154 protein-coding genes (1 of these 154 running past the window's edge) are annotated in these 174,539 nt (G+C 55.0%); 69 read left to right on the top strand and 85 right to left on the bottom strand.

Going from position 1 to position 174,539, the window contains the following annotated elements; genetic code table 11:
- The 4 genes in view from dnaA to gyrB are tightly spaced (at most 31 nt apart) and all read left to right on the top strand, a layout consistent with a single transcriptional unit that may run on beyond the window.
- Positions 1-728: the 3' end of a chromosomal replication initiator protein DnaA gene (dnaA, locus tag AACY09_RS15050; protein WP_339489141.1), read on the top strand. It extends 745 nt beyond the left edge of the window; the window shows 728 of its 1,473 coding nt (coding positions 746-1,473); its start codon lies off the left edge, out of view; its stop codon occupies positions 726-728.
- 31 nt (positions 729-759) lie between these two features.
- Positions 760-1,863, top strand: coding sequence for a DNA polymerase III subunit beta (gene dnaN, locus AACY09_RS15055; protein ID WP_339489143.1), 1,104 nt, complete (start codon positions 760-762; stop codon positions 1,861-1,863).
- A 7-nt stretch (positions 1,864-1,870) separates the two neighbouring features.
- Positions 1,871-2,974, top strand: coding sequence for a DNA replication/repair protein RecF (recF, locus tag AACY09_RS15060; protein WP_339489144.1), 1,104 nt, complete (start codon positions 1,871-1,873; stop codon positions 2,972-2,974).
- Between the two features lie 4 nt (positions 2,975-2,978).
- Positions 2,979-5,396: a DNA topoisomerase (ATP-hydrolyzing) subunit B gene (gene gyrB, locus AACY09_RS15065; RefSeq protein ID WP_339489145.1), complete on the top strand. Its 2,418-nt coding sequence runs from the start codon at positions 2,979-2,981 to the stop codon at positions 5,394-5,396.
- A 288-nt stretch (positions 5,397-5,684) separates the two neighbouring features.
- On the opposite strand, the gene AACY09_RS15070 is transcribed toward gyrB, so the two are convergent.
- The 7 genes from AACY09_RS15070 to glyQ all read right to left on the bottom strand — a co-directional run bounded on the left by AACY09_RS15070 (position 5,685) and on the right by glyQ (position 19,201).
- A complete protein-coding gene (locus AACY09_RS15070) occupies positions 5,685-6,992 on the bottom strand; it encodes an aminotransferase class I/II-fold pyridoxal phosphate-dependent enzyme (protein WP_339489146.1) in 1,308 nt (435 codons plus the stop codon).
- 35 nt (positions 6,993-7,027) lie between these two features.
- Positions 7,028-13,105: a type I polyketide synthase gene (locus AACY09_RS15075; protein ID WP_339489147.1), complete on the bottom strand. Its 6,078-nt coding sequence runs from the start codon at positions 13,103-13,105 to the stop codon at positions 7,028-7,030.
- Between the two features lie 855 nt (positions 13,106-13,960).
- Positions 13,961-14,341: a hypothetical protein gene (locus AACY09_RS15080; RefSeq protein WP_339489148.1), complete on the bottom strand. Its 381-nt coding sequence runs from the start codon at positions 14,339-14,341 to the stop codon at positions 13,961-13,963.
- 443 nt (positions 14,342-14,784) lie between these two features.
- On the bottom strand, positions 14,785-15,558 hold the full coding sequence (locus tag AACY09_RS15085) for a lysophospholipid acyltransferase family protein (protein ID WP_339489150.1): 774 nt from the start codon (positions 15,556-15,558) through the stop codon (positions 14,785-14,787).
- Between the two features lie 32 nt (positions 15,559-15,590).
- Positions 15,591-16,124, bottom strand: a complete 534-nt coding sequence (gmhB, locus tag AACY09_RS15090) for a D-glycero-beta-D-manno-heptose 1,7-bisphosphate 7-phosphatase (protein WP_339489152.1) — start codon at positions 16,122-16,124, stop codon at positions 15,591-15,593.
- Positions 16,125-16,202: 78 nt separating this feature from the next.
- On the bottom strand, positions 16,203-18,257 hold the full coding sequence (gene glyS, locus AACY09_RS15095; protein WP_339489154.1) for a glycine--tRNA ligase subunit beta: 2,055 nt from the start codon (positions 18,255-18,257) through the stop codon (positions 16,203-16,205).
- Positions 18,254-19,201 (bottom strand): glycine--tRNA ligase subunit alpha, encoded by a 948-nt coding sequence (gene glyQ, locus AACY09_RS15100; RefSeq protein WP_339489155.1) that lies wholly within the window; start codon positions 19,199-19,201, stop codon positions 18,254-18,256. The genes glyS and glyQ overlap by 4 nt, the downstream gene beginning before the upstream one ends.
- An 84-nt stretch (positions 19,202-19,285) precedes the next feature.
- Between glyQ and AACY09_RS15105 the strand changes: the two genes are divergently transcribed.
- The 4 genes from AACY09_RS15105 to AACY09_RS15120 all read left to right on the top strand — a co-directional run bounded on the left by AACY09_RS15105 (position 19,286) and on the right by AACY09_RS15120 (position 21,951).
- A complete protein-coding gene (locus tag AACY09_RS15105; protein WP_339489156.1) occupies positions 19,286-19,840 on the top strand; it encodes a DNA-3-methyladenine glycosylase I in 555 nt (184 codons plus the stop codon).
- A gap of 56 nt (positions 19,841-19,896) precedes the next feature.
- A complete protein-coding gene (locus tag AACY09_RS15110) occupies positions 19,897-20,784 on the top strand; it encodes a lysophospholipid acyltransferase (protein ID WP_339489157.1) in 888 nt (295 codons plus the stop codon).
- Positions 20,785-20,907: 123 nt separating this feature from the next.
- Positions 20,908-21,171 carry a PilZ domain-containing protein gene (locus AACY09_RS15115; RefSeq protein WP_339489158.1) on the top strand — a complete coding sequence of 88 codons (264 nt, stop codon included), beginning with the start codon at positions 20,908-20,910 and terminating at the stop codon, positions 21,169-21,171.
- 126 nt (positions 21,172-21,297) lie between these two features.
- Positions 21,298-21,951: a 7-cyano-7-deazaguanine/7-aminomethyl-7-deazaguanine transporter gene (locus tag AACY09_RS15120; RefSeq protein ID WP_339489159.1), complete on the top strand. Its 654-nt coding sequence runs from the start codon at positions 21,298-21,300 to the stop codon at positions 21,949-21,951.
- A gap of 95 nt (positions 21,952-22,046) precedes the next feature.
- On the opposite strand, the gene AACY09_RS15125 is transcribed toward AACY09_RS15120, so the two are convergent.
- The 5 genes from AACY09_RS15125 to def form a co-directional block, all read right to left on the bottom strand.
- Positions 22,047-22,367 (bottom strand): tetratricopeptide repeat protein, encoded by a 321-nt coding sequence (locus AACY09_RS15125; protein ID WP_339489160.1) that lies wholly within the window; start codon positions 22,365-22,367, stop codon positions 22,047-22,049.
- Positions 22,368-22,411: 44 nt separating this feature from the next.
- Positions 22,412-23,785 (bottom strand): Trk system potassium transporter TrkA, encoded by a 1,374-nt coding sequence (trkA, locus tag AACY09_RS15130; protein ID WP_339489162.1) that lies wholly within the window; start codon positions 23,783-23,785, stop codon positions 22,412-22,414.
- Positions 23,786-23,797: 12 nt separating this feature from the next.
- Positions 23,798-25,111 (bottom strand): 16S rRNA (cytosine(967)-C(5))-methyltransferase RsmB, encoded by a 1,314-nt coding sequence (gene rsmB / locus AACY09_RS15135; protein WP_339489163.1) that lies wholly within the window; start codon positions 25,109-25,111, stop codon positions 23,798-23,800.
- A 13-nt stretch (positions 25,112-25,124) separates the two neighbouring features.
- Positions 25,125-26,066 (bottom strand): methionyl-tRNA formyltransferase, encoded by a 942-nt coding sequence (gene fmt, locus AACY09_RS15140; RefSeq protein ID WP_339489166.1) that lies wholly within the window; start codon positions 26,064-26,066, stop codon positions 25,125-25,127.
- Positions 26,067-26,157: 91 nt separating this feature from the next.
- Positions 26,158-26,664: a peptide deformylase gene (gene def, locus AACY09_RS15145; protein WP_339489381.1), complete on the bottom strand. Its 507-nt coding sequence runs from the start codon at positions 26,662-26,664 to the stop codon at positions 26,158-26,160.
- A gap of 295 nt (positions 26,665-26,959) precedes the next feature.
- Between def and AACY09_RS15150 the strand changes: the two genes are divergently transcribed.
- The 3 genes from AACY09_RS15150 (at position 26,960) to AACY09_RS15160 (ending at position 29,780) form a co-directional block, all read left to right on the top strand.
- On the top strand, positions 26,960-27,985 hold the full coding sequence (locus AACY09_RS15150) for a LysM peptidoglycan-binding domain-containing protein (protein WP_339489168.1): 1,026 nt from the start codon (positions 26,960-26,962) through the stop codon (positions 27,983-27,985).
- Positions 27,986-28,061: 76 nt separating this feature from the next.
- Positions 28,062-29,174, top strand: coding sequence for a DNA-processing protein DprA (gene dprA / locus AACY09_RS15155; RefSeq protein WP_445323854.1), 1,113 nt, complete (start codon positions 28,062-28,064; stop codon positions 29,172-29,174).
- 57 nt (positions 29,175-29,231) lie between these two features.
- Complete coding sequence (locus AACY09_RS15160; protein WP_339489171.1) at positions 29,232-29,780, top strand: L-threonylcarbamoyladenylate synthase; 549 nt, start codon at positions 29,232-29,234, stop codon at positions 29,778-29,780.
- A gap of 51 nt (positions 29,781-29,831) precedes the next feature.
- Here the strand turns inward: AACY09_RS15160 and AACY09_RS15165 are convergent, their stop codons facing one another.
- Positions 29,832-30,809, bottom strand: coding sequence for an NADPH:quinone reductase (locus tag AACY09_RS15165; protein WP_339489174.1), 978 nt, complete (start codon positions 30,807-30,809; stop codon positions 29,832-29,834).
- Positions 30,810-31,006: 197 nt separating this feature from the next.
- On the opposite strand from AACY09_RS15165, the gene hemF reads away from it, so the two are divergent.
- From hemF to aroE, 3 genes are read left to right on the top strand one after another with little or no spacing between them, the layout of a single operon-like run.
- Complete coding sequence (hemF, locus tag AACY09_RS15170) at positions 31,007-31,921, top strand: oxygen-dependent coproporphyrinogen oxidase (protein WP_339489176.1); 915 nt, start codon at positions 31,007-31,009, stop codon at positions 31,919-31,921.
- Positions 31,922-31,926: 5 nt separating this feature from the next.
- Entirely contained in the window at positions 31,927-32,529 is a 603-nt protein-coding gene (locus AACY09_RS15175) for a transglycosylase SLT domain-containing protein (protein WP_445323858.1), read from the top strand.
- Between the two features lie 53 nt (positions 32,530-32,582).
- A complete protein-coding gene (gene aroE / locus AACY09_RS15180) occupies positions 32,583-33,404 on the top strand; it encodes a shikimate dehydrogenase (RefSeq protein WP_339489178.1) in 822 nt (273 codons plus the stop codon).
- Positions 33,405-33,412: 8 nt separating this feature from the next.
- Here the strand turns inward: aroE and AACY09_RS15185 are convergent, their stop codons facing one another.
- From AACY09_RS15185 to betC, 3 genes are all read right to left on the bottom strand, one after another.
- The gene (locus AACY09_RS15185; RefSeq protein WP_339489179.1) at positions 33,413-34,981 is read right to left on the bottom strand and encodes a SulP family inorganic anion transporter; all 1,569 of its coding nucleotides are present in this window, start codon (positions 34,979-34,981) and stop codon (positions 33,413-33,415) included.
- Positions 34,982-35,188: 207 nt separating this feature from the next.
- Positions 35,189-36,112 carry a choline ABC transporter substrate-binding protein gene (gene choX, locus AACY09_RS15190; protein WP_339489181.1) on the bottom strand — a complete coding sequence of 308 codons (924 nt, stop codon included), beginning with the start codon at positions 36,110-36,112 and terminating at the stop codon, positions 35,189-35,191.
- Between the two features lie 82 nt (positions 36,113-36,194).
- Entirely contained in the window at positions 36,195-37,709 is a 1,515-nt protein-coding gene (betC, locus tag AACY09_RS15195) for a choline-sulfatase (protein ID WP_339489183.1), read from the bottom strand.
- A 113-nt stretch (positions 37,710-37,822) separates the two neighbouring features.
- On the opposite strand from betC, the gene AACY09_RS15200 reads away from it, so the two are divergent.
- Together AACY09_RS15200 and pbpG are read left to right on the top strand one after the other, a co-directional pair.
- Positions 37,823-38,731 (top strand): choline sulfate utilization transcriptional regulator, encoded by a 909-nt coding sequence (locus tag AACY09_RS15200; protein ID WP_339489186.1) that lies wholly within the window; start codon positions 37,823-37,825, stop codon positions 38,729-38,731.
- Between the two features lie 144 nt (positions 38,732-38,875).
- Positions 38,876-39,793 (top strand): D-alanyl-D-alanine endopeptidase, encoded by a 918-nt coding sequence (gene pbpG / locus AACY09_RS15205; protein ID WP_339489188.1) that lies wholly within the window; start codon positions 38,876-38,878, stop codon positions 39,791-39,793.
- A gap of 77 nt (positions 39,794-39,870) precedes the next feature.
- Here pbpG and AACY09_RS15210 read toward each other — a convergent pair whose 3' ends face one another.
- Positions 39,871-42,441 (bottom strand): TRAP transporter permease, encoded by a 2,571-nt coding sequence (locus AACY09_RS15210; protein WP_339489190.1) that lies wholly within the window; start codon positions 42,439-42,441, stop codon positions 39,871-39,873.
- A gap of 165 nt (positions 42,442-42,606) precedes the next feature.
- On the bottom strand, positions 42,607-43,578 hold the full coding sequence (locus AACY09_RS15215) for a TAXI family TRAP transporter solute-binding subunit (protein ID WP_339489191.1): 972 nt from the start codon (positions 43,576-43,578) through the stop codon (positions 42,607-42,609).
- A gap of 218 nt (positions 43,579-43,796) precedes the next feature.
- On the opposite strand from AACY09_RS15215, the gene AACY09_RS15220 reads away from it, so the two are divergent.
- Positions 43,797-44,828 (top strand): AraC family transcriptional regulator, encoded by a 1,032-nt coding sequence (locus tag AACY09_RS15220; protein ID WP_339489384.1) that lies wholly within the window; start codon positions 43,797-43,799, stop codon positions 44,826-44,828.
- A gap of 8 nt (positions 44,829-44,836) precedes the next feature.
- Here the strand turns inward: AACY09_RS15220 and AACY09_RS15225 are convergent, their stop codons facing one another.
- Positions 44,837-45,799 carry an NAD-dependent epimerase/dehydratase family protein gene (locus AACY09_RS15225; RefSeq protein ID WP_339489192.1) on the bottom strand — a complete coding sequence of 321 codons (963 nt, stop codon included), beginning with the start codon at positions 45,797-45,799 and terminating at the stop codon, positions 44,837-44,839.
- Between the two features lie 189 nt (positions 45,800-45,988).
- On the opposite strand from AACY09_RS15225, the gene AACY09_RS15230 reads away from it, so the two are divergent.
- Together AACY09_RS15230 and AACY09_RS15235 are read left to right on the top strand one after the other, a co-directional pair.
- The gene (locus AACY09_RS15230) at positions 45,989-47,383 is read left to right on the top strand and encodes a M16 family metallopeptidase (protein ID WP_339489194.1); all 1,395 of its coding nucleotides are present in this window, start codon (positions 45,989-45,991) and stop codon (positions 47,381-47,383) included.
- A gap of 160 nt (positions 47,384-47,543) precedes the next feature.
- Entirely contained in the window at positions 47,544-48,584 is a 1,041-nt protein-coding gene (locus AACY09_RS15235; RefSeq protein WP_339489195.1) for a DUF5924 family protein, read from the top strand.
- A gap of 118 nt (positions 48,585-48,702) precedes the next feature.
- Here the strand turns inward: AACY09_RS15235 and AACY09_RS15240 are convergent, their stop codons facing one another.
- The 6 genes from AACY09_RS15240 to AACY09_RS15265 form a co-directional block, all read right to left on the bottom strand.
- Positions 48,703-49,071 carry a glyoxalase superfamily protein gene (locus tag AACY09_RS15240; protein ID WP_339489197.1) on the bottom strand — a complete coding sequence of 123 codons (369 nt, stop codon included), beginning with the start codon at positions 49,069-49,071 and terminating at the stop codon, positions 48,703-48,705.
- 19 nt (positions 49,072-49,090) lie between these two features.
- On the bottom strand, positions 49,091-50,320 hold the full coding sequence (locus AACY09_RS15245; RefSeq protein ID WP_339489198.1) for a nucleoside recognition domain-containing protein: 1,230 nt from the start codon (positions 50,318-50,320) through the stop codon (positions 49,091-49,093).
- Positions 50,321-50,470: 150 nt separating this feature from the next.
- Positions 50,471-50,932: an inhibitor of vertebrate lysozyme family protein gene (locus AACY09_RS15250; protein ID WP_339489199.1), complete on the bottom strand. Its 462-nt coding sequence runs from the start codon at positions 50,930-50,932 to the stop codon at positions 50,471-50,473.
- Between the two features lie 49 nt (positions 50,933-50,981).
- Positions 50,982-51,146, bottom strand: coding sequence for a DUF1328 domain-containing protein (locus AACY09_RS15255; RefSeq protein ID WP_087514897.1), 165 nt, complete (start codon positions 51,144-51,146; stop codon positions 50,982-50,984).
- Positions 51,147-51,384: 238 nt separating this feature from the next.
- Entirely contained in the window at positions 51,385-51,819 is a 435-nt protein-coding gene (locus AACY09_RS15260) for a PA2169 family four-helix-bundle protein (protein ID WP_339489200.1), read from the bottom strand.
- A 69-nt stretch (positions 51,820-51,888) separates the two neighbouring features.
- Positions 51,889-52,725: a BON domain-containing protein gene (locus tag AACY09_RS15265; RefSeq protein ID WP_339489201.1), complete on the bottom strand. Its 837-nt coding sequence runs from the start codon at positions 52,723-52,725 to the stop codon at positions 51,889-51,891.
- Between the two features lie 230 nt (positions 52,726-52,955).
- Here AACY09_RS15265 and algB point away from each other — a divergent pair, with 230 nt between their 5' ends.
- On the top strand, positions 52,956-54,302 hold the full coding sequence (gene algB, locus AACY09_RS15270) for a sigma-54-dependent response regulator transcription factor AlgB (protein WP_339489202.1): 1,347 nt from the start codon (positions 52,956-52,958) through the stop codon (positions 54,300-54,302).
- On the top strand, positions 54,299-56,089 hold the full coding sequence (locus AACY09_RS15275) for a KinB sensor domain-containing domain (RefSeq protein ID WP_339489204.1): 1,791 nt from the start codon (positions 54,299-54,301) through the stop codon (positions 56,087-56,089). Before algB ends, AACY09_RS15275 begins: the two co-directional genes overlap by 4 nt.
- A 228-nt stretch (positions 56,090-56,317) precedes the next feature.
- Here the strand turns inward: AACY09_RS15275 and AACY09_RS15280 are convergent, their stop codons facing one another.
- The 6 genes from AACY09_RS15280 to AACY09_RS15305 form a co-directional block, all read right to left on the bottom strand.
- On the bottom strand, positions 56,318-56,503 hold the full coding sequence (locus AACY09_RS15280) for a PA3371 family protein (protein ID WP_339489206.1): 186 nt from the start codon (positions 56,501-56,503) through the stop codon (positions 56,318-56,320).
- A 99-nt stretch (positions 56,504-56,602) separates the two neighbouring features.
- Positions 56,603-56,863, bottom strand: a complete 261-nt coding sequence (locus AACY09_RS15285) for a hypothetical protein (RefSeq protein WP_339489208.1) — start codon at positions 56,861-56,863, stop codon at positions 56,603-56,605.
- 194 nt (positions 56,864-57,057) lie between these two features.
- Positions 57,058-58,266 carry a hybrid sensor histidine kinase/response regulator gene (locus tag AACY09_RS15290; RefSeq protein WP_339489210.1) on the bottom strand — a complete coding sequence of 403 codons (1,209 nt, stop codon included), beginning with the start codon at positions 58,264-58,266 and terminating at the stop codon, positions 57,058-57,060.
- A complete protein-coding gene (locus AACY09_RS15295; RefSeq protein WP_339489213.1) occupies positions 58,260-58,877 on the bottom strand; it encodes a chemotaxis protein CheB in 618 nt (205 codons plus the stop codon). The genes AACY09_RS15290 and AACY09_RS15295 overlap by 7 nt, the downstream gene beginning before the upstream one ends.
- A complete protein-coding gene (locus AACY09_RS15300) occupies positions 58,874-59,695 on the bottom strand; it encodes a CheR family methyltransferase (RefSeq protein ID WP_339489215.1) in 822 nt (273 codons plus the stop codon). The genes AACY09_RS15295 and AACY09_RS15300 overlap by 4 nt, the downstream gene beginning before the upstream one ends.
- Positions 59,695-63,195 carry a response regulator gene (locus AACY09_RS15305; protein ID WP_339489217.1) on the bottom strand — a complete coding sequence of 1,167 codons (3,501 nt, stop codon included), beginning with the start codon at positions 63,193-63,195 and terminating at the stop codon, positions 59,695-59,697. Before AACY09_RS15305 ends, AACY09_RS15300 begins: the two co-directional genes overlap by 1 nt.
- A gap of 233 nt (positions 63,196-63,428) precedes the next feature.
- Between AACY09_RS15305 and AACY09_RS15310 the strand changes: the two genes are divergently transcribed.
- Together AACY09_RS15310 and AACY09_RS15315 are read left to right on the top strand one after the other, a co-directional pair.
- Positions 63,429-63,818: a response regulator gene (locus AACY09_RS15310; RefSeq protein WP_339489219.1), complete on the top strand. Its 390-nt coding sequence runs from the start codon at positions 63,429-63,431 to the stop codon at positions 63,816-63,818.
- Positions 63,819-63,929: 111 nt separating this feature from the next.
- On the top strand, positions 63,930-64,340 hold the full coding sequence (locus tag AACY09_RS15315) for a DUF1330 domain-containing protein (RefSeq protein ID WP_339489221.1): 411 nt from the start codon (positions 63,930-63,932) through the stop codon (positions 64,338-64,340).
- Positions 64,341-64,446: 106 nt separating this feature from the next.
- Here the strand turns inward: AACY09_RS15315 and AACY09_RS15320 are convergent, their stop codons facing one another.
- The 6 genes from AACY09_RS15320 to AACY09_RS15345 all read right to left on the bottom strand — a co-directional run bounded on the left by AACY09_RS15320 (position 64,447) and on the right by AACY09_RS15345 (position 70,098).
- Positions 64,447-65,223 (bottom strand): N-acetylmuramoyl-L-alanine amidase, encoded by a 777-nt coding sequence (locus AACY09_RS15320; RefSeq protein WP_339489223.1) that lies wholly within the window; start codon positions 65,221-65,223, stop codon positions 64,447-64,449.
- 196 nt (positions 65,224-65,419) lie between these two features.
- Positions 65,420-67,456 carry a sensor domain-containing diguanylate cyclase gene (locus AACY09_RS15325; protein WP_339489225.1) on the bottom strand — a complete coding sequence of 679 codons (2,037 nt, stop codon included), beginning with the start codon at positions 67,454-67,456 and terminating at the stop codon, positions 65,420-65,422.
- The gene (locus tag AACY09_RS15330) at positions 67,457-68,335 is read right to left on the bottom strand and encodes an endonuclease/exonuclease/phosphatase family protein (RefSeq protein ID WP_339489227.1); all 879 of its coding nucleotides are present in this window, start codon (positions 68,333-68,335) and stop codon (positions 67,457-67,459) included. It abuts the gene before it with no gap.
- A 24-nt stretch (positions 68,336-68,359) separates the two neighbouring features.
- A complete protein-coding gene (locus AACY09_RS15335; protein ID WP_339489229.1) occupies positions 68,360-68,989 on the bottom strand; it encodes a thiol:disulfide interchange protein DsbA/DsbL in 630 nt (209 codons plus the stop codon).
- Positions 68,990-69,155: 166 nt separating this feature from the next.
- A complete protein-coding gene (locus AACY09_RS15340; RefSeq protein WP_339489230.1) occupies positions 69,156-69,761 on the bottom strand; it encodes a c-type cytochrome in 606 nt (201 codons plus the stop codon).
- A 46-nt stretch (positions 69,762-69,807) separates the two neighbouring features.
- Positions 69,808-70,098, bottom strand: coding sequence for a c-type cytochrome (locus AACY09_RS15345; protein WP_339489231.1), 291 nt, complete (start codon positions 70,096-70,098; stop codon positions 69,808-69,810).
- A gap of 260 nt (positions 70,099-70,358) precedes the next feature.
- On the opposite strand from AACY09_RS15345, the gene yihA reads away from it, so the two are divergent.
- Positions 70,359-71,021 (top strand): ribosome biogenesis GTP-binding protein YihA/YsxC, encoded by a 663-nt coding sequence (yihA, locus tag AACY09_RS15350; RefSeq protein WP_339489233.1) that lies wholly within the window; start codon positions 70,359-70,361, stop codon positions 71,019-71,021.
- Between the two features lie 365 nt (positions 71,022-71,386).
- Here the strand turns inward: yihA and polA are convergent, their stop codons facing one another.
- Positions 71,387-74,188, bottom strand: a complete 2,802-nt coding sequence (gene polA, locus AACY09_RS15355) for a DNA polymerase I (protein ID WP_339489235.1) — start codon at positions 74,186-74,188, stop codon at positions 71,387-71,389.
- Between the two features lie 217 nt (positions 74,189-74,405).
- On the opposite strand from polA, the gene AACY09_RS15360 reads away from it, so the two are divergent.
- On the top strand, positions 74,406-74,690 hold the full coding sequence (locus AACY09_RS15360; protein ID WP_339489237.1) for a DUF2782 domain-containing protein: 285 nt from the start codon (positions 74,406-74,408) through the stop codon (positions 74,688-74,690).
- A gap of 44 nt (positions 74,691-74,734) precedes the next feature.
- Entirely contained in the window at positions 74,735-75,685 is a 951-nt protein-coding gene (locus tag AACY09_RS15365; protein WP_339489238.1) for a homoserine kinase, read from the top strand.
- Positions 75,686-75,752: 67 nt separating this feature from the next.
- Here the strand turns inward: AACY09_RS15365 and znuA are convergent, their stop codons facing one another.
- Complete coding sequence (gene znuA, locus AACY09_RS15370; protein WP_339489239.1) at positions 75,753-76,691, bottom strand: zinc ABC transporter substrate-binding protein ZnuA; 939 nt, start codon at positions 76,689-76,691, stop codon at positions 75,753-75,755.
- Positions 76,692-76,757: 66 nt separating this feature from the next.
- Here znuA and AACY09_RS15375 point away from each other — a divergent pair, with 66 nt between their 5' ends.
- From AACY09_RS15375 to AACY09_RS15405, 7 genes are all read left to right on the top strand, one after another.
- A complete protein-coding gene (locus AACY09_RS15375; RefSeq protein ID WP_339489240.1) occupies positions 76,758-77,243 on the top strand; it encodes a Fur family transcriptional regulator in 486 nt (161 codons plus the stop codon).
- Positions 77,240-78,025 (top strand): zinc ABC transporter ATP-binding protein ZnuC, encoded by a 786-nt coding sequence (znuC, locus tag AACY09_RS15380; RefSeq protein WP_339489241.1) that lies wholly within the window; start codon positions 77,240-77,242, stop codon positions 78,023-78,025. Before AACY09_RS15375 ends, znuC begins: the two co-directional genes overlap by 4 nt.
- Entirely contained in the window at positions 78,025-78,813 is a 789-nt protein-coding gene (gene znuB, locus AACY09_RS15385; RefSeq protein WP_339489243.1) for a zinc ABC transporter permease subunit ZnuB, read from the top strand. Before znuC ends, znuB begins: the two co-directional genes overlap by 1 nt.
- A 50-nt stretch (positions 78,814-78,863) precedes the next feature.
- Entirely contained in the window at positions 78,864-79,739 is an 876-nt protein-coding gene (locus AACY09_RS15390) for a PA5502 family lipoprotein (RefSeq protein ID WP_339489244.1), read from the top strand.
- A 263-nt stretch (positions 79,740-80,002) separates the two neighbouring features.
- Positions 80,003-81,010 carry a methionine ABC transporter ATP-binding protein gene (locus tag AACY09_RS15395; RefSeq protein WP_339489246.1) on the top strand — a complete coding sequence of 336 codons (1,008 nt, stop codon included), beginning with the start codon at positions 80,003-80,005 and terminating at the stop codon, positions 81,008-81,010.
- Complete coding sequence (locus AACY09_RS15400; RefSeq protein ID WP_339489247.1) at positions 81,010-81,675, top strand: methionine ABC transporter permease; 666 nt, start codon at positions 81,010-81,012, stop codon at positions 81,673-81,675. The genes AACY09_RS15395 and AACY09_RS15400 overlap by 1 nt, the downstream gene beginning before the upstream one ends.
- 86 nt (positions 81,676-81,761) lie before the next feature.
- Positions 81,762-82,535, top strand: coding sequence for a MetQ/NlpA family ABC transporter substrate-binding protein (locus AACY09_RS15405; protein ID WP_339489248.1), 774 nt, complete (start codon positions 81,762-81,764; stop codon positions 82,533-82,535).
- A 131-nt stretch (positions 82,536-82,666) separates the two neighbouring features.
- On the opposite strand, the gene AACY09_RS15410 is transcribed toward AACY09_RS15405, so the two are convergent.
- Genes AACY09_RS15410 through AACY09_RS15420 form a run of 3 tightly spaced genes read right to left on the bottom strand, consistent with a single transcriptional unit; the run spans position 82,667 to position 84,196 of the window.
- On the bottom strand, positions 82,667-82,945 hold the full coding sequence (locus AACY09_RS15410; RefSeq protein WP_339489250.1) for a helix-turn-helix domain-containing protein: 279 nt from the start codon (positions 82,943-82,945) through the stop codon (positions 82,667-82,669).
- Complete coding sequence (locus AACY09_RS15415; protein ID WP_339489251.1) at positions 82,942-83,283, bottom strand: type II toxin-antitoxin system RelE/ParE family toxin; 342 nt, start codon at positions 83,281-83,283, stop codon at positions 82,942-82,944. The genes AACY09_RS15410 and AACY09_RS15415 overlap by 4 nt, the downstream gene beginning before the upstream one ends.
- A gap of 49 nt (positions 83,284-83,332) precedes the next feature.
- On the bottom strand, positions 83,333-84,196 hold the full coding sequence (locus tag AACY09_RS15420; RefSeq protein WP_339489252.1) for a LysR family transcriptional regulator: 864 nt from the start codon (positions 84,194-84,196) through the stop codon (positions 83,333-83,335).
- 112 nt (positions 84,197-84,308) lie between these two features.
- On the opposite strand from AACY09_RS15420, the gene AACY09_RS15425 reads away from it, so the two are divergent.
- On the top strand, positions 84,309-84,734 hold the full coding sequence (locus AACY09_RS15425) for a VOC family protein (protein ID WP_339489255.1): 426 nt from the start codon (positions 84,309-84,311) through the stop codon (positions 84,732-84,734).
- A gap of 51 nt (positions 84,735-84,785) precedes the next feature.
- Here AACY09_RS15425 and AACY09_RS15430 read toward each other — a convergent pair whose 3' ends face one another.
- Genes AACY09_RS15430 through AACY09_RS15450 form a run of 5 tightly spaced genes read right to left on the bottom strand, consistent with a single transcriptional unit; the run spans position 84,786 to position 88,743 of the window.
- A complete protein-coding gene (locus tag AACY09_RS15430; RefSeq protein WP_339489256.1) occupies positions 84,786-85,421 on the bottom strand; it encodes an SCO family protein in 636 nt (211 codons plus the stop codon).
- 11 nt (positions 85,422-85,432) lie between these two features.
- Positions 85,433-86,332 carry a heme o synthase gene (gene cyoE / locus AACY09_RS15435; protein ID WP_339489258.1) on the bottom strand — a complete coding sequence of 300 codons (900 nt, stop codon included), beginning with the start codon at positions 86,330-86,332 and terminating at the stop codon, positions 85,433-85,435.
- 19 nt (positions 86,333-86,351) lie between these two features.
- Positions 86,352-87,410, bottom strand: a complete 1,059-nt coding sequence (locus AACY09_RS15440; RefSeq protein WP_339489385.1) for a COX15/CtaA family protein — start codon at positions 87,408-87,410, stop codon at positions 86,352-86,354.
- 30 nt (positions 87,411-87,440) lie between these two features.
- On the bottom strand, positions 87,441-88,037 hold the full coding sequence (locus tag AACY09_RS15445; RefSeq protein ID WP_339489259.1) for a hypothetical protein: 597 nt from the start codon (positions 88,035-88,037) through the stop codon (positions 87,441-87,443).
- Positions 88,012-88,743, bottom strand: coding sequence for an SURF1 family protein (locus tag AACY09_RS15450; protein ID WP_339489261.1), 732 nt, complete (start codon positions 88,741-88,743; stop codon positions 88,012-88,014). Before AACY09_RS15450 ends, AACY09_RS15445 begins: the two co-directional genes overlap by 26 nt.
- A gap of 85 nt (positions 88,744-88,828) precedes the next feature.
- On the opposite strand from AACY09_RS15450, the gene AACY09_RS15455 reads away from it, so the two are divergent.
- Positions 88,829-89,032, top strand: coding sequence for a twin transmembrane helix small protein (locus tag AACY09_RS15455; RefSeq protein WP_339489262.1), 204 nt, complete (start codon positions 88,829-88,831; stop codon positions 89,030-89,032).
- 25 nt (positions 89,033-89,057) lie between these two features.
- Here AACY09_RS15455 and AACY09_RS15460 read toward each other — a convergent pair whose 3' ends face one another.
- The 4 genes from AACY09_RS15460 to coxB are packed head-to-tail and all read right to left on the bottom strand — an operon-like array spanning position 89,058 to position 93,262.
- A complete protein-coding gene (locus AACY09_RS15460) occupies positions 89,058-89,945 on the bottom strand; it encodes a cytochrome c oxidase subunit 3 (protein WP_339489263.1) in 888 nt (295 codons plus the stop codon).
- A gap of 34 nt (positions 89,946-89,979) precedes the next feature.
- Complete coding sequence (locus AACY09_RS15465; protein ID WP_339489265.1) at positions 89,980-90,534, bottom strand: cytochrome c oxidase assembly protein; 555 nt, start codon at positions 90,532-90,534, stop codon at positions 89,980-89,982.
- Positions 90,535-90,543: 9 nt separating this feature from the next.
- On the bottom strand, positions 90,544-92,133 hold the full coding sequence (ctaD, locus tag AACY09_RS15470) for a cytochrome c oxidase subunit I (RefSeq protein WP_339489267.1): 1,590 nt from the start codon (positions 92,131-92,133) through the stop codon (positions 90,544-90,546).
- Position 92,134: 1 nt separating this feature from the next.
- A complete protein-coding gene (gene coxB / locus AACY09_RS15475; RefSeq protein ID WP_339489268.1) occupies positions 92,135-93,262 on the bottom strand; it encodes a cytochrome c oxidase subunit II in 1,128 nt (375 codons plus the stop codon).
- Between the two features lie 527 nt (positions 93,263-93,789).
- Here coxB and AACY09_RS15480 point away from each other — a divergent pair.
- Positions 93,790-94,446, top strand: a complete 657-nt coding sequence (locus AACY09_RS15480; protein WP_339489271.1) for a hypothetical protein — start codon at positions 93,790-93,792, stop codon at positions 94,444-94,446.
- A gap of 60 nt (positions 94,447-94,506) precedes the next feature.
- Here AACY09_RS15480 and AACY09_RS15485 read toward each other — a convergent pair whose 3' ends face one another.
- The 12 genes from AACY09_RS15485 to AACY09_RS15540 all read right to left on the bottom strand — a co-directional run bounded on the left by AACY09_RS15485 (position 94,507) and on the right by AACY09_RS15540 (position 109,192).
- A complete protein-coding gene (locus AACY09_RS15485; protein ID WP_339489272.1) occupies positions 94,507-95,217 on the bottom strand; it encodes a carbonic anhydrase in 711 nt (236 codons plus the stop codon).
- Positions 95,218-95,533: 316 nt separating this feature from the next.
- Complete coding sequence (locus AACY09_RS15490) at positions 95,534-96,475, bottom strand: carbohydrate kinase family protein (protein WP_339489273.1); 942 nt, start codon at positions 96,473-96,475, stop codon at positions 95,534-95,536.
- Between the two features lie 88 nt (positions 96,476-96,563).
- Complete coding sequence (xylB, locus tag AACY09_RS15495; RefSeq protein WP_339489274.1) at positions 96,564-98,051, bottom strand: xylulokinase; 1,488 nt, start codon at positions 98,049-98,051, stop codon at positions 96,564-96,566.
- A 107-nt stretch (positions 98,052-98,158) separates the two neighbouring features.
- A complete protein-coding gene (locus AACY09_RS15500) occupies positions 98,159-99,640 on the bottom strand; it encodes a mannitol dehydrogenase family protein (RefSeq protein ID WP_339489275.1) in 1,482 nt (493 codons plus the stop codon).
- A 21-nt stretch (positions 99,641-99,661) separates the two neighbouring features.
- Positions 99,662-100,762 carry an ABC transporter ATP-binding protein gene (locus AACY09_RS15505; RefSeq protein WP_339489277.1) on the bottom strand — a complete coding sequence of 367 codons (1,101 nt, stop codon included), beginning with the start codon at positions 100,760-100,762 and terminating at the stop codon, positions 99,662-99,664.
- Between the two features lie 15 nt (positions 100,763-100,777).
- A complete protein-coding gene (locus AACY09_RS15510; RefSeq protein WP_339489278.1) occupies positions 100,778-101,611 on the bottom strand; it encodes a carbohydrate ABC transporter permease in 834 nt (277 codons plus the stop codon).
- A gap of 10 nt (positions 101,612-101,621) precedes the next feature.
- A complete protein-coding gene (locus tag AACY09_RS15515; protein ID WP_339489279.1) occupies positions 101,622-102,548 on the bottom strand; it encodes a carbohydrate ABC transporter permease in 927 nt (308 codons plus the stop codon).
- Between the two features lie 82 nt (positions 102,549-102,630).
- Positions 102,631-103,941 (bottom strand): ABC transporter substrate-binding protein, encoded by a 1,311-nt coding sequence (locus AACY09_RS15520; protein WP_339489280.1) that lies wholly within the window; start codon positions 103,939-103,941, stop codon positions 102,631-102,633.
- Between the two features lie 224 nt (positions 103,942-104,165).
- Positions 104,166-105,074 (bottom strand): AraC family transcriptional regulator, encoded by a 909-nt coding sequence (locus AACY09_RS15525; RefSeq protein ID WP_339489281.1) that lies wholly within the window; start codon positions 105,072-105,074, stop codon positions 104,166-104,168.
- Positions 105,075-105,202: 128 nt separating this feature from the next.
- Positions 105,203-106,261 carry a PA0069 family radical SAM protein gene (locus AACY09_RS15530; protein ID WP_339489282.1) on the bottom strand — a complete coding sequence of 353 codons (1,059 nt, stop codon included), beginning with the start codon at positions 106,259-106,261 and terminating at the stop codon, positions 105,203-105,205.
- A 501-nt stretch (positions 106,262-106,762) separates the two neighbouring features.
- Positions 106,763-107,950 carry an acyltransferase family protein gene (locus tag AACY09_RS15535; RefSeq protein WP_339489283.1) on the bottom strand — a complete coding sequence of 396 codons (1,188 nt, stop codon included), beginning with the start codon at positions 107,948-107,950 and terminating at the stop codon, positions 106,763-106,765.
- A gap of 237 nt (positions 107,951-108,187) precedes the next feature.
- Positions 108,188-109,192, bottom strand: a complete 1,005-nt coding sequence (locus AACY09_RS15540) for a bile acid:sodium symporter family protein (RefSeq protein WP_339489285.1) — start codon at positions 109,190-109,192, stop codon at positions 108,188-108,190.
- An 82-nt stretch (positions 109,193-109,274) separates the two neighbouring features.
- On the opposite strand from AACY09_RS15540, the gene AACY09_RS15545 reads away from it, so the two are divergent.
- On the top strand, positions 109,275-110,063 hold the full coding sequence (locus AACY09_RS15545) for an AraC family transcriptional regulator (protein WP_339489287.1): 789 nt from the start codon (positions 109,275-109,277) through the stop codon (positions 110,061-110,063).
- Positions 110,064-110,097: 34 nt separating this feature from the next.
- Here AACY09_RS15545 and mazF read toward each other — a convergent pair whose 3' ends face one another.
- From mazF to prlC, 4 genes are all read right to left on the bottom strand, one after another.
- Positions 110,098-110,436, bottom strand: coding sequence for an endoribonuclease MazF (mazF, locus tag AACY09_RS15550; protein ID WP_339489288.1), 339 nt, complete (start codon positions 110,434-110,436; stop codon positions 110,098-110,100).
- Positions 110,436-110,678 (bottom strand): AbrB/MazE/SpoVT family DNA-binding domain-containing protein, encoded by a 243-nt coding sequence (locus AACY09_RS15555; protein WP_339489289.1) that lies wholly within the window; start codon positions 110,676-110,678, stop codon positions 110,436-110,438. Before AACY09_RS15555 ends, mazF begins: the two co-directional genes overlap by 1 nt.
- Positions 110,679-110,909: 231 nt before the next feature.
- Entirely contained in the window at positions 110,910-111,185 is a 276-nt protein-coding gene (locus AACY09_RS15560; protein WP_339489290.1) for a YheV family putative zinc ribbon protein, read from the bottom strand.
- Positions 111,182-113,230, bottom strand: a complete 2,049-nt coding sequence (gene prlC / locus AACY09_RS15565) for an oligopeptidase A (protein WP_339489291.1) — start codon at positions 113,228-113,230, stop codon at positions 111,182-111,184. The genes AACY09_RS15560 and prlC overlap by 4 nt, the downstream gene beginning before the upstream one ends.
- Before the next feature lie 136 nt (positions 113,231-113,366).
- Between prlC and AACY09_RS15570 the strand changes: the two genes are divergently transcribed.
- Complete coding sequence (locus AACY09_RS15570; RefSeq protein WP_339489292.1) at positions 113,367-113,909, top strand: gamma carbonic anhydrase family protein; 543 nt, start codon at positions 113,367-113,369, stop codon at positions 113,907-113,909.
- A 41-nt stretch (positions 113,910-113,950) separates the two neighbouring features.
- Here the strand turns inward: AACY09_RS15570 and AACY09_RS15575 are convergent, their stop codons facing one another.
- Together AACY09_RS15575 and AACY09_RS15580 are read right to left on the bottom strand one after the other, a co-directional pair.
- Positions 113,951-114,343 carry a hypothetical protein gene (locus AACY09_RS15575; protein WP_339489294.1) on the bottom strand — a complete coding sequence of 131 codons (393 nt, stop codon included), beginning with the start codon at positions 114,341-114,343 and terminating at the stop codon, positions 113,951-113,953.
- 8 nt (positions 114,344-114,351) lie between these two features.
- Positions 114,352-115,665 (bottom strand): sulfite oxidase, encoded by a 1,314-nt coding sequence (locus AACY09_RS15580; RefSeq protein WP_339489295.1) that lies wholly within the window; start codon positions 115,663-115,665, stop codon positions 114,352-114,354.
- A 234-nt stretch (positions 115,666-115,899) separates the two neighbouring features.
- On the opposite strand from AACY09_RS15580, the gene AACY09_RS15585 reads away from it, so the two are divergent.
- Positions 115,900-116,547, top strand: coding sequence for an HAD family hydrolase (locus tag AACY09_RS15585; protein WP_339489296.1), 648 nt, complete (start codon positions 115,900-115,902; stop codon positions 116,545-116,547).
- Between the two features lie 35 nt (positions 116,548-116,582).
- Here the strand turns inward: AACY09_RS15585 and AACY09_RS15590 are convergent, their stop codons facing one another.
- A complete protein-coding gene (locus tag AACY09_RS15590; RefSeq protein ID WP_339489297.1) occupies positions 116,583-116,843 on the bottom strand; it encodes a DUF1161 domain-containing protein in 261 nt (86 codons plus the stop codon).
- Between the two features lie 81 nt (positions 116,844-116,924).
- Positions 116,925-117,998 carry an aminopeptidase gene (locus AACY09_RS15595; RefSeq protein WP_339489298.1) on the bottom strand — a complete coding sequence of 358 codons (1,074 nt, stop codon included), beginning with the start codon at positions 117,996-117,998 and terminating at the stop codon, positions 116,925-116,927.
- Between the two features lie 91 nt (positions 117,999-118,089).
- On the opposite strand from AACY09_RS15595, the gene AACY09_RS15600 reads away from it, so the two are divergent.
- Positions 118,090-118,506 carry a PA0061/PA0062 family lipoprotein gene (locus AACY09_RS15600; RefSeq protein WP_339489299.1) on the top strand — a complete coding sequence of 139 codons (417 nt, stop codon included), beginning with the start codon at positions 118,090-118,092 and terminating at the stop codon, positions 118,504-118,506.
- Between the two features lie 53 nt (positions 118,507-118,559).
- On the top strand, positions 118,560-118,976 hold the full coding sequence (locus AACY09_RS15605) for a PA0061/PA0062 family lipoprotein (RefSeq protein WP_339489300.1): 417 nt from the start codon (positions 118,560-118,562) through the stop codon (positions 118,974-118,976).
- Positions 118,977-119,049: 73 nt separating this feature from the next.
- Here the strand turns inward: AACY09_RS15605 and AACY09_RS15610 are convergent, their stop codons facing one another.
- The 5 genes from AACY09_RS15610 to AACY09_RS15630 form a co-directional block, all read right to left on the bottom strand.
- Positions 119,050-119,475 (bottom strand): OsmC family protein, encoded by a 426-nt coding sequence (locus AACY09_RS15610; protein ID WP_339489301.1) that lies wholly within the window; start codon positions 119,473-119,475, stop codon positions 119,050-119,052.
- 98 nt (positions 119,476-119,573) lie between these two features.
- A complete protein-coding gene (locus AACY09_RS15615; RefSeq protein WP_339489302.1) occupies positions 119,574-120,569 on the bottom strand; it encodes an LLM class flavin-dependent oxidoreductase in 996 nt (331 codons plus the stop codon).
- A gap of 133 nt (positions 120,570-120,702) precedes the next feature.
- The gene (locus tag AACY09_RS15620) at positions 120,703-121,635 is read right to left on the bottom strand and encodes an autotransporter domain-containing protein (RefSeq protein ID WP_339489303.1); all 933 of its coding nucleotides are present in this window, start codon (positions 121,633-121,635) and stop codon (positions 120,703-120,705) included.
- Between the two features lie 165 nt (positions 121,636-121,800).
- Positions 121,801-122,013 (bottom strand): dodecin, encoded by a 213-nt coding sequence (locus AACY09_RS15625; RefSeq protein ID WP_339489304.1) that lies wholly within the window; start codon positions 122,011-122,013, stop codon positions 121,801-121,803.
- 142 nt (positions 122,014-122,155) lie between these two features.
- The gene (locus tag AACY09_RS15630; protein WP_339489306.1) at positions 122,156-123,043 is read right to left on the bottom strand and encodes a LysR family transcriptional regulator; all 888 of its coding nucleotides are present in this window, start codon (positions 123,041-123,043) and stop codon (positions 122,156-122,158) included.
- Between the two features lie 139 nt (positions 123,044-123,182).
- Between AACY09_RS15630 and trpB the strand changes: the two genes are divergently transcribed.
- From trpB to recD, 5 genes are all read left to right on the top strand, one after another.
- On the top strand, positions 123,183-124,403 hold the full coding sequence (gene trpB / locus AACY09_RS15635) for a tryptophan synthase subunit beta (protein WP_339489309.1): 1,221 nt from the start codon (positions 123,183-123,185) through the stop codon (positions 124,401-124,403).
- A complete protein-coding gene (trpA, locus tag AACY09_RS15640; protein ID WP_339489311.1) occupies positions 124,403-125,212 on the top strand; it encodes a tryptophan synthase subunit alpha in 810 nt (269 codons plus the stop codon). Before trpB ends, trpA begins: the two co-directional genes overlap by 1 nt.
- 257 nt (positions 125,213-125,469) lie before the next feature.
- A complete protein-coding gene (gene recC, locus AACY09_RS15645; protein WP_339489313.1) occupies positions 125,470-128,742 on the top strand; it encodes an exodeoxyribonuclease V subunit gamma in 3,273 nt (1,090 codons plus the stop codon).
- A complete protein-coding gene (recB, locus tag AACY09_RS15650; protein WP_339489315.1) occupies positions 128,739-132,332 on the top strand; it encodes an exodeoxyribonuclease V subunit beta in 3,594 nt (1,197 codons plus the stop codon). Before recC ends, recB begins: the two co-directional genes overlap by 4 nt.
- The gene (recD, locus tag AACY09_RS15655) at positions 132,332-134,176 is read left to right on the top strand and encodes an exodeoxyribonuclease V subunit alpha (RefSeq protein ID WP_339489386.1); all 1,845 of its coding nucleotides are present in this window, start codon (positions 132,332-132,334) and stop codon (positions 134,174-134,176) included. The genes recB and recD overlap by 1 nt, the downstream gene beginning before the upstream one ends.
- 3 nt (positions 134,177-134,179) lie before the next feature.
- Here recD and AACY09_RS15660 read toward each other — a convergent pair whose 3' ends face one another.
- The gene (locus AACY09_RS15660) at positions 134,180-135,085 is read right to left on the bottom strand and encodes an AEC family transporter (protein ID WP_339489317.1); all 906 of its coding nucleotides are present in this window, start codon (positions 135,083-135,085) and stop codon (positions 134,180-134,182) included.
- A gap of 106 nt (positions 135,086-135,191) precedes the next feature.
- Between AACY09_RS15660 and AACY09_RS15665 the strand changes: the two genes are divergently transcribed.
- A complete protein-coding gene (locus AACY09_RS15665; RefSeq protein WP_339489320.1) occupies positions 135,192-135,596 on the top strand; it encodes a GFA family protein in 405 nt (134 codons plus the stop codon).
- On the opposite strand, the gene AACY09_RS15670 is transcribed toward AACY09_RS15665, so the two are convergent.
- The 3 genes from AACY09_RS15670 to AACY09_RS15680 all read right to left on the bottom strand — a co-directional run bounded on the left by AACY09_RS15670 (position 135,593) and on the right by AACY09_RS15680 (position 138,363).
- Entirely contained in the window at positions 135,593-137,545 is a 1,953-nt protein-coding gene (locus AACY09_RS15670; protein ID WP_339489322.1) for a DUF7844 domain-containing protein, read from the bottom strand. The two genes, AACY09_RS15665 and AACY09_RS15670, sit on opposite strands and share 4 nt — an antisense overlap.
- Complete coding sequence (locus tag AACY09_RS15675; protein ID WP_339489324.1) at positions 137,542-137,862, bottom strand: DUF2388 domain-containing protein; 321 nt, start codon at positions 137,860-137,862, stop codon at positions 137,542-137,544. The genes AACY09_RS15670 and AACY09_RS15675 overlap by 4 nt, the downstream gene beginning before the upstream one ends.
- A 183-nt stretch (positions 137,863-138,045) precedes the next feature.
- Positions 138,046-138,363: a DUF2388 domain-containing protein gene (locus AACY09_RS15680; RefSeq protein WP_339489327.1), complete on the bottom strand. Its 318-nt coding sequence runs from the start codon at positions 138,361-138,363 to the stop codon at positions 138,046-138,048.
- A gap of 552 nt (positions 138,364-138,915) precedes the next feature.
- On the opposite strand from AACY09_RS15680, the gene AACY09_RS15685 reads away from it, so the two are divergent.
- The 12 genes from AACY09_RS15685 to AACY09_RS15740 all read left to right on the top strand — a co-directional run bounded on the left by AACY09_RS15685 (position 138,916) and on the right by AACY09_RS15740 (position 152,923).
- Positions 138,916-140,424: a glycosyltransferase gene (locus AACY09_RS15685; RefSeq protein WP_339489329.1), complete on the top strand. Its 1,509-nt coding sequence runs from the start codon at positions 138,916-138,918 to the stop codon at positions 140,422-140,424.
- Entirely contained in the window at positions 140,421-141,995 is a 1,575-nt protein-coding gene (locus tag AACY09_RS15690) for a glycosyltransferase (RefSeq protein WP_339489331.1), read from the top strand. Before AACY09_RS15685 ends, AACY09_RS15690 begins: the two co-directional genes overlap by 4 nt.
- Positions 141,992-142,861 (top strand): class I SAM-dependent methyltransferase, encoded by an 870-nt coding sequence (locus AACY09_RS15695; RefSeq protein WP_339489333.1) that lies wholly within the window; start codon positions 141,992-141,994, stop codon positions 142,859-142,861. The genes AACY09_RS15690 and AACY09_RS15695 overlap by 4 nt, the downstream gene beginning before the upstream one ends.
- Before the next feature lie 33 nt (positions 142,862-142,894).
- Positions 142,895-143,752: a class I SAM-dependent methyltransferase gene (locus AACY09_RS15700; RefSeq protein ID WP_339489334.1), complete on the top strand. Its 858-nt coding sequence runs from the start codon at positions 142,895-142,897 to the stop codon at positions 143,750-143,752.
- Positions 143,749-144,651, top strand: a complete 903-nt coding sequence (locus AACY09_RS15705; protein ID WP_339489335.1) for a GDP-mannose 4,6-dehydratase — start codon at positions 143,749-143,751, stop codon at positions 144,649-144,651. The genes AACY09_RS15700 and AACY09_RS15705 overlap by 4 nt, the downstream gene beginning before the upstream one ends.
- A gap of 150 nt (positions 144,652-144,801) precedes the next feature.
- Positions 144,802-145,773, top strand: a complete 972-nt coding sequence (gene gmd / locus AACY09_RS15710) for a GDP-mannose 4,6-dehydratase (protein ID WP_339489336.1) — start codon at positions 144,802-144,804, stop codon at positions 145,771-145,773.
- Positions 145,774-145,777: 4 nt separating this feature from the next.
- A complete protein-coding gene (locus AACY09_RS15715) occupies positions 145,778-147,217 on the top strand; it encodes a mannose-1-phosphate guanylyltransferase/mannose-6-phosphate isomerase (RefSeq protein WP_339489337.1) in 1,440 nt (479 codons plus the stop codon).
- Positions 147,217-148,014 carry an ABC transporter permease gene (locus AACY09_RS15720; RefSeq protein ID WP_339489339.1) on the top strand — a complete coding sequence of 266 codons (798 nt, stop codon included), beginning with the start codon at positions 147,217-147,219 and terminating at the stop codon, positions 148,012-148,014. The genes AACY09_RS15715 and AACY09_RS15720 overlap by 1 nt, the downstream gene beginning before the upstream one ends.
- Entirely contained in the window at positions 148,014-149,267 is a 1,254-nt protein-coding gene (locus AACY09_RS15725; protein ID WP_339489341.1) for an ABC transporter ATP-binding protein, read from the top strand. The genes AACY09_RS15720 and AACY09_RS15725 overlap by 1 nt, the downstream gene beginning before the upstream one ends.
- Before the next feature lie 8 nt (positions 149,268-149,275).
- Complete coding sequence (locus AACY09_RS15730; protein ID WP_445323856.1) at positions 149,276-150,664, top strand: glycosyltransferase family 4 protein; 1,389 nt, start codon at positions 149,276-149,278, stop codon at positions 150,662-150,664.
- Entirely contained in the window at positions 150,642-151,784 is a 1,143-nt protein-coding gene (locus tag AACY09_RS15735; protein ID WP_339489343.1) for a glycosyltransferase family 4 protein, read from the top strand. The genes AACY09_RS15730 and AACY09_RS15735 overlap by 23 nt, the downstream gene beginning before the upstream one ends.
- Complete coding sequence (locus AACY09_RS15740; protein WP_339489344.1) at positions 151,784-152,923, top strand: glycosyltransferase family 4 protein; 1,140 nt, start codon at positions 151,784-151,786, stop codon at positions 152,921-152,923. Before AACY09_RS15735 ends, AACY09_RS15740 begins: the two co-directional genes overlap by 1 nt.
- Before the next feature lie 90 nt (positions 152,924-153,013).
- On the opposite strand, the gene AACY09_RS15745 is transcribed toward AACY09_RS15740, so the two are convergent.
- Complete coding sequence (locus tag AACY09_RS15745; RefSeq protein ID WP_339489346.1) at positions 153,014-153,229, bottom strand: DUF1127 domain-containing protein; 216 nt, start codon at positions 153,227-153,229, stop codon at positions 153,014-153,016.
- A gap of 586 nt (positions 153,230-153,815) precedes the next feature.
- Between AACY09_RS15745 and AACY09_RS15750 the strand changes: the two genes are divergently transcribed.
- Positions 153,816-154,367, top strand: a complete 552-nt coding sequence (locus AACY09_RS15750) for a cytochrome P460 family protein (RefSeq protein ID WP_339489347.1) — start codon at positions 153,816-153,818, stop codon at positions 154,365-154,367.
- Between the two features lie 162 nt (positions 154,368-154,529).
- Here AACY09_RS15750 and AACY09_RS15755 read toward each other — a convergent pair whose 3' ends face one another.
- From AACY09_RS15755 to AACY09_RS15770, 4 genes are all read right to left on the bottom strand, one after another.
- Positions 154,530-155,966, bottom strand: coding sequence for an NAD(P)(+) transhydrogenase (Re/Si-specific) subunit beta (locus AACY09_RS15755; RefSeq protein WP_339489348.1), 1,437 nt, complete (start codon positions 155,964-155,966; stop codon positions 154,530-154,532).
- A gap of 2 nt (positions 155,967-155,968) precedes the next feature.
- Entirely contained in the window at positions 155,969-156,286 is a 318-nt protein-coding gene (locus AACY09_RS15760) for an NAD(P) transhydrogenase subunit alpha (protein ID WP_339489349.1), read from the bottom strand.
- Between the two features lie 12 nt (positions 156,287-156,298).
- Complete coding sequence (locus AACY09_RS15765; RefSeq protein ID WP_339489350.1) at positions 156,299-157,420, bottom strand: Re/Si-specific NAD(P)(+) transhydrogenase subunit alpha; 1,122 nt, start codon at positions 157,418-157,420, stop codon at positions 156,299-156,301.
- A 535-nt stretch (positions 157,421-157,955) separates the two neighbouring features.
- Positions 157,956-158,864: a LysR family transcriptional regulator gene (locus tag AACY09_RS15770; RefSeq protein ID WP_339489351.1), complete on the bottom strand. Its 909-nt coding sequence runs from the start codon at positions 158,862-158,864 to the stop codon at positions 157,956-157,958.
- Between the two features lie 401 nt (positions 158,865-159,265).
- On the opposite strand from AACY09_RS15770, the gene AACY09_RS15775 reads away from it, so the two are divergent.
- The 9 genes from AACY09_RS15775 (at position 159,266) to pelG (ending at position 174,187) form a co-directional block, all read left to right on the top strand.
- Positions 159,266-160,444, top strand: coding sequence for an acyl-CoA dehydrogenase (locus AACY09_RS15775; protein ID WP_339489352.1), 1,179 nt, complete (start codon positions 159,266-159,268; stop codon positions 160,442-160,444).
- 115 nt (positions 160,445-160,559) lie between these two features.
- Positions 160,560-161,783, top strand: coding sequence for a CaiB/BaiF CoA transferase family protein (locus AACY09_RS15780; protein WP_339489353.1), 1,224 nt, complete (start codon positions 160,560-160,562; stop codon positions 161,781-161,783).
- Positions 161,784-161,973: 190 nt separating this feature from the next.
- Positions 161,974-164,826 (top strand): endo alpha-1,4 polygalactosaminidase, encoded by a 2,853-nt coding sequence (locus AACY09_RS15785; protein ID WP_445323859.1) that lies wholly within the window; start codon positions 161,974-161,976, stop codon positions 164,824-164,826.
- Entirely contained in the window at positions 164,804-168,400 is a 3,597-nt protein-coding gene (locus tag AACY09_RS15790) for a tetratricopeptide repeat protein (RefSeq protein WP_339489355.1), read from the top strand. Before AACY09_RS15785 ends, AACY09_RS15790 begins: the two co-directional genes overlap by 23 nt.
- Positions 168,401-168,427: 27 nt before the next feature.
- Positions 168,428-168,946 carry a penicillin-binding protein activator LpoB gene (locus AACY09_RS15795; RefSeq protein WP_339489357.1) on the top strand — a complete coding sequence of 173 codons (519 nt, stop codon included), beginning with the start codon at positions 168,428-168,430 and terminating at the stop codon, positions 168,944-168,946.
- Entirely contained in the window at positions 168,946-170,322 is a 1,377-nt protein-coding gene (locus tag AACY09_RS15800; RefSeq protein ID WP_339489358.1) for a PelD GGDEF domain-containing protein, read from the top strand. Before AACY09_RS15795 ends, AACY09_RS15800 begins: the two co-directional genes overlap by 1 nt.
- Positions 170,300-171,289, top strand: coding sequence for a HEAT repeat domain-containing protein (locus AACY09_RS15805; RefSeq protein WP_339489359.1), 990 nt, complete (start codon positions 170,300-170,302; stop codon positions 171,287-171,289). The genes AACY09_RS15800 and AACY09_RS15805 overlap by 23 nt, the downstream gene beginning before the upstream one ends.
- Positions 171,286-172,815, top strand: coding sequence for a GT4 family glycosyltransferase PelF (pelF, locus tag AACY09_RS15810; RefSeq protein WP_339489360.1), 1,530 nt, complete (start codon positions 171,286-171,288; stop codon positions 172,813-172,815). Before AACY09_RS15805 ends, pelF begins: the two co-directional genes overlap by 4 nt.
- Before the next feature lies 1 nt (position 172,816).
- Positions 172,817-174,187 (top strand): exopolysaccharide Pel transporter PelG, encoded by a 1,371-nt coding sequence (pelG, locus tag AACY09_RS15815; RefSeq protein WP_339489361.1) that lies wholly within the window; start codon positions 172,817-172,819, stop codon positions 174,185-174,187.
- The last annotated feature ends 352 nt before the right edge of the window (positions 174,188-174,539 follow it).

A 174,539-nucleotide genomic window follows, 5' to 3' on the forward strand; every position in this document is an offset into this window, starting at 1 on the left:
ATCGTTCTGTTGATGCGTTGCTTATCGATGACATTCAGTTTTTCGCCAAGAAAGAGCGTTCTCAAGAAGAATTCTTCCATACTTTCAACGCCTTACTTGAAGGTGGCCAACAGGTCATTCTCACCAGTGACCGTTACCCGAAAGAAATCGAAGGCCTTGAAGAGCGTTTGAAATCACGTTTTGGTTGGGGTCTGACGGTGGCCGTTGAGCCGCCGGAGCTGGAAACCCGCGTTGCGATCTTGATGAAAAAGGCTGATCAAGCCAAAGTAGATTTGCCCCACGATGCTGCTTTCTTTATCGCCCAGCGAATTCGTTCCAATGTGCGAGAGTTGGAAGGTGCGCTGAAGCGGGTTATTGCGCACTCGCACTTTATGGGGCGTGACATTACGATTGAGCTTATTCGTGAATCGCTAAAAGATTTGCTGGCGCTACAAGACAAGCTGGTAAGCATTGATAATATTCAGCGTACGGCAGCTGAGTACTACAAGATCAAAATTTCTGATCTGTTGTCAAAACGTCGTTCGCGTTCCATTGCGCGTCCACGTCAGGTGGCTATGGCTTTGTCCAAGGAATTGACCAACCACAGCCTGCCTGAAATTGGTGATGCCTTTGGCGGTCGCGATCACACCACAGTGTTGCACGCATGCCGTAAGATTGCTGAACTTAGGGAATCCGACGCGGATATCCGCGAGGACTACAAAAACCTGTTGCGCACACTGACAACTTAATACGCAACTTCACAAGGCAAGGGACTAGACCATGCATTTCACAATTCAACGCGAAGCCCTGTTGAAACCTCTGCAACTGGTCGCAGGCGTCGTGGAACGCCGCCAGACCTTGCCGGTTCTCTCGAATGTGCTGTTAGTAGTTGAAGGCCAGCAACTCTCGCTGACCGGTACAGATCTCGAGGTAGAACTGGTTGGCCGAGTAACATTGGAAGATGCTGCTGAGCCAGGTGAAATTACCGTGCCTGCGCGCAAGCTGATGGATATTTGCAAAAGCTTACCCAGCGACACCATGATCGATATTCGTGTCGACGAACAAAAGCTGCTGGTTAAAGCTGGGCGTAGCCGCTTCAGTTTATCTACGTTGCCTGCCAATGATTTCCCGACCGTTGAAGAAGGCCCAGGCTCACTTACGTTTGATCTGGTTCAAAGCAAATTGCGCCGTTTGATCGAGCGCACCAGTTTTGCCATGGCCCAGCAAGACGTTCGTTATTACCTCAACGGCATGTTGCTTGAAGTACAAACAGGCATCCTGCGCGCCGTAGCCACTGACGGTCACCGCTTGGCAATGTGCTCGATGCAGGCTGAAATCGAGAATGTTGAACGCCACCAAGTGATCGTTCCACGTAAAGGTATTCTTGAATTGGCGCGTCTGCTGACCGAACAAGACGGCATCGTCAGCATTGTGCTCGGTCAACACCATATTCGTGCAACTACGGGTGAATTCACCTTCACCTCTAAGCTGGTAGATGGCAAGTTCCCAGATTACGAGCGCGTATTGCCCCGTGGAGGTGACAAGATTGTGGTCGCCGATCGTCAGGGGCTGCGTGAAGCGTTCAGCCGTACGGCGATCTTGTCCAACGAGAAGTACCGCGGGATCCGTCTGCAATTGGCCGCTGGATTGTTGAAAATTCAAGCGAATAACCCAGAGCAAGAAGAAGCGGAAGAAGAAACTGCAGTTGAGTACGAAGGCAGCGCTCTGGAAATCGGCTTCAACGTGAGTTACCTGCTGGATGTATTGGGCGTAATGACCACTGATCAAGTGCGTTTGATTCTCTCTGATTCCAACAGCAGTGCTTTGGTCCAAGAAGCTGACAACGATGACTCTGCGTACGTCGTTATGCCGATGCGTTTGTAATTCGTTAATGTCCCTAAGCCGCGTCAATGTCACCGCGGTGCGCAACCTGCACCCGGTGACACTCTCTCCCTCCCCCCGCATCAATATTCTTCATGGCGCTAATGGCAGCGGTAAAACCAGCCTGCTGGAAGCCATCCACCTCCTAGGTCTTGCGCGCTCGTTTCGTAGCACCCGCTTGCTTCCTGTCATTCAATATGACCAGCCCGCCTGTACGGTCTTTGGGCAAGTACAGCTTGCGGATGGCCGCCAAACAAACTTGGGCGTTTCGCGTCAGCGCCAAGGCGATTTTAAAATTCGTATTGATGGCGAGAATGCGCGCAGTGCTGCCCAACTGGCAGAAGCCTTGCCCATGCAACTTATTAATCCGGATAGCTTTCGCCTGCTTGAAGGTGCACCGAAAATTCGGCGGCAGTTTCTTGATTGGGGAGTGTTCCACGTGGAACCTCGTTTTCTCCCTGCCTGGCAGCGCCTACAGAAGGCGTTAAGGCAGCGGAACTCATGGCTGCGACATGGTACACTTGATGCCGCGTCACAGGCGGCCTGGGACCGTGAACTGTGCTTGGCGAGTGATGAGATTGATGGCTACAGACGGGCCTATATAAAGGCACTCAAGCCGGTATTCGAGAGAACGCTTAGTGAGTTGGTTGAGCTTGAGGGGTTGAGCCTCAGTTATTACCGAGGTTGGGATAAAGATCGTCAGCTTTTAGATGTACTGACCTCTACCCTGCCCCGCGATCAACAAATAGGTCATACCCAGGCAGGTCCACAGCGAGCGGATTTGCGCTTGCGATTAAGTGGGCATAATGCGGCTGACATTCTGTCACGGGGTCAGCAGAAATTAGTTGTATGCGCCTTGCGTATTGCGCAGGGCCATTTGGTTGATCAAGCCAAGCGTGGTCAGTGTATTTATCTGGTGGATGACTTGCCGTCAGAACTGGATGAGCACCACCGACGTGCGCTTTGCAAGTTATTAGATGATTTGAACTGCCAGGTGTTTATCACCTGTGTAGACCATGAATTGTTGCGGGAAGGCTGGCGCTCGGATACGCCAGTTGCCATGTTCCACGTGGAACATGGCAGTATCACCCAGACCCACGACCACCAGGAGTGAAGGCATGAGCGAAAACCAAACGTACGACTCCAATAACATCAAGGTCTTGAAGGGCCTCGATGCCGTACGCAAAAGACCTGGTATGTACATCGGTGATACCGACGATGGCAGCGGTCTGCACCACATGGTGTTTGAGGTGGTCGACAACTCGATCGACGAAGCACTGGCGGGCCATTGCAGCGAAATTACCATCATTATTCACCCTGATGAATCCATCACCGTGCGTGATAACGGCCGTGGTATTCCGGTCGACGTTCATAAGGAAGAAGGTGTTTCAGCTGCAGAAGTCATCATGACTGTGTTGCACGCCGGCGGTAAATTCGATGACAACAGCTACAAGGTTTCCGGTGGTTTGCACGGTGTAGGTGTTTCGGTTGTAAACGCGCTGTCTAAAGAATTGGTCATGACCATTCGCCGTGCGGGTAAAGTCTGGGAACAAACCTACATTCATGGCGTGCCGCAGGCGCCCATCGCACCTGTAGGTGATACCGACACCAGCGGCACTCAGATCCACTTTAAGCCGTCTGAAGCGACCTTCGCCAATATCCATTTCAGCTGGGATATCTTGGCCAAACGTCTGCGTGAACTGTCCTTCCTCAACTCGGGCGTGGGCATTGTGCTCAAAGACGAGCGTACCGCGAAGGAAGAGTTGTTCAAGTATGAAGGTGGTTTGCGCGCTTTCGTCGAATACCTGAACCACAACAAAACAGCCGTGAACCAGGTGTTCCACTTCACCGTGCAACGTGATGACGGTGTTGGTGTGGAAGTCGCCTTGCAGTGGAACGACAGCTTCAACGAAAACCTGTTGTGCTTCACCAATAACATTCCACAGCGCGATGGTGGTACTCACCTAGCGGGCTTCCGCTCTGCCCTGACCCGCAATCTCAATGCCTACATTGAGCAGGAAGGCCTGGCTAAGAAGCACAAAATTTCAACCACGGGTGATGATGCCCGTGAAGGACTGACCGCCATTATTTCGGTGAAAGTGCCGGATCCTAAGTTCAGTTCACAGACCAAGGACAAGCTGGTTTCTTCTGAGGTTAAAACTGCGGTTGAACAAGAGATGGGTAAGTACTTCTCGGACTTCCTGCTGGAAAACCCCAATGAAGCCAAAGCCGTTGTAGGGAAAATGATCGACGCTGCGCGTGCCCGTGAAGCCGCGCGTAAAGCCCGTGAAATGACCCGCCGCAAAGGGGCTTTGGACATCGCAGGCTTGCCGGGAAAACTGGCTGACTGCCAAGAGAAAGACCCAGCGCTGTCTGAACTCTACATTGTGGAAGGGGACTCCGCGGGCGGTTCTGCTAAGCAGGGCCGTAACCGCAAGACCCAAGCGATCCTGCCGCTTAAAGGTAAGATCCTCAACGTCGAAAAAGCACGTTTCGACAAGATGATTTCTTCTCAGGAAGTGGGTACGCTGATTACTGCGCTCGGCTGTGGTATCGGCCGTGATGAATACAATATCGACAAGCTGCGCTATCACAACATCATCATCATGACCGATGCTGACGTCGACGGTTCGCACATTCGTACCCTACTCCTGACTTTCTTCTTCCGTCAGTTGCCGGAGCTGGTAGAGCGCGGCTACATCTACATCGCTCAGCCGCCGCTGTACAAGGTCAAGAAAGGCAAGCAAGAGCAGTACATCAAAGACGACGAGGCCATGGAAGAATACATGACCCAATCGGCGCTTGAAGATGCCAGCCTGCACGTCAATGAGAATGCTCCAGGCCTTTCAGGAGAGTCGCTGGAACGCTTGGTAAACGATTACCGTCTGGTAATGAAGACCCTGAAGCGTTTGTCACGCCTGTACCCTCAGGAGCTGACCGAGCACTTTGTTTACCTACCAGGCGTTAGCCTTGAGCAACTGGCCAACAAGGCCATGATGGAAAGCTGGTTGGCGCAGTTTGAAACCCGTTTGAAGACCACCGAAAAATCCGGCCTGGTTTACAAAACCCGTTTACACGAAGACACCGAACGTCACCTGTGGGTGCCTGAAGTCGAATTGATCTCTCACGGTAATTCGAGCTACATCATCTTCAATCGCGACTTCTTCGGCAGTAACGATTACAAGACCGTTACCAGCTTGGGCGATCAGCTCAACAGCTTGTTGGAAGAAGGTGCGTACGTACAACGTGGTGAGCGTAAGAAGCCGGTATCAACCTTCAAAGAAGGCCTGAACTGGTTGATGACAGAAAGCACCAAGCGTCACAGCATCCAGCGCTATAAAGGTCTCGGCGAGATGAACCCGGACCAACTGTGGGAAACCACAATGGACCCAGACGTGCGCCGCATGCTCAAAGTGCGTATCGAAGACGCCATCGCTGCGGATCAGATCTTTAACACCCTTATGGGCGACGAAGTAGAACCGCGCCGCGACTTTATCGAAACCAACGCCTTGGCGGTGTCTAACCTCGACGTCTAATGATGTGTCATTTGAAGTATCAAACCCCGGCCTAGTGCCGGGGTTTTTTTGTTTTAGGCTCCAGCCGTCCTCGATCCGATGCTGCCGGAAAACCCCAATGCTCAGCTCATAATAACTGCGCCATTCCCGGTGCATGTGCTGGCGTCTGTTCGTCATCGTATCGACTAAATATTTAAAGTCCGGATTACCGAGCGCTGGAGACTTGCTGTCACTGCGTCTAGGTTAAAGCGTCAAGCGTTCGTTTGATGCTCATTAATGGCCCCCTATCGGTGGATAAGTGAGCGATAACTAGAAGGGTTTAGCGGCATGTTCGGCAAGCAGGTCAAGGGTACGGGCGAACATGAGTTCATCGTGGTCGTGGCTGATAAAACAGCGCAGCCGTGCCGCTTCACGCGGTACGACCGGGTGCATCACGGCATGGGCGATGATTGAGTTATCGAGCAACTTTGACATGAGCTGCAAGGCACGCTCGTCTTTGATCATCAGTGGCACAATAGGCACCCCAGCCAGCGAAGATCGGCAGTCTAGCCCCCGCTCCTCGGCCATTTGTTTAAAGCGCAGAGCATTATGCTGAAGGCGCTGTACGCGCTCAGGCTCGGACCTGGTCAGGCGCACAGCGGCCAAAGCCGCAGCCGTATTTGCTGGGCTGATGCCGGTGCTGTAGAGCAATAGTCCGGGACAGAAGTGCTGTAGCAGTTCAATCAGTTGCTTTTTACCCGCAACAAATCCACCGCAACTGGCGAAGCTTTTGGACAGTGTGCCGATGATCAGATCGACCTCGGCGGGCTGGATCCCAAAATGCTCGCAAACACCGCGACCCGTCTTACCGACAGTGCCAACGGAATGTGCTTCATCAATCATTAGCCAAGCGCCATGCTTTTTCTTCAGTGTTACAAGAGCTGGTAGATCGAGAAGATCGCCGTCCATGCTGTATGCACCTTCTACAAGAATCAGGGCACGGCGATAATGTGGGCGGTTTTCAGTCAGCAAACAGTCGAGTGCTCCCATGTCGTTATGAGCAAATGCGATGCGTCGCGCCCCCGACATCACTGATCCCATAATCGCACTGTTGTGCATGTATTCGTCATGGATGATCAGGTCCGGCTTATCAAGCAAATACCCAATCACTGAAACATTGGTACTGTAGCCACCCACCCCAACGCACACCGCTTCAAATCCGGTGAACTGAGCAAGCTCTTGTTCGAGCTGCGCATGCAATTCGATTTCACCGCCGACCATACGCGCTGCTCCGGCATGGCAGCCATATTGCTCAATGGCTGCCTGTGCGGCCGCCTTTACCCGCGGATCATGGGCGAGGCCCAGGTAGTTGTAGTTGGAGTACGTAAGGTAATCATGGACGCCAATCTGCACACGGCCTGCCACTTCCCCACTGCGCGGCAGAAAGTACGGATTGCGCATGGCGCTGCTATCGCTGTAGAGCGACTTGATACCTCGTACCAGGGCATATTCTGGGTACATCGTGGCATCCGGTGCACGCCATTCTTGGTCGATGTGAGGTGCAGGGGTGTTACCCGTGATCCCTGACCGAACTTTCGCGAGCAAGGAGTCGATGCTCGGCTTTGCAGGCTTGTTCATAATCTAATCCCTTAAATATCAGCTTGTTATGCACCTTAATGGTTGGCGGTGATTTGCATCAATGCACGCTCGGCAAGGTTGGCGATAGTCGCAGCACCCAGCAGTTCGATCACTGAATAACTGACGCCGAGTTGTTGTTCGAGCCGCAGTTTGATGTCGCTTGAGCTCAATGAATCAACGCCGAAGAAATCGAAGGTCAGGTCGGGCTTGAGGCGCGCAGCATCAGTTTTGAGTGTCGATGCCACAACTTCGGCAATCAGCGTTTTCAGGATTTCTCTAGCCTGCGCGGCCTCCATCTCAGCTAATGCCCTGTGCAGTTGCTCAACCAGAGAGCTATTACCGGCATTCTCCGCGCCGCTGGCCTTGATCAAGTCGAGGTAGGCTGGTGAGTTGTTCGCCATGGCTTCATAAGCTGCCCACTTGTCGAAGTGCAGCAGTTGGCTGATTGCAATCTGCGTCAGCCCTTTCGCCAGTGCCCGAGCAATCCCTTGTAAGGCTAACGCTGGGTTGATCAGGGTGATTCCGATGCGTATCAGGTGTTGGCTGATGCGCTCGTCAAGCTTGAGCATGCCAGTATCAGCAACGCCACCAAGATGAATGCTCAAGGCTGCCTGACCCTGTGATTGGCGCAGATTGGCCAGCCCATCGAGAAAACCATTGGCCGCGCAATAGTTGGCTTGACGACTATTGCCTATGAGATTGGCGATGGATGAAAACAAGACGAACTGCTCAAGCTCAATGCCGGCCTCCTGTGTTGCACAATGTAACGCCCATGCACCGCCAGCCTTGGGTTGCATCACGTTGTGGATAAGTTGCGGGTGCATGTGCTCCAGCGCTTCATCAGCCAATACACCTGCGGCGTGGTAGATGCCACAGAGTGGCTGCTGTTGACGATTGATTGTACCGATCAACGCCTTAACCTTCGCTTCATCGGCGACATCAAGGGCGTGGGCGCTGACCTGTGCCCCGAAGTCCTGCAAAGTCTGCAACAACTGTTTTGCGCCTGGAGAGTCGCCACCGTTGCGACCCACCAATGCAATATGCCCTGCTCCATTGCGTGCCAGCCATTGCGCGACCTGGCTGCCAAAGCCGCCAAATCCACCGGTCACCAAGTAAGTACCGTTACGCCGCAATACGGGCTGATCAGAAACAGCTGCTTCAAACGCTCGCGTGTCAGTGGCAACAGTCAGAATTGACCAATCAACGGGCAGACGTTGCTCATCGGTTGCCTGCAATAGCTCGCTAAAACCTAAGTCAGCTGTACGGCCTGTGTTGGGCTGCTCTGCAATGGCTGCGCACAGTGCGGCGCGATAACCGGTATTGGCATGCAGCGTCCCCAGATCATTGGGCATGCGCCGTACATGGTTGCAATGCGCCGGTACGGCAAAGGGTGACTCGTCATGACCTAGATCGATTAATTGCCCACCGCTGGCCAGGCAATAAAAACCAACCTGATGACTCCAGCTGACTAACGGAACGGCAATCAGGTCATAACCGCCGCCCTCCTCTTGGCGCGGCCAGTTGGCGAAATCCTTTGCCACCCGTGACACCAGAACCCCCGCGCTGATTAAGTGCTGACTGAGTGCATCACCCAATTCGCCTTCAATAACCAGTGCTGATTGGCCCGGTTTCAACGCCGCGGATTTAAGCAACGCGATTGCCCTTGCCGTAACAGGCGCAACCAGAGGGCTTATGGGTGTATCTGGCGCAACGGCCTCAAGGACATCCTGCAGATCATTCACACGCATGCGGTTCGCGGGCTGACTGGCCACCAAACCAACGACTCGATCGCCAGGCTTGAAACGCTTGGTGTTAGAGCCCGCGCGTGTGATGCTGCCGACTACCCCGACATGCCCGGTTGTGCCCGGTATCAGACCAAGGCTTTCGACACACAGCTCATACTCATGATCTTCCAGCTGCATGGAGGACTGTACCGTTGCGTGATAACGGCTTTGTTTGAGTGACAGTTCGATAACTTGTAGGTCACTGGCGCACGTGCTGACAACCTGCGCCGAACGTAATTGACCGCTGATTATCAGCGACGCGGCGAAACGTCTATCGCCGCGTAATGCAATCTCGTCGATCTGTTGTAGCGCTAGCGCTTCAGCCACGACTCGCTCCGCCATGCCTGTGTCCGGTTCGTTGTTGATATCAATTGCGGCAACATCGAGATTGCTTAGCTCATTACGTGCGACGCGCAGAAATCCAGCCACAGAAGTCTGATCCGGTTGCACGCTGTCATCTGGCAGCACGCGATGTGCGTTACGCGTAATGACCCGTACCGGCAGCGGACGGCGTTGGTGTGCCAGGGTTTGCAGCGTGGCCAGTAGTTGGCAGATATTTCCGGCACTTACCCTTACATCAGTCGTCGGGTTGTATTCGGCTACCACTATTGCCCGGGTGACATCGCCTAAATGGGCAAACTCAGGCACCTGTTGCCACGTGCATTGATACAGGTGGCTGGCGCTTTGTTTGGCAAAAGTTGCCAATGTTCCGGGCAGGGAATCCTCTGCGCCACCGATGATCAAAAGCGTGCTATTTGTGTCGGATTTGGCGGCCAATTCGGGCTGTTCGATCCAGCTGCGCTGATAGTCACCTTGGGGGTAACCGTCACCACTTTCGCCGCCGCTGAGTGCGCGGCAGTGCAGGCCTTCGATTCGTGCCAATAACGCGCCTTCTGTATCGCATAACTCGAAGTCACAGACCACTTGGGTGACATCTTTTTCAACTAATTGAGCCTGACAAATAATGCGTTCAGGTAAAGGGCTAAATACCTCAAGGGCCTGTACCGCCACCGGTAAATAAGCGCCATCATCAGGGTTCATCAGGGTCAGTGCGATTTGAAAGCAGCCGTCAAGAAGTGCGGGATGGAGCACATAGGCACTGGCTTTTTCACCGGCTGACTGCGGGCGTTTTAGTTTGCCGACGGCGATGCCTGCATCAAGGTTGAGCTGCACGCTTTGGATGGATTGAAAGGCGTGACCGTACTGCAGCTTCATGAGGGCTAGTTGTGTATATAGCTGTTGAGCATCGAGTTGCTTCATCTGCAACCCTTGCGGCACTTTTGTTGCCGTCGCCGGTGCGCCGGTGTAGGGGTGCAGGCTCGCTTCTGCATGGAGCAGTTGTCCCTCCGGGTTGCCTGTTTCTTTTGAGTGCAGTTGTGCGCGGTGGCTTGTGGCGTCGACTGTTACCTCGAGTTGCACCGCGCGGTTTCGGTCGATCAGCAACGCCTGATGAATATGCACGTCGCGGATACTCAGCCCCGGGCTCTGTGGCCAAAGCTGGCGTGCCTTTTCACACAAGGCTTCAAGAAATCCTGCGGCGGGCATAATCACGGAGCCGTCAATCACGTGATCGAGCAGATAGTTGAGTCGGCGCAGGTTCAGGTCGGCTCCACCTTCCAGCGCAGTCAGTGGCGCTTGCTGTTGCTCAAGGCGATCGTTAAGTTGGTACTTGGACTCGTTCCAAAGAACTTGCCGCTGCCAAGGATAGGCAGGCAAGCCCACCAAAGAACCATGGGCAATACGCGCAGGCCAGTTGATGTCTGCGCCATGAGCAAAGACCTCACCGACCGCGCGGCGAATAGCTATCTGTTCAGGTTTATTTATCCACAAGGTGGACACAATGCGCGGCGCGACATTGCGCGCACTGCATATTTCTTCAAGGGAACGGCGCAGAACCGGATGGGGCCCAACTTCGATAAACAGGGTATAACCGTCATCGATCATTGTGTTTATTGCATCGGCAAAATACACCGGATTACGCACGTTATCGCACCAATATTCGGCGTCAAATCCCAAGTGGCGACTCGGCTTTTGATTGATCAAATTCGCGGTAACGGTTGAATACAGCGGCATTGTCGTAGGTTGTGGAGTGAGACAGGTTAAAGCGCTGCGCAATTCAGGCTTGAGGGGCTCCATCATAGGGCTGTGGTAGGGAACTTCGACCTCCAGCATGCGTGCAAATATGCTGTTGCTTTCACAGTGACGGCAGATCATTTCGAGCGTCGCCCGGTCACCGGCAATGGTCAGGCTTTGCGGCGAGTTTATGGCCGCAAAGGAAACCAAGTCGGCATAGGGTTCCAGTAGTTCGCTGGCATCGGTTTCCGACATCCCCAGGGCGAGCATGCCGCCGCAGTTGGCTGTCTTGGCTTGAATCCGGCTGCGCTGGTAGCTAACGGTCAGTGCCTGCTCCAGACTCAAGGCGCCAGATGCCCAACCTGAGGCGACCTCGCCAACTGAATGACCCACCACTGCATCGGCATTGATGCCTTCCGCGTTAAGCAATGCGGTCAGGCCGATTTGAATCATCAAGTTGGCAGGTTGGGCAAACTCGGTCCGCTTGATGTTTGAGTCGGCTTCATCACGGCGCATTTCCTGCAAAATCGAAAATCCGGAGATTTGCGTGAACAGCTTGTCGGCAGCTTCAAGTGTCCCCCTGAACAGCGCACTGCTGAGCAGGAGTTCTCTGCCCATGCCCCACCATTGCGGTCCCATACCTGTGTAGACAAAGGCGATGCGTGGACTGGCATTGAAAGGACGGACACCTTCGGCAGCTTGGCATTCTTTGTTGGCCGCAAAGTCATGCAGTGCTGCTGTTATCTGCGCCTGAGTCTCGCCCCAAACCGCAACGCGGTGGCTCAGATGTGAGCGGCGTAAGCAGGTGGTGTAAAGCACGTCATCGAGCGCAGGGGCGTCGGGTTGATCCAACCGCTCGGCCAGTTGCTTGGCGCGCATTCGCAATGCGTCGGGATCACGTGCAGAGAGCGGCAGCAGCTTGAACGATGCGCTGGTCGGTGCGGCATCTATTTTGGGTGCGGGTGCCGGGTGGGCACTGACAATGACGTGAGCATTGGTACCGCCATAGCCAAACGAATTAATAGCGATACGCTGTGGCTTGCTGCGTAGACTCAGTGGCGCAGGTTTGCGAGGTAGCAGCACTTCTTTGGGGATCTGCGGATTTATGCGTTGCAGATCGGCGACCGGAGGCACGATATTATTGCGCAGCATTTCGACCGATTTGATCAGACTTGCGATACCCGCCGCAGCCTCAAGGTGGCCGATGTTGGCTTTGACCGAGCCCACGACGCAACCGCCGTCACGTCCGTAAATCTGAGCAATTGCCCGTGTTTCCAGCGGGTCTCCGATGGGTGTTCCAGTGCCATGAGCTTCAATGTAATCGATATCGCTGGCTTCTAGGCCGCTGGCATTAAGTACGCGTTGCATCAGCGCCTGTTGGGCTGCTGGGTTCGGCACCGTAATACCGCTGGTGCGCCCATCCTGATTAACCCCAGAACCTTCGATTATGGCCAGAATGTTGTCGCCGTCGCGAAGTGCATCAGCATAATTTTTAAGCACGACAACACCACCGCCCTCGCCTCGCCCATAACCATCGGCGCGGGAGTCGAAGCTTTTAGAGCGCCCATCTTTTGCCAGAAAGCGGCCCTTGGACATTGCTATTGAATATTCAGGACGCAGGATAAAGTTCACGCCGCCAACCAGCGCGACATCGCACTGCTGGCTTTGAATCGAGCTCACCGCCTGAGCCAATGCAACCATGGAAGATGAGCAGGCGGTATCAATGGACAGGCTTGGACCGCGCAAATCAAAAGCGTAAGAGATACGGTTTGAGAGCATGGTAAGCGTTGCGCCGGCCGCGCTATTGGGGCCGATAGTTTGTCGTGCACTTGGGCTGAACTGATTAAGCAGGTGGTCAACGGTAAAGCCGCCAACAAATACGCCGGTCTGCGAGCCTGCCAGGTTTTCAATAGCCAGGCCGGCGTTCTCCATTGCTTCCCAACTCAGCTCCAGCAACAGGCGCTGCTGTGGGTCGAGGGATTCAGCTTCACGGGGGGAGAAATTGAAAAAATCAGCATCGAAGGCACGAAAATCATAGTCCCGTAAAAAGTGCCCTGAACAAACGTAGGCTTTGCCGGCGGCATCATTTTCATTGAGGAATTTATTAACTGACCAGCGATCTTCAGGCACTAGGCTGACGTAGTTTTGACCGGCTAATAGGTTGTTAAAAAACAACTCAGGGGTATTCGAGCCGCCTGGGAAGCGGCAGGCAGATCCAATCAAGGCAACCGCAGTTGAGCCCGTGGAAGTTGACATGGAAGGTGATTTCAAATCCATTTAAATTAAAACTCCGATAATTAAATACTAGCAATGTGCTGTTTTGCGGCACACTGATTGGATAGTCTCAGAGAGGCGTTTGTATAAATGCCGATTTATAAATGTGTGCCAAGACCTGCTGCACATCAGTATCAAGTTAAGATTGGCAAGTTAGTTTAGTGGTGATCAAGTGGTGTTTAATAAGGACTTTATGATCTGTTGGTTGGCCTGCATATCCTGTAACCCAGCTGGAGCTCCGGTTGACAGGCTTGTGCGCAGCTCTCATAGGCAGGCTGTGTATAAGGACACCGAATTATTGTATTTAATCAGGTTGCATGAGGTTGGGGTAAGGTTAGTGTGTGATAGCCGTAATAATGATATGCAGGCAACATCATTATAAAGTCATGTAGATATATGTGCGTATGGCCACTAGTTAAGCAATAATTTATTGCTATCTAATATTAACTAGATGGCTATCTGAAATTATTGCTACTGTTTAGCCGCCATCCAAACTAATGGTTTTATCTTTGGTTTACGGTAACTATTGAGTTGAATCTACACTGCAAACTTAAGTTGAGTCATGGCGGTTAAACGGTGTGTTTTTTCGCCAGTGGCTGCTTAAACAACGATACGAAAATTGATGGAAAACAGCCGTTTAAACCAGTCGGCTTGATAAGCAGCGTCAGATTGCTGGGGATGGCAACTACCCTTTTAAAGCAGTTATCCCATACGTGGTTTGCCCATCTGCGTTTTCGTTGAAAGGGTGATGATTACCCTCAGCTGTCTGGTGAGCAGATACAGGTTGGCCCTGCGGCGGTGTCCAGACCTAGGGCCAAGTGCAGCGCTGATCGTGGTTCAGGGATAGTTGATTGTTACCATGTAAGAACCGCTTCGGATCGTCTGGCCGGATGCGTTTACCAGTAGGTACTCTTGATTATCCGCAGCGGCACTGGGTTGCCGGTTTGTGATTAATCTGGCTTTGACGCTGTTGTGATTTACCGCTACCACGTGACTGATTGGCTCAACGGGGCTGACATTGAGAACGCCTTCTCCGATCACCGTGGGACAGCCTTGCAGCTTTAGGGTGAGGTTTGCAGAAACGACAGCGCTGCAGGGTGGTTCTAGAATCGCGCCACGAATTTGAATGACCCCCGCCATGGGCGACTCGCTCACCGAGCACAGGCCAACGAGAACAACGAACAGAGACAGACCCATTACTGCTTGGCTACCGTTCATCTCAGCTACTCCTTATAGATATAAGAAGTCCTTCGTCAGCTAAAACAAAATCTTTAGATAAATTTAAAATCCAATTACTGACCCTGCCCAGCGCCTCGTTGAAGTTGATGCCCGGCGTTACGCCGAGCCTAGGGTTCTTCGGCTACTGAATCAGCTACCCTTTGTTTGGCACCAAGGCCTCTGAAACGGGGCACTTCGCCATCAGACCCTGTATCTTTAGCGCACCGTTACGGCGAGGCGAGACACCAATAATTGGACGGTTTGAACGAGTTTTTCGCGATTATCGGTGCTAACCGCACCTGTAAAAACTAGTCTAAAGATAGGGCTTTGTTGCCCCTGGCATAACGAGGCGTTACGGCCATCTGGAGCGACCGCTCAAACTTGCAAGAGCGGTGCTAACTCCACCGTCAGCCTGTACTGGCGACAGTAGGCTGAATGTGGGTTCAAGCCTGCTCTACAGGGTTTGCAACAGGTTGGTCATCTTTCAAACAGCCGATATCACGCTGCGCCTGACTAACCCAGGCGAAAGCCCGGTCGTTGAGCTCGGCTATGGCGCGGGGGCCCGTGCCTTCGGCGTACATGGGGGCGCCAATGACCACCTGAATGGTGCCTGGTTTTTTGCCCCAGCCTTCTTTTGGCCAGTATTTACCGGCGTCATGGGCAATAGGTAGCACCGGCAAGTTGGCGTTAACGGCAAGGGAGGTGCCGCCGCGTGAGAACTTGCCAATTTGCCCAGTTGGAATGCGCGTGCCTTCAGGGAACACCAGCACCCAGCAGCCGAGCTTCAGGCGCTCATGACCCTGTTTTGCAAGCTGCTTGAGGGCCGCTTTAGGGTTGCTGCGGTCGATGGCGATAGGCTTGAGCATGGCCATTGCCCAACCAAAGAACGGCACATACAGCAGCTCACGTTTTAGCACTTGGCTGAGCGGCTCGAACAAGGCTGAAAGGAAGAAGGTTTCCCAAGTGCTTTGGTGCTTGGACAGAATTACACACGGCGTATCCGGGATATTCTCGAGACCTTTAACCTGGTATTTAATGCCGACCATTGCACCCGTTAGCCAAACCGCGAAACGGCACCAGTTCTGGTTAACGAAACGATAGCGGGCGCGAAACGGCAGGAAAGGCACGATGAAAAAACTCAGGGTGCACCAGAGCAACGAACTGGTCGCCAGCAAGATGTAGAAGAAGAAAATGTTGATGGCCCGCAGTGTCGACATAAGTGCATTTACCGTCGCGGGCAAGCCGCGCTTTATTGATTAAGTAGTTGTTCAGCAACTGCTGCCAGATCTTCGAATATCAAGGTATTGGCTGGCAATCCTTTGGCCAGTGTGCGCTCGCCTTTGCCGGTTTTTACTAACACTGGCTGACAATCGACGGTTGTGGCCGCTTGCAGGTCACCACTGCTGTCCCCTACAAACCATACGCCCTTTAGTTCTACCGCATAATGCGCGGCAATGCTGTGGAGCATTCCGGGTTTTGGCTTGCGGCAGGCGCAGCCTTCATCGGGGCCGTGGGGACAATACAGGATCAGGCCGATTTCGCCGCCCTCCCCGGCAACTAGTTGGCGCATGCGCTGGTGCATGGCTTCAAGTTCAGCCACACCGTAGTAACCGCGACCAATGCCAGATTGGTTGGTGGCCACCGCGATGGTCCAGCCCGCTTTGGAGAGGTCGGCAATCGCGGTGATTGAGCTGGGGATGGGAATCCACTCATCAACGGATTTGATGTAGGCGTCGGAGTCATGATTGATCACCCCGTCGCGGTCTAGAATCAGTAGCTTCATGGCGCGTCTCTCAGGTGTTTACAGCGTCACCACGCGGCATGGCTGCCAAGGCAACCGCTACCGCGTGGTTAACATGCGTCAGCTCAGGGCCGAGATGTCCGCAACACCGAGGAACAAACCACGCAGCTTAGCCAGCAAGGCATAGCGGTTGGCCCGTACATTGGCGTCTTCAGCGTTGACCAATACGGTCTCGAAGAAGCTGTCTACCGGGGTGCGCAGCGTCGCCAGTTTGGCTAGGGCTTCGTTGTACATGCGCGCTTCGGCCAAGGGCTGCACGGCCTGCTCCGCCTGCTGAATCGCCGCGTTAAGGGCGAACTCGCTGGGGGTGTCGAAGTAATGTGCAGCAATGCTTTTGGCAATGTTGCCATCGGCTTTGCTGAGCAAGTTCGATACCCGCTTGTTGGCTGCAGCCAGTGCTTCAGCCTCAGGCAACTTACGGAACGCTTGTACCGCTTGTACACGTTGATCGAAGTCGAGTGGCGAGACCGGGTTTACCGCGCGAACGGCTTGGTAAACCGCGACATCAACTCCTTGATCTTCATAGCGTGCACGCAGGCGGTCGAAGATGAATTCCTGCACCTGGGTCGTGAGACCGGCCGGTTTGATTTTGCCGCCGAACTGCTTGATCGCAAACTCGACAGCTTCGGTCACATCCAGCTCAAGCTGCTTCTCGATCAGGATACGCAGCACACCCAATGCGGCTCGACGCAAGGCGTAAGGGTCTTTGCTCCCGGTTGGCAGCATGCCGATGCCGAAGATGCCGACCAAGGTGTCGAGCTTGTCAGCCAGCGCAACCGCAGCGCCCGTCAGCGTGCTTGGCAGTTCAGCGCCAGCGCCGCGCGGCATATATTGCTCGTTCAGGGCCAGGGCTACGTCTTGCTCTTCGCCATCATGCTGGGCGTAGTAGTAGCCGGCGATACCCTGCATTTCCGGGAACTCGCCGACCATTTCACTGGCCAGATCGCACTTCGATAACAAGCCCGCACGGCCCGCGCGCTTGGCGTCGCCACCGATTTTTTCCGCAATGAATGCCGCCAGCGCCGATACCCGTTGGGCTTTGTCGTAGACCGAACCCAGCTGGGCCTGGAATACCACGTTAGCCAGACGCTGGTTAAAGGTTTCGAGCTTTTGCTTTTTGTCTTGCTTGAAGAAGAATTCAGCATCGGTCAGACGTGGACGCACCACCTTCTCGTTACCCGAAATGATTTGCGCCGGGTCTTTGCTTTCAACGTTGGCCACGGTGATAAAGCGCGGCAGCAACTTGCCTTCCGCATTCAGCAGGCAGAAGTATTTCTGGTTGTCCTGCATGGTGGTGATCAGTGCTTCTTGCGGCACTTCGAGGAAACGTTCTTCAAAGGAGCACACCAGCGGTACCGGCCACTCAACCAAGCCACTGACCTCGTCAAGCAGCGCCGGCGGTACGATCGCTGTGCCGTTTTGCTCTGCAGCGAGTTGTTCAACCCGCTTGCTGATCTGCTCGCGACGCTCTGCAAAGTCAGCGATTACATAGGCTTTGCGCAGGTCTTCGGCATAGTTTGCCGGTGCACTGATGGTAACTTCGCTGTTGTGATGGAAGCGGTGACCACGGGAAGTGCGCCCGGCGGTTTGTGCCAGGATCTCGCAATCGAGCACGCTGTCGCCGAACAGCATTACCAGCCATTGGCTAGGACGTACAAACTCGGTACGCCGTGCGCCCCAGCGCATGCGCTTAGGCACCGGCAATTCGTTGAGCGAGGTTTCGACAATCTCAGGCAGCAGGTGCGCGGCTTGTTTGCCGGCAATGGTCTGACTGAAACGCAGCTTTGGACCGCTGGCGTCGATCTCGGACAGGTCAACGCAGCACTTGTTAGCGAAGCCCAGCGCAGCCTGGGTTGGATTACCTTCGGCGTCGAACGCTGCTTTAACCGGCGGGCCGTCGAGGTTCATAACGCGATCAGGTTGCTCGGTGTCGAGCTGCTCAACCAGTACCGCCAAACGGCGCGGGGCGGCGTAGTAACGGGCTTTGGCGTAGTTCAGGCCAGCTGCCTTGAGGCCCTTTTCAACCCCGGCGAGAAACGACTCGCCCAAGGTTTTCAGTGCTTTTGGCGGCAGCTCTTCGGTGCCCAGTTCTACCAGAAAGTCTTGTGCACTCATTCTGCAGCCTCCAGCTTAGCCAGTACTTCATCACGCAATTCAGGGGTGGCGAGCGGGAAACCGAGTTTGGCCCGAGCTTGCAGGTAGCTTTGGGCAACGGCGCGAGCCAGTGCGCGTACCCGCAAAATGTACTGCTGACGCGCAGTCACCGAGATTGCCCGGCGCGCATCAAGCAAGTTGAAGGTGTGCGAAGCCTTGAGCACCATTTCGTAGGTCGGCAGCGGCAACTCAAGTTCGATCAGACGGTTGGCTTCCGATTCATAGAAGTCGAACAGCTCAAACAGCTTCTCAACGTTGGCGTGCTCGAAGTTATAGGTCGATTGTTCAACTTCGTTCTGATGGAACACATCGCCATAGGTAACCTTGCCGAACGGGCCATCGGCCCAGACCAGGTCATACACAGAATCAACGCCCTGAATGTACATCGCCAGACGCTCAAGACCGTAAGTGATCTCGCCCGTCACCGGATAACTTTCAAGGCCGCCGACTTGCTGGAAGTATGTGAACTGGGTGACTTCCATACCGTTCAGCCAGATTTCCCAGCCCAGACCCCAGGCGCCCAGTGTAGGCGATTCCCAGTTGTCTTCAACGAAGCGAATATCGTGCACCAGCGGGTCAATACCAATGGCTTGCAGCGAACCCAGGTACAGCTCCTGGAAGTTTTCCGGGTTGGGCTTCAATACCACCTGAAACTGGTAATAATGCTGCAAGCGGTTCGGGTTTTCCCCGTAACGGCCATCTGCCGGACGGCGGCTGGGCTGTACGTAGGCGGCGTTCCAGGTCTCGGGACCGATGGCGCGCAAGAATGTAGCGGTGTGGAAAGTGCCAGCACCGACTTCCATATCGTATGGCTGCAACACAACGCAGCCCTGCTCAGCCCAGTATTTCTGCAGGGCGAGAATCAAATCTTGGAAGGTGCGCACGGCAGGCGTAGTCTGGCTCACGAAAAATTCACCTGTTTTGGCTGCGACAGAAAGGGCGGGAGTATACCGCAAACCGCGTAGCCTAGACCTGCTAGGGATTGCCTTATGACTCGTTGTTTCTGGTGTTCTGAAGATCCGTTGTACATGGCTTACCACGATGAAGAATGGGGTGTGCCCCTAACAGACCCCGATAAACTCTTCGAGTTGCTGATGCTTGAGGGTTTTCAGGCCGGTTTATCGTGGATTACCGTGCTGAAAAAACGCGAGCGTTACCGCCAGGTGCTGCATGGCTTTGACGTGAAGCGTTTGGCCGAGCTGAGCGACGACGAGATCGAAGCGTTGATGCAAGACCCCGGTATTGTGCGCAACCGACTTAAGCTCAAGGCCGTACGTCAGAATGCTTTGGCATGGCTGAAGCTCGATGACCCGGTTAAGTACCTGTGGTCTTTCGTTGACGGCGAGCCACTGATCAATCATTTCAGCGAACGTGGTCAGGTTCCGGCCATCACGCCGCAGGCCGAAGCCATGAGCAAAGCGCTGAAAAAAGCCGGGTTCAATTTTGTCGGGCCAACCATTTGCTACGCCTTTATGCAGGCCAGCGGCATGGTGATGGACCACACGACAAACTGCTTCCGTTACCGCGAGTTGGTTAAAGGCTGAACCGCGGATAAGCCTAGGCAGGTACAATAGCTGTTTTGACCTCTGGGGACTGGCCTGTGGAGAAGTTCAAAGGTGCACTGGTAGTGGGCTTTCTACGCCTGTTTGCATTGCTGCCATGGCGTGCTGTGCAAGCGACGGGTGCGGCAATCGGCTGGCTGATGTACAAGCTGCCCAATGGTTCGCGTGAGGTCGCCAGCACTAATTTGAAAAAGTGCTTCCCGGAACTGGATGACTCTGCCCACCAGAAATTACTGGCTGACGCGCTGAAGGGCATCAGCCAAACCCTGACAGAAAGCGCCTGTGCCTGGATCTGGCCGGCACAGAAATCCCTCGGTTTGATCCGTGAGGTCGAAGGCCTTGAGGTGCTTGAACAGGCTCTGGCCTCGGGCAAGGGCGTGGTCGGAATCACTAGCCACCTGGGCAACTGGGAAGTGCTCAATCACTTCTACTGCTCACAGTGCAAACCGATCATCTTCTACCGCCCGCCCAAGCTCAAGGCGGTGGATGACCTGCTGCAAAAGCAACGGGTGCAGATGGGCAATCGGGTCGCCGCGTCGACCAAAGAAGGCATTCTCAGCGTGATCAAAGAAGTGCGTAAAGGCGGATCAGTCGGCATTCCAGCCGATCCTGAGCCAAGCCTTTCCAGCGGTGTCTTTGTTCCGTTTTTAGGCACTGTGGCCCTGACCAGCAAATTTGTACCGAGCATGCTGACCGGCGGCAAAGCGGTGGGTGTGTTTTTGCACGCTTTACGTCTTGAGGACGGCAGCGGCTACAAGGTGATTCTCGAAGCAGCGCCAGAAGCCATGTACAGCGCCGATATTGCGGTCGGTGTGGCAGCGATGAGCGACGTAATTGGCCGTTATGTGCGGGCTTATCCAAGCCAATATATGTGGACCATGAAGCGCTTTAAGAAACGCCCTGAGGGCGAGGCCAAGTGGTACTAGTTAACCTTCAATGATGGTGACAAGGCGCGGTGTTGAGCGCCTTTTAACTTTGGGGCTGGGCCTTAGCGCGCTTTTAGTCTATTAAGAAGGGCGAACATATTTAATCAGAGGGTCGCCAGAGTCATGTCAAACAACCGTCAGCATCCGCGTACCACGATGAAGTGCATGATCAAAATCAGTCGTCCAGGTTTTGCAGATGTCGTCGCGCAGACTCGAGACCTCTCTGATGGCGGTGTCTATGTGAAGCATGAAGATTTAAGCTGTTTAAAGCTCGGCGACCAGGTAACCGGTCAGGTGCAAGGCATGCCCATTGAAGCCCCCATTTTGCAGATGATCGTCACCCGGGTAGACGCCGAAGGCGTGGGCCTGCGCTTCGTCACTGAGTGACCAACTGTCAGTTAGTCGTTTAAAACCTATCTTGTGAGTCAAGTATTGGCTAAAATGCGGCGCGCTGCTTAGCTGCAGCTTTACCGAAATGGGTTCCCTCACCCCATAAAACTTAAAAAGGCTCACATGCGCACGACTCTGACTTCGATCCGCCGACCGGCTTTGGTTACGCTGATCGCGTTTCATATCCTGATTATCATCGCCAGTAACTACTTGGTGCAGTTGCCGATTACCCTGTTCGGTTGGCACACCACGTGGGGCGCATTCAGCTTCCCGTTTATCTTTCTCGCCACCGATCTGACGGTGCGTCTTTTGGGTAAAGCCCCGGCGCGCAAGGTTATTGCCCGAGTGATGTTGCCGGCGCTGGTGGCTTCATACGGGGTGTCTGTGCTGTTTAAAGATGGCACTTTTTCAGGTTTTGCCGCATTGCAGGAGTTCAACGTCTTCGTCGGCCGCATTGCCTTGGCCAGCTTCTGCGCCTATGTACTGGGGCAACTGCTGGATATCCAGGTGTTTGACCGCATGCGCCGCTTACGTCAGTGGTGGGTCGCGCCCACGGCCTCGACGATTCTGGGTAACCTGCTCGACACCTTTGTGTTTTTCTCAATCGCCTTTTGGCAAAGCAGCGACCCCTTTATGGCTGAGCACTGGGTTGAGATCGCCAGCGTCGACTACGCCATCAAGCTGACCGTAAGCCTGGTGCTGTTTGTGCCGCTCTACGGTGTATTGCTTGGTGCAATTGCCCGCTTGCTCGAAGGGCGCGCAGCGCCAGCGCATTAAGTCAGTGGGTCAGTAAAAAGCCCGGCTTGAGTGAAATCTCGCCGGGATTTTTGTTAGCTGCGTCTTACTGTTGAGACGGGCTGTTTGGCATGAGCTTACGGCTGGTTGTTGAGCTTATCCAGCTTGCGCAGGAACACGTTCATTTCCTTCTCGGCCTGCTTGTCGCCATGGGCCTGTGCAGCGGCCACACCCTGTTCCCAAGCGTTGCGCGCTGCATCAGGTTGTCCAGTGTCGAGCAGTGCCTTGCCCAGTAGTTTCCATGCGGCGGAATACTTGGGATCAAGCTCGACACAGCGCTGGAAATGCTCCGCGGCGATGGTTGAGTCACCAGCATCCAGATAACCCTTGCCCAGGCCGAAGCGCAGCAAGGCGTTATCCACACCCTTGGCCAGCATTTTTTCCAATGACTCAAGCATACGACCTCCAGCCGTCAGAATGGGTTATCCACAGGTCCGGACGGTTAGAAAAAGGTCAGTCCGACTTGGAACAGGCTTTCGGCATCGCGGATGTACTTTTTGTCGACCAGGAACAGAATCACATGGTCGCCGCTCTGGATTATGGTGTTGTCGTGGGCGATCAGCACTTCTTCGTCGCGAATCACGGCACCAATAGTGGTGCCGGGTGGCAGGTTGATCTTGCCGATCTCGCGGCCCACCACTTTGCTCGATTTGGCATCACCGTGGGCAATCATTTCAATCGCTTCAGCCGCACCACGGCGCAGTGAATGCACGCTTTCGATGTCACCACGGCGTACGTGGGTGAGCAAGGTGCCGATGGTTGCCAACTGCGGGCTGATGGCGATATCGATGTCACCGCCCTGCACCAAATCCACATAAGCCGGGTTGTTGATGATGGTCATCACCTTGCGCGCGCCCATGCGCTTGGCCAGCAATGACGACATGATGTTGGCTTCGTCATCGTTGGTCAGGGCGAGGAAGATATCGGCATCATTGATATTTTCTTCGACCAGCAAATCACGGTCCGAGGCGCTGCCCTGCAGGACGATGGTGCTGTCCAGGGTTTCCGAGAGGTAGCGGCAACGCGCCGGGTTCATCTCGATGATCTTGACCTGATAGCGGCTTTCGATGGCTTCGGCCAGGCGCTCGCCAATATGACCACCGCCGGCAATGACGATCTTCTTGTAGCTGTCTTCAAGGCGGCGCATTTCGCTCATGACCGCGCGGATGTGCGCTTTGGCAGCGATGAAAAACACCTCATCGTCGGCTTCGATCACCGTATCGCCTTTGGGCATGATCGGCCGATTACGGCGGAAAATTGCAGCAACTCGGGTGTCGACGTTGGGCATATGCTCGCGCAACTGGCGCAGTTGCTGGCCCACCAGCGGGCCGCCGTAATAGGCTTTAACCGCCACCAACTGAGCTTTGCCCTCGGCGAAGTCAATAACCTGCAGCGCGCCCGGATACTCGATCAGGCGTTTGATGTAGTTGGTCACCACCTGCTCAGGGCTGATGAGCACATCAACCGGAATCGCTTCGTTGTCGAACAGGCCGCTGCGGGTCAGGTACGCCGCTTCGCGCACCCGGGCGATTTTGGTCGGGGTGTGGAACAGGGTGTAGGCGACCTGACAGGCGATCATGTTGATCTCGTCGCTGTTGGTTACGGCCACGAGCATGTCGGCGTCCTCGGCGCCGGCTTGGCGCAGGACGGTCGGGAATGAGCCACGGCCTTGTACGGTGCGGATATCCAAGCGATCACCGAGATCGCGCAAGCGATCGCCATCGGTGTCGACCACTGTGATGTCGTTAGCTTCGCTGGCCAAGTGTTCTGCCAGCGTGCCGCCAACTTGCCCGGCACCAAGAATGATGATTTTCATCCGATTCCTTCCTCAGCCGCGGGGTGTCGCGGCGATCTTGATCAGCTTGGCATAGTAAAAACCGTCATGACCATCTTCTTCTGCAAGCAATTGACGGCCATGGGGTTGTGGCAGGCCAAACGGCCCGGCAATGTCGAGTTCGCGTGCGCCCGGGGTGCGCGCCAAAAAGGCGTCTATCACTTCGGTGTTTTCAGTCGGTAAGGTCGAGCACGTCGCGTATAGCATGATGCCGCCAACTGCGAGGGTTGGCCACAGTGCATCCAATAGTTCGCCCTGCAGCTCGGCCAGCGCTGGAATATCTTCAGGCTGGCGGGCAATTTTAATGTCAGGGTGACGGCGGATAACGCCGGTCGCTGAACAGGGAGCGTCGAGCAGAATGCGCTGGAATGGCTGGCCATCCCACCACTTATCCACAGCCCTGCCATCGGCGGCGATCAATTCGGCCTCCAGCTTTAACCGCGCCAGATTTTCGCGTACCCGTACCAGTCGTTTAGGCTCCAGATCAATTGCCACTACGCCGGCCAGTTCTGGCTCTGCTTCGAGAATGTGGCAAGTTTTGCCACCCGGCGCACAGCAGGCATCAAGCACCCGTTGGCCCGGGGCAAGTTCGAGCAAATCGGCGGCTAATTGGGCGGCTTCGTCTTGCACGCTCAGCCGGCCTTCAGCGAAACCGGGCAGCGTGGTGACGTCGCGAGCTTGAATCAGGCGGATGCCATAACGGCTGAAGCGACAAGCAGCGGCTTCAATACCGGCGGCTGTCAGTTCTTGCAGGTAAGCATCACGGCTGCCGTGGCGACGATTGACCCGCAGGATCAACGGCGGATGGGCGTTATTGGCGGCGCAGATGGCTTCCCAATGTTCGGGCCAGAAGGCTTTCAATGATTTTTGCAGCCAGCGCGGATGGGCGGTGCGCACCATGGGGTCGTTTTGCATCTCGGCCAGCAGCGGTTCGGCCTCGCGCTGGGCGCGGCGCATCACGGCGTTGAGCAGGCCTTTGGCCCAAGGCTTTTTCAGCTTGTCGGCGCAGCCTACGGTTTCACCCAGCGCAGCATGTGCCGGAATCCGCGTGTAGAGCAGCTGATAAAGCCCTACCAGCAGCAGGGCTTCGACGTCTTTATCCGCCGCCTTGAAGGGCTTTTGCAGGAGTTTTTCGGCCAGTGCCGACAAGCGCGGCTGCCAACGGGCTGCGCCGAATGCCAGCTCTTGCGTAAGACCGCGATCGCGGGGCTCAACCTTATCCAGTTGCGGTGGCAGGCTGCTGCCTAATGAGGCTTTACCTGAGAGCACCGCACTTAAAGCTTTGGCGGCGGCAAGACGCGGATTCATCGGCTGATCCTCATCAAACCAGCACCACGCCGAGGCCAAACTGTTCGCGTCGGCTGTTATACAGGTCGGCGAAGTTGAGTGCCTTGCCGCCTGGCAATTGCACGCGAGTGAGCAGTAACGCGCCTGTTCCACAGGCGACTGTCAGGCCCTGTTTAGTCGCGTCGAGAATCGTCCCCGGCGCACCCTTGCCCTCGCAGCACTCGGCACCGAGGATCTTGATGGGCGCCTCATTGAGCGTGCTGTGGCAGATTGGGGTCGGATTAAACGCGCGGATCAAGCGCTGCAACTCATCAGCCGGGCGGGTCCAGTCGATACGCGCCTGCTCTTTGTTGAGCTTGTGTGCGTACGTGGCCAGGCTGTCATCTTGCACTTCGCCGATCAGGGTGCCTGCAGCCAAGCCGTTAACGGCTTCAATCACGGCATTGGGGCCAAGGCTGGCCAAGCGATCATGCAAACTGCCGCCGGTATCATCGGGATTAATCGCGGTGTGCACCTTAAGCAGCATTGGGCCGGTATCAAGCCCAGCCTCCATTTGCATCACGGTCACCCCGGATTCGGCATCGCCGGCTTCGATGGCCCGCTGGATCGGTGCGGCGCCCCGCCAGCGTGGTAATAAGGAGGCGTGGCTGTTGATACAGCCCAGGCGCGGGGTATCGAGCACCACTTGCGGCAAGATCAAGCCGTAAGCCACCACCACCATCAAGTCGGCATCAAGCGTTGCCAATTCGGCTTGAGCATCGCTGTCACGCAGAGTTTGTGGCTGATAGACCGGTATCTCATGTTGTAAAGCGACTTGCTTGGCTGCACTCGGCATCAGCTTTTGCCCACGGCCGGAAGGGCGATCAGGCTGGGTATACACAGCGATCACCTGATGTTGAGTGCCCAGCAGGGCTTTGAGGTGCTCAGCGGCAAATTCCGGGGTGCCAGCAAAAATAATGCGTAAAGAGTCAGTCATGGGTTCTCGCTAAACTCAGGCGTGGGGATAATCGCCCTCGCCTGCTGCAAATAAAAAAGGCTTGCCGCGGCAAGCCTTTGAAAGTCATCGATCAAGCCTGCTGGCGGTGCTGCTTTTCCAGCTTCTTTTTAATCCGGTCACGCTTAAGCGTAGACAGGTAATCGACAAACAGCTTGCCATTAAGGTGGTCGCACTCGTGCTGAATGCACACCGCGAGCAAGCCTTCGGCAATCAGCTCATAAGGTTTGCCGTCGCGATCAAGCGCTTTGACCTTAACTTTTTGCGGGCGGTCGACATTTTCGTAAAAACCGGGGACCGAGAGGCAGCCTTCTTGATATTGGTCCATTTCTTCGGTCAGCGACTCGAACTCAGGGTTAATGAAAACCCGTGGTTCAGAGCGATCTTCAGACAGGTCCATAACCACCAAACGCTTATGAACATTGACTTGCGTGGCAGCAAGACCGATGCCCGGCGCTTCGTACATGGTTTCAAACATGTCGTCGATTAGCTGGCGCAAATCGTCATCGACTACGTCCACTGGCTTAGCAATGGTGCGTAAACGTGGATCAGGAAATTCGAGGATGTTTAATATCGCCATATGCGTTGTGTGATGCACTTGTGGAATAAAGTCAAAATCCGCTGCTAAGATGATGAGCAGCATGGGAAAGCGGTCTTACCAGGCTGTGTGAAAACTACTGCGCTCGACAATACAGCGTTATAAACAGACGAAAATTGCTCATTTAGAACACCTAAACTGCGCCTTTTCGCCTGTCAAAGCCTTGTCTTGACTTCGCTCGTGACGTTTTCACACACCCTGTTGTCGCATTTCTATTGGGGCTAGGTTGCAGCGCTAGGGCGCTTCACAGAAGACACATAATAAAGGGATTCACCGCATGAGGAAATCACTACTCGCTATGCTGCTACTTGCAGTTAGCGGTTTGGCCCAGGCAGATGTGCAACTAAAGGATGGTCATCCGGACCGTTACACAGTAGTCAAGGGCGATACCTTATGGGATATCTCCGGACGATTCCTGCGTGAACCCTGGAAGTGGCCAGAGATTTGGCACGCCAACCCACAGGTTGAAAATCCGCACCTGATCTACCCTGGCGACACGCTGAGCCTGGTTTATGTCGATGGTCAGCCACGCCTGGTGCTCAATCGTGGCGCTTCACGCGGTACCATCAAGCTGTCGCCAAAAGTGCGCAGCACGCCGATGGCTGAAGCTATTCCAGCCATTCCGTTGGAAGCCATCAACAGTTTCTTGCTGTACAACCGCATTATTGATGATCCCAAGGACTTTGAACGTGCCCCTTATATCGTTGCCGGCGATGCCGAGCGCGTAGTCAGTGGCGCGGGCGACCGTATCTACGCACGGGGAAAGTTCAGCACCACGACGCCTAATTACGGGATTTTCCGTCAGGGCAAGAGCTACTTCGATCCAGAAACCAAAGAGTTTCTCGGGATCAATGCCGATGACATCGGTGGTGGCGAGATTGTTGCCGAAGAAGGCGACATCGGCACCATGGAGCTGCGTCGCAGCACTCAGGAAGTGCGTAATGGCGACCGCCTGTTTGTTAACGAAGAGCGGGCGATCAACTCGACATTTATGCCGAGCGAGCCGGCTGGCGACGTTAAAGGCTTGATCATCGACGTACCCCGTGGGGTCAATCAAATTGGCCAGTTTGACGTGGTCACCATCAACAAAGGCTCGCGTGACGGCCTGGTGGTTGGCAACGTGCTGGCCGTATACAAGACGGGCGAGACGGTTCGCGACCGCGTTACTGGCGATTCGGTGAAGATCCCAGACGAACGTGCAGGTTTGATGATGGTGTTCCGCACCTACAACAAGCTCAGCTACGGTTTGGTCCTGCATGCCAGCCGCAACCTGGCGGTGCTCGACAAAGTACGTAACCCGTAACCCGTAACGCCTGAAAGCCCAGCGCTTGCTGGGCTTTTTAGCCATACGCATCAGTGTATGGCGCGACCGATCAAGGATGATCAGCATGTCGCCACTCTTCAGCTCCAGCGCTCCACCCTCTCCTGCTGAACTCGAAGCACGCATCCGTTTGCATTGCTTACCTGAGCTCGGCCCCAAACGATTGCAAAAACTGCTCAGCGCCTTTGGCACGGCCTCCTCTGCGCTCAGCGCTCCCGCGTCGTCTTGGCGCGCGCTCGGCTTGCCAGCGGCGTGTAGCGATGCACGGCGCAGCAGCACAGTGCGCGAGCAGGCCAGCAGTACCTTGCGTTGGTTGGAGCAGTCCGATAACCACCTGCTGATGTGGGACTCGGACCAGTATCCGGCATTGTTGGCTGAGCTTAGCGATGCGCCGCCGCTGCTGTTTGTCCGCGGTAATCCGGGTTTGCTTGAGCTACCGCAACTGGCCATGGTTGGCAGCCGACGCGCCTCAACGCCCGGTCTGGATACTGCCCTACGCTTTGCCAAGAGCCTTGCCGCGGGCGGCTTTGTGATTACCAGCGGTTTGGCGTTAGGTATTGATGGCGCTGCGCATCAAGGCGCGCTGGATGCACAGGGCAAGACCATTGCGGTAATGGGGACGGGATTGGAACGCATGTACCCTGCCCGGCACCGCACCCTGGCGGCAGATATCGTTGCCAGTGGTGGCGCGCTGGTATCCGAGTTACCCCTGACAAGCCCGGCCCATGCAAGTCACTTCCCGAGGCGCAATCGCATTATCAGCGGCTTATCTCTTGGGGTGTTGGTGGTTGAGGCCAGCCCATCGAGTGGTTCGTTGATCACGGCGCGGCTGGCTGCCGAGCAAGGCCGTGAGGTGTATGCGATTCCCGGTTCAATTCATCATCCCGGTGCACGGGGTTGTCATCAGTTGATTCGTGATGGCGCGACGTTGGTTGAAAGCATTGAGCATATTCTTGAGGCGTTACGCGGTTGGCAGGGTGTGTCGCCAGTAGTGGATGTCCCTGCTCCAGTCAGCCACCCATTGCTTGAATTGTTATTTGCCGCGCCGCAAAGCAGCGAAGCCTTGGTGCTGGCCAGCGGTTGGTCATTGGTTGAGGTGCTGGCGGCCCTGACTGAGCTTGAACTGGAAGGCCGGGTCAGCTGCGAGGCCGGTCGCTGGTATGCGCGCTAGTCAATTGATCCAGGGCTTCGCTACACTGCGCAGCATGGGTCCAATGGAGCACAATTGATGTGGCAATTACAGCAGGCCGCGCGGGTGGTGATGCAAGGGGGCGTGATTGCCTATCCAACAGAGGCGGTCTGGGGACTGGGCTGTGACCCCTGGGATGAGCTGGCGGTCATGCGCCTGCTGGCGCTGAAAAATCGGCCAATGAACAAAGGCCTGATATTGGTTGCTGACAATATCCGCCAGTTTGATTTTCTGATCGAAGACTTGCCGGACATCTGGCAAGACCGTTTGGCCAGTATGTGGCCGGGGCCAACCACTTGGCTGGTGCCGCATCAGGATCGTCTGCCTGAGTGGATCACCGGCCAGCACAACAGCGTGGCGCTGCGCGTCAGCGATCACCCGTTGGTGCGCGAGTTATGCGCCCTCACCGGCCCGTTGGTTTCCACCTCGGCCAACCCTGCTGGCCGCCCTGCCGCACGGAGTCGATTGCGGATTGAACAGTATTTTCCGGGTCAACTCGATCAGGTCTTGAATGGGGCCTTGGGCGGGCGCAAGAATCCGAGTTTGATTCGCGATCTTATCAGCGGCGACGTAGTGCGCCCTTCTTAGGGCGCAGGCAGACCCACTCGCTTAGCAGCCTGAGCCAGTGGGTCATCAGCTTTACGGCAGAAGGATTGTCGAGCCAGTGGTTTGACGAGCGCTCAAGGCAATTTGTGCTTGGGCCGCTTCAGCCAGTGGATAACGCTGACTGATCTCGACCTCAAGCTTGCCACGGGTGATCATGCCGAACAGATCATCTGCCATGTTTTGCAGACGCTCAGGGGTGTCGGCGTAGCTAGCCAGAGTCGGCCGAGTCACGAACAACGCGCCCTTCTGCGCAAGAATCCCCAGATTGACCCCACTCACAGCACCAGAGGCATTGCCAAAGCTGACCAGCAGGCCACGCGGCGCTACGCAATCGAGTGAGGTTTCCCAGGTGTCTTTGCCAACACCGTCATACACCACTGGGCATTTCTTGCCATTAGTTAGCTCAAGCACCCGCTCAGCGACATTTTCATGACTGTAGTTAATGGTCGCCCAAGCGCCCTGTTGCATCGCACGCTCGGCTTTTTCAGCAGTGCTGACCGTACCAATGAGTTTCACGTCGAGGGCTTTTGCCCACTGGCAGGCGAATGAGCCCACTCCGCCGGCAGCGGCATGAAAGAGAACCGTTTCACCGCCTTGCAATTCAAAGGTCTGGCGCAGCAGGTATTGCACGGTCAGGCCTTTAAGCATGACGGCCGAAGCCTGTTCAAAGCTGATAGCGTCAGGCAATTTCACCAGTTTGCTTGCAGGCAGCACATGTAACTGGCTGTATGCGCCCAATGGGCCGGTGGCGTATGCCACGCGGTCGCCGACTTGAAATTGAGTGACGCCTGCGCCGACTGCTTCAACAATGCCCGCACCTTCGGTACCCAAGCCAGATGGCAGTGCCGGCGGTTGATACAGGCCACTGCGAAAATAGGTGTCGATAAAGTTGAGTCCGATAGCCTGGTTCTGCACCCGCACTTCACCGGCGCCAGGGGCTGCCGGTTGATGCTCAACAAACTCGAGTACTTCAGGGCCGCCGTGGCTGCTAAATTGGATGCGCTTGGTCATTGCTGGCTCCGTATCAAGGTTATTGGTTAGTTGCCTAATGATGCACCTGACAGAGGGTTTTGGCACCCGTTACTGGGCATCTATCGTCGGATTGACACGTGTCAACTGCGCTCACCGAGGTGCAAATGGTATGCTGGCCGCCGATTTCGTCGCACATCTTAAGTCGTGCGGCTTAACCCGCTTTTCAAGGTGGCGCCGTGAGTGACCGTACTGAGGCTGTAAAGGCCTATTTGCTGGATCTGCAAGACCGAATTTGTTCTGCCCTGCAGGCTGAAGATGGCAGCAACCACTTCATCGAAGATGCGTGGCAGCGTCCGGCCGGTGGCGGTGGCCGTACTCGGGTGATTGAAAATGGCGGCCTGATCGAGAAAGGTGGGGTCAACTTTTCTCATGTCTTTGGCACCGGCTTGCCACCCTCTGCCAGTGCGCATCGTCCCGAGCTTGCCGGCCGTGGATTCGAGGCCATGGGCGTGTCGCTGGTGATTCACCCAAACAACCCTTATGTGCCGACGTCACACGCCAATGTACGGTTTTTCATCGCCGAGAAAGAAGGCGAAGAAGCCGTCTGGTGGTTTGGCGGTGGTTTCGACCTGACCCCCTATTATGCTAACGAAGAAGACTGTGTGCATTGGCACCAGGTCGCGCAAAAGGCCTGCGAACCCTTCGGCGCAGACGTTTACCCGCGTTATAAGGAATGGTGTGACCGCTACTTTCATATCAAGCACCGCAATGAGCCACGGGGTATCGGCGGCCTGTTTTTTGATGACCTGAATGAGTGGGATTTCGACACCAGCTTTGCCTTCTTGCGCGCCATTGGCGATGCCTACCTTGAGGCTTACATGCCCATAGTGCAGCGCCGCAAAGCCATGGCATATACCGAGCAGCAGCGCGAGTTCCAGGCATTTCGCCGTGGCCGCTATGTTGAGTTCAATCTGGTGTATGACCGCGGCACCTTGTTCGGCCTGCAGTCGGGTGGGCGCACCGAGTCGATCCTGATGTCGCTGCCGCCGCATGTGCGTTGGGGTTATGACTGGAAAGCCGAGCCGGGCACTGAGGAAGCCCGTTTGACCGAGTATTACCTGACAGACCGAGACTGGTTGGCCAAGGTTTGAATATCATCGGGCAAGGACGCATCGCTGCTCTACTGGCCGCATTAGCGCTGCTGGTGGGGTGTTCGACGGCTCCGCCTAAGGACCAGAACAACCTGTGCAATATCTACCGTGAGTACCCGGACTGGTACGAAGACTCACTGGATATGCAAGACGCCTACGGCACACCGATAAATGTGGCGATGGCGATCATCAAGCAGGAAAGTAGCTACGTGGAAGACGCCCTGCCGCCAAGGGCTTATTTGTTGTGGGTGATTCCGTGGGGGCGGGTCAGCTCGGCATACGGTTATGCACAGGCCCAGGACCCGGTGTGGGGCGAATACAAGGACCAGACTGGCAACGGTGGCTCGCGTGATGATTTTGAAGATGCGATCATGTTTGTCGGCTGGTACACCAACGGCACGCAGCGCACCTTGGGCGTGTCCAAGTGGGACGCTTACAATCAGTATCTGGCCTATCACGAAGGCCGGGGTGGCTACAGTCGCGGCACTTATCGCAGTAAAGCCTGGCTGATGCAGGTGGCGCGTAAGGTCGAGCAGCAAGCAAAGAACTATGGCTGGCAACTGAAAGGGTGCCGGGCCGAATTGGAGAGCAACCGCAGTTGGTGGTAACCCCATCTGCGTGATTGATAGACGTTAACAGCGGTACGAGCAAGGATTTGAACATGGACCGTTACGGCGTATTCGGTAACCCAATTGGCCACAGTAAGTCGCCGTTGATCCACCGCTTGTTTGCTGAGCAAACCAATCAACAACTCAGCTATGAGCCTCTACTGGCACCGCTGGAAGGCTTTAGTGAGTTTGCCCTGGCGTTCTTTGGCGAGGGCAAGGGCGCCAATGTTACCGTGCCATTTAAGCAGCAGGCATTTGCGTTAGCAGACAGCCTATCAGCGCGTGCGCAGCGGGCTGGTGCGGTTAACACCCTGAAGAAACTGTTGGACGGCACGCTGGTGGGTGATAACACCGACGGCGCCGGGCTGGTGCGTGATCTACAGATCAATGCCGGGTTCTTTTTACGTGGCAAGCGCATCTTGTTGCTAGGCGCTGGCGGCGCTGTAAGAGGGATTATCGAGCCCTTTATGGCCGAACAGCCAAGCTGTTTGGTGATCGCCAATCGGACCGTTGAAAAGGCCGAACAACTGGCTCAGCAGTTCGCTGACCTGGGTCCCATTGTAGCCAGTGGTTTTGACTGGATTGACGCGCCGGTGGACCTGATCGTCAACGGCACCTCCGCCAGCCTGGCCGGCGATGTACCGCCGATTGCGAGCAGCCTGATCAAGCCCGGTCACACGGTGTGCTATGACATGATGTATGGCAACCAAGCCACTGCATTCAATCGTTGGGCCGCCGAACAAGGCGCCGCCCGCACCATCGATGGCTTGGGAATGTTGGTCGAGCAGGCCGCTGAAGCGTTCTTTGTGTGGCGTGGCGTGCGTCCGGCAACCGGGCCGGTGCTGGCTGAACTGCGGCGTCTGCTGGCCGAGTAAGGTCAGAATCAGTCCTCGAACATCACCGGGCACTGCTCAGCCCCCTCAAGCTTTTGAATTTCTTCGAGTACCTGAGGGCGTGCGCGGCGAATGATCAGGTTGCGCTTTAGCCCGCGCAGGCGCCGCGCTTCTTGATGAAGCATTTCAACCCCGGCGTAATCAATGAAATTGACGTGGTGGGCATCAATAATCACCCGCTCACCCCGGCTGCGCTGAATGATCTGTTGCAGGTAATGGCAGGCGCCAAAGAAGATCGAGCCTTCAACGCGCAAGAGTTCTTCGTCACCGTCTTGCCAAAACTTCACGCGCGGCTGTGAAGTGCGTTTCAGGTAGAAAAATAGCGAAGCCAGCACTCCGGCATAGATCGCTGTTTGCAACTCCAGGACCAAGGTTGCAGCCAGGGTCAACAGCATCACCAAAAATTCGGAACGGCTGACCCGGTACAGGGCTTTAACCCCGGCAATATCGACTAAGCCCCAGCAGATCAGCAAAATCCCTGCAGCCATGCACGGCAGCGGAATGTGCTCAATCAGCTGCGCGCCAAACAAGGCAAACAGCGCCACAAGTATCGCCGAGAACACCCCAGCCAGCGGCGAACGCGCGCCGGCCTGGAGGTTGAGTGCTGAGCGGGTAAATGAGCCTGCCGACAGCGAGCCGGAGAACCATGGGCCGATAATGTTAGACAAACCTTGTGCCCGCACCTCTTGGTTGGCATCCAGAAACTGTTGCGATTTGCTCGCCAGCGAGCGGGCAATGGACAAGCTGGTGACGAGCCCAAGCATGCCGCAAGCGATGGCCGCCGGTAGTAATTGCAGCACGCTCTCGAGATCAAAATCGAGCCACACCAGAGGCGGCAGTTTGCCCTCGAATGCGCTGACCAATGTGACATGCCCGAGTTGTTGCGGCAGCACCACTACCGCGAGGCTGCCCGCTATCAGGCTGACCAGCAGCGCCGGGCCGCGGGGCCAGAACTGTTTGCACAGCACACTTAGAATCAGGGTGAATGCAGCCAGCGCCACCGAGCGCCAGTCACTCTCGCCGAGGTGTTGGCCAATGTTGACCAGTGAACTGAGGGCGGTTTTCTGACTGGGTATGTCAATGCCGAGCAAGTTGGGCAATTGTCCCAAGGCAATCACCACGGCCGCGCCTAGGGTGAAGCCGAGCACCACCGAGTGTGAAACGAAGTTGACCAAGGCGCCAAAGCGCATCAGCCCGAGCACCCACTGGAATAATCCGGCGATAAAGCTGAGGAGCAGGATCAGCGCGACAAAGTCGTCACTGCCGGGCGTGGCCAATGGGCTGACGCTGGTGAACAGGACAATTGAAATAGCCGCCGTTGGTCCGCAGATCAAGTGCCATGAAGAGCCCCAGAGCGAGGCAATAATAACCGGCACAATCGCCGCGTAGAGCCCATATTCAGGTGGCAGCCCGGCAATCAGCGCGTAGGCGATCGACTGCGGCAACGCCAGAATTGCTCCGGTCAAGCCGACCAAGGCGTCGTTGCCTAAGGTTTCCCGGCTGGTGCGCGGCAGCCAGCGCAAAAACGGCAGCAGGCTTTGCAGGCTAGGACGACGCATTAGCGAGTTGTCACGACTGAGTTGCAGTGCATGGCATGCAGGACCTTAAACAACTTAATAATACGCATCAGTATGGCGTATTTCACTCCGGCTATTGCGAGGAATGCCGCGTTGTGTGAGTGCTTTCCAGGCTTGCGCTCAGGTGTATCCGCGAGATATGGCGGGGTTAGGTCTAAATGGCCTTAACCCCGCCCGCTGCATAAAGGCTTATAACTTGGCCTGTACCGCTTTAAGACCATCGCCACCATCAAGGGTTTTAACCCCGTCGAGCCAGCCTTCAACCACGTCTGGGTTAGCGCTCATCCAGGCTTTGACGGCGTCAGAGTTACTGGCTTTTTTGCTCAGAACTTTATCCATCACCGAGTTTTCCATCTCTTGGGTAAAACTGAGGTTGCTCAGCAGCTTGCCAACATTCGGGCACTGCTGTGCATAGCCTTTGCGTGCGAGGGTGTTCACGCTGCCGGTTTCACCGAAGTAGGCTTCGCCACCTTTAAGGTATTTCATGTCGTACTGGACATTCATCGGGTGCGGTGTCCAGCCGAGGAAGACCACGAATTGCTCGCGTTTTACGGCGCGACCGACCTGAACCAGCATGGCTTGCTCGCTGGACTCAACCAGCTTCCAGTCCTTGAGGTTGAAGTCGTTGGTATCAATCATCTTGCGGATCGACTCATTACCGGGTGAGCCAGACGCAATGCCGTAAAGTTTGTGGTCGAACTTGTCGGCGAATTTGTTCAGGTCGGCAAAGGTTTTTACCCCTGCGTCATACGCGTAGGCCGGTACGGCGAGTGTGTATTCGGTGCCGCTGAGGTTTTGCTTGATATTGTCGACTTTGCCGTTGGCGACAAACTTGTCGTAGTTGCTTTGCTGGGCAGGCATCCAGTTGCCCATGAATACATCGACCTGACCTTTTTGCAGGCCGGCGAAGATGATTGGCACCGCCAATGTCTGGGTTTGGCTTTTATAGCCAAGGCTGTCGAGAATGAAACCGGTGACACCATTGGTCACGGCAATATCGCTCCAGCCCGGATCGCCCAACTTCACCGTACTGCAGCTAGCGTCCTCCGCTTGGGCACCAATGCTGGCGGCCAATAACAGGCTACCTGCGAAAATAGGTGTGAATGTTTTCATGCCTTCTCCTTTGTTATGTTTTTTCCTGCCTCAGCTTTTAGCTGACGACAGTCAGTGATGGCAGTTCAATTAAATTAGGTTATCACGCGTCTACATGAGGATAGCGGGCGCGCCGCTCAAGGTCGTCAAGGTCGATATGGTTGCGCATGTATTGCTGGCTGGCATCGACCATTGGCTGGTGGTCCCAGCTCTTCAGCGTACCTTGACGCAGGGCGTCTGCAACGAGCCGTCTACGGCGTTGGCTGGCCAGGGTTGCGTTGTGGATGGCTGGAATATCCCACTGGTCCCAAGCTTCTTGAAGTAAGTCTGCAAGCACCTTCTGATAATCATTGGCGTTGGCCAGATTTTCCCGCTCTTGCGGGTCGTTGCGCACATCGAACAGCATCAGCGGATCGACTTCCGAGAAGATCAGCTTGTAGTCCCCCCGGCGAATCATCATCAGTGGGCTGTTGCTGCCCTCGGCCATGTATTCGCCGAGTACATGATCGTGGCCTTCGCCGGTTTTCAGGTGCGAGAGCAGTGAGTGGCCATCGAGGGCTAAGTCGGGATCGACCTTGCCCCCAGCTAACTCAACGAAGGTGGGCAGCAAGTCCATGGTCGATACAGATTGGCTGACCCGCCGCGCCGCGAAGCGCTTGGGTGCATGGACCAGCATTGGCACCCGGGCCGACATCTCATACCATTGCATTTTGTACCAAAGGCCGCGCTCACCGAGCATGTCGCCGTGATCGCCCGAGAAAACGATGATGGTGTCATCATCCAGGCCACAGGCTTTGAGGGTTTTCAGCAGCTTGCCGATATTGCTGTCGATATAGCTGCAGGCGCCGTAGTAGGCGCGGCGTGCGTCCTTGATTTTGTCATCAGGCAGCGGCTTGTCCCACAGGTCGATGACCTTCATTACGCGTTTGGCGTGCGCGTCTTGTTGGTCTTGTTCGAGGGTGTGTTTGGGCAGGTTGATATCAACGCCTTCATACATATCCCAAAATTCGCGGGTAATGGTGTAGGGGTCGTGCGGATGAGTCATCGATACCGTCAGGCAGAAGGGCTGATCGGTGCCGGCGCGCACATGGTCGTATATATACTGCTGCGCCTTGAACACCACCTCTTCGTCAAAATCCAGCTGGTTGCTGCGTACGCACGGCCCAGCCTGCAGCACGGATGACATGTTGTGGTACCAGCTCAGGCGTTCATCGGGGGCATCCCAGTTGACCGACCAGCCGTAATCCGCTGGATAAATGTCGCTGGTCAGGCGCTCTTCAAAGCCATGCAGTTGGTCAGGGCCACAGAAGTGCATCTTGCCGGACAACGCGGTGCGATAACCCAGTTGGCGCAAATAGTGCGCATACGTGGGCACGTCACCGGGCAAATCCGCCGCATTATCGTAGGCGCCGATTTTGCTCGGCAATTGGCCACTCACCAAGGTGAAGCGCGATGGTGCGCACAGCGGGCTGTTGCAATAGGCCGAGTCGAACACCACCGCTGACTCAGCCAGTTGCATCAGGTTGGGCATTTTGATCTGCGAGTCAGCGTCGTGCAGAGGCAGGATCGGCGCGGCCATCTGGTCGGCCATGATGAAGAGAATATTTGGGCGAGTCATGGCAGGCCTGTTTTCCATATAAATAATTTATGCGACATTGCTGGATCTATAATCAAGCCAACTAAAACTGGGGTAAACCCACATCAAACACATAGCTTGGATAACTTCAGCTTATGCATGACGTCTTCAGCGACTTGTCCCTTGATGTGTTGCGCGTGTTTGAATCTGCCGCTCGCCAGTTGAGTTTTACCGCTGCAGCCTCCGAGCTAGGAACCAGCCAGCCCGCTATAAGCCAGCAGATAAAACGCCTTGAGCACCGCTTGCAGACCCGGTTATTTGACCGGGTTTACCGCGGCATTGTCCTCACAGAGGCCGGCGAGCTTTTACTGCAGTACGTTCAGGATGGTCTGGCGACGCTTGATGCAGGGTTGCAAGCGGTGTCCGCACAGCAACAACACGAAGTCCTCCAGGTTGCGACAGATTTTGCTTTTGCCGCGTATTGGCTGATGCCGCGGCTGAAACGCTTCAACCAGCTTTATCCAGAGGTGGATGTCAGTCTGCTGACCGGGGAGCGGGATCTTGGCGCGTTGTCGACGCAAATCGATGTGGCAATTGCCTTTGGTGATGGTCGGGTGAAGAACGGCCAGTCGCAACTGCTATTTGCCGAAGAGGTGTACCCGGTGTGTAGCGCACAACTGCTCAAAGGCTTGGCTCAACCTCTATCTCCAGCGGTGTTGGCGCAGTTGCCACTGCTGCATTTGCGCCCTGAAAGCCGCGCGAGCTGGCTGGACTGGCAGGGCTTGTTTACCGCGCTCGGCATTGCTGAAGCGCCGAGCCCCGGCAGCCTGCGATTCGACAACTACACCTTGTTGATTCAAGCGGCTATCGCCGGGCAGGGCGTGGCTATTGGCTGGCGCCACTTGGTCGATGAACTGCTGGAGCAGGGCTTGCTCTGTCGAGCCTGTGAAGGTGGCGCTCGTTCCGAGCTGGGTTATTACCTGGTGCTGCCTGAGCGCAAACGCCGTCAGCGGATCACCCAACAGTTTGTGGAATGGTTGCAAGGTGAGCTGACAGGCGCATAAGTCAGCATGGTCTAAGCTGTTTGCAGACGAAAGGTCGGAACGTCATTGGCTCAGGGGGCTCCAAGAACCCTGGGTGAATTCCGTATACTTAGGGCGCTTGAATATACTGTTCAGGTTCTCTCCACTTTGCTCAGTGAGCCTCTCTTGAAAATTCGTCGTTCGATAGTCAGTTTGTTGCTGGTTTGCAGCAGCGTCGTAGCTACATCAAATGTGCAGGCTGCGAGCAAAACGCCCGCTCGCCAGGAGCTTGCTGCGGGCAGTGCGTTATTGGTCGATTTGAACACCAACAAGGTGCTCTATTCGAGCAATCCCAATATGGTTCTGCCGATCGCTTCAGTGACCAAGCTGATGACGGCTGTGGTCACCTTGGATGCCAAGTTGCCGATGGACCAGATGCTCGACATTAATATTGCCGACACTCAAGAAATGCGGGGAGTCTTTTCTCGAGTGCGAGTCGGCAGTGAGGTTAGCCGAAGGACCATGCTGCTGCTGGCGCTAATGTCATCCGAAAACCGTGCTGCGGCGAGCCTTGCTCATCACTACCCTGGTGGCCAGACGGCTTTTATTGCCGCCATGAACGCCAAGGCACGGGCGCTGGGTATGAAAAACACCCATTACGTTGAGCCGACTGGCCTGTCGCCGCATAACGTTTCAACCGCAACTGATCTGGTATTGCTGCTCAAGGCCACACGTAACTATCCGCTGCTTAGTGAGCTCAGCACTTCTGACGATAAGACCGTAGCCTTCCATAAGCCTAATTACAGCCTGGGCTTTCGCAATACCAATGGCTTGGTGCGCAAGGCCAACTGGAATGTGCAGCTGACTAAAACTGGTTACACCGATGAAGCCGGCCATTGCCTAGTGATGCGCACGGTGATGAACAAGCAGCAGGTGGCTTTTGTTGTGCTTGATGCATTTGGTAAATACACCCACATGGCCGACGCCAACCGCTTGAAGAAGTGGATGGAAACCGGCGTTATCACCCCGGTCCCAGCAGCCGCTATTGCTTACCGCCAACAAAAGCAGACCCAGCGTCTGATGCAGGCACAAGCGCAGCGCTAAACCTCGACAGAGCGGCTAAATAAAAAGGCCAGCCCGGATAACCGGGCTGGCCTTTTTCGTTTAGCTTGCTAGGCGCTTTAAGCCAGAGCGGTTTGCGGCTCCGGTTCGCGTCGACGACGCTGCAGCCAGATCACCAAGGCGAACAGCAATAGCCCGGGAATCCACATCAGCTCTTTCTGCCAGTTCTCGGTCGGCGCCCGCACCAGCATGATCTGCTGGTCGAACTCGAGGCCGGCCTCAGCAGCGGGGCTGCCAAAAGTGACGTTGTCGATAAGCACCTTGTCGCCATCCATATAGGTTTGCAGGCCCAAGGTCGCCAAGCGCTCTTCACCGGTGGCGCCTTCCGGCACCGGCAGCAAGATCGAGAACTCACGGGCATCGCCCACAGCGTCTTCACCACGAATACGCATACGCAATTTGCTACCGGCTTCGACTTTGCCCAATGCCTGAGCAAACTCGGTTGGCGCGATGGTGCGATAAGGATCATGCACGATGTCCATCCAGAAACCCGGACGGAACAAGGTGAATGCCACGAGCAGCAGCAGAATGCTTTCGTACCAGCGACTTTTCACCAAGAAGTAACCTTGGGTGCCAGCCGCAAATATCAACATGGCTCCGGTTGCGACAATAAAGATCAGCACGCCGTGCCAGAAGTCGACATTGATCAACAACAGGTCCGTGTTGAAGATAAACAGGAAGGGCAACGCCGCCGTCCTGAGGCTGTAGTAGAACGCGGTGATACCGGTCTTGATCGGATCGCCTTTGGACACCGCCGCCGCCGCGAACGAGGCTAAGCCAACGGGTGGCGTCACGTCCGCCATAATGCCGAAGTAGAAGACAAACAAGTGCACCGCCACCAAGGGCACGATCAGACCGTTCTGTTGGCCGAGGGTGACAACCACAGGAGCAAGCAAGCTTGAAACCACAATGTAGTTGGCGGTGGTCGGCAAGCCCATGCCGAGGATCAAACTGAAGACGGCGGTCAGCACCAGCATCAGCAGCAAGTTGCCCATCGACAGCAGCTCAACCAGATCGGCCAGCACCAGCCCGACGCCGGTTTGCGAAACCGCGCCGACGATGATGCCCGCAGCGGCCGTGGCAATACCAATGCCGATCATATTGCGCGCGCCAGCAATCAGGCCTTCGCGAAGGTCGATAAAGCCATCTTTGAAGGTGCCATGATCATGGCTGCCATCGGTACGCAACCAGCTCAGCAGCGGGCGTTGAGTCAGCAGGATGATGGTCAGCATGACACTGCCCCAGAATGCCGACAAACCGGGGGAAAGGCGCTCGATCATCAAGCACCACACCAGCACCACTACCGGCAGCAGGAAATGCAGCCCACTGAGCAGCACTGCCCGGGTTTTTGGCAGGGTTTCCAGCGGTGCATCCGGATCTTCCGGTGGCAGCGGCGCAACGCTCGCGGCGATCTTCAGCAGGCCCAGATAGACCACGGCCAACAGCACGCCAATGCCCGGCAGAGCAAACTCGCCCAATGCCGGCTTGAGCCAGCCCAGACCGTAATAGACCACCAGAGAGATCCCGGAAATCAGGGCAACGCCGAAAGCAAAACCGGTGATACGGCGCAGCCAAGGCTTAGGCACGTGGCCGCCGATCGGCTGCAGACCAAGTTTCAGGGACTCAAGGTGGACGATGTAGAGCAGGGCAATGTAGGAAATTGCAGCCGGAAGAAATGCGTGCTTGATGATCTCGACATAGGACATGCCAATGTATTCAACCATCAGGAAGGCGGCAGCGCCCATTACGGGCGGCATGATCTGGCCGTTGACCGAGGAGGCGACTTCCACCGCGCCGGCTTTCTCCGCGGAAAACCCGGTGCGCTTCATCATCGGAATGGTGAAGGTACCAGTGGTCACCACGTTGGCGATCGAGGAGCCGGAAATCATCCCGGTCAAGCCTGATGCCACCACCGCTGCTTTCGCCGGGCCGCCACGCAGGTGACCAAGCATGCTGAACGCCAACTGGATAAAGTAATGGCCAGCGCCAGCCCGCTCGAGTAATGCCCCGAATAGCACAAACAGGAATACGAAGCTGGTGGAAACCCCCAAGGCGATACCGAACACGCCTTCTGTGGTGATCCACTGGTGGTTGGCCATGGCGCTGAAGCTGACGCCGCGATGCGCCAGCAGGCCCGGCATATAAGGTCCGGCCAGGCTGTAGATAAGAAACAGCAGGGCGATAATCGCCAACGGCGGGCCCAAGGCACGACGGGTGGCTTCAAGCAGCAACGGAATACCAATGCACGCCGTGACCAAGTCGGCGGTGGTCAAACTGCCGGGGCGTTGTGCCAGTTGCTGATAGAAAATAAACAGGTAGGCCGCACTGGCCGCTGCAAGTAGCCCCAGAGCAATATCAATTGCCGGGACATGATCGCGGGGTGATTTCTTAAACGCCGGATAAGCCAGAAACGCCAAGAGCAGGGCAAACGCCAGGTGAATCGCTCGGGTTTCAGTATCGTTGAGCACCCCAAAACCAAAAATGAACGGCAGCGGCGAAGCAATCCAGAGTTGGAACAGTGACCACAACAGGGCTAAACCGGTGATTACTGTCGCCATCGCTCCGATGGGCAAACGCGCGCCAACATCCTGGGCAATCAGTTCTTCAGTGGATAGTTGTTTTTCATCCATGGAGGGGAACCTGCATTGGAGAGTTCATTAAACAGCAAAGCCCGCAGCCATTAGCTAGCGGGCTTGCTTCACGTAAGGCTAGTTCAGTTGAGCGCTCTTCACTACCGACGAGAGCCAACTAAAGTCTGTCTGCGCACCTTTGCGGGTGCGCAGACGACGGGCTGATTACATCCAGCCGCGTTCTTTGTAGTAACGGATAGCGCCTTCGTGCAGAGGAGCGGTCAGGCCGACTTTGATCATGTCTTCTTCTTTCAGGTCCGCAAATGCAGGGTGCAGACGCTTGAAGCGATCAATGTTGTCGAACACGGCTTTAACCAGCTGGTAAACCACTTCGGGGTCAGCTTTGGCGGTGGTCGAAAGTACCGCTTTACCACCAATCGACTGAGTTGGGGCATCGTTGCCTTTGTACATCCCGCCTGGGATTTCAGCTTTGGTGTAGTAGCTTTTTTCAGTCAGCAGCTTATCGATGTCCGGGCCTGAAACAGGTACCAGTACCGCGTCAGTGGTGGTGGTTGCTTCTTGAATCGCACCGTTTGGATGACCAACAAAGTAGGTCATGGCATCGATGTTATTGTCACCCAAAGCCGAAGCTTGCTCAGCAGGTTTCAGCTCAGCAGCCAGCGAGAACGCTGACTTGTCCCAGCCTTTGACACGCATGATTTCTTCAAGGGTGTCACGCTGACCGGAACCTGGGTTACCGATATTGACGCGCTTACCTTTGAGGTCATCGACGGTTTTGATGTTGGCGTCGCGACGCGCCAGGATGGTGAACACTTCGCTTTGCAGGGAGAACACTGCACGCAGATCATCCATCGCGCCTTCAGCTTCAAATGGCGGTAAGCCCTTGAGTGCTTTGAATTGGTGGTCAGACTGCATGATACCGAAGCTGAACTCGCCACTGCGCAAACCATTGACGTTAGCCACGCCGCCGCCACTGGCAGGTGCGTTGCACTTGATGCCGTGATCGGCATTGCCACGGTTTACAAAACGACAAATGGACTGACCTGCGACGTAATAGACGCCGGTCTGGCCACCAGTGCCAATGGTGATAAATTTATCTTCGGCCTGTGCCGCGCCACTCAGAGTTATGCCTGCGAGTGCTGCTGACAGAACCCATGCTAAGGATTTGCCTTTCATGGGGAGTTCTCCTTTCTTGGTTATTGTGATCCCTCTAATGCCTTTTGAGCATAGTGGAAGGATGGAAGTTTAACCGTTCTAGAGCACCTTGCACGGAGCAATTCGTTTCTGGGCTTTTTTGGAGCGAACGTCCAACAAAACAGCAGGGTTGCCCTGGTTGATGAGGTCGTTGTGATTTGGGCTATCGTAAAGCAGCAGCATTGGGCAAAATCCCCGGCATGCACAATTCCTCCGTTAGCCATCCACATGCTTCCGTCAGCGCGAGTATCACCTTAGCGGTGCTGCATGCAGCCGTGCGGCTCGGTCTTGAGCGTGAGGCATTGCTGGTGAGCTGTGGCTTGACCGAAGCGCAGCTGGCTGATCCAGATGCACGCGTGCCGTTCACTGTTCAGGAGCACCTCTGGCAGTTACTTAGCAGCCGTTTGCCATTGGCTGAACCGGGTTTGGATGTCGGGGTAAATCTGGCGCCGGGACCGTTCAGCGTTCTTGGTTACCTGCTGCAAAGCAGTCAAACCCTGGATGACGCGCTGAAAGCGGGCATGCGTTACCAACGCCTGGTGGGCGAGGGTGGTGAGATGCACCTGCAGGAACTGGCCGAAGGCCTGCAGATACAATATCGCCCCTTGCATCCGCATCTGCCAGCCACCCGAACGCGAGTCATGGCGTTGATGGCCTGTTGGGTGCAGATGTTTAATCCGCTGCTTGAAGATTTTCATTTGCTCAGTGCGCAGTTCGCCCATGCGCAGCCTGAAGACCTGCGCTCCTATCAGCAGGTATTTGCCTGTGAGTTGCAGTTTGATTGTGCCGAGTACGCGGTGGTCTTGCCCCATGCGCTGCGCACCGCCAACCTGATTCAAGCCAACCAGCCGTTGCAGGACTTGCTTCGTCAACACGCCGAAGCGCTGTTGGCGCGCTTGCCCAGCCAAGGCATAAGTACGCGGGTGGTGGCGTTATTGGGTGAGCAATTGGCCCACGGCGAGCCGCATCGTGGCGAGTTGGCGCGTGCCCTGAACCTCAGTGAGCGCACCTTGCAACGGCGTTTAGCAGACGAGGGTTGCAGCTATCAGCAGTTGCTCAACGATACGCGCAGGCAACTGGCTGAGCGGCATTTGAGCAGCGGTAAATTACCGGCTGCCGAGATTGCGTTACTGCTGGGTTACTCGGAGCCTAGCGTGTTTTTTCGGGCCTTCCGCCAATGGACCGGTTTAACGCCCGGCGAATACCGGTCCCAGCACAACAGGCGGGGCTGAGCAGAGGCTTACTTGGCCAAGCCGATGCCTTGGGCTTTGATAAAGGCTAGAAATGCCTCGCGACTCGTGTAGCGGGGGGTGTAGCCGAACATTTGTTTCAGGCGGGTGTTGGCAAGAACCGGACGGTAACGCAAAAAATCTAGTTGCTCGGGTCCATACTGGCTGAGCCCCAGAGGTTGAAGAATGCGCAGCGCGCTTTTAATCAGCAGTGCGGGCAGGGGGCGATAGGGTTTGCCTAATAAATCGGCGATGTCGCGCAAGGTTAAAGCCCCGTCACCGGCGACATTGAAAATACCTTCGGCTTGTTTCTCCAAGCCCTGGCAAATGATATTGATCACATCCTGATCCCAGATAAATACGAAGCGGCTGTCGCTACCGCGTACGCCAAGCACCGTGCGTTTATTGAACAGGTCGGTGATCTGATTGTTCATCTGTTTGCCGAGTATGGTTCCGGCTCTGAGAATAAGCTGCTTGAGTTGAGGGCTTTTCTTACGTGCCTGCGCCAGCATCACTTCGACTTCACGTTTATGTTTGGCGTAGGCAAAACGCTCATGGCCACGCAGAGGTTGGTCTTCGTCGATCCATTCGGCGTTTTCATGGGAATAGCCGTAGGCTGCGCCCGAGCTGGTGACAATAAGTTGCTCAACCGCCTGGCTGACAGCGGCGTCAATTATGGTACGAGTGCCGCCGACATCAATGGCTTTTAGCTGATCATCGGTCATGCCTCGTGGGGGTGTTACCACCGATGCAAGGTGGACGATTGCTTGGGGTTTCCAGGCCGAAATACAAACTTTGACTTCTCGCGATTTACTGATGTCCAACTGTACAAGTTCGACATTCATGCCCACGCCTTTGCGGTTTTGTGGACGAATATCTGCCGCAATGAGTGTCCAGTCCGGGTGTTGAACGGAGAGTTGGTGCAACAACTGCTGACCAATGAATCCAGCAGAACCGGTAATTAAAACGCGCATAACACTCTCCAGGGAACCACAATTATGATGCACCGCGACAGCCACTCATTGCTGAAGAAAGTGTTGCTCATCGATACAGACTAGCCATAGCTAGCAGGAGTAACAGTGACAATTTAAGCCAGCAGACGTGGCGAATCGCGACGTGAGCGTTATGCAGGTATGCTGATGGAGAGTCAGTTAGGGGGCTTCATGGCAAAAAGGTTTTTATTCAGTCTGATTGCTGGTTTGTGGTTGTGCACAAGCAATACCGTCAGCGCCGAGGACTATCTTCAGGCGGAGGGTTATACCCTCGAGAATGGCTTGCAACTGCTGCTTAAGCCAACTGCCGAGCGTCAGCATGTGTCGATTCGGCTGATTGTCGGGGTTGGCTTTGACAATTTCTCCTGTGTCGACAAGGAGCTGCCGCACCTGCTCGAGCATATGCTATTCAGTGGCATCAATAAGCACGACGAACTTGATCTGGAAGCGCGAATGCAAGCGTTGGGTGGCGAGTGGAATGCTTACACACGCGATACCGACACTACGTTTGTGATCGAGGCACCGGCAAAAAACCAGCGGGCGGTGCTTGATCTGCTAGTCGCAGCGTTGACCCAAAGCCATTTCACCGACAAAAAGCTTGAGGCAGCAAAAAAGGTTATCGAGCACGAGAACGGTGGCCATTATTCTAATTTGCAGCGCCTTATCGACCAGCAAAACCTCAGTCGCGAAGCCAATCAGCAATTAGCTGTTGAGCTGGGGTTGGCCTGTGTTGAGAAAAACAACGTTAGCCAGCTTTCTTTGCAACAGGTCAAGCAGCTCCAAAGCGATTGGTATGCACCTAACAACATGACCCTGATTGTCGTCGGTGGCCTTGATCCCCGCTTGCCGGCCTATCTCGACCGGCAGTACGGCGCAATTGCTGCGCACGATTTGCCGCAAGCCATCGAGCTGCCGCAAGTGAGTCGTAAAGCCGCGCCGCGCCGTGAATTGATCACCCGAATAGTCGGTGAAAACGCCAGCTTGCATTGGATTTTTCCCGAGCCTTGGGTAGGGGCCAATGACTATGAGGTCTGGGAGCTGCTCAGCGACTACATCGACTGGAAACTCTATGAAAAACTGCGTATTGAACGCAACCTCAGTTATGGCCCGAGCTCTGAGCGCAATGTGTTTGGCAGCACCAGTTTTTTCAGCCTCAATGGCACCTTGGAGCGCGGTGATCTTGATGCTGCTGAACAGGCCCTCAGGGAGCTTGTTGATCAGCTAAAGAAACAAGGGCTCGATGAAAAAACCTTCTTGCGCCTGCAAGCGGCGGCTGTCGCTAAACAAGACTGGGGCGTGCAAGGCAACAGTGCCATTGCGGATTATTATTGGGGGTCTCTTGCTGACTACGAGAACGGCCGTTTCTCAGATCCTGGCAAGCGCCTGAAAAAGGTTACATTCGAGCAAGCCAATAAAGCCCTGAAACAGTTGCTGGAACCGCAAGGCTATATTCGAATTGAGAAACCTTTGCTTACCGCTAATGGTCTGTATTTTAGCCTGGCTGTAATTGCTGGGTTGCTGTTGCTCGCGTTCTTCGTCGGGCGTTTGAGCAAGCGCTCAAGATAAGCTGGCGTATCGGATTTGATCAGCCAAACTCAATAGCGTAACCCGTGCTGTGCAACTGGCGTGTAGCTGAGTATTCTGCGCGCCAACTCATTGTCTGAAGGGACCCAGGCATCTTAGAGGCGGCCAATTGCCTCATGATTTTCTGCCGATGTGACCCCTAATGCTCGCCTTTATGAACCGCCTCAATCCGCTTATTGCCTTGGCCCAACGCCATCCTGGCGTCATCGCAATCTTTGGTTTTTGCTCCGGGGTCGCCAGCTTTTTTTTGGTAAAACGCCAGGCTGAGTTAGCTCAGGTACTGGCACTGGTGATGCTGATTAGCTGGGTCTGGCTGGCGCTGGAAAACCTGTTGCGTCAGCAGGTCGCCAAATGGTTTGGCATTGAGATTCCACCCGCATTGCTGCGCTACGCCACGCAGATGATCCATCAGGAAAGCCTATTTTTTGTCCTGCCGTTTTTCTGGATTACCACTACATGGAATAGCGGTCAGATGCTGTTCAGTGGTGCGTTAACCTTGGCGGCGTTGGTCTCGATCATCGACCCCTTGTATTACAAATGGTTGGCGGGGCGGCGCTGGCTATACATGATTTACCACACCATGACCTTGTTCGCCCTGCTGCTGACGGCGCTGCCGATTATATTCAAGTTAACCACTGAGGAAAGCTATGAGCTGTCCTTGGCGATTGCCGCGGTGCTGTCATTCCCGAGCATGATGGGGATTATTACCTATCCGCGCTGGTGGCGCGGCTTGCTGTTGGTCGCGGCGACCCTGGTACTGGCGGGTGCGGGTTGGTTAGCGCGGGTCTGGGTGCCACCGGCCACCTTGTGGCTCAATGAAGTGGCGGTCACTACCCAGTTTGACAACCAGGAGCGTGCGCCGGGTAAGAAGCTCTATAACCTTAAAGTCAGTGTGCTCAATCAACAGGGTTTATATGCTTACACCGCAATCAACGCGCCCCGTGGTCTGAATGAGCGGATTTACCATGTGTGGCGGCACAACGGCCATGAAGTTGACCGCATTGCGCTGGACATCCATGGCGGCCGGGAGAAAGGTTACCGAGCGTGGACGCACAAACAGAACTTTCCAAAAGACGCCGTGGGCAAGTGGCAGATTCAGGTTCTGACCGAGGTCGGTCAGATGATTGGTGTGCTGCGCTTTGAGGTCATGCCTAACGCGCAGGCGAAAAGCGCCGAGCAGTAAGGTGGATAGCGCGTCTTTCATCCACCATTTTTGCTCGCAAGCGCTGTACGCTTTGTTAAATCGTTAGGGCGTGTTGTCGCCTCATGCGGGGAACACGCTGGTTTGTCTTGTGGCCCCTTTAAGACGCCTCAGACTCGGTAAATACCAGTCGATTACCAAATGGATCATGTACTGTCATGTCTCGCGACCCCCAGGGCGTGGTCTCAATCCCCGGACGGGCGTTGCCGTACTGCTTAGCCAGCAGCAGTTGCTGATAAGCATCCAGTCCCGAGGTTTCGATACGCAGCGCTGCGCCCGGGCAACAGTCGCCATGGTGCTCTGATAGGTGCACTATGCAGCCGTCTTTCGACACCTGCATATACAGCGGCAAATCCTTGCTGAAGCGATGCTCGAAATCCAGATTGAAACCGAGAAAGTCGAGGTAGAACGCCTTGGCTTTGGCTTCATCAAAACTGCGTAAAATCGGTATCGCTTGCTGCAACGCCATGTTCGTCATCCCTGTGGGGTTATCCAAAGAACCAATAACATACGCTGATGGCGGCCACCACGCCGGCAAACTCAGCTAGCAAGGCGCAGCCAACTGCGTGTCGCACTCGCTGAATACCCACTGCGCCAAAGTACACGGCCACTACGTAGAAGGTGGTTTCTGTGCTGCCTTGAATGGTTGCCGCTACCAATGCGGGAAAACTGTCTACGCCCTGGCTTTGCATGGTTTCAATCAGCATGGCCCGCGCCGCACTGCCAGAGAAAGGTTTGACCATAGCCGTGGGCAGTGCTTCAACGAAGCGAGTGTCCCAGCCGGCATAGGTGAGTAGCCAGCGGATGCCGTCAAGGCCCATATCCAGCGCTCCCGATGCGCGCAGTACACCCACGGCGCAGAGCATTGCGACCAGATACGGCAGCAGGCTTTTGGCTACGTCGAAGCCCTCTTTGGCGCCTTCAACAAACTCTTCGTACACCGCCACTTTTTTGTAGGCGCCCAGCACTAAAAACAGCAGCACCACACCGAACAAGGTGAGGTTGCCGACCAGCGATGACAATGCCGCAAGCGCAGTTGCTGTCATACCGCCAAGCACCGCCATAAAGGCACCGAGCATCAGCGCCGCAGGCACCAGGTACGCCAACACCACCGGGTCCCACACGCGCAGGCGCTGCATGACGGCCACCGAGAGCAGCCCGACCAGGCTTGAGGCGCTGGTGGCCAGCAAAATTGGCAGAAATACCAAGGTAGGGTCGGGCGCGCCTTGTTGGGCGCGATAGACAAAGATGGTCACGGGCAGCAAGGTCAATGATGAGGCATTGAGCACCAAGAACAGAATCTGCGCGTTGCTGGCGACGGTCTTGCTTGGGTTGAGCTCTTGCAATGCGCGCATGGCTTTGAGGCCGATGGGCGTGGCCGCGTTATCCAGACCTAGGCCGTTGGCGGCAAAGTTCATGGTAATCAAACCGAGAGCAGGGTGACCACGGGGCACTTCGGGCATCAGTCGCGCAAACAATGGGCCGAGCATCCGGGCCAAGGCATCAACCAGCCCGGCTTTTTCAGCTATTCGGAGCATGCCCAGCCACAAGGTCAGGGTGCCGAACAGCACGATCATGACTTCAACAGACAGCTTGGCCATGGCAAACAGACTTTCGACCATCGCTGCGAATACCGCAGGATCATCACCAATCAGCCAGCGCGACAAGCCAGCGACTGCAGCCACGATAAAAAAACTCAGCCACAGGCCATTAAGCATGCTCGGTCTCCCTTGTTAAGTGCGCGAATAATAGCGCGCCTTGAGGGCGACAGGGTCGTTGTGGGCAAGTTAATGGGTTGCTTATTGGCCGACGGGCGCTGAAGTCAGCGCCTTGGCCTGCAGTGCCGCAGGGTGCGGCATGCGTGAGGGTTAGTACCAGTTTGGGTCTTTCTTCAGCTGCTCATGGAGCATCTCTTTAATACCGTCATCTGGCTCGCCCAACCACTCTTCAGTGGCGTACTTGCTAGGTGCTTTATCTTTCGGTAAAGCCTCAGGCAACTGTACGTAAAGTGCGTATGCGCTGTCCTTGTCCCAACTAAAAGCGACGTACAAACGCTGGTTGAAGCAGTTTTGTTCTTCACAAATCTGACCCACCAGGAATTTGTCGCCATCTTCTTCAAGGGCTTTCATCGGCGGTGCAACACCGTCGAGGTTCATGATCCACTCTGGTAAACGCTCCTGATCTTCAACCAGATCCTGCCAAGTTTCTTGGTATTGCGGATCGGTCTTGAGCAACTCGTTCAGATGAAATTCCGTATCAGTGTCAGCGGCCAAGGCCGCTGCACTGCCGCCAAACATCAAGGCGGCAGTGAGCGTCTTGAGAACGTTCATAGTGGCTCCTTTATGCATGTGCTTAATCCTCAGTGCTTGACCTTAAAGGTCAGCCCCGGGGACGACGGCCCATGATGAACGAAACAACAAACAGCACCAGGAACACGATAAACAGGATCTTGGCGATACCTGTTGCGGTGCCAGCGATACCACCGAAGCCTAGAACTGCAGCGACAATGGCGATGATCAGAAAAGTAATTGCCCAGCTTAACATGGCGTATCTCCTTGGTTTTCAATGGGTGTTGCGGTACATCATTTGTAACCTGTAACCAAGACATTGCAGGGGTTGTGCCAGCCTTGGTAAAAAATAAAATCTAGCAAAATCAGTAATTTAGAAACAAAAAGGTCAATCGTTTAACGTGCATCCTGCATGGTCGGGCTTTTCACTCAGGCTTTTTGCACGATCACCTGGTTAAAAGCGGAGCGTCCTTGCTCCCCCATCACACACTTACTTACTTCATCGATTGCTTCAGGTTGCGCATGCGGTCATGGCATGCACGCACTTTCGGCATCTCTACCGCGAGTAAAGCTTTTACATCGGGTTCTGCGTCTTCCAGTGCATCCTCGAAAGCATGCAGGATTCGGTCTTCGGCTTCTTCGAGCTGGGAGACGTAAGTCGCCTCTTCATCACTCGACAAGGTGGCGCGCGCATCAGCGTAAACCTCACGCATCTTGCCCATCATGGTGCCGCCGGTGGCCGGAGTTTTATCGTTAGCGGCTACCTTGACTGCGAGCGCTTCGATGATTTGGGTTTTGACGGTTGAAAGATCACGAAACATGGTCTGCAAACGGACATCTTTAACTTCAGTGATCGCATGCTCGTAAAAGTTCTTACCGTCACGGGTAATTTCGATCAGTTCGTTCAGTTGCGCGGTTTTAGTGCTCATGGTGTATCTCCTTACCATTTGGCGGTTGGCCGGATGGCCAGCGCCTAAAACTTGCATCCATCTCTTGAGTTAGCTTTCGATGCGCAACGCATCGCCATCAACGCCACGCACGCCGCGGATGTCACGTGCGGTTTCAACTGCAAGACTCTTGGCTGCGCTACTCAATACAGTGCCGCTTAACTTGACCACGCCATCGGTGGTCTCAACCTTGATGGCAAATGCATCCAGGTTGCGGGTGTAGACGAAACTCGACTTAACTTTGCTGGTGATCCAGGCATCGCTAATCGCGGCGCTGGCATCGTTAGCGGCGTTCTGCGCTTCAGTTGCAGTGCTGTCGGCGGTGTTAATGCTCAGGTGGTTGAATACCTCACGTACACCTTCAGTGTTTGCCGCTAGACGGCCGGCCAATTCCTTGGCGGCTGGCGTCTGGGCGTTACCACTGAGCGTGACCGAACCTTCTTCGGTTTTAACGCTGATATCCAAGCCTTCGGTGTTGGTGTTCCACAACAGCTTGGACTTCACGGTCGCGGTGATACCGGCGTCGTCCAGACGGCTGGCCAAGGCTTGTGAGTCTTTGCCTGCGGGTTTGACTTTGTCGTCGATCTTCAGTTGGTTATCGACCTTGCTGATGCCTTTGATACTCAGTGCAACTTGTTCTGCGAGATCGCGCTCGACACTGCTTTCAACCGTTCCGGTAAGTGTCGCAGTGCCGTTTTCCACGTCGTTATCGATGCTGAAAGGATTGAGGTGGCGGTTGAGTGCCATGGCGGTCCAGATCGAGCCTTCTTGACGAGCTTCGCTCAGCTGTTGGCTCACGTCGTTTTCTGCCGCACTGGCGATCAGCGGGGTCAGGGCAAAGATGCCAACTGAAGCCGTTGCCAATACCAGGGTTTTTAACTTGTGCATCCTGTTCCTCCACATGCTGTATTCAAGCACCGCGGGTTAAGCGGTTGATGGAGGGAATATCGCAAGCCTTGTGCCAGTTATTTGAAAATATTTAATCGCTTAAAAAACAATGACTTACTAGATAAGTAGCCAGGATGCCAGCATGCAGGGTGCAAGAAACAGTCATACTCGCCGTGCAACTTGCACGATTTCCCATTGACTAACCTATACACATTGGATCGGAGCCTTTAATGGACGCAGTAGAAGCTAAAAGCGGTCGTATATTGTTAGTGGATGATGAGTCAGCCATTTTGCGCACCTTCCGTTATTGCCTTGAGGATGAGGGCTACAACGTCGCGACCGCCAACAGCGCTGCGCAAGCTGAATCGTTGTTGCAGCGGCAAGTATTTGATGTGTGTTTTCTCGACCTGCGCCTGGGTGACGATAACGGCCTGGATGTATTGGCCGAAATGCGAGTACAGGCGCCGTGGATGCGCGTCGTGATTGTCACTGCGCACTCGGCAATTGATACAGCCGTGGATGCGATGCAGGCAGGCGCTGCGGATTATCTGGTCAAGCCGTGCAGCCCTGAGCAACTGCGTTTGGCCGCGGCCAAACAGCTGGAAGCTCGGCAGTTAGCGGCACGTCTTGAAACCCTTGAAGGCCAAGTACGCCAGCGTAAAACCGAAATTGATTCCAGCAGCCCCTCGATGATGGCTGTGTTGGAAACCGCGCGGCAGGTGGCTGTTACTGACGCAAATATTCTGATTCTTGGTGAGTCAGGTACAGGTAAAGGAGAGTTGGCGCGGGCTATTCATGGCTGGAGCCGCCGTGTGAAGAAGAACTCGGTAACCATTAACTGTCCATCGCTGACCGCTGAATTAATGGAAAGCGAATTGTTTGGCCACACCAAAGGCGCATTTACTGGAGCCAGTGAAAGCACCTTGGGGCGGGTCAATCAGGCCGACGGTGGCACCTTGTTTCTCGACGAAATTGGCGACTTCCCATTAAGCCTGCAACCCAAACTTCTGCGTTTTATTCAAGACAAGGAATATGAGCGTGTGGGTGACCCGGTAACCCGGCAGGCCGATGTGCGGATCGTCGCGGCGACCAACCTTAATCTCGACGAAATGGTCCGTGAAGGGCGTTTTCGGGAAGACTTGCTGTACCGACTTAACGTCATCACCTTGAAGTTGCCCGCATTGCGGGAGCGCACCGAAGATGTATTGACCTTGGCTGAACGTTTTCTCGCCCGTTTTGTGAGTGACTACGCTCGCCCGGCACGCGGCTTCAGTGACGAAGCCTTGTCTGTGCTGGCCAACTATCCCTGGCCGGGCAATATCCGTGAGTTACGCAATGTGATTGAACGCGCCAGCATTATTTGCCAGGAAGAATGGGTGCAGGTTATTCACCTTGGACTTACTGAAAGCAGTAACAACCAAGCGCCTCGTGTTGGCGGTGCGATGAGTCTTGAGCAATTGGAGAAGAGCCATATTGCAGCGGTCATGGCCAGCAGCGAGACCCTTGACCAAGCTGCGAAATCTCTGGGCATTGATGCGTCAACCTTGTACCGCAAACGCAAACAGTACGACCTATGAAACTGCGTACCCGGCTATTTATCAGCGGCAGTGCCCTGCTGACGGTGGCGCTGATTGGTTTGATTCTGGGGATGGTCAGTGTCTGGCAGATCACCCGTGTGCAAAACCAAGCAATGAGTCGCAACCTCGACATCATTGACGCCACCATTGGTTTTCGTCAGGAAATGGGCACACAGGTGATCTTGCTGCTTGAAGATGAATTGGACCCGCTGGCGATTAAAAACTCGGATATCCGCTTTCGCAGTTGGCTGAACAAGGCTATGCATAACAGCATGACCGAGGAAGATCGTCAGGCAATTGCAGAAATTTCTCGCGCCTATGGGCTGTTCGGCAAACTGCTCGACTCACCGGCCAGCGTGCGTCGCAACCTGATGCATGACGATAAGTTTACCCGTGCATTGCAAAACTTGCGTGACCATATCAATGCGGTGCAACTGCGCTATGTCAAGGCGGTGCAGAGCGCCCAGGAGGCATCACGTGAGCGGGCCACTGTGGTCACCGCGCTGCTGGGCCTGATTGGCCTGGCGTTGCTGATCATCGGCTTTATAACCGCACATAGCATCGCCAAGCGAGTGGCTCAGCCAATTGAGGCACTGGCCAGCGCAGCCGATCAGATTGGCCAAGGTGATTTGCATATTTCCCTGCCACTGTCACCGGTGGCAGAGCTTGCCGCGTTGAGCCGCCGCTTCGGTCTGATGGCCGATTCCCTGCGCCAGTTCAAGAACAGTAATGTTGCCGCCTTAATGGCTGAACAGCAGCGCCTGCAGGCGGTGCTGGACAGTATTGATGACGGTTTATTGATGTTTGATCGCAACGGTTTACTTGAGCACTTCAATCCGGTTGCCGGGCGTCAGCTTGACTGGAGTAACGAGCACATCGGTGAACGCCTTGATCAGGCCCTGCAAAAGCAGGGTTTGGATGAGCAGGTCCAGCGTGTTTTACAAGGTAAAGCCCTAAATTCTGCGATCGAAGACCTGCAAATCACTGCTCATGGCGAAGACCGCCTCCTGAGCTATAGCCTGACGCCGGTGACCCAGGAGGAAGGCGGCATTCTCGGTGCCGTAATGGTCATGCGGGATGTGACTAAGCAGCGTGCATTTGAGCGGGTGCGCAGTGAGTTTGTGCTGCGCGCTTCCCATGAACTGCGCACGCCGGTAACGGGTATGCACATGGCCTTCGCGCTGCTTCAGGAACGGCTCAAGTTCGACCCCGAGTCCCGTGAGGCAGACCTTACCCAAACGGTGGACGAGCAGATGCGTCGGCTGGTCGACTTGATCACCGACTTGCTGAATTTCTCGCGTTATCAAAGTGGGGTGCAGAAGCTTGAGCTGGCACCGTGCAACCTGGTTGATCTGATCGGTCAAACCGAGCAGCGTTTTGCCAGTGAAGCCGCTGAAAAAGGCATTACGCTGCTCTGTGAAGCTGAAGGTGATTTGCCACAAGTGCCCCTGGACCGCAGCCAGATTGACCGCGTGTTAGATAACCTGATGGTTAACGCCTTGCGCCACACGGCCTCTGGCGGCGAAATCTTGCTCAATGTGCAGGTTGAAGATCAAACCGTGATTATTTGCGTTAAAGACGACGGCGACGGCGTGTTGTTTAGCCAGCAGTCACGGATATTTGAGCCCTTTGTTCAAGTTGGCAAGCGCAAAGGTGGCGTGGGATTGGGCTTGGCGTTGTGCAAGGAAATCGTGCAGCTACACGGTGGCCATATCAGTCTCGAGTCCAAACCGGGCGAGGGTGCGCTGTTCTGCATCAATCTGCCAATCATCTTGCTGGATGAGTGAGTGGTCGTTTAGACAGTTGTTTGAACAGTGGCATATTGGTCAGCGGCGAGGATGTTCGCCGCTACTCTTGGCGGGCGTGAGCCGCTGGCCTGTGTCGGATGTGACAACGCAAAGCGTGAACCCCAAACTGCAGCGGCAGTAACAGGCAAAAAAAGCCGGATACCCATCGAGGGTATCCGGCATCTAGGAAAAACAGCGGCTTATCTCAAGCCGCAAAGGCGTCTGGGTTTAGCGCAACACAGGGTCGAATTTAATCCGGCGACCTAAGGCCAAGGCCACGGTAGAAGCACAAAGCGAGAGGGCAAATACACACTTGAGCACTGCACTGCCCGGCGCACCGGCAAAAACATCGAGCAGCAATACTGTGCCGCTCAACACGGTCAGCAGCAGTAATCCCAATGCAGTCTTTGACATAATTCCTCCGGTTGATACGTGCTTAAGCAATCTGGCGGTGGTGCGCCTTGCTTATCCGAACTTGGCAGCGCGGATGCTTACTTAGTGAGTTAAATGGTTTTAGAACACCCAGCGCTGATTGGCGTTGGGCATCAGATCGACTTGCGACGTGGATGGTTGCCCATCTGACTCTGCTGCAGGGATGTACGCAGCGGTGCGGGTGGCAGAGTTGGCAAATGTTTGATGCTCAAAAACCGGAACTGGACGGGTTTTGATTTGGGCTGTCTGGTTTATGCCGCCATCAATGGCTGGAGCGGTGGAGGCAACCGCGCCGCTGATCACAACTGCTGCAGCACTTAGCAGGTTCAGTACAGTATTCATGGCGGTTGCACCCTTTTTTGATATTTCCAAAGTTACAGGGTGTATTGCAGGCAGCGTGCCAAATTTCTTCTATCAATAAATCTATATAAATCAATAGCTTGCATCATGTCTTGCAAAGGTCCTGGTTGCAGCCTGCACGATTGCCCATTGCGGGCATTGCAAATTGCACGACAGGCCAGGCATTCGCCTTATCCTCAGCTATTACTGGGCGAAGTGGCGGTGTCGAGCGGTAACGCCACGACAAAAGTGGCACCTTGCCCCTGAATGCTCTCAACACTGATCTGACCCTGGTGGGCGCTTACGATTTGTTCAGTGATAAACAGGCCAAGCCCCAAGCCTTGCGCAGATTGGTTAGCGTTGACACGCTCAAATTGCTCAAAGATTCGCTGCTGGTCTTGCTCGGAAATGCCCACGCCATGATCTTGCACCTGCAAGTAGGCGACCTGGTTGTCGGCGAATACCCGCACCTCTATCGGCTTTTTGGAGCCGTAGCGCATGGCGTTGGTCAGGAGGTTTGTCATCACCTGCTCAATTCGGAATGCATCCCAATGGCCAATAACGCCAGTTGCAATATTGCTGCTTAACTCGCAACCGGACTCAATGATCTGGGTGCTGTAGCGCTCCAACACTTGTTCCACCAAAACCCCAAGATCAACTTCAGCAGGGCGAATTGATAGTTTGCCGGTGCGAATGCGTGAAACGTCGAGAATGTCTTCGATCAGGCGGATCAGACTGGTGATCTGGCGCTCATCGCGTATATTCATCGCCCGCAAGCGGTCTGGGGTGAATGCCGCCAAATTGCCGCTTTCAAGGTGCATTTTGCGCAACTGAGTGTCGAGAATCAGGCCGTTAAGCGGGGTGCGTAACTCGTGAGAGACAATTGACATAAAGTCATCGCGCATGCGCACCGCAAGCTTCAACTCTTCCTGCGCGCAACGTAATTCGCTGAGCAGGGCCTCTTGCTCCCGACGGCTCTGCTCGAGGGCCTTGACCTGAATATTGATGGCTTGGCGTTGACGGGACAGGTCGACGAATACGGCCACCTTGCTGGTGACCGCTTGCACATCCAATGGCTTCTGCAGGAAGTCCACCGCGCCGGTCTCATAGCCCTTGAAGGCATAGTTGAGCTCACGGCCAGCAGCGCTAACAAACACAATGGGGATGTTCTTGGTTTTTTCGGTGCCGCGCATCAGCTCGGCCAGTTCAAAGCCATTCATGCCGGGCATCTGTACATCAATAATGGCCAGCGCAAATTCGTGCTGCAGTAACAGGCCAAGCGCTTGCTCACCGCAGTTGGCATGAAAGATCTGTCGCCCTTCGCCGCGAAGCAACGCATCAAGCGCCAGCAGGTTCTCCGGGATGTCATCGACGATTAGCAGTTTAGTTATGATCTTGCTCAGCATGCGTGAGTCGCTTCCAGTTCAACGAGCAATGCTCGAATGTCAGCCAGCCCGGCAACGACGTCTGGCTGATGCAAAGCCAGCGCCGCCAAAGGCATGGTGGGTACGTGTGCATCTTTGGGGTCTTGAACAACAGTGAAGCCGCCCTGCTGCTTGATTGCCAACAAACCTGAAGCACCGTCTTCGTTGGCTCCGGTCAGTAAAACGCCTGCCAGATTGGCGCCATAAGCATCGGCTGCAGATTCAAAAAGGTAGTCAATCGAGGGGCGTGAAAAATACACCGGCTCTTCGCGGCTAAAGGAAAAGCTGTGGTCAGCCTCAACTGACAAGTGATAACCGGGAGCAGCGAAATACAGGATGCCCGCTTGCAGGTGCTCGTGGTTATCCGCTTCTTTTGCGGTTAAACCGAGGCGGCGGCCCATAACTTCCGCCAAGGCACTCTGGCGATTGTCTGGTAAGTGTAAAACCACGGCAATGGGGAGTCTGAAGTGTGCTGGCAATGCCGCAAAAATTGTCAGCAAGGCGCTTACTCCGCCCGCGGACGCCCCAACCACCAACGCCTCAATGGGCCTTGGGTGGGCAGCCAGCGCTGCTTGCCAATTCGTCTGTCTCATAGCTTGCGGAAAACCCGCTCGGCTTTGCTCAGCGCTTCAAAGCTGCGCGCATAGGCTGAGAAGTCGATGCTTTCTTTGCTGCCCAGGCCGAGAAATCCCCTGTGGCACAGCGACTCATGGAACAAACCGAAGGCTCGGTCTTGCAGTGGTTTATTGAAGTAGATCAGCACATTACGGCATGACACCAAGTGGGTTTCGGCAAACACGGTGTCGGTGGCGAGGCTGTGGTCGGCAAAGGTGACATTGGCGCGTAGGGATTTGTCGAAAATAACCCCGTCATAAGCGGCGGTGTAATAGTCGGAAAATGCCTTCAGCCCACCGGAGTTTTGATAGTTCTCGGTGTAGCTGCGCATGTTGTCCAAACTGAAAATACCGCGCTCGGCCCGCTCCAGTGAAACGGGATTGATGTCAGTTGCGTAGATGATCGAGCGCTCAAGCAGACCTTCTTCTTTGAGCAGAATTGCCATCGAATAGACTTCTTCACCGGTACTGCACCCGGCTATCCAGATTTTCAATGATGGGTAGGTGCGCAGGATAGGAATGACATTTTCACGCAGCGCCAGAAAGTAACTGGGGTCGCGGAACATCTCGCTCACCGGAATCGTCAGGTACTGCAGCAACTGCATAAACGCCCCCGGTTCGTGCAGTACTTTCTCTTGCAGGGCCGAAATACTCTGGCAGTCGAACTGAGTCAGTGCATGGCGCACGCGGCGTTTTAGCGAGGCTCCCGAGTAGTCGCGAAAGTCATAATTGTATTTGAGGTAGATCGCCTCAATCAGCAGGCGCAACTCAATATCGCGGGTACGCTCAGGTGCCATCAAATGCGTTCCAGTTTGGGCATCCATACCCGGATCAAGGAGAACAACCGGTCAAGATCGATCGGCTTGGCCAGATAGTCATTGGCCCCGGCTCGCAAACAGCGGTCCTGGTCATCCTTCATGGCTTTGGCGGTCACCGCGATAATCGGCAATTTGCGCCAGCGTGGATCTTTGCGGATGATTTCGGTGGCTTCATAGCCGTCCATCTCCGGCATCATGATATCCATCAACACCAGATCAATGTCATCGAACTGGTTGAGCCGTTCAATAGCCTCAAGCCCGTTGCAGCCGACTTCAACCACTGCACCTTTTTGTTCAAGGGCGCTGGTCAGGGCGAAGATATTGCGCACGTCATCATCGACCAGCAGGATGCGCCGGCCTTCAAACACTTTGTCGCGGTTGCGTGCCGTTTTGAGCATGGTCTGACGCTCTGTGGATAACTGCGACTCGACCTTGTGCAGAAACAGGGTCACTTCATCGAGCAGGCGTTCAGGTGAGCGGGCCCCTTTGATGATGATCGACTTGGAGTACTTCATCAGGTCCGCTTCTTCATCACGGGTCAGGTTGCGTCCGGTGTAGACGATGACCGGTGGGAACGAACAGATTTCCTCAGACGACATACGTTTGAGCAGTTGATTGCCCTGCATATCAGGCAGCTTGAGGTCGATGATCATGCAGTCGAAAATCGTCGTGCGCAGCAGATCAAGGGCTTGCTGACCAAACTCGACAGCGGTGATTTCAATGTCTTCATCGCCAATCAAATGGGCAATGCTCTCGCGTTGCAGGGCATCGTCCTCAACCAGCAACACACGCTTAACCTGTTGCGACAGCTTGGCTTCGAGCTTGGCAAAGACCGCCTTCAGGTGCTCGCGGGTGGTTGGTTTCACCGCATAACCAATGGCGCCAAGCTGCAGCGCCGCTTCCATGCGGTCTTCGACAGAGATCACATGGACCGGGATGTGCCGGGTCACCGGGTTGTTTTTCAGGCGTTGCAACACAGTAAGACCTGACGCGTCCGGGAGGCGCATGTCTAGCAAGATGCCTTGGGGCAGCAGTTTGGAGGCCAACTCCACGCCTTCGTCAGCGCCATGGGCGACCAGGCAGCTGTATTCAAGTTCGTGGGCAAGGTCATAGAGAATCTGTGCGAACTTGGGCTCATCTTCGATCACCAGTACAGAGCGTCCAGCGTCCGGCAGCAGCTCACGGTCATCGGCAAAGCGTGGCAGCATAAGCGGTGCATTTACAGCTGGCACGGGGACTGATGCCTGGGCAATCTTGATTGGCTGTTGGATGGCCGGCTCCGCACTTGCTTCTGTTACCACCTGTGCGGTGGTCTCGTCATAGGTTTCGGGCAGCAGCAGGGTAAAGGTGCTTCCAGTCCCGGGGGTGCTAGTTATGCTGATCGAGCCACCCAGTAGCGTTGCGAGGTCGCGTGAGATTGACAGGCCCAAACCGGTGCCGCCGTAACGCCGGTTGATTGCACCATCGGCCTGACGGAAAGCCTCAAAAATACTTTCTTGCTGGTCTTGGCGAATACCAATGCCTGAGTCCTGTACAGCAAAGGCTATGCCTGCACCCGGCTGACGACTGACGGTCAGGGTTACACGGCCTTGTTCGGTGAACTTGATCGCATTTGACAGCAGGTTTTTAAGGATCTGTTCGATGCGTTGCTGGTCACTGAACATTTCAGCCGGCACGCCGGCCAGTAACTCGATCTCGAATTCAAGATTTTTATCATTGGCCAAGGGCTCAAAGACGTTGCGCATGCCTTCAATCACCCGCTCGACTTTCACATCGTGCAGGCGAACTTCAAGCTTGCCCGCTTCAACCTTGGAGATGTCGAGGATGTCGTTGATCAGGTTAAGCAGGTCATTGCCGGCGGAGTAAATCGACTCGGCAAATTTGATCTGCTCAGCACTGAGGTTGCCATGGGGGTTGTCGGCCAGCAACTTGGCCAGAATCAATGAGCTGTTCAGCGGAGTGCGCAGTTCGTGTGACATGTTGGCCAGGAATTCAGACTTGTACAGACTGGCGCGTTGCAGTTCTTGGGCGCGCTCTTCCAGTAGCACTTGTACCCGGCCGAGCGCGGTGTTGCGTTCATCGAGGGTATCGCGTTGATCCGCAAGAATTTGCGCCTGATCCGCCAACTGTTCGTTAGTTTGCTCAAGCTCCGCTTGCTGGGTTTCCAGATGAGCCTGCGACTCTTTGAGGATCCGCGACTGTTCTTCCAGTTCCTCGTTGGCCGTGCGCAACTCCTCCTGCTGAACTTGAAGCTCCTCATTCAGCTGCTGGGTTTCGGCGAGCATTTCTTGCAGGCGCTGGCGATTGCGCACGGAGTCGATCGAGGTGCCAATCGGCTCGGCGATCAACTCAAGAAACTCGCTGACCTGGGGGGGGATTGGCTGTAAAAAGCCCAACTCAAGCACGCCATTAACCGAGTAACCGTTGCTGATTGGCAGCAATACAATACTCACTGGCGCAGTACTGCCCAGCCCGGAGCTGACTTTCAGGTAGGCGTTGGGCAGGTTATCCAATTGCAGCAGTTTGTTCGCGCTGGCCGTCTGGCCAACCAAAGACTCGTCACTGTTGAAATTCTGAGTCGCATTCTCAAGCTCTCGGCTGAAGCCGTAACTGGCGGCTCGGCTTATGTCGCCCTGTTCTGAACGCACATAGAAGGCGCCAACCGAGGCGTTCAGGTACGAGGCCAGGGTGTTGAGGACATTGCGCCCCAATGCATGCATATTCGCCTGCCCGAGAATTTGCTCTGCAAGAAGGCTTTGTCCACTGCGCAGCCAGGCCTTTTGTTCAATGACCTCGGTGCTCTGGCGTTGTTGGTCGATGATTTGCGAATGCTCTGCCGCGAGCCCCAGCAGGTCCCGGCGGCCGAAATAGGCAAGCAAGCAACTGAGTGTAAGGCTGCCCAATATGTAGAGAAATACATACAAGGTGACCGAGTCATTGATCTTCTGGTTGCGCGCCTGACGGCGTTGTTGCTCGATTTGAATAAAGGTATCGTACTCGTCGCGGGTATTGTCGGTAATCCGTTTGCCCCGCCCGGAGCGTACAGCGCTGCTGATGTCGGCGCTTTCCTTGCGCAGTTTGATCATCTCTGTGGCGTAGTTATCCCACTCACCATGCAGCGCTTCGATGCGCCTTAAGCGTGCCGTCTGGTTGGAGTTATCCTTGACCATGTCCTTGAGGTTTTCCAGCTCCACCTTGATCAAGGGCCGGGCTTCTTCATAAGGCTGCAAGAAGCTGTCTTCTCCGGTAATCAGATAACCGCGCAGGGATGTTTCGAGGTCGATGGTCAATTTGATCGACTGGCTGGCGCTACTGATCACCTGATCGGTGTGGTCAACGCCTTTCTGCGCACTGATCAGGTACGCGATCAAACCGATAAAAAATATCGCAGTGACCAAACCTATACATAACGGCAGCGCAATATTGCGGCGAACGAGCTGGCGAAAACTCTGTTCACTATTTGGTGCTGGGTTAGTCATGGTTTGCCCTAGGTTAAAAGATCAGATTTTGCAGAAATATGCGTAGATAATCATACTTAAGCACAGTGACTAATGAGAAAATACGAAAATTGCTGGGCTGCATTATAAAGTGATTAGCGATCAAAGCTTAAGTCTCGAGCAGGCTTTGCGGGCAGCCCGCCAGCAGACCGGCTTCGCTGAAGCTCCTAACGTACATAACTACTTAGCCAATTGGCAAAAATGAAGGTCTGCACATGCAAAACGGGACTGACGGCTATAGTGCAAATCCACATACCATTTTGGTTGTTGAAGACGATGCTGTGGTTCGTACCCTGACCCTTGAAGTATTGGAAGCCTTCGGCTATCAAGCGTTCGGCGCGGAAGATGGCGATACGGCCCTGAGCATCTTGCGCAGCGAGCAGGCCCTGAGTTTGCTGATGACCGACATTGGCTTGCCCGATATCAGCGGCCTTGATCTGGCCCAGCAGGCGCAAGTTTTACGACCTGAAATCGCGGTATTGCTTGCGAGTGGTTACGAGGTTCAGCAGCAAACTTCTACGGGCAATGGCGCGGTCGCGACCATCACCAAACCCTTCCAGCTCGATCTGTTGCGCAGCACCTTGCAGGCCATGCTTGGGCAATAGCCTGCATATCAATTCAATTTGCTGATAGTTGTTCCATAAGCCAGATCAATTAGCCTTGACCCCAGCCTGGGGTCTGGCACTGTCGACTCAGGTTCATTATGGAAAACGACGATGCCCAGCCTCAATCCAAGCCGTGAACAACTGGCTGAATTTGCCGAGCGCATGCCCGACAACATGCCAATTTTGATGCTTAATCTGCTGCGCTTTAACCCTCAGGCAGACTACCCGAAGGGCAGTGAGCACGCGCCCTGTACTGGTCAACAAGCCTATAAGATCTACAGCAAGACCGCTTTGCAAAAAGTGCAGGGTGTGGGCGGAAGTGTCGAGTTGCTGGCCAACGCCCATGTCGCGCTTATTGCGCCAAGCGACGAACACTGGGATCAGCTGCTGCTGGTGCGCTACCCGTCAAAGCAAGCGTTTCTGAGTATGATCAGCGATCCGCAGTACCAGGCTGCAACCCAGCACCGTACTGCGGCGCTGGCCGACTCGCGCCTTATCGGCACGACCGCCGTTACGCCCTAGCGTTGGCAGTTCGGCGGCAGGTTTAACCCAGCATTGCGCTCTCGACTTTTCGAGTCAGGGGGCACTGCGGGCCAACGTCCCATTGACGCATGCTGCCTGGCGCCATTTAAAGCTGGCTATTGAGTACCAGCAGCAGGGCCGCAGTTTCAGCATCCGCTTGGCCGGCGTAGTTGCTGGGTCGGTACTTCATCTGAAATGCAGCAAGTACATTGCGCGTTTGTTCATCGAATTGGCCGTTCTCGATGATCTCGTAGCCCTGACGCGCCAGTTGATGCTGGAACCAGGTGGTGTTTGGCATGTTAGCCGCGAGCTGCACCTGCTGTCGGGCGACTGCATTGGCATTCGGCCAAGGCACCAGGCCTTCATCGGCAAGGCGCTTCCATGGAAAGTAGGGTCCCGGATCAACCTTGCGCTGCGGGGCCACGTCGCTGTGCCCGATAATGCTGCCAAGCGGGAGGTCATGGCGCTTGACAATGTCTTTGAGCAAGACGATCAACGCCTGAATCTGGTCCTCGGTATACGGCTGCCACACCCGGCCAGCAGGCGTATCCGTGTAGCCTTTGTTGACCATTTCAATGCCAATCGTGGTGCTGTTGAGCCAGGTGCGACCTTTCCAGGAACTGACCCCGGCATGCCAGGCACGGCGGTTTTCATCAACCAGTTGGTAGATGGTCGCAGGGTTCGAATTAATCAGGTAATGGCTGCTGACTTCTTTGGTGGTCAGCAGCGCCAGGGAACGCGCGAAGTCGGTTGAGGTGTAATGCAGCACCACATACTGCACGCGGCTGTTTTGCCCGGTTGCGGTATAGCTTTTGTCGATGCTTGGGCCGCTGGAGCAACCCGCCAGTAACGCCAGGATCAAGGTGACACAGAATAATTTCATGGTTTGATTGGTAACACGCTTTGCAGGTTGTTCAGCAGAAAGGCCAATGCCGTGATGCTCTGAAACGCCATCGTTCAAGGGCTAGTTTAGTCATCTTTGTTTGTCGGCCGCGAATTAATTCACCTTACGCAGTGCAGAGGCTATGGCGGGCGAAATATGACCGCCCGCACTTTTCTCTGGCTGTAACGGGGTGCTGCTAGCCTTGTTCGATACGGTTACGGCCCAGGTTTTTGGCGCGGTAGAGGGCTTGGTCGGCGCGCTCAAAGACTTCATCGCTGCGCTCGCCTTCTGCAAACGCAGTGACACCTGCCGATAGGGTGATGGTTACGGGCTCGCCCTTGAAATGGAAGGGGCACTGCTCGATGGCGCTGCGCAGGGTGTCGAGGAGTTTAAGCCCGCCATCAAGCGGAGTCGAAGGCAGCAAGACGACAAATTCTTCACCGCCGAAACGGGCGATAAAATCAGTCGCACGCATGCGTTTGTGCAGTTCGCTGGCGATGATTTTAAGAACTTTGTCACCCGCTAAGTGCCCGTAAGCGTCGTTGATCCTTTTGAAGTGATCAATGTCGATAATCGCCAGCAGCAGGTGCCCGTTGTAGCGTTGCCAGCGGGCCAGCTCAATTTCCAAGCGCTCGCTCCACGCGGCGCGATTAGGTAAGCCGGTGAGCGAGTCAATCAGTGCTTTTTGTCGCTGTTCTTCAATATGCTGGCGGAATCCAGTTGCCTCTTGCTCCATGTTCGCAACGCGCTCGACCAGCATCTGCAAGCGCTCGGTGACTTGGCGCTCTCGCTCATCACGCTGGGATTGATATTGCTCCATGGTGCCAAGCAAACCACTGAGACGGTTATCAACCAAGCCTTTGAGGTTGTTGAGGTCGGTGGCTTGTTGCACGCTGACATTCAGGCCATCAACCTGTTCACGCAGCTCGGTATCCAACGCGCGCTCAGAGTTAACCGCGTCTATGTAGCCTTCATGGGTGTCTTTAAGCGAGCCTTGAAAGTGAGCAAGACGCTCATTGAGCTGTTTTAAATAACCCTCGAACTCACGCTGACCGACGTCGGCGATAACCCGCATGAGTACAGCGAGGTCATCAAGCACAGGGACCAGCTCATACATATTCAAGCCGGCGCGAATCCGTTTGCTGAGCGTTTCAGCTTGCAACTGGTGATGCTCTGGCAAAGGCAGTTCGGCAAGCAGGTCGAGTAAGGTGGCCTCGACGTGATCAGCAATTGCACTGTACACCGGCTCAGCTTCTTGTTGCGGAGCATCGGGGTCGAGAGCCGGTTCGGCAGTCTCTTGTGGGGTTAATTCGTTTGCTGCCTGAGGGTGTGCATCAACATCGGCCAAGCTCGGATCTTGCGCTTCATCATGAGCGACCACGGCATCGGCCTGGCCGTCGACAGCCAGCGGCACTGCACTTATGGCTGGCACCGGCTCAGGTGATGACGCGTCGGCGTCAAGGTCGCTTTCGCTAGTAGTGGCGTCCAGTGAGTAGGGGTCTTGGCTGAGCGCTTCAAGCGCAGGGGATTGCGCGGGCTCGTATTCTGGCTCAGGCTTTTGTTCTGGTTCTGGTTCTGGTTCTGGAGCAAGGCCAAGGTCGGCCTCAGCACCGACTGCACTCATGTTCGCCTGAACTGGAACGGGTTCAGCTGCCGAAGCGTAGCTCACTGCAGCATCGTTCGTTGCTGGCGCGTTGTCTGTAGTTGCCGGCTGCTGATTGCCAAATAAACGCTGCAGAAAGCCAGGGCGGTGACCTTCACTTTTCTCCAGTGCCGCCAAGGTCTGTTGTTGCAGGGTGCTGAGTTCTGTGAGGAGTGCGGGCAGCTCACTGGCGTGTTCGTATGAGCGTTCGAGCTTCTTGGCAAAGGCTTTTAGCGGCTTGACCACTTCACGGGGCGGATCAAGGCGAAACAGTTGGTCGACCAGTGCGGTGAGTGCCGTGGTTATTTTCTCGGCGCGCTTTTTGCGCTGCTTTTCCGAGTCGAGAACAGTGCGTTCGAGGTGCGGGATAAGGTTCGACAACCCGGCGTCGATATCATTTTTGCGCAGCACAGCACGCAAATCTTGCATGCATTGGTCGACTGCCTTATCTGCGCCTTCAGCCGCGAGGCTGCTGCGTACTAATCCACGGCGCAGGAGGTCGAGGCGCATGTCCCAGCGCCGCTCCAGCTTTTCTTGTTGCTCTAGGCCGGTAAGATACTTGTCCTTCCAATGCTCAGCATCAGTGCTCATTCAGGGTTTCCGCGCAGACGATGTAGATACCATAGGTGGCTTTGCGGTATTTGGCATGTTCGGCAAGCCAATCTCAACTGCAACCGGTAGGTGGTCGGAGATAGGTTGAGCCAGCACTTCGACGCGTCTGAGCTCAAGGGTCGGGCTGAGCAAAATATGATCAAGACAGCGTTGCGGACGCCAGCTCGGAAAGGTTGCTTCAACCTGCGGCGCTAATAAGCCTAAGTCGCGTAATGGCGAATTGAGCAGCAAGTCGCTGGCATGGGTGTTCATGTCACCCATTAAAATATGGTGGCGATAGCCGCTGAGTAATTCGCGGATGTAGGCCAGTTGGCGTGTCCGGGTACGAGCGCCCAATGACAGGTGCATCATTACCACTGCAATGGCGTCTTCACCCTCACCGATGCGCAGCAATATCGCACCGCGTCCGGGTGGACCAGGCAGTGGGTGGTCTTCGATTGCAGTTGGGCGAATACGGCTCAGCAAGCCATTGCTGTGCTGGGCAAAGCGCCCAAGATTGCGGTTTAGCTGTTGATACCAGAAAGGAAATGCGCCTAGATTTGCAAGGTGCTCAACCTGATTGATATTGCCTGAGCGCAAGCTGCCGCCATCGGCTTCTTGCAAGGCCACCACATCGTAATCAGCCAGAAGCGCGCCGATACGTTGCAGGTTCAGTGAGCGACCGGCATGGGGCAGCAGGTGTTGCCAGCCACGGGTCAGATAGTGGTGATAGCGCTCGGTACTGATCCCCACCTGGATATTAAAGCTGAGCAGACGCAGGCAGCCATTTTCAGGCCATTCGGCGATCGGCTCGCACGCCGAGTTAACGCGTGGGTCACACAGGTTAACTTGGCGTGTTTTCTGCCAACGGCGCAGCATGGCTAACGCCTCAGGGCGGGCGCGCTACTGCGCGGCCCGCTCCTTGGCAATCAGTTGGTCGGCAACGTCGAGCGCTTGCTGTGGGCCACCGGAGCTGCTGATGTCAAAACGGTATTTGCCGTTAACGATCAGAGTGGGTACGCCACTGATCTGGTAGGCCATGGCCAGTTTCTTGTCTTTCTCCATCTGGCTTTTCACGCCAAAGGAGTTGTAGGTCTTCAGGAACTCTTCACGGTCAACACCCTGGCCGGCCAGGAAGTCAGCCATTTCTTCTGGCGAGGAAAGCTTCTTGCCTTGATTGTGGATGGCATCGAACACGGCCGAGTGAACTTGATGCTCTACACCCATGCTTTCAAGGGTGATAAACAATTGGCCGTGAACATTCCAAACGCCGCCGAACATCGCAGGAACGCGGACGAAGTTGACGTCATCCGGAAGTTGCTTGATCCACGGGTTGATGGTCGACTCAAACTGGTAGCAATGTGGGCAGCCGTACCAAAACAGCTCGACCACTTCGATTTTACCTGGTTTGGACACAGGTACCGGTGTCGATAACTCAACATACTGCTTGCCGGCTTCGATCGGCTCGGCGTGAGCCGAAAGGCCAAACAAGCTGGCAGTGACCAGGGCGGCGCTAAGAATCAGGTTACGCATGCAGAACTCCTTGAACAGATAAGCGATGTCTGGCGGTAGATCACAGGGACGACGATTCGACCGGTAGTCTTTTGCGAGGTTCCAGCCATTGTAGCGGCGTAATAAATAGAAAAGGGTGGCTATTGCCACCCTTTTCTTATCACTTCATGTCATCGGCATACACAACTCAGTGCAGGCCTTGCACGTAGCTTGAAATGGCAGCGATATCTTTGTTGCTCAGCTTGCCAGCAATAGAGCGCATGATCATTGCGTCGCCATCGTTGGTGCGATTGCCTTCACGGAAGTCAGTCAGCTGTTTGGCAACGTAGGTTGCGTGCTGGCCGCTCAGATGCGGGAAGCCTGCAGCAGCAATGCCCGCGCCATTTGGCGAGTGGCAACCGGTGCATGCTGGCATGCCTTCTTCCAGTTTACCGCCGCGGAACAGAGCCTCGCCACGCTTGACCAACTCAGGGTCAGCAGCACCAATGCTCATCTTCTGGCTGGAGAAGTAAGCCGCGATGTCAGCAATATCTTGCTCAGAGAGGTTATCCAGGATACCGGTCATTTCAACAACGGTACGGTCACCGTTCTTGATGTCGTGGATCTGCTTGAGCAAGTAGCGCTCGCCTTGACCTGCCAGTTTCGGAAAGTTTGGGGCCGGGCTATTGCCGTCAGGACCATGACAGGCGCCACATACAGCGGCTTTGCTCTGACCTGCAGTAGCGTCGCCGGCGGCATGTGCCAATCCAGTGATACCAAGGGTCAACAGCAGACTCACGAGTACTTTGTTCATCAGCTAATCCAATAACGGCTAAGAGAGAAAGAGTAGTAGACCGGGTTTATTCAGTCATCAATTTGATGACCGCTTTATAATCCTCGGCCGTGCAATCCATGCACAAACCGCGTGGCGGCATGGCATTCAGACCATTGGTGACGCTCGCAACCAGAGCATCAGTACCTTTGGCCAAACGCGGCTCCCACGCAACCTTGTCGCCTTTTTTAGGCGCCATAGGCAGTTGACCGTTATGACAAGCAGAGCACGCTTTCGCGTAAACAGCTTCAGGGTCTTGGGCAGCCTGGGTGTTCAATGACAGTGTCAATACACCTGCAGCTAGCAACATTTTTTTCACGAGATCAACCTCATCAGCGAGGGGACGCCCTGCATTCTATGCGCAGATAATCTTATTGTTCCCCGTGAACACTCAGTCTAGTTAAGGACAAAGCGCACACAAAATCTGCGGCATTATATACTGGCAGGACTGAAACGGAAACGACGCGACTTGCCCGATGTGGTTATCACAGGCAGGATGCGCGCAAATGTCGCAAGGGCCACACCCATTCGTGGCGCAAAATATGCGCTGCAATCGCCCAAGCTCTTACCGGATATCCCATGCAACCAAAGAACCCAATCATCGGCCTGTGTCAAAAAGCTACTTTTCAGATCAGCGCCGCAAAAGTTGATCAATGTCCGTCTGATCACGGCCATGAAGTGGCCTTTGCTGGGCGTTCAAACGCGGGAAAATCCAGCGCTCTGAACACCATTACCCATGCGAGCCTGGCACGTACCTCGAAAACGCCGGGGCGCACGCAGTTGCTGAACTTCTTCCGTCTGGACGACGAACGACGCCTTGTTGACCTGCCGGGCTATGGTTATGCCAAGGTGCCTATTCCGCTAAAGCTGCACTGGCAAAAGCACTTGGAAGCCTATTTGGGCAGCCGTGAAAGTCTGCGCGGGCTGATGTTGATGATGGATATTCGTCATCCGCTCACCGAATTCGATCAGTTATTGCTCGACTGGTCCAAGGCCAGCGGCATGCCGCTGCACATTCTGCTGACCAAAGCTGACAAGTTGACCTTTGGGGCAGCCAAGAACGTGCTGCTTAAAGTTCAGCAAGAGATTCACAAGCGCTGGGGACAACAGATCAGCATTCAGCTGTTTTCCGCGCCCAAGCGTTTAGGCGTCGAAGATGCGCAAGCTGTGCTGGCCGAGTGGTTAATGCTTAATGAGCCGGAGTCTGAGGTTGAAGAGCCGGAAGACGAGAGCGAAGATTAAGCCAGGTAAATAGGGGCTCGTTATTGACGAGCCCTAGTTTTTTCGCGGGTTACAGGGTTGTTGTGCAGCGCTTTGAACTTTTCTTCAGGCAAAAAAAACTCCGAGCTTCATATGGGGAGGGAGAAGTTCGGAGTTTAAGGGTCTGAACCGCTAGGGCGGGGTTCAGATGTCTGCCAACACTTAACACAACAAAGGAGCATGAATGGCTTTGCGGGCCATTCATAAACTCTGACTGGTTGCTGGAAAAGAAAGTTCAGCGGTTTGTGAAAATCTTTTAGTCATAAGCCTGAATTTTTAATAACTTTGAGCTCTGTGACACGGACGCCCCGCAACGCCCGTGCTTCAGCCCGGCCTTCGCCGGTGAGTTAATGCGCTTCGTCCCAGTTATTGCCAACTCCGACCTCGACCAATAACGGTACATCGAGCTTGGCAGCGCTGCTCATCTGCAGTTTTATTTGCTCACGAACTTGATCGACCTGATCTTCACGAACCTCCAGGACCAATTCATCGTGCACTTGCAAGATAACCTTGGCATCGAGTTCTGATTCAGCCAGCCAATTATCCACCGCAATCATGGCGCGCTTGATGATATCGGCGGCGGTGCCCTGCATTGGCGCATTGATAGCGGTGCGTTCGGCGCCTTTGCGCAGTGCCGGGTTTTTCGCGTTGATCTCCGGTAAATACAGGCGTCGCCCGAAGATGGTTTCAACAAAGCCCTGTTCCGCGGCTTTTTCGCGGGTGCTCTCCATATAGGCCAGCACCCCCGGATAACGAGCAAAATAACGATCGATATAGGCTTGCGATTGTTTGCGGTCGACGCCGATCTGCTTGGCCAGACCGAACGCGCTCATGCCGTAGATCAGGCCGAAGTTGATCGCTTTGGCGCTGCGCCGCTGGTCGCTGTTGACCTCATCAAGCTCAACCCCGAAGACCTCGGCAGCGGTGGCCTTGTGTACGTCCAGATCATTGCGAAATGCGTCCAGCAGGCCCGCGTCTTGCGCCAGATGGGCCATTATCCGCAGTTCAATTTGTGAATAATCCGCCGCCAGCAATTTGTAGCCTTTAGGGGCAATAAAGGCTTGGCGAATGCGTCGACCTTCTGCGGTGCGAATCGGAATGTTCTGCAAGTTCGGGTCGCTGGACGACAAGCGTCCAGTGGCGGCCACCGCTTGGTGGTAACTGGTGTGAATGCGGCCCGTACGCGGGTTGATCTGCTCAGGTAAGCGGTCGGTATAGGTGCTTTTGAGCTTGCTCAGGCTGCGATATTGCATCAGCACTTTGGGCAACTCGAAATCTTGCTCGGCCAGTTCGGCGAGCACCGCTTCAGCGGTGGATGGCTGGCCTTTGGCGGTCTTGCTGATGATTGGCAGGCCGAGTTTTTCGTAAAGAATCACCCCAAGCTGCTTGGGCGAGGCGAGGTTGAACTCCTCGCCAGCGATTTCAAAGGCCGTGCGCTCAAGCTGTACCAACTTCTCTCCCAGCTCACGACTGTGTTCACCCAAGAGCTTGGCATCGACTAGTGCGCCTTGGCGCTCAATGCGTGCCAGCACTGGCACCAGTGGAATCTCGATATCACTGAGCACGCTGAGCAGGCTCGGCGTGGCTGAAAGCTTCTCCCACAGGGTTTGGTGCAGGCGCAGGGTGACATCTGCATCCTCGGCGGCGTAAGGGCCGGCTTGTTCCAGAGAAATCTGGTCGAACGTCAGCTGTTTGGCACCTTTGCCGGCAATATCTTCAAAACGGATAGTGCTGTGGCCGAGGTACTTCAGCGCGAGGCTGTCCATATCATGGCGTGTAGCTGTCGAGTCATAAATGTAAGACTCGAGCATGGTGTCGAACTTTACGCCCTGAACATGGATAGGCGTCGATGCATTGGCCAGCACATTAATGTCGTACTTGGCGTTCTGCCCAACCTTGGCTTTGTTGGGGTCTTCGAGGATGGGCTTCAATGCCGTGAGCACTGCATCGCGATCCAATTGGGTAGGCACGCCCATGTAGGAGTGGGCGAGCGGTACATAGGCCGCTTCACCTGCGCTGACGGCAAATGAAATGCCGACCAGTTGCGCCAATTGGGCATTAACGCTGGTGGTCTCGGTATCAAAGGCAATCAAGTCGGCGTCATTCAGCTTTTTTAGCCAAGCGTCAAAGTCAGCCTGCTCAAGAACTGTCTGGTAGGCGCCTTCAGTCGAGGCTTTATCTGCGTCTTCGGCGACTGGTTCAGGAAGGTCTTCGGGCAAGGCAAAGAGGTCGCCTGCTGGCGCTGCCGCGACTTTGGCGGCAAGGGTTTTGTGCGTGCGCTCAAGCTCGGTCTTCCAGGTTTTAAACTCCAGCTCATCATAAAGCTCGAGTAGTTGCTCCACATCGGCGGCGCCAGGGTGAAGTGCCTCAATCTCAACATTCAATTCAACGTCGAGTTTGATGGTAGCCAGTTGATAAGACAGGTAGGCCATATCGCGATGTTCTTCGAGCTTGGCCGGTAAGCCTTTGGCTCCGCGAATGGGCAGATCAGGCACTTTGTCGAGGTTGGCGTAAATCACATCGAGTCCGCCGCCAACGCCTACCAATAAGCCCAGCGCGGTTTTTTCACCAACGCCGGGCACGCCTGGAATATTGTCGACTTTGTCACCCATCAGCGCGAGATAGTCGATGATCAGCTCAGGCCCGACACCAAATTTCTCTTTTACGCCGTCGATGTCGTAGACGCTTCCGGTCATGGTGTTGACCAAGGTAACGTGCTTGCAAACCAGCTGGGCCATGTCTTTGTCGCCGGTGGATATCACCACGTCGCGACCTTCGGCGGCTGCTTTGCGGGCCAAGGTGCCGATTACGTCGTCGGCTTCAACGCCTTCAACGCAAAGCAGTGGCAAGCCCTGTGCCCGCACGCTCGCATGCAGCGGTTCAATCTGCACGCGCAGTTCATCCGGCATGGAGGGGCGATTAGCTTTGTACTCGGCATACATGTCATCGCGGAATGTGCCACCTTTTGCATCGAAAACTACGGCAAAAGGGCTGTCTGGATATTGCTTGCGCAAGCTCTTGAGCATGTTCAACACGCCTTTGACCGCTCCGGTAGGCAGACCTTTTGAGGTGGTCAGTGGCGGCAAAGCATGAAAAGCGCGGTACAGGTACGAAGAACCGTCGACCAGAACCAGAGGGGTTTGACTCATGTGCGGGTTTAACCTTTTGACGGGGGCAGTCTAAATGAGCTCAGCGCGTAAACAGGTTAGTCGAAATGCTGGTAATTTTTCTAAGGAACCGCTGAAAAACTACTGCGCTAGCGACCTTTTTCAAAAACGCTTTAAAACAAGCGAAGTTCAATTAACCCTATAGACCGACTAACCACTAGAATGACTGCATCGTTGACAACAAAGGGACAAGGTTACCATGCGCACACTCAACTGCCTGTTATTGGCTGGTTTGCTTGGCTTTAGCGCCACAGCGGCGCGTGCCGAAGATCCGGTGAGTGCCGACCCTGATGTCACCATTCGCCAAGAAGGTGACCGCACAGTGCAGGAGTACCGGGTTAACGGCTTTCTTTACGCGATCAAAGTCATTCCAAAGAACGGTAAACCCTACTTTTTGGTGCGTTCCGACGGCAGCGATGGCAACTTCATCCGGTCCGACGATCCCGATATGCTGATTCCTGCGTGGGAAATTTTCAGCTGGTAATTGAGCTCTACAGATAACGTTTTAGGCGCAAAGGCAGTTTTGACATGTCCGTGTTTACCCCTCTGGAACGTCCAGAGTTAGAAGACTTTCTCGCTCCCTATGGCTTAGGTCGCCTGCGCGACTTCCAAGGCATTGCTGCGGGCAGTGAAAACACCAATTTTTTTATCAGTCTCGAGCAGGGCGAGTACGTACTGACTCTGATTGAACGCGGACCCAGTGCGGACCTGCCGTTTTTTATCGAATTGCTTGATGTGCTCCATGAAGCGGGCCTGCCTGTACCCTATGCGCTGCGCACAACGGATGATCAGGCGCTGCGTAGCTTGGCCGATAAGCCGGCGCTATTGCAGCCACGCTTGAGTGGCAAGCATGTCAGTGAGGCCAATGCTCATCACTGCCAGGAAGTCGGCGAGTTGCTGGCGCGTATCCACGTCGCCACGCGCGAGCAGCCGATCACACGTAAAAGTGACCGTGGCCTCGACTGGATGCTGCAACAAGGGCCACATTTTGCTGAGTTGTTGCCGCGTGAGTCCGCGGCGTTGCTTGACCCGGTGCTGGCTGAAATCGCCCAGTACAAGACGCAGATTCAAGCGCTGCCGCTGGCCAATCTGCATGCCGACCTGTTCCGTGACAATGTGTTGTTTGATGGCCCGCATTTGGCTGGGGTGATTGACTTTTACAATGCCTGCTCGGGGCCGATGCTCTATGACTTGGCGATCACCCTGAATGATTGGTGCTCGGAACCGGACGGTCAGCTTGATTCGCACCGCGCCCGTGCCTTGCTCGGTGCCTACGCCGCACTGCGCCCGTTCACTGCCCGCGAGGCTGAGCTTTGGCCAGTCCTGTTGCGAGTGGCCTGTGTGCGGTTCTGGCTGTCACGGTTAATCGCTGCTGAATCCTTCGCCGGTCAGGAAGTGCTGATTCATGACCCGGATGAGTTTCGCCAGCGCTTGAGCTATCGTCAGCACGTCGATTTGCACCTGCCGTTTGCCCTTTGACCCATCACATGCTGTGCTTGCCTGCAGCTAGACGCAGGCAAGTGACTGGCGCGGAATCGGCGGCCAACTAGTTAGTCGCCGGTAAATCGCCCAGGCATTGAGTCAGCTCGCTGGCCAGGTTATCCATCAAGGTTTCGTAACCGGAGGCGTCTGCGGTCAACTCTGCGCCCATGGGGTCGAGTACTGCCAGATTAACCGGCAAGCCTGCGGTCAGAGTTTTGGCCAGGCGTGGCACAAACGGCGGCTCGCTAAACACACACGCGGGCCCTGCTTCCTGTAAGCGCTCACGCATTGCATCGACATGCTTGGCTCCCGGTTGCACTTCCCCTAAAACGCTGAATACCCCGGCGTGTTCGAGGCCATAGGCGTGCTCGAAGTAGTTATAGGCCTCATGGAAGACGAAATAGGGTTTGCCTTTGACTGTGGCCACGCGGGCTTTGAGTCTCGCGTTCAGTGCTTTCAGGCGTTCGTCGAATGCTGCCAGATTGGCTTGATAGCGTGCGGCGTTGTCGGGGTCGGCGGCGCTAAAGTCAGCTGCCATACGCGCTGCAATGACCTGAGCATTGACCGGGTTGAGCCACAGGTGCACATCAAGACTGCCTGGCTGATGGTCATGATCGTGCTCATCCGCGTGCGCTCCATGAGCATCATCGGCATGCTCTTCGTCAAAATGCTGGAGTTGCAAACCCGTCAGGCTTTGAATGGCAACACTGGGTTGCTCGCGCTGGGCCATTACCCGCGGCAGAAAGTTTTCCAGCTCAGGGCCCACCCAATACATCAGCTGGGCATCACGTACCCGGCGAATATCCGATGGCCGCAGTGCGTAATGGTGTGGTGAGGCCCCCGGCGGTAGCAGTACGTCCGGTTTGCCAACGCCATCTTGCACGGCTGCTGCAATCAGTTGCAGGGGTTTGATGCTGGTCAGCACCTGCACGTCAGCCCGGGCAGCGGCGCTGCACAGCAAGCTGGTCAGCAGTAAACAGGCGATGGAATAGACACGTGACACGATAAATACTCGATAAGCACAAAAGAGGTTATATAATAACGTCTCTTAATCAAAACGTCGCTGCCCATGACTCAGACACCGCTTGCCTCTCGCCCCCACGACCATTCGCACTGCGTCAGCCATGCTTTGGCTGAAGCCGAACATATCTGTTTGCGCCAAGGCACGCGCCTGACTGCATTGCGCAAGCGTGTGCTTGAGTTGGTCTGGCAGAGCCACAAGCCGCTGGGTGCTTACGACATCCTTGGCGTGCTCAGTGAAGAAGACGGTCGCCGGGCTGCACCGCCAACGGTCTACCGTGCGCTGGATTTTCTGTTGGAAAACGGTTTGGTGCATCGCATCGCCTCGCTCAATGCTTTTGTTGGCTGTAATCAGCCTGAGCATGCGCATCAAGGTCAGTTTCTAATCTGCCGCGATTGCCATGTGGCGGTCGAAGTTGAGCATGAAAAAATCAGCCAGGCCATTGTGCAGAGCGCAAAAAGCCTCGGTTTTACGGTTGAAAGCGAAACCGTCGAAGTGGTGGGTTTGTGCGCTGCCTGCCGGGAGCCAAAATGAGTGACACGCTGATACGGCTTGAAGATGTCGGCGTTCATTTTTCTGGCCAGGCCGTGCTTGAGAACGTCCAGCTGAGCGTCAATCCAGGCGAAATAGTCACCTTGATTGGGCCCAATGGCGCCGGTAAAACCACGCTGGTGCGGGCCGTGCTCGGGTTGTTGAAAATCGATACCGGCAATGTCTGGCGCAAGTCCAAGTTGCGCGTCGGCTATATGCCGCAAAAGCTGCATGTTGACGCCACGTTACCGCTGACGGTGCTGCGCTTTCTGCGCTTGGTGCCGGGCGTTGATCGCAGCAAAGCACTGTCGGCCTTGGCAGAAGTCGGCGCTGAGCAGGTTATCGACAGCCCTTTGCAAACCGTTTCCGGCGGGGAGTTACAGCGGGTCTTGTTGGCCCGGGCATTGCTGCGTGAGCCCGAGTTACTGGTGCTCGATGAGCCGGTGCAGGGCGTTGATGTGGCAGGGCAAGCCGAGTTGTACCGGTTGATTACTCGCCTGCGTGACCGCCACCATTGCGGCGTTTTGATGGTGTCGCATGACCTGCATTTGGTGATGAGCACCACCGACAAGGTGGTTTGCCTGAATCGTCATGTGTGTTGTTCGGGTCATCCTGAACAAGTCAGCGGCGACCCGGCGTTTGTCGAACTGTTTGGCCAGGATGCCAAAAGCCTGGCGGTCTATCACCACCATCACGACCACGCTCACGATCTGCACGGCGGCGTTGTGACCCCTCATGTACATGGCCCCGATTGCGGGCACGCGCCGGGGAGCGCGGATCAATAATGGCTGACTTTTTAATTAACGCGCTGGTTGCCGGTTTGGCATTGGCGCTGGTGGCTGGCCCGCTCGGCTCGTTCGTGGTGTGGCGGCGTATGGCTTATTTCGGCGATACGCTGTCGCATGCGGCCTTGCTCGGTGTGGCACTGGGCTTGATGCTGGATGTCAGTCCAATGCTCGCTGTGACTGTCGGCTGCGTATTGATTGCGGCGCTGCTGGTAACACTGCAAACCCGCCAGCCGCTGGCCTCCGATACCTTGCTCGGGATTCTCGCCCACAGCACTTTGTCCCTTGGCTTGGTGGTCTTGAGCTTTATGCATGATGTGCGCATCGATTTGATGGGCTATCTGTTTGGCGACTTGCTGGCAGTCAGCCCGACCGATCTGGCTTGGATTCTCGGCGGCAGCGCGCTGGTGCTGGTACTGCTGGCTATTCTCTGGCGGCCATTGCTGGCGATTACCGTGCATGAAGAGTTGGCCAAGGTTGAAGGCCTGCCGGTGGCGGCGATTCGGCTGAGCTTGATGCTGTTGATTGCCGTGGTGATTGCGGTGGCGATGAAAATAGTCGGCGTATTATTGATTACCTCGTTACTGATCATTCCGGCTGCTGCGGCTCAGCGTCACGCTCGAACACCTGAACAAATGGCATTCGGTGCGAGCCTGTTGGGCATCGTTGCCGTGTGCTGTGGCCTGAGCCTTTCATGGTTTGAGGACACGCCGGCGGGGCCTTCGATTGTGGTGTCTGCCGCCAGTCTGTTCTTGCTTAGCTTTGCGCTGCCCAAGCGTCACGCTTGAGGCCTCGGGTGGCAGATTCGTGGTCTGCCGCCTTGCTGGTGTAAACTTGCGTGTTTTTCGTTCAATTCGAGACCAACAGCATGATGTCCTTAGCCTTACGTCGCCTGTTTATCGTCGCGACTTTGCTGGTGTTGGCGGCTTGCCAACACGCGCCTCAAGAGGCCAATCTGCCGACTGATCCATTGGTTAGCGGTTTCAATCAGCTCGATCAAACACTGCGCAGCGGTGATCTGGCAGCTGCCGAGCAGCAACTCGATGCCTTGAAACTGAGTGCAGCGGGCGACACGCGTCTTGAGTCCTACCAGCGGCAACTGGCCGAGGCCTATCTGCATCAGGGTCAACAGGCCTTGCAGACCGGTGATCTCAATACTGCGACCACCGCCTTGGGTCGCGCGCGGAGCATGATGCCGCAAGCCCCCGCGCTGACCACAGGTCTTGATGGGGCTATTGCCAAAGCCCGTGAAACCGAGCTTAGCGCCGCCCAAGAACAGCGTGCTGCAGGTGCCAAAGCTGACGCCGCCCGCCTTGAGCAAGCCCAACTATTGCGCCAAGCCGCCGAAACGCAAGCGGCGGTGCTGGGTGTTGCCCGGTTAGCCGAACCTCCTGTGGGCAGCAGAACGCCGGGTAAGCCCAAGGCGCAGGTAATCAATCCATCGCAAGCGCACAGCCTGGTATCGATGCCGATGCTGGATAATCAGGACAACGACAGCTTGCGCCAATTGCTCGACAAGGCGGCGTCTGATGTCGTGCACTTCAATTGCGCTGTGCATATTCAAGTCCGCGAAAGTAAAGACTATCCCTGGGTTGCCGCGTTACTCAATGCGCGCATCAAGCGGATTGACCCCCATTACAAAGCGAGCCTGAGTTACACCATCAAGGCTGATTCCGTGCCGCGTTTGTTGCTCAGCCCACAGCCGAATCTGTAGTTAGCCAATCGGCTAACCATGGCCGGTAATATAATTGCCGGTCATGCGCATGTATGCAGCAGGGCACTAGCGGCTGGTGTGTGTATTAGCCTGTACGGCGTTAATTGAGCCGCCAGCTAACCTACGCTGAGAACCATGATCGTTAGTTCGATTTCGTTATAACCATAGGTCTACAAAGATTTTTGAGACCTATAGAGCTGCGGGTAAACTACGCAACCTTTTTGCGCTTACCCCGCATTTTGAAAACCCAAAAGGTTTACCGCGTGATCAATTTTCAACAGGTCCATAAGGCGTACCACGTCAATGGCCAAGCGATAGCGGCGCTACAGCCGACCGACTTGAACATCACCCGTGGCGAAGTGTTCGGCATTATCGGCCATTCCGGTGCCGGTAAAAGTACCCTGCTGCGCCTGATCAACCGCCTTGAACAACCGTCAGGCGGACGCATCGATATTGATGGCGAAGAAGTCACGGCCCTTGATGCCAACGGCCTGCGAGGCTTTCGCCAGCAAGTCGGAATGATCTTTCAGCATTTCAACTTGCTATCGTCGAAAACCGTAGCGGACAACGTTGCCCTGCCACTGAAACTGGCCGGCAAGTTGTCACGGGCTGATCTCGACAAGCGTGTCGCGCAATTGCTCGCCCGCGTAGGCTTGAGCGATCATGCACAAAAGTATCCTGCGCAGTTATCCGGCGGCCAGAAACAGCGCGTCGGCATTGCCCGGGCGCTGGCCACTGAGCCGAAGATTCTGCTTTGTGACGAAGCCACGAGCGCGCTCGACCCGCAAACCACTGCATCGGTCCTGCAGTTGCTGGCTGAAATCAACCGCGAACTGAACCTGACCATCGTCCTGATTACCCATGAAATGGATGTTATCCGACGGGTGTGCGATCGCGTTGCGGTGATGGACGCTGGGGTTATTGTTGAGCAGGGCCCGGTGGCTGATGTGTTTCTGCATCCACAGCACAGCACCACCAAGCGCTTTGTGCAGGAATCCGAGCACGTCGATGAGCAAGAGCAGCACGACGACTTTGCCCATGTTGAAGGCCGCATCATGCGCCTGACCTTCCAGGGCGATGCAACCTACGCACCGCTGCTGGGCACTGTCGCTCGCCAGACGGGGGTCGATTACAGCATTCTCGCCGGTCGTATCGACCGCATTAAAGACACGCCTTACGGCCAACTGACGCTGGCCCTGACCGGCGGTGACGTGGAGGCGGCCATCGCCTGCTTCGCGGCGGCAGATGTTCACTTGGAGGTGCTGCGCTAATGGAAAGCCTATTTCCCAATGTCGATTGGGTCGAAATCTGGCAGGCCAGCCTCGACACCTTGAGCATGCTCGGCGGCTCGCTGCTGTTTACCGTATTGCTCGGCCTGCCCCTTGGCGTGCTGTTGTTTTTGACCAGCCCACGGCAGATGTTCGAGCAAAAAGCCTTCTACGGCCTGCTATCGCTGCTGGTTAATATCCTGCGTTCTGTGCCCTTTGTGATCCTGTTGATTGTGATGATCCCAGTGACAGTGGTTGTTACCGGTACTTCATTGGGCGTCGCCGGGGCCATTCCACCGTTGGTGGTTGGCGCTACGCCATTCTTCGCTCGATTGGTCGAGACCGCGCTGCGTGAGGTCGATAAAGGCATTATCGAAGCGACGCAGGCAATGGGTGCGACCACCAAACAGATCGTTATCAACGCGCTGCTCCCAGAGGCCTTGCCCGGCATCTTCGCGGCGATCACGGTGACGGCAATTACCTTGGTTTCCTACACTGCGATGTCCGGCCTGATTGGCGGCGGTGGTCTGGGTGATCTCGCTGTGCGCTACGGTTATCAGCGCTACCAGCCAGACGTAATGCTGGTCACCGTGGTGCTCTTGCTGGTGCTTGTGCAGATTCTGCAAAGCGTTGGCGACAAGCTGGTGGTGCACTTTTCACGCAAATGATTGCAGCCAGCGCATCTGGCTTGCGACGGAACTCAATTAATAGAACAGTGCGGCCCGCCGCGTAACATCCCACAAGGAGATACATGATGAAAAAGTTGCTCGTTGCTGCCTTCGCAACTGTTGCGGCCTTTGCTGCACAGGCTGAACCCCTGAGCGTTGCGGCCACCGCTGTACCCCATGCCGAGATCCTCGAGTTCGTTAAGCCAATGCTGGCCAAAGAAGGCGTTGAACTGGACGTCAAAGTGTTCACTGACTACGTACAGCCAAACGTACAGGTGGCTGAAAAGCGTCTGGACGCCAACTTCTTTCAGCACCAGCCGTACTTGGATGAGTTCAACAAGAGCCGTGGCACCAAGCTGGTCAGCGTTACCGGTGTCCACGTTGAACCCTTTGGTGCTTATTCGACCAAGCACAAGAGCCTCGACGAGTTGCCACAAGGCGCGACTGTCGTGATTCCGAACGATGCCACTAACGGCGGCCGCGCGCTGCTGCTGTTGGAGAAAGCCGGTCTGATTAAACTGAAGGACTCGAACAACATCTCGGCGACGCCGAAAGATGTGGTTGAGAACCCGAAGAACCTCAAGTTCCGTGCGCTTGAAGCGGCAACATTGGCCCGTGTGCTGACCCAAGTTGACCTCGCGTTGATCAACACCAACTATGCATTGGAAGCCAAGCTCAACCCAACCAAAGACGCGCTGGTGATCGAAGACAGCAAATCACCCTATGTGAACATCCTGGTTGCCCGGGAAGACAACAAAGACAGCCCTGCCATGCAGAAACTGGCCAAGGCGCTGAATAGCCCTGAAGTCAAAGCCTTTATCGTTGATAAGTACAAAGGTGCGATCGTTCCAGCGTTCTAATTGAATGCTGAAGCTTACCGCTACGAAAGCCGCTCTTGGAGCGGCTTTTTTACGGGTGAAAGCCATCGCTGTGCTGATCTGTATTGCCAAAGGCAAGGTGCCTTTTTGCATATCCCACGGCTTGCTGGTGCTTAGGCCACTTGTGCGATTTGCAGTTCTACATGCAATCCAGCCGTCGTTAGCATATTGATCAGCGTATCGATGCTGAACAGCGTGATCTTGCCGCGAAGCAGGTCAGAGATGCGCGGTTGAGTTACGCCTAGCAGCTTGGCAGCCTGAGCCTGCGATAAGCCTTTAGCTGCGATGCAATCTTTCAGCGCGATCATCAAGGCGGAACGCAGTTTCATGTTTGCAGCTTGGACCGGGTTGTCTTCAATGGCATCCCAGACGCTTTCAAAACTCTGGCTCACGGGCCTAACTCCTTCATCAAGTCCTTTAGTCGTTGGCTGGCCAGCACTAGGTCTGAGCGGCTGGTCTTCTGGGATTTTTTCTCAAAGCAATGCAGCACGTAAACGGCGTCTTCGACCTTCGTTACATAGATTACGCGGTATGCTGAAGATGTTTCATGAATACGTATTTCACGAACACCAGCACCGATACTTGCCATTGATCGCCAATCTGCTGGGTCACGACCTAGCTGAATATGATCCAGTTGGTGACCAGCTTCTCTGCGGGCCTTTTCGGGAAAACTGCACAAATCCTTGAGTGCATTTCCACAAAAACGCAGGGGCCTATGAGTTCCATTCATCAACCAACCATACAAAAATTTGTATTAAATAAACACGCCCTTTTGTCGGCTAAGTGTTCACCGCGCTTAAACATTCAAGCAAACAATCCAACGCTGGCTGGCGCTGGGCGCGGCGGAGCAGGGCGACCAGTTCACGGTGGAAGGTCAGCGGGCCCAGTTCAATGATCCGCAACTGAGTTGGCCGTTGCAGCCAGAGACCTGCGCGTGGAATCAGCGATACGCCCATGCCGTTTTCAACCATGCGGACGATGGCCTCAAGCTCATCGAGCTCTAAGGTGTCGCGCACATCAATCTGCTGTTCGCGCAAGAACTTACTCACCAACTTGCCACCGAACGAGCGTCGATCGTAGCGTACGAAGGGTTGCTCGGCGAGAATTCGCAGCGGCTCATCAAGGGTGACAGACAGCGGGGTGATCAGCACAAAAGGCTCACGCGCCAGGCTGACTTCAAGCAGCTCTTTGGGCAATTCAAAGGGTGGCTTGATCAGCAGCGCGAGGTCAATTTCACCGGCATCGACCTGGCCTAACAGGTTTAAGGAAACCCCCGGAATTATCTTCACCTCGACCTGCGCCGCCAGCGTGCGAAAGCGCGGCAGTGCGTCCGGCAACAAGCCAGTTTGAACACTGGCGATTGCCCCGACTTTCAACTCGCCGCGCCATTCTGCCAATGCTGTGGGCACGGCCATTTGCGCGTAGAGCCCGAGCATTTGTTCGGCCAATGGCAGGGCGTGACGGCCCGCTGCGTTGAGTACCGCAGCGCGGCCACTACGGTCAAACAAGCGCAACCCCAAACCCTGTTCCAGCACGCGCATTTGTGCGCTGACCGCTGACTGGGTGAGGCCGGCGTGCTGGCCCGCCGCGGCAAAGGTGCCGTGCTTGGCGACCAGTAAAAAGGTTTTGAGCTCGCGGAGCATTGACGCCTCGATTGATCAGTTTTATTTGAGCTTAGGCGCAATAATATTCGCTTTTAATCATTTTTACTGTAGCTAGACTGAAGCCATCAGTTAATCTCAACAGGACATCAGCATGGCACTCGCTCCATTCCACCTAGCTATACCGGTTTATGACTTGAAGGCTGCTCGGCACTTTTATGGTGAGGTATTCGGTTGCCCTGAAGGTCGTAGCAGCGATCACTGGGTCGACTTTGATTTCTTTGGCCACCAGTTGGTCATCCATGAGAGCCCAAAGACCGATTCGCAATCTCAGGCGCAGAGCAACCCGGTCGACGGTCATGACGTGCCGGTGCCGCATTTTGGTGTGGTATTAGGTTGGCAGGATTGGGAACAGCTGGCGCAGCGGCTGCGCGATCGACAGACAGAGTTTGTGATCGAGCCCTATGTGCGTTTCAAAGGGCAGGTCGGTGAGCAAGCGACCATGTTCCTGTTTGATCCCTGCGGTAACGCGCTTGAGTTCAAAGCCTTTAAAGACTTGTCGCAGATGTTTGCGAAGTAAGCATTTGGTGGCCAGCGAAAATTCCAGACGGAGTTTGCGCTGGCCTAGCTGTTAGTCTTTCTGAGTTAACAGCGCTGGCAATTCAGCCGCGAGCTTTTGGTTATTTAGCGGCGAGCGGATAAAGCCGCGTTGTCTGCCGTCCGGGCCAATAATCACCAGGTTGCCGCTGTGATCGACGGTGTAGTTTGGCTTGCTGGTGTCGGCCGGAATAAACGGAATGCTGACGCCATTGGCGAGTTTTTCGATGACCTTTTCATCACCGGTCAAACCCATAAAGCTTGGATCGAAGTAACCGAGGTATTTTTTCAGTTGCGCGGGTGTATCGCGATTTGGGTCAACGCTGACCAGCACCACCCGTAAGTTATCCACAGCCTCTTTGGGCATCATTTTTTGCAGTTCACGCAGCTCCGCCAAGGTGGCTGGGCAAATGTCCGGGCAAAAGGTGTAGCCGAAAAACAGCAGGCTCCACTTGTCTTTCAGCTGCTCGGTTTTGAACGGCTTGCCGTCTTGGTCAAGCAAATCCACTTGGGGCACGTCCCGGCCTTGTGGCAACAACACAATCCCGGCATCGAGAAGCTTGGTTGGATCAGCCTGAGCCTTGCTGTTGAGCACCTTGTTGACCGTGAGCCCCAATACCAGAGCAACGACTGCGACAAGAACAAAAACGGTAGTCTGAGTACGGGTCATAGCACCAAAATCTATAAGTTGAAGAAGAAGTAGTGATCCACCAGCAAGGCGATGAACAACAGAAACAGGTACCAGATACTGTACTTGAAGGTGTTGATCGCTGCGTGCGGTTTGCTGTCACGGTACAGCACCAGCGACCACTGCAGAAAGCGTGCGCCCAGAATAACCGCGCAAGCCAGGTACAGCATGCCGCTCATGTGAATCGCGTAAGGCAGCAGGGTAACGGCGAACATCATGCAGGTGTAAAGAATGATGTGAACCTTTGTGTAATGCTCGCCATGGGTGACCGGCAGCATAGGGATATCGGCCTTGGCGTATTCCTCTTTACGGTGAATGGCCAGCGCCCAGAAGTGCGGGGGTGTCCAGGCGAAGATAATCAACACCAGCAGCAGCGGTTCGGCGCTGATATGCCCCGTGACCGCCACCCAGCCAAGCAGCGGAGGGGCTGCGCCAGCCAAACCGCCGATAACGATATTCTGCGGCGTCGCACGCTTCAAAAAGCCGGTGTAGAGCACCGCATATCCGAGCAGCGACGCCAGTGTCAGCCAGGCTGCCAGCTCGTTGGTAAATGCCAATAACAGCACCATCCCGCTAACGGCCAGGAGCAATGCAAAGCTCAGCGCTATCGCGGGAGACATCCGCCCTGAAGTGACCGGGCGTTTATGGGTTCGCGCCATGATCGAGTCGATACGGCGGTCAACCACATGGTTCACCGCAGCGGCGGCGCCTGCGCATAAGCCAATGCCGAGATTGCCGAAGATCAATACCTGCCACGTCACGCCGGCGCGCGTTGCGAGAAACATACCCACCAGTGAAGTGATTAGCATCAGCACCACGACCCGGGGTTTGGTCAGCTCGAGAAAGTCTCTCCAGCTCAGGTGTGTCGCCTGTTCGCGTAATAGAGTTGCCATAGGGTGACTCCTTGTTGTTCTAGGCGTTCGACGCTTGCAGGGCGCCTGACTTGTGCCGCAAAGTGGGTTTGGATTTTTTCGCTGGGGCACGGGCGGGTGCCGGTGCTCGTACGCAGTAATTAACCAAAATAGTGCACATCAGTAATCCAGCACCGCCGGCGTTGTGGGCCACGGCAACCACCAGCGGCAGATGAAAAATCACATTGCTGATGCCCAGGCAAACCTGCACGGCCAGCGCCAGCACTACTGCCCCAGCCAGACGACGCAGACCTGCTGCGCGCAACTGCCAAGCCAATAGCAGCAGGATGCAGGTGACGAGCATCGCGCCGATCCGATGCGTCATGTGAATGGCGGTGCGGGCGTCACTGTCGAGTTGGCCGCCCAGATAATTCGGGCCGATATGCTGGCTGAGGTGGAAGCCGTTGGCGAAGTCCATTGCTGGCCACCATTCGCCATGGCATCTGGGGAGGTCGACGCAGGCGACCGCCGCATAGTTACTGCTGACCCATCCGCCCAAGGCAATCTGACCGATAACCAAGGCCAGTGCGGCGCCGGCGAGTAGTCTCAGTCGTGCAGGTATATTCGGTATGACAGGCGCCCGACCTGACAAGCGCAAGGTCAACAAAAACAGCAGGCTCAAGGTGGCAAAGCCGCCAAGCAAATGCAGGGTCACCACTTGCGGCCAGAGCTTGAGGGTGACGGTCCACATGCCGAAAGCGCCTTGTAAGATCACCAAGCCAAGCAGCAGCAGGGGCAGCTTCATCGGTTGTGCAGCGCGGCCGTGTTGCTTCAGCGCATGAACAGCTAAGCCCAGGATGACCAAGCCAAGGGTACCGGCAAAGTAGCGATGGATCATCTCCGCCCAACCCTTTGCGACCTCGACGGGCGCTTCCGGGAATCGCGCTGCCGCCAAGCCTTGAGTGTGGTCACTCATGGGCACCCCGATAAATCCGTAACAACCTGGCCAGTCCGGACAACCGAGCCCGGAGTGGCTGAGGCGCGTATAAGCGCCAAGCACCACCACAACGGCCGTAAGCAATGTGGCAAACAATGCAAAGCGATAGCCCGGTTTAGTCATCACGCACACTCCTTAAGTGCACATCCGCTTTTAGCCAATGCGCGACAGTTTGAGCATATACAGCAGATCTTTCAGCGCTTCCTTGCCCGTGTTGCTGCTGTCATAACGCAGCACCAGATTGCCGTGTGGGTCGACAATCCACAGTTGTGCCTCACCCGCTTTGGCGTCCGTTTGTTCCAGGGTTTTCTGGTAGTGGGTCAATTCCAAAGCGTGCTGCGTCAGCTGGGGATATTCGCGTTTCAGCTGGCTGTCATAATCGCGGCTAACGACTAGACTGGTGGCGAGCGTATGGGTCGCTCGGGTGGCTTCGCGGTTAAGGCCGATATTGATTTGGCGGGCCAGGAACACTAGTTTTCTGCAGTCGTTCGCGCAATCATTTGGCGCGGTGACCAATAACTGCCAGCGTTTATCCGCTGCGTCGCTGACGCCCAAGCTCTCAAGCGTTGGGCCGTTGGCGAGGAGTTCACCGTGATAACTGCGACTCTGCGGCACCCAAAAATTGCCGTAATACATCGCCGTTGCCAGTACCATCGGACCAACCACGATGGCCAGTATCAGCAGCAGTTGCAGGCGTCCGCTAAGTCGGCTTCTAGCCGGGGTATCAGGCATGGTGATGCTTGGGTTCATTGCGCGGCTCCCGTGCGTTATGCACGCCTAAGTAAATAAATAACCCGACCAGAGTCAGCGCCATTGCGAACCACTGCACGGCGTAGCCAAGGTGTTTGTCAGGACTCATTGAGACCACCGGCCACTGGGTTTCAAATGCAGCAGGGCCCGGTTCGATTCGCAGCTCCTCGGCCAAGCCGGCGCGGCCGAGTTGCTGCCACAGGGTTTTGGCGTCGACTTTGGTGATCAATTTGGGCCAGACGTTAGCGGTGGCCACGTCCTGCAATTGCAAAGCATCACCCAGTGATACATAGACTGTGGCATTGAGTTGCAGTGATGAGTCCGGGGTACTGAATGTCGGGGTTACGCGTCGGTCGGCCCAGGGCAGCCAGCCGCGATTAAGCAGCACCCACAAGCCGCTGATTTGATCGTAGAAAGGCTGAAGAACTTCAACGCCGGCATGACCGTCGCGAATACGGTTATCCAGCAACAGGCTGTGCTGGGTGTCAAAAGAACCCTGCAACTTGACCCGCACGTAGGCGCGGTCAGTTTGCCCCTCGAGCTGATTGAGACTGATCGGTGCGGCGATCTCTTGCAGTTGGTGGGCAGCGAGCATTTGCCGTTTTTGTTCGGCACGGTCGAGTTGCCAAAAGCCCAGGCCAACCAGCACAGGCAGCAAGACCAGCACTGCTATGCTTGGAATCACGCCCGGACGAAAGCCGCTCATGACATCTGCCTAAGTGACCTGGCGGAGCTGGCTATACTGCTGGTTAAGCGCATTTATCTCCCCCGGAGTTTTAAAGGAGCCACGCATGTTAAAAGCCGCGATCATCCTTCTCCTGCTTGCGACCCTGGTCAGCTTGTTCAGCGGCCTGTTCTTTTTGGTTAAAGACGAAGGCCATGGTTCGCGAGTGGTCAACTCGCTGACCGTCCGAGTCAGTTTGGCCGCTGCAACCCTGGCGCTTATCGCTTGGGGGTTTTACAGCGGTCAGTTGGTTAGCCATGTTTCTTGGTAACTCGTTATAGGTGCGTTGGCACCGGTCAGAGCACGTAGACGAAGATAAACAGGCCAAGCCAGACCACATCGACGAAGTGCCAATACCAACTGGCGGCTTCAAAACCGAAGTGTTTATCCGGGTTGAAGTGGCCCTTCATGACACGCATCAGCATCACGAACAGAATCAGCGCGCCCATGGTTACGTGCGCGCCGTGGAAACCGGTGAGCATGAAAAAGGTTGCGCCATAAATCCCTGAACCCAGCGTCAACCCCAAATGGTTGTAGGCTTCGTAGTATTCGTAGGCCTGTAGAAACAAAAACGCCACCCCGAGCAGAACAGTCAATGCCAGCCAGGCTTTGAGTGCGCCGCGGTGGTTCTTTTTTAGGGCGTGGTGGGCGAATGTCACGGTGAAGCTGGAACTGACCAGCAAGATGGTATTGATCAGTGGCAGGTGCCAAGGGTCGATCACTCCGCTGGGTGGCGGAAACAGTTTTGGGTCTGGGGTATGCAGCAGCGGCCAACTGAACTCAAAGCTCGGCCACAGCATATTGGCAACGCCTTTAGCGCCTTCACCGCCAAGCCATGGCCCGGCAAGATGGCGAACGTAGAAGAGTGCGCCGAAGAACGCAGCAAAGAACATCACCTCAGAAAAGATGAACCAGCTCATGCCCCAACGGAACGAGCGATCCATTTGCGGGCTATAGAGGCCTGCGTCGCTTTCTTTGATCACGTTGCTGAACCAGCCAAACAGCATATAGGCCATGAACAACCCGCCAATAAAGAAGATTAGTGGCCCATGGGAGTCCGGGCGGTTGGCCGACATATCATTGAACCAGGTGCCGACCCCGAAGACACTAATCAGCATGCCTAGCGTGGCAATGATTGGCCACTTGCTTTGTGGTGGTACGTAATACGTTTCGTGAGACGCCATCTTTGTTCTCCTTATTAAGGCGAAACTACGCTCATTACTTATGATTAACCTGCGCTACCGGCGGTATGCGGGCAGTGACATCAAACAAGGTGTACGCCAGCGTCAGGTGGTGCACGTCGGCGGGTAAGTCTTTATCAACGATAAATCGCACCGGCATTTCAATACGCTCGCCGGGTTGGAGTATTTGCTGGCTGAAGCAGAAGCATTCGGTCTTGTGAAAATAGGCAGCGGCTTCGGACGGCGCGATACTGGGGATAGCTTGAGCTGTCATCGGCTTGTCCGTCGGGTTACTGGCTACAAACAGCATCTGGTTGGTGCCGCCTGGGTGTACAACGATGTCATCGGCCATGGGCTTGAACACCCATGGCATGTCGATGTTGTTGGTGGCCAGAAACTGTACCCGCACTTCTCGCTGGGTATTCTCAACTTGAACGCCTTCATAGGCAGCGCCGCTGGTCTTGCCATTGATGCCGAACGCCTGGCACATCACGTCATAAAGCGGCACCAAGGCAAAGCCGAAGGCAAACATCCCCACCACCACACCTAACAGGCGGAGTACAAGACGGCGGTTAGGTGTTTGACTGCTCATAAAGGCTCCTTATTTAACTTCAGGTGGCGTGCTGAAGGTGTGGTAAGGCGCAGGCGACGGAATCGTCCACTCCAAACCATCGGCACCGTCCCAAGGCTTGGCTGGCGCAGGTTTGCCGCCACGAATGCACTTGATGACAATGAACAGGAACAGCAACTGCGTGGCCCCGAACATAAACGCGCCAATGGAGGAGACCATGTTGAAGTTGGCAAACATCAGGTTGTAGTCCGGAATCCGCCGCGGCATGCCTGCCAGCCCCACGAAGTGCATGGGGAAGAAGGTCATGTTCATGCCGACAAAGCTCATCCAGAAATGCAGCTTGCCAAGGGTCTCGTCATACATATGGCCGGTCCACTTTGGCAGCCAGTAGTAAGCCGAGGCAAAGATGCCGAAGATCGCACCGGGCACCAGTACATAGTGGAAGTGGGCCACCACAAAGTAGGTGTCGTGATACTGGAAGTCAGCCGGTGCAATCGCCAGCATCAGTCCGGAGAAACCACCGATGGTGAACAGGATGACGAAGGCCACGGCGAACAGCATCGGTGTCTCAAAGGTCATTGAGCCTTGCCACATGGTGCTGGCCCAGTTGAACACCTTCACCCCGGTCGGTACCGCAATCAACATCGTTGCGTACATGAAGAACAGCTCACCGGTCAGGGGAATACCGACGGTGAACATGTGGTGGGCCCAGACGATAAACGACAGAAAGGCAATCGAGGCCGTCGCATAAACCATCGAGGTATAGCCAAACAATGGCTTGCGTGCGAAGGCCGGGATTATCGCGCTGACGGCACCAAATGCCGGCAGGATCATGATGTACACCTCGGGGTGCCCGAAGAACCAGAACACATGCTGGAACAACACCGGGTCACCCCCGCCAGCCGCGCTGAAGAAGCTGGTGCCGAAGTGAATATCCATCAGCATCATGGTCACCACCCCCGCCAGCACTGGCATTACTGCAATGAGCAGAAAGGCGGTGATAAGCCAGGTCCAGACGAACAGCGGCATTTTCATAAGGGTCATGCCAGGCGCACGCAGATTGAGGATGGTCGCAATGATGTTGATCCCACCCATGATCGAACTGACCCCCATCAAGTGGATGGCGAAGATGAAAAAGGTCACGCTTTCAGGTGCGTATGTCGTCGACAGTGGCGCGTAGAAGGTCCAGCCAAAGTTCGGCCCGCCACCCGGCATAAACAAGGTGCTGACCAGCAAGCTGAAGGCTGCCGGCAGCAACCAGAAGCTAAAGTTGTTCATCCGCGGCAGGGCCATGTCTGGCGCGCCAATCATCAGCGGCACCATCCAGTTGGCCAGCCCGACAAACGCAGGCATGACCGCGCCGAAGACCATGATCAGGCCGTGCATGGTGGTCATCTGGTTGAAGAATTCCGGCTGTACGATCTGCAGGCCGGGCTGGAATAACTCAGCACGAATGACCATGGCAAAGCTGCCGCCGAGCAGGAACATGGCGAAGCTGAACCAGAGGTACATGGTGCCAATATCTTTGTGGTTGGTAGTCAGCACCCAACGCATTAGGCCTTTAGCTGGGCCGTGGTGATGGTCATGCCCTGCATGACCGTGGTCGATCACTGCACTCATGTCATTGCTCCTCGGCTTGCTTGAGCTCTAGCACTTCTTTTGGGGTGACCATATCGCCAACCTTGTTGCCCCAGGCATTACGCTCGTAGGTCACCACCGCGGCGATATCCACTTCAGAGAGTTGTTTGCCGAAGGCGGCCATCGCCGTGCCCGGCACACCATGGAACACCTTACTGAGGTGATCCTCTTTCGGCCCTGTGGCGACTTTTGAACCATCCAGTGCCGGGAACATAGGCGGCAAGCCTTGGCCTTCAGGTTGGTGACATGAGGCGCATGTGGTGTGGTAAATCTTATCGCCGCGTGCAACCAACTCCTCAAGCGTCCAGTCTTTCTCGGTCAGCTCTTTAAGCTTCGCCGTTTCGGCTTTTTGTTCGGCTAGCCACTTCTCGTAATCAGGCTTGGACTTGGCCTCAACCACAATGGGCATAAAGCCGTGGTCTTTACCGCACAGCTCAGCGCACTGGCCGCGATAAATGCCTGGCTTGTCAATGCGGGTCCATGACTCGTTGATAAAGCCTGGAATCGCATCTTTCTTCACTGCCAGTGCAGGCACCCACCACGCATGAATCACGTCGGCGGAGGTAATCAGAAAGCGGATTTTTTCACCCACCGGAACGACCAACGGCTGGTCCACCTCAAGCAGGTAGTGCTCACCTTTTTCGGCCTGATTGTGGATTTGCGTGGAGGGCGTCGCCAGGTTGCTGAAGAACTCAACATCCTGGCCCAGATACTTGTAATGCCACTTCCATTGATACCCCGTGATCTGAATATCAACGTCTGACTCTGAGGTGTCGTAGATATCAATCAGGGTTTTGGTCGCGGGGATGGCCATTAACACCAGAATCGCCAAGGGCACGATGGTCCAGAGAATCTCGACCGTGGTGCTTTCATGGAAGTTGGCGGGTACCTGGCCAGTTGAGCGACGGTGAATAAACATCGACCAGAACATGGCGCCAAACACGATTACACCAATGACCACACAGATCCAGAAGATGGTCATGTGCAGATCGAAAACGGTGCGGCTTACCTCGGTAGCTCCTGGTGTCATGTTGACAGTCCAGGCCGCCTCAGCGGTACTGAACGCCAACCACAGCAGCAGGCCCATCCAAACACGTGGATGTCGCGACATTGCGGGTTCCCCTTATCATTCTTGTTATCCCGCCGGCGTAGCCTGCGGCAAAGGGATCGACTGCCAAGCCCTGGCGCGTGTTAACGGCCAGAATCTGTAGCAACAACTGTCAAGCCCTCTCCGTGCCGAAGCCCGTCCGGTTCCATCAAGCAGTGCCTATCGCTCTGGAGTATAGTCGGCGCCCAGCAGCCCGCAATGTGAAAGCCTAAATGGCTAATACATAGTTGGGCGAGTGGGTAACTCCACGGCTGACGGGGCTTGGCATTGGTTGGCAAGTCACGCATATAGCTGGCTGATATAGAAAAATATTGAGTTATGACAATCTCGTCTTAAACTCAAACGCACAGCAACTAGGGTTGCACGGGTCTGTTCAGTCAGGAGTCGACCACGGCCCGGGTGCCCGTAATCTTTAGATTCAACCTTTGTCTATGGAGTGACTACCCACCAGCAGTTCGTCGTGGTGCCATAAAATTATTGGCCTGCCCGCTGCCACTTAAGCACCTAAGCCCTCGTTTGAAGGAGCTGCCATGAATACCCCTGCTTTACGTGAAATGATCGAAAAAGCGCTGCATCATGAGGCGAAAAGTGGCCAATTGGCCGCGCAGCTGCAGGCGCAAATTAATCACATTCATCCCTCCATTCGCCTGCCGTCGGCCAACCCGTTAGCCGCGCTGATTGGCTTCGTGACCGCTTATATTGAAGAGGTACCGCAAGTCATCGACGCCGCCGCCCAGGTGGCAGTCGAGGCGGGCATAGAAGACCAGATAAAACCCGTGCTCAAGGTCGCCGAGCAGTTTTTCCTGCAGCCACCGGCACTAATGTCCGGTCACGAAGGCCTCGATGGCCTGCTGGATGAAGCCTATCTGGCGCATCGGCTGGTAGAGGAGGTCAACGACCTGTACATCGGTCATTTCGGCCAGCCATTAATTCCCTTGGATACAACGGTTGCCAATCTGGTCGCGCACCAGTTGATCGGCGAGCCATTCGCTAACCAACTGGACGAAGCGGTGCATCGTACGGTGCTGGGTATGCTCAATGAAGACAGCTTCAAGCAAGATTCGGTACAGGCGTATCGCGAGCGCTTGAACGCGCCGAAAACTGCAGCCGCCTGGCAGCGCTGGCCGTGCTTCTCGGCTCAGCTTGGGGTTGAGCTGGTGCTGGATACGCAGCGCGTTACTCCGTAAAATCTCGGCGATAACCGTGATCAGTGCGGTTATCGCCGTCAATCAGCCGCCGCTGGCTGATTAGTCGTGCCGGTAGCGAGCCCGTGGCGTGGCCAGGGGCATCGGCCCCTCGTCAATCGAGCGAAACTCACCGAGTTCGGCATCATAAGCGACGATCTCACTGGTCTCGATGTCGTAAACCCAGCCATGGACAAACAGCTGGCCACTGGCAATTTTCGCCGCCACAGAAGGGTGGGTACGCAAGTGATCGAGTTGCGCCAGCACGTTTTCTTTGGTCAGCACGCCAAGGGTGGTGTGATCGACGCAGCCGCAATTTTCGGCGACGACGGTTTTTGCCACTTCGGCATGGCGCAGCCAGGCTTTCACCGTTGGCATGCGCTCCAGGGACTCTGGGTTGAGCACCGCCTTCATTGCACCGCAGTCCGAGTGACCGCAAATAATGATGTGGTGAACATTAAGCGCCATGACCGCAAATTCGATTGCGGTTGATACCCCACCCATCATCTGCCCGTAAGGTGGGACCACGTTGCCAACGTTGCGCGTGACGAACAAGTCACCCGGGCTGGTTTGAGTGATCAGTTCCGGAACGATGCGCGAGTCGGCGCAGGTGATAAACATGGCGCGCGGGGTTTGCTCATGTGCGAGCTTCTTGAACAATTCCTCTTGCTGAGGAAAGACTTCCTTACGAAAGCGCCTGAAGCCATCAACAATATGCTGCAACGCCTCATCTGCACTTTCTGCTACGGGGGCGTCTACTTGTTTTTTATCCATGCTGCCAACCTCGAAAACCACGGAAATATCGAAGCCCGCCGGCTGAGGTTAATCCTCTGCCGGTTTCATCAGGCCACTACTGGACAGTCAAAAAAGTCTGCGGGTCACAACTTTCAATTCAAGATAGCAGCGTAGCATTGCTCGCTTGCAAACTCGCATTGGGTAGCCAGATCTATGTTCTGACCGCCGAATTTACAAGGCGACTGCACTCAAAAAAAGCTTTTTGTAACTGCATTTAGCCAAATGACTGGCGCAGTCGCCTGTGTATTGAAGGCAGGATCCTTGAGTCGCTCACGGGCAGCTATCAGTTCAAGCGCTAAAGGTCTTTGACTTCGGACCAGAAGGGCAAGTCCGGGCCGGTACGTGAGCAGGTAATTGCCGCCGCTTGTACGGCCAGCTTAAGCATGGCGTCAACGTGCCAGCGACTGATGCTGGCCAGTCCAGCAGGGGAATCCAAATCGTTGCGCTGCAGATACGCGAGCAGGGCTGCTTGAAAGGTATCACCTGCGCCTACCGTGTCACGAGTGATTACAGGCACCGAAGGAATATCCCAATGGCCGTGTTGATAACTGAATACGCTTGCACCTTGTTGGCCGCGGGTCAAAAAGATCAGCTGGCAACGCTCACTTAGCCAGCTGTGGACCAGCACTTGCGGGTCTTGGCCTGGGTAAAGCAGTTCAAGGTCTTCATCACTGACCTTGATCATGTGCGCGTAGTTGACCAAGGTTTCAACGCTAATCCGCCACAGCGCAATATCTGGTTGCGGATTAAGCCGCACATTGGGGTCGTAACTGATCAATCGTTGCGGGTACTGCGCTGTAATCAACTCAAGCAGCGTATCCGCCACCGGCTTGACCACTAAAGAGTATGAGCCGACATGGATGCCGCGCACGCGAGCGTCGAGTTGCGGTATATCTGCGCTGTGCAGCTGGCGATCGGCACAGCCTTCGCCGCGAAACGAGTACTGTGGCGAACCCTGCTGATCTAGCCCAACCATGGCCAGTGTTGTGGGCGCATCGGAGCCGACAAGGTAGTCATCGGCCACACCTTCTTCAGCGAGAACGCGGCGCAAGCGCAGGCCAAAGTAGTCAGTCGAGATACCGGTAAACAGCGCTGACTCAACCCCCAGGCGGCGCAAGCCGATTGCTACATTGAATGGCGAACCACCGGCCACTGCTTTGAACTCAACCTCGCTATTGCGTGGGCTGGGCTCCAGGCTGAAAAAATCGAATAACGCTTCGCCACACACCAGATACATGAAGCACTCCTAGGCAGCCGTAGCTCAGTGCTACGGCGGTATCGAACTCAGTCAAGCAAGTGTTGCAACCGAGTCGCCACGTTAAAGCTTAATTACTCAAGCTGGTTAGCTGCTGAAGATAGCGTTGGTAAGCCACCTCGTATTGCGCACTGCGTCGTGGGTCTGGGTCCGTTTGGGTGCTCTGATCGAGACGTACACAGGCATTGCATAATAGGTCCAGAGAAACCGATTTGCCGCTTAATTTGGCCGCGCACCAAGCCGCTTGAATAGCCGCACCCAAGGCCGCTGCTTCAGTGTGTTCAGGGCAAACCAGGGGTGTTGCCATAATGTCGGCAACGGCTTGACGCCACATTGGGCTTTTCGCAGCGCCGCCAATCAAACGGATCTCTCGGCTCTTAATTCCGCTGTCACGTAACAGATCAAGGCCATAGCGCAGACTGAATAATGTGCCTTCAACCACGGCCCGGCACAGGTTCGCGCGGTTGAGGTTTTCGCTGGTAATACCGCTGAGGCTCGCTGTTGCATGGGGCAATGCAGGCACGCGTTCACCGTTGAAGAACGGCATCAGCAGCAGGCCATCAGCGCCGATTGGCGCCGAGTCTACCAAGGTGGCAAAGTCATCCAGATTGAGTTCTAGCAGGTGTTGTATCAGTCCGCTGGCGCTGGTCAGGTTCATGGTGCAAATCAGCGGTAACCAACCTCCCGACGATGAACAAAACGCCGCGACCTGCGGATGGCTGCTGATCACGGGTTGGTCGCCATAGGCATATAAAGTGCCGGAAGTGCCAAGGCTCATGGTGATCGCCCCGGGGCGAATATTGCCGGTGCCGATTGCCCCCATCATATTGTCACCGCCACCGCTGGCCACGATGACATCGGGGTTTAAATGCAGCCGTTGGGCAGCCTCTGCCCGCAAAGTGCCGACGGGTTGGTCGGGTTCGATCAGCTCTGGCAATGCCTTGATCAAGCGGCCAGTTGGATCTAAGTGATCCAGTAGCTCGGTGTCCCACGTGCGGGTGCGAATGTTGAAATAGCCGGTGCCTGAGGCATCACCATATTCACTGCAGCATCGTCCAGTCAGCCAGTAGTTGATGTAGTCGTGGGGCAACAGGATGTGCGCGATTTGCGCATAGATTTTGGGGTGATGGCGTTGAGTCCAAAGCAACTTGGACAGTGTGTAACCGGGGGCTATAGCCACGCCAAGACGCTCGATAGATCCGGCTTCACCGCCCAAATCGTCAAGCAACTTCTGGTTTTCAGCTGTTGATTCGGTGTCGCACCAGAGCTTGGCCGGGCGCAGCACTGTTCCCTGCTGGTCAAGCAAAACCAAACCATGTTGCTGGCCCGAAACGGCCATGCCCTTAATCGCCTGGCCTGAGAGGCCAGCCTGCTGCAGCGCCGCATGGGTTGCTTGCTCAAGCGCTGTTAGCCACTGATCAACATGCTGCTCGCGGCGTCCGTTTGGGCCGCTGATCAATTGATGCGAGGCGCTGCCTTGTCCCAAGACCTCGCCTGTTTCAGGGTTAAGGATCAGTGCTTTGGTGCCTTGGGTGCCGCAATCGATACCTAAATACATGGTTGCTTTACCGCGTGTACCGCCGAGGTGTCAGTGCTCGGCGCAATCCTGATTTGAGCCTTGCGTCACGCTTTATCGCTGCAAGGTTATGGTGCTTGTAAGAAACGCTATGTTTCGTCCGCTAGCAGCGCTTGCAAGGTGCCGCTGACACCAAGGGTGCGCAGGCGCTGCAGGTTGCGCTCGAAGGCCTGAACAAACGCAGGCGATGCAGCCAGCGCTGGGCCAAAGATGCTTTCAGCGCCCAAGACCCGCTCAGTTAGCCGCGCATCGTCGCTGACCAGCGTGCGGCAATAGTCTGCACGCGGATCAATCATGTTGTAGCGCTCGCCCTGTTCATCCACTTCCTTGAGATACAGCGCCCATGCCGCTACGACCAGCGCCGCTGAGTCCAGCGGCTTGCCTTCAACGATCAATTGATTAAGGGTTGGGACGATAAATTTCGCGAATTTCGATGAACCATCCGAGCACACGCGCTCCAGCTGGTCGGCAATTGCCTGATTGGAAAAGCGCTCAATCAGGGTGTCCTTGTAGTCACCCAAATCGATACCCGGCACCGAGGCCAACTGCGGGGTCACATCCACATCCATAAACCGGCGGATGTAATTGCGCATCAACTCGTCGTCCATGGTTTGATGGACGAAGCGGTAGCCCTTGAGGAAGCCCAGATATGTCAGTGCCAGATGGCTGCCGTTAAGCAACTTGATCTTCATCTCTTCATAGGGGCTGACGTCGTCGGTAAACTGCACGCCAACCTTTTCCCACGCGGGGCGGCCGTTGCAGAACTTGTCTTCCAGCACCCACTGCACAAAGGGTTCACAGACCACCGGCCAGGCATCTTCAATACCGTGCTGGGCGGCAAGCTGTTGACGGTGGTTGTCTTTGGTCATCGGCGTGATGCGGTCAACCATGGCATTGGGGAAACTGACGTGAGCGTCAATCCAGGTGGCCAGATCATGATTGAGCAAATGGGCAAAGCTGAGTAAGGCCTTGCGGGTCACTGCGCCGTTATGCGGCAGGTTATCGCAGGACATCAAGGTGAACGCTGGAATGTTCGCTGCACGGCGTTGGGCCAGCGCCGCACAGAGAAAACCGAAGACGCTGCGGGGCGCGTGCGGGTGCGCGAGGTCATGCTGGATTTGCGGCAGTGTGGCGATAAACTCGCCTGTGCTGTCGTCCATGCAATAGCCGCCTTCGGTAATGGTCAGTGAAACAATTTTCACCTGCGCATCACTGAGCTTGTCGATCAACGCCTGCGCCGAGTCTTCGGCCAAAAGCATATTGCGGATCGAGCCGATTACCCGGACTTCAGCGCCCGGCTCATCTGCCAGTTGAACCAGGGTATATAAATGGTCCTGTGCGGCCAATGCGTCGCGCATTGCCCGGTCTTCTGCGCGCAATCCGACACCGCAGATACCCCACTCGGCAGCTTCGCCTTGGTTGATCAAGGCGTCGGTATAGACCGCTTGATGCGCGCGATGAAAGCCGCCGACACCAATGTGGACCATACCTTCAGCGACAACTTGGGAGTGCTCACTGGGTTGACCAATATCAGCGGCAAGCTTGGATAAGTTCTGGCGATTGAGTTTCATCGGAGTTCCTTGGCAAGCCGCTTAAGCCGCTGATTGAATGCGTTTGTCGATGGCTTTGCCGCTGTCGTCAAACAGGTGGCAGTGCGCCGGATCGAAGCCTATGTCCAAGGCTTGGCCAAATGTCGGCGCGAAGTCGCCACGCACCCGCACCGTCAGCATTTCGCCTGATTGGCTGCGCACATGGCAGTAGGTGTCGCTGCCAAGGCGTTCACTGACATCGGCGGTCACGCTAAATACGCCTTCGCCTTGCGGCACGATATTCATGTGCTCGGGGCGAATGCCCAGCGTCACCTTGCTGCCCGCTGCAAGTGGCGTTGTCAGCGGGAGAGTGATGCTGGCGGCGGCATCGAGTTTGACTTCACAGGCGTTGGTGCTGGTCTGGCCCAATTGCCCGGCTAGAAAACCCATGGTCGGTGTACCGAGGAAACCCGCAACAAATAAATTGGCTGGATGGTGGTAGAGCTCAAGCGGTGAGCCAACTTGCTCAACCCGGCCGCTGTTGAGTACCACCACTTTGGTCGCGAGCGTCATCGCCTCGACTTGGTCATGGGTGACGTAAATCATCGTGGCTTGGAGGTCATGGTGCAGGCGCGTCAATTCCAAGCGCATTTGCACCCGCAGCGCCGCATCAAGGTTCGACAGTGGCTCGTCGAAGAGGAAGATTTTCGGGTTGCGCACAATCGCCCGGCCAATCGCCACGCGTTGACGCTGCCCGCCGGATAACTGCTTGGGTTTGCGCTCCAGCAAAGGGTCGAGTTCGAGGATGCGCGCGGCACTTTCAACCTTCTCTTTAATTTCGTGCTTGGGCGCACCGGACAGGTCGAGACCAAACGACAAGTTTTTGCGCACCGTCATGTGCGGATACAAGGCGTAGGTTTGAAACACCATGGCCAGATCACGCTTGGCCGGGGCGACTTCGGTAATGTCTGTGCCATCCAGTTCAAGGGTGCCGCTGCTGACATCTTCCAAACCGGCGATCAGGCGCAGCAGGGTCGATTTACCGCAGCCAGACGGCCCGACAAACACCACAAACTCGCGGTCATGAATATCCAGATCGATACCTTTGATGATCGAGAACCCTTCAAAGGCTTTTTTCAGGTTGCGTACTTTTAGATCAGCCATTACAGAATCCTATTGTTATTTGACGGCGCCGAAGGACAGGCCACGTACCAGTTGTTTCTGGCTGATCCAGCCAAGAATCAGAATAGGCGCACAGGCCAAGGTCGAAACCGCCGAAAGCTTGGCCCAGAACAGGCCCTCCGGGCTTGAGTAGGAAGCGACCAAAGCGGTTAGTGGCGCGGCGGCGGATGAGGTCAGGTTGAGTGACCAGAATGCCTCGTTCCAGCACAGAATCAGCGAAAGCAGCATGGTCGAAGCCAAGCCCCCACGGGCAATCGGCAGCAGCACGCGGCTGATTTCCTGCAGCGTGGTGGCGCCATCCAAGCGTGCCGCTTCGAGGATGTCGACCGGGATGTCCTTGAAGTAGGTGTACACCATCCAGATCACGATCGGCAGGTTGATCAGGGTGTAGATCACGATCAATGCCAGGCGCGAATCGAGCATGCCTAGGCTTTTGCAGATCAAGTAAATCGGCATCAAAACGCCCACCGGCGGCAGCATCTTGGTCGACAGCATCCAGAGCAAGGTACCTTTGGTGCGCTTGGTCTCGAAGAAGGCCATGGAATAGGCCGCTGGTACTGCAATCAGCATGCTCAGGGCGGTGGCAATGAACGAGATCAGCACCGAGTTCAAGGCGTAGCTGAAATAGTCGCTGCGCTCATTGATGTGTAGGTAGTTTTCCAGGGTCGGAGTGAAAAAAAGCTGCGGCGGTGTGGCAATTGCGACGAGCTCGGTTTTAAAGCTGGTCAGCACCATCCAGAAAATCGGAAAGAAGATCAGCGCGGCGATCAACCAAGCGGCGCAGCCAACCAGCAGGCTTTGCAGGCTACGTTTTTGTTTTAGAGTCAGCATGGTCGCGCCCTCACTGTTTGTCTGTGAGGCTTTTGCCGATCAATCTGATCAGCACGAGCGCCGCAATATTGGCAATCACAACCGCGATCAAGCCGCCTGCCGACGCCATGCCGACATCAAACTGCAGCAGCGCCTGGTTGTAGATCAGGTACGCCAGGTTGGTCGATTCAAAGCCCGGCCCCCCGCTGGTTGTGGTGAAGATTTCGGCAAAGATCGACAGCAGGAAAATGGTTTCGATCATCACCACCACCGCAATCGGCCGCGCCAAATGCGGCAGGGTCAGGTGCCAGAAGATCGCGATCGGGCCCGCACCCTCAAGACGCGCCGCTTCTTTTTGCTCTTGGTCCAATGACTGCATCGCGGTCATCAGCAGCAAGATGGCGAACGGCAGCCACTGCCACGAAACAATCATGATGATCGAGAACAGCGGGTGTTGCGCTAGCCAGTCCACGGGCTGCGCGCCGAAGAACTTCCATACCGCTGCCAGAATCCCCGAGACCGGATGAAAAATCAGGTTCTTCCACAGCAGCGCGCTAACTGTTGGCATGATAAAAAACGGCGAAATCAGCATCACCCGGACTATGCCGCGGCCCCAGAATTCGCACGCCTCAAGCAGCGCGGAAATCAGTACGCCGAACACCACGCTGATCAACAGAACACTGCCAACCAGGGTCAGGGTATTTATCGCCCCCGGCATAAAGCCCGGGTCGGTCAAAAAATATTCGAAGTTTTCCAGGCCAACAAAGCTTTCTTCGCCCGGATACAGCAAGTTGTAGCGGATCGTCGAAAAGTAAATAGTCATGCCCAGCGGCACGACCATCCAAAGCAGCAACAGCAGCACGGATGGGCTGACCAGAAACCAGCCAACTTTGAAGCCGCGTTTCCTGGCTTTGTTTTCTGTAGCTTGCGGGTGAGTGTCGAGAGCCGAAGTAGGCATGGCAACTCCAAAAGTGAGCAGGGTGAACAAAGCCCGCTCCGGCGCTACGCAAGCGCCGAAGTGGGAGACTGCCCAAAAGGGTTTACTTCAGATAGCCCGAACGCTTCATCTGCCGTTCAGTGGCGGTTTGCGCGCCTTGCAAGGCTTGATCGACGGTCATTCCGCCGGTCAGTGCAGCGGCAAACAGCTTGCCTACTTGAGTGCCAATGGCTTGGAATTCAGGAATGGTCACCAACTGCACACCGACATAGGGCACTGGCTTAAGCGTTGGCTTGCCAGGGTCGATCGATTTCAACGACTCAAGCGTGACCTTGGCAAATGGGGCGGCTGCCATGTAGGCATCTGAGTAGGTAGATGCGCGAGTGCCGGGTGGCACGGTGGCGATGCCGTCGGTTTTGGCCACCAGTTGGGAATAGGCCTTGGAGGTTGCCCACATGCTAAAGGTTTTAGCCGTGTCTTTCTCTTTCGAACTGGCTGGGATTGCCAGTGCCCAGGAGTACAACCAAGACGAGCCTTTGTCAGTGGTTTCAGTCGGGGCGAAGGTAAAGCCGACATCGTCGGCCACTTTGCTCTGGTTCTTGTCGGTGACAAAAGAGCCGGCGACGCTGGCGTCTACCCACATCGCGCACTTGCCGCTGTTGAACAGCGCCAGATTCTCATTGAAGCCATTGCTTGAGGCGCCCGGCGGGCCGTATTTCTGCATGGTATCGACGTAGAAACTCAGTGCATTCTTCCACTCGCTTCCGGTGAATTCGGGCTTCCAGTTTTCATCAAACCAGCGCCCGCCAAACGAGTTGGCAACGGTGCTGATGAGCGCCATGTTTTCGCCCCAACCGGCTTTACCGCGTAGGCAAATACCGTATTGATCTTTATCTGGGGCATGCAGTTTGCCGGCAAAACCGGCTATCTGGCTCCAAGTCGGGTGCTCGGGCATTTCCAGGCCTGCTTCTTTAAACAGGTCGGTGCGGTAATAGGTAATGGAGCTTTCAGCGTAGAAGGGCAAGGCGTAGAGCGTGCCTTTGACGGACAAGCCTTCACGGACCGAAGGGAATACGTCATCAAGGTCGTATTCGGCGTTGAGGTCGGTCATGGGTTCGAGCCAACCTTTGGCGCCCCACAATGAAGCCTCATACATGCCGATGGTCAACACATCAAACTGACCGCCTTGGGTAGCGATATCAGTAGTCAGGCGTTGGCGCAGAACGTTTTCTTCGAGCACCACCCACTTTAGCTTGATATCGGGATGTTCGCTCTCAAAGGTCTTTGACAGGCGCTGCATGCGGATCATGTCGCTGTTGTTGACCGTAGCAATCGTCAGGGTTTCAGCAGCCTGGCTTAAACCGGACAGCGAGAAACAGGCGGTGGCAGCAAATGCCAGAGATAACTTTTTCATTTATTGACTCCTCTTCTGCTCCCGTCTTGGCCGCAGAAGATCGCTATTATTTTTGTCGTGCTCGCCTCGATTACACAGCTGCAAGGGCGCTAGAACAAATCCTTGTCTGCACAGATACTGATACTTTTTTGCACTTAGTAAATAATCGGTCTCCGAGTAAAACCTTGGGAGGCTCAGCAAATTCAGGGGGTTACGCTTGAAGGGCTGTTTCTGTGGGGTATAAATCAGTACAGGTTTGCTTCAGAAAATCGATGAACAACCAACTTTCTGTAGCGCGAAGGCGTCATACCCTTGAGTTGCTGGAAGCGGCGGTTGAAGTTTGAGATGTTGTTAAAGCCTGACTCAAAACACACGTCAGTGATGGGTTTGTCACTGCGCGTAAGCAGCTCGCATGACTTACTCACCCGCAACCGATTAACGAACTCAACAAAGCCACGCCCGGTGGCCTGTTTGAAAAAGCGCGAAAAATAGGTTGGGGTCATGCCGAGCACCGCCGCGACGTCGTCTTGGCTCAGATCCTGCGCGTAATGGCTGAAGATGTAATCCACCGCCACGCTTATACGGTCAACATGGCTTTCATCAGCCAATTGCGAAGAAGTGACCCCAGATAACAATTGGTAATCTTCGGTTTCAGCCAGCAGTTCAAGCAAAATCAAGAAATGCCCGAGGCGCTTGATCCCTTGTGATTGTGCGATCGCGGTCATCAAATGCTTGGCTTGGTCAATCACTTGAGGGTGATGAAACTCGATACCAAATTGCGCTCTGGCCAATAACGGCGTCAGGGTTTCCAGTTCGGAAAAGACACTGGTGCCGCTGCCGAGGACTTCGTGGGTGAAGTTCACCAGCATGTCGCGGTCAGCCACGGCTTGCTCTGCATCGTCGAGCTGACTGATCCAGTTGTGCGGGAGATTGGGGCCGGTTAGAAATAAGCTATTGGGTGAAAAGTTACCGATGTAGTCACCGATAAACACTTTGCCCGAACTGGCGGTAATCAAATGCAGTTCGAACTCTTTATGAAAGTGCCAGCGCACCAACGGGCTCGGGAAGCCATGCTGACGATAAATCAGCGAATGGCCGCCATGGTCGTCCATCAATTCATATGAAGGGTCGGTTACACGGGCAATGCGAGTCATAGTGGCTTGGCGATTTGCGAATTATCCATAACGGCCTGAGTCATTCAGGGCGGGAGTATTTATGCTCAGCCTTTTTGTAGCACAGATACCGATCCAGAGCCTATTGCTGGCGGTAGCGGTTGCTATGGTTACAGCAGTGCCAATTGCCCGCCGGGCGGGCAGAATTGTGAGCAGTCCAGCTTGAAGTCTTCTCGCTGGTTTAACCCCAAGCGCCGTACGGCTAGGGCAAAGCGCTTGGCGATCAGCTCGGCAAAGGCACCTTCCCCACGGAAGCGGTGACCAAAGCGGCTGTCGTAGAGTTCGCCATCGCGGCTTTGCCGAATCAAACTCAATACATGCTCAGCGCGTTGCGGGTAGTGCGCGTGCAGCCACTCCTCAAACAGCGGCGCGACTTCGCGCGGTAAGCGCAAAAACATATAGGAAGCGCTTTGCGCGCCGGCCTGCTTGGCCTTATCCAGCAGGCTCTCCAATTCCATGTCATTAATCATCGGGATCATCGGTGAGCACAACACGCCGACCGGAATGCCTTGATCACGCATCACCCGTATGGCCCGCAAGCGCGCTGCGGGCGAGGCGGCGCGCGGTTCCATAATGCACTTCAACTGATTATCCAGCGTGGTCAGGCTGATCATCACTGCAACCAAGCGCTGCTTGGCCAGCTCGCTGAGGATGTCCAGGTCGCGCAGAATCATTGAGCCTTTGGTGATAATCGTCACCGGGTGGCGATAGCGCAGCAGGACTTCCAGGGTTTTGCGTGTAAGCAGGTGCTGGCGCTCAATTGGCTGATAAGGGTCGGTGTTGGAGCCCAGATTGATTGGCGCGCAGCGGTAACTTGGTTTGCTTAGCTGTTGTTCGAGCAAGGCCACAGCATTGGTCTTGGCGATGAGTTTGGTTTCAAAATCGATGCCGGGCGACATATCCCAATAGGCATGGCTGGGTCTGGCGTAGCAATAAATGCAGCCATGTTCACAACCGCGATAGGGATTGATTGAGCGGTCGAAGGGCAGGTCTGGCGACTGGTTGCGGGTGATGATGCTCTTCGCGGTTTCCAGGCGCACTTCGGTCGCAGCAGTTGGCGGCACTTCCTGAAACCAGCCGTCGTCAGTGGCGATTATCTGCGTCGGGGCAAAGCGGTTAAATGGGTTGCTGGCCGTACCGCGACCGCGCGGAGGTAATGGGGCTGACATCACGAAGGTCCAGGTAAAGAAAAGGAGTGACTGCAATGATAGCTGTATATTTATACAGTTAAATTGCAGTCAGTCCAACCCTCTGTGCGCTTCGCGGATAAGCGGTTTGGCACAGTTATGATTAGTACCTTTAGGATTTTTGCTGGCAAGTCAGCAAGCGTAGAGGCCTTATGCATCAGTTTTTACTTGGCTCTCGTCAGAAAATGCGCCTTTAACATTCGCATTCTTGATGTATGACAATGAACTTCCTTAGGTTTTTTAGATTTAAGTTTACGCATGAAACGGATAATAAACTCTGCCTGCCGGTCGTCGAGGGTCCGTTGATTCACTAATTATAATTTGTACACGGTCAAGGCGTAGAATGCAGATATTCTCTACATTAGAGCCAAAAGTTGCTAGTTGTATCTGGACTTTGTTATGTGTCTTATCCTTACGATGCAACATTCTTTGCGGTAATAGCGAATAAATTCGCGCCGAAATGTAACTCGAAAAAATAACGGGCTACTTTAGCTCCAAGTTTTCAGGGAGTGAATTTATTGGGGGGCTCAATGTTTCGCCTTTCAGTTTGCGACGAGCAATGTTGATGCCGCGCTGGCGTAATGGAGTCTCAATAAGACGGTAATTTAATTCACTCAGTACAATCAGCAGTAGTGCAGAAGTAAATAGTAACTCAATTGTAAAGCTTTCATTCAAAAGCACGCCTCGGTTAATGGCAACACGAGTCCATATTTCCGTACTCAAGTGGTTTGCAAAAACGTGTATCACATATAATGCATACGACCTGGATCCGAGCCATAACATAACTCCCTTAATAGATGACGGGCAATAGATATATTCCTTTTGATAGCTCGCGAGCCAAATAATTAACACAGAGATAATTGCAATTAGTCCTACGGCAATCGGGATGGCAATTAACTGAGACGCTATTGCGCCCAGCATATATAATAAAAACAGGGTGCATAATAGAGGTTTAAGTCTGCCTTGGCTCAACCCCTGTGGCTCCAACTGCTTGTAGAGCGAAGTTCGAGTGAACATGCACAGTAGAACACCCCACAACATCGCATCAATACGAAACGATGTAAGCATAGCGCTTGCTGATGTAGCAAAAGGATTACGATCTAGACCGAACTGGATTCCAATTAGTGCTATTAGTGCCACCACGCGCCAGCGGGAACTGGTAACTAACAGCAAGAAAAGTGGAAACACAAAATAGAACTGCTCCTCGAGCGCTAGGCTCCAGTACTGCGGGCTAGGGCCAAGGAGTAAGCCGTACTGATTCGCCAGATTACCGCTAAAAGTCGCGACAGCAGTGAAACTACGAATATTGTCAATCCACAAACCGAAAGCATTGGATTGGTTAAAGCCGATCGAGAATAAAAGCGGAATGAGTATCCAAAGCCAAGCGGTGGGCAATAAACGGTAGGCGCGACGTATCCAGAAACATGCTGCCGCTAAACCAAACTGGCCTTTTGTGCGGTGCTGGTCGAAGTAGTCTAAATAAGCTTTGCTCACAACGAACCCAGAAATACAGAAGAACAGATCAACTCCACTCCAGGGCATGAAAATTCTGTAAATTTTAAGTAGCACATCATCATGAAATGGTAGCAAAATATTGATATGGCTAAGGAGCGTCATGACAATAGCCGCCCCGCGCAGGTACTCAATTTCTAAATTTTTGCGACTGCTCATCAAGTTCTCATTGTTGTTTTGATTACATCGCGGCACGATGGCAGATGGCCTGTCGTTCGGTCAAGAAGGTGCTAGATTATCCTGGCCCCTAGGCAGCAAGATGACGATAGGGGTTTCACTCGCAACTGAGTATGGTGGCCTAATACCCAAGCTTCATTAATTTCATCATATGGTTAAAACTCTGGGCTTAAAATAGATATCTATGGGCGCATCTGGCTCTGCCAACAATCTGGAAGCTCAGCGTATGACTGGCTGCTCGCTCTCATGACCTTCGGTTGACTCAGGGCGCCGAGCATAACGCTGGGCGAGAACGGCACAAACCATGAGCTGGATCTGGTGAAAAATCATCAGTGGCAAGATCAACAAGCCAATGGTACTGCCGGCAAACAAGACCTGGGCCATTGGCACGCCTGTAGCCAGGCTCTTCTTCGAACCGCAGAACACAATGGTGATGCGGTCTTCCTGGTTGAAACCGAACCATTTGCCAAACAGATAGGTGCCGAGTAATGACAGCGCCAGCAATACGCAGCAGGCAAACACCAGACCGACAAGTTCTATGGGCGGCACCTGGTGCCACAAACCTTCAACGACCGCTTCGCTGAAGGCGGTGTACACCACCAGCAGGATCGAGCTTTGGTCGACAAACTTCAGCCAGTTCTTGTTGCGCGCTACCCAGTCACCAATCCAGCGTCTGGCAATTTGACCAGCAATAAACGGCACCAGGAGTTGCAGGGTGATTTTGCCGATTGCATCCACCGTTGAACCGCCGTCCCCTTGGACGTTCATCAGCAACGCGACCAGTAATGGCGTCAGGAAAATACCGAATAGGCTTGAGGCTGCGGCACTGCAAATCGCGGCTGGAATATTGCCCCGCGCTAGCGAAGTGAACGCAATTGCTGATTGTACGGTGGCCGGTAAAGCGCACAGATACAGCATGCCCAAATACAGTTCATTGCCAACCAAAGGTGATAGCACCGGCTTGAGGGCCAAGCCCAGCAGCGGAAACATAATGAAAGTGCAGGCGAAGACCAGAAGGTGCAATCGCCAATGACCGGCCCCGAGAATAATCGCCTGGCGTGACAACTTGGCGCCATGCAGGAAGAACAAAAGAGCGATGGCCAGGTTCGTGACCCAGCCGAAGGCAACGGCCGTTTGCCCGCTGGCGGGTAGCAGGCTGGCAATGGCGACCACTGCAATCAGGGCGCAGGTGAAGTTATCGGGCAAAAAGCGCTTGAGTGACATGTTCGAATCTCGTACTTGCAGTCAGGTTGTTGTAAACACTACTCTGTTGGCATATTTCCGGCTAACGCCAAAGAGCCAGCGAATGTCGCTAAACAGACAATCTGAGATTATTCACCGCTCGCTGCCCGAGCTGAAAAGCTTGCCACGGCCGCTGTATGGTCGGGTTGAATCACTGCCCAACAGAGCGCTGACTTTTCGCCATAGTCACCCATGGGTGCAGTTGTCTTATGCCATTGCTGGTGTGCTGGAAGTGCAGACCGATAACGCCCGGTATGTCGCGCCGCCGCAACGTGCGGTGTGGTTGCCGGCGGGTTTGGAACATCAGGTGTCCAGTTCATCGCGTACCGAAATGCGCAGCCTGTATATCGATTGCTCAGTGGTGGCTTGGGCGCCGGAAACATGTCGTGTGCTGTCGGTAAGCCCACTGCTGCGCGAGTTGATTAACCGCTTCAGCGATGTGCCGGTTGAATACGACGAAGCGGGAGCAGATGGACGCTTGGCCAATGTGCTGCTCGATCAGTTGCGGGTCGCCGCGGAAGTGGACCTGGTGCTGCCAATGCCCCACGACCTGCGCTTGCAGAAGTTGTGCTTGAGCCTGCAGGACAACCCTGAGCAGCATGCAACATTGGCCCAGTGGAGCGAGCATTTGCAGGTGTCAGAACGGACCTTGAGTCGTCTGTTTTTACAGGACACCGGGCTGACATTTCGCGCTTGGCGCCAACGCCTGCGTCTGCTGGGTGCATTGGCACCGCTGGAGCAAGGTGAGCGGGTCACCGATGTTGCCCTGGCCTGCGGTTATGATTCGATCTCAGCCTTTATCGCAGCCTTCAGACAGCACTTTGGCGCTACGCCGGGTGAGTTTTTCCGTTAGTTGACGCGGCGTTTAATCGCCAGCGCTCAAGCACTTATGGCTTGCCTATCAAGGCAATGGCGCGGATGCGTACAGCGCTCAGTTCAGCGGGCGAAACCTTGCCTTTGAACTCGACTCGGCGAGCGTTCCAGTCCAGGCTTTTGACTTGATCCGCCAAGACCGCAGTTGCACGTTCACCGTCAATCTCGACCTCAAAAGGATAACCTTTGAGCTGGGACGTCATGGGGCAGCACAACATTAAGCCCGTTTTGTGGTTGTACTTCGCAGGGCTGAGTACTAATGCGGGGCGGTGGCCTGCCTGCTCATGCCCTGCTTGTGGGTCGAAGTAGAGCCAAACAATATCACCTGAGTCAGGTATGTAGCGGCGTACCATCAGAAAGCTTCCTTGCCAACGGGGGCTTCAAAATCAGCCTCGGCGTGCAGGTTATCCGTGGTGATGCCTGCAACTAGCGAATCTAGATCGATCTCACGAGGATAGACAGGCTCAATGATAATGCGTCCATCTTCAACGCGAACGTCCACCAATGTGTCCAGCGACAACTTTGCCAGTTTCATCACAGCGGCAGGGATGCGAACCGAGGGGCTGTTGCCCCATTTTTTGATAATAACTTGCACGCTACGACCCTCAGTATCAACAATGAAGATACAGTAGCGAACTTCTGCAGGCGTATCAACAGTGTCGATACGAATAAGTGGTGACGTGTGCTGATGTCGTCTACCTGATCCTATCCCGCCGCGAAGACTGTAGGCGTGGACAGCGCAAATGCAGCTGCGCTTAAGTCTGGACCGTTATCAACAGGCCACACCTGCCACAGCATGATCGGCGCACACCAAGTGCCACATGGGCTATTTCTCGGTTTTTTTCAGCTTCGGATTAGGGAAGAACTGCACGGTCTGCACTTGTGCCTCCGCCGGTTTGGCCGCGGCTTTGTTAACGCGCGTGCCTAATTCGCGCGGCACCGATTGGCCTTGGGCGTTGAGCAAATCGGCAAAGCCGCAGGCCACACACTCGCGGTGTGGCACGCCGTCTTCATCCCACATTTTTACCGTATCCGTGGCGCTGCACGCCGGGCACACAGCACCGGCGATAAAGCGTTTTTTGCGGGCGTTGCTGTCAGTCATGCGGCCTCCTGACTCAAGCCCAAATGGCGCAGCAGCGCGTCGATGCTTGGCTCGCGGCCACGAAAATCGACAAACAGCACCATGGGCTCTTGCGAACCGCCGCGCGCCAGAATGGCGTCGCGAAATGCCCGGCCGGTTTCACTGTTGAATACGCCGTCTTCCTCGAACTTTGAGAACGCATCGGCGGACAGCACTTCAGCCCACTTATAACTGTAGTAACCCGCCGCATAGCCGCCGGCAAAGATATGCGCGAAGCCATTCGGGAAGCGGTTGTACTGCGGTGGACGCATCACCGAAACTTCAGCGCGGATGCCTTCAAGCACGTCCAGCACGCTACGTCCGTCACCATGGGTGGCGTGCAGTTCAAAGTCGAATAGCGAGAATTCGAGTTGGCGGACCATCATCAGCCCCGACTGGAAGTTCTTGGCTTCAAGCATTTTGTTCAGCAGTTCTTGCGGCAGTGCTTCGCCCGTCTGGTAGTGACCGGAAATCAAGGAAAGGCCTTCCGGCTCCCAGCACCAGTTTTCCATGAATTGACTCGGCAACTCGACCGCATCCCACGCCACACCATTGATGCCGGAGGCACCGGCGTGTTCGACGCGGGTCAGCAGGTGATGCAAGCCGTGGCCAAACTCGTGGAACAGGGTGGTGACTTCATCGTGGGTCAGCAGCGCGGGCTTGTCACCGACCGCTGGGGTGAAGTTACACACCAGATTGGCCACTGGGCTGATCAACTCGCCAGCGGCGCTGCGACGCTTGTCTCGGGCGCCATCCATCCAGGCACCACCCCGCTTGTTGGCGCGGGCATAGAGGTCAAAAAAGAAACGCCCAACATGCTGGCCGTTTTCGCTGATCTCAAACAGGCGCACATCCGGGTGCCAAGTGTCGAAGCCACTGAGTTCCTTGATCTGAATCCCGTAGAGCTTTTCGACGATGGCGAACAAGCCGGTCAGCACTTTATCCACAGGGAAATAAGGCCGCAGGATCTCTTGCGAGATGCTGTAGCGCTGCTCGCGAAGTTTCTCGCCGTAGTAACCCGCGTCCCAGCTTTGCAGGTCGGTGCAGCCTTGCTCGCTGGCAAAGGCCTGCAGTTCTTTAAGGTCTTGCGCTGCAAAAGGCTTGCTGCGTACTGCGAGGTCGCGCAGGAAACTCAGCACTTGCTCATTGTTGTCAGCCATCTTGCTCGACAGGCTTAGCTCAGAATAATTGGCGAAGCCGAGCAGTTTGGCCAGCTCTTGGCGCAGGTCGAGTATCTCCTGCATCACCGGCGTGTTGTCGTTTAGCCCCGCATTGGGCCCTTGGTCCGAGGCGCGGGTGCAGTAGGCAGCATAGACCTCTTCGCGCAGCGCACGATTATCGGCATAGGTCATCACCGCGTAGTAGCTTGGGAATTCCAGGGTAATCAGCCAGCCTTCAAGGTCCTTGGCTTTGGCTGCTTCAGCCATTTGTTGCTTGGCCGAGTCAGTGATGCCTTGCAGCTCGCTTTCATCCGTCACCAACTTGTTCCACGCTTGAGTCGCATCAAGCAGTTGGTTGGAGAAGTGGCTGGCCAGCTCGGAGAGCCGCATCTGGATAGCGCCGTAGCGCTGTTGCTCGGCTTCCGGCAGGTCGATACCCGACAACCGGAAGTCACGCAGGGCGTGCTGCAAAATAGTCTTTTGCGCGACATCATAACCCGCCGCCTCAGGGCTTTCGGACAGTGCCTTGTAGGCTTCGAACAGGGTGCGATTCTGGCCGATCTCGGTGGAATACTCGGAGAGCTTCGGCAAGCAGGCTTCATATACTTGGCGCAATTCAGGGTTATTGCGCACCGCATTGAGGTGGCTTACCGGACCCCAGGCCCGCTCAAGACGCGCATTCAGCTCATCAAACGGCAGCACCATTTCGCCCCAGCTCGGTGCGCCAGCCTGTTGCTTGAGCAACTCAGCGATAGCGGCACGGTTTTCAGCAAGGATGGTGTCGACCGCGGGCTCAACATGCTCGGGGCGAATGCTGGAATAAGGCGGCAAGTCGAAGTTCTGGAGCAGCGGATTGCTAGCGGTCACGGGCAGGCACCTGTCGTTTGAATTCAAAAATTAACAGCTAATGGCTCAGTTATTGGGTCACGCAGGCCAATTAACAACCCATAGGCTTGGTATCTTAATTAGAATTGTGCGTATTGGCAGCTAAGAGGAATCTATCGTGTCTATTCGAACTTTCCAGCAATTCACTCCGCAACTGGGCGAGCGCGTTTTTGTCGACAGCTCTGCGGTAGTGTTGGGCGACGTCGAAATTGGCGACGACAGCTCGGTCTGGCCCCTGACTGTGATTCGCGCAGACATGCACAGCATTCGTATTGGCCAGCGCAGCAGTATTCAAGATGGCTGCGTATTGCACATTACCCACGCCGGGCCATTTAACCCAGAAGGTTATCCGCTGAACATTGGCGACGATGTCACAGTGGGGCACAAGGTCACGCTGCACGGCTGCAGCATTGGCAACCGGATTCTGATCGGCATGGGCAGCATCGTCATGGATGGCGTGGTGATCGAAGATGAAGTGGTGCTCGGCGCCGGCAGTCTGGTCCCCCCGGGCAAGCGTCTTGAAAGTGGGTTCCTCTACGTTGGCAGCCCGGCTAAACAGGCGCGTGCGCTGACTGAGAAAGAACTCAGCTACTTCACCTATACCGCCGGTAATTATGTGCGCCTCAAGGACCAGCACCTAATGGAAGGCTACGGGCACTGAGTAACAGGCTCTCGGCTGCAGCAATAGTGCCTAACGCATCCTCAATCGGTTTTCTGTGGCGCAGGCTTTGGCTTGCGCAGCGGGTTGTCAGGTAATTGCTCGGCCAGCAGTGCCGGGCGTCGCGTTTCGGCTTTGGCGCCATAGTTATTGCTGAGATAGCTCAGAATCGTATCTTCAGTTTTTGCATCAAACGGCCATAGGCCTTGCTTGTCTTGCATCCAGCGGATCAATGACAGCCAATGCTCGCGGCTGCCGCTGTTCTGCGTGACCAGTTTGGCGGAATGGCAAGCCATGCAGTTGTTGCGCACGGTTTCCCAGCCGGGGGCGATGATAAAGCCGCTCGCAGGATCGACTTGCGCCGCGGTATCGGCTGCGTTGGCCGAAGCTGAAAATAGCCCGATTAGTAACAGACGCAGGGCAGTTGAATGGGCCATGGGTCCTCCTAGACTATTTGCACAGCGATACGGTGGCAGGCGTTATTCAAGTAACCCTTTGGATTCCAGCCCGGTACCAGCATAGGCTGCGATTTACCCTGGCTATCGACTGCCCGCGCCCACACTTCGTAATAGCCCTTTTCGCTAAAACTCAACTCTGCGCTCCAGTGTTGCCATGCCAGGCGATTGACCGGTGCTTTCAGTTTGGCGGGTTGCCAGGTCACACCGAAGTCGGTCGAGACATGTACTTCGCTCACCTCAAGATCACCTGCCCACGCATGGCCCCGCACCTGCAAGCTTTGTTTAAGCGGTTGGCTGATCCCTGACTTGGGAAAGGTAATCAGCGATTTGACCGGCATCGATTGAATAATCTGCATGTCTTCGACCGGCACTTCGCTGCCGGGTGCGACCGGATACTTGGGTATGCTGTAAGACGGAGCGGCCATTTTGTTGCCGTCATGCACCTTATTGCGCACAACGATCTTGTTCAGCCATTTGCCCGAGGTCGACGCCGGCCAGCCGCCGCAAACCAAGCGCAATGGTTGGCCATTGAGATAAGGGATCTGTTGATCATTCATCGCCCAGGCAATCAACGTCTGATCTTCGAGCGCTTTGTCCATCGGTACTCCGCGCGAGATTGCGTGCTTACTCGGGTCGCCGCTCGGGTGTGCATCTGCACCGTAATAGCCGATGTACACCGCATCTTTTTTAATGCCACAGGCCTCAAGCACATCGCGTAAGCGCACCCCGGTAAAGGTCGGGCAGCCGACAGCGCCTACCGTCCATTGATTGCCGCTCGCCGCTGGAACGAATTCGTTGCGACCATTGCCGCCACATTCGATCACCAGTTGATAGCTGTAATGTTTGAAGCGTGATTGCAGTTCAGCAACGCTGAAGGTGGTGGGCGTGACACATGATTCACCGGCGATTTCCAGTTTCCAGCTGGCCGCATCCAGGGTTTTGACGGCGGGTGGTATGCCGTTGTTGCGCACGAACATATGCCGCGCCGGGGTGATTTCATCATCGAGCAGATGGGCAGGGGTTTCGGCGTTTAATGGCCGGTCGTTGAGGACCTTGAGCCCATCTTTGCCTTCAATAGTGAAGGGCTCTTCAGCGTGAGCTAGACCCGCTGGAATAACCCCTAAAGGCAAGAAACGCGCGTAGGGAATGCTTGCACCCAGCGCAGACGCCATGGCCAGAAGGCTGCTGCGCTTGAGAAAGCCGCGACGGCTGGGCTCGGCCTCACGATCCCACAACAGCTTTTCCGCCTCAATCGGGTCTTCAGCATACAACTCATGAATGCCACGTTGGTCTTTCGACATACTCGGCCGCTCCTTGCCAGTTGTTATTGTCAGTGACGGCGGCAAAAGCTGCCGAGCGCCAAAGCTGTGGTTTGACAGTAGGCGGCTTAGCGCTGATGGACAACGACCAATTACTGGGTATTGATCGGTCCAGATGCAGCCTTTGGTTATCAGCCCAACGCTTTAAGCTGTGATCAATGCGCCGTTTTTTGTATGGTGTGCGCACTCTCATCACGGCGCATCGCGGGCGGCACAATGCATTACCAAAACATCCTGTTTGACCTTGACGGCACGCTCACTGATCCGCGTGAGGGTATTACCCGTTCGGTGCAATATGCCCTGAACAAGCTGGGGATTGATGAGCCTGAGCTGCAAGCACTTGAGCACTTTATTGGCCCGCCGCTGCTGCAATGCTTTATGAGTACCTATGCGTTTGATCAGGCCACAGCCTGGCAAGCGGTGAATTTCTACCGTGAGCGCTTTGCCGATGTCGGTTTGTACGAGAACCAGATGTTTGCGGGTGTTCCCCAGTTGCTAAGCTTGCTCAATAGCCAGCAGCGCAGCTTGTATGTGGCCACAAGCAAGCCGCGGGTCTTTGCCACAAAGATCGCCGAGCACTTTGGATTTGCTGAGCATTTCAAGGTGATATACGGCAGTGAGTTGGATGGGACCCGGACCAATAAGGTCGAGTTGATCGCCCACTTGCTTGAGCAGGAAGGATTGGCGCCAGACAGCTGTTTGATGATTGGCGACCGTAAGCACGACCTGATTGGCGCGCGCAGCAATGGCGTGGACGCCGCTGCGGTCGGCTATGGATTTGGTAGCTTCGCCGAATTGAGTGATGAACAGCCGCGCTATCACTTTCAGACGTTTGACCAATTGCAGCAGGCCTTTGCCCGTTAATCGAACAGGACTCGCTTCAGGCTGAGTGCCTGGGCTTAGCCGTCGTTGCGCTGATAAATAATCTTCTTGGTGCCACCATCGCAGCTGCCGACTACCATGTTCTCGTCTTCAACCTCTGAGTTGGGGACCACTTCCAAGGTATAGCTCTGCACGCCCGAGGCCTGAATCTTTACCTCAATCTCTTGCTTGAGCTCGTCGCAAGGCTTCACCGCTGCTTGTGCCCCTGCGCTACCCAGCAAGCCAGCGCTGAGAGTAATGAGGGCAACCAATGTGTGGGGTTTGATCCTGATTAACATGACGCACCGCCTTGGGAGCATTCGTTTTCGATAGGAGTAATTTAGACGCAGACAAGTGCAACTAGTTCGCCTGCTGTGCTGTTAATTTGCCACTAACCGCTGTTCGAGCGCTGCTTTACGCCGATCTGCTGGCAATGCGCCGAGTCGCGCAACCTTTTGGTAGAACCTTGGCCAGTCGCCATCAACTTCGGCAAACAGCTTGGCGAAGGCAGGCACCCATTGATCATAAAGGCCGAAGGGCAGCAACTTGGCGTTGTTCATCGGCGAATTGATCCAACCATCATAACGACCGGTGCCGCCCCAACTTTGCTGGCGCAGCTCATGGTAGTCATCACGCAAGCGTTGAAATTCGGCCTGTTTACCTTGGCGTAACTGCTCGGGTGATTTGCCGCTGGCATATAGCGTCTCAAGGCGCGCCCGGGTTGCCAGTACCAGTTGGGTGAATTGCTCGCGTTGGCGGTCAGCTGTTGGGTCCGCGGCGGGCAGGCCGCGCTCGGCTCGCCACTGGCGCAGGCCTTGTTGCTCAACAAAAGTGGCAAAGGATTCATTGAATTCAGTGTCGCCCGCGACATAAAACTGCTGATGGGCTAACTCATGGAAAATAACCGAGACCAGGCGCTCATCACTCCAGCGGAGCATAGTGTTGAGCAGCGGATCATCAAACCAGCCCAGGGTTGAATAGGCCTCGACGCCGCCCATATACACGTCCAAACCCTGTTGGCCGAGCAGCGCTGCGGCTCCTCGCGCCCGTCCTTGCTGGTAATAACCGCGATACGCCACGCAACCGGCAATTGGGAAGCAGTGTAATTGCGGCTTTAGCGAGAACTCCTCTGTAGCAAACACATTCCACACCACAAATGGCCGCTGAACATCCGCGTAGACCCGGTAGCTCTGGTTATCCGGCAAGGCTAATGCTTGGCTGGCAAAGCTGCGCGCCTGTTGCGACAGGGCCAGCCGCTCGCGCAATTGCGCGTCAGTGCTTGGATCACTGATCAGCTGTGAAATCGCTTGGCGGCGCTGCAATACATCGAGCTGTCCATCCAGCAGCTGACTGTAGTAATCAACACTGGAGCAACCGCTCAGCAGGGCAATGAGCAGCAACGGAACCCAAGTCAGTTGGATGCGGTCGAGTAGAGAGCGATAGATAGGCGGCATGGCGGGACACTACTGCATCCGCTGGGTCGTCCGCCAGCCCCTTTTTAGAGGCATTCCAGCAGCGTTGAATAATTAAAATCGGAGCCCTTGCATGCGCGCTTTTTTGGCTGTCACCAGTTTGGCTTTACTCAGTGGTTGTTCGTTGCTTATGCCAAGTCACGACCCGAGCGAGGCTTGGGTCGATTTACAAGCCGACGAAGAGACGCAGTTGGTTGCCAGTAAAGTCGACAATAAAGGTCTGGAAGACGATCGTTTCTTTCAAGTCAGCCCTGGCGCCCACGAACTGCATGCGCGAGTGCGTTTCAATGTAGCGGCGACGAATATGGGGGGTGATGAGCCACCGTTGGCGCGCAGCTGCGAGATGACGGTCAAATACAATGACTTTGTCGCGGGTCAGACCTATCGCTTGGAGGCGGGCTCCGTGGGCTTTCGGCCTTGGGCCAAACTCTTTGATACAAATGATCAACTGTTAGGCACCGCCCGCGAAGGCAGTTGTGGGCAAATATAGGCCAAACAGCGCTATGCTCAGAACCTTAGTCACGCATTGATGAGGTCCTTGTCATGCAGCGAATAACACTCACCGCCTGCACGCTTGCACTCACTGCCTGCGCATCCGAGTTGCCGCAGCCCTCGCCTGACCAGGCTTGGGTCGAGCTCTATGCCAGCGCAGGATACATGCTCATGGCCGATAAGCTGGATGACAAGCGCCTGAATGACGGACGCTACTTCCAGGTACCGCCGGGTGCCCATGAGTTGCAGGCGCGCTTTATGTTTGACGTGCCAAGTGGCGGAAGCTCGGGTATGGCTGAGCCCGTCCAGGTGACCTGCGAGCTGCGGTATCGGTACGATAACTTTGAAGCGGGCAAGCGCTACCAAATGCAGGCTCGCCCGTTGATGCGTGAAGCGCAGGGCTGGCTGTATGACGAGCAGCGCAATCTCGTCGCCAAGGCAGACGTCATGCGCTGCGGTACCTTCTAGCCAGCATCCAGCTATTGCTGGAGTCGCTGAACAGGGCGCGCAGGAGTGTCCGGCGGGCCTTGTAAGCGATTACTCAGCTGTCGAGCGTTGCTTCAAGAGTGATTGTTGCGTTCAGCACTTTCGAAACCGGGCAACCGGTTTTGGCGTTCTGTACCGCTTTTTCGAAGGCGGCGCGGTCAGCGCCCGGAATTTTTGCGTGCAAGGTCAGGTGGACAGCGGTGATCGAGAAGCCGTCGCCGTCTTTATCCAGTGTCACTTCCGCCTTGGTGTCGATGCTGTCGGCGGTCATTCCTGCCTCTCCGAGTTGCAGCGATAGCGCCATCGAGAAGCATCCAGCGTGGGCGGCGCCAATCAGTTCCTCAGGGTTGGTTCCCGGTTCGTTTTCAAAACGCGTATTAAAGCCATAAGGTGATTTTGACAATGCGCCGCTCTCGGTAGAGATGGTGCCTTTGCCCTGTTTGATACTGCCCTGCCAATGGGCCGATGCGGTCTTCTTCATCAAACGTCTCCTGCTTATTGGGATACCTAGTTGAGAGTGCCGCCGCGCCAACAAGTTCGTTCTGTTGACGCCGGCGAGGCTTGAACTGGCTCAGGGTTTTAGCGCAGGCCTGCGAGAATCTCGAAGGAGCGCTTGCGGTCGGTGAAGTCGTAGAGGTCGCTGGTAAAAATCAATTCATCGGCGCCCGTTTGCTCAAGCAATACTTCAAGCTTGGCGCGGACCTTTTCCGGGCCGCCAACCATGGCCAAACCAAAGAATTCGCCCACTGCGTTGCGCTCATGAGGCAGCCACAAACCGTCCATGCTTTCTACCGGCGCGCGTTGGACCAGGCTCTGGCCGCGAATCAGCGAGAGAATCCGCTGGTAGGCCGACGTCACTAAGTACTCGGCTTCCTCATCGCTGGGGGCGGCTACCAGGGGCACGCCGAGCATCACATAAGGCTTGTCGAGGACATCAGAAGGCTTGAAGTGGTCACGGTAGATGCGAATGGCCTCATGCATCATGCGTGGCGCAAAATGCGAGGCGAAGGCATAAGGCAGGCCTTTCTGGCCGGCCAACTGGGCGCTGAACAGGCTTGAGCCAAGCAGCCAAATGGGCACATTTGTATTGCTGCCGGGCATGGCTACAACGCGTTGGTCTGGCGTGCGAGGACCGAGATAGCGCTGTAACTCTTCCACATCGCGGGGGAAATCGTCAGCACTGCCGCTGCGGTCGCGCCGCAGTGCATGTGCGGTGTATTGATCCGCACCCGGGGCGCGGCCCAACCCCAGATCAATGCGGTCCGGGTAAAGCGTGGCCAAGGTGCCGAACTGTTCAGCGATCACTAGTGGGGCGTGGTTGGGCAACATCACCCCGCCAGAACCCAAGCGTATGCTTTGGGTGTTGGCCGCCAAGTAACCGAGCAAGACCGACGTTGCCGAACTGGCGATGCCATCCATATTGTGGTGTTCGGCCACCCAAAATCTGTTAAAGCCAAGCTGCTCGGCATATTTCGCCAAAGCCAGCGAGTTGCTCAAGGCTTGCTTGGCGTTGCCGTCATCGCGGATGGGGGCTAGGTCGAGGATAGAAATTTTAGTGTTTGCTAAAGCGCTCATCTGCTCTGCCTATTCAATGACTCAAATGTGCGGCACAGCGAGTGCGCCAATACTTGAGTTTAATAGTGGGGATTAAATTATCGATTCCAAGCCCTGTGCTCGAATTGGCAGTCATCCCCTGCATGGATACAGACTAAAAACTAACGGCTAAGCCCAGTGACAGGCCGGATACGTCATCGCCGACCATTTGTCGCAGCACCAAGCGGGTGCGAGTGATAAACACGTCATAAGCGCTGGAGTCGAATTCGATACCCAGGCCAAATGTGGATAATCGGTCAAAACCCAAAGCTCCACGTTGTTCACCGAGGTACTCGGAGTGTGAAAACTCCAGTACATAGCGTAGCGGCCGCTGCATCACGACCCAACCTGTTGGCGCACGCCAGCGGGACCATAGGTTGGCGGTTTGAGCGGTCACTTCGCCGTCAATGGCTTCATCGCCGCCGATTTGCTGTAAATTCATGTAGCTGTACCGCAGTTCGATATCGGCTTCGTAGTCGGGCCGCACGCGTTCCCAATCGAGCATCAGTGCGCCGCCCAGGCCCAAGGCGCTCATCTGCCCATCGTCGAGAAATTTGATCTGTTTGTTGGTTTTACGGTTAATAAAAATCCGCGCCGCATTCAGGTCGCTGGTCATGTAACCCAGTCCAACACTGGCGATGGGCCGAAAAACGACTTCATCGCTTACTGGGAAATCCCAACCGACACCGCCGGTGGCAGACACTGAGTTCCACTTGACTGGAATAGCCCGCTGCTGCGCGCCATCAGTGGCAACAAAGCGTGGGTCGTAACGGCTGTAGGCGGCTGCACCTTCAAGGTAAAGCGGAAATGACTTGCTCATCGTCGCACCACCACCCAGTTGGGTCATCTTGATGCTTGGGTTTCCACCGTTGCCATCCTTGATTTGCAGTGAGCTTGAAGCCAGATCGGGAGTCATTGAGTACGACATCAATGACAGCACGCCATTTACCCGATCTTCGACATCGCCAGCGTCGAGCATCAATTCAGCATGTACAGAAGGCGCGGCAATAAGTGCAAGAAAGGTGAACCGGGAAGCAAGTTTGGCCATGGTCAGCAGTCAGTAATCAATTCGCCTGAATTCTAGACGCTAAACCCAGCATGCAGAAATTAATTACGCCGCCGTCCGGTTGCGCAGGGGCGAGCTAGACGTGATTTGGCAGGTTTTGAATTGTGCAGGCGAGTTCACGCTACTCGCCTGCTCGGGGCAGATGCGTTAGCTGCTGCTTAGGCGGAAGCCAACTTTAAGGGTGACTTGATAATGACAAACCTTGCCGTCCTCAATATGACCCCGCGTTTCGATCACCTCAAACCAATCGAGGTTGCGAATCGATTTGGCGCATTCGGCAATCGCATTGTTGATGGCGTCGTCGATGCTGGTTTTTGATGAGCCAACAACTTCAACTTTCTTGTAGATATGTTCTGACATGGTGTGCTCCTCAGTGAGTTCAGTCGTTTGATACGGGCGGTAATGGCGAGCGGATCAGGCTTAAACTTAATTAGCTGCTCTTCAATACAGATGCCCCTATCGGTGCAATGTTCACTTTAAAGCCTAGGCAAGAACTCAGCGGTCAGCCTGATAATTCGCGCTCCAGCCACTGCGCCAAGCGTTCTGCGCGTTTGTCGAGCTGCCGCTTTGGCACCCATAACGCTAAGCGGGCCGAGGTTTCAACAAAACCCCAAGGCGCCAGGAGTCGGCCGCCAACCAGATCATCAGCCACTAATTGCTGCGGGGCGATGGCCACGCCAAGACCGGCTGCTGCGGCTTCGAGCAAATAGTACAGGTGCTCAAAACCCTGACCCAGACGCAACCTCTCCGGGGCGATGGCGTTACTCTGCGCCCAGCTGGGCCAGGCTTGCGGGCGCGAAGTGGTGTGCAGTAGCGGCTCATTGAGCAAGGCTTCGGCAGAGCCCTGCATCAGCGCATTAAAATGGCTATAGCGCGGGCTCACGACTGGGCCGATACACTCCGCGGCGAGCTCAAATACGCGCATATCTGCCGGCCAGGGCGGTTCGGCAAACCAGAGTGTGGCGTCTACCCCGGCCCCGCGCGGGTCAAGGTCACCTTCGCTGGCCGACAGCTGCAAGCGTAAGTCGGGTAGCTCGCGATTAAGCCGGTCAAGCCGAGGAATAAACCAGCGGGCCAGCAGGCTGCCGGGGCAGGCCAGCACAAAGGGCGCCTCAGCCTTGCCTTGCTTGAGCTCGGCGCAGGTTTGCCGCAATCGTTCGAAAGCCTCTGAACTGGTGTCGCGCAGTCGGGCTCCTGCATCTGTGAGTTTAAGGCCGCGACCGTCTTTGCTGAATAAGGCGATGCCAAGATGTTCTTCCAGCGCTTTAATCTGCCGGCTAACTGCGCCATGGGTAACATTCAGCTCTTCAGCGGCGGCGCTTACACTGTTTAAACGCGCAGCTGCTTCGAATGCACGCAAGGCGTTTAACGGCGGAAGGTCGTGGTTCATCTGTGAGTTTTCCTAACAGGTTGCAGCAATCTTATCGCTTTTTTCCTGAGTCACACAGCCTTATCCTTTGTCCATTGTCTGAGCGGGTTCAGCCTGTGCTCATGACCCAGCCGTATTAGAGAAGATTGAGGAGAACACCATGACTTCATTTCGTAATGGTCCTGACGCCAACGGCCTGTTTGGCGCGTTCGGCGGTCAGTACGTCGCAGAAACCCTGATGCCGTTGATTCACGATCTGGCTGACGAATACGAAAAAGCCAAGCAAGACCCTGAATTTCTCAAAGAGCTGGCTTACTTTCAGCGCGACTACGTCGGCCGTCCGAGCCCACTGTATTTTGCTGAGCGACTGACTGAGCATTGCGGCGGCGCCAAGATCTACTTCAAACGTGAAGAACTCAACCACACCGGCGCGCACAAAATTAACAACTGCATCGGCCAGATTCTGCTGGCGCGGCGCATGGGTAAAAAACGCATCATCGCTGAAACCGGCGCGGGTATGCACGGCGTTGCCACTGCAACTGTCGCAGCCCGTTTCGGTCTCGAATGCGTGATTTTCATGGGTACCACTGACATTGATCGTCAGGAGGCCAACGTCTTCCGCATGCGGTTACTCGGCGCCAAGGTGATTCCGGTTGTTGCCGGCACTGGCACGCTGAAAGATGCGATGAACGAAGCCCTGCGCGACTGGGTGACCAACGTCGATAGCACCTTCTACCTGATCGGCACCGTTGCCGGCCCGCACCCATACCCAGAGATGGTGCGTGATTTCCAGGCGGTGATCGGCAAAGAAACTCGCGAGCAGATGCAGGCTCAAGAAGGCCGTCTGCCAGACAGTCTGGTGGCCTGTATCGGCGGCGGTTCTAACGCCATGGGCTTGTTCCACCCGTTTCTCGATGACAAGTCGGTTGAAATCATCGGTGTTGAAGCGGCCGGTCACGGTATTGAAACCGGCAAGCATGCGGCCAGCCTGAATGGCGGGGTACCGGGCGTGCTGCACGGTAACCGCACCTACTTGCTGCAAGATGACGATGGTCAGATCATTGATGCGCACTCTATCTCCGCCGGTCTCGATTACCCAGGTATCGGCCCAGAGCACGCATGGTTGCATGAGATTGGCCGCGTGCAATACACCTCGGTTACCGACAACGAAGCGCTTGATGCCTTCCATAAATGCTGTCGCCTGGAGGGCATTATTCCTGCGCTGGAAAGCGCCCACGCACTGGCCGAAGTATTCAAGCGCGCGCCGAGTCTGCCAAGCGATCACTTGATGGTCATTAACCTCTCCGGTCGCGGCGACAAAGACATGCAAACCGTTATGCATCACATGGCTGATGCCGTAAACCAGCAGGAGAACAACTGATGAGCCGCCTGCAAGCTCGCTTTGCCGAACTCAAGCAACAAAACCGCGCTGCGCTGGTGACCTTCGTCACAGCGGGTGATCCGGGTTATGACGCCTCATTGGCGATCCTCAAAGGCTTGCCGAAAGCCGGTGCGGATGTCATCGAATTAGGCATGCCATTTACCGATCCTATGGCTGATGGCCCAGCAATTCAGTTGGCTAACATTCGCGCCTTGGCCGCCAAGCAGGATTTGGCCAAGACCCTGAAGATGGTCCGTGAATTCCGCGAGGACGATCAAGCCACGCCGCTGGTGCTGATGGGCTACTTCAACCCGATTCACAAATACGGGGTTGAGCGCTTTATCGGCGAAGCGAAAGAGTCCGGTGTTGATGGTTTGATCGTAGTTGACCTGCCGCCAGAACATAACGTTGACCTCTGCGACCCCGCGCAAGCAGCGGGCCTCGACTTTATTCGCCTGACCACGCCCACCACTGACGACAAGCGTCTACCGAAAGTGCTTAACGGCAGCTCTGGCTTCGTTTACTACGTATCGGTGGCCGGTGTGACCGGTGCTGGTGCGGCCACACTTGAGCACGTCGAGCAGGCGGTTGCGCGTCTGCGTCGCCATACCGATCTGCCAATCAGTATCGGCTTTGGTATTCGCACCCCGGAACACGCTGCAACCATCGCTCGCCTGGCGGATGGCGTTGTGGTGGGCTCGGCGCTGATCGATCAGATCGAAAAAGCCGACACCCGCGATGCTGCTGTTAAAGGCGTGCTTGATCTGTGCAGCCAACTGGCCGAAGGGGTTCGCAGCGCGCGTAAATAACACCGCTGCTGATCCGCTCTAAAAAGCCGCTAACAGGTGTCTGCTAGCGGCTTTTTGCTGCGCACCGATTGCTGGATAACCAAGGTGTTGCGGTGTGAGTCAGGGTGGGCAACCACCGCGTTGGCGCAGCTTACGGCCGGTTACGCTTTTCCATCTGCCTCGCTGTGTCTGCGTCCGGTGAAAGAATGCTGCCGTGGGCCTGTTGTCAGCATGCTGAACTGGTAATCTAAACCGATTGCCCTGATGTGATGTGACCCATGCTGACTCTGTATCACGCGCCAGACTTAGAAACCCTTGGCGAGCTAGCAACTACGCTGCTCGCCCAGCCGTTGCGTGATCCCTTTGCGGCGGTAAAAGTGGTGGTGCCGAGTCAGGGCATGGGTCGCTGGCTCACCCTTGAGCTTGCCCGTAAGCAAGGCATCGCCATGCAGTTGGATGTGCAACTGCCGGCCAAGTTTGTCTGGGATCTATCGAGGCTGGTGCTGGGCCAGCTACCCGAGCAATCGGCGTTCTCTCCGACTACGTTGAGTTGGCGCTTGTATGACTGGCTTTGCGAAGCTGAACACCTCGCGCAGACCCCTCGCCTGGCCCATTACCTTCAAGGCGGTGATGAGCGTCGGCGACTGTCCCTGGCGGCGAAAATTGCCGACGTCTTTGACCAATATTTGCTGTATCGCGATGACTGGCTCGCCGCATGGGAGCGTAATGAGCTGCTTGATCTGGGGCCGGACGAAGCCTGGCAAGCCTTGTTGTGGCGTGAGCTGACCAAAGATGGCCACCCACACCGTGCGCGCTTGCTCGATGATTTACTCGGTCGCTTATACGCGGGCGACTCCATAGACAATCTGCCTGAGCGGTTGCTGGTGTTTGGCATCAGCAGCTTGCCGCCGCACCACATGCGGGTGCTCGATGGCTTGGCCAAACACACAGAAGTGATCATCTTCGCCCTCAATCCCTGCCGCGAGGCCTGGGGTGAAATTCGTGACATTCGTGAGCTGGCGCGCCAGCCGGAATTGAGCCCGGACGATTGGTATCTGGATGTCGGCCATCCATTGTTGGCGAGCTTGGGTAAGCAGGGGCGCGACTTCTTCGACAGCTTGTTCTCGCTGGCCAGCAGCGAAGGCAGCCAGGAAATCGGCCTGTATTCTGAAGACGATGCGCTGCATGACGACAGCCTGCTGCATGCTTTGCAGAACGATATTTTGCGCCTGCACACTCGCACGCCAGAGCAACGCCTGCTGCTGCGTGAGGACGACCGCTCGCTGGAAGTGCACATCGCGCATTCGCCGCTGCGCGAAGTTGAAATCCTTCACGATCAACTACTCGCACGTTTTAAAGCAGATCCTGCGCTGACGCCCGATCAAGTGGTGGTCTTGACCCCGGATATCGAGCGCTATGCACCCTACATTGAAGCGGTGTTCGCCCCGCGAGAAGGCGTGCCGCGTATCCCGTTCAGTCTTGCCGATCGCAGCATGCGCGCCGAAATACCGCTGATTGAGGCGTTTATCAGCTTGCTCGGTTTGCCCGACAGCCGCTTTGCTGCCGAAGAAGTGCTGACCTGGCTTGAGCAGCCAGCTATTGCCAGAAAGGCCGGTATCGAAGCCGAAGACTTGCCGCTGATTCGCGACTGGCTGCACGACGCCGGCGTGCGTTGGGGGCGCGACAGCAACCATCGCCAGCAATTAGGTTTGCCGGCCGACGCGGCGTTCACCTGGCGCCAAGGGCTTGATCGCTTGCTGCTGGGTTTTGCCGCGCCGCCGCAACTTGCCGGTTTGGCGGCGCCGTTGCTGGGTGAAAGCTGGCCGCTGGATGCCCTTGAAGGCGCGCGCGCACAACTGCTCGGGCGCTTGGCCGGGTTTGTAGAGCGCCTGGCCGGGCTTGCACAAAATATGCAGCGCCCGCGCTCACTGAGTGAGTGGGCGCAGACCTTACTTGAGCTGATCGACAACCTGTTTGATGAGCGCGAGGCGGGCGATACTTTATTGCTGTTATCCAAGGCCTGTGCGGCATTAGATGAGCAAGCATTGGCCGCTGGAATTGAGCGGCCACTGGAGCTGGCCCTGATTCGTCAGCAACTCAGCGCTGCACTGGAGCAAGGCAGCGGCGCTTCTGGTTTCTTAACCGGTGCGGTGACCTTCTGCACCATGGTGCCGATGCGCAGCTTGCCATTTAGCCAGGTGTGTTTGCTCGGTCTGGATGACGGTGCATTACCGCGGCGAACGCCAGCGGCGGGCTTTGATCTGATCGGTCAGAAGCCGCGTCGCGGTGACCGTGCGCGACGTCTGGATGATCGTTATTTGCTGCTCGAAACCCTGCTCAGTGCGCGCAGCGGTTTATACCTGAGTTATGTGGGACGTGACCCGCGCAGCAATGCCGAGTTGCCACCTTCGGTATTGATCAGCGAGCTGCTTGAGGTGGTTGATCTGACAGCGGTCTGTGCCGGGGCGGAACATGCTTATGCGCAAACCGCGAGCAAGCACATCGTCCTCCATCACCCGCTGCAGCCATTTTCCCCAGCTAACTTTCTGGGTCAACGCCATGCCGGTTTTGCGGCGCCCTGGTTTCGCGCCGCGCAGCGTCTGGCAGAACCGGTCGGCGCACTTGCCCAGCCATTTGTGCAGCGCTTACCTGAGCCGGATGAAGAGTGGCTGACGCTTGAACCAAGCCAGTTGATCCATTGTTTCAAACACCCGGCGCGTTATCTACTTGAGCAACGCTTGGGCCTGCGTTTGGCGCAAACTGAGGACGCGCTGGCGGGCGACGAACCCTTTAGTGTGGAGTGGACATCGACCCACGGTTTACGTCAGTTGGCTTTGCAGGCGATTGAGCGCAACTGGAGCGAAACTGAAGAGCGTGCGGTCGCGGCGGCTTCGGGTTGGCTGCCGGTTGGCGAGTTGGGGCAGGCTTATTGGGGACAGATCCGCGGGCCGATTCGCGCCTTCGCTCCGACCCTGTTTGCAGAGCGTCCGGCCGATGCGCCACAACCGGTGCTGGTCGATATCAAACTCGCTGGTGTGCGCATTCACGGTTGGCTGGAAGGCGTCACCCAAAGCGGGTTGTTTGATTACCGCCTGCGCGATTTAGGCGCTTGGGAGCTGGCACCGTTCTGGTTACGACATTTGTTGCTCAATTGCAGCGATAACCCGACGGTCTGCCGTGAAAGCCGATTGTTATCACCGAAAAGCGAGTGGCGTCTGGGTGCCTTGAGCAATGCCCGTGAATTACTGGAGCCTTGGCTGCTCGCTTATCGCTCGGCGCTGTGTGAGCCGTTACCGGTATTGGCCAAATGCAGCTATGGTTTCGTCAAAAAATGGCGCAAGCCGGGGCGCAAAGAGCCGATTGATGCCGCACGCAGTGAGGCGCGCATCCTCTGGCAGGGCAATGATTTTATGACCGGAGAAAGTCAGGACCCATGGAATGCCTTGGCCTTTCGTGATCGCGAACCACTCGATGAGCGTTTCGAGGCGTTGGCTGAACAGTTGTATGGCCCCGCACTGGATGCCCTGCAAGGTGATGAGGACGAGCAATGAGTGGCGCAAAGTTGGACTTGCTGCATGACAGCTTTAGCGGTCGCTCGCTGATCGAGGCCAGTGCTGGCACCGGTAAAACCTTTACCTTGACCTTGCTCTACGCGCGCTTGCTGCTGGAAAAGCAGCTTTCGGTGGCACAGATTCTGGTGGTGACTTACACCACGGCCGCTACTGCTGAGTTGCGCGAGCGGGTGCGCAAGCGATTGGCCGAGTTGCTGGTGGTTTATGAGCAAGGCCATGGCGACGATGTCTTGCTCAATGCGTTATACGACCAATACCCAGATCCAGCCAGTCACCGGCGCTTGTTGCTCGCGGTGCATGGCTTTGATCAGGCCGCGATCTTTACCATTCACGGTTTCTGTCAGCGCGCGCTGCAAGATGCTGCATTTGAAGCCGGTGGTGATTTTGACAACGAACTGACCCAGGATGATCGCGAACTGCTGGACGCATTGATCGCCGATCTCTGGCGCGTCGAATTGGCCAGCGCCGAGCCTGAATGGGCGGCGTTTTTGGTCCAGCAAAAAATCACTCCGCAGGTGCTGCGGCAACGGTTGCGCAGCCACCTGGGCAAGCCCTATTTGCGTGTTGAGCCAACACCAGGCGCACCCGCCGAATTGGCGGAAGTGCGCAATGCCTGGCATCACGCCAAGGACTTCTGGTTGCGTCAAGGTGCAGGCTGGATCGAGCAGCTCAAAGCCTTTGCTGGCTTCAATAAACGCAGCTTCAGTGCCGAGAAATTCAGTTTATGGCAGATTGAACTGGACGGCTATTTCAGTGATGTCGCCGGGCTGTTTGGCAAGGTCGACGGCCTGCGTAAACTCTCGCGTGAAGCGCTAATTAAGGGCACTAACAAAGGCTTTGATGCACCGCTGGAAGCAGTTGCCGATGCATTGCAGGGGTTGTGTGACGCATTGGATGCTGCCCAGCCTGAGGCCGAGCAACGCTTGATCGACCTGCAGGTGCGGATGATCGCTCAGCTTAATGAGCAATTGCCGGCGCGCAAGGCGGCGCAGCGCATGCTGGCGTTCGATGACCTGCTCAACCAACTGCAGCAAGCGTTATATGGCGAGGGCGGAGAGCATCTGGCGACGACCCTGCGCGAGCAATATCCGCTGGCCCTGATTGACGAGTTTCAGGACACCGATCCGATTCAGTATCAGATCTTCCGGCGTATTTACAGCGACAGCGGTCTTGAGCCTGCGCCAGTTGTGGACGAGCCGGCCATTGCGGCGGATTTATGTTTTGTCGGCGATCCTAAACAGGCGATCTACGCCTTTCGCGGTGCGGACTTGGCCACCTATTTCACCGCGCGCAGCGAGGCAGCTCGGCAATACAGCTTGGCCACCAATCACCGCTCAACGCCCCAGCTGATCAGCGCACTGAATCAGGTATTTGCCCGACCAATGCCATTTGCTGTGGAGGGCCTGGATTACCCGGCAGTGGGTGCCAGTGATAAGGCGCGGGCTAAACTGGTGCTGCCAACGCTGGAGGATCAAAGCGACGCCTCGCTGGCGCTGGTCTGGTTGGACGATGACTATTTGACCAAGGGCGAGGCGGGCAATCTGGTCGCTATTGATACCGCCCGGCGTATCGCCAGTCTGCTGGCGGCAAGCGCCAAGGGCCAAGCCTATTTCGATGACAACGGTGTGCATACACCGCTTAAGGGCGGCGATATTGCGGTGTTGGTGGCCAGCCATCGGCAAGCCGCTGAAGTGGCTGCGCAGCTTGCGGCGCGAGGCGTTCCCAGTGTGCGTCGGGGTAAAGAAAGTGTTTGGCACAGCGAAGAAGCCGAAGCCTTGGCCGCGGTATTGGCGGCTTATGCGGAGCCGGGTCGTGAGGGGGCATTGCGTTATGCCTTGGCCACCCGCTTGTTGGGCCGCAGCGCTGCCGATTTGGCGGCGTGTCAGGATGATGCTCGGGCGTGGGATCAGGAGCGTGAAGCGGCCGAGCGCTATCACCAATTGTGGCAACAACAAGGGTTTATGCGCGCCTTCCGCGCTTGGCTGGATGAACAAGCTGTTGCCCAGCGTTTGCTTGCAGTGGTTGACGGCGAACGGCGTTTGACCAACCTGCTGCATCTGGCCGAGTTGCTGCAAAGCGAAAGTTTGCAACGTCCGGGGATGGAGCAGTTGCTGGCATGGTTCAACGCCCAGCGCACCGTGGATAACCATGGCGAAGAGGCGTTACTGCGCCTGGAAAGCGATGCCGAGCGGGTGCAGATCGTCACCATTCACACCTCCAAAGGGCTGGAATACCCCCTGGTGTTTTGCCCTTACCTGTGGGATGGCGCGCTGCTGCGCAAGAGCGAAGATATCACCTGCCATGCCGATGACGGTACGCCCCTGCTCGACCTGGGTGGCGAGCAGCTGGAGCAACACCGCCAACGTGCGCGGCAGGAGCGTTTTGCCGAGCGATTGCGCCTTTCATATGTAGCAATGACCCGCGCGGCTGTGCGGCTTTGGTTGCACTGGGGCGCGGTCGATTGCAAGCCGAAAAAAGATGGCACTATGAGCGATGAAGGCCTGCAAAGCAGTGCCTTGGCGTGGCTGCTGCATGGGCGCGACTTACCGGGCAATGACCCGCTGGCTGAGCTTGCGGGTCATCTGCAAACCCTCTCTGCGCGGGGTTTGCGTGCAGAGCTTGAAGTGCTTGCCGAGCACAGCCAAGGCCACATAGGCCTGACCTCGTTACTCGAAGCAGAAGCCAGTGCCGCTGGTGAGCATCGTGCTCCGGCGCCTGAGCAATTGACCCACTTGCAACGCAGTCTGCACAGCAGTTGGCGGATTGGCAGCTTCTCCGGTTTATCGGCCGGGATGCACATGGAAGCACCCGACCGCGATGGCTTGGTGATACCCGATGCAAGCGAGCCGGGCACGGGGTTTTATGGCTTTCCCCGTGGCGCAAGGGCGGGCACTTGTTTGCACGCAATTCTTGAAGATTGGGCGCTGAACAAAGCCCCGCTTTCCGAGTTGGTCGAACCGGCACTCAGCGGTCATGGTATTTCCAGCGATTGGAGCGAGGTTGCGCTCAATCATCTGCAACAAGTACTTGATACTGATCTGGACGGCAGCGGCCTGACATTGACCACGCTTGCAGGTGCTCGGCGCTTGCCTGAACTGGGCTTTACCTTCCCGGTGTCGCGCTTGGATGTGCAGCGTTTGCGGGCCATTCTGACTGATCCTGCCTATGGTCTGACCGAGCCCATGCGCGAAGCGGCAGCGCGCCTTGAGTTCGACAGCCTGCAGGGCTTTTTGAAAGGCTTTATCGACCTGACATTTGAATATCAGGGGCGTTGGTATATCGCTGACTACAAATCCAACTGGCTCGGACCCGACGCCAGTTTTTACGGTGGCGAGCGGCTGGTGCAGGCCTTGGCCCGGGAGCATTATTACCTGCAGTACCTTATTTACTTGGTCGCCCTGCGGCGTTTTCTGCGTCAACGTTTGAGCGACTTTGATAATGGCCAGATTGGCGGCGCTTATTACTTGTTTCTGCGCGGCATGCCCAGCGCCGGCGTGTATTTCTCGCGGCCCAGCGATGAGCTGCTGGATGCGCTTGATGTGCTGTTTAGCGCCGAGGTGCCAGCATGATTGATCTAGCGCAACTGTCGCTCGGCGCGCTGGAGCGTGCCTTGGTGCAGAGCCTGCAACGCTTGCAGCCGGATGCAAACCCCTGGGTGTTGGCATCCGCAGCATTGACCTGTGCAGCGTTAGAGAAGGGCGATGTATGCCTGGATTTATCGCGTATGGCGGGGCAGCGACCTTGGCCAGAAACCATCCACCAATTGCCCGCGTTAGCCGAGTGGATCAGCCTGCTGCAGGCTTCGCCACTGGTTGGCGAGCCCGGTGACTTCACACCGTTGATAATCGATGGTCTGCGGTTGTATCTGGCCCGTTATCAAGCGTATGAACAGCAATTGGCAGAGCAGTTACTGGTGCGTTCAGCGGCACTGCCCGAGGTGAATGAAAACGTGCTTGGGCAGACGCTTAAGCGCTTGTTTGCCTTTAACACCCAGCAACCTGACTGGCAGTGTCTTGCCGCCGCGCAAGCGGTGCGGCGTAACGTGGCAGTCATTTCTGGCGGCCCCGGCACGGGTAAAACGACCACTGTGGTGCGGTTACTCGCGGCATTACTTGAACAACCCGGTGGCGAGCAACTGGCCATTGGTTTAGGCGCGCCAACAGGTAAGGCAGCGGCGCGGATGGCCGAAGCCATTCGCAACGCAAAAGCCACATTGCCGGTCAGCGATGCCGTCAAGCAGATGCTCCCCGAGGAGGCGCGCACCCTGCACCGCATGCTTGGCAGCCGAGGCGATAGCCCACAGGTTCGCCACACGGCGGCCAATCCGCTGCCGCTGGATGTGTTGGTGGTCGACGAAGCTTCAATGGTCGATCTGGCATTGATGGCCAAACTGGTCGATGCCTTACCACTCAAAGCGCGGCTGATATTGCTCGGTGATAAAGATCAACTGGCCGCTGTTGAGGCGGGCGCAGTGTTTGCCGAGCTCTGTGAAGGTCGCGGATTTGACGCTCAAGCTGCTGCGGACTTGCAGCGCATCACTGGACAGCATGTCGAGGTGCAAGCGCCTCGCTCAACGCTCGGTGACGCCGTGGTGCTGTTGACCCACAGCCATCGCTTTGCCGGTGACAGCGGGATCGGTGAACTCGCCCGGCGCATTAACTCCGGTGACGTGCCCGGCACCCTGAGCCTGCTAAGAGAATCGCGAGCCGATCTTGCCTGGCAAGCACAGCCGAATCCGACTGATCTGCTGGAGCGTTTGAGCCAAGGCTACGCTGGATATTTTCAGGCGGTAAAAAACGCTGATCCAGCCGCTGTATTCAGTGCTTTCAATGATTTTCGCGTACTTACCGCCCAGCGCGAAGGCCCATGGGGCGTTGCGGGTATCAATGAAGCCTTGGAGGCGCGCATCAGGCGCCGCCAGCAAGTCGCCACTCGCGAACGCTGGTATGCCGGGCGTGCGGTGATGGTGCGGCAAAACGACTATGCGCTGGGTTTGTTCAACGGTGACATTGGTATCTGCTTACCAACAGAGCATGGCTTGCGGGTGTTCTTCGAAGGGGAACAGGGCTTCAGGCCATTTTCCCCGGCGCGCCTGCCGAGTCACGACAGTGCATTTGCCATGACCGTGCACAAAAGCCAGGGCTCGGAATTCAGCGAGGTGTTGTTGGCCCTGCCTGAGCAGCCGAGCCCGCTGTTGACCCGCAGCCTGTTCTACACCGGTATCACCCGGGCCAAACACAAGGTCGAGATTTGGGGGCTGCCCCAGCGTCTGGCCGAAGCCGTTGCAACCCGTGCCGAACGCGCGGCAGGATTAGCGGAGCGACTGGCAAATGTGCCAGCCGAAAAGGCTACGCAGGTTCCAAGCCTCGAGGGGACAAAGCCTGCCAGCCAGGGTCAGCTGGATTTATTTTGACCCTCAGGTCAGCAGCGTCAAAATAATCGGCAGGCTGGCAGCGGCGAGCAAGGTTTGCAGCGTGATGGCGCCAGCCATCAGTTGACTGTCACCGCCCAAATGGCGGGTCAGCACATAGGCGGTTGGCGCGGTTGGCAGGGCAAAGAACAACACCAGTACCGTGGTTTCCATCGCTGGCAAACTCAGTACCTGTGCAATCACCCACGCCAACATTGGCATGCCGATTAAGCGCGCCAGGCTGCTCCACCCCAATGCGGGAATTTCGTTGCCCAGCTCTTCAGGCTTCAACGCCGCGCCGACGCAGAGCAGGCCCAATGGCAGGCTGGCGGCGGCGAGCATGCTGAGCAATCGATCGGTTCCACCGGGCAAGCCGATGCCGCTGAGGTTGATAAGCGCGCCACCGAGGCAGGCGAGAATCAGCGGGTTCTTGAAGATTGGCAACAACAGGCTGCGGGCGCTAATCCCGCGTTCAGCGGTTAAAGACCACACCGACAGCACGTTAACCGTCGGCACCATTAATGCCAGCATCAGCGCAGCCAGCGTCAGCCCCGGTTGGCCAAACAGGCTGCCGACAGCGGCAAGGCCGAGGTAGGTGTTGAAGCGTAAGGTGCCCTGGGTGAACACACCAAAGCGGGCAGCGGGCCAGCCCCTTATGCGGCGCATCAGCAGCAAAGCCAGCCAACCGATGCCAAGCCCGAGCATTACAGCCAGTGCAAGATGCTTGAGTGCCGGATTGTCCAGCGGTGCTCGGGCTAGACTGCTAAACAGCAGCGCAGGGAATAGCACGAAATAGTTTAGGCGCTCGGCACCTGGCCAGAAGGCTTCATTGGGGAAATTCCAGCGCCGCAGGTAGAAGCCGGCAACAATCAGGGCAAATAGCGGCCACAGGGCCAGTAGAAGCTCAAGCACGCTAACCTCCTGCAATAGATAGGCGGCTATCTTGCGCAGTGGATAGCGAGAGTGCAAGGCTGACGTCACCTACAAGCTAGGCACGGTTCAATCTGAAGGAGAGATGATGAGTGATCTACACAGTGGCGGTTGTCAGTGCGGCGCTATGCGCTACCAGTTTGATGCAGCCTTGCATGACATTGCGCATTGTCACTGTTCGATTTGCAGGCGCACGAGCGGTGGGATCGTCACCACTTGGATTACCGTGCCACGGGCGCGTTTTAGCTGGCTTCAAGGTGTGGCTAAGCAGTACGCATCATCGGCCAGCTGCACACGTTATTTTTGCCCAGAGTGCGGCGCGCAGCTGGCGCTGTTTACATCCCTCAGCCCAGAGACCCTGGACGTTACCGTGGCTACATTGGACAACCCAGAGCGTGCCCCTGCAGATCGACATATCTGGGTGCAAAGCCGCTTGCCATGGCTGACGCTTGATCCCGAATTGCCTGACGAGCAACAAGAGTTTATCCCTTAGGGCAGCATCAATCCGCCGCTGGCCTTATGCATCTCACGTAAGTGGCTGCCGAGCTGCTTAAGATTGTCTTCAATGGTCTCCAGTTCTGCCAGGCGCTCAGGGTCAAGCAAACTGCGCACTTCATTATCCAGTGAGCCGCGCAGTTTCAGCAGATACTGTTGACGGGTGCTGCTCTCGGTTTCCAGGCGCTGCCATTCGGCTTCCTGGGGCAACCCATAACCGCCTTCGAGCATCTCGGCTGGCCTGCTTAAAAAACCGCTATTGGCGAGGATTTGCTCTAGGGCATTACCGGCTTTATCGAGGCCGTGGTCGGGTACTTCACGTCCGCTGAGGTAGCGCTGCTTGAGTTCCTCTTGAGCGACCAGTATTTGTTTGCGCTGCGCAGCTTTCTCTAACAGCATCATCGCTGCGGTGGTGCGAATGTCAGCTTGGGCGAACCACCCCTGGCGTTCTTTGGCGGGTAGAGAAAGCCAGTCTTCAACGGATTCCTGTTTGATTGGCAAGTGGCTGCGCAACACATCAAACATGGCTTGGTAACGGTCGCGGTACGAGTCAAACAAATACCCCAAGCGCATCGCTTCTTTGCGATCTTTGAGCATGCTTGAGTCCGCCAGTCCGCGCCCCTCAAGTACTTCAAGCAAACCGTTAGGCATGATGTTGTCGAGGGTTTGAAGTTTTGGGCTATTGGTGCCCGCGCGCAGTAGTTTTAAATTCTCGACGGCGCAGTTGTTCGACAGGAAGTAGTAGTTACCGTCGTAGCTCCAGTGCTGCTCGATCGAGCGGGTGACGAAGTCGTTGATCTGCTGGCGATCAAGATTCATGGGCACTGAAATCAAGCTGCGCAGCTCTGTTTTGGTGTACTCGTCGACCACCTGCGCCAGCGGTAGAACAAACAGCCGTGATGGGTAGGCGCCAATCATCGCGCCCCAACTGGAGAGCTGTACATCGCCGATAAATGCGCGGTACGACAGCACCAGGCTTTGATCCAGGTCGAGCCGGCATGCCGGGCCACGCGGCCGACCTGGCGCACAGATGACCAGGCGTATCATGCTGTGACCCCAGCGGCTGGCGAGCTGATCATTGGCCTCGGCGAGGAGGTAATCAACCTCATACACACGCTCGGGATCAATCTTGCCCAGCGGCTCCTTGGCAAAATCATTGCCCGCATTAAGGTAGGCAAGCGTGGTGTCGCAGCTGTTTTGGTGGGGCGGCGTCCATGCGAATTGTTGGCGATAATAGGCGGCTAATGTCGGCCGGCGACAGGCAAAGCTTGGGTCAAGCAGGAAGTACTCCATGTTGACCGCCACAAACTCGCGCGGGTTTTCCAGTTCATACAAGTCCGGGCTGCGGGCAACCTGATGATTTTCTTGTTCGCGCTCGCCACGGCGACCCACGTATTGTGGCCAGCCGGCAATATCCAGTAGGCGCGGATCATCGCTGAAGGTGAAGCGTCGTGCCGTTTCGCCGCGACAGTTATCCGGCAAGCCAACCAGACCGCTGCTGCTGGCGCGGTTTTGACAGCGGCTCAGGCGTATTCTTTCGGCGGCAGGCCAAACCCGGGCGCGGTCGTAGAGATGAGTCAGTTCGTGAATGACTGTCGCCAGCAGCTCTTTGCGTACCGTGCCGTGGGGGCGATTGGTCTGCTCGGTCTGAGCGCTGCCATCAACTAGTGCGGGTAGCAGGCGCTGGTTGAGCCAGATTTGCTCGGTCTTGACCGTGCGCCCATACACCTGATGCGGGAGCTTTTGCCAGCTGAACCTGACCTCACGATCAAGCCTTTGGCGAAAGCTCGGCGGCAACAATTCTAACGCTTCACTGAGCAGGTTTTGGCTGACGGCTTGCTCGGCAGTACTTAAATCGTCGCCAGCAACCTTGAGGCGTAGCGCCGCATAGCTACCAGTCGAGAACAGTAGCAAGCAAAGGATCAGGCAGGTACGCGCCAGACTCACAGAGCGAGAATGGCTTCAGCTAGCGTCAGGTCGGAGGCGTTTTCAGCTTCGGGTACACGGCTGCGAATAGTTGTGATGGCGGCTTCGAGGTTGGCGCCACGAATTTCGCCCTTGGTCGCAACAAAGCTGGCGGCGTCATCATGGGCCTCGCGGACAACTTTGGAGTCGCGAATCGAGGTGGTGGTGTCCGAGGTGAAATCCAAGGTGCGGTCGAGCGCGCGAACGATGATGTTACTGGTCGCAACCAGTGTTTGGGCCTGAGCGGTGCCAGCCAGGAGAGTGGCAGTAGCTACAGAGGCAAGCAAAATGCGACGCATAGAAATCTCCGAAATACAGTTGATAGCGTTTGGACGAGCAATGCCCGGCCCAGTTCCGCTACACAAGCAGCAGAGTGGTATGCAGATTTTGACTCACCGAGTAGGCAGATAGCCAGTGGTACATCTTTAAATGCATAACGCCACGAACAAGTCGTGGCGTTATGTGCAGCGCTGCAGCTTGGGTTACAGGCTGATAATTGCCTGAGCGAGCTGCATATCGTTGGCTTGCAAGCTCGGAACAGTGGTGCGGATGTGGTCGAGAGCAGCTTCCAAGTGGACGCCGCGAATGTCACCTTGGCTGGCTACAAAGCTGGCAGCATCGTCACGCGCCGCCAAGACTACTTTGTCGTCTTTGAAAGACGAGCTGACATCGGAGGTCGCATCAGTTGTCGCTGCAACAGCGCCAACAATGGCGTCGGTGGTGACAACAAAGCTCGTGGCCGAGGCATTTGCAGCCAGTGCCATAAGAGCAGCAAAGCTAAGTGTGCGTAATGGTTTCATCCTGAAAACTCCAAACTGTGGGTAGAGATACGGCGTTAGGCGCGTAGGGTAAGTATAAGCCTAGCCCGTTGATTGTGTAGCGCGGGTAAGGGTCGCTAATAAAATTTTATGCCATCAGGCGCCAGCGGAGCTGGCAGATTGATAGTAGCTCTAAGCTGAGAGTTTGTGCCGCTCTTAAAGTTGCGTACAGAACGGGTTTCAACTGTGGCTTTTGGCAATTTTTGCCTGGCTCTCAATGCAAGTCCCGCAAACACTGGGCCAGCGCCACGCGTCTAGCTTGCGCCTTGCACAGGTTACAAAAAATTTCATATATCTGTGAGTCTAGCTCTTGCAACCCTAACTAAATACTGGTGGTATTGAGGGGTAATCAAAAAGAGCTGCTTGACCAAAATTGCCGCCATATTTCACAAAGTACCCCTAAAAAAGCCGTTTTAAGTGGTTTTAGCAGGCTTGTCTTCTCGGTGTCAGGTCAAGTCAGCCTCAAAAATAATAACAATCTCACTCGGCTGTTCTCTGCCGAGTATTTGACGTTAAAGGCTTGTAAGCCCGCCCATGATTATTCTCATCAGCTCGAAAATCACTCAGTCAAATATCCACGCGTCTTTGGGCAAGGCGGAGTACAGCTATTTCTTTTTACTCAAGGATTTCCTGCCCGCACTGGAAAGGATTGGCAAGGTTATCCACGTTTCAAGTCAATCTGAAGTTGATGACCATTACGTTCAGTACAGTAGCCAAGGGCAACCTGTTGTATTTATCAGTGTCAGTCCGCCGCACCAAACACCACTGACATCAGCCTGCCCAACCGTCAGTCTTTTCGCGTGGGAGTTCGATAGCCTGCCATCAGGGGGGTGGGATGAGAGTCCTTGCAACGACTGGCGCTATGCATTTGCTTGCATTCAAGGTGCAATTAGTACTAGTCAAGAAACAGCAGCTTTGGTCACGCAAGTTATGGGTGATGCGTATCCGATTATTGCTATGCCCGCTCCGATTTGGGATCGGTATTCAAGCCTAGGTTCCGTGACCGGCAAAACGCCCATTTTAGATGAGCGTAAGTTTTCGTTCGCAGGCATTGTGATTGATAGTTGTACGCTTGGCTTATCAGCCGATGGGCTAGTACGCAAACAATCTACAGAATCTGTGCAGGATGAAGATACTCAGTCATCGCCAGAACGCACTCCTCTTCTTTCGCTTCAAAACACAGTTGCCCATTCTCTTAAGCACAGCGCTGCATTGCTCCGCGGGTGGTGGGCTGAAATTAATTCGCCTATCGAGGGAGGCGAGTTAGCCGTTAGCCTGGTTCCGGTAACCGCTCAAGCTGGATTGCCTGATGAGCCTCATCAGGCAGCGCTGCCTCCTTTGCAAGAAGTGCTAGTCAATGGTGTTGTCTATTGCACAGTGCTTAATCCAGCAGATAGTCGTAAAAACTGGGTGGAGGTTATTACTGGATTTTGCTGGGCATTTAAAAATGTGGAGGATGCCACCTTAGTTGTGAAGATGACGCACTACGACCTTGAGTATTACCGGATCGTGCTAATTACATTGCTTTCCCGCTTAGCCCCATTCAAGTGCCGAGTGCTTGTGTTGCACGGATATCTGGAGGATCGGGAGTACCAAGCACTCATTGCGGCCAGTAGTTTCTATGTGAACGCCTCATCAGGCGAAGGGTTATGTCTGCCGTTGATGGAATTTTTAAGCGCCAGTAAGCCCGTCATAGCGCCTGCCCATACAGCTATGGCTGACTATATCGATTCTGAGATTGCTTTTTTGGTGGAATGTTCACTTGAGCCATTCTGTTGGCCGCACGACCCGACAGGAATTTTTCATACCCACCGCCATCGTCTTAACTGGCAATCACTCATGGAAGCCTACAAACGCAGTTATCAAATAGCAAAAGCTGACCATGATGCTTACCAGAGGATGTCAATGAGAGCTTATGCTCGGATGCATAGCTTTGCATCGGTAGAGCAAACGATTGAGCCGTTGCGTAATTTTTTAGCAGGCGTGATTGAATCGAGCCGTGAGCGGCCCAATACCCTTCAGAAAAGAGGGGCTGCGCAATGAAGTTTTTAGTTTATTCCGCCGTTGGGGCAAACAATATTGCGGCTAGCATGGGAATGCCTGAGTACAGCTATTACTTTGTTCTGAAGGACTTTTTGCCTGTTCTGCAAAGTTTGGGTGACGTGCAGTTTGTTACGGAGCCTCAAGTCGAGGTCGATGCACTCTATGATGAAGCTCTGGCGCACGGCCGAGAATGCATTTTTCTGTCGTTCTCGCCTCCGCATAAAACGTTTGTTGCGCTGCGATGCCCTACCGTTCCTGTTTTTGCATGGGAGTTCTCAAGCATTCCTAATGAGCATTGGCTCGACGACATTAATCAGAACTGGGTACATGTCCTCAAGCAATGTCGCCGGGCAATTACTCATTCGACAATGGTAGTGCAAGCGGTACGTAATGAACTGGGAGCGCAATATCCCATTTTATCGACGCCATCTCCGGTGTGGGATCGATTTGCCAATCTTCGTAAAACTCAGAGCAACTTGCCCTTAAATGAGCCCGTAAAAATTAAAGTGGTGTGCGGGGTAGTTGTAGATAGCTTTGATCCTGCCTTGAAACCCTACATCTCAGGGCCAGAATCTTCCGCTCTCGTCGTCCAGGCTATTCGCGAGCATCAAAGCGCTACGGCTCGATCTTCTGTTTCGCTCAACTTCGATCAAGTGCTAGTACGTAAGCAGTCGCGCTTGCGTGTTAGCAAAAGATATTTAGGGGAGTGGTACATTTCAGTTCTTCAGCCGTTGCTGCCGTTTTTGCCAGGACGCCGTAACCGTCAAGCTAACCCCCCGATTGACTCTGTAATTGATGTGGTAGCTAGTGATCCAACTAAGCCATTGGAGCCCCGCAACACAGTAGAACCACCCCATCCGGCAGAGTCAGGATTGACTCCAAAAATGCCTGTCTGGGCAGCACAAGCGAGTGAAATTGAGCTATCCGGTGTGGTTTTCACCGCAATGTTTAACCCTTACGACGGGCGAAAAAACTGGGCCGATATGCTCACTGCATTCTGTGCTGCATTTCGGGACACGCCCGATGCAACATTGGTGTTTAAGCTGGGTCATAGCGAATACCTTTCAGCTATGCATGACATGCTGATCTGGATGGCTAGAATGCCAGCCTACAAATGTCGAGTTGTATTGATACATGGTTACTTGGAGGGAGACGAATTCGATAACCTAGTGGGTGCTAGCGCCTTTGCCGTCAATGCATCTCATGGCGAAGGTCAGTGCTTGCCACTAATGGAGTTTATGTCGTCTGGGAAGCCAGCAATTGCTCCCCGCCACTCCGCCATGGTTGATTACATGGATGAGGAGGTGGGATTTGTAGTTAATAGCTGGCTTGATGGCACCGCATGGTCTCACGACCCTCGATTGGCTTACCGCACCTTACGTCATCAGATTGATTGGGCGTCGCTGAAGGATGCGTACAGTGCTGCTTATACCTGTGCCAAAGAGCAGCCGGAAAAATATCAGCAGTTGTCGCGCAATGCGGTCAAACGAATGCATGAACACTGTTCGCAAAACGCTGCGCGAGAAAAGCTGGTCGATTTTTTTCAGCTAGAGTCAAAGGTGTCCGCGTGAATTTTTTGCAGAAGCTTTTTCAGCGGCTAAAGCCGGATGTGTCAGCAGCAAGGGATGATGAGGTCACCGCGGCTGATTATGTTGATGCGCGGGATTGTGGGTTGGTTGATGCCGTGCAAAGTGGTTGGTTTCGTAACGCCAGTGATGAGTTATTTACTGGGTTCGCTATCTCCGCTGAGGATGTGGTGCTCGATATTGGCTGTGGCGCTGGTGGAGCCACATTGTTCTGTGCAAATCGTGGTGCCCATGTGGTATTCACTGATGTTATCGCCGACAAGATTGACGCGCTCAAAAGCAAGCTCAGTCAAACTTCTGCTCGCGGAGTCGAAGGCATTGTTTCTGACAGCGTGCCGTTGCCATTGGCCGATGATTACGCCTCACGGATTATCGCTCTTGAGGTGCTTGAGCATGTTGACGACCCTGCGGAGGTGCTCCGCGAACTCGTGCGCATAGCACGTCCAGGGGCGTTATTTCTATTAGCCGTGCCCGATCCTGTTGGCGAACATATCCAAAAAAAGTGTGCCTCACCAAACCATTTTGTACGCCCTAACCACATCCATATTTTTGAACGTGAAGACTTTGCCACCCTGGTTGAGGGTGCCGGGCTGACCATCGAGCGCCGCTCTTCGTATGGTTTTTTTTGGACCATGTGGATGCTGATGTATTGGACGGAGCAAAAAAACAGTGGCAAGCCCAGTTCAGGCGAAACCCATGATGTTGTGCACCCGCCATACAGCGCGCTAGTCGAGGATTGGTCGAGCTTGTGGCGACGCCTAATTGATATGCCTGAGTTCTCACCTGTGAAGCAAAGCCTAGACATTTTAATGCCAAAAAGTCAGGTGATCGTTGCGCGCAAACCAGATTAGTAAGTTTGCCACGAGCCAATAATAGGAATAAGAATGCTCAGTAAAATAAAACGCTTTTTAAACTTATCCCCTGCACCCCTCGAATTTGATGGCGCCTTGGCAAGTGGGGTTTCCAACGATTCCTCGGACAAAGAGTCTCCAGTCAACCTCGAAATAGGTTTGGTAGACAGCTATCTCAGCGGTTGGCTGCGAAACGACACGGGTGAGCTAATCGAAGGGTTCGCCATTACTCCGGCAGATACTGTCCTAGATATAGGTTGTGGCGATGGCGGTTACGCAACTTTTAGCGGCAAGTGCGGCGCTGCAGTTATTCTGGCGGATGTTGATGCTGAAAAAATTGAAATTGCGCGTCAGCGTGTTGAGCAAGCAGGTGCGCGAAGTGTTCAAGCATTAGTTACTGACGCTAATCCGTTACCACTTCCCGATGCCCATGTTTCACGCATCGTCGCCATGGAAGTTCTGGAGCACGTCGATGACCCTGCAGCTTTTATGCAGGAGTTGGTCAGAGTTGCAGTGCCAGGCGCTCTTTTCCTGCTAACAGTACCTGACGAGTTAATCGAAACAATCCAGACACATATCGCGCCTTCAATTTATTTTGAAAAACCCAATCATATTCGTATTTTCAAGCGTGGGGAGCTAGCGCAGTTGGCTTTGGAAGCAGGCCTTACGATTGACCGCACGACTCAATATGGTTTTTACCATTCGGTTTGGTGGTCACTTTACTGGGCTTGTGAAAACCAGCCGCTTTCTCCTCCTTGGCATCCGCTGATTGAAAGCTGGACGCATACTTGGACAACTTTGCTATCGCTTCCCGATGGAGCAAGGATCAAGCAGGCATTAGATGCTGCAATGCCGAAAAGCCAAGTCGTTATTGCGCGTAAACCTTTATGAATCAGCTTTTCGTTACTGGCCGCAGTGGCTTTGTAGGTCAGCATTTAGAGGCGGTGTTGCCATCGACAGATTGGCGACTTATGGCGTCGGCCAAGTTTGATTTGCTTGATCCTGAATCACTCGATTCAGCGCTCAGTGCGGAATGCCCGGATGCGGTTATTCACCTTGCCGGGCAGACCTTCGTTCCAGAGGCGTTTCGCGATCCTCAGCGTACTTATGAGGTGAATCTGCTCGGGACGCTGAATTTGTTGCAAGCGCTCAAGCGACGTGGTTTTCGCGGCACCTTTTTGTATGTCAGTTCGGGTGATGTTTACGGCAGGGTTGATGAGTCAGACATGCCCATTACCGAGTCCTTGATGGTCAAGCCGCGCAATCCCTATGCAGTGAGTAAGATTGCTGCCGAGCTGCTTTGTCTGCAATGGGCTTATACCGAATCTTGGCGCGTCGTGATTGCTCGTCCGTTTAACCACATTGGACCTGGCCAGAGTGAAACTTTTTTAGTGGCCGATATGGCGCGTCAACTGATTCGGATAAAACGGGGTCAGCAAGCTCCTGTCTTGAATGTGGGCGATGTTGATGTGAGCCGTGATTTTCTCGACGTGGCCGATGTTGTAGCTGCCTACTTGCTTCTGCTTGAGAAAGGTAAGAGCGGCGAAATATACAACCTGTGTTCGGGCGTGGAGCGAGTAATCCGTGACGTGATCAATCAGATGGCGCAACTGGCGGGCGTAGAGGTGGTACTGGAGCACGACTCCGAGCGCTTTCGCCGGGCTGAGCAGCGAAGAGTTGTCGGTTGTTCGGCAAAAATTCAAAAAGAGACTGGATGGGAGCCTGAAGCGGGCTTTTCAGAGACGCTGCTTAGCGTTTTATCTGATTGGGAGGGCCGAGAGCAACGCTAAACATAAAGCTCAATTAGGTTTGATTGGCGAGTCAAATCTAGGGCTGTCGACACGGCTGATAAATGACAACGAAAGACTGGGTGTAAACCTAGCGAAAATTTTCCAGAGACCCTGCTCAGAGCCATCTCTGAGAGTAGTAAGAGAATAATAATGTATAAAAAAGCGCTTATCACAGGTTTAACAGGTCAGGATGGTGCGTATTTGGCCAAACTGCTATTAGACAAAGGTTATGAGGTCCATGGCCTTGTTGCCCGGCGTAGTACCGATACCCGTTGGCGCTTGCGCGAGCTGGGTGTTGAGTCGCGCATTGTCTACCACGATGGCGATCTGGCTGATGCGTCCTCAGTGCAACGTGCCGTGCTTAAGGCACGTCCTGATGAGGTGTATAACCTCGGCGCTCAAAGCTTCGTCGGCAGCTCTTGGGATCAACCGATTACCACGGGCATAGTCGACGGCCTGGGCGTTACCCATATGCTTGAGGCTATACGCCAGTTCAGCCCTGAGACACGCTTCTACCAAGCTTCAACCAGCGAGATGTTTGGTTTGATCCAAGCCGAGCGTCAGGATGAAAACACACCTTTTTATCCCCGCAGTCCCTACGGTGTGGCCAAGTTATATGGTCATTGGATAACCGTGAACTACCGCGAAAGCTTTGGCTTGCATGCGTCGAGTGGCATTTTGTTTAACCACGAATCGCCGTTGCGCGGTATTGAGTTTGTCACACGTAAGGTGACAGATGCCGTCGCACGCATTAAACAGGGAAAACAGCATGAGCTTCGGCTGGGCAATATCGACGCTCAGCGCGACTGGGGCTTTGCCGGTGACTATGTCGAAGCCATGTGGTTGATGCTGCAGCAAGATAAGCCAGACGACTACGTCATCGCGACCGGCATCACGACGACTGTGCGTGAGATGTGCCGCATCGCGTTCTCATATGTGGAATTGGACTACCAAGATCACGTAATCATCGATCCTGAGTTCTTCCGTCCAGCGGAGGTCGAAGTGCTGTTGGGTAACCCGGCCAAAGCTGAGCGAGTACTTGGCTGGACCCCCAAGACCAACCTTGAAGTTTTGATTCAGTCGATGGTCGAAGCTGACCTTAAGCGTGTAGCCAAGGAGTGATCTGATGATAGTTCCTGTGATTTTGTCCGGCGGTGCCGGAACACGCTTATGGCCAGTCTCACGCGAGGGTCAGCCTAAGCCTTTTATGCTTATGCCAGACGGTGAATCGTTGCTGGCCAAGACCTATCGCCGTGCTGCCGATTTGATCGTCGATGGCGGTGAAATTGTCACTGTGACTAATCGGGACTACTACTTTCAAAGCAAAGATCATTTTCTAGCTGCCAAGCTAAGGCCGCGCCGCCCGCATTTTATTCTTGAGCCGGTTGGCCGCAACACGGCGCCAGCGATTGCTATTGCTGCACTGACCCTGGCGCAAAACCACGGCGACGATGTGGTGATGGTGGTCATGCCTGCCGATCACCTGATCTGCGACAGCGCTGGTTTCAATGCTTCAGTGAAGCATGCAGAAGTACTCGCTCTAGAGGGCCACTTGGTGACCTTCGGAGTTCCGCCTACTGCACCTGAGACGGGTTTTGGATACATCGAAACCGGTAGCGCGCTCGACGCCAGTGGGGCTACCAAGGTCGTTAGATTCGTCGAAAAGCCGGATGCGAGCACTGCGCAAGGCTACTTGGATAGCGGCAACTTTCTCTGGAACTCCGGAATGTTTTGCTTCACCGCAGGCACCTTCATTGCAGAGCTCGAGCGCTATGCTCCCGAGTTGCTGGAGCAAGTGCGTCTGTGCATCGAGCAAAGCCCTGTGCAGGATGTGCCGACACTGGTTCAGCGTGAACTGGACAGCAAAACGTTTTCTGAGATGCCAGATATTTCCATTGATTACGCATTGATGGAGGTTTCGGAGCGCGTGGCGGTGATACCGGCGGCATTCGACTGGAGTGATATCGGTTCCTGGAATGCTATGAGCCAATTAGTCGAGCCGGATGCACACAATAACCGTGCAACCAACAATGCCCTGTTTATTGATAGCCACAACAACTATGTGCAGAGCGATGGCCGGATGGTCGCAACGGTCGGCCTTGATAACCTGATAGTGATTGATACTGATGATGCGTTATTGGTTGCTCATGCTGACCGCGCTCAAGATGTACGGCTAGTGGTCAAGCAGCTTAAGGACAACAATCATGATGCCTATCGTCTGCATCGCACGGTGAGTCGGCCTTGGGGCACATTCACCGTTCTTGAAGAAGGGCCGCGTTTCAAGATCAAACGCATCGTGGTTAAGCCGGGCGCGTCGCTTTCTTTGCAAATGCACCATCACCGCAGCGAACACTGGATTGTGGTTAAGGGCATGGCCAAAGTCACCAATGGTGATGGCGCGCGCCTGGTCAATAGCGACCAATCAACCTACATAGCTGCTGGCCATAAACACCGCTTGGAGAACCCGGGTGTAATTGAGCTGGTGATGATCGAAGTGCAGAGTGGTGAGTACTTGGGTGAAGACGACATTGTACGTTTCGAAGATCAATACGGCAGGGTGGTCTGATGGCTTTGAGTATGGCTCGCGCTGTCTGGAGCTATCGTGGCTTTGTTGTCGGCAGCGTGAAGCGTGAGTTCCAAACCCGTTACCAGAATTCACTGTTAGGCGCTGCATGGTCTGTACTTAATCCGCTGTCGATGATCATCGTTTACACGGTTATTTTTTCGCAGTTGATGAAAGCTCGACTGCCGGGTGTTGATAACGGCCTCGCGTATGGGATTTATCTGTGCGCGGGAATTCTGACCTGGGGTTTTTTTGCCGAGGTGATTGGCCGCAGTCAGTCGGTGTTTCTGGAACATGCAAACCTGATCAAAAAGCTCAGCTTTCCACGAATCTGCTTGCCGTTGATTGTGGTGCTCAACGCGGGGGTTAACTTTGCGATTATCTTCGCTTTGTTCCTTGGGTTTTTGCTCGCAACGGACAATTTTCCCGGCTGGGCCGTTCTTGCGGTACTTCCCGTATTGATGATTCAGATCGTGTTCTCTATCGGTTTAGGCATCATGCTCGGGGTGCTCAATGTGTTCTTCCGCGATGTCGGCCAGTTTGTCGGCATTTTTTTGCAGTTTTGGTTTTGGTTCACGCCAATCGTATACCCGGCATCAATTCTTCCTGACTGGGTCAAACCCTTCTTGAGTGCAAACCCAATGGTGCCGTTGATCAGCGCCTATCAAGGCATCTTTGTGTATGGCCGCTGGCCTGATTGGTCGTCGCTGCTGCCGACATTAATCATTGCTGTCGTTTTGTGTGTGTTAGCGATGCGCTTGTTCCGTAAGCGCTCGGGCGAAATGGTGGATGAACTCTAATGGGCAGCATTCAGGTAAGCCAGCTGGGCAAAGCATACAAGCAGTACCCCTCGCGCTGGGCGCGCCTCGCTGAATGGTTTATCCCTTTTTCAGCGCCTAGGCACCAACTTAAGTGGGTACTTCAAGACCTTTCTTTCACCGTTAATCCCGGCGAAGCGCTGGGGATTATTGGCGTTAATGGGGCGGGCAAAAGCACGCTGTTGAAAATGATCACGGGGACTACGCAACCCAACGCCGGGTCTATCCAGCTGCAAGGTAGAGTGGCAGCTTTGTTGGAACTGGGGATGGGGTTTCACCCAGATTTTAGTGGACGGCAGAACGTCTTTATGGCGGGACAGCTGCTTGGTTTGGGCATGGAAGAGCTGCACGAGCTTATGCCGGAGATTGAAGCGTTCGCTGAAATCGGCGAGTACATTGATCATCCGGTCCGCACCTACTCCAGTGGTATGCAAATGCGCTTGGCATTTAGCGTCGCCACTGCTCGACGTCCCGATGTTCTGATTGTCGATGAAGCGCTGTCGGTAGGTGACGCGTATTTTCAGCATAAAAGCTTCGCGCGGATTCGTGAATTTCGCAAAGCCGGCACTACATTGCTGATTGTGTCCCATGACCGACAGGCGATACAGAACCTCTGTGACCGGGCAATTCTGCTAGCTAATGGCAAACTTGCGCTTGAAGGTTCGCCAGAAGAAGTGATGGATTTTTACAGCGCTATGCTGGCTGAGAAAGAGCAGCAAACCGTGCGTCAAGAGCGTCTTGATAGCGGGCAAGTCAGGACCATCTCGGGCACCGGAGAAGCTGGTTTTGCAGATATCGCGTTGATCAACGACCAAGGTCAGCGGGTTGAGGTCATCTCTGTAGGCTCCATGGTTACTCTCGAAGTCACCGTTGATATACGGGCAGATGTGCCGAGATTGATTTTAGGATTCATGATTAAAGACCGTATGGGTCAAGCCATGTATGGCATTAATACCCATCGTCTTAATCAGCCTGTTGAAAACTTAAAAGCTGGCCAACAGGTGGTTTATCGCTTCAAGTTCCCTGTCCGTCTTGGTAAGGGCAATTATTCAATTGCACTGTCCTTGTCACGCTTTGACTCTCATCTGGATACCAACTACGAGTGGCGCGATTTCGCGCTGGTGTTTCATGTCATCAACATCAAACAGGCTGACTTTGTCGGCTGTGCCTGGCTTGATTCTGATGTGTCCATCGAGCGCAGCGAAGCTGTCGTTTCGACCACCGTCGAGAGTTAAGGATGACTATGCGGCTCTTAGTTGAATGCACCTATGTATATGAGCACCCGAATGACAACTCGGGCATCCAGCGTGTTGTGCGCAATGTTATCAACCAGCTGTCTGCAGTTGACGCTTCTGTCGAGTGCATTCCAATCATGATGCGGGGGGGGGAAGTACACCAGGTGCTCAGTTTGGCTCCGTTGCCGACGCAACAGCTTTCATGGAAGCAAAAGCTTCGGGTCAAGCTCGATCATTGGCGAAATCGCTTCTGGTGTTTACATGCGCACGTTGAGCGGCTGGCGCCTTTGCGTTATTCGCATACGTTGCGTCGGATCTTTTATGTGCTCTGTCGCTTGGCGGGCCTGAGTTTTAGCATTCCGATCCGATTGCTTGATCGCTTTACTAACGACACCCCTGCACCAGAGCGCGCGGTAGTTATTGAGTGTCGAGAGGGTGACCAGTTATTGCTGCTCGATTCATCGTGGCATGCCGACTTCTTTCCACTGGCTGAGCGATTGAAGCGTGAAGGTGTGGGTATTATTTCGGTGATCTATGACCTTATTCCACTAACCCATCCGCAGTTTTGTGATGCTGGCTTGGTCAAAGTATTTGATCGTTGGTTTGACTGGATCTCGCGAACCGCTGATGGGTTTATCGCAATCTCTTCTACCATCAGTGAGCAAGTTAAAGCTGAAGTAACGAGCAGAATTGGTGAAACCGAAGCAGGAACGCGTTGGTTTGACCATTTTTACCTGGGCTCTGAGCTTGATCTCGTTGTCGCTGATAAAAAGCTCGAGAACAGACTGCTCACGCTATTTGACGGCACCGCTCCGGTTTACCTGATGGTCAGTACTATCGAGCCGCGCAAGAACCATGCGTACTTGCTCGACGCTTTTGAGCTGCTATGGCAAAAAGATTCGCCTGCCTGCCTTTGTATAGTGGGTAAAGTCGGCTGGAAGTGCGATGACTTGATTGAGCGCATCGAGTCGCACCCCGAGCTGAACCAGCGTTTATTTATGTTCAATAGCCTTGACGATGCCGGTCTCGAATACGCTTATAACCATTCGCGGGCCCTGGTATTTCCTTCATACGTCGAAGGCTTTGGATTGCCTCTCGTTGAAGCAATGCAGCGAGGTTTGCCAGCAATGGCGAGTGCTATCCCAGTGTTTGAGGAAATCGGCGGTGACTTCATGGCTTACTTCGAGCTTGGCCAGCCCGCCTCTCTCGCTGCACTCGTCGAGAACTTTGAGCAGACTGGGCGCTTTCCTGCCGCTAAAAACCTACAGCAATGGTCTTGGTTGAGCTGGAATGATTCAACTCGCCAGCTGATCGAGCGTACGGCGACCCATGTCATGCAAGCGAAATCGAGCGACAGAATATTGAGTGGGTTTGATGTCAAAACGCATAGCGCTTAACGCAGGCATTTTGCGGGCGCCGCGTACTGGTATTGGTCAGTATTTGGCTGAGCTCGCCAATGAGTTGTCCAAGCAAGATGATCTCCAGTTGCAGTTTTTTAATGGCTGGAGCTGGAGTGAGCAATTGCCTGAAAACTCCATGCCAGGCTATTCACGTTGGAGCAACCTGATTAAACGCTGGGTGCCTGGTGCCTACCCATTACGTCGCGTGTTAGAACAGCAGCGTTTTACTCACGGTTTACGCAGCAAGCCCGCGAATCTCTATCACGACCCCAGTCTCTGGCCGTTTGAGTTTGATGGGCCCATGGTAATGACGCTGCATGACCTCACGCATATACATTACCCGCACACGCAACCTGTTGACCGGATTAATGAAATAGAGCGCCATACTGCCAGCGCAGTGCAGCGAGCCGCTAGAATTCTAGTTGACTCAGAGTTCATTGCTGCGGAAGTCGTAAAGTATTACGGGCTTACTAGAGACAAGCTTGTCGTCGCGCCGTTGGGGTGTTCCGAGCGTTTCAGGCCTCAAGCAGCTGAGGCTTTGCTCGAACCTTTGCAGCCATTCGGATTGATTCCGGGGCAGTATCTGCTGTGTGTCGGGACGCTCGAGCCGCGTAAGAATTTACAATTGGTGTTGAGGGCACATCAGCGTTTACCTGAGCCAATACGCAAGCGTTACCCCCTCGTTATTGCTGGTATGGCAGGCTGGCTTCCTGACAGTTACTCTGAGCCTTTGCAACAGGCATTATCGGGAGGCTATGCCCATGTCTTGGGCTACCAGCCTGATGCGTTGCTCGCGAAAATCGTATCTGGCGCCAGGATGCTGATATTTCCGTCGCTCTATGAAGGTTTTGGTTTGCCGGTGCTTGAAGCCATGAACAGTGGTGTACCTGTGGTTCTGAGTCGAAGAGCTTCATTGCCAGAGGTAGCAGGTGGTGCCGGAAGCTACATTGATGTGGACGATGAAATAGCCTGTGCCGAAATGATCACTCAACTGTTGGAGGACCAGCAGCTTTGGCAGGCAAAGCGCGATGCTGGACTAAAGCGCGCCCAACATTTTTCTTGGCAGCGCTGCGCAGCAATCACTGCTGATGTATATCGACAGGTAATGGTGAACTAATGCGGGTTTTACATTTTTTTAAAACTTACCTGCCTGAATCTATGGGCGGTATCGAGCAGGTTATCTATCAGCTGTGCCAAGGCAGCGCTGCGCAAGGCATTGATAGCCATGTGCTTACATTGAGCTCCGAGCAAGAGCCCAAGGATTTTGCGCTAGGTTCGCACCAAGTTCACCGTGCAAATTTGGATTTCTATCTCGCGTCTACGGGATTTTCATATAGCGTTTTTAAGCGTTTCCGGGAGTTGGCAGCGGAGGCGGATATTATTAATTATCACTTCCCGTGGCCCTTCATGGACGTGGTGCACTTTACGTCTTCGGTGAATAAGCCAACCGTCGTCACCTACCACTCGGACATTGTTCGCCAACAAGGCTTACTACAACTCTACAAGCCAGTAATGAACCGCTTTCTCAGCAGTGTCGACAGAATTATTGCGGCGTCACCTAATTACATGCACACCAGTGAGGTACTTACGCGGTTTGCTAATAAGACGCGGGTGATTCCTTACGGGCTCGATAAAACAACCTACCCAGTGCCCGATCTTGAGCGTTTGGGGCGTTGGCGACAGCAGTTTGGGTTGCGGTTCTTTCTGTTTGTTGGGGTTATGCGTTATTACAAAGGCCTGCATATTTTACTGGATGCCTTAGCGGGTACAAATTATCCGGTAGTTATTCTCGGGGCTGGCCCGTTAGAGCAGGAACTCCGAGCCCAGGCTCAACGACTTGGCCTGAATCACGTTCATTTTGTCGGGCGTCTGGGTGACGAAGATAAAGTGGCATTGCTGCAGTTATGTAGCGCGATCGTATTTCCGTCGCATTTGCGTTCGGAGGCTTTTGGCATTTCTTTGCTTGAAGGCGCTATGTATGGAAAGCCGATGATCTCCAGTGAAATAGGCACCGGGACCAGCTACATCAATATTCACGGAGAGACAGGTTTGGTGGTTCCGCCAAGTAACCCTCAGGCGTTTCGTGAGGCGATGCGCACACTTTGGGACAACCCTGAACTTTCTGCGCAAATGGGCGTTCGTGCACTGGAGCGTTATGAGCGGGTTTTTTCTGCCCAGCGTATGTGTGAGCAAACAGCGGAGCTGTACCAAGAGTTACTTGATGCTCCCCAGCAGCGAGCAGAGCCTTGCGCTTGACTCAAAACTTAACCGTTTAGATGCACCAGAAACCCCACCCACAAAAAAACCGCCACAGCTCAGCTGTGACGGTTTTTTATTGAGCTGAATTTAGCGCCAGAAGGGCTTCTTCAGTTCTGCGTGGCGTTGGCTTTCAGTAATGCCGGCATCAGCCAGAAGGCGTGCATCAAGTCGAGCCAGTTGACGGCGGCTGACGATGCGGCGCTGCCATAGCAATACTGTGGCGGCCATACGCAGCGGGGCACCGCTGATAACAGAATTCGGTTGTGCTTCGAATAACAGTTCGGAACTGAGGGTACGTTCCATGGTGTGCATCCTTCCGCTTGTGGCGGTGTGAGAGAGTATTTTGCTTGGTACTAATGATGAGGGTTTTTCAAATGACGCAGTAGTCACAGATAATCAAAATTATTACGTTAATAGATAGGATGCTTTGTAACTGTTTCTATGATTTTTGATTAAACTGTACTGTACATAAGTTATTTAGCCATTGAAAAAGCTATTTTGCAGTTGATTTAGCTGCGATATTCTGTATTTGCAGCAAAAATATTACGGTACAGTTGTAAATTGAATGGATATTTTTGCTGACCTGTTTTTCAGGTTATATCCATATTACTCTCAGCTTTATCGGATCTGTACCGCTGCCAGGTAATCCCAGGCGTACAGTTTGTTGCCCGGTTGACTCTATGGTTTGACTGCTTGGCGTTTGCACACTGCCACTGCTGGCAGAGCAGTGAGCCTGAGTCCACCGCCTATTATTCTCACCCGTGCAAAATATGGCGGCGCGCTGTAATGGTGACGCGCGTTAAGCGTCCTTATTAAAGGTTGCCTGCTGTAATCCCGCATCGGGGCTTGTATGCGCAGGCGCGATCAGAAAAGCAAATAAGGAACAGCCGTGAATACAATTGCTAGGTTTACGGGCGCAGCCATAGTGGCGTCTTTCACCGCGCTGTCAGTGCAGGCTGACGAAGGTTTTTCAACGCAGGTTGATGCTAAAGGCACTATTACTTTGCCTGAGGATTTTCGCGCAACGATGTCGCACCTGGGATCTTGGTATGTGCCTAGCGGCGAAGCGAGTGGCTTTCATGATGTGTATCTGGATTCAGACGCCGTCAGCGCATTTCGCAAGTCCGGTAAGTTTCCGGACGGGGCGGTAATGGTCAAAGAGTTGCGCCATGCCAAAGTGGGTAATTACACCACGGGCGCCGGCGTTAGCCATGCAACTGATATCAAGCAAACCTTTGTCATGGTCAAAGACAGTACCAATCGTTTCGCCGGGAAAAATCCAGCGTGGGGCGAAGGCTGGGGATGGGCGCTGTTTAAACCGGACAGTGCCGGAAAAAGCGTGGTCACTGATTACAGAATTGATTGCTTGGGCTGCCACGCGCCTGCCAAAGCCAAGGATTGGATTTACACCGAAGGCTATCCAACTCTGGGGGCTAAATAAGCACGGTTCAGGCGAGGAGGCGGTCCCCGGGCTGCCGAATCTAGGCGTGGATTTACGCCCCTTTCATCCTGACCGCCAGTGCATTTCCAGGAGCCTAAAGACAATTAAAAAGGCCCGAGCTGATCTTCAGCTCGGGCCTTTTTATGTCGCTGCGTTTAACGCTTACTCAACGGCTTTGACCATGTCCTCAATGACTTTCTTGGCATCGCCAAACACCATCATGGTTTTGTCGAGGTAGAACAGTTCATTGTCGAGACCGGCATAGCCGCTAGCCATCGAGCGCTTGTTGACGATCACGGTCTTGGCTTTGTAAGCCTCGAGAATCGGCATACCTGCAATCGGTGACTTGGGATCATTCTTCGCCGCTGGGTTAACCACGTCGTTGGCGCCCAACACCAACACCACGTCGGTCTGGCCGAACTCGGAGTTAATGTCTTCCATCTCGAACACTTGCTCGTAAGGCACTTCGGCCTCAGCCAGCAACACGTTCATGTGGCCAGGCATACGACCGGCAACCGGGTGAATGGCGTACTTAACGGTTACGCCGCGATGAGTCAGCTTCTCGGCCAGCTCCATCAGCGCATGTTGTGCACGCGCCACGGCCAAACCATAACCCGGAACGATTACCACGGTGTCGGCGTTGGTCAGGAGGAAGGCGGCGTCGTCGCTTGAGCCCGACTTAACCGGACGCTGTTCTTTGCTGCCGGTTGCAGGGCCTGCATCCGCTTCGGCGCCGAAGCCACCGAGGATCACATTGAAGAACGAGCGGTTCATCGCCTTACACATGATGTAAGACAGAATCGCGCCGCTGGAACCCACCAGCGAGCCGGCAATGATCAGCATCGAGTTGTTCAGCGAGAAACCGATACCCGCCGCAGCCCAGCCTGAATAGCTGTTGAGCATCGACACCACAACCGGCATATCTGCGCCGCCAATCGGGATGATGATCAGTACGCCGATGATGAACGCCAGGATCAGCAGCAGGGTGAAGGCGGTCAGGCTTCCGGTAAAGGTGAAGTACAAGCCCAATACCAGAATTGCGATGCCCACGATCAGATTGATTTTGTGCTGACCGCTGAACGACACCGGTGCGCCTTGGAACAGGCGGAACTTGTATTTGCCAGACAGCTTGCCGAAGGCGATAACCGAACCCGAGAAGGTCACTGCACCGATGGCCGCGCCCAGGAACAGTTCCAAACGGTTACCCGCTGGAATGGCATCGCCCAGTGCGGCAACGATGCCCAGTGATTGCGGTTCAACGACAGCAGCAACTGCAATAAATACTGCGGCCAGACCAATCATGCTGTGCATGAAGGCAACCAGCTCAGGCATCTTGGTCATTTCAACGCGCTTGGCCATGATCGAGCCAGCGGTGCCGCCGACCAACAAGCCCAGGATCACATAGCCAATGCCAGGTGTGTCGGCTTCAGCGCTGAGTTTGTACATCAGGCCAATGGTGGTGATGACCGCCAAACCCATGCCGATCATGCCGAACAGGTTGCCGCGACGTGATGTTGTCGGGTGCGACAGGCCTTTAAGCGCTTGGATAAAGCAGATCGAGGCGATCAGGTAGAGAACAGTGATGAAATTCATGCTCATGATCAGTGCTTCTCCGTCGGCGCGGCTGCTTTAGGCGCCTTCTTCTTGAACATTTCGAGCATGCGTCGAGTGACCAGAAAGCCACCGAATACATTCACTGCCGCCAACGCGACAGCCATCGTGCCCATAAACTTGCCAAACGGGGTCACGGTCAATGCCGCGGCCAACATGGCACCGACAATTACGATTGCCGAAATGGCGTTGGTCACTGCCATCAATGGTGTGTGCAGCGCTGGGGTTACGTTCCAAACCACGTGGTAGCCGACATAAATTGCCAGCGCAAAAATGATCAGGTTGTAGATACCGTCGGAAATTTCCATGTCTCTACTCCTTTAGCCGTTGCTGCGGACGATTTCACCGTCGCGGCACATCAGGCACGCGGCGACGATATCGTCTTCGAGGTTGACGTTGAACTGGCCGTCCTTGTCGAGGACCAGCTTGAGGAAGTCGAGCAGGTTACGCGCGTACAGTGCAGATGCATCCGCAGGCACCAAGGCCGCCAGATTGCTATGGCCGACGATAGTTACCCCGTGCTTCACCACCACTTGCTCGGCTTCAGTCAGTGGACAGTTGCCACCTTGAGCTGCAGCGAGGTCGATGATCACCGAGCCGGGCTTCATCTCTTGGACTGTCGCTTCATGCAGCAAGGTAGGTGCCTTGCGACCTGGGATTAATGCGGTGGTGATGACAATGTCGGCCTGCTTGGCGCGCTCGTGTACAGCTTTCGCTTGACGCTCCATCCACGACGCGGGCATTGGCCGGGCGTAACCGCCCACACCTTGAGCGGCATCGCGCTCCTCATCGGTCTCAAATGGCACATCGACAAACTTGCCACCCAGCGACTCAATCTGCTCTTTAACCGCGGGGCGTACATCTGAGGCTTCAATTACTGCGCCCAGGCGCTTGGCTGTCGCGATGGCTTGCAGGCCAGCAACACCCGCTCCGAGAATCAGAATCCGCGCGGCCTTTACGGTACCGGCAGCGGTCATCAACATCGGCATAAAGCGTGGGTAATGATGCGCAGCCAGTAGCACGGCTTTGTAGCCGGCAATGTTGGCCTGGGATGAAAGCACGTCGAGACTTTGAGCGCGAGAGGTGCGCGGGGCAGCTTCAAGGGCAAAGGCAGTAATGCCGCGAGCATTCATCAGTGCAATGGTTTCATTGCTGAACGGGTTGAGCATGCCAACCAGAACGGCACCAGACTTCATCAGCGCAAGCTCAGCTTCAGATGGGGCGACCACTTTGAGTACAAGCTCAGCGCCAAAGGCATCGCTACCGCTGCCAATGGTTGCGCCGGCAGCTTCATACGCTGCATCGGTCACGCTGGCACTAATGCCTGCGCCGCTTTGTACTGTTACCTGATGACCTTGGCCAATCAGTTTCTTAATGGTCTCGGGAGTCGCGGCTACGCGCGTCTCTCCGGCATGGGTTTCGAGAGGAACACCGATGTGCACTTCAAATCTCCTGCGTGATCTTTTTTTGTGAACCCGGACGCTACGTTGGCATGCGGGCGAGGGGAGGATCAGCACAATCCCGCTTCAGTAAGACTTTAGTATTTAGCGGGGTCGGCATTTTGCAGGGGAAGCGCGAGGCCTTCAAGACGTTCTGAAGTAAAACATTGCAGTAACTACAGGTCACCAGATGACTGTTCATTCTATAAACAGGCTTAAACCCCTGTATATAGGGGGTTTAAGCTGATTTATAGCAGGTTTTCAGTCGTTAAACGCTGATGGAATAATTTGCGATTCAGCAGATCAATGGTTATCAGTGTAATTTTAGCCAGCGCCCCTGAACTAGCGCAGTTGCGACCTCTAGTGTGCAAAAAACGCAACACTTGAGCGGTGAACATCCTTCATTATCTGTAGCGCTCACCAATGCTGACTACGGGGTCAGCTTGTAGCTGTCAGCCCCTGATTTAAAAGGATTTGGCAGCTACGCTAGCAACTTTGAAAGCGCAATAAACAGCAGAAAAAGTTTGGATGCTGTCATTTATTCCAGTCCACACCGCTGCGCGTACGCTTGAGTCTGCTCAATCAACCAGTCGCGTAGTACCTGCAGGGCGGCTGACTCGGCCTTGCGCTCGGGGATGATCAAAAAATACGCCTTGTCACTGGGGTAGCTGTGGGGTGAGGCAATCACCAAGCGACCTTCGTTTAGCTCCCGCTCAATCAGGAAGGGCGGTATCAAGGCGATGCCCATCTCATGAATGGCAGCTTGTGCCAGCATCGAAAAAAGCTCATAGCGAGGCCCGCTCATATCCCGCACTGCGGTCATGCCTTGGCTGTTAAACCATTGTCGCCAGCCATAGGGGCGGGTGGTCTGTTGGAGTAGCGGTAGTTTGGCCAGCTCTTCTGCCGATAACTGTGCGCCATTACTGAGCAGTGCGGGGCTGCAGACAGGCATTGAGTTTTCGCGCATCAGCCGATAGGACGCCGTGCCCGACCAGTCGCCATCGCCAAAATAGATTGCTGCATCGAAGTCGGTGTCAGCGAACAAAAATGGCCGAGTGCGGTTGGTCAGGTTAACCGTCACGTGAGGGTGCAAGCGCTGAAAGTCCTTGAGTCGTGGCAGCAACCACTGAGTGCCAAATGTGGGCACAACGGCGAGCTCAATGGTCATCGCACCTTGTTGCCCGATCATTGCCAGCGTGTCGCGCTCGACCGCATCAAGTTGCCCTGCTATTCGACGCGAATACGAGGTGCCTGCCTCGGTCAGCAAAACCCCGCGTCTTGAGCGGCGAAACAGTTCGACGCCAAGGAAGTCTTCCAGACCGGCGATTTGCCGGCAGATTGCACTCTGCGTCAGGGCAAGTTCGTGTGCCGCTTTGGTAAAGCTCTGGTGGCGCGCGGCTGACTCGAAGGCAATTAGTGCGGCAGTACTGGGGATTTTTCGGCGCATGGTTGTCGCTCTGCATTTATGTGAGGTCTGTGTTGCAATGTTTCTTTCGCAACATGCCATAAAGTTACTCTGTGCCTTGTCGAAGTTTTGTCAGTGCAGGACGGTTTTCACCTGCTATCGGTTATCCCGGTTGCCGGGGTGTCACCGCGCAAATGCTGCAACTTTACGGGGCTCGGCGTGGTAGCGAGAGCCTTGCATTCAACTGCTTTGAGCTATAGGGCTAGCTCAGCATCAGCAGATTTTTCGGTTACGGCAGCTGGTTTACGAAGTGAGTATTATGCACAGGTTAGTGCGAAATACTCGTTTGTCTGATGTGCTTTGCAGGTCTAGGATCAATCCACACGCTTAATATGGAGTGCTGCCGTTGGCTGCCCTCCCTCGCTGAACTGAGGATCACACCAATGGCCAAGGCAAGCTTTAACTGGATCGACCCCCTGCTGCTGGATCAGCAACTTACCGAAGAAGAGCGCATGGTGCGTGATAGCGCCCAGCAGTTTGCCGATCACAAGCTAGCCCCGCGTGTGCTCGAAGCCTTTCGTAATGAACAAACTGACCCCGCCATCTTTCGCGAAATGGGGGAGACCGGCCTGCTCGGTGCCACTATTCCTGAAGCGTATGGCGGCAGCGGTCTTAATTATGTGAGCTACGGCCTGATCGCCCGTGAAGTGGAGCGAATTGACTCGGGCTACCGCTCGATGATGAGTGTGCAGTCTTCTTTGGTAATGGTGCCGATTTATGAGTTCGGCAATGAGGAAACCCGGCAGAAGTATTTGCCTAAGTTGGCCAGTGGCGAGTACATCGGTTGCTTTGGATTGACCGAACCCAATCATGGCTCTGATCCGGGTGCGATGATCACGCGGGCCAAGAAAGTGGACGGTGGCTATCGCATCAGCGGCAGCAAAATGTGGATTACCAACAGCCCGATCGCCGATGTCTTTGTCGTCTGGGCCAAGGATGATGCGGGTGATATCCGCGGCTTTGTTCTGGAGAAAGGTTGGGAGGGGCTCAGCACCCCGGCGATTCACGGCAAGGTCGGGCTGCGCGCCTCGATTACCGGCGAAATTGTGATGGACAATGTGTTCGTTCCTGAAGTTAACGCCTTCCCTGATGTGCGTGGACTTAAAGGCCCATTCACCTGCCTGAACTCCGCGCGCTATGGCATCAGCTGGGGTGCATTGGGGGCGGCCGAGTTCTGCTGGCACATCGCACGCCAATACACCCTGGATCGTCAGCAGTTCGGTCGGCCGCTCGCCGCAACGCAGTTAGTGCAGAAGAAACTCGCCGATATGCAGACTGAAATCACGCTGGCGCTGCAGGGTTGCCTGCGCCTGGGGCGGATGAAGGATGAAGGCACGGCTGCGGTTGAAATCACGTCGATCATGAAGCGCAACAGCTGCGGCAAATCGCTGGAGATTGCGCGTATGGCCCGGGATATGCTCGGTGGTAATGGCATCAGTGATGAGTTTGGCGTCGCTCGACATTTGGTCAACCTTGAGGTGGTTAACACCTATGAAGGGACTCACGATGTTCATGCGCTGATTCTGGGTCGGGCGCAAACCGGTATCCAAGCCTTCTTCTAATGGGCTCTATGCAGAAAGGCCTGCTGAGGCCTTTTCTGCTATTTAGTCCCAGCTGTCTCTGCCTGTCTTCGATGCAGGCTGGTGTAGTCCCCCCGTTTTATCTACGGAGTCTGTTATGTCGGGTGCTCTGTCGCATTTACGTGTGCTTGATCTATCTCGTGTTTTGGCTGGCCCTTGGGCTGGGCAAATTCTTGCCGATTTGGGCGCCGAGGTAATCAAGGTTGAGCGCCCGGGCGTGGGTGATGATACGCGTCACTGGGGGCCGCCGTTTTTGCAGGATGCCGCGGGTCAAAACACCTCTGAAGCGGCGTATTACCTCAGTGCTAATCGCAACAAACAGTCGGTAACTATCGATTTCACTCAGCCTCGTGGCCAGCAGTTGATTCGCGAGCTAGCGGCCAAATCGGATGTATTGATCGAGAACTTCAAGGTGGGTGGGCTTGCCGCTTATGGTCTCGACTATGGGAGCTTGAAAGCGCTCAATCCGCGGCTGATTTACTGCTCCATTACCGGCTTTGGCCAGACCGGTCCCTATGCAAAACGTGCGGGCTATGACTTTATGATCCAGGGCTTGGGCGGGCTTATGAGCCTGACTGGACGTCCGGATGATCAGGCGGGGGCTGGGCCGGTGAAAGTCGGCGTGGCATTGACCGATATTCTTACCGGCTTATATTCCACCTCGGCAATTTTGGCTGCGCTGGCCAGTCGCGGTGAAACGGGGCAGGGGCAGCATATCGACATGGCGCTGCTGGATGTGCAGGTTGCCTGTCTGGCCAATCAGGCGATGAACTTCCTGACAACCGGGACTGCACCGCAGCGGTTGGGCAATGCCCACCCTAATATTGTCCCCTATCAAGATTTCCCAACTGCGGATGGTGACCTCATCCTGACGGTGGGTAACGACGGACAATTTAGAAAGTTCTGCGAAGTTGCCGGGCAGCCTGATTGGGCGGATGATCGGCGCTTTGCAACCAATCAGGCCAGGGTTGCCCACCGCGCTGAGTTGATCCCGTTGATACGCCAGGTCACGGTATTTCGAACCACCGCCCAATGGGTGGCGGATCTAGAGAGCGCAGGGGTGCCTTGTGGGCCTGTCAACGATGTGCAGCAGGTATTTGCAGATCCTCAGGTGATCGCCCGTGGACTACGCATTGATTTGCCGCATGCACTCGCAGGCTCTGTTCCGCAGGTCGCCAGTCCAATAAGATTATCCGACACCCCTGTGCAATACCGACATGCGCCACCCCTATTGGGCGAGCACACTGAACAAGTATTACAGCGTTGGCTTGGGCTGACGACTAAAGAGCTGGAGGGGCTGCGTGAGGATGCAGTGCTTTAGTTTGGAGGGGGTTACAACCCGTAAACATCGACAGGTTTAATTTTTTAGCAGAGTGCTGTAATGTCAATATAATGGCGTCGATTATTTTGTAGATGCTTAGACAGCGAATGTTTAATTTAATTTCACGCCTTCAGAAATAAAGTCTAATCTAATTCCTTTTAGACGGATAATTCCTACAGGGCTGTAGATGATTAGATTTTGTAGTATTCGATCTGCTGTGATCTTGACCGTCTCATTCTTTTCACCACTGCTTCGCTCGACACTCACACTGATTGCTAAGTTTCGGCATCTATCAATTTGCTGTTGCTTACTGCTTTCAGGTATTGCGGTGGCCCAGCCGCAGGCGCCAAAAAGCGTAGTTTTCTGGTATGCGGCTTCTCCTCCTTTGGCCGAGCTTTCTCAATTTGATTGGGCTGTGGTCGAGCCTGCGCACCTGACCGAGAAAGATGTCAAGTATTTGCGTGATCAAGGCGCTCAGCCGTTTGCATATTTATCTGTCGGTGAGTTCGACGGCGATCTAAAACAACTGCAAAACCAAAGCTTGCAAACCGGGGCCAGCCCAACGCGCAATGACGCGTGGCAGAGTCAGGTTATGCGACTCACTTCTGACGTTTGGCGCAACCATCTGTTGCAGCGCGCTAAAGCACTCAAGGCCCAAGGCTACAGCGGCTTGTTTCTCGATACCCTGGACAGTTTCCAGCTGCTGCCCAAAGACCAGCAAGAAGCTGAGCGCGTTGCCTTGCGTGATTTTCTCAAGCAGTTGGCCAGGCAGGAACCCGACCTCAAACTGTTTTTTAACCGGGGCTTTGAAGTATTGCCCGAGCTGAAAGGTGTGGCTGCAGCCGTCGCAGTTGAATCTATTCATGCAGGTTGGAATCCATCCAAGCGTACTTACCGTGAAGTCCCGGCCAGTGATCGTGAATGGCTTGAGGGCCATATCAAACCATTGCGTGAGCAGGGAATTCCGCTGGTTGCCATTGATTACCTGCCTGCAGAACGCCGCGACGAAGCCCGTAAACTGGCCAAGCAACTGCAAGACGAAGGTTTTATTCCTTTTGTGACCATGCCTGATCTTAATTACTTGGGCGTCAGTTCGATTGAGGTGAAACCTCGCAGAATCGCGCTGATATATGACCTGCGCGAAGGTGAGTTGAATAAGTCTGCAGGGTTCAATGTGCTCGGAGGTCTACTGGAATACTTGGGGTATCGAGTCGACTATATCGCAGCGGATGAATTGCCTAAAACTCCAGCAGCCGGACTTTATGCCGGTGTTGTGTTCTGGATGAACACAGGGCCGCTGGTAGAGCCCGGTGTGTTCAACAAGTGGGTCAGCCAGCGTCTTGATGAGCATGTACCGCTGGCTTTCTTTATGGGCTTGCCCATAGCTGACCCGCAACTCTTACATCGTCTTGGATTGCGCACTAGCGCTGCTGTAGTTAGTAAAGACGCCACCATCGTTGAGTACGACAAAACGTTGGTGGGCAGCTTTGAGGCGCCAGTAAAAATGCGCTTCCGAGATTTTGTGCCAGTTAGCGTATTGGCCGATGGCCCAACACCTGCACTGGTTGTCAGTGATCAAGGCGAACAATACGCCCCTGTCGCACTGGCGGATTGGGGCGCAATTGCAATGAGTCCGTTTGTGCTCGAATTTATTCCGGATCAGAAGCGTTGGATCATCGATCCTTTTGCCTTTTTGCAGCGGGCTTTGAAGCTAGAGGACATGCCGCGCCCTGATGTGACTACTGAAAACGGTCGCCGTATTGCAACTGTGCATATTGACGGTGATGGTTTTGTCTCGCGGGCTGAGGTGCCAGGAAGCCCTTATGCGGGTACAGAGGTGCTCAATAGCTTTATCAAACCGCATAATTTCCTGACCTCTGTTTCAGTCATTGAAGGTGAAGTTGGACCCAAAGGGATGTACCCGCATCTCTCCGGCGAGCTGGAGCCGATTGCACGCGAAATTTTTGCCGATAACAAGGTTGAAGTGGCTACGCATACTTTCAGTCACCCTTTTTTCTGGCGACCGGAAGATGCAAGCAAGAGTGAGGACTTTGACCCTGAGTACGGCTTCATGATGAAGATTCCGGGGTACAAGAAAATTGATTTCAAGCGTGAAGTTTTTGGCTCCACGGATTACATCAACCAGCGTCTGACTACGCCTGAAAAACCGGTAAAAATGATCTTTTGGTCGGGTGATGCGATTCCAGATGCGGCGACCATAAAGTTGGCCTACGACAAAGGCTTGACCAACGTGAATGGCGGCAACACCGCCTTGACGGATGCGTTCCCTTCTGTGACCAATCTTTATCCGTTAGTTAAACCGAGTGCCGGTGGCGTGCAGTTTTACGCGCCAGTAATCAATGAAAACGTTTACACCAACCTTTGGCATGGCCCGTACTACGGTTTTCGCGATGTTATGCAAACGTTTGCCTTGACCGATAAACCGAGGCGCTTACGTGGCTTGCATCTTTATTACCACTTCTATTCGGGAACCAAACAGGCCTCGATCAAAGTCATGGGCGAGATCTACCGCTCAATGCAGTCCGAGCATCCTATGTCGTTGTGGATGAGTGATTACATTCCCCGTATGCGTGGTTTGTATGAAACCAGCATGGCCCAGCGTACTGATGGCAGTTGGCAATTTCGTGGGTTGAACAAATTACGCACCGTGCGTATTGATCCGGCAATGGGCTGGCCCGACTTGAGCCTTTCCAAAGGTGTAGCAGGTGTCAGGGATTTGGAGCAGGGGCGCTATGTGCATTTCAGTAGCGAGTTTCCCTTGCTGGTGCTGCGCAAGACGCGTGACCCGCGTCCGGCGTTGGAGGAAGCCAATATCCCGCTGACCGACTGGGTTTATCTGGATGATAAAACGGTGCGGGTTTCATTCTCCGGGCAATTCCCATTGCAGTTCAGTGTTCGTGCTAGCTCGGCGTGCTCAGTTGAGGTTGCAGGTAAGCGCTATGAAGCCAAGGCAGTTGACGGTCTTTGGCAGTTCAATATTGATAGAACACAGGTGAAAGATGCGCAGCTCACCTGTCGTTAAAAAGACTCGTCTACTCAGCCCTTGGATTCTCCTGCTGATTGCCATATTGGTTGGGGCTCTATTGGTCGTGAGTTTCTCTGGCAAAGACACCTTTCTGCCGGACGATAACAAGCCCGATGCGGTTTCGGTTAACTATGCTGAGCTGCTGCTCAAAGCCGACCCCGAAAATCAGGAGCTGCGTGAAAAATTGATCGGGCAACTGATTGAGTTGGGTAGCTACGATGCTGCGCGAAGGCACATCGGTGAGCTGCCAGTTTCTTCGCCTGACCTCAAAGATTTTTTCGAGCTTGATTTAGACACCTTGGAGGCGCTGGCCAAGGCAGAGGGTGTTGATGCAGAGACCAAGTCGGCATTGGTGGCGCGAATAGAGGCCTTGCCGCGCAAAAACCTGAGTGATGCCCAGCTTAAGCGCGAAGCGAGTTATGCCCTTGCTTTAGGTGCTCCTGCTGTTGCCGCGCCAATCTATGACGAGCTGGCGGTGCGCGAGCCTGAACTGCGGGCCCATTGGCTGAGTCAGGCCGCCAAATGGTTTATGGCTGGCGCTGAGCCTGCGCGAGCGGCCGATGTTTACAAGTTGCTACTTGACGATGAGAAGGACCCTGAAAAGCGTCAAGCGTTGATATATCAGGCGCTTTTAGCCTTGCGTGGAGCTGGCCAAGACGGCGCCGCAGCCATTTTCCTTAGTGAAAACATCGCCGCGTTGACTGGCCAGGACGCTGATTTATTGCACGAGGGCTTTCAGGCTGCCATGGGCAGCAATCGATATGATCTGGCGGAGCAGTTTGTCCGCATCTGGCGTGAACAAAAACCGGATGACATCGGGGTGGTTAAGGCAGAGTTCGACCTGCACATGGCCTCTGGCGATATAGCTGCTGCCTGGCCGTTGGGTAAGTTGTTGGTTGAGAACGATCCAGACAACCCAGCGTTATTAACCACCATGGGCCAGTTGGGGGAGTGGGCCGGGCAATCCATCGCTGCGCTCGGTTACTGGGAGCAACTGCTGGCACTTAATGAAGACCCAACTGTTCGTGAGCGAGCATGGCGTTTAGCTGCGCAGTTGTTCGAGTTTGACCGGGCAATACCTTTGCTGGTAGACCTGAGCGAGTTGCGTGAGCTGACTACGGCGGAGCTTGATTCGCTGGTGTATAGCTATGAGTCCTTGGGCGAGCCTGAGGCGGAAGAAAAATGGCTGCGCAGCTATATCAAGGCCCAGCCTCAGCACGAACTGGCGTGGGTCCGCCTGCAGCAGTTGCTTGACCGAACGCAACAATTTGCAGCTGAAGCTGCCGTTTTGGCGCAAATGGATAAGCGCTTCGGTATTTCAACCGATCTGCGCATTAGTTGGGCCCAGGCGCATTGGAGGCTATTCGATGAGGCCTCTGCGTGGCAGGTCCTCACCGCTAAAAATGCCGGTGCTGAGAAAGTCACCAGTATTGAATACTGGCGTGTGCGTGCTGAACTGGCTTGGGCTTTGAATAATGATCAAGATACTCAGTACGCGTACGAGCGTTTAGTTGCGCTTAATGCACCGCTATACAGTTCAGATCGTGAACAACTATTGAGTATCTATCAGCAAAGCGATCCTCATAAAGCGCTAGCGTTAATGATCTCGTATTGGAATGCCAGGCATAAGCCGAGCAGGCTTGTCAGCGCCCTCGAGTTGGCAGAGCAATTGGGTGAGTGGAAGCTTTATGCAGCGCTGGTAGAGAGTGCCAAAGGTTTCCCTGAAACTGAGCGGCTTCCTCAGCTGTGGAGTGCACGTGCACAACTGGCTTTACGCGCAGGAGATAGTGCGAGTGCCGAGCGGATTCTCAAGCAAGCCCTAAGCAAGTTTCCAGCGCAGAATATGTTTCGTGGGCAATTATTGTGGCTTTACATCGACCAAGGTCGGCGCGATGACGTTGAACAGTCGCTGAGTAAATGGCAAACGATCGCCCGTTATGATGGTGTCATGTGGCTTCCTTTTGCCAGTGCCAACTTAATGCTCAACCGGAACGAGCATGCACTGGCCTGGTTTAAGCTTTATCTGCAGGCCCACCCTGGTGACCTGCTGGTCAAAGCGACCTATGCCGATGCTCTTCAGGGCGCAGGTTATGAGGAAGCTGCATTGCGCCTACGCCACAAGTTGCTCAAACAAATGCAGGCACAGAAACTGCCTGATGATCCGGATACCGTACGTACATACTTGCGTTTGCTCAGCAGCGCCCAGTCGCAGAATGCAGCTTACGCACAGACCGTCAAATTGGCTGGCCACTCCAAAACCATGCTGCAAGTCTGGTTCGAGCAGTTCACCGCCCAGCTGAGTGCGAATGGCCAGGATGATGTGACGGGCCAGTGGCTGGCATGGGCAGGCGGTCAGGGATTAAAGATTGAGCGTTATGAGCAACTGAGCGAGGCGCTGCGCACCATGAATCGCGATCGCTTGCAGGCTGAACTGGATAAAGATGGTTTGGATCCGCTACAGAAAACTGAAGTGCTCGCTGCGCTGGGTAAAGATGGTCAAGCCCATGCTTATGCACTGAGTCATATTTCTAATCAGTATCCTGACGCGGTTAGCAATCAGCTCAGAGCCACGGCAGCCAGTGGCATTGAGGCCAACCCTCAGGGCGCACAACTGGGTTGGCAGAGCCAAGACTTTGGCGGTCTTAAGCTTGAAGGCGCGCGCGCGGCTATTGCCCGCAATATCACAGATGACTGGTATGCCCGGGTCGATTTGTTCGACGGCCGTTATGACTCGCAAAGCCTTGATGAAGGCGTGATGGGTAATGAACGTAATGCTGAGCTGACATTGCAGCGGGCAATGGACAATGGCCTGTTTGGTATCGAGTTGGACGCAAGCTGGCGCGACGATGAAGATCGCTTTGGTTTCGGCCTGTTCCGTACCTTACAGCTGACTTCGAGCGACTTACTCCGCTTTGATTTGGACGTTCATCGTGAAGCGGATGAAAGCGGCTTGTTGCGTGCACTGGGTATGCGTGACGGTCTGACTGTTGGTGGGCAACATAACCTCACAGCACGCGACCAGATCGCCTGGTCGATTGGCCAGCAGTATTACCAGACCCGCCAAGGTGATGACATCGGCTCAGGCCAGAAGTACAACTTGGAATTTAACCACACGCTATTTTTTGCCGGGCCCGCTTGGGTGGTGCGCACGGGTGTTGACTACCAGAGCAACAGCCTGGAGAACAGCTTGCCTGAAGATTTGCTGACTTCTGCCGCTCTAGGCAATGCACCTGGCTTAGCAGGTGGCGCTTTAGATGAAGAGGGCGCCACTCCAGAAACCCTGCTCGAAGAGCGTTATGGGCAATTGTATCTGGGCACAAATTTCCAGCGTGGCTTGCCTGGCTCACTGAATCGCAGCCACCCGCAATACACCTGGTTTGTAGATATGCAGGCAGGCTGGCAATGGGTTGAGCAAGAGGTTAACTACGCCATCAGTACGGGCGTGGGTATGGAGGTGATTGGCGATGATGAGCTGGCATTTTCCATGGGTTACCAATCGGCACCGCAAAACGGCGATGGCGAGGCGGGCGGTACCGCCGCAATTACTTACAGCACCCGTTTTGGGCGTTGAACATAGATTTAAATGGAGGAACTGACAATGTTGAGTATTCGCAAGCTGGCCTTGTTGGCCGTGGTTGTCGCTGTATCGGGCTGTTCCAGTTTCACCACGCCTGATAGTCAGGTGTTCCCGCGTGAAGCACAGTGGGGCGTTCTGCCTTTAGTTAACTATTCACAAGCGCCTCAAGCCGGCCAACGCAGTGAGCAGATTTTGCTCAGCGTGTTGAACGAAGAAGGTCTGCACCCGCGCCTGTATCCGGCAAGCGTGCAGGGTGAGCTGCCATTGCTTGATGACCGCGCGCGTCTTGATGAGGCGCTTAACTGGGCGCGTCAACAAGGTCTGGATTACGTCATCAGCGGTAGCGTTGAAGAATGGCAGTACAAAAGCGGTCTTGATGGTGAGCCTGCGGTAGGCCTGAGCTTGCAAGTGCTCGAGCCGGCAACAGGGCGGGTGCTCTGGAGCAATAGCGGCGCTCGTGCGGGCTGGTCTCGTGAGAGCCTGGCTGGCACTACCCAAAAAGTCCTGCGTGAATTGGTCGGCGAATTACAGGTTCAATAATGGCAACTGAGTCTGCTCACAAGGACTTTGCCCTCGCGCCTCGCGCCAGTGGTCGGGTCTCCTGGATCGAAACCCTATTAATCAGCGTGATTGCAGTTGCGCTTGGTTATTGGCTGTCGCCCGCTGATCCATTGTTGGTGCATGGCTCATTCCCATGGCTGATTCTGGCGCCACTGTTGATGGCCGTTCGATATGGCTTTATGCGTGGCTTGATCAGCGCTCTGATCATCGTTGCTGCACTTTTTCTCTATCGGGCAAATGGTCTGGAGCTTTATCAACAGTTGCCGACATCGTTTATCGTCGGTGTGTTGATTGGCGCAATGCTGATTGGTGAGTTTCGTGACATTTGGGAGCGACGCCTGGAGCGTCTCAACCTGGCCAACGAGTATCGCCAGTTACGTCTTGATGAATTTACGCGCGCGCATTACATCCTGCGTATTTCCCATGATCGTCTGGAGAAGCGTGTAGCCGGTAATGATCAAAGCCTGCGCAGTTCGCTACTGGGGCTGCGGGCAAAAATGCGCGAACTACCGCGCGAAGGTTTGGCTATTTCGGTATTGGCTGAATCGATTCTGACGTTGCTTGCGCAATATGGATCATTCCGCGTGGCCAGCCTGCATCTGGTCAATGACAGCAAAACCGTGGTGCTTCAACCCCTAAGCAGCATGGGCGAAGTGCAGCCTATGCAGGCCGATGATTTGTTGGTCAGGCAATGCTTGGCCCAAGGCCAGTTGGTCAGCGTGCGCGAAGAGTTAATGGAGCGCGGCGAGCATCGTCGCCATTCGCAATATCAGGTGTGTATTCCGCTCATGGATACCGAGGACAGAATTGTGGCTTTGCTGGCGGTTGAGCAAATGCCTTTCTTCTCCTTTACCCAGCGGATCCTCAGCCTGTTGATGATTTTGTGCGGGCATATTGCCGACATGCTGCAAACCGATGTGCAAACGCTGCAGCTAACCGATATGGATGCCCAAGACTTTAGCCTGCAGTTAAAGCGCTCGATCAATGATGCGGTCGAGCACGATCTAGAAGCGCATATGTTTGTCATCGAGGCCAGCCCGAGTGAACATCATGATGCATTGCTGCGCTTGATTCAGGACAGCCGTCGCGGTCTTGACGTGCAGTTGCGCACCCCAAACGAGCGCGGGCACGAGTGCGTGTTAGTGCTGTTGCCGCTAACGTCGGCAGATGGTGGCCAAGGCTACCTGACTCGCCTTAATAATATTATTCATGAGCGTTTTGGTCTGGATCAGAGCTTCGAGTCACTGGGGATTGTAATTCGCGAGTTCGATATCGACGGCCAAGGTGGCAGTGAAAACCTGCAGCGTTTTCTGTTCAACGAGTGTGGGATCAATGATCAGCAAGTGGCTATTTAGCGGGGCGTTACTTTTCGAGCTGAGCAGTTTTGCTGCCTTCCTCGAAAACCTATCCACAGTTGAGGCCACGCTGCTGTATGTCTCTGCACATGGCGTGGCGAGTTTAATGCTTTGCGCGGGCGTGTGGTTGCTGCTGCCGCGTCGTTATAAGCGCCCACTGCCGTGGAGTCCGCTGGTGCTCTTTAGCCTGGCTTTCTTCATCCCCATTCTTGGCACTTTAGGTGTGGTCTTGGCAGTGTTTCCTGCGCTTTATCTGCCTCGCCGGCCAAAGCAACAGGTTTCGCAATCAATGGGCGTGCCTGAGTTGCCATTTCGTGCTCAAGAAATGGGTCGTGATTTGATGTTCAGTGATGGCGGCTTGCAGGATGTACTGCGCCATGCGCCGAGTCCTGAACGCCGCACCATGGCTTTAATGGCCACGCGCCGGATGAATGGCAAAGACTCTATCCCCATTCTCAAGCTGGCACTGCGCGACCCTGCCGACGATGTGCGTTTACTGGCGTATTCGATGCTCGATCAACAAGAGAGTCAGATCAACCAGCGTATTGAGAAGACGCTCACTCAACTGCAAGCGGCCCCCGAGGCACAGCACACCGCGCTGCACTCGACGTTGGCACGCTGGTATTGGGAGCTGGCCTATATGGGGCTGGCGCAAGGGAGCGTGCTGGAGCACGTACTCAATCAGGCGCGTGAGCATGTGGAGCGTGCGTTGAGCATGGGTGCTGGCGATGACATGCACTTATTGGCAGCCCGCATTGCAATGGAGCAAGGCCTGCTCGACGAGGCGCTCATTCATTTATCAGCGGCCAAGGCTGCGGGCTTGGCGCAGGAAAAAATTGCACCTTTCAACGCTGAGATTGCATTCCTTCAAGGACGCTACAGCGAAATTCCTGAGCACTTGGCTCAATTGTCTAGCGAAGCCCTGAAGCGGCCGCCGTTTGGCGCGCTGGCGAGATATTGGTTATGAAGAATAAAGCGCCAGACGAAGCGCCAATTGCCGATATTTGTTTACTGCTTGAAGGCACCTGGCCTTATGTGCGCGGTGGCGTTTCCAGTTGGGTTAACCAGTTGATTCTTGGCTTGCCTGAGCTGACATTTTCGGTGTTCTTTATTGGTGGGCAGCAAAGCGCCTACACCAAGCGTCAATACGCCATACCGCCGAACGTTGTTCATATAGAAGAGCATTTTCTGGAAAGCTCTTGGACAGCCGGCCGCGCTGTTATGTCAGCCAAGCGTGAAGGGCCGAGGGCTGAAATCAATGCCCTGCATGAATTTTTCCACCATCCCGACGAGCCTCGTCCTGAGCAGGGCGAGCACGTGCTCGAGATCCTCGCTTCAGGCACTGTGACCCTGGATGATGTGCTGCACAGTCGCGCCAGCTGGGATGCGGTAACGGAAGGCTATACCAAACATTGCAGCGATCCTTCGTTCGTCAATTATTTTTGGACGCTGCGGACCATGCAGGCGCCATTAATGATGCTGTGTGAAGCCGCCATGCGCATGCCGCGGGCTCGCGCGTTGCACTCCATCTCTACCGGTTATGCGGGGCTGCTCGGCAGCATTCTGCAGTCACGCTGGGATTGCGCCTATGTGCTGAGCGAGCATGGTATTTATACCAAGGAGCGCAAGATTGATCTGGCTCAGGCCAGCTGGATTTCCGATAGTCCGGATGAAGCCTTAAAGACCGGCATCGACTCTGAGGTCAATTACGTACGTCGCTTATGGATTCGTTTCTTTGAGCGCATTGGCCTGCTTGCTTACCGCTCTGCAAATCCAATCACTGCTTTATATGAAGGCAATCGCCAGCGTCAGCTAGCGGATGGTGCTGACCCGCAGCGCGCACAGGTCATTCCCAACGGTATCGCCATGGACGTCTGGAACAATGCCATTACCCAGCGCCCGGCCGGGATTCCACCCATAGTTGGCCTGATTGGCCGGGTGGTACCGATTAAGGACGTGAAAACTTTTATTAGGTCGATGCGTGGCGTGGTCAGCGCTATACCCGAAGCAGAAGGTTGGATTGTCGGGCCTGAGGAAGAAGATCCAGAGTACGCCAGCGAGTGCCATAGCCTGGTTGTCAGTCTTGGCCTGCAAGACAAAGTGAAGTTCCTTGGCTATCGCAACATTCGCGAGCTACTGCCGGAGCTCGGGATGATGGTTCTCACCTCGATCAGTGAGGCGCAACCCTTGGTCATTCTTGAGGCATGGGCGGCGGGCACACCGGTTGTCAGCAGTGACGTTGGCTCCTGCCGTGAACTAATAGAGGGTGCCGAAGGGGAAGACCGTGCTTTGGGCTTGGCTGGTGAGGTGGTTGCCATCGCTGATCCGCAAGCAACCTCGCGGGCTATTGTTGGTTTGCTCAGCGATGCTTCGCGTTGGAGTGCCGCCCAGGCTGTGGGTTTAAAACGGGTGAACACCTATTACACCGAGACGTTGATGCTGCAACGCTATCGCACCCTTTATCACGATGCTATTGCCATGGGGGCACACTAAAATGGCTGGCATTGGTTTTGAACTGCGCAAGATTCTTTCGCGAGACTCCTACACCTCGACTTTACGCGCTTACGTTTACGCAGGCTTGATCGGTTCAGGCCCCTGGGTGCTGTCGATTCTCAGTGTGATGATGATCGGGGTGCTCAGTCTAGGCATAGTAGTGCCAGAGCTGCTCATCAGACAGTTCCTTATTACCGTGACCTACCTGATGGCAACCTCGTTGATCATTACTGGCGGGTTGCAGTTGATGTTTACCCGCTTTATTTCAGATCGCCTGTTTGAAAAGGCCAATGATCGAATCCTGCCCAACCTGGTTGGCATGCTGTTGGTGGTAACGATCGGCGCGGGCTGTTTGGGCTTTGCAGTGCTGGCGACGCTATTCGAGGCCTCCTTCGTATACCGCTTGCTCGTAGTATCGAACTTTGTCGTGCTGTGTAACCTCTGGCTGGTGATTACCTTCCTGTCCGGGATGAAGGCCTACAACCGCATACTGCTCGTAATGCTCGCCGGTTATTCGTTAATGGTGCTCTGCGCACTGTTATTACGCTTCTTGAAGATGGAAGGCTTGTTACTCGCCTTTTTGATTGGGCACGCCAGCCTGCTCTTTATGTACCTGTTCGATATCTTGCGCGAGTACCCGGCTAAACAGCTGGTAGCGTTCGACTTCTTTAAGCGTCGGCAAGTGTTCTATAGCTTGTTGGTCACTGGCCTTTGCTACAACCTCGGTGTGTGGATCGACAAATTCATCTTCTGGTACACCCCAGCCACCTCAAGCCAGGTTATTGGTCCGCTACGCGCCTCTATTTTGTATGACCTGCCTATCTTCCTGGCTTACTTGGCGATTATTCCCGGTATGGCCGTGTTCTTGGTCCGCATTGAAACCGACTTCGCCGAATGGAATGAACGTCTGTATGTAGCCATTCGCGGTGGTGAGACCTTGCAGCATATTGGTCAGCTCAAAGAGCAGATGATCCTGTCTATTCGTCAGGGCTTACTTGAGATCTGTAAGGTGCAGGGCGTAACGGTGACGCTGCTGTTCTTGCTGGCGCCGCAATTGCTCGAATGGTTGGGCATGTCTAGCCATTACCTGCCGCTGTTCTATATAGACCTGATCGGTGTAAGCATCCAAGTGGTCTTCATGGCCCTGCTCAACGTGTTCTTCTATTTAGATAAGCGCGCCATCGTGTTGGAGCTGTGCATTCTGTTTGTGGTGCTCAACGCCGCGTTGACCGTATTAAGCATTTATATGGGTCCAAGCTTCTTCGGCTACGGCTTCACGCTGTCCTTGCTGGTCTGTGTGCTGCTGGCGCTAGGCCGCCTATCCAGCTCGTTGGATGACCTGGAGTACGAAACCTTTATGCTCAGCCGCTAAAGACCGGGGTTTTGAGGTTTTTGGGATTAGATTGAAATAAACCCTTGACGGCAAATCTGAGGTGCCTATAATGCGCACCTCTTCCGGCGTAGACCTCTCGGAAAACCTCTTGTAAAACAAGAAGTTAGCTTAAAAAGAGGGGTTGCAAAGCAACGAAAGTTGTGTAGAATGCGCCGGGCTCTGAAGGGTGTTTTAAAGCCTTTTAGAGTGATCGCCACGGTGATCGAAAGCGGTAGAAAAAGAGGTGTTGACAGCGAGTTTGAACGCTGTAGAATGCGCCTCCCGCTAACGAGAAGCTGGTTTGATCGGATAGCGCAAGTGGTTGAGTAGAAACGGTTTTCTTCGGAAAAGA

Source organism: Pseudomonas sp. EL_65y_Pfl2_R95 (assembly GCF_963971045.1).
In the GTDB taxonomy this organism is placed as follows: domain Bacteria; phylum Pseudomonadota; class Gammaproteobacteria; order Pseudomonadales; family Pseudomonadaceae; genus Aquipseudomonas.

Bases quoted from the DNA above. Each gene is read 5' to 3' on its own strand.
- dnaN (WP_339489143.1), top strand. From the start codon at position 760: ATGCATTTCACAATTCAACGCGAAGCCCTGTTGAAACCTCTGCAACTG.
- recF (WP_339489144.1), top strand. From the start codon at position 1,871: ATGTCCCTAAGCCGCGTCAATGTCACCGCGGTGCGCAACCTGCACCCG.
- gyrB (WP_339489145.1), top strand. From the start codon at position 2,979: ATGAGCGAAAACCAAACGTACGACTCCAATAACATCAAGGTCTTGAAG.
- AACY09_RS15070 (WP_339489146.1), bottom strand. From the start codon at position 6,992: ATGAACAAGCCTGCAAAGCCGAGCATCGACTCCTTGCTCGCGAAAGTT.
- AACY09_RS15075 (WP_339489147.1), bottom strand. From the start codon at position 13,105: ATGTCAACTTCCACGGGCTCAACTGCGGTTGCCTTGATTGGATCTGCC.
- AACY09_RS15080 (WP_339489148.1), bottom strand. From the start codon at position 14,341: ATGAACGGTAGCCAAGCAGTAATGGGTCTGTCTCTGTTCGTTGTTCTC.
- AACY09_RS15085 (WP_339489150.1), bottom strand. From the start codon at position 15,558: ATGTCGACACTGCGGGCCATCAACATTTTCTTCTTCTACATCTTGCTG.
- gmhB (WP_339489152.1), bottom strand. From the start codon at position 16,124: ATGAAGCTACTGATTCTAGACCGCGACGGGGTGATCAATCATGACTCC.
- glyS (WP_339489154.1), bottom strand. From the start codon at position 18,257: ATGAGTGCACAAGACTTTCTGGTAGAACTGGGCACCGAAGAGCTGCCG.
- AACY09_RS15105 (WP_339489156.1), top strand. From the start codon at position 19,286: ATGACTCGTTGTTTCTGGTGTTCTGAAGATCCGTTGTACATGGCTTAC.
- AACY09_RS15115 (WP_339489158.1), top strand. From the start codon at position 20,908: ATGTCAAACAACCGTCAGCATCCGCGTACCACGATGAAGTGCATGATC.
- AACY09_RS15120 (WP_339489159.1), top strand. From the start codon at position 21,298: ATGCGCACGACTCTGACTTCGATCCGCCGACCGGCTTTGGTTACGCTG.
- AACY09_RS15125 (WP_339489160.1), bottom strand. From the start codon at position 22,367: ATGCTTGAGTCATTGGAAAAAATGCTGGCCAAGGGTGTGGATAACGCC.
- trkA (WP_339489162.1), bottom strand. From the start codon at position 23,785: ATGAAAATCATCATTCTTGGTGCCGGGCAAGTTGGCGGCACGCTGGCA.
- rsmB (WP_339489163.1), bottom strand. From the start codon at position 25,111: ATGAATCCGCGTCTTGCCGCCGCCAAAGCTTTAAGTGCGGTGCTCTCA.
- fmt (WP_339489166.1), bottom strand. From the start codon at position 26,066: ATGACTGACTCTTTACGCATTATTTTTGCTGGCACCCCGGAATTTGCC.
- def (WP_339489381.1), bottom strand. From the start codon at position 26,664: ATGGCGATATTAAACATCCTCGAATTTCCTGATCCACGTTTACGCACC.
- AACY09_RS15150 (WP_339489168.1), top strand. From the start codon at position 26,960: ATGAGGAAATCACTACTCGCTATGCTGCTACTTGCAGTTAGCGGTTTG.
- dprA (WP_445323854.1), top strand. From the start codon at position 28,062: ATGATCAGCATGTCGCCACTCTTCAGCTCCAGCGCTCCACCCTCTCCT.
- AACY09_RS15160 (WP_339489171.1), top strand. From the start codon at position 29,232: ATGTGGCAATTACAGCAGGCCGCGCGGGTGGTGATGCAAGGGGGCGTG.
- AACY09_RS15165 (WP_339489174.1), bottom strand. From the start codon at position 30,809: ATGACCAAGCGCATCCAATTTAGCAGCCACGGCGGCCCTGAAGTACTC.
- aroE (WP_339489178.1), top strand. From the start codon at position 32,583: ATGGACCGTTACGGCGTATTCGGTAACCCAATTGGCCACAGTAAGTCG.
- AACY09_RS15185 (WP_339489179.1), bottom strand. From the start codon at position 34,981: ATGCGTCGTCCTAGCCTGCAAAGCCTGCTGCCGTTTTTGCGCTGGCTG.
- choX (WP_339489181.1), bottom strand. From the start codon at position 36,112: ATGAAAACATTCACACCTATTTTCGCAGGTAGCCTGTTATTGGCCGCC.
- betC (WP_339489183.1), bottom strand. From the start codon at position 37,709: ATGACTCGCCCAAATATTCTCTTCATCATGGCCGACCAGATGGCCGCG.
- AACY09_RS15200 (WP_339489186.1), top strand. From the start codon at position 37,823: ATGCATGACGTCTTCAGCGACTTGTCCCTTGATGTGTTGCGCGTGTTT.
- AACY09_RS15210 (WP_339489190.1), bottom strand. From the start codon at position 42,441: ATGGATGAAAAACAACTATCCACTGAAGAACTGATTGCCCAGGATGTT.
- AACY09_RS15215 (WP_339489191.1), bottom strand. From the start codon at position 43,578: ATGAAAGGCAAATCCTTAGCATGGGTTCTGTCAGCAGCACTCGCAGGC.
- AACY09_RS15220 (WP_339489384.1), top strand. From the start codon at position 43,797: ATGCACAATTCCTCCGTTAGCCATCCACATGCTTCCGTCAGCGCGAGT.
- AACY09_RS15225 (WP_339489192.1), bottom strand. From the start codon at position 45,799: ATGCGCGTTTTAATTACCGGTTCTGCTGGATTCATTGGTCAGCAGTTG.
- AACY09_RS15230 (WP_339489194.1), top strand. From the start codon at position 45,989: ATGGCAAAAAGGTTTTTATTCAGTCTGATTGCTGGTTTGTGGTTGTGC.
- AACY09_RS15235 (WP_339489195.1), top strand. From the start codon at position 47,544: ATGCTCGCCTTTATGAACCGCCTCAATCCGCTTATTGCCTTGGCCCAA.
- AACY09_RS15240 (WP_339489197.1), bottom strand. From the start codon at position 49,071: ATGGCGTTGCAGCAAGCGATACCGATTTTACGCAGTTTTGATGAAGCC.
- AACY09_RS15245 (WP_339489198.1), bottom strand. From the start codon at position 50,320: ATGCTTAATGGCCTGTGGCTGAGTTTTTTTATCGTGGCTGCAGTCGCT.
- AACY09_RS15250 (WP_339489199.1), bottom strand. From the start codon at position 50,932: ATGAACGTTCTCAAGACGCTCACTGCCGCCTTGATGTTTGGCGGCAGT.
- AACY09_RS15255 (WP_087514897.1), bottom strand. From the start codon at position 51,146: ATGTTAAGCTGGGCAATTACTTTTCTGATCATCGCCATTGTCGCTGCA.
- AACY09_RS15260 (WP_339489200.1), bottom strand. From the start codon at position 51,819: ATGAGCACTAAAACCGCGCAACTGAACGAACTGATCGAAATTACCCGT.
- AACY09_RS15265 (WP_339489201.1), bottom strand. From the start codon at position 52,725: ATGCACAAGTTAAAAACCCTGGTATTGGCAACGGCTTCAGTTGGCATC.
- algB (WP_339489202.1), top strand. From the start codon at position 52,956: ATGGACGCAGTAGAAGCTAAAAGCGGTCGTATATTGTTAGTGGATGAT.
- AACY09_RS15275 (WP_339489204.1), top strand. From the start codon at position 54,299: ATGAAACTGCGTACCCGGCTATTTATCAGCGGCAGTGCCCTGCTGACG.
- AACY09_RS15280 (WP_339489206.1), bottom strand. From the start codon at position 56,503: ATGTCAAAGACTGCATTGGGATTACTGCTGCTGACCGTGTTGAGCGGC.
- AACY09_RS15285 (WP_339489208.1), bottom strand. From the start codon at position 56,863: ATGAATACTGTACTGAACCTGCTAAGTGCTGCAGCAGTTGTGATCAGC.
- AACY09_RS15290 (WP_339489210.1), bottom strand. From the start codon at position 58,266: ATGCTGAGCAAGATCATAACTAAACTGCTAATCGTCGATGACATCCCG.
- AACY09_RS15295 (WP_339489213.1), bottom strand. From the start codon at position 58,877: ATGAGACAGACGAATTGGCAAGCAGCGCTGGCTGCCCACCCAAGGCCC.
- AACY09_RS15300 (WP_339489215.1), bottom strand. From the start codon at position 59,695: ATGGCACCTGAGCGTACCCGCGATATTGAGTTGCGCCTGCTGATTGAG.
- AACY09_RS15305 (WP_339489217.1), bottom strand. From the start codon at position 63,195: ATGACTAACCCAGCACCAAATAGTGAACAGAGTTTTCGCCAGCTCGTT.
- AACY09_RS15310 (WP_339489219.1), top strand. From the start codon at position 63,429: ATGCAAAACGGGACTGACGGCTATAGTGCAAATCCACATACCATTTTG.
- AACY09_RS15315 (WP_339489221.1), top strand. From the start codon at position 63,930: ATGCCCAGCCTCAATCCAAGCCGTGAACAACTGGCTGAATTTGCCGAG.
- AACY09_RS15320 (WP_339489223.1), bottom strand. From the start codon at position 65,223: ATGAAATTATTCTGTGTCACCTTGATCCTGGCGTTACTGGCGGGTTGC.
- AACY09_RS15325 (WP_339489225.1), bottom strand. From the start codon at position 67,456: ATGAGCACTGATGCTGAGCATTGGAAGGACAAGTATCTTACCGGCCTA.
- AACY09_RS15330 (WP_339489227.1), bottom strand. From the start codon at position 68,335: ATGCTGCGCCGTTGGCAGAAAACACGCCAAGTTAACCTGTGTGACCCA.
- AACY09_RS15335 (WP_339489229.1), bottom strand. From the start codon at position 68,989: ATGCGTAACCTGATTCTTAGCGCCGCCCTGGTCACTGCCAGCTTGTTT.
- AACY09_RS15340 (WP_339489230.1), bottom strand. From the start codon at position 69,761: ATGAACAAAGTACTCGTGAGTCTGCTGTTGACCCTTGGTATCACTGGA.
- yihA (WP_339489233.1), top strand. From the start codon at position 70,359: ATGCAACCAAAGAACCCAATCATCGGCCTGTGTCAAAAAGCTACTTTT.
- polA (WP_339489235.1), bottom strand. From the start codon at position 74,188: ATGAGTCAAACCCCTCTGGTTCTGGTCGACGGTTCTTCGTACCTGTAC.
- AACY09_RS15360 (WP_339489237.1), top strand. From the start codon at position 74,406: ATGCGCACACTCAACTGCCTGTTATTGGCTGGTTTGCTTGGCTTTAGC.
- AACY09_RS15365 (WP_339489238.1), top strand. From the start codon at position 74,735: ATGTCCGTGTTTACCCCTCTGGAACGTCCAGAGTTAGAAGACTTTCTC.
- AACY09_RS15375 (WP_339489240.1), top strand. From the start codon at position 76,758: ATGACTCAGACACCGCTTGCCTCTCGCCCCCACGACCATTCGCACTGC.
- znuC (WP_339489241.1), top strand. From the start codon at position 77,240: ATGAGTGACACGCTGATACGGCTTGAAGATGTCGGCGTTCATTTTTCT.
- znuB (WP_339489243.1), top strand. From the start codon at position 78,025: ATGGCTGACTTTTTAATTAACGCGCTGGTTGCCGGTTTGGCATTGGCG.
- AACY09_RS15400 (WP_339489247.1), top strand. From the start codon at position 81,010: ATGGAAAGCCTATTTCCCAATGTCGATTGGGTCGAAATCTGGCAGGCC.
- AACY09_RS15405 (WP_339489248.1), top strand. From the start codon at position 81,762: ATGAAAAAGTTGCTCGTTGCTGCCTTCGCAACTGTTGCGGCCTTTGCT.
- AACY09_RS15415 (WP_339489251.1), bottom strand. From the start codon at position 83,283: ATGAATGGAACTCATAGGCCCCTGCGTTTTTGTGGAAATGCACTCAAG.
- AACY09_RS15420 (WP_339489252.1), bottom strand. From the start codon at position 84,196: ATGCTCCGCGAGCTCAAAACCTTTTTACTGGTCGCCAAGCACGGCACC.
- AACY09_RS15425 (WP_339489255.1), top strand. From the start codon at position 84,309: ATGGCACTCGCTCCATTCCACCTAGCTATACCGGTTTATGACTTGAAG.
- AACY09_RS15430 (WP_339489256.1), bottom strand. From the start codon at position 85,421: ATGACCCGTACTCAGACTACCGTTTTTGTTCTTGTCGCAGTCGTTGCT.
- cyoE (WP_339489258.1), bottom strand. From the start codon at position 86,332: ATGGCAACTCTATTACGCGAACAGGCGACACACCTGAGCTGGAGAGAC.
- AACY09_RS15440 (WP_339489385.1), bottom strand. From the start codon at position 87,410: ATGACTAAACCGGGCTATCGCTTTGCATTGTTTGCCACATTGCTTACG.
- AACY09_RS15445 (WP_339489259.1), bottom strand. From the start codon at position 88,037: ATGAACCCAAGCATCACCATGCCTGATACCCCGGCTAGAAGCCGACTT.
- AACY09_RS15450 (WP_339489261.1), bottom strand. From the start codon at position 88,743: ATGAGCGGCTTTCGTCCGGGCGTGATTCCAAGCATAGCAGTGCTGGTC.
- AACY09_RS15455 (WP_339489262.1), top strand. From the start codon at position 88,829: ATGTTAAAAGCCGCGATCATCCTTCTCCTGCTTGCGACCCTGGTCAGC.
- AACY09_RS15460 (WP_339489263.1), bottom strand. From the start codon at position 89,945: ATGGCGTCTCACGAAACGTATTACGTACCACCACAAAGCAAGTGGCCA.
- AACY09_RS15465 (WP_339489265.1), bottom strand. From the start codon at position 90,534: ATGAGCAGTCAAACACCTAACCGCCGTCTTGTACTCCGCCTGTTAGGT.
- ctaD (WP_339489267.1), bottom strand. From the start codon at position 92,133: ATGAGTGCAGTGATCGACCACGGTCATGCAGGGCATGACCATCACCAC.
- coxB (WP_339489268.1), bottom strand. From the start codon at position 93,262: ATGTCGCGACATCCACGTGTTTGGATGGGCCTGCTGCTGTGGTTGGCG.
- AACY09_RS15480 (WP_339489271.1), top strand. From the start codon at position 93,790: ATGAATACCCCTGCTTTACGTGAAATGATCGAAAAAGCGCTGCATCAT.
- AACY09_RS15485 (WP_339489272.1), bottom strand. From the start codon at position 95,217: ATGGATAAAAAACAAGTAGACGCCCCCGTAGCAGAAAGTGCAGATGAG.
- AACY09_RS15490 (WP_339489273.1), bottom strand. From the start codon at position 96,475: ATGTATCTGGTGTGTGGCGAAGCGTTATTCGATTTTTTCAGCCTGGAG.
- xylB (WP_339489274.1), bottom strand. From the start codon at position 98,051: ATGTATTTAGGTATCGATTGCGGCACCCAAGGCACCAAAGCACTGATC.
- AACY09_RS15500 (WP_339489275.1), bottom strand. From the start codon at position 99,640: ATGAAACTCAATCGCCAGAACTTATCCAAGCTTGCCGCTGATATTGGT.
- AACY09_RS15505 (WP_339489277.1), bottom strand. From the start codon at position 100,762: ATGGCTGATCTAAAAGTACGCAACCTGAAAAAAGCCTTTGAAGGGTTC.
- AACY09_RS15510 (WP_339489278.1), bottom strand. From the start codon at position 101,611: ATGCTGACTCTAAAACAAAAACGTAGCCTGCAAAGCCTGCTGGTTGGC.
- AACY09_RS15515 (WP_339489279.1), bottom strand. From the start codon at position 102,548: ATGCCTACTTCGGCTCTCGACACTCACCCGCAAGCTACAGAAAACAAA.
- AACY09_RS15520 (WP_339489280.1), bottom strand. From the start codon at position 103,941: ATGAAAAAGTTATCTCTGGCATTTGCTGCCACCGCCTGTTTCTCGCTG.
- AACY09_RS15525 (WP_339489281.1), bottom strand. From the start codon at position 105,074: ATGACTCGCATTGCCCGTGTAACCGACCCTTCATATGAATTGATGGAC.
- AACY09_RS15530 (WP_339489282.1), bottom strand. From the start codon at position 106,261: ATGTCAGCCCCATTACCTCCGCGCGGTCGCGGTACGGCCAGCAACCCA.
- AACY09_RS15535 (WP_339489283.1), bottom strand. From the start codon at position 107,950: ATGAGCAGTCGCAAAAATTTAGAAATTGAGTACCTGCGCGGGGCGGCT.
- AACY09_RS15540 (WP_339489285.1), bottom strand. From the start codon at position 109,192: ATGTCACTCAAGCGCTTTTTGCCCGATAACTTCACCTGCGCCCTGATT.
- AACY09_RS15545 (WP_339489287.1), top strand. From the start codon at position 109,275: ATGTCGCTAAACAGACAATCTGAGATTATTCACCGCTCGCTGCCCGAG.
- mazF (WP_339489288.1), bottom strand. From the start codon at position 110,436: ATGGTACGCCGCTACATACCTGACTCAGGTGATATTGTTTGGCTCTAC.
- AACY09_RS15560 (WP_339489290.1), bottom strand. From the start codon at position 111,185: ATGACTGACAGCAACGCCCGCAAAAAACGCTTTATCGCCGGTGCTGTG.
- AACY09_RS15575 (WP_339489294.1), bottom strand. From the start codon at position 114,343: ATGGCCCATTCAACTGCCCTGCGTCTGTTACTAATCGGGCTATTTTCA.
- AACY09_RS15580 (WP_339489295.1), bottom strand. From the start codon at position 115,665: ATGTCGAAAGACCAACGTGGCATTCATGAGTTGTATGCTGAAGACCCG.
- AACY09_RS15585 (WP_339489296.1), top strand. From the start codon at position 115,900: ATGCATTACCAAAACATCCTGTTTGACCTTGACGGCACGCTCACTGAT.
- AACY09_RS15590 (WP_339489297.1), bottom strand. From the start codon at position 116,843: ATGTTAATCAGGATCAAACCCCACACATTGGTTGCCCTCATTACTCTC.
- AACY09_RS15595 (WP_339489298.1), bottom strand. From the start codon at position 117,998: ATGCCGCCTATCTATCGCTCTCTACTCGACCGCATCCAACTGACTTGG.
- AACY09_RS15600 (WP_339489299.1), top strand. From the start codon at position 118,090: ATGCGCGCTTTTTTGGCTGTCACCAGTTTGGCTTTACTCAGTGGTTGT.
- AACY09_RS15605 (WP_339489300.1), top strand. From the start codon at position 118,560: ATGCAGCGAATAACACTCACCGCCTGCACGCTTGCACTCACTGCCTGC.
- AACY09_RS15610 (WP_339489301.1), bottom strand. From the start codon at position 119,475: ATGAAGAAGACCGCATCGGCCCATTGGCAGGGCAGTATCAAACAGGGC.
- AACY09_RS15615 (WP_339489302.1), bottom strand. From the start codon at position 120,569: ATGAGCGCTTTAGCAAACACTAAAATTTCTATCCTCGACCTAGCCCCC.
- AACY09_RS15620 (WP_339489303.1), bottom strand. From the start codon at position 121,635: ATGGCCAAACTTGCTTCCCGGTTCACCTTTCTTGCACTTATTGCCGCG.
- AACY09_RS15625 (WP_339489304.1), bottom strand. From the start codon at position 122,013: ATGTCAGAACATATCTACAAGAAAGTTGAAGTTGTTGGCTCATCAAAA.
- AACY09_RS15630 (WP_339489306.1), bottom strand. From the start codon at position 123,043: ATGAACCACGACCTTCCGCCGTTAAACGCCTTGCGTGCATTCGAAGCA.
- trpB (WP_339489309.1), top strand. From the start codon at position 123,183: ATGACTTCATTTCGTAATGGTCCTGACGCCAACGGCCTGTTTGGCGCG.
- trpA (WP_339489311.1), top strand. From the start codon at position 124,403: ATGAGCCGCCTGCAAGCTCGCTTTGCCGAACTCAAGCAACAAAACCGC.
- recC (WP_339489313.1), top strand. From the start codon at position 125,470: ATGCTGACTCTGTATCACGCGCCAGACTTAGAAACCCTTGGCGAGCTA.
- recB (WP_339489315.1), top strand. From the start codon at position 128,739: ATGAGTGGCGCAAAGTTGGACTTGCTGCATGACAGCTTTAGCGGTCGC.
- AACY09_RS15665 (WP_339489320.1), top strand. From the start codon at position 135,192: ATGAGTGATCTACACAGTGGCGGTTGTCAGTGCGGCGCTATGCGCTAC.
- AACY09_RS15675 (WP_339489324.1), bottom strand. From the start codon at position 137,862: ATGCGTCGCATTTTGCTTGCCTCTGTAGCTACTGCCACTCTCCTGGCT.
- AACY09_RS15680 (WP_339489327.1), bottom strand. From the start codon at position 138,363: ATGAAACCATTACGCACACTTAGCTTTGCTGCTCTTATGGCACTGGCT.
- AACY09_RS15685 (WP_339489329.1), top strand. From the start codon at position 138,916: ATGATTATTCTCATCAGCTCGAAAATCACTCAGTCAAATATCCACGCG.
- AACY09_RS15690 (WP_339489331.1), top strand. From the start codon at position 140,421: ATGAAGTTTTTAGTTTATTCCGCCGTTGGGGCAAACAATATTGCGGCT.
- AACY09_RS15700 (WP_339489334.1), top strand. From the start codon at position 142,895: ATGCTCAGTAAAATAAAACGCTTTTTAAACTTATCCCCTGCACCCCTC.
- AACY09_RS15705 (WP_339489335.1), top strand. From the start codon at position 143,749: ATGAATCAGCTTTTCGTTACTGGCCGCAGTGGCTTTGTAGGTCAGCAT.
- gmd (WP_339489336.1), top strand. From the start codon at position 144,802: ATGTATAAAAAAGCGCTTATCACAGGTTTAACAGGTCAGGATGGTGCG.
- AACY09_RS15715 (WP_339489337.1), top strand. From the start codon at position 145,778: ATGATAGTTCCTGTGATTTTGTCCGGCGGTGCCGGAACACGCTTATGG.
- AACY09_RS15720 (WP_339489339.1), top strand. From the start codon at position 147,217: ATGGCTTTGAGTATGGCTCGCGCTGTCTGGAGCTATCGTGGCTTTGTT.
- AACY09_RS15725 (WP_339489341.1), top strand. From the start codon at position 148,014: ATGGGCAGCATTCAGGTAAGCCAGCTGGGCAAAGCATACAAGCAGTAC.
- AACY09_RS15730 (WP_445323856.1), top strand. From the start codon at position 149,276: ATGCGGCTCTTAGTTGAATGCACCTATGTATATGAGCACCCGAATGAC.
- AACY09_RS15735 (WP_339489343.1), top strand. From the start codon at position 150,642: ATGTCAAAACGCATAGCGCTTAACGCAGGCATTTTGCGGGCGCCGCGT.
- AACY09_RS15740 (WP_339489344.1), top strand. From the start codon at position 151,784: ATGCGGGTTTTACATTTTTTTAAAACTTACCTGCCTGAATCTATGGGC.
- AACY09_RS15745 (WP_339489346.1), bottom strand. From the start codon at position 153,229: ATGGAACGTACCCTCAGTTCCGAACTGTTATTCGAAGCACAACCGAAT.
- AACY09_RS15755 (WP_339489348.1), bottom strand. From the start codon at position 155,966: ATGAGCATGAATTTCATCACTGTTCTCTACCTGATCGCCTCGATCTGC.
- AACY09_RS15760 (WP_339489349.1), bottom strand. From the start codon at position 156,286: ATGGAAATTTCCGACGGTATCTACAACCTGATCATTTTTGCGCTGGCA.
- AACY09_RS15770 (WP_339489351.1), bottom strand. From the start codon at position 158,864: ATGCGCCGAAAAATCCCCAGTACTGCCGCACTAATTGCCTTCGAGTCA.
- AACY09_RS15775 (WP_339489352.1), top strand. From the start codon at position 159,266: ATGGCCAAGGCAAGCTTTAACTGGATCGACCCCCTGCTGCTGGATCAG.
- AACY09_RS15780 (WP_339489353.1), top strand. From the start codon at position 160,560: ATGTCGGGTGCTCTGTCGCATTTACGTGTGCTTGATCTATCTCGTGTT.
- AACY09_RS15790 (WP_339489355.1), top strand. From the start codon at position 164,804: ATGCGCAGCTCACCTGTCGTTAAAAAGACTCGTCTACTCAGCCCTTGG.
- AACY09_RS15795 (WP_339489357.1), top strand. From the start codon at position 168,428: ATGTTGAGTATTCGCAAGCTGGCCTTGTTGGCCGTGGTTGTCGCTGTA.
- AACY09_RS15800 (WP_339489358.1), top strand. From the start codon at position 168,946: ATGGCAACTGAGTCTGCTCACAAGGACTTTGCCCTCGCGCCTCGCGCC.
- AACY09_RS15805 (WP_339489359.1), top strand. From the start codon at position 170,300: ATGATCAGCAAGTGGCTATTTAGCGGGGCGTTACTTTTCGAGCTGAGC.
- pelF (WP_339489360.1), top strand. From the start codon at position 171,286: ATGAAGAATAAAGCGCCAGACGAAGCGCCAATTGCCGATATTTGTTTA.
- pelG (WP_339489361.1), top strand. From the start codon at position 172,817: ATGGCTGGCATTGGTTTTGAACTGCGCAAGATTCTTTCGCGAGACTCC.